Annotated in this window: 169 protein-coding genes, 4 pseudogenes, 2 riboswitches and 1 other annotated feature (1 of these 176 cut by a window edge); of the genes and pseudogenes, 57 read left to right on the top strand and 116 right to left on the bottom strand. The window is 53.9% G+C overall.

Going from position 1 to position 230686, the window contains the following annotated elements:
- Positions 1-103 precede the first annotated feature (103 nt).
- A complete protein-coding gene (locus ABC395_RS11800; protein ID WP_413003231.1) occupies positions 104-1024 on the bottom strand; it encodes a LysR family transcriptional regulator in 921 nt (306 codons plus the stop codon).
- 136 nt (positions 1025-1160) lie between these two features.
- Between ABC395_RS11800 and ABC395_RS11795 the strand changes: the two genes are divergently transcribed.
- The 3 genes from ABC395_RS11795 (at position 1161) to ABC395_RS11785 (ending at position 3314) form a co-directional block, all read left to right on the top strand.
- Entirely contained in the window at positions 1161-1901 is a 741-nt protein-coding gene (locus ABC395_RS11795; RefSeq protein ID WP_413003229.1) for an SDR family NAD(P)-dependent oxidoreductase, read from the top strand.
- A gap of 239 nt (positions 1902-2140) precedes the next feature.
- A complete protein-coding gene (locus ABC395_RS11790) occupies positions 2141-2392 on the top strand; it encodes a helix-turn-helix domain-containing protein (RefSeq protein ID WP_413003227.1) in 252 nt (83 codons plus the stop codon).
- Positions 2393-2420: 28 nt separating this feature from the next.
- The gene (locus ABC395_RS11785; protein WP_413003226.1) at positions 2421-3314 is read left to right on the top strand and encodes an IS3 family transposase; all 894 of its coding nucleotides are present in this window, start codon (positions 2421-2423) and stop codon (positions 3312-3314) included.
- Between the two features lie 276 nt (positions 3315-3590).
- On the opposite strand, the gene ABC395_RS11780 is transcribed toward ABC395_RS11785, so the two are convergent.
- Entirely contained in the window at positions 3591-5306 is a 1716-nt protein-coding gene (locus ABC395_RS11780; RefSeq protein WP_413003224.1) for an ABC transporter ATP-binding protein, read from the bottom strand.
- Between the two features lie 605 nt (positions 5307-5911).
- On the opposite strand from ABC395_RS11780, the gene ABC395_RS11775 reads away from it, so the two are divergent.
- Positions 5912-7258: a lytic polysaccharide monooxygenase gene (locus tag ABC395_RS11775; RefSeq protein WP_413003222.1), complete on the top strand. Its 1347-nt coding sequence runs from the start codon at positions 5912-5914 to the stop codon at positions 7256-7258.
- A 265-nt stretch (positions 7259-7523) separates the two neighbouring features.
- Here ABC395_RS11775 and ABC395_RS11770 read toward each other — a convergent pair whose 3' ends face one another.
- Positions 7524-8456 (bottom strand): LysR family transcriptional regulator, encoded by a 933-nt coding sequence (locus ABC395_RS11770; protein WP_413003220.1) that lies wholly within the window; start codon positions 8454-8456, stop codon positions 7524-7526.
- Between the two features lie 141 nt (positions 8457-8597).
- Between ABC395_RS11770 and ABC395_RS11765 the strand changes: the two genes are divergently transcribed.
- The 8 genes and pseudogenes from ABC395_RS11765 (at position 8598) to ABC395_RS11730 (ending at position 17201) form a co-directional block, all read left to right on the top strand.
- Positions 8598-9596: a quinone oxidoreductase family protein gene (locus tag ABC395_RS11765; protein WP_413003218.1), complete on the top strand. Its 999-nt coding sequence runs from the start codon at positions 8598-8600 to the stop codon at positions 9594-9596.
- A 169-nt stretch (positions 9597-9765) separates the two neighbouring features.
- Positions 9766-11128: pseudogene (bioA, locus tag ABC395_RS11760) on the top strand (adenosylmethionine--8-amino-7-oxononanoate transaminase).
- A complete protein-coding gene (gene bioD / locus ABC395_RS11755) occupies positions 11125-12195 on the top strand; it encodes a dethiobiotin synthase (RefSeq protein ID WP_413003217.1) in 1071 nt (356 codons plus the stop codon). Before bioA ends, bioD begins: the two are co-directional and overlap by 4 nt.
- Complete coding sequence (gene bioF, locus ABC395_RS11750) at positions 12192-13379, top strand: 8-amino-7-oxononanoate synthase (RefSeq protein ID WP_413003215.1); 1188 nt, start codon at positions 12192-12194, stop codon at positions 13377-13379. The genes bioD and bioF overlap by 4 nt, the downstream gene beginning before the upstream one ends.
- Positions 13376-14518, top strand: coding sequence for an alpha/beta fold hydrolase (locus ABC395_RS11745; protein ID WP_413003214.1), 1143 nt, complete (start codon positions 13376-13378; stop codon positions 14516-14518). Before bioF ends, ABC395_RS11745 begins: the two co-directional genes overlap by 4 nt.
- The gene (locus tag ABC395_RS11740; protein ID WP_413003212.1) at positions 14499-15113 is read left to right on the top strand and encodes a methyltransferase domain-containing protein; all 615 of its coding nucleotides are present in this window, start codon (positions 14499-14501) and stop codon (positions 15111-15113) included. Before ABC395_RS11745 ends, ABC395_RS11740 begins: the two co-directional genes overlap by 20 nt.
- Before the next feature lie 76 nt (positions 15114-15189).
- Entirely contained in the window at positions 15190-15438 is a 249-nt protein-coding gene (locus ABC395_RS11735; protein ID WP_413003211.1) for a hypothetical protein, read from the top strand.
- 404 nt (positions 15439-15842) lie between these two features.
- Positions 15843-17201: a lytic polysaccharide monooxygenase gene (locus ABC395_RS11730; RefSeq protein ID WP_413003209.1), complete on the top strand. Its 1359-nt coding sequence runs from the start codon at positions 15843-15845 to the stop codon at positions 17199-17201.
- 250 nt (positions 17202-17451) lie between these two features.
- On the opposite strand, the gene ABC395_RS11725 is transcribed toward ABC395_RS11730, so the two are convergent.
- The 3 genes from ABC395_RS11725 to ABC395_RS11715 all read right to left on the bottom strand — a co-directional run bounded on the left by ABC395_RS11725 (position 17452) and on the right by ABC395_RS11715 (position 20736).
- Positions 17452-19077: a phospholipase D-like domain-containing protein gene (locus tag ABC395_RS11725; protein ID WP_413003208.1), complete on the bottom strand. Its 1626-nt coding sequence runs from the start codon at positions 19075-19077 to the stop codon at positions 17452-17454.
- Between the two features lie 182 nt (positions 19078-19259).
- Positions 19260-19634: a phage tail assembly protein gene (locus tag ABC395_RS11720; RefSeq protein ID WP_413003206.1), complete on the bottom strand. Its 375-nt coding sequence runs from the start codon at positions 19632-19634 to the stop codon at positions 19260-19262.
- A gap of 85 nt (positions 19635-19719) precedes the next feature.
- Entirely contained in the window at positions 19720-20736 is a 1017-nt protein-coding gene (locus ABC395_RS11715; RefSeq protein ID WP_413003205.1) for a potassium channel family protein, read from the bottom strand.
- Between the two features lie 428 nt (positions 20737-21164).
- Here ABC395_RS11715 and serS point away from each other — a divergent pair, with 428 nt between their 5' ends.
- Positions 21165-22451, top strand: coding sequence for a serine--tRNA ligase (gene serS, locus ABC395_RS11710; RefSeq protein ID WP_413003203.1), 1287 nt, complete (start codon positions 21165-21167; stop codon positions 22449-22451).
- Between the two features lie 472 nt (positions 22452-22923).
- Here serS and ABC395_RS11705 read toward each other — a convergent pair whose 3' ends face one another.
- Positions 22924-24090 (bottom strand): polysaccharide deacetylase family protein, encoded by a 1167-nt coding sequence (locus ABC395_RS11705; protein ID WP_413003202.1) that lies wholly within the window; start codon positions 24088-24090, stop codon positions 22924-22926.
- 260 nt (positions 24091-24350) lie between these two features.
- Between ABC395_RS11705 and ABC395_RS11700 the strand changes: the two genes are divergently transcribed.
- Positions 24351-24494: a hypothetical protein gene (locus ABC395_RS11700; RefSeq protein ID WP_413003200.1), complete on the top strand. Its 144-nt coding sequence runs from the start codon at positions 24351-24353 to the stop codon at positions 24492-24494.
- A gap of 296 nt (positions 24495-24790) precedes the next feature.
- Here the strand turns inward: ABC395_RS11700 and ABC395_RS11695 are convergent, their stop codons facing one another.
- From ABC395_RS11695 to ileS, 7 genes are all read right to left on the bottom strand, one after another.
- Positions 24791-25045 (bottom strand): hypothetical protein, encoded by a 255-nt coding sequence (locus ABC395_RS11695; RefSeq protein ID WP_413003199.1) that lies wholly within the window; start codon positions 25043-25045, stop codon positions 24791-24793.
- A 115-nt stretch (positions 25046-25160) separates the two neighbouring features.
- A complete protein-coding gene (locus tag ABC395_RS11690; RefSeq protein ID WP_413003197.1) occupies positions 25161-27233 on the bottom strand; it encodes a penicillin-binding transpeptidase domain-containing protein in 2073 nt (690 codons plus the stop codon).
- Positions 27234-27487: 254 nt separating this feature from the next.
- Entirely contained in the window at positions 27488-28387 is a 900-nt protein-coding gene (locus ABC395_RS11685; RefSeq protein WP_413003196.1) for a penicillin-binding transpeptidase domain-containing protein, read from the bottom strand.
- Positions 28388-28417: 30 nt separating this feature from the next.
- On the bottom strand, positions 28418-29512 hold the full coding sequence (locus ABC395_RS11680) for a TolB family protein (RefSeq protein WP_413003194.1): 1095 nt from the start codon (positions 29510-29512) through the stop codon (positions 28418-28420).
- 79 nt (positions 29513-29591) lie between these two features.
- Positions 29592-31139 carry a HAMP domain-containing sensor histidine kinase gene (locus tag ABC395_RS11675; protein WP_413003193.1) on the bottom strand — a complete coding sequence of 516 codons (1548 nt, stop codon included), beginning with the start codon at positions 31137-31139 and terminating at the stop codon, positions 29592-29594.
- Positions 31105-31842, bottom strand: a complete 738-nt coding sequence (locus ABC395_RS11670) for a response regulator transcription factor (protein ID WP_413003192.1) — start codon at positions 31840-31842, stop codon at positions 31105-31107. The genes ABC395_RS11675 and ABC395_RS11670 overlap by 35 nt, the downstream gene beginning before the upstream one ends.
- A 434-nt stretch (positions 31843-32276) precedes the next feature.
- On the bottom strand, positions 32277-35357 hold the full coding sequence (gene ileS / locus ABC395_RS11665) for an isoleucine--tRNA ligase (RefSeq protein ID WP_413003191.1): 3081 nt from the start codon (positions 35355-35357) through the stop codon (positions 32277-32279).
- A gap of 53 nt (positions 35358-35410) precedes the next feature.
- Positions 35411-35666: a binding site (T-box leader), on the bottom strand.
- A 202-nt stretch (positions 35667-35868) separates the two neighbouring features.
- Here ileS and ABC395_RS11660 point away from each other — a divergent pair.
- A complete protein-coding gene (locus ABC395_RS11660) occupies positions 35869-36621 on the top strand; it encodes an arylamine N-acetyltransferase family protein (RefSeq protein ID WP_413003189.1) in 753 nt (250 codons plus the stop codon).
- Positions 36622-37022: 401 nt separating this feature from the next.
- Here the strand turns inward: ABC395_RS11660 and ABC395_RS11655 are convergent, their stop codons facing one another.
- Complete coding sequence (locus ABC395_RS11655; protein WP_413003187.1) at positions 37023-37571, bottom strand: flavodoxin family protein; 549 nt, start codon at positions 37569-37571, stop codon at positions 37023-37025.
- Between the two features lie 204 nt (positions 37572-37775).
- Between ABC395_RS11655 and ABC395_RS11650 the strand changes: the two genes are divergently transcribed.
- Entirely contained in the window at positions 37776-38723 is a 948-nt protein-coding gene (locus ABC395_RS11650) for a LysR family transcriptional regulator (RefSeq protein WP_413003185.1), read from the top strand.
- Here ABC395_RS11650 and ABC395_RS11645 read toward each other — a convergent pair.
- From ABC395_RS11645 to ABC395_RS11625, 5 genes are all read right to left on the bottom strand, one after another.
- Complete coding sequence (locus ABC395_RS11645; protein WP_413003183.1) at positions 38713-39855, bottom strand: glycerate kinase; 1143 nt, start codon at positions 39853-39855, stop codon at positions 38713-38715. The two genes, ABC395_RS11650 and ABC395_RS11645, sit on opposite strands and share 11 nt — an antisense overlap.
- A 330-nt stretch (positions 39856-40185) precedes the next feature.
- Entirely contained in the window at positions 40186-42423 is a 2238-nt protein-coding gene (locus tag ABC395_RS11640; RefSeq protein ID WP_487247446.1) for a 5'-nucleotidase C-terminal domain-containing protein, read from the bottom strand.
- A gap of 414 nt (positions 42424-42837) precedes the next feature.
- The gene (locus tag ABC395_RS11635) at positions 42838-43242 is read right to left on the bottom strand and encodes a DoxX family protein (RefSeq protein WP_413003179.1); all 405 of its coding nucleotides are present in this window, start codon (positions 43240-43242) and stop codon (positions 42838-42840) included.
- Positions 43243-43333: 91 nt separating this feature from the next.
- Positions 43334-44182 (bottom strand): M56 family metallopeptidase, encoded by an 849-nt coding sequence (locus tag ABC395_RS11630; RefSeq protein ID WP_413003177.1) that lies wholly within the window; start codon positions 44180-44182, stop codon positions 43334-43336.
- Between the two features lies 1 nt (position 44183).
- Positions 44184-44600 carry a BlaI/MecI/CopY family transcriptional regulator gene (locus tag ABC395_RS11625; RefSeq protein WP_413003175.1) on the bottom strand — a complete coding sequence of 139 codons (417 nt, stop codon included), beginning with the start codon at positions 44598-44600 and terminating at the stop codon, positions 44184-44186.
- 149 nt (positions 44601-44749) lie between these two features.
- On the opposite strand from ABC395_RS11625, the gene ABC395_RS11620 reads away from it, so the two are divergent.
- On the top strand, positions 44750-45127 hold the full coding sequence (locus tag ABC395_RS11620) for a winged helix-turn-helix transcriptional regulator (protein ID WP_413003174.1): 378 nt from the start codon (positions 44750-44752) through the stop codon (positions 45125-45127).
- A gap of 245 nt (positions 45128-45372) precedes the next feature.
- On the opposite strand, the gene ABC395_RS11615 is transcribed toward ABC395_RS11620, so the two are convergent.
- The 4 genes from ABC395_RS11615 to ABC395_RS11600 all read right to left on the bottom strand — a co-directional run bounded on the left by ABC395_RS11615 (position 45373) and on the right by ABC395_RS11600 (position 47617).
- Positions 45373-46008, bottom strand: coding sequence for an FMN-dependent NADH-azoreductase (locus ABC395_RS11615; RefSeq protein WP_413003172.1), 636 nt, complete (start codon positions 46006-46008; stop codon positions 45373-45375).
- Between the two features lie 166 nt (positions 46009-46174).
- Entirely contained in the window at positions 46175-46798 is a 624-nt protein-coding gene (locus ABC395_RS11610) for a nitroreductase family protein (RefSeq protein ID WP_413003170.1), read from the bottom strand.
- 194 nt (positions 46799-46992) lie between these two features.
- Positions 46993-47277 carry a DUF5701 family protein gene (locus ABC395_RS11605; protein ID WP_413003168.1) on the bottom strand — a complete coding sequence of 95 codons (285 nt, stop codon included), beginning with the start codon at positions 47275-47277 and terminating at the stop codon, positions 46993-46995.
- On the bottom strand, positions 47237-47617 hold the full coding sequence (locus tag ABC395_RS11600) for a DUF5701 family protein (RefSeq protein WP_413003166.1): 381 nt from the start codon (positions 47615-47617) through the stop codon (positions 47237-47239). The genes ABC395_RS11605 and ABC395_RS11600 overlap by 41 nt, the downstream gene beginning before the upstream one ends.
- 176 nt (positions 47618-47793) lie before the next feature.
- Here ABC395_RS11600 and ABC395_RS11595 point away from each other — a divergent pair, with 176 nt between their 5' ends.
- Genes ABC395_RS11595 through ABC395_RS11575 form a run of 5 tightly spaced genes read left to right on the top strand, consistent with a single transcriptional unit; the run spans position 47794 to position 52326 of the window.
- Positions 47794-47931: a MerR family DNA-binding transcriptional regulator gene (locus ABC395_RS11595; protein WP_413003165.1), complete on the top strand. Its 138-nt coding sequence runs from the start codon at positions 47794-47796 to the stop codon at positions 47929-47931.
- Positions 47932-47956: 25 nt separating this feature from the next.
- The gene (locus tag ABC395_RS11590) at positions 47957-48523 is read left to right on the top strand and encodes a MerR family transcriptional regulator (RefSeq protein WP_413003163.1); all 567 of its coding nucleotides are present in this window, start codon (positions 47957-47959) and stop codon (positions 48521-48523) included.
- A 53-nt stretch (positions 48524-48576) separates the two neighbouring features.
- Positions 48577-50118, top strand: a complete 1542-nt coding sequence (locus tag ABC395_RS11585; RefSeq protein ID WP_413003161.1) for a spore germination protein — start codon at positions 48577-48579, stop codon at positions 50116-50118.
- Complete coding sequence (locus tag ABC395_RS11580; RefSeq protein ID WP_413003159.1) at positions 50108-51205, top strand: GerAB/ArcD/ProY family transporter; 1098 nt, start codon at positions 50108-50110, stop codon at positions 51203-51205. Before ABC395_RS11585 ends, ABC395_RS11580 begins: the two co-directional genes overlap by 11 nt.
- The gene (locus ABC395_RS11575; protein WP_413003158.1) at positions 51202-52326 is read left to right on the top strand and encodes a Ger(x)C family spore germination protein; all 1125 of its coding nucleotides are present in this window, start codon (positions 51202-51204) and stop codon (positions 52324-52326) included. Before ABC395_RS11580 ends, ABC395_RS11575 begins: the two co-directional genes overlap by 4 nt.
- A gap of 30 nt (positions 52327-52356) precedes the next feature.
- Here the strand turns inward: ABC395_RS11575 and ABC395_RS11570 are convergent, their stop codons facing one another.
- The 3 genes from ABC395_RS11570 to ABC395_RS11560 all read right to left on the bottom strand — a co-directional run bounded on the left by ABC395_RS11570 (position 52357) and on the right by ABC395_RS11560 (position 55345).
- Positions 52357-53157: an SDR family NAD(P)-dependent oxidoreductase gene (locus ABC395_RS11570; protein WP_413003156.1), complete on the bottom strand. Its 801-nt coding sequence runs from the start codon at positions 53155-53157 to the stop codon at positions 52357-52359.
- Positions 53158-53178: 21 nt separating this feature from the next.
- Positions 53179-53694 carry an NUDIX hydrolase gene (locus ABC395_RS11565; protein ID WP_413003154.1) on the bottom strand — a complete coding sequence of 172 codons (516 nt, stop codon included), beginning with the start codon at positions 53692-53694 and terminating at the stop codon, positions 53179-53181.
- A gap of 568 nt (positions 53695-54262) precedes the next feature.
- Complete coding sequence (locus tag ABC395_RS11560; protein ID WP_413003152.1) at positions 54263-55345, bottom strand: VanZ family protein; 1083 nt, start codon at positions 55343-55345, stop codon at positions 54263-54265.
- Between the two features lie 441 nt (positions 55346-55786).
- Here ABC395_RS11560 and motA point away from each other — a divergent pair, with 441 nt between their 5' ends.
- Entirely contained in the window at positions 55787-56584 is a 798-nt protein-coding gene (gene motA, locus ABC395_RS11555; RefSeq protein WP_413003151.1) for a flagellar motor stator protein MotA, read from the top strand.
- Entirely contained in the window at positions 56577-57380 is an 804-nt protein-coding gene (gene motB, locus ABC395_RS11550; RefSeq protein ID WP_413003149.1) for a flagellar motor protein MotB, read from the top strand. The genes motA and motB overlap by 8 nt, the downstream gene beginning before the upstream one ends.
- 375 nt (positions 57381-57755) lie before the next feature.
- Here motB and ABC395_RS11545 read toward each other — a convergent pair whose 3' ends face one another.
- The 4 genes from ABC395_RS11545 to ABC395_RS11530 all read right to left on the bottom strand — a co-directional run bounded on the left by ABC395_RS11545 (position 57756) and on the right by ABC395_RS11530 (position 62577).
- Positions 57756-58805: a DUF1835 domain-containing protein gene (locus ABC395_RS11545; RefSeq protein WP_413003147.1), complete on the bottom strand. Its 1050-nt coding sequence runs from the start codon at positions 58803-58805 to the stop codon at positions 57756-57758.
- A gap of 202 nt (positions 58806-59007) precedes the next feature.
- On the bottom strand, positions 59008-60006 hold the full coding sequence (locus tag ABC395_RS11540; RefSeq protein WP_413003145.1) for a DMT family transporter: 999 nt from the start codon (positions 60004-60006) through the stop codon (positions 59008-59010).
- A gap of 125 nt (positions 60007-60131) precedes the next feature.
- Positions 60132-60277: riboswitch (FMN riboswitch) on the bottom strand.
- Between the two features lie 315 nt (positions 60278-60592).
- The gene (locus ABC395_RS11535; RefSeq protein WP_413003143.1) at positions 60593-61039 is read right to left on the bottom strand and encodes a macro domain-containing protein; all 447 of its coding nucleotides are present in this window, start codon (positions 61037-61039) and stop codon (positions 60593-60595) included.
- 956 nt (positions 61040-61995) lie between these two features.
- A complete protein-coding gene (locus ABC395_RS11530) occupies positions 61996-62577 on the bottom strand; it encodes an SUKH-4 family immunity protein (RefSeq protein WP_413003141.1) in 582 nt (193 codons plus the stop codon).
- Positions 62578-63036: 459 nt separating this feature from the next.
- On the opposite strand from ABC395_RS11530, the gene ABC395_RS11525 reads away from it, so the two are divergent.
- Entirely contained in the window at positions 63037-63480 is a 444-nt protein-coding gene (locus tag ABC395_RS11525; protein ID WP_103996256.1) for an OsmC family protein, read from the top strand.
- A 453-nt stretch (positions 63481-63933) separates the two neighbouring features.
- The gene (locus tag ABC395_RS11520; protein ID WP_413003139.1) at positions 63934-64335 is read left to right on the top strand and encodes a hypothetical protein; all 402 of its coding nucleotides are present in this window, start codon (positions 63934-63936) and stop codon (positions 64333-64335) included.
- 483 nt (positions 64336-64818) lie between these two features.
- On the opposite strand, the gene ABC395_RS11515 is transcribed toward ABC395_RS11520, so the two are convergent.
- The gene (locus ABC395_RS11515; RefSeq protein ID WP_413003137.1) at positions 64819-65268 is read right to left on the bottom strand and encodes a hypothetical protein; all 450 of its coding nucleotides are present in this window, start codon (positions 65266-65268) and stop codon (positions 64819-64821) included.
- Positions 65269-65448: 180 nt separating this feature from the next.
- Here ABC395_RS11515 and ABC395_RS11510 point away from each other — a divergent pair, with 180 nt between their 5' ends.
- The gene (locus ABC395_RS11510; protein ID WP_413003136.1) at positions 65449-66360 is read left to right on the top strand and encodes a stalk domain-containing protein; all 912 of its coding nucleotides are present in this window, start codon (positions 65449-65451) and stop codon (positions 66358-66360) included.
- Positions 66361-66422: 62 nt separating this feature from the next.
- A complete protein-coding gene (locus tag ABC395_RS11505) occupies positions 66423-66557 on the top strand; it encodes a hypothetical protein (RefSeq protein WP_413003134.1) in 135 nt (44 codons plus the stop codon).
- 56 nt (positions 66558-66613) lie between these two features.
- On the opposite strand, the gene ABC395_RS11500 is transcribed toward ABC395_RS11505, so the two are convergent.
- Positions 66614-66991 (bottom strand): winged helix-turn-helix transcriptional regulator, encoded by a 378-nt coding sequence (locus ABC395_RS11500; protein ID WP_413003132.1) that lies wholly within the window; start codon positions 66989-66991, stop codon positions 66614-66616.
- A gap of 257 nt (positions 66992-67248) precedes the next feature.
- On the opposite strand from ABC395_RS11500, the gene ABC395_RS11495 reads away from it, so the two are divergent.
- From ABC395_RS11495 to ABC395_RS11480, 4 genes are all read left to right on the top strand, one after another.
- Positions 67249-67788: an NAD(P)H-dependent oxidoreductase gene (locus ABC395_RS11495; protein ID WP_413003130.1), complete on the top strand. Its 540-nt coding sequence runs from the start codon at positions 67249-67251 to the stop codon at positions 67786-67788.
- A gap of 309 nt (positions 67789-68097) precedes the next feature.
- Complete coding sequence (locus ABC395_RS11490; protein WP_413003128.1) at positions 68098-69621, top strand: spore germination protein; 1524 nt, start codon at positions 68098-68100, stop codon at positions 69619-69621.
- Positions 69618-70721, top strand: a complete 1104-nt coding sequence (locus ABC395_RS11485) for a GerAB/ArcD/ProY family transporter (RefSeq protein WP_413003126.1) — start codon at positions 69618-69620, stop codon at positions 70719-70721. The genes ABC395_RS11490 and ABC395_RS11485 overlap by 4 nt, the downstream gene beginning before the upstream one ends.
- Positions 70718-71842, top strand: a complete 1125-nt coding sequence (locus ABC395_RS11480) for a Ger(x)C family spore germination protein (protein ID WP_413003124.1) — start codon at positions 70718-70720, stop codon at positions 71840-71842. Before ABC395_RS11485 ends, ABC395_RS11480 begins: the two co-directional genes overlap by 4 nt.
- A gap of 108 nt (positions 71843-71950) precedes the next feature.
- Here ABC395_RS11480 and ABC395_RS11475 read toward each other — a convergent pair.
- From ABC395_RS11475 to ABC395_RS11445, 7 genes and pseudogenes are all read right to left on the bottom strand, one after another.
- Positions 71951-73229, bottom strand: a pseudogene (locus ABC395_RS11475) (Gfo/Idh/MocA family protein).
- 214 nt (positions 73230-73443) lie between these two features.
- Positions 73444-75120 (bottom strand): response regulator, encoded by a 1677-nt coding sequence (locus ABC395_RS11470; protein WP_413003122.1) that lies wholly within the window; start codon positions 75118-75120, stop codon positions 73444-73446.
- Positions 75121-75133: 13 nt separating this feature from the next.
- Positions 75134-75904: a sensor histidine kinase gene (locus ABC395_RS11465; RefSeq protein WP_413003120.1), complete on the bottom strand. Its 771-nt coding sequence runs from the start codon at positions 75902-75904 to the stop codon at positions 75134-75136.
- Positions 75852-76865 carry a hypothetical protein gene (locus tag ABC395_RS11460; protein WP_413003118.1) on the bottom strand — a complete coding sequence of 338 codons (1014 nt, stop codon included), beginning with the start codon at positions 76863-76865 and terminating at the stop codon, positions 75852-75854. Before ABC395_RS11460 ends, ABC395_RS11465 begins: the two co-directional genes overlap by 53 nt.
- 36 nt (positions 76866-76901) lie before the next feature.
- Positions 76902-77768 carry a carbohydrate ABC transporter permease gene (locus ABC395_RS11455; protein WP_413006728.1) on the bottom strand — a complete coding sequence of 289 codons (867 nt, stop codon included), beginning with the start codon at positions 77766-77768 and terminating at the stop codon, positions 76902-76904.
- A 30-nt stretch (positions 77769-77798) separates the two neighbouring features.
- Positions 77799-78704 (bottom strand): ABC transporter permease, encoded by a 906-nt coding sequence (locus ABC395_RS11450; protein ID WP_413003116.1) that lies wholly within the window; start codon positions 78702-78704, stop codon positions 77799-77801.
- A 111-nt stretch (positions 78705-78815) separates the two neighbouring features.
- Entirely contained in the window at positions 78816-80441 is a 1626-nt protein-coding gene (locus tag ABC395_RS11445; RefSeq protein ID WP_413003114.1) for an extracellular solute-binding protein, read from the bottom strand.
- 319 nt (positions 80442-80760) lie between these two features.
- Between ABC395_RS11445 and ABC395_RS11440 the strand changes: the two genes are divergently transcribed.
- Positions 80761-82506, top strand: coding sequence for a sensor histidine kinase (locus ABC395_RS11440; RefSeq protein WP_413003112.1), 1746 nt, complete (start codon positions 80761-80763; stop codon positions 82504-82506).
- 97 nt (positions 82507-82603) lie between these two features.
- Here ABC395_RS11440 and ABC395_RS11435 read toward each other — a convergent pair whose 3' ends face one another.
- The 3 genes from ABC395_RS11435 to ABC395_RS11425 form a co-directional block, all read right to left on the bottom strand.
- Entirely contained in the window at positions 82604-83023 is a 420-nt protein-coding gene (locus ABC395_RS11435) for an HD domain-containing protein (RefSeq protein ID WP_413003110.1), read from the bottom strand.
- Positions 83024-83195: 172 nt separating this feature from the next.
- Positions 83196-84038 carry a LysR substrate-binding domain-containing protein gene (locus ABC395_RS11430; protein ID WP_413003108.1) on the bottom strand — a complete coding sequence of 281 codons (843 nt, stop codon included), beginning with the start codon at positions 84036-84038 and terminating at the stop codon, positions 83196-83198.
- A gap of 70 nt (positions 84039-84108) precedes the next feature.
- Positions 84109-84846 carry a YheC/YheD family protein gene (locus ABC395_RS11425; RefSeq protein ID WP_413003106.1) on the bottom strand — a complete coding sequence of 246 codons (738 nt, stop codon included), beginning with the start codon at positions 84844-84846 and terminating at the stop codon, positions 84109-84111.
- A 314-nt stretch (positions 84847-85160) separates the two neighbouring features.
- On the opposite strand from ABC395_RS11425, the gene ABC395_RS11420 reads away from it, so the two are divergent.
- From ABC395_RS11420 to ABC395_RS11405, 4 genes are all read left to right on the top strand, one after another.
- Complete coding sequence (locus ABC395_RS11420; RefSeq protein WP_413003104.1) at positions 85161-87908, top strand: PAS domain S-box protein; 2748 nt, start codon at positions 85161-85163, stop codon at positions 87906-87908.
- Between the two features lie 180 nt (positions 87909-88088).
- Complete coding sequence (locus ABC395_RS11415; protein WP_413003102.1) at positions 88089-88532, top strand: MarR family winged helix-turn-helix transcriptional regulator; 444 nt, start codon at positions 88089-88091, stop codon at positions 88530-88532.
- 92 nt (positions 88533-88624) lie between these two features.
- On the top strand, positions 88625-89689 hold the full coding sequence (locus ABC395_RS11410) for a serine hydrolase domain-containing protein (RefSeq protein WP_413003100.1): 1065 nt from the start codon (positions 88625-88627) through the stop codon (positions 89687-89689).
- A 22-nt stretch (positions 89690-89711) separates the two neighbouring features.
- Complete coding sequence (locus tag ABC395_RS11405; protein WP_413003098.1) at positions 89712-89987, top strand: hypothetical protein; 276 nt, start codon at positions 89712-89714, stop codon at positions 89985-89987.
- Positions 89988-90710: 723 nt separating this feature from the next.
- Here the strand turns inward: ABC395_RS11405 and ABC395_RS11400 are convergent.
- A complete protein-coding gene (locus ABC395_RS11400; RefSeq protein WP_413006727.1) occupies positions 90711-92111 on the bottom strand; it encodes a sensor histidine kinase in 1401 nt (466 codons plus the stop codon).
- Between the two features lie 193 nt (positions 92112-92304).
- On the opposite strand from ABC395_RS11400, the gene ABC395_RS11395 reads away from it, so the two are divergent.
- Both ABC395_RS11395 and ABC395_RS11390 read left to right on the top strand, forming a co-directional pair.
- A complete protein-coding gene (locus ABC395_RS11395) occupies positions 92305-94374 on the top strand; it encodes a sensor domain-containing protein (RefSeq protein ID WP_413003096.1) in 2070 nt (689 codons plus the stop codon).
- Complete coding sequence (locus ABC395_RS11390; RefSeq protein ID WP_413003095.1) at positions 94371-95918, top strand: sensor domain-containing diguanylate cyclase; 1548 nt, start codon at positions 94371-94373, stop codon at positions 95916-95918. Before ABC395_RS11395 ends, ABC395_RS11390 begins: the two co-directional genes overlap by 4 nt.
- Before the next feature lie 70 nt (positions 95919-95988).
- On the opposite strand, the gene abc-f is transcribed toward ABC395_RS11390, so the two are convergent.
- From abc-f to ABC395_RS11370, 4 genes are all read right to left on the bottom strand, one after another.
- Positions 95989-98202, bottom strand: coding sequence for a ribosomal protection-like ABC-F family protein (gene abc-f / locus ABC395_RS11385; protein ID WP_459564676.1), 2214 nt, complete (start codon positions 98200-98202; stop codon positions 95989-95991).
- Positions 98203-98303: 101 nt separating this feature from the next.
- Positions 98304-98447, bottom strand: coding sequence for an RAxF-45 family protein (locus ABC395_RS11380; protein WP_413003093.1), 144 nt, complete (start codon positions 98445-98447; stop codon positions 98304-98306).
- Between the two features lie 136 nt (positions 98448-98583).
- Entirely contained in the window at positions 98584-98862 is a 279-nt protein-coding gene (locus tag ABC395_RS11375) for a hypothetical protein (protein WP_413003092.1), read from the bottom strand.
- 123 nt (positions 98863-98985) lie between these two features.
- Entirely contained in the window at positions 98986-99720 is a 735-nt protein-coding gene (locus ABC395_RS11370; protein ID WP_413003090.1) for an RNA polymerase sigma factor, read from the bottom strand.
- Positions 99721-100023: 303 nt separating this feature from the next.
- On the opposite strand from ABC395_RS11370, the gene clpP reads away from it, so the two are divergent.
- Complete coding sequence (gene clpP / locus ABC395_RS11365) at positions 100024-100611, top strand: ATP-dependent Clp endopeptidase proteolytic subunit ClpP (protein ID WP_413003088.1); 588 nt, start codon at positions 100024-100026, stop codon at positions 100609-100611.
- 869 nt (positions 100612-101480) lie between these two features.
- Here clpP and ABC395_RS11360 read toward each other — a convergent pair.
- The 8 genes from ABC395_RS11360 to ectB all read right to left on the bottom strand — a co-directional run bounded on the left by ABC395_RS11360 (position 101481) and on the right by ectB (position 141663).
- Positions 101481-102764, bottom strand: a complete 1284-nt coding sequence (locus ABC395_RS11360; RefSeq protein WP_413003086.1) for an MFS transporter — start codon at positions 102762-102764, stop codon at positions 101481-101483.
- A 14-nt stretch (positions 102765-102778) separates the two neighbouring features.
- Positions 102779-110887, bottom strand: a complete 8109-nt coding sequence (locus ABC395_RS11355; RefSeq protein WP_413003084.1) for an amino acid adenylation domain-containing protein — start codon at positions 110885-110887, stop codon at positions 102779-102781.
- A 40-nt stretch (positions 110888-110927) separates the two neighbouring features.
- Entirely contained in the window at positions 110928-117503 is a 6576-nt protein-coding gene (locus ABC395_RS11350) for an amino acid adenylation domain-containing protein (RefSeq protein WP_413003083.1), read from the bottom strand.
- Positions 117504-117596: 93 nt separating this feature from the next.
- Positions 117597-125558 (bottom strand): amino acid adenylation domain-containing protein, encoded by a 7962-nt coding sequence (locus ABC395_RS11345; RefSeq protein ID WP_413003081.1) that lies wholly within the window; start codon positions 125556-125558, stop codon positions 117597-117599.
- A 23-nt stretch (positions 125559-125581) separates the two neighbouring features.
- On the bottom strand, positions 125582-138322 hold the full coding sequence (locus tag ABC395_RS11340) for an amino acid adenylation domain-containing protein (RefSeq protein ID WP_413003080.1): 12741 nt from the start codon (positions 138320-138322) through the stop codon (positions 125582-125584).
- A 2-nt stretch (positions 138323-138324) separates the two neighbouring features.
- A complete protein-coding gene (fabD, locus tag ABC395_RS11335) occupies positions 138325-139569 on the bottom strand; it encodes an ACP S-malonyltransferase (protein WP_413003079.1) in 1245 nt (414 codons plus the stop codon).
- 14 nt (positions 139570-139583) lie between these two features.
- Entirely contained in the window at positions 139584-140303 is a 720-nt protein-coding gene (locus ABC395_RS11330) for a thioesterase II family protein (RefSeq protein ID WP_413003077.1), read from the bottom strand.
- 58 nt (positions 140304-140361) lie between these two features.
- Entirely contained in the window at positions 140362-141663 is a 1302-nt protein-coding gene (gene ectB / locus ABC395_RS11325; protein ID WP_413006726.1) for a diaminobutyrate--2-oxoglutarate transaminase, read from the bottom strand.
- A gap of 485 nt (positions 141664-142148) precedes the next feature.
- Here ectB and ABC395_RS11320 point away from each other — a divergent pair, with 485 nt between their 5' ends.
- The 3 genes from ABC395_RS11320 to ABC395_RS11310 all read left to right on the top strand — a co-directional run bounded on the left by ABC395_RS11320 (position 142149) and on the right by ABC395_RS11310 (position 145018).
- A complete protein-coding gene (locus ABC395_RS11320; RefSeq protein ID WP_413006725.1) occupies positions 142149-143012 on the top strand; it encodes an ABC transporter ATP-binding protein in 864 nt (287 codons plus the stop codon).
- A 13-nt stretch (positions 143013-143025) separates the two neighbouring features.
- Entirely contained in the window at positions 143026-144681 is a 1656-nt protein-coding gene (locus ABC395_RS11315; protein WP_413003076.1) for a Tat pathway signal protein, read from the top strand.
- A 97-nt stretch (positions 144682-144778) separates the two neighbouring features.
- Positions 144779-145018, top strand: coding sequence for a hypothetical protein (locus tag ABC395_RS11310; protein WP_009672440.1), 240 nt, complete (start codon positions 144779-144781; stop codon positions 145016-145018).
- Positions 145019-145275: 257 nt separating this feature from the next.
- Here the strand turns inward: ABC395_RS11310 and ABC395_RS11305 are convergent, their stop codons facing one another.
- Positions 145276-145806, bottom strand: a complete 531-nt coding sequence (locus tag ABC395_RS11305; protein WP_413003074.1) for a GNAT family N-acetyltransferase — start codon at positions 145804-145806, stop codon at positions 145276-145278.
- 155 nt (positions 145807-145961) lie between these two features.
- On the bottom strand, positions 145962-146714 hold the full coding sequence (locus ABC395_RS11300) for an SDR family NAD(P)-dependent oxidoreductase (protein ID WP_413003072.1): 753 nt from the start codon (positions 146712-146714) through the stop codon (positions 145962-145964).
- A gap of 163 nt (positions 146715-146877) precedes the next feature.
- On the opposite strand from ABC395_RS11300, the pseudogene ABC395_RS11295 reads away from it, so the two are divergent.
- Positions 146878-147003, top strand: a pseudogene (locus ABC395_RS11295) (LysR family transcriptional regulator); the annotation flags it as partial.
- Between the two features lie 133 nt (positions 147004-147136).
- Positions 147137-147775: a LysR family transcriptional regulator substrate-binding protein gene (locus tag ABC395_RS11290; protein ID WP_413003070.1), complete on the top strand. Its 639-nt coding sequence runs from the start codon at positions 147137-147139 to the stop codon at positions 147773-147775.
- Between the two features lie 181 nt (positions 147776-147956).
- On the opposite strand, the gene ABC395_RS11285 is transcribed toward ABC395_RS11290, so the two are convergent.
- From ABC395_RS11285 to pyk, 14 genes and pseudogenes are all read right to left on the bottom strand, one after another.
- Positions 147957-149198: an MFS transporter gene (locus ABC395_RS11285; protein WP_413003069.1), complete on the bottom strand. Its 1242-nt coding sequence runs from the start codon at positions 149196-149198 to the stop codon at positions 147957-147959.
- A gap of 308 nt (positions 149199-149506) precedes the next feature.
- Complete coding sequence (locus ABC395_RS11280; RefSeq protein WP_413003067.1) at positions 149507-149818, bottom strand: KGG domain-containing protein; 312 nt, start codon at positions 149816-149818, stop codon at positions 149507-149509.
- A 240-nt stretch (positions 149819-150058) separates the two neighbouring features.
- Positions 150059-150745, bottom strand: coding sequence for a response regulator transcription factor (locus ABC395_RS11275; RefSeq protein ID WP_413003065.1), 687 nt, complete (start codon positions 150743-150745; stop codon positions 150059-150061).
- Positions 150742-151911, bottom strand: a complete 1170-nt coding sequence (locus ABC395_RS11270) for a sensor histidine kinase (protein ID WP_413003063.1) — start codon at positions 151909-151911, stop codon at positions 150742-150744. Before ABC395_RS11270 ends, ABC395_RS11275 begins: the two co-directional genes overlap by 4 nt.
- Positions 151874-152221, bottom strand: a complete 348-nt coding sequence (locus tag ABC395_RS11265; RefSeq protein ID WP_413003061.1) for a hypothetical protein — start codon at positions 152219-152221, stop codon at positions 151874-151876. Before ABC395_RS11265 ends, ABC395_RS11270 begins: the two co-directional genes overlap by 38 nt.
- 15 nt (positions 152222-152236) lie before the next feature.
- The gene (locus ABC395_RS11260; RefSeq protein ID WP_413003060.1) at positions 152237-152983 is read right to left on the bottom strand and encodes an ABC transporter permease subunit; all 747 of its coding nucleotides are present in this window, start codon (positions 152981-152983) and stop codon (positions 152237-152239) included.
- Positions 152976-153716 carry an ABC transporter ATP-binding protein gene (locus ABC395_RS11255; RefSeq protein ID WP_413003058.1) on the bottom strand — a complete coding sequence of 247 codons (741 nt, stop codon included), beginning with the start codon at positions 153714-153716 and terminating at the stop codon, positions 152976-152978. The genes ABC395_RS11260 and ABC395_RS11255 overlap by 8 nt, the downstream gene beginning before the upstream one ends.
- A gap of 108 nt (positions 153717-153824) precedes the next feature.
- Positions 153825-154721, bottom strand: coding sequence for a hypothetical protein (locus tag ABC395_RS11250; protein ID WP_413003057.1), 897 nt, complete (start codon positions 154719-154721; stop codon positions 153825-153827).
- A gap of 294 nt (positions 154722-155015) precedes the next feature.
- A pseudogene (locus ABC395_RS11245) lies at positions 155016-156024 on the bottom strand (ABC transporter substrate-binding protein).
- Between the two features lie 26 nt (positions 156025-156050).
- Positions 156051-156836 carry an ABC transporter ATP-binding protein gene (locus ABC395_RS11240; protein ID WP_413003055.1) on the bottom strand — a complete coding sequence of 262 codons (786 nt, stop codon included), beginning with the start codon at positions 156834-156836 and terminating at the stop codon, positions 156051-156053.
- Positions 156833-157861 carry a FecCD family ABC transporter permease gene (locus tag ABC395_RS11235; RefSeq protein ID WP_413006724.1) on the bottom strand — a complete coding sequence of 343 codons (1029 nt, stop codon included), beginning with the start codon at positions 157859-157861 and terminating at the stop codon, positions 156833-156835. Before ABC395_RS11235 ends, ABC395_RS11240 begins: the two co-directional genes overlap by 4 nt.
- 249 nt (positions 157862-158110) lie before the next feature.
- Positions 158111-158312: riboswitch (cobalamin riboswitch) on the bottom strand.
- A gap of 102 nt (positions 158313-158414) precedes the next feature.
- The gene (locus tag ABC395_RS11230) at positions 158415-160331 is read right to left on the bottom strand and encodes an ATP-dependent DNA helicase (protein ID WP_413003053.1); all 1917 of its coding nucleotides are present in this window, start codon (positions 160329-160331) and stop codon (positions 158415-158417) included.
- A gap of 151 nt (positions 160332-160482) precedes the next feature.
- Positions 160483-162354, bottom strand: coding sequence for a hypothetical protein (locus ABC395_RS11225; RefSeq protein ID WP_413003052.1), 1872 nt, complete (start codon positions 162352-162354; stop codon positions 160483-160485).
- Between the two features lie 168 nt (positions 162355-162522).
- On the bottom strand, positions 162523-163938 hold the full coding sequence (pyk, locus tag ABC395_RS11220; RefSeq protein ID WP_413003050.1) for a pyruvate kinase: 1416 nt from the start codon (positions 163936-163938) through the stop codon (positions 162523-162525).
- A 113-nt stretch (positions 163939-164051) separates the two neighbouring features.
- Here pyk and ABC395_RS11215 point away from each other — a divergent pair, with 113 nt between their 5' ends.
- Positions 164052-164834 carry a helix-turn-helix domain-containing protein gene (locus ABC395_RS11215; RefSeq protein ID WP_413003048.1) on the top strand — a complete coding sequence of 261 codons (783 nt, stop codon included), beginning with the start codon at positions 164052-164054 and terminating at the stop codon, positions 164832-164834.
- 160 nt (positions 164835-164994) lie between these two features.
- On the opposite strand, the gene ABC395_RS11210 is transcribed toward ABC395_RS11215, so the two are convergent.
- The 13 genes from ABC395_RS11210 to ABC395_RS11150 all read right to left on the bottom strand — a co-directional run bounded on the left by ABC395_RS11210 (position 164995) and on the right by ABC395_RS11150 (position 179220).
- Complete coding sequence (locus tag ABC395_RS11210; protein ID WP_413003046.1) at positions 164995-165438, bottom strand: DUF6376 family protein; 444 nt, start codon at positions 165436-165438, stop codon at positions 164995-164997.
- Between the two features lie 156 nt (positions 165439-165594).
- Positions 165595-165954 (bottom strand): Rieske (2Fe-2S) protein, encoded by a 360-nt coding sequence (locus ABC395_RS11205; protein WP_413003045.1) that lies wholly within the window; start codon positions 165952-165954, stop codon positions 165595-165597.
- Between the two features lie 18 nt (positions 165955-165972).
- Positions 165973-167037, bottom strand: a complete 1065-nt coding sequence (locus tag ABC395_RS11200) for an amidohydrolase family protein (protein WP_413003043.1) — start codon at positions 167035-167037, stop codon at positions 165973-165975.
- Positions 167038-167088: 51 nt separating this feature from the next.
- Positions 167089-168651 (bottom strand): extracellular solute-binding protein, encoded by a 1563-nt coding sequence (locus ABC395_RS11195; RefSeq protein WP_413003041.1) that lies wholly within the window; start codon positions 168649-168651, stop codon positions 167089-167091.
- 126 nt (positions 168652-168777) lie between these two features.
- Positions 168778-169638, bottom strand: coding sequence for a carbohydrate ABC transporter permease (locus ABC395_RS11190; protein ID WP_413003037.1), 861 nt, complete (start codon positions 169636-169638; stop codon positions 168778-168780).
- Positions 169639-169651: 13 nt separating this feature from the next.
- A complete protein-coding gene (locus tag ABC395_RS11185; protein WP_413003035.1) occupies positions 169652-170572 on the bottom strand; it encodes an ABC transporter permease in 921 nt (306 codons plus the stop codon).
- Between the two features lie 187 nt (positions 170573-170759).
- Positions 170760-173045, bottom strand: coding sequence for a helix-turn-helix domain-containing protein (locus tag ABC395_RS11180; protein WP_413003033.1), 2286 nt, complete (start codon positions 173043-173045; stop codon positions 170760-170762).
- Between the two features lie 277 nt (positions 173046-173322).
- Complete coding sequence (locus ABC395_RS11175; protein WP_413006723.1) at positions 173323-173760, bottom strand: GNAT family N-acetyltransferase; 438 nt, start codon at positions 173758-173760, stop codon at positions 173323-173325.
- 90 nt (positions 173761-173850) lie between these two features.
- Complete coding sequence (locus ABC395_RS11170) at positions 173851-174771, bottom strand: STM4011 family radical SAM protein (RefSeq protein WP_413003031.1); 921 nt, start codon at positions 174769-174771, stop codon at positions 173851-173853.
- Positions 174768-176177 carry an STM4012 family radical SAM protein gene (locus ABC395_RS11165; RefSeq protein WP_413003030.1) on the bottom strand — a complete coding sequence of 470 codons (1410 nt, stop codon included), beginning with the start codon at positions 176175-176177 and terminating at the stop codon, positions 174768-174770. The genes ABC395_RS11170 and ABC395_RS11165 overlap by 4 nt, the downstream gene beginning before the upstream one ends.
- Before the next feature lie 25 nt (positions 176178-176202).
- Positions 176203-176985, bottom strand: coding sequence for an STM4013/SEN3800 family hydrolase (locus tag ABC395_RS11160; protein ID WP_413003028.1), 783 nt, complete (start codon positions 176983-176985; stop codon positions 176203-176205).
- Positions 176982-178370: an STM4014 family protein gene (locus ABC395_RS11155; protein ID WP_413003026.1), complete on the bottom strand. Its 1389-nt coding sequence runs from the start codon at positions 178368-178370 to the stop codon at positions 176982-176984. The genes ABC395_RS11160 and ABC395_RS11155 overlap by 4 nt, the downstream gene beginning before the upstream one ends.
- A gap of 4 nt (positions 178371-178374) precedes the next feature.
- The gene (locus ABC395_RS11150) at positions 178375-179220 is read right to left on the bottom strand and encodes an STM4015 family protein (RefSeq protein WP_413003025.1); all 846 of its coding nucleotides are present in this window, start codon (positions 179218-179220) and stop codon (positions 178375-178377) included.
- Positions 179221-179366: 146 nt separating this feature from the next.
- Here ABC395_RS11150 and ABC395_RS11145 point away from each other — a divergent pair, with 146 nt between their 5' ends.
- Positions 179367-179516, top strand: coding sequence for a hypothetical protein (locus ABC395_RS11145; protein WP_413003023.1), 150 nt, complete (start codon positions 179367-179369; stop codon positions 179514-179516).
- A 151-nt stretch (positions 179517-179667) separates the two neighbouring features.
- Here the strand turns inward: ABC395_RS11145 and ABC395_RS11140 are convergent, their stop codons facing one another.
- Genes ABC395_RS11140 through ABC395_RS11130 form a run of 3 tightly spaced genes read right to left on the bottom strand, consistent with a single transcriptional unit; the run spans position 179668 to position 182315 of the window.
- Positions 179668-180918, bottom strand: a complete 1251-nt coding sequence (locus tag ABC395_RS11140; RefSeq protein ID WP_413003021.1) for an MFS transporter — start codon at positions 180916-180918, stop codon at positions 179668-179670.
- Between the two features lie 15 nt (positions 180919-180933).
- Positions 180934-181752 (bottom strand): MBL fold metallo-hydrolase, encoded by an 819-nt coding sequence (locus ABC395_RS11135; protein ID WP_413003020.1) that lies wholly within the window; start codon positions 181750-181752, stop codon positions 180934-180936.
- A 38-nt stretch (positions 181753-181790) separates the two neighbouring features.
- Positions 181791-182315: an MgtC/SapB family protein gene (locus tag ABC395_RS11130; RefSeq protein ID WP_413003018.1), complete on the bottom strand. Its 525-nt coding sequence runs from the start codon at positions 182313-182315 to the stop codon at positions 181791-181793.
- 317 nt (positions 182316-182632) lie between these two features.
- On the opposite strand from ABC395_RS11130, the gene ABC395_RS11125 reads away from it, so the two are divergent.
- Positions 182633-184804 (top strand): extracellular solute-binding protein, encoded by a 2172-nt coding sequence (locus ABC395_RS11125; RefSeq protein WP_413003016.1) that lies wholly within the window; start codon positions 182633-182635, stop codon positions 184802-184804.
- Positions 184805-185076: 272 nt separating this feature from the next.
- Here ABC395_RS11125 and ABC395_RS11120 read toward each other — a convergent pair whose 3' ends face one another.
- From ABC395_RS11120 to ABC395_RS11110, 3 genes are all read right to left on the bottom strand, one after another.
- Positions 185077-186708, bottom strand: a complete 1632-nt coding sequence (locus ABC395_RS11120) for an extracellular solute-binding protein (RefSeq protein ID WP_413003014.1) — start codon at positions 186706-186708, stop codon at positions 185077-185079.
- 89 nt (positions 186709-186797) lie between these two features.
- Positions 186798-187685: a carbohydrate ABC transporter permease gene (locus tag ABC395_RS11115; RefSeq protein WP_413003012.1), complete on the bottom strand. Its 888-nt coding sequence runs from the start codon at positions 187683-187685 to the stop codon at positions 186798-186800.
- A gap of 14 nt (positions 187686-187699) precedes the next feature.
- Positions 187700-188683: an ABC transporter permease gene (locus ABC395_RS11110; RefSeq protein WP_413003010.1), complete on the bottom strand. Its 984-nt coding sequence runs from the start codon at positions 188681-188683 to the stop codon at positions 187700-187702.
- Between the two features lie 190 nt (positions 188684-188873).
- Here ABC395_RS11110 and ABC395_RS11105 point away from each other — a divergent pair, with 190 nt between their 5' ends.
- Together ABC395_RS11105 and ABC395_RS11100 are read left to right on the top strand one after the other, a co-directional pair.
- Positions 188874-191552 carry a helix-turn-helix domain-containing protein gene (locus tag ABC395_RS11105; protein ID WP_413003009.1) on the top strand — a complete coding sequence of 893 codons (2679 nt, stop codon included), beginning with the start codon at positions 188874-188876 and terminating at the stop codon, positions 191550-191552.
- A 90-nt stretch (positions 191553-191642) separates the two neighbouring features.
- Complete coding sequence (locus tag ABC395_RS11100; protein ID WP_413006722.1) at positions 191643-192185, top strand: DUF1697 domain-containing protein; 543 nt, start codon at positions 191643-191645, stop codon at positions 192183-192185.
- A gap of 230 nt (positions 192186-192415) precedes the next feature.
- On the opposite strand, the gene ABC395_RS11095 is transcribed toward ABC395_RS11100, so the two are convergent.
- Positions 192416-192742, bottom strand: a complete 327-nt coding sequence (locus ABC395_RS11095) for an antibiotic biosynthesis monooxygenase (protein ID WP_413003007.1) — start codon at positions 192740-192742, stop codon at positions 192416-192418.
- A gap of 354 nt (positions 192743-193096) precedes the next feature.
- On the opposite strand from ABC395_RS11095, the gene ABC395_RS11090 reads away from it, so the two are divergent.
- The 3 genes from ABC395_RS11090 to ABC395_RS11080 all read left to right on the top strand — a co-directional run bounded on the left by ABC395_RS11090 (position 193097) and on the right by ABC395_RS11080 (position 196818).
- Positions 193097-194191 carry an endospore germination permease gene (locus tag ABC395_RS11090; protein ID WP_413003005.1) on the top strand — a complete coding sequence of 365 codons (1095 nt, stop codon included), beginning with the start codon at positions 193097-193099 and terminating at the stop codon, positions 194189-194191.
- 177 nt (positions 194192-194368) lie between these two features.
- Complete coding sequence (locus ABC395_RS11085) at positions 194369-195673, top strand: spore germination protein (RefSeq protein ID WP_413003003.1); 1305 nt, start codon at positions 194369-194371, stop codon at positions 195671-195673.
- The gene (locus tag ABC395_RS11080; RefSeq protein WP_413003001.1) at positions 195670-196818 is read left to right on the top strand and encodes a Ger(x)C family spore germination protein; all 1149 of its coding nucleotides are present in this window, start codon (positions 195670-195672) and stop codon (positions 196816-196818) included. Before ABC395_RS11085 ends, ABC395_RS11080 begins: the two co-directional genes overlap by 4 nt.
- A 13-nt stretch (positions 196819-196831) precedes the next feature.
- Here the strand turns inward: ABC395_RS11080 and ABC395_RS11075 are convergent, their stop codons facing one another.
- From ABC395_RS11075 to aph(3')-IVa, 3 genes are read right to left on the bottom strand one after another with little or no spacing between them, the layout of a single operon-like run.
- Complete coding sequence (locus ABC395_RS11075; protein ID WP_413002999.1) at positions 196832-197347, bottom strand: DUF6886 family protein; 516 nt, start codon at positions 197345-197347, stop codon at positions 196832-196834.
- A gap of 17 nt (positions 197348-197364) precedes the next feature.
- Positions 197365-197778 (bottom strand): hypothetical protein, encoded by a 414-nt coding sequence (locus ABC395_RS11070; protein ID WP_413002998.1) that lies wholly within the window; start codon positions 197776-197778, stop codon positions 197365-197367.
- A 22-nt stretch (positions 197779-197800) separates the two neighbouring features.
- On the bottom strand, positions 197801-198589 hold the full coding sequence (aph(3')-IVa, locus tag ABC395_RS11065; protein WP_413002997.1) for an aminoglycoside O-phosphotransferase APH(3')-IVa: 789 nt from the start codon (positions 198587-198589) through the stop codon (positions 197801-197803).
- Between the two features lie 348 nt (positions 198590-198937).
- On the opposite strand from aph(3')-IVa, the gene ABC395_RS11060 reads away from it, so the two are divergent.
- Positions 198938-199312 (top strand): hypothetical protein, encoded by a 375-nt coding sequence (locus ABC395_RS11060; protein ID WP_413002996.1) that lies wholly within the window; start codon positions 198938-198940, stop codon positions 199310-199312.
- Between the two features lie 115 nt (positions 199313-199427).
- Here ABC395_RS11060 and ABC395_RS11055 read toward each other — a convergent pair whose 3' ends face one another.
- The 13 genes from ABC395_RS11055 to ABC395_RS10995 form a co-directional block, all read right to left on the bottom strand.
- Positions 199428-204332: an S-layer homology domain-containing protein gene (locus ABC395_RS11055; RefSeq protein ID WP_413002995.1), complete on the bottom strand. Its 4905-nt coding sequence runs from the start codon at positions 204330-204332 to the stop codon at positions 199428-199430.
- Positions 204333-204448: 116 nt separating this feature from the next.
- Complete coding sequence (locus ABC395_RS11050; RefSeq protein ID WP_413002994.1) at positions 204449-205942, bottom strand: extracellular solute-binding protein; 1494 nt, start codon at positions 205940-205942, stop codon at positions 204449-204451.
- Between the two features lie 97 nt (positions 205943-206039).
- The gene (locus tag ABC395_RS11045) at positions 206040-206963 is read right to left on the bottom strand and encodes a carbohydrate ABC transporter permease (protein WP_413002992.1); all 924 of its coding nucleotides are present in this window, start codon (positions 206961-206963) and stop codon (positions 206040-206042) included.
- Positions 206964-206979: 16 nt separating this feature from the next.
- Positions 206980-207936, bottom strand: coding sequence for an ABC transporter permease (locus ABC395_RS11040; RefSeq protein WP_413002990.1), 957 nt, complete (start codon positions 207934-207936; stop codon positions 206980-206982).
- Between the two features lie 296 nt (positions 207937-208232).
- Complete coding sequence (locus ABC395_RS11035) at positions 208233-209831, bottom strand: response regulator transcription factor (RefSeq protein ID WP_413002988.1); 1599 nt, start codon at positions 209829-209831, stop codon at positions 208233-208235.
- Complete coding sequence (locus ABC395_RS11030; protein ID WP_413002986.1) at positions 209828-211669, bottom strand: cache domain-containing sensor histidine kinase; 1842 nt, start codon at positions 211667-211669, stop codon at positions 209828-209830. The genes ABC395_RS11035 and ABC395_RS11030 overlap by 4 nt, the downstream gene beginning before the upstream one ends.
- Positions 211666-213258, bottom strand: a complete 1593-nt coding sequence (locus tag ABC395_RS11025) for an extracellular solute-binding protein (protein ID WP_413002984.1) — start codon at positions 213256-213258, stop codon at positions 211666-211668. Before ABC395_RS11025 ends, ABC395_RS11030 begins: the two co-directional genes overlap by 4 nt.
- Positions 213240-214355, bottom strand: coding sequence for an SGNH/GDSL hydrolase family protein (locus ABC395_RS11020; RefSeq protein WP_413002983.1), 1116 nt, complete (start codon positions 214353-214355; stop codon positions 213240-213242). The genes ABC395_RS11025 and ABC395_RS11020 overlap by 19 nt, the downstream gene beginning before the upstream one ends.
- Before the next feature lie 161 nt (positions 214356-214516).
- Entirely contained in the window at positions 214517-214747 is a 231-nt protein-coding gene (locus ABC395_RS11015) for a DUF2188 domain-containing protein (RefSeq protein ID WP_103996032.1), read from the bottom strand.
- Positions 214748-214924: 177 nt separating this feature from the next.
- Positions 214925-215815 (bottom strand): non-homologous end-joining DNA ligase, encoded by an 891-nt coding sequence (gene ligD, locus ABC395_RS11010; RefSeq protein WP_413002981.1) that lies wholly within the window; start codon positions 215813-215815, stop codon positions 214925-214927.
- On the bottom strand, positions 215812-216717 hold the full coding sequence (locus tag ABC395_RS11005) for an ATP-dependent DNA ligase (protein WP_413002979.1): 906 nt from the start codon (positions 216715-216717) through the stop codon (positions 215812-215814). The genes ligD and ABC395_RS11005 overlap by 4 nt, the downstream gene beginning before the upstream one ends.
- Before the next feature lie 3 nt (positions 216718-216720).
- Positions 216721-217647 (bottom strand): non-homologous end joining protein Ku, encoded by a 927-nt coding sequence (gene ku, locus ABC395_RS11000; RefSeq protein WP_413002977.1) that lies wholly within the window; start codon positions 217645-217647, stop codon positions 216721-216723.
- 131 nt (positions 217648-217778) lie between these two features.
- Positions 217779-218324 carry a GNAT family N-acetyltransferase gene (locus tag ABC395_RS10995; RefSeq protein ID WP_413002975.1) on the bottom strand — a complete coding sequence of 182 codons (546 nt, stop codon included), beginning with the start codon at positions 218322-218324 and terminating at the stop codon, positions 217779-217781.
- Positions 218325-218538: 214 nt separating this feature from the next.
- On the opposite strand from ABC395_RS10995, the gene ABC395_RS10990 reads away from it, so the two are divergent.
- Positions 218539-219123, top strand: coding sequence for a D-glycero-alpha-D-manno-heptose-1,7-bisphosphate 7-phosphatase (locus tag ABC395_RS10990; protein ID WP_413002974.1), 585 nt, complete (start codon positions 218539-218541; stop codon positions 219121-219123).
- 246 nt (positions 219124-219369) lie between these two features.
- On the opposite strand, the gene ABC395_RS10985 is transcribed toward ABC395_RS10990, so the two are convergent.
- The 4 genes from ABC395_RS10985 to ABC395_RS10970 form a co-directional block, all read right to left on the bottom strand.
- Positions 219370-220041, bottom strand: a complete 672-nt coding sequence (locus ABC395_RS10985; protein ID WP_413002972.1) for a hypothetical protein — start codon at positions 220039-220041, stop codon at positions 219370-219372.
- Positions 220038-220487 carry a flavodoxin gene (locus tag ABC395_RS10980; RefSeq protein ID WP_413002970.1) on the bottom strand — a complete coding sequence of 150 codons (450 nt, stop codon included), beginning with the start codon at positions 220485-220487 and terminating at the stop codon, positions 220038-220040. The genes ABC395_RS10985 and ABC395_RS10980 overlap by 4 nt, the downstream gene beginning before the upstream one ends.
- 229 nt (positions 220488-220716) lie before the next feature.
- Complete coding sequence (locus ABC395_RS10975) at positions 220717-221439, bottom strand: class I SAM-dependent methyltransferase (RefSeq protein ID WP_413002968.1); 723 nt, start codon at positions 221437-221439, stop codon at positions 220717-220719.
- A gap of 124 nt (positions 221440-221563) precedes the next feature.
- Positions 221564-223081 (bottom strand): serine hydrolase domain-containing protein, encoded by a 1518-nt coding sequence (locus ABC395_RS10970; protein ID WP_413002966.1) that lies wholly within the window; start codon positions 223079-223081, stop codon positions 221564-221566.
- A 382-nt stretch (positions 223082-223463) separates the two neighbouring features.
- On the opposite strand from ABC395_RS10970, the gene helD reads away from it, so the two are divergent.
- Positions 223464-225866, top strand: coding sequence for an RNA polymerase recycling motor HelD (gene helD, locus ABC395_RS10965; RefSeq protein ID WP_413002964.1), 2403 nt, complete (start codon positions 223464-223466; stop codon positions 225864-225866).
- Positions 225867-226006: 140 nt separating this feature from the next.
- Positions 226007-226303: a DUF3817 domain-containing protein gene (locus tag ABC395_RS10960; protein ID WP_413002963.1), complete on the top strand. Its 297-nt coding sequence runs from the start codon at positions 226007-226009 to the stop codon at positions 226301-226303.
- 58 nt (positions 226304-226361) lie between these two features.
- Here the strand turns inward: ABC395_RS10960 and modB are convergent, their stop codons facing one another.
- The 4 genes from modB to hrpB form a co-directional block, all read right to left on the bottom strand.
- Complete coding sequence (gene modB / locus ABC395_RS10955; RefSeq protein ID WP_413002961.1) at positions 226362-227033, bottom strand: molybdate ABC transporter permease subunit; 672 nt, start codon at positions 227031-227033, stop codon at positions 226362-226364.
- A 20-nt stretch (positions 227034-227053) separates the two neighbouring features.
- Complete coding sequence (gene modA / locus ABC395_RS10950; protein ID WP_413002959.1) at positions 227054-227884, bottom strand: molybdate ABC transporter substrate-binding protein; 831 nt, start codon at positions 227882-227884, stop codon at positions 227054-227056.
- Between the two features lie 152 nt (positions 227885-228036).
- Complete coding sequence (locus ABC395_RS10945; RefSeq protein WP_413002957.1) at positions 228037-228495, bottom strand: GNAT family N-acetyltransferase; 459 nt, start codon at positions 228493-228495, stop codon at positions 228037-228039.
- A 35-nt stretch (positions 228496-228530) separates the two neighbouring features.
- On the bottom strand, positions 228531-230686 hold the 3' portion of the coding sequence (hrpB, locus tag ABC395_RS10940; protein WP_413002956.1) for an ATP-dependent helicase HrpB. 406 nt of this gene lie beyond the right edge of the window; the window shows 2156 of its 2562 coding nt (coding positions 407-2562); its start codon lies beyond the right edge, outside the window; it ends in the stop codon at positions 228531-228533.

The raw sequence follows: 230686 nt of genomic DNA, 5'->3' as shown, positions 1-230686 counted from the left end.
GGTTTTTTGTAAATTTGTACAATTCTGTCAATTATTTTTCGCCACTTCTCAGCATGGGAAAAAGAAAAAACACCGCCGGACGGTGTTTAATTGTTTGAGCCGTTTAGTTCGCGAACCCTGTTTGGACAGAGTTCATGCCTTTTTGTGAGGCGAATTCCTGCAGGAGAAAATCGTACAGGTTTTTTCCCGCACGTTTTAACGGCAAATCTGCCGGTCTGTAAATCAGGCCGCACGTCATGCTGATCCCGCCCTCTCTCACGGGAACCGCGTGCGTGCCCTCCGGTATGGGGTCCAGCACCATGCGGGGAACGAGCGCTGCGCCGAGGCCCTCGGCGACATAATATTTGAGTGCGGACATGCTGCCGATCTCCATCGTATCCGGCGGAAAGCTCCCCTTTTCCCTCAGCGCCGTTTCAAGTTTCCTGCGGTAAGGACACGTTCTTGCGGTAACAAGCAGACGCGTTTCCCGTAGTCGGGACAATGTCACCGATTCTTCCCGTGACAGAGCATGACCGGCGGGTACGAGCAGCAGAAACTCCTCCGTAAAAAGAGGCTCGAAATCAAGCCCGGCCGCCGAATCCGGGAAGGAGCCCAAACCGAAATCCAGTTCGCCGGCCAGGATCTTGTGTGCCAGAACAGGCGTACCGGCAATCTCGACGGAGACGCTGATGCCCGGATAGAGTTCCGCAAACCGCCGTACCAGCCTTGGGAACTGGCGACTGGCGGTCGGTTCCGTAACGCCGACTCTCACGTGTCCCGACTCGCCTGACGCGAGATCGGCCAGCGTTTTTTGCAGCTGCTCCATCTTCTGCAGGATCGGGATGCTTTGCTCGTAAAAGAGCCGGCCCGCCTCGGTCAGCGCGATCTTTTTGCCCCGCTCGAACAGCAGCACGCCCAAATCGCTTTCCAGTTTCTGAATCTGCATCGTAATAGTCGAAGGCGAGTAAGCCAATTCTTCGGCCGCACGGGCAAAGTTTCCATACTCCACGATTTTCTCGAAGGACTTTAACATTTTGAAATCCATTCGGTGTTCCTCCCTTTCCTGGATTCTATTATTTTGAACGCTTCCTTCAAAACATTCAAATATATTAAATGTCTTTCCTCCTTTAAACTGAAGGACAGAAAGCATGATTTCCAATCCCTTGAAGGAGTGAACCTACATGAACATGCAAAACAAAGTCGCTTGGGTAACGGGAGGAGGCACCGGCATCGGGCGGGCAACCAGTCTTGAACTTGCCAGACGCGGAGCTATCGTAGCCATCAGCTACTCGCAATCCCGGAAAGATGCGGAATCCGCCGTGCGGATGATTAACGGCGAAGGCGGACGGGCAGCCGCTTTCCGGGCGGACGTAACCAGGGAAAACGAAGTTGCCGGGCTTGCGGGGCTGATCTGCGAACGTTTCGGGACGATCGACCTGCTCGTCAACAATGCCAGCGTTACCCGGCATATTCCCATGAACGATCTGGATTCGGCCACGGAAGACGTATGGGACGAGTTGTACGCGGTCAATGTCAAAGGCATGTTTGCCTGCGCCAAAGCCGCCGCTTCCCGGATGAAAAAAAACAAAAACGGCGCCATCGTCAATGTCGGCTCCATAGCCGGACTTACGGGTCTCGGCTCCTCCATCCCTTACGCGGTATCGAAAGCGGCCGTCCACGGGCTGACCAAATCTCTGGCCCAGGCGCTCGCGCCGGAGATCCGGGTGAACTGCGTAGCTCCGGGGGCGGTAGCCACACGCTGGTGGAAAGGCCGAGAGGAAACGATGAACGCGCTCATCGGCAGGCTTCCGCTTCAGCGGATCGCTACCCCCGAGGATATCGCCGGAATCATTTGCTCCCTGCTGGAGCAGGAGGCGGTTACGGGGCAGATTTTGACGGCCGATGCCGGGCAGACTCTGTAGTTTTTTACGAAAAGTGTGGGAGACTCTTTCATAAGCAGTGTGCTCGGGGCTTTTATAGAAATAATTGCGCCTCCGGAGCAATCGGCTGAGGAGCGGTCCGCTGCGGGTGACGGAGCCGGTATGGATTGTTCGGAAGGCGGCCGCACACCATAAGAAAAAGCCGCTTATATGATATGATCCCCTTTAAGTAGACACAGTGTAAAAAGCACACTAAAGTCTAACTTGGAGGGGATTTTTTTATGGGACAAATACGAAAGACCTACGATATAGATTTTAAACGCCGGGCCGTCATCATGTTCCTGGAAGAGGGACTTGGCTATAAAACAATAGCCAAGAAACTTGGTATTAACGACAGAATGGTGAGAAGATGGGTCGCTCACTACGAGCAAGAAGGAATGGAAGGGCTCAAAGAAAAAGAGGAACCGCGGTCGGTTCCAGAAAAGGAAGGCCTAAAAAGGCAATGTCCCAAGAGGAAGAATTGGTGCGGCTAAGAGCAGAAAATGCGCTGCTAAAAAAGCTATGGGAACTGCAAAGGGGGCAAAAGAAAAGCGGCGTCAAACCTACCAAGCTATCGAAGCGCTAGCTGTCGATTATCCGGTCGTCCTGCTATGTGAGCTGGCAGGCGTTGTCCGGAGTAGGTACTACAAGTGGAGAACCGCAAAACGGAAGCCTTCACCCAAACGTACAGAAGAGCACACAATGAAGGAAAAAATCTTGGAGTGTCACACACGGCTCAAAGGAATCTACGGGTATCGCCGGATTCGGGTATGGCTGAAAAAAACCTACGGACTAAACGTCAATCACAAACGTGTGTACCGGCTGATGAATGAGTTAGGGATTCGTTCACGGATCAGACGCAGAAAACCGTATTTTGGTCGTCGGGAGGCCACGGTCGTATCCGCCAATGTACTGAACCGGGCGTTCGGGGCGACAGCGCCGAATACGAAATGGGCTACGGATGTGACCTACCTGCCGATCGGCTCTCGTTTTCTATACTTGTCGGTCATTTATGACTTGTACAACAACGAAGTCGTTTCCTTCCGAATTGGGCGCCACAACAACCTAAAGCTTGTGCTGGAAACGGTAGAAGCAGCCGTACACAAACGCCGCGTAACGAATCTGCTGCTTCACAGCGACCAGGGCTTTCAATATACCCATAAGCAGTACCATGCCCTGTTGAAGCGCAAGAAGATGAAAGCAAGCATGTCGCGTAAAGGAAACTGCTGGGATAACGCCTGTATCGAGAGCTTTTTTGGGCACTTCAAGTCGGAATGTCTTCGGCTCCACACTTTTTCGAACGAAGGCCAGCTGGTAAAAGCTGTAGAACAGTACATCCATTTTTACAACCACGAACGTTTTCAAGGAAAACTAAACAACCTTAGTCCGATAGAATACCGAACTAAGGTTGCTTAAGGACGCTTTTTTAAGGCTGTCTACTTGACGGGGGTAACTTCAATAAGCGGCTCCATTCTTGTTCGTGCGTCAGGTACCGGCGGCTGGTTTCCGGTCAGACTTCCGCCGCATCTCCTGACCGATTGCACGAACGCAATCGGCCTTACGTTCCTGGGCGGTCTGATAAACGCCTGATCGGAATCCCCTCCATCCGGGACTATTAACCTGGCTGCTGCCGGACTCCAACCGGCTTCCGGCCGTTCAAATGTGCCGAAAGACGTTCACTTCCGCCCTGAGCTACACTCCGAACTGAGCCTTGTGCAGCCCGCTGTAAATGCCTCCGGCGGCGACAAGCTCCCCATGCGAGCCTTCCTCCGCCACTCCCCGCTCCGTCACGACGATAATGCGGTCGGCGTTCTTGATCGTGGCAAGCCGGTGTGCGATAACCAGTGTCGTCCGCCCTTTCGACAGCTCGGTGAGCGACTGCTGAATCGCCAGCTCCGTGGCCGTATCCAGCGCCGAGGTCGCTTCGTCGAGAATGAGAATCGGCGGATTTTTCAGGAAAATTCTCGCGATTGCGAGACGCTGCTTCTGACCTCCGGACAATTTGACGCCTCTTTCGCCGATCATCGTTTCCATCCCGTCCGGCTGCTTCCGGATAAATTCCTCCAGCTGGGCCTGGCGGGCCGCTTCCCAAATTTCTTCCTCGCTTGCCTTCAGCTTGCCGTAGGCGATGTTTTGCCGGATGGTGCCTTCAAACAAGTATACGTCCTGCTGGACGATTCCGATCTGGCTGCGCAGGGACTCCAGCGTCATATCCCGGACATCGATTCCGTCAATCCGGATAGCGCCGCTTTTGCAGTCATAGAAACGGGGAAGCAGACTGCAGATCGTCGTTTTTCCCGCGCCGGACGGCCCTACGAAGGCAATCGTTTCTCCGGCGCGAATGTTCAAGTCCAGCTCTTCCAGAATGTTCTTCTGATCGTCGTATCCGAACGTAACCGAATCGAAAACGATGTCGCCTCTGAGCTTATCCACGCTCACCGCGTCCTTGCGGTCGGCCACATCGGGCTCGGTGTCGATGATCGAGATGTATCTTTTAAACCCGGCAATGCCTTTCGGATAGCTTTCCAGCACGGCATTGATTTTCTCGATCGGACGGAAGAATACGTTGGACAGTAGCAAAAACGCGACAAACTGGCCGTACGACAATTCGCCCCCGATGACGAAGTAAGTTCCGCAAAGCATGACAAAAAGCGATACAAAGCGCATCATCATATAGCTGATCGACATGCTTTTCGCCATCAGCTTGTAGGCCATCAGCTTGGTCTGGCGGTACTGCTGGTTGGTTCCCTTGAACAAATTCTTCTCGTATTCTTCGTTTGCGAACGCCTGGACAACACGGATTCCGCTGACATTGTTTTCCACCCGGCTGTTAAATTCAGCTACATTGCCGAACAGCCTTTCATACGTGCGTGTCATCTTTTTGGTAAAATAGATGGCAAACCAGGCAAGCAGCGGAATGACGATAAACGTCAACAGCGCCAGTTTAGTATGAATCGAAAGCATCAGCAGAAAAGCTCCGACCAATGTCATAATCGCAATGAAAACATCCTCCGGACCATGGTGGGCAATCTCCCCGATTTCGTTCAAATCGTTCGTTATGCGGGTCATAAGATGACCGGTTTTGTTGTTGTCGAAAAACCGGAACGAAAGCTTCTGGATATGATCGAACAGCTTCTTCCTCATATCCGTTTCGATATTTACCCCAAGCATATGGCCCCAATAAGTAACGACGTAATTCAGGAACATATTCAATACATAAATCGTAAGAAGGGCTATGCACGCCCAGGTTATGAGTGACCAGTCCCGGCTTGGAAGAAGCTTGTCCAGAAACAGGTTCACCGCAAGCGGAAAGCCGAGCTCAAGCAAGCCCGCGATGACGGCACAGCCGAAATCCAGAATGAACAATCCTTTGTACGGACGGTAGTACGCGAAAAAACGTTTAAGCAACCCTATCCCTCTTTCTTTTCTATTTCTGTTTCCCACGAAAACACACGCCTATCTGTATTGTAGTGCAAACGTGACGAACAACAAAGATAAAATTCGATTTTACCCGTTTCCTCTTACCAGCCGGGACCCGAAACTATGAATAAATTTGCTAAATCTATGAAATTAAGGGTTGTCAAAATTTAGCATAGATTGTATGATACGGGTATAAAGCCGCTTTTCAAATGATTCTGTCGCTCACTCCGAATTGAGTTGTCAACATCCTCCTATATGTAAGCGCTTAAACCTATTTAAGCCGCACCTCGATATCCGCCCAGTCACCTGGTTACCGACCCGGAACGACGAGCAACTCTGCCCGCTCCGCTTCGTACATCTCACACGAACATTCCCAAGTTCCCGGTTACCGCCGCTTTTCTATGTATATAGGCTCTCCGGAGTTTATATAAATCCATCTTTTTAAGGAGGGATAACCGCAAGCGCTGCCCCGCGAATCTTCCATTCTGCACATTGCGCAAGCTCAGAAAGGAGATGATCCAGGACTACCGCTGCCAGGATAATGACTTTTAAGCCGTTCTCTTAGCATTCCCCATTAAAAGGAGGCCACACTTATGTCAACTGTTCGTATGTCCCGCTCCGTCACGACCCGGATTTTGTTCGCCGCCGGATTGTCCCTGATCCTTGCTTTCTGCATGCTTTTGCTCGCTCAAAAAGCGTCCGCCCACGGCTATGTCGAATCACCCGGCAGCCGGGCTTACCTCTGTAAGCAGGGAACCAACAAAGACTGCGGAGCTGTCGTTTATGAGCCTCAAAGCCTTGAGTATCCGAAAGGCTTCCCGGCTGCAGGTCCTGCCGACGGTAAAATCGGGAGCGGGGGCGGAACTTTCCCTAAACTGGACGAACAGTCCGCAACCCGCTGGAGCAAAGTAAACATCTCGGCCGGCACGAACACGTTCACATGGAAGCTGACGGCTGCCCATGCGACGACAAGCTGGAAATACTACATTACTAAAGCCAACTGGGATCCGAATTCCGCACTGACCAGAAACTCTTTCGATCTGACGCCTTTCTGCTCCGTGAACTATGGCGGCAAACAGCCTCCTTTCTCTTACTCCGATACTTGTAACGTTCCGGCAAGAACAGGTTACCAGGTCATCCTGGCTGTCTGGGAAATCGCCGATACAGCGAATGCTTTCTACAACGTGATCGACGTTAATTTCGGCGGCAGCAATCCTTCCGACACTGTCGCTCCGACAGCACCGGCCGGCGCAGCCGCTTCCAACGTGACGACTACGGCAGCTACCCTGACTTGGGGAGCATCGACGGATAACGTCGGAGTAACCGGCTATAAAGTTTATAACGGTTCCACGCTCGTTACGACAACAAGCGGGTCCGCTACGTCTTACAATGTAACCGGCCTCACGCCGAATACCGCTTACACCTTTACGGTGAAAGCCGTTGATGCGGCCGGCAACACATCTCCGGCCAGCAATTCGGTTACGTTCACGACGGGATCGGCTCCTGCCGATAACCAGGCGCCGACGGCTCCTGCCGGTCTGACAGCCGGAACGGCCGCATCCTCGTCGGTCGCGCTGAGCTGGAATGCCGCAACCGATAACGTTGGCGTGACAGGATACCGGATTTACAAGGGTACGGCGCTTGCGGGCACGGTTTCCGGCTCGACGCTTTCCTACACCGTTTCCGGCTTGACGCCAAGCACCGCTTACACGTTTACGGTACGGGCGATTGATGCCGCAGGCAACGAGTCCGCTAACAGCAATGCGGTGTCGGTAACGACAGCTTCCGGCCCTGCGGTTGCCGCCTGGGCGGTCAACACGGCTTACACAACAGGCAATCTCGTGACTTACAACGGCTCCACTTACGAGTGCCGTCAGCCGCACACTGCGATCGCAGGCTGGGAGCCTTCCAACGTTCCGGCTCTGTGGCAGCTGAAATAAGCGGTTCGACAACAAAAACCGATTTCCGTATCTTTACGGGAATCGGTTTTTTATTCGTTTATTCCCGCCTTCCGGCCTCTCAGCCAGACGCTGGTCCTGCCCTCCGTCATTTTCACCGGCAGCAGTAAACCGCACCCGTCGCGCTTGAATCCCGAGTACGCGTTGGGACGCTGCGTGGTGGCCGGTCAAGCCGCGCAAAAGTACTCTCCGCATACCTGCCTGACGCCGGCGCAAACGACTTTAGCGCCCGCAAAGCGTTTTCCGCTCAGCTTGCATCTGCTCCCGAGGCTGAACTCTGATCCGCTTCCGGTGCCGCATGCACGGATGCTTCCCCGTCCCCTGCCTCTTCATTCCGCAAAAAATCCAGAAACCGCTTGAACGCTTGCGTTTTAAACAAATCCTTCCGGTAAACAAACACCACATTGATCTCACGAAATTCTTCCGGAATGGGATGCAGATAAACCTCCCTGGCCTGAACGATTCTGCTGATCGAAGAACGGGGAAGCAGCGATACGCCAAGCCCGGCAGAGACGCCGCCGATAATGGCTTCCAGGGTACCGAACTCGATCATATGGCGGGCTTCGACGCCTTCCTTAGCCAGCAATCTTTCGACTCTGTCGCGGTGAGAACAGCCGGATCCGAAAAACAGCAGCGGTTTTTTCAGCAGCCCGGCAAGATCCGTTTCTTTCGGCTCCGAAATCAATACGAGTTCTTCCTCGAATGCGGGCCTGCAAACCAGCTCTTCATGTGAAACCGGTCCGTATACGAAAGCTCCGTCCAGCTCGTAATCTTTGATCTTGCTGATCAATTGATGAGAATCGGATGTAATCAGCGAAAGCTCGACCTCCGGATACAGACCGTGATAACGGGTCAGCAGCTGCGGCAGATGGATGGCGGCCGTCGTTTCGAGAGAGCCCAGCCGGAGCGGGCCTTTCGGAACATCCGTCGCCTGGGCGGATTTCACCGCTTCTTCCAGCAAAATCACAATTTTATCGGCATACGCCAGTAAATTTTGTCCGGCCGCCGTCAGCTTCATCCCCTTGCTGGACCGGTAAAAAAGCTGCGTTCCAAGCTCCGTCTCCAGCAGCCGGATCCGGTTGGTCACATTGGACTGGACATAGTTGAGGCTTTGGGCCGCCTTGGTGATACTTCCTTCGCGAGCCACCGTACGGAATATTTTCAAATCACCGCTCTCCATCGCGACCTCCTGTCGTTCCATTAGTAGAATCGATACCTTTGTTCATTTCTAATGATTTTACTTGATACCTCGCCCTGTGTAAAATTCAACGTGTCAGATCGTAGACGTTTCCACATGATTTTTATACCGGAGGGATTTGTTATGAAAGCTGTTCTGCATAAAGAAAAAAGCGGTATCGACGGACTGGTTTATTCCACAGCGGAAGACAAGCGTCCCGGATACGGAGAAGTTAAAGTTAAACTGATCGCAGCAGGTCTCAATCACCGCGATCTGTTCGTTATAAATGACCGGAATGCGGGAGATACCCCTTTGATACCCGGCTCGGACGGAGCGGGTATCGTGACGGAAATCGGCGAAGACGTCTCCCCGGGGCTGCTGAACCGGAAAGTCATTTTGAACCCGACTTTAAACTGGGAAAAAGCCGACTCCCTGCCCGAAGATCTTCAAATCATCGGGAGTCCCTCCGACGGGACTTTCGCCGATTTTATTATCGTGCCCGCAGAAAACGCCGTCGCTAAACCCGCACATCTCACTTGGGAAGAGGCGTCCGTCCTCGGCTTGTCGGCCTTGACCGCCTACCGCGCGTTATTCACCCGGGGAGGTCTTCGGGCGGGGCAGCACGTCGTCATCCCCGGTATCGGAGGAGGTGTCGCAACGATCGCCCTCCAGATGGCCAAAGCGGCCGGTGCCCGGGTCAGTGTCTCCTCCCGGAGCGAACACAAGCTGGAGCTGGCCCGGGGGCTTGGAGCCGATTACTGTTTTGAAAGCGGCGGAAGCTGGAAAGACCGCTTCGATGGGGTGAAGGCGGATTTAATCCTGGACAGCATAGGTCCCGCCACCTTCCCCAACTACTTCGATATTCTGCGGCCGGACGGGCGAATCGTCAGTTTCGGAGCCAGCTCGGGGGACACCGTCGAACTTCCGCTGCGCGCCCTCTTTTTCCCTCAGCTCCGTTTGATCGGAACTTCAATGGGAAGCACGGAAGAATTTCATGCCATGGTCGATTTCGTGGCCAAACACCATCTTAAACCTGTCGTGCACAAAGCGTTTCCGATGCGCGATGCGGTACAGGCTTTTACTTACATGAAGGAAGGCAGGCAGTTCGGTAATCTGGCCTTGTCGAATGACACGGAAGCGTGAGAGGAAATCAAAATTGTGCAGAAAAGATCCGCTGAACCGGCGGTTCTTTTTTTGTGTTTTCCCGTCCGCTCCTCATCCTGCGAACTTGATATTTTCGTATAAACGATATATTGTTAACCTATTATTACAATTTTTGGTTAACAATTAAAACGGAAAGGATGCGGTTCGATTGCACACCAATTACGAACAATTAGCCGAACTGAACAAAGCCCATCTTTGGCACCCTTTTACGCAGATGAAGGATTACTGTGCCTCCGATCCCGTCATTATCGAACGCGGTGAAGGCGTCAGGCTTTTCGACACGGAGGGAAAAGCTTATTATGACGGCTTTTCGTCCGTCTGGCTAAACGTGCACGGCCACGGTGTCCCGGAACTGAATCAAGCGATTGTCCGGCAGCTTGGAGCTTGTCGCACACTCTACCCTCCTCGGACTTAGCAATATTCCGGCCATCGAACTCGCCGCAAAACTTTCGGAAATCGCTCCGGACGGGCTCCGGAAAGTATTTTTCTCGGACTCGGGCGCGACCGGCGTGGAAATCGCCCTGAAAATGGCATACCAATACTGGCGCAACAAAGGCTTGGAGCGCAAAGAGACGTTTATCACGATGAAAGAAGCCTATCACGGGGATACGATCGGCGCGGTGAGTGTCGGAGCGATTCCGCTTTATCATGAAGTGTTCCGGCCGCTGCTCTTTTCGGCGCAGACGGTCCCTTACCCGGATTCTTACCGGCATCCGGACGGCGCATCCGGCGCGATGTCCGATACGCTGGGAGCGCTGCGGCTTCTGCTTGAAGCACGTGCCGGTGAAATAGCCGGGCTCATCGTCGAGCCGATTGTGCAGGGTGCAAGCGGCATTATCGTTATGCCCGAAGGATGCCTGCGCGAAATCGCCCGGCTGTGCCGCAAGCACGGCGTTCTGCTGATCGCCGATGAGGTGGCGACGGGATTCGGGCGTACGGGCGCCATGTTCGCCTGCGACCTCGAAGACGTGGCGCCGGATCTGATGGTAGTGGGCAAAGGCTTGACGGGAGGCTATCTTCCCGTGGCAGCTACGCTTGCGACCGACGATGTGTATGAAGCCTTTTATGCGGATTACGAGGAGCAGAAAACGTTTTTTCACGGTCATTCGTTTACGGGGAATCCGCTCGGCTGTGCGGTTGCCCTGGAAAACCTCCGCTTGATGCAGGAACGCCGTGTGGTGGAAGGTGTTGCCGCCAAGGCCGAATTCGTTGCGGATAAGCTTTCTTACCTGAGCAGTTGCCCCCATGTGGGCGATATCCGGCAGCAGGGCCTTCTCGTCGGTATTGAACTCGTCCGAGACAGGCTGACCAAAGAGCCTTACGCCTGGGAGGAGCGGATCGGCGTTCACGTCTGTGCGCGGGCCCGGGAACGGGGACTCTTGACACGGCCGCTCGGCAATGTGGTCGTTTTCATCCCCCCTCTGGCAAGCACGTGCGACGAGCTCGGGGCCATGACGGACATCATTGCCGCTTCTATCCGTGACGTAACGGAACGGGGGTGGCGGCAATGAGCGGCATCCGGGGAATCTTTGTGACCGGGACGGATACCGGGATCGGCAAGACCGTCGTCACGGCCGCCCTGGCCGCCGCACTCCGTTCGGAAGGCTGGAACGTCGGCGTCTGGAAGCCGGTGCAGTCCGGCGAACCACTCGGCAGCGGACTGAGCGACGCCGAAAGACTTATGGAGGGAAGCGGCATTGCCGATCCCCCGGAAGAAGTGGCGCCCTTTGCGTTCAACGCCCCGCTTACGCCTTGGCTTGCGGCAAAAGCGGAAGGCGTTCATCTGACGATGGAGATGCTTTATGCGGGCGGCAAGCGTTTGTGTTCGCGTTACGATGCCATGCTCGTCGAAGGAGCGGGCGGCGCCGCTGTCCCCTTGACGGAAGACGCCCTCTTGGCGGAATGGATCGCTTACCTTCGCATGCCTGTGCTGATCGTGGCCCGGGCGGGCCTCGGCACGGTCAACCACACGCTCCTGACAGTCTCGTTCCTGAGACAGTTCGGGATTGATATCCTGGGTGTCGTGCTGAATGAAGGAGCCTGCGCTGCGGCGGTTCCGGGGAATGCGGCGCCTGCGGAAGCCGTGGAAACTGTGGAAACTGCTGATAATGCGCGGGCTGTGGCAGCTCCGGGTAAACCGCGGAATGCGGGAGATGCGGCGGGGGTGCCGGGGGTTACGGGTAGCGCTTCCGTTACTATGGAAGTGTCGGAAGTTAAGGGTGACACATCTTCAGCTACGGAAGTGCCGGATGCTGCGATTGCCGCATCCGCGACTCCGACGGTGCCTGCGTCTGCGGAGACTGCGAGTACCGCGATACCTCCAGCCGCCTCCCTTCGGAACGCTTCGCACGGGCATGAACTTGATCCGAGCATCGCCGGAAACGCCGCGTTAATCGAAATGTTCGGCGGCGTAAAGGTTTTGGGCCGTTTTCCGCCTATCGGCAGCGAACCGGGGCCGCAGCTTCTTGCGAATCTCGTACACACGACACTGGATCTGAGCCCTGTCAGGGCCTTTTTATCGAAATCCTTGCAGCTCTCGCCAAAACTCCCGGATAAAAACACCGAGGTGCGGACATGAACCCGATGAGCTGGATCGAAAATGAACTGGCGGCCCTGGCAGGCGAATCTCTGGAGCGGACGCTGACGGATACCTCAGTTTCCCGCCCGCTCCCCGGTCATTTGATACGCGGAGAGGTAACTCTTCTTGATATGACTTCGAATGATTATCTGGGCTTGAGCCGTCATCCGGATATCGCGGATTCGATGCGCCGCGCGCTGCTGGAAGAATGCGGCTCGGGATCGGCGGCCTCGCGCCTGCTTTCCGGCAATCGTTCTCCGTACCGTGAACTGGAAGCCGAGCTTGCCGTCTGGCAGCGGAAGGAAGCTTCGCTCGTTTTCGCGAACGGCTATATGGCTAACCTCGGCACGGTCAGCGCCTTGGTTGGCCGCGGAGATATGGTATTTTCCGACCGGCTCAATCATGCCAGCATAACAGACGGCATCATCCTAAGCCGGGCCGGGCATGTCCGCTACCGGCATAACGATATGGAGCATTTGGAACATATGCTCCGGCGGTCCGGTAAGGCGAGGCGCAAGCTGATCGTGACGGATTCCGTTTTTTCCATGGACGGAGATTCGGCGCCCTTATGTAAACTGGTGGAACTGAAACATAATTACGGCACGATGTTAATGGTGGACGAGGCCCATGCCGAAGGCGTATACGGCCCGGAAGGTGAAGGACTTTGCCACGCCATGAATGTACACCGGGAAGTTGACGTCATCCTGGGAACGTTCAGTAAAGCTTTCGGCGTGTACGGAGCGCATGTTACGGGCGGCCGGCCTCTCATCTCCCTGCTGGTCAACAAGGCTCGTCCCCTTGTTTATTCCACTGCTCTGCCGCCGTCCGTTGTAGCTGGCATTTACCGGGCCCTCGGCATCGTGCGGACGGCCCGCGACCGGCGGAGGCATCTCCGGGACCTTTCCGGAGGTTTTCGCCAAAGACTTGTGCAAGCCGGTCTGAACGTAGTGCCGGGAGACTCGCCGATCGTTCCCGTTATTGCCGGAAGCAGCGGCGCAGCGCTTCGTATGAGCGAGGCGCTTCAGCGGCACGGAATCGCGGCTCCCGCCATCCGCCCCCCGACCGTTCCGGCCGGAAGCGCACGCATTCGCTTCTCCCTCTCGGCCGCTCATACCGATGCCGTGTTGACGAAAGCGGCTGAAAGTATCGTCAGAGCAGCGGCGGAAGCGGGGGTGCTTGCATGAAGCACGGACCTTATCAAGCGTCCGTACTGGACGATGTTCTTACGCCGCCGGAACCCGGACCGGAAGAACCGGGTAAAAAGCTTTCCGGGACATGCGGTTCAGATTGTGCGGCCCTTCGTTTACAGGATGAGGCAGCGTCTAGAGACGGGTTTCCCGCAAAATACGGCGAAGCGCACGATACGAAGCGCGGCCCGCAGCATAACGCGGCCCTCTGCGATGTACATGCCGGGCCGCAGTTTCCCGCAGAGGACGCTTTAACACAGCGAATACACTTTACAGAGCCGGGCTCCCTGCAATTCACAAAGCATAAAACTGACTTTGGCAAAGTGTTTACCTCAAAGCACGGCAAGGATGACGAGCAGGCACCCGCCTATTCCCAAAAAAGAGCTGCAATCCTCTGGCTCGGCGGCTGGAGCATGCCTCCCACCGTATTCCGCGATGTCCGGAGGGAGCTTGCGGAATTCCGGCACTTTACTGCGGACTTCGGCTCGGCGGATTCCCCGCAGGCTATCGCGGATTCGGTCCGCCGCCTCGTTCTATCGCTCAGGACCCGCGAGCCCGGGGATGAACAGCGCGATCAAGCGCCGTCGTATCCCCTTCTGATCGCAGGCTGGTCACTGGGCGGGCTTCTCGCCATGCGGCTTGCTTCCGAAGGATTGGCCGACGGGCTGGTTCTGCTGGGCACAACCGCCTGCTTTGTGCGTCAGCCTGCCGAGTCTCTTCTAGGCTGGCCCCCCGATTCCGTCCAGGCGATGTTTCCGGCGCTGCACGAAGATGCGGAAAGGGTGCTCCGGCAGTTCCGCAGGCTGATGTTCACGAAAGAGGAACGCCGGGACGGACTCGACGGCTGCCTGCCGGGAGAGAGCGGCTGGAGCGTGCCGGGTCTCATCGCCGGACTTGAACTGCTCGCCGCGGAGGATGTGCGGGGCCGCCTGCCGGACATTCATTGCCCGGTTCTGCTGATTCACGGCACGCACGACAAAGTGTGCCCCTACGGCGCGGCACTGGAAATACAATCCGGCATCCCGCAGGCTGTGCTTGTGGAAGCGTCCGGATGCGGCCATGTGCCCTTCCTGCAAAAAGAACGGCAAACCGCCGAAAAGATAAGGAGCTGGTGGAATGACTCACCCGAGCGCTAAAATCCGGCGGCAGTTTGACCGGAGCGCATCCGGGCTTTACGACCGGAGTGCCGGTGTTCAGCGTTTTATGGCCGCGCAGCTCGCCGGGATGATCCGGGACGAGCTCGTGGGCACACACGCCGCTCCCCTTGCCCGTATTCCGGCAGCCAATCTGCCTGTGCTGGAAATCGGCTGCGGGACCGGCCTGCTCACGGAGCGTCTGGCGGCTTTGCTTCCGCCCGGCGGCCGGCTTACCGCGGCCGATCTTTCGCCCGCCATGCTGGAAGCGGCGAAGAGCCGGCTGTACGCACGCGGCGGTAGAAACGGCCAAGGATCCGGCGCCTGCCCGCGTGACGCAGACACGCCGGTTGCTGCGGCCGCTTTAGCGGGCCTTCCGCCGGACGCAGTCCGGTTTCTGCAGGCCGATGCCGAAGAATGGGCCGCCGGAGCCCCTTCTTCTTCCTGCGGGCTGATCGCTTCCAGCGCCTGCTTCCAGTGGTTCGTCCGGCCCGCGCAGACGCTTGTTCATCTCCGCAGGCTTTTGAAGCCTCACGGCAAGCTGGCGGCCGCTACCTTCGGACCGGATACGTTTACCGAGACTGCACCGTTCTTTTGAGAAGGCGTACCGGTCTCTGGACGTCCCGCCGCAGCGGCACGGGTTAACTTTTCACGGCGCGGAAGAGTGGACGGATATGCTGCGCCAGGCGGGTTTCGGCGAAATCCGGACGACACGCCTCGTGTGGACCGAGTATTTTTCTTCCGTCAAGCACTTCTTAACGAATATAAAATCGCTCGGCGCCAGTACCACTAACGCCGCACGGCTGCCAGGGCTGAGTACAAGACACCTGTTCAGCTCCATGTTCCGGCAGTACGAAAAAGATTACGGTGTGGAGGGACGCATCCCTGTCACTTACGAAGTGCTGTTGATCCTTGCGGTTTAAAGAGGTGTCCGTGTTCGTTCGAACCTATTCTTTTTCTCTCGATAATTTAGAAATAAATGATTGAGTCATCATGGTAAATGATGTATATTTTAGATAGAAAATGCTAGTTTACTTCTTAGGGAGCTTACTTGAGTAAGTCTCCTTTTCTCTAATTTGTAAGCGTTTTAATAACATGTCTTACGGCTCCGGTCTGATATAAGCTCTAGCGAGTTTATATAAGTTCACTTACGAAAGGAGGCTGGTTTGCAGTTTTGCCCGCAATCGTCTGTTGGCAGTCCAGTTTTAACCGGAAGGAGGTTTTTGACGAATCCGTTCGTGTTCGTGCGCAGCGTCCCTTCGATTTGTAATTATCCTTTGGTTAATCGATGAATAGAAAAACTATCCCCTTTCAAGGAGGCTCTTTTATGACCGCTATTTCGCTCCGCAATACCGGCTGGGCCAAGTGTTTCGTCGCAACCGGATTGGCTCTGGCTCTGGCTTTGGCGTTCTGCCTGCTGTTTTTTACCGAAAAAGCGTCGGCCCACGGCTACATCGAATCACCGGGAAGCCGCGGTTACCTGTGTGCGACCGGCAAGAATAAGAACTGCGGTGCGATCATTTACGAGCCGCAAAGTCTCGAAGCCTACAAAGGCTTCCCCGCAGCCGGACCGGCGGACGGCAAAATCGCCAGCGCCAGCGGCCTGTTCCCGGAACTGGACCAGCAGTCGGCCACACGCTGGACCAAAGTGAATATGTCCCCGGGTACGAACACGTTCAAATGGACCATCGAAGCGAACCATGCGACCACCAGCTGGAAATATTACATCACGAAGCAAAACTGGGACCCGAACGCTCCGCTGAGCCGCGCTTCCTTCGATTTGCAGCCTTTCTGCTCCGTTAACTTTAAAGGAAAACAGCCGGGCTTCACTTACACGGACACCTGCAGCGTCCCGAGTAGAACGGGGTACCAGGTCATTCTGGCCGTTTGGGAAATCGCGGATACGGAAAATGCCTTCTACAACGTGATTGATGCGAACTTCGGCGGCGGAGGTCCGGCCGATACAACGGCACCGACCGCACCGTCGAATGCGGCGGCTTCGGGCATAACGGCAACCGGCGCCACGATCGGCTGGAGCGCGTCAGCGGATAATGTCGGTGTGACGGCTTACAAGATTTATAACGGCTCCCAACTCGTCGGAACGACTGCGAAAGGAACGGCGCTGAGCTATAACGCAGCCGGTTTGATACCGAATACGTCCTATACGTTCACCGTCCGCGCAACGGACGCGGCCGGGAATGATTCCGCGCCCAGCAATGCGGTGACCTTCAAAACAACGGCCGCCGCAGCGGATACGACTGCGCCTTCCGCTCCGTCCGGGCTGCAGGTGACAGGTTCGCCGACCTCCGCTTCCGTTTCGCTTAAGTGGAGCGCTTCTACGGATAACGTCGGTGTAACCGGTTATCGCGTCTACCAGGGAGCCGTGCTCGCAAAATCCGTCTCCGGCACAACGCTGGATACTGTAATTAGCGGACTGAGCGCAAGCACCGCTTACACGTTCACGGTTCGCGCTTTCGATGCCGCGGGCAATGAATCCGGAGATAGCAACGCTGTCAGCGCCACGACCTCCGCTCCTTCGGCAGCCGCTCCATGGGCTCCGAACACTGCCTACACGGCGGGCACGCTCGTGACCTATGGCGGAAGCACGTACGAATGCCGGCAGTCGCACACTTCCCTGACCGGCTGGGAGCCCTCCAACGTGCCGACGTTATGGCTGAAAAAATAAATTTCGGCACGCGTGCGTCTGCACACGGTCTCTTATGAAGAAAAAGAGCGGCCCTTCCGTTTAGGACGGAAGACAGCCGCTCTTTTTTATATTGCTCAACCGGTTCAGGTGAAGGCTTCCGCACCGCATTAAGCTATCCGCTTGCGACGCTCCCGGCGTACGGTGTCCGGCATCACATAACGTTGGTAAACAAGCCTTTTATACCGGATAGCGTCCGACACCTTTAATCGAGTCCATCCTCTTGTTCGCGTCACGTAAAATTTTGCGTCAATTTGTTCCAGTACGTGGACGGATGCAGGGCAGGGTATTTAAAAAAGGTTTCAGGCCCGGAAATTTTCTCCGATACGCTTAGATCGTAATCGATCATTTTTTTCACCTTATCGGCAAACGCTTTGCCTTTGACCAGCACCCCAAGCTCGAAATCGTGGCAGGCGCTACGTTCATTAATATTGTAGGAGCCGTGAAACACGCAGTCGGACCGCTTGTCATAGGTGATTTTCCAATGAGAAAACCGCTCCGTATGGCTATAGTCATAGAAGGCGACGCCCTTGAGAAACGGTTCGTACATGTTGCTGCGCACCGCCGAGCCGTTGGTCGGATGGTCGTTCACGCGAAGGGGATTGCACAGCGCGATGCACTTTGCCCTCTGCTCATCCAGACTTTTCAGCTCGTCCCAGAAGGCCTGGTCGATCAGATACGGGTTCACGATGACCGTCTCGTCTCCGGCATAGGTGAGCAAGGACAAATAGTACTGCTGGATCACGTTTACCGGATTCCCCGGAAAGCTGGCGTACAGCGTGCACTCTTCGTCACCGAAGCGCATATCCGTAGCCGGCTTGTAAAACGGTTCTTCGGGATCGAACATATCGCCGCCAAGCACCGTCCATTGAAAAGAAAAAATGCGGTTCAGTGTCAGCGCAGCGGCTCCCCGTATCCGGAAACATCCGTCGTGCCACTCTTCTTCCCGCGCCGGTACACCCAGCCCGTGACCCGCTTCCCCGTCCGGATGAGCTTGCCCGAAACCGTGTAATACCGGTGTGTCAAACAAATATTGATCCCCTACGTTCACCGAGCCGACGATAGAGCTGATTCCGTCCACGATCATAAACTTGCGGTGATTCACCACGTTGACACCCATCGTCATCTGCTCCTGAACGTAATCTTGGAGAAACAAGCTGCTTTCGGGCACCCCCTGGGAAGCCAGCTCCGCTCTTTTGGCGGGCCATTCTTCTTTGCCGTAGCACGTTTTGAACGTATTGATAACCTGGCCTCCGGCTTCTTTGAGCTTATCGATCACTTCATCGAGATCCCCGACGGCGAGGTTTTTATTGTAACCGAGAGCCGTAACTCCGAAATCGGCCATCAACCGGACTTTGACGCCCCGCCTAAGCGCGTCCAACAGCGCTTCGACAATTTTGTTCCCTGATTTATCGTTAAAAAAAAGCATAACGGAAAAGTGGATATACCGCTTCGCTTTCCCCATTTCGTCCAGCATGACGCGCAGACAGTCCGGACCGTTCACGTAGGCGTCGACCTTGTTGCCCGTGGATGTCTGCGGCAGCAGAGCGTTCAGCTTGGCCAGATCCAGCCGCTTCACATAGGAGCCCAGCTCTTCGATTGCGTTCTCCCCCGCGCCGGGGATAGACAGAAGCTGCTCATAGCTCGTGAAAATGCCCCCGATTTCCTGCCGGTAACGGGCAGCCGCCTCTTGCGGGATGTTCGCGGAAGCGAAATCCACGGCCTGCCGGGACCCTTCGATCACGTCGGCCACCGGCCCGTTGGAAAGCCAATAATTAATAAAATTTTTGACGCCTTCCTGCACCGCTGTCGCGTCTTCACAGGAAGTTTGTTCCGTATCTTTGCCCGTTTTTTCCATGATTACCCCTTCTCTCCCTTATCTGCGGCCCATTCTACTACTTTTTTAAACAAAAAAAAGAGCAGTCACCCGCTCTTTTTTATCCAAAATCAGGAGATGCTCTCCTTGAAGAGAGCTGAAGCCGTTTTTATGATTGTTAACAGGTATCGTTTCTTAGAGTCTTGCAATGACTTTTTAAAATATTAGTCTTCTTTTTTAACTCCAAATGGAAATGGAGCCATGAATTCATGCTCACATTTTGGACATCTGGCCGGCCATCGCGGATTTTCACCTTCATTGATTCTCCTGTAGAAATCTCGCAAAAATTCAAGGTCAATTACAAACAAATTTTCAATTACTTTGGCGTCAATCATTGGAAGATCGCCTAACCTAGTGATGACTCTTGTAAATAAAATGACAATATGATATTCGGGATTAGCTTGAACGCGCGGATCTCTCATTGGCATAATTTCATCCGCGGCGGTCGCAAGTCTCATTATTCCTCTTTTATGAACATTTCCACTGCTATCTTCAAACCCTCTCGGTAATTCAAACTCATATTCTCTCTTAAATGCCATAAAAACGCTCCTTTAAAATAATTAGTACCTTGCGACAATCGGTTTAACTTATTTAGAAACAGCATTTTGGTACAAGTTTCCTTCGTTATGTATCTTCACGCAAATGCTTGTACGTCTCGGGCGAACATACGACGAACAGTTTCGCGTCCGCCGGAATCGGGTCGTTCAGCCGTGTATTGATGCTCAAATCCTGGCGGTCGGCGAGCAGAGTCGCCCCTTTTTTTAGCAGATCCTGAAAGGCGTCGTGATAAGTCGTCCAAGCCGGATTGACCGGCACTTCGTAAATTTCTCCCCCATACTGCCTGCTGATGAGCTGCATATAAAGCTCTACGCTGCCTTCGTTAAGCGCCGACCGGACAGCCAGCATGGAAACCGCATCGTGCGAAAGAATGAAATCGTTTACTTTTACATGCCGGAAGTTCTGGATATGCTTCTCCGACATAATTTCCGCGGTCGTATACACATCCGGTGCGAGTCTTTCGATGCTGGCCGCGATTAGCAGCGTTTTGCCGTCCACCAGAGACGAATCAGTGCTCGTTTCATCCGCGAATATGATGGCCGATCTGGCTTTATCCAGCCCGGCCCGGGTTAACGTCTTGTCCGAAGTGGGATCGCCGCTAACGTAATGAACCTTTTTGTGGTCGTACGGGATTTTCTCGTTTTCATCGATAATGACGATTTCCAGCTCGGGGTCTGAAGCGATAAGTTCTTCAACGGCGGAATAAGCTTTCTTATTCCAGGTGATCACGACGATGTGACCGCGGCCATGATAGTTCACTTTTCCGGTTTCCCTCCTTATTTTCAAAGTCGCAAAGGCATCAATGATTTTTCCGATCACAAGACTGAGAAGTCCGATTCCGAACAAATACAGAAAGATCGTGAACAGCTTGCCCAGAGCCGTTTTCATAAAATAATCGCCGTACCCGACGGTCGCCATCGTTGTCATAACCCAGTACAAACTGTTGAACCATGACTCGAACGTGTCCGGCTCCAGCCAGTAAGCGAGCACCGAGGCGAGCAGCACAAACACCAGGGCAAAAACTGCCAGCAGCCCGTTACTCAAACGTAAAATCCGGTGGGCATAACGCAGAAAAAAATGCAAACCCCGACACCTCCCTGCGTTTATTTTACGGAAAATAACGGAAATTGTCTTCATTTGTCATAAAGAAAAAAACAAGCCTGCCGGAGGATGGGTTTCGCACAGCGCCACAATCGTGCAATCCCGGTGTATACGCCTCATTCTGGCGAGGGGGTTGAAAGCTGCGCAGACCTGGTATATACTAATCAAAATCATTGATATCGGTATCACGCCCATGAAGAGATTCCAACTCGGAGGCGTTTTCGCCAAGGGGAAGCATGGCGCTTCTCCTAAGTTAACCGGGTCCGCCCGTTACCGCGGAACTAAAGTGGATTGGACGGCACTATCGTCGTCCGGTCAATTTGGGTGGCACCGCGAGAACATAAAAGCGCTCCTCGTCCCATAAAGACAACGGGCGCTTTTTGTATGTCAAAAAAAAGGAGTGCGGTGCCATGTTAGACTTAAAATGGATACGGGCCCATCAAGCGGAAGTCGAGTACGCTGCCCGGCAGAAAGGAATCGAAGTATCCGTCACGGAACTTCTGAGAATGGACGAGGAACGGCGGAGCCAACTGGCGGAAATCGAGGAACTGCGGAAGAGACGCAATGTGCTTACCGGGGAAATCGGCACGCTTCTTAAACAGGGCGGCCATACGGAGGCAGCCGGAAAGAAACAAGCGGTAAAAGACATTCATCTGTGCTTGAACGAACGCGAGGCGGCGTATCGGGTAACCGAGAAGGCTTACTTGGCGGCTATGCTGCGCGTGCCAAACCCCGTTTCGCCCGATACGCCGGCCGGACAATCCGACAAGGATAATATCGAGCTGTACCGGGCAGGCGCTCTCCCCGAATTCACGTTCGAGCCGATGGATCATGTGGCGCTGGGAAACCTTCACCGCATGATCGACATCCCGCGCGGCGTGAAAACAGCCGGCCCCCGCCAATACTATTTGACCGGCGCGGGAGTGCTGCTGCATCGTGCGGTTCAGCAGCTTGCCCTGGATCTGCTCATCGGGAAAGGCTTTATGCCGGTGGATGTGCCGCTGATGGCACGCGAGGAAGCGCTGCTGAACACGGGCTATTTTCCGCTCGGGGAGGATCAGACGTTCAAGCTGGCCGAAGAAGACAAATGGCTGGTCGGCACCTCGGAGGTCCCGCTCGTCTCCTATTACAGCAATGAAATCGTGGATCTTGCGGAGCCCGTAAAAATGGCCGCCGTCTCCCTCTGTTTCAGGAGTGAGGTCGGGTCGGCCGGCAGAGATGTCCACGGGTTGTACCGCGTCCATCAGTTCGCCAAGGTGGAGCAGGTAATTATTTGCGAGAGCGATCTGGAGAAATCGGATGTTCTTCTTTGGGAAATTACTAAGAACGCGGAAGAATTGATGAGGCTGCTGGAGCTGCCCTATCGGGTAGTCGCGGTTTGCGCCGGGGATATGGGCCAAAAAACGTATAAGCAGTACGACATCGAGACGTGGATGCCGAGCAGAGGTGCCTACGGGGAAACGCATTCGTCGTCGAACCTGCTCGATTTCCAGGCCCGCCGTTCGAATATCCGCTACCGGAACGCCGAGGGCCGGCTGAGCTACGCGTATACGCTGAACAACACGGCGGTCGCCTCGCCGCGTATTCTCATCCCGCTGCTTGAGAATCATCAGCAGGAGGACGGCTCGATCCGCATACCCGAGGCGCTGAGAAAATACATGAACGGTCTCGCAGAAATCCGGGCCGTGCACGAATAAGAACGGCGGGAAAATTCCGTCGTTCCGGCTCCCTTCCGGTACCGTTTCGAAACTTTCAGACACGTAAATAGGGGCCCCGGTTATCCGTGATAATCGGCAGGCCCCTATGCTTGATTGAACGTATTCAATTGTTTGTTTACACTCCATTCTTCTTCATTCGGTTCCTGGGTTCCCGCATGCCTCGACTGCGATTATTAAGGGCATGCTTCGCTAACTGGGTCCAACGGATTCATCTCCCTTCCTGTAGTCTGAAATTCGGATGACTTCGGATGGTTATGGTCCTATAGGGATCACCCCTGGCTGACATGTTAAGTGTTAATGTCCTTGTAGCCGTTTATTGTTTGTGTTCCTCCTTGGCTTTATATTACTCCAAATATTAAACTATTGTAAATATTCAGAAAATATCGAAAATAGGCGAAAGAACCGTTTAAGCGGTTTCTTCCACCTGTTTTCTTGCGTTTTCTAACATTATCTATGATTTTGTAAGCGTTTCATTCATTTTTGATTTAGCCGGTGTCAGACGTTCGAAAAAAGAATTGCGCAGAGGATTATGCGCGATTCGGACACCCAGCACATTCTCCAAATCTTTAAAATGAATATACGCTTTGCGAGATTTTAACAGAAGCGGATGTTTAAGCGGAATCTGCTTTCCTTCGGTTTCGATGGTGCCCGATCCGGCATCCAGCTTATAGGGCTTGCCATGGAGGTAGAACGTGACCGTACGGTCTTTATTCCGGGTCATCGTACCGCCCAGATCTTTCAGCGTATCGCGGAGGGGCAAGTAATTGTAATCCCCGTTAAAGTCCATCACGTTGCGCTGGATAGTCCGGTTCAGGACCTGGGGGGTAATGTCCGGGCTTCCGGCCGTGATGCGGGAAATCTGCATGGGATCGTCGGCTCTCGTCGTCATCTCGCTAAGAACCGTGAAACCGTATTTGTACCCGACACTCTGAAGGAGCGAGGTTGCCCGCTTATCGTAATAACCGTACGGATATGCGTAGGAGTCGACTTCCTGTTCTCCGGCTTTTTTCAGTTTCTTCTTACAGTCGAGGGCGTCGTCGATCACCCGCTTCTCGTACTGTTCCTCCGTCTCCCGCCTGCCGTCCGTCACAATGTTCGTCGTCAGCAGCGGCTTGCCGTTCTGCTTATCGTGCATGCTGTCGGAATGACACTGGCAGGAAATACCCGCGTCGCGATCCGTTGCGATCGTCCGCAGTTGCCCTTCGTCGAGAAAATGAAGCTTTCGCGAGCGGGGGTTCGCCAGCGTACCCGTAATTTCGAAATTAACGGCCGGAACCTGGAGCTCCTTCAGCACGGGATAAGCCTGGTCATAAAGACTTTCATACCCGTCGTCAAACGTTACCAGGACGGCATTTTCCGGCACATCCCCACCCGCCATAAAGCTTTTGAACTGCTGGAGCGTAATAAAGTGATACTTTTCTTTCTTCAGAAAAGTGAGCTGGCTGCGGAACAACGCCGGAGTAATCGTGACGCTGCTCGTGTCCGTCTCGCTGATGTGGTGATACAAAAGCACGGCAACCTGGTCTTTGTAGGTAAAACGCGGAGCGCTTTCGCGCACCAGGTAAATCGATCCCGCAACGAGGAGAAGAGCTAGAAAAATTTTGATCGCTTTCTTCATACTGCCGATAACCCCTTTTTCATAATAAAGAAGACTTTATAAGGTTCCATCCCGGTCCGTCCGCTTCCTCCCGCATCCGGCTTCTTAAACATTAATTTTTTGTAACTTATTCATCCATAATATTCCATAAAACCATCTGCTTCTCCACTCCCTTTTTCGCTCCGGCTTATTCCCATACGGGTCATTCGCACAATCGCCTCCCCGCTTTCCGTCATATGTTGTACGGTAAAGTCAATTAAAACACGAGGAGTTGGATCGATATGGGTTACGTTGGAGGAGTAGGAGCAGGAGTTGGAGTTGGAGTAGGTTGCGGCGGCGGCTACGGTGGAGCTTTCACGAGCACGGCGGCTATTCTGGTTCTCTTCATTCTGCTGGTTATCATCAGCCGCACGTTCCTGTACTAAGTTACCGAACACACTCTAGCTCCGCTATAATAAGCAGACGAACGTTCGAACAGGCGCCTCTTGCAGGTGTCTGTTTGGTTTTTTGTGCTTTCTCACAGCCGCACATTTATCCGGGATTTTTTTACATACACTGATAAGAACGATTGAGAAAGAAAAAAGTTACCGGATTCTTCGTTATTTGCGAAACATGCCGGTCCATCCGGCTGCCTCCCGCTCTCAACCTCTGCCTCAGCAAATAAGCTGCCGCCAAACACGAATAACCCGCCTGGCAATACAGGCGGGTTATTTTCTGTCGTTCAAGACTGATCTTTGGATGAATCCGGTCTTTTATCCTCCAGCAGGTGCGTATACCGGTCATAACGTCCGTCAAGCTCTTCGGCCATTTCGCGGTATTTGCGGGTTTCCTCGACGACGGGATCAATTGTCGCTTGTATGCGGATTTCCGTCTTGGCAGGCAGCCGTTTTCTCGCGGATTCTTCTTTGTTTTCTTCCTCCATCTCGCCTTCCGTCAGTTTGCGGATCAGCTGTTCTTCCATTTCTTTGGCATCCATCCGGCACACTCCTTTCTTGAATCGGTTCCCGTAAGGCCGGGAACATCTTCTTCTATATTACCCGGTTAAAAGAGCCTCTACACCCGCCGTCCCAACCGCCCAGCAGAAGCGGGAACTATTTTGTTAAGGAGAGGAGAGACTCTTTTCTGCCGGTGTTTAATTGATTCCGTTGGCATACTGCTGGAAGACGGCTTTTACTCTGGAGGTGATATAGCCGCTTCCTCCTCTTCCTTTTACGTCTTCGATCATCATCGAGACGAGCAGCTTGCGGATCGGCCGCATCGAAACCGACAAACCAGCCGTTCTCCTGCCCTTCTTCCCCTTTGCTCTTTTTAAGCTCGGCCGTGCCCGTTTTGCCGGCGATCTGCTTGCCCGGTACGGCAGCTCCACGACCCACTCCGCGCGGGTCCTTGACCGCTTCGACAAGATCCTTCTTCAGCAGCTCGGCCGTTACCGGCTTCATTACCGACGACTTCCAGTACTGCTCCTTGCCTTTGTCTTCCTTCAAAAGCGACGGATAGATGATGTTTCCCTGATTCACAAGCGCCGAGTAAGTCAAAGCGATGTGCAGGGAAGTCATCGTCACTTCACCCTGTCCGTAACCGGAGTCAGCAAGCTGGATATCGTTTGCGATCTGCTTGTTGTAAAGCTGGGAGATATCGAACGCATAGGGCAGCGGAAGCTTCTCACCGATGCCGAATTTGGCGGAAGACTCGGAAAACTTGTCTTTCCCCAGCTCCAGAGCGGCCTGGGCGAAATAAATGTTGTCCGAGTTCGTAAGCGCACTCTGCAGGTTGACCGGACTGGAGTCATGCACACGGGTCACATAGTAGTTGCCCCAGGATGCGTCCTTCGTCCAGCGCAGCCCTTTGATCGTCTTCGCCTCGTCGGGATTCAGCACCCCGCCGTCAATCGCAACCGCTGCCGTGAGCATTTTAAAAGCCGAACCGGGTGAGAATGTTCTCGTAAAGCGGTTCAGGAACGGCTTCTTGGGGTCCTCGCTGAGCTGCTTATACTGCGATCCGGATATGCCTTTCACAAAGGCGTTCGGATTGTAAGACGGACTGCTCACGAGCGCGAGTACTTCGCCCGTGAGAGGCTGAATGGCGGCAGCCGATCCCGCATCTTTTTTCATCTGCTCGTAGACCAGCTTCTGGAGATCGGCGTCGATGCTGAGCGTTATTGTCTGTCCGGGGACCATTTCTTTCTCGGCCAGCGTTTCTTTCTCGGTGCCGTCGGCTCCCGTAACGAAAATTTTATAACCGGCCTGACCCTTGAGCTGCTTCTCGTAGATCTGCTCCAGTCCCGCTTTTCCGATAACGTCGCCCGTGCGGTACCCTTCGCTTTCAAGCTTTTTCAGCTCCTCCGCACTGATCTGTCCGATATATCCGGTCAAATGAGCCGCTGCTTCGTCAAACGGATAGGTCCGGATCTCTTTGCTGCTGAACGTGACGCCGGGCAGCTTCGTATAAGATTCCGTTTCTCCGTCCTGAATGTACGCGAGCGGCACGAACGACTCCGGCTTCACCCAGGAGGCCGACAGCTTCTGGTTGATCTCCTCGGCCTTCATCCCGAGCTTCTCCGCCAGCTTCGCTTTGGTCTGCTCCGCCGCATTGCCCAGTTTGCCGGGCACGACCCCGATCTGCTTGGCCGGGCCGTTATAGGCGAGCTTGTTGCCGCGCCTGTCCACGATTTCTCCCCGCACCGCTTCGGTGCTCTGGACTCTTACCTTATCCCCATCCTTCAATTGGGGAAAAAGATAGGAAGGAGACCAGTCGACCTGCCAGACGGTAGCCTTCTCTTGCTTGCCCTTCACCAGACGGGCGGTCTGGTCGAATTTCACCGGGCCGGCGAGCGTGTTCAGCTCCACATGAAAAGGAACCGAAACTTCGTCCTTATTTTTTACCGCTTTTTGCAGTTCTTCGGAGAAAGCCGGTTTGACGGTCAAATCCGTCATTCCGATTCCTTTATACACGCTGTCGTATTTTTTAACGAAATCGTCTTTGCTGATTTTGGTTTGCGACTCCGGCGACAATTTGTCGTACATCGCTGCGTAATTGTGATCCTTCCAGCCGTTCACATAAGCTTCGAAAGCGTGCTGCGGCGTTTCTTCCTGACTGCAGGCCGACAAAAGCAGAAGAAGGAAAATCCCCCCGATTCCCGCCAGCGTCTTTCCGTTTCGTAACATGAATACCGCCCCCTGATAATCTACTGCCGGGAATATTCCGGCTGTTTCTTAACCTGCTTGCGTAAACTTGTTCCTTAACAGCTTCATTAACTGTTTCCTTAACTGATCCGCTAGCTTTTCATTAGCTCTTCATTAGCTCTTCACCAGCTCTTTACTAGCTTTTCATTCACTGTTTCATTCGCCGGTTCCGAAAGCCCCCGGCAGTTTCCCAATCCCGGTTATGTTCGGGGGCCCCGTTTGAACTGTGGCAACGTTCAATTCCATAGTTTCATTTTGCGAAGGATTTCTTCCGCGATTTTGCGGGCCGCACTGCCGTTTGCCTTCATATCCGCCTCTACGTTCAGGGCAAACACATATTCCTGCCCGTCCTTCTCCAAGTGTCCGACGAACCAGCCGAGCACATCGTTGCGGGGTTCTTCCGACAGGCAGGCTCTCGCATTGCAGGTGCCTGTTTTGCCGGATAAAACGGCATTCCCCTGCTTCTCCAGCACCAGCATTCGTTTGACCAGCCCGCTCGTTTCCGCGGAAAAAGGGAGCCGGTCCCCATACAGCTTCGCGAGAAAATCCACTTGTTCCACGGCTGATATTTGCAGGGAGGAACCTAGCCAGAATGTGTCGATGCCTCCTTGCAAATCCTCGTTACCGTATCCGATCCGGTGAATATAATCCTGCATGGGTCCGCTTCCGATCCGGACGGCCATTTTCTGGTAAAACCAGGTGACCGAATTGGCAAGAGCCGATGCAAGCGTATGATCCTTGTTCCACTCGGGATACCGGTAAGGATGGCCGTCCCACGGAACGACCGTATTCTCATCCACGGCTCCCGTTTCCAGTCCGATCAGGGAACCGGCAATTTTGAACGTGGAGGCCGGCGAAAGTCTTTTCTCGCACTGCGGCGGATTATACACGTAATACGTTTGGTCCTGCAAGCCGTACAGCAGAAAACAGCCCTCATATCCGGCAAATTTCCCGGCCAGATCCAGCGTCTGTACGCGGCCGTCGCGGAGAAGATCAACCGGCTTGCTACCGGCCGGAGGAACGGTTTTTGCGGGCGGGCCGGATTCTTCCGGCTCCGTCTTGATCAGGCACAGCACGGCGAATACCGCCAGGATGACAACGGAGAGTCCAGCCGAGACCCAGACAAATTTTCGCATAATGGATTCCTTTCTTCGGGTGATGCGCGTTTATTTCTTGAAAGTCATGCGGTAAGCGACGGTTTTGTTCCGGTTTCCTTCCGCCATGACTTTGGATGCCAGAAGCTGGCGCCCTGAAGGGCTGAACGCAATCGGATAGCCGGGGAACACGTCCGCCGACAACTGCACCGTCTCCACTGCGGGATCGGGCGATGAGATGAAAAGGCCGCTTTGCCCCGCATGGTCCGACGCCACCGAGTACGCGAACCGGCTTCCGTCCTTCGACCAGCAGGAGTTGTGAAAAGCCGTTCCGCCGGCCACCTGACGTTCTTTTCCCGACTTTACATTGTAAAAAGAAAGCGTGGACCGTCCGGGGCCGCCGGTTCTCACAAGGGCGATCCGGCTTCCGTCAGGCGAAGGAACCGCGGTCTGCACGTGCTCGGCAACCGCCGACACGGCTCCGCCGTCCAGCCGTGCCTCGTACAGGCGGCTGTCTCCGCCGATGTAAAATACGGCGCCGTCCGTCAGCAGCACGCTTTGCGCGCCCGTGGCGGCCGGTACCGGCAGTTTTCGGGTGTGTCCCCCCGTATCCCATACATACAAGCTGCCGTCGAGACCGGCGTACAAAAGATGCGCGTTATCTATCCACCGGCCTTCCTTGACCGGTATGGCGTTCTCTTCGGTAACCCGCACGGGGGTCCGGTCCGACGTCCGGGCCGCGTAGCCTGTCGCCGAAGCGTTCACCCCTTCGGATTCTTTATAAAAAACGGCTGAGCCGTCCGGCGAAAGTTCCGCTTCAACCTGGTTATAAACGGAGCCCGGGAAATAATCTTCTTTCCCCGCGCCGGGCCGGAAAAGTAAAAGTCTCTGCCGGATAAGCGCATTGAGCGAGGACTGCTCGGACTTGGCCATCAGCAGGGTATCTTCATCCACCCAGCCCAGGCCGATCCGATCCTCGTAGCGCTCCAGGGAAATCAGCGCCGCCTTGTTTACGACAAGCTCGTTTTGATTTTCGATGACGGTGATGCTTTTGCCCGCCAGCCGGATCACTTCGCGGCCTTCCGTGCCGCCCGGTGCGCAGCCGGATAGCAGCAGGCCGACGGCTGCGGCAGTCAGCCCCGCTTTTTTACTGAAAATCTTGTACATCTTTAACCTCTCCCCAGGCACAAGCATAACGGGTGATTGTATCGAAAAAGAGCGCCGTTTGTTTCGGAAATGTAAACATTCACGCACTGTCCGCTCCATCGGACTTGCCGGCATCCCCTGGATCTGCTGCGGCTGCTGCATCTGTCGCCGCCGGATGTGCGGCCGCCTCCAGCGTAACCTCGAAAACGGCTCCCGGGCAGCCGGAGAGCAGCTCGATCGTCCCCCCCTGCTTGTCCAGCAGTTGTCTGACGAGAGCAAGGCCGAGCCCCGTCCCTCCCAGCTCGCGGTACAAAGCCTTATGTGCACTCGAAAAAGGCTCGAAAATCGCCGACTTCCGCTCCTCGGGGATACCGATGCCGGTATCGCTAACACGGATTTTCACCTTCCCGTCGTCCTGAAATCCGGTTAACCGGATTTCGCCTCCGGGATGGTTGAATTTAATCGCGTTATCGAGCAGATTGACGAAAATGATCGTCAAATGCTCCCGGTCACCCCGGACATAGACGTCGGGAATATCCGCACGCATTTGCAGGCCGAATTTCCGGGCTTTTCCGTGCATGCGGCTTGTCAGCTCTTCCAGAAACGTTCCAAGGCCGATGATCTCCTCGTGCTCTTGAAACTCGTATAAATCCAGTGCAGCCAGCCGGAGTATGGTGTCCACCATTTCCTGAAGCCGTGCCGTCTCTTTCGCAAGACTCGTTTTGGCCTGCCTCGCCAGTTCCTCATCGTCCTTATACAAGTCAAGCAGATCGAGATAGGCCCTGATGACCGTCAGCGGGGTTTTGAACTCGTGTGAAATCGCCCCGATAAACTCTTTCTGCTGCTTTTCCAGCCGGGTAAGCCTATCAACGGTTTTTTCCAGCTCCGACTGTTTATTTTCCAGGGTTTCGAAGCTGTTACGGATTTCCCGCCCCATCTGATAAATGTTTTCGCTCAGTTCGCCGAGCTCGTCACCGGTTTTGAGCCGTTCCGCGCCGTCGTAGCGTCCTTCACGGATTTCCTGGGTCGAGCGCCGCAATTTCAGAATTCCGCCGGACAACCGGTTGTAATAAAGCGTCCCGGCAGCGAAACTTACGGTAAGAATCAGAATTCCGATAAGGATAAAAAGACGCTGGATAGAAGTGTTGAAGGACTGGTTCATCTCCAGCGAATACTGGAAGCCGACGGCTCCGATCTGTGCCGCCCCGTCGGACAAAGGCGCCAAATAGACGAGCCTGCTCCCGTTGATCTCGTAAGCGGTTTTTCCTTGGATCGCATAGGGAAGCAGATCCCTCACGTCAAGAGATTCCGACGACGGCATGGAATCCCCGGTCTTCTCCGCGTTCATATCGAACAGCATCGTGTGCATGCCGCTCATAAGGCCTAGCTGCCGGGCGAGGCCGTTCCCGAGCACAGCCGTCCCCTCTTCCTCCGGTTTGTCCGCCGGATCAAGCAGCGCCTGACGGATAAACACGTTGGCTGTCTTGGTCTGCTGCTCCAGATAGTCCTCCACCTGCTTCTGCTGCTCCTTGCGTATCCCGTGCAGAACGGCAAAGCCGAGAATCGCGATTGTGAGGAGAAGATGCAGACCGAGGAAAAGCTGTGATTTCCGCTTAACGGTCATCTTCATGATTGTCCGCACGGGCATGCTGAAGCTCTTCCCCGATGGTATCCAGCGACGCTTTGTATCCTACGCCGTGAATCGTAACCAGCATCTGCTGATAGACGGGCCCCAGCTTCTTGCGCAGCCGCTGCAGATGGATATCGACCGTACGGGTTCCGCCGGCGAAATCGAATCCCCAGACCGATTCCAGCAGCTCTTCACGGGTATACACGCGGTCGAGGTGGCGGAGCAGCAGGGCCAGCAGGTCGAATTCCTTCGGCGTAAAAACGAGAATGTCCCCGCCCAGGCTTACCTTCCGTTTGGTCCGGCTCAAAACAAGCTTGCCGTAAGACAAGCTGTCGGGAGTCTCCGTTTCTTCGCTCTTTTTCCTCATTCTTCTGAGCAGGGAATGAACACGGGCAATCAGCTCGCGGATGTCGAACGGCTTCGTTATATAATCGTCTGCTCCCAGTTCCAGTCCGACCAGCTTGTCCAGAATGTCGTTCTTCGCCGTCAGCATAATGATGCCGAGCGAATCGGGGTCTCCGATTTTGCGGCACACCTCGAAGCCGTTCATATCCGGCAGCATCACATCCAGAATGAGAAGCTGCGGTTTCGTCTCTTCTATTTTCCGCAAAGCTTCCCCGCCGGAAGACGCCGTCTCAACGTCAAACCCTTCCCTTTTGCACGCGTAAGAGAGAATGTCGACGATTTGCCTTTCGTCATCGACAATTAAAATTTTATTCATGAAAGCTCCTTTGCCCGGACGCATCCGGTGTGAAAAATTCGCTCTTGTTTCTAGCGTAAGCATTACGATAACCTTCATTATATTTCAAAACGGCGCACATTTTGTTTCAAAAATGTTAACAACGGCAGGGCAGCTTCGCTTCATTCGGGTTGATGCCGGAAAATCGGGCACCGTGCGGCTAAGGCTGACGTTGCAGATGATATCGTCCTTAACGGTCAGGGCGGTCCGTTTTGGACTGAGGCACCCGCAGACCCCGCCCCCCCCCCGGGTTCCATCGGCTCCGTGAAAAATAAAAAAACTCACGGCAATAGCCGTGAGTTCTTCCCGTTCACACTTCGGGGCGACGCACTTTAAATCGCAGCTCTATGCAGCATCTGCCGGCAGGCTCGGAGGCTGCTCAGATCGCACCGATTAGGCGGTCGGTGTGTCTCGCGTTAATCCACTCGCATCCGGAGCGTGGACTCACCGAGGGCGACCTGCTCCATACCTTCCGCATTCTCGTAACGGATCGTGCTGACCAGCACGTTATCGCGGAGAACCTGTTCGTACCGCTGCAAAGCCTCTTTAAGCTGCGGATCCGCATCCAGCACAAGGGTGATGCGCCGGTCGATCGGCAGGTCCAGCTTTTTGCGGTAATCCTGAACGGCGCGGACGACCTCGCGGACGGCCCCTTCCTGCTTGAGCGCTTCCGTCACTTCCGTATTCAAAGCGACGGTAATGCCGTAACCGGATGCGGAAGCGAACCCGGGCTTCGCCGTTTTTTCGACGAGCAGTTCATCCAGCGTCAGGCGAACGCTTTCCCCTTGCACTTCCGTATCCAAAACGCCCTTTCCGACCGCAGCGGCCGCTGCTTCAGGAGCAAGATTTTTCAAATAACCTTGCAGGGGACCGACCAATTTGCCGTATTTTTTGCCGGCGGCTTTCAGGTTCAGCTTCAAAGCAAACTGGACGAAACCGGCATCACTCCGTTCAAGACGGACCTGCTTCACGTTGATTTCCTCCTGGATGATCGCTTCAAATCGCTCCAAAGCAAACTCGCGGTCAAGCGAAATAAGGAGTTCCGACAACGGCTGACGGGTCTTGATCGCCGTTTCGTTGCGGACGCTGCGGGCCAGTTCGACGATTTGCCGCGCCGTCTCCATCTCGTTTTCCAGCCCGGTGTCGATGGCGGCTTCGTCCGCTTTCGGATAGTCGGCCAGATGCACGCTGCCCTTGCCGCCGAGATTACCGTAGACATCTTCGGCGATCAGCGGAGCGTAAGGGGCGATCATCCGCGCCAAAGTAAGCAGCACTTCGTGCAGGGTCTGGTACGCCTCGACTTTGTCTTCGGACATTCCGCTTCCCCAGAAACGGTCGCGCGAACGCCGGATGTACCAGTTGCTCAGCTCATCCACGAACACCTCGATCTGTTTGGCCGGGTTAAGGAAGTCGTTCGCGTCCAGCCCTTTGACGACAGTCGCGAGCGTGCTGTTCAGCCGCGACAAAATCCAGCGGTCCAGCTCGTTGCGTTTCGGCTTTCGTTCGAACGCGTCCGGATTAAACCCGTCGATATCGGCATACAGGGCAAAAAACGCATGTGTGTTATGAATCGTATCGACGATCTTCGATTTCGCTTCCGCCACGATTTGCTTCGAGAAACGTTTGCTGTTCCACGGCGCACTGTCCGACAGAAGTGCCCAGCGGAACGCATCCGTTCCGAATTCTTCGATGATGTTCCACGGGTCGAGGACATTGCCTTTGCTCTTGGACATTTTCAGCCCGTTCTCATCCAGCACGTGGCCCGTAGAAATGACGGCCTTGTACGGAGCCCGGCCGTTATACAGCGTCGAAACCGCCAGCAGGCTGAAAAACCATCCGCGCGTCTGGTCGATGCCTTCGCAGATCATATCCGCGGGATACTGCTCGCCGAACGTCTTCTCGTCACCGAAAGGATGATGATACTGGGCGAACGGCATCGAACCGCTGTCGAACCAGACGTCGATCACTTCCGGCGTTCTCTCCATCACCCCGCCGCACGAACAGCGGAGCTTGACGTCATCCACGTACGGCTTGTGAAGCTCCAGACTCTCATCCACGGGATCGACGGCACGCTCGCGCAGCTCACGGTGGCTTCCCGGAGCAAATTCCTCTCCGCAATCCCCGCATACCCATACGTTAAGAGGCGTTCCCCAGTACCGGTTGCGGCTGATATTCCAATCCACCAGCTCTTCCAGGAATTTTCCGAAGCGGCCTTCGCGGAGATGCCCCGGGTACCAGTTCACTTCGTTGTTGTTCGCGATGAGCTGATCCTTGACCGCCGTCGTCCGGATAAACCAGCTTTCCATTGCGTAATAGAGCAGCGGCGACTTGCAGCGCCAGCAGAACGGATAGCTGTGCTCGTAGCGTTCTTTGGCGAAAAGCAGACCGCGTTCCGACAGCTTTTTCACGATATCCACGTCGCAGTCTTTCACAAAACGGCCGGCGAAATCGGTAATTTCCGAAGAGTAGGTGCCGTCCTGCTTCACGACATGGACAAAATCGATTCCGTGCTGGCGTGTGGTGCGGTAGTCGTCTTCCCCGTGGGCCGGCGCGATATGCACGATCCCCGTACCGCTCGCATCGCTGACATACTCGGCATCTACGACCAGATGGCCTTTGTTCAGGTGCAAATAACCGAAAGGCGGCTCATATGCAGTTCCGACAAACTCGGCCCCCTTATGGACGGAAAGGATTTCCGCTTCGCCTCCGAACACTTTTTCGGCGAGATTCTGCGCCGTCACGTACACTTCCCCGTTATGCTTCACTTTGACATAGTCGAGATCCTTGTTTACCGCCAGCGCCACGTTGGCCGGAAGCGTCCAGGGAGTCGTCGTCCATGCGAGGAAATACTCGTCCGCCGCTTTGCTCTTGAACTTGACCGTGGCACTCAGATCCTTCACATCCTCGTAGCCCTGCGCCACTTCGTGCGAGCTCAGCGTCGTCTGGCAATCCGGGCAGTACGGACTGACACGATGGCCCTTGTACAGAAGCCCTTTCTTGTGGATGGTCGACAGGATATGCCAGACGCTCTCGATGTAATCGTTCGTCAGCGTCACGTACGGATGCACCATATCGGTCCAATAAGCGATGGCCTCGGTAAGCTCGCGCCACTGCTTTTCATACTCGAACACGCTGTTTTTGCACGTCTCCACAAACTTGGCCACGCCGTATTCCTCGATCTCCTGTTTGCCCGAAATGCCCAGCTGCTTCTCTACGCCCAGTTCGACCGGAAGCCCGTGCGTATCCCAGCCCGCTTTGCGGACGACACGATAGCCCGACATCGTTTTATAGCGCCCGATAAAATCTTTGATGACCCGGCCGAGCATATGTCCGATATGCGGCTTCCCGTTCGCGGTGGGCGGACCTTCATAGAAGACGAAGTTCGGCTTTCCTTCCCGGTTCTCGATCGAACGGCGGAACGTATCGTCCTCCCTCCACTGGTTTAAAACGCGCAGCTCGCGGGTTCTTGCTTTTTCTTTAACATCGACCTTGTTCATGTTCAGTCATCCTTTCCGGCTTCGTTCTGAAGACAACAAAAAAATCCCGCCCCGTAAGGGACGAGATTGGTTCTCGCGCTACCACCCTTGTTCCGCCAAAGCCTTGTCGTTCAAGCTATGCGGCACCTCATCTGCGTACGATCATACGCGTCCCTTGTAACGGCGGGATCCCGGGTCAGCTTACTTGCCTGCTTCAGCTTTCCTTCTCGGAGAGGATTTTCTGCTCATTCTTGTACATTGGCTTTCAGCGCGCGGCCAACTCTCTGGGGAACAAGGGATCAGCGTACTCGTTCTCGTCAATGAATTTGTCGGGTTTACTTTCAGATATTCCATTTTTACAGCATTTTCGGCAAAATGTCAACCCGCATTTGTTCTTCCGTGCCGGGCGGCGTATTCGCTGACCTCTTGCATTACATCTATTTTTTTCCAATCGGCACTTGTATGACTTTCCGTAAGGAGGTAGTCTGGAATAGAAAAATGAATCGGCTTTCTATAGAAGGAGGTGCTCCGCATGAATGTTGAGGCTTATTTGAAAAGAATCGGCGCGAGCCGTCCGGCCAAGCCGGATTTGTCTGCCCTGAAGGAGCTTCAGCGCCGTCATATGCTTCACGTGCCTTTTGAAAATCTGGACGTCATCCGTCAAGTACCGATCACGCTGGATACCGCTTCCTTTTACGAAAAAGTGATCGGGCGCCGCCGCGGAGGCTTCTGCTACGAACTTAACGGGCTTTTCAGCACCCTCCTTAGGGAGCTTGGTTTCACGGTGCGCCTCATTGCGGCTACCGTCGCCAAGCCGGACGGAACGTGGGGAATGCCGGAAAGTCATGCGGCCATTCTTGCGGAATTTGACCACCCCTACCTGGTCGATGTCGGTTTCGGCGACTCCGCCCGCTCCCCCGTTCCGCTGGACGGAACGCCCGTGGAGGATGTAAGCGGCGTATACCGGGCCGCAAAAGCAACCGATGCGGACGGCTTGTACGATCTCCAGCGGGCCGGAGAGGATGGGCACTGGATCGCGCTGTACCGCTTCTCGACGGCTCCCCGCTCGCTGGAAAGCTTTGCGGAAGCGTGCGCGTTCAACCAGACGTCGCCGGAGTCCCACTTTACGCAGAAACTGCTCGCGACTAGAGCGACGGCGGCGGGACGCGTAACGATTTCAGGCGACCAGCTGATCGAAACGACCGGAAACGACAAAAGCAAGCGCCCGCTGACTCCGGAGGAGCTGGAGAAAACGCTGAACGGCCGGTTGGGCCTGTTCGTTTGAAAGACGAAAAGCCGGTTGGCTCGATTAGAGCATACCGGCTTTCCGGCGTTTGCCGCCGGGGTGCGGTTTGTGCTTTTCGGATTGCTGTGACGCTTCAATTCGTGTGCTACTCGGCGTCTCGCATAAAACCGACATGCTTTCCGGCGCTGTTGCCAGGGCGCGATTCGGCCTTTCGGATTTGCTGCGGCGCTCCAATTCGTGCGATGCCGGGCGTCTCGCATAAAACCGACATGCTTTCCGACGCTGCTGCCAGGGCGCGGTTCCGGCTTGCCGCAAACGCCCGGAACGCGAATAGCCGGTCTGTTCGCATAGAACGGACCGGCTCATAAGGCGTATTCGGCTTTATCGTTCTTCAGGCGTTTCCCCCGATGCTCCCGCCTGCAGCATACAGCGGGCCTTTCTTATTGCAGCGCCGCCAGCTTGTTTCTCAGCTGCCCCGCCGCAAACATTCCTTCGGCATCGTCCAGGACATCGCCGGGTTTATTTCCTTTGCCGAGGATATAGCCTTCGAAACGAATGCCCATAAAGTCGAAAATGTACTGAAACTGCTGAATCATCGGCAGTCCCTTTATTTCCGGCAGATCGCCTCCTACCGCGATGACAAAAGCTTTTTTGGTGCCCATCGTGTTCTTGAAATCCGGATAATTCCCGTCCCTCATCATCTGCGACCAGCGGTCCACGAAGTTTTTCATGATTCCGGACATGCTGTACCAGTATACCGGCGTGGCAAAAACGAGAAGTTCGGCGGCAAGCACCCGGTCGATCACTTCCTTGTAATCGTCGTTCATCTCGGGAAATCCTTCTTCCGCATGGCGCCCGTCTATAATCGGCCGGATCGTATATTCGTTAAGCCGGATACGGTCTACGGTCAGCCCTTTTAGGGCCTCCTCCGTCAGCAGCTCCGTGTTTCCTCCGGGTCGCGTTCCCCCGTCTATCACTGCGATTTTCATCACTGCGTTCACTCCTTCGATCGTTTGTCGGCAGGTTCACGTCCGTCCATATTTAGGGCGAAAGATTCGCTACCTCAGGAGAAGCGCTCCCTGCTTCCGGTCTTGCCGGATTGCATCTCTCATTTTACAATAAAGAGAACGATCACTTAAGACGATTATTCCGATATTATCAATCGATATATCCGATGAAAGAGAGGTATGGCGATGGAAACGAAACAGCTTCTGACGTTTAAAACGGCCGCCGAAAATCTGAATTTTACCCAGACGGCCCGGATGCTTAATTTTGCCCAATCGAGTGTGACCGCGCAGATCAAAGCACTGGAATCCGAGCTGGGAGCCCCGTTGTTCGAACGTCTCGGAAAGCGGCTCGTATTGACGGAAGCGGGTCGCCAGTTTAAATTGTACGCCGATAAAATCATCACCCTGACGGAAGAAGCCAAGCAGGCCGTCCGCGGGGACGAAGAACAGGCCGGTACGCTTGTGATCGGCGCTCAGGAAAGCCAGTGCACCTACCGTCTCCCCGCGCTGCTCAAAGAGTTCAAGGCCCGGTTTCCGAACGTGAAGCTGGTGTTCAGGCCTTCGAATTCGGATGCCCATGCCAGGGAGCAGCTGCTGGAAGGCGTCCTGGATATCGCGTTTATCATGGACAGCTGTAAACCGAGGGAAACGCTGCATGTCGAAACACTGATCCGGGAGGAATTGAAAATTGTCGCCTCGCCCGAACATCCGCTTGTGGAGATGAAGAAAATCACGCCGAAGGACCTGGAGCACGAAACGCTCCTGCTGACGGAAGCCGGCTGTTCCTACCGGACCATTCTGGAGAGGTCTTTCAGCTCCGTATCCGTCTACCCGCTGAACAAATTCGAGTTTGCGAGCATCGAAGCCATCAAACAGTGTGTCATGTCGGGCCTCGGAATCGCCTTTTTGCCCGGTATGGTCGTAGCGGCGGATCTGCGTGACGGGAAGCTCGCCGAGCTGGCCTGGAAGGCGCCCGAAGACGTCTTGTTTACCCAGATCGCCTGGCACAAGGACAAATGGATGACGCCGCCTCTGCTTGCCTTTATCGAGCTGACTCGGAAGGTCTTTCTTGCCGGAGACAACGGTTCCCCGGTAAATCTTCCGGCGGAGCCGCGGCAAACGCTCACTTCCTGACCGCGAAAACGCGAAGTACTTGGGCGGCAGTCTGTTCCAGCAGCTCGGGAGTACGCCGCATTGCCTCGTCGAGGGACATGGGACCGTTAACGAGGCTGAACACGGCCGTGACCCCCTGCCCGTACAGCTCCCCGATCCCTTCGCCGACGGAACCGGCCAGCACGACAACGGGTACGCCGTGCTTCGCGGCCACGCCCGCCACTCCCGCCGGCGTTTTGCCTCCGGCCGTCTGGGCATCGATGCGGCCTTCTCCGGTCAAGACGAGATCCGCCCCCTTGACGGCTTCCTCCAGTCCCGTCACCGCGGAGACGATGGAAAAGCCCGATTCCGCCCGGGCATTCAGAAAAGCAAGAATGCCCCCGGCCAGTCCGCCCGCCGCGCCGGCGCCGGGCAGCCCGTGCACCGATGTGCCGGTCTCTGCCCGGATCACATCCGCGAAGCGGGCAAGGTTGCGCTCCAGCCGGTCGACCACGTCGGGCGCCGCCCCCTTCTGGGGGCCGAAAACGGCCGATGCGCCGGTCGGGCCCAGCAGCGGGTTGGTCACGTCGCAGGCCAGCGTGAACGTGCAGCCGGCCAGCCGCTTGTCGAGGTTGTCCGTGGATATTGCGGCGACCTCGTCCAGCGCTCCTCCGCCCGCACCGGCCGCAAGAACCGCGCCTTCGCTGTCCAGCAGGTGCACTCCGAGGGCCTGGAGCATCCCCGCTCCCCCGTCATTGGTGGCGCTTCCCCCCAGGCCGAGTATAAACCTTCGGCAGCCTTCATTCAGCGCCTCCAGAATGAGCTGCCCGAATCCGTAAGTGGACGTCAGCAGAGGGTTCCGCTCGGATTCCTGCAGCAGATACAGCCCCGACGATTTCGCCATCTCGATGACCCCGGTCCGGCCGTCGCCGAGTATTCCGAAGACGGAGGGGATGTCTCGGCCCAGCGGGTCCTTCACGACCGTTTGAATAATCCGTCCGTTCGTGCCTTCGACCAGACATTCCAGGGTTCCCTCGCCGCCGTCCGCCATTGGAATAACGGAGGTAATAACGTTCCCTATGCCTGCCAGACGAACGCCCCGTTCCATGGCAAGCCCCGCCGCCTTGGCGGACAGGCTGCCTTTATAAGAATCCGGCGCAATGACGATTTTCAAGAAAATCCGCTCCTTTTTCTTCTAATGGCCGTTAAGCCGTTAAGGTAACAACGGCGACCGGTGTGATTTTGCGGCTTTAAGCACGCTACCTTCGCCGATCAGAACCGTTTTACCGCTGAAGTTCCGTTTAAATCACGTGTCGGCACGGCCGGTCCGTTATAATAACGGCGGCGGTGCCTTCTACCAGAAATTGTTGCACGCCCGGTCCTGCCGCGTCAATGACCCGACCGCGTCGTACGCCTTGGTACCAGGAGCCGTAGGCCGACAGGGGACCCCGACTGCAAAAAAACAGCCCGGCCATAGGCCGGACTGCTTTTTGTCCCGGTTTCGTTACGGAAGCATTTTCACATACTCGCCGTAAACGTAAGCGACGCTTCCTTTATAGGATACTTTCACCCAGCCGTAGCTGCTGCCGAGCACATCCAGAATCGTACCTTTCGGTACGGCGGTTATAATTTTCGCCGTCGCGGAAGCCTTGGTCCGTACATTCAGGAAGTAGGACGTCACTTGCGCCTGCTTCTTAACGACCGGCTGCGGTTTTGGCTCCGGTTTCGGTTCCGGCTTTGGCTCTGGTTTTGGCTCAGGTTTTGGCTCCGGCTTGGGTTCCGGTTTCGGCTGTGGTGCGGTCGGTTCTCCGCTGCCGTTTCCATTCGCTTTAACCGCCGCGTTCAGCTTGCGGTAAAATTCGCCTTTCGTCTTAACGGCATCGAACAGGCTGGCGTTCACCTTTGCTTTTCCGGCAAGAGCGGCGATCTCTTCTTTTGTGACAGGGTCCAAAATATTGATGGACTCCACGTTCGTGTATTTGCCGTCTTCCGTCTTCGGTACCGGGAGGATGCCCGAGTTGATCAGCTCCACCACATCGGCACGCTCGGGGGATGTCGTGTCCACGCCGATAATTTTCCAGTTATCCTGGATTTTCGGCTCGTAGACCCCGTTTTTCACTTCTTTCAGGTAAGCGATCGCGCGGCTGCGGATCGTTCCGCCCATCTCACCGAATGCGGAAGCGTCTTTCGACGACCAGAGCTGTTCGAACTTGCGGCCTTCCAGAGCGCCGCCTTTCGCTTTGAGCGCGTCCATCCGGTACGCATTCATGCCGAGCTTCAAGCTGTCTCCGGCAGTGATAGCGGTGCCGTCCATTTTACGCAGGTTCGTAATGCGGCTTCCGTACGGCTTGGTCAAATCGATGTCATACTTAACCCCGCCGAAGAAATCGTTCGTGCTGTACTTGGATGCGCGGCGTTTTTTGTCAAAGCTGACGGTCACGTCGCCCGGACGGGTAGAGTTGAAATATCCTACCGCCCATTCCATGTAATCCTTCAAATCTTTGCCCGTCACTTTGTATACCGTAATTTCGCCGAGAGCGAACTGGTAATTGTACGCGATATCCTTCTTCTTGATCGGCCCGATATCCAGACGCGCTTTGTCGTTGTCGATCTGGTGCGCAACTACGTCGGCCTTGCTGTAATGCAGCATCACTTCACTAAAAAAGTCCGACAAAGGCGTTTCCTGGATTTGTACGCTCGGAATGCCCTCAATCTCGTTCTTCGGAACGAGGTTTGTTCCTTTCAGCTGCGCCACTTCGATATTGGCGTCCGCCCGCGCGAAGTCGTGAAACGGCTTCAGCGTTTTTTCCAGCTCGGGATCGGAAACGGCTGTTACCCCGCTTGCGTCTTTGACCGGGAGAGCGGCCGCCTTCTTGTCCTTAAGGACCATTTTGCCGTCCTTCTCCGTGAAGGTCAGGTCGATCCGGGAGACATGCGTGCCGTACTTGTCCGGTTCGGCGATCAGAACACCGTTGACGGTCTCCGATTTGACCAGCTTATGCATATGTCCGGCGAAAATTGCGGCCAGCTCCGGATTCGCATTGGCAACGTCCGCGACACCGGTTCCCGGCACGCCGTTCTCGTTCTCGATCCCCATGTGCATGAGACCGATCATCACGTCGACTTTACCTTCCAGCTCTTTGACGGCTTTCTTCGTCTCTTCCACCGGATTCTTGAACTGGATTCCGTCCAGATGGTCGGTTCCCTTCTCAAATTCAGCCGTCATCGGAGTATCCATTCCGATAATGCCGATTTTCACGCCCGCTTTTTCGATAATCGTATACGCAGGGAGGAATCTGTCCCCGTTGTCTTTGTAAATATTGCCGCCGAGCATCTGCCCTTTGTACTGCGAAGTAATCTTTTTGAATACGTCCAGCCCGAAATTGAATTCATGGTTGCCCATAACCCAGGCGTCGTAATTCATTTCATTCATCGCGACCATCATAGGAGACTTCGGCTGGTCGTTGAACAGCTCCGCGGAGTTGTCTTGAATCATGTCCCCGGCATCTACGAGAACCGTGTTCGGATTCTCCTGGCGCACTTTTTTGATCATGGTGAAAAGCTGGGTAAGGCTTCCGTTCGTGTTGGGTCCGTCCAGTGCATAATCCCACGGCATGAATCGACCGTGAATGTCCGAGGTTCCCAGAATGGAAATCTCCGTGTCGGCTTTAGCCGGTTTAACCGGTGCAGCCGTTTCCGCCGCAGCCCGGCCGCTTGTGAAAACGGTTCCGAATAACAGCATAGCGGATACAGTCAGACTCACTGCTTTCTTTGCCTTCATGATGACTCTCCCCTTCGGTGTTGGTAAAGTTGGCGGCCGCTTCCGTTGAAAAACAGCCTCTGCTTCCCGTAAAAGGCTATGCCAATATTTGCTGCCTTTTTGAAACATAGTTCCGATTTTACAACAGAAGCGGCGATTTGAATATGATTTTATTTACGAAACTTTTACAATTGTTTTCAACGCGCCCCGAGATACCGAAATTTCCAGTCAAAAAAACACAGAGCCCGCCGGCCCTGTGTTTTCTCGTTTGTAAATCGGTCTGCCGGCGGCTGCCGCTCGGGACCTTATTTTTTGGCGGAACGGTCACGGGATCATGCCGCCGATCCTATATGCCGAACGTTCGCAGCCGCAATGAGACTCAGTGCCGGCATGGATTTACAGGGCGTTCGTCTTGCCCCGGGAAAATACGTTTTCCAGCGCCAAAACTTGCTTGCCCATGAAGAACAACCCCAGAGACATTCCGAACAGCGCCAGCTCCAGCTCGTAGCCTCCAGCGAACCCAAGGCTCAGTTTTGCCGTAAAGATCGCCACAAGCATAATGACGGCGAAAGCGGCCGCAATCCAGCGCGTGCCAAGCCCGATCAGCATAAGGATGCCTCCCGCCAGTTCGACGACCGCCACCACGTACGCCATAAATCCCGGAAGTCCCAGACTGCCGAAAAACCCGGCAACGCCGCTAAGTCCGCCTTCAAACTTCTGATACCCGTGGACGAGAAAAATCAAGCCGAGCACAATCCGTAAAATAAACGCTCCATACTGCCATTTGTTCATTGAATTCATGTTTAATTTCCTCCTTGGTTTTACACTACAACGCGTAGTGTTTATAGTCGCAAGAACACTACGGAACGTAGTGTCTGTGCTTAAAAAATTTTCAAAACAAGATCTGGACGAAAAGCCAGGTCAGCATGACCAGAACATAAACGGAAATCATGGTCGGCGTAAGCGGCGGCCGGAAAGAAATCGGGGATTCCGGATCGACGATTCTTCGGATTCTGTAATTGATCGAAGTGTCGGCGAAAGATGCGTACGCGAACGGCATGGCAACCGTACCTCCTCTTCGGAGCAGTTTCAGCAGGGCGCTGCCGAGATCGCGGGAAGAGCCTTGACGTGAAATCGCGTAATTGTCCGCGAGTATCTCCCGTGCGATTTTGTACTGGTGATGGAACCATTTCAGTACGGGAAGGTACCACAGCACCGAAGCGAGCAGCGAGAGGAAGAACATGCTGCGCGGATCTCCCGTCTGCTGATGGTGCAGTTCATGATGGATAACGGCCTCGGCCTCGCTCGCCTCCAGCATATTCAGGAGGCCTGTGGACAAAACGACTGCCGGCCTGCCGAATCCCATCGTCAGCGCGATCGGCTCGTCCGACACGACCACGACGATGTTTCCCCGCGCTTCGGGATACATCCGGTTCAGCTCCGCAGACAGCCTCTCATGCCGGAATGCGGCCAGCTTGGCGAAAATTTTCCGCGACAGGACGAACTGCCGGAGGATTTGCCACAAGCTGTACGCGAACGTGACGATCACAAAAGCGTCCAACAGATGAGCGATAGAAAAAATACCTTTCGAGCGCATCCATTCCGTGCAGACATCCAGCACGTTAAACCCGATCCTGAGGCCGAACAGGACATGCAGGGCATACATGGTCATCTGGAACAGCACAACGCCCGCAATAAGAACCGACGAACGGAAAATGAATCTGGACCGGGACTGCCACATGTTACTTGTCCTTCTGCAGATCCAGGATTTTCTGCTGCAGCTTCTCGATTAGCATGGGATCCACCTCTTCCAGGGCATCGAGCATATGGTTGACCACCAGAGACGATCCGAATTCTTCCATAAGCTCGTGGGTCAATTCTTTCGACTGGCATTCGAGAAACTCGTCTCTGGATTGGACCGGCCTGAACAGCGACGTTCTCCCGTCCATTCTTTTCGACAAAATTCCTTTATCCAAAAGCCGGTTCATGACCGTCATAACGGTGTTGAAGTTCACAAGCTTCTCGCGTTCCAGCGCATGCTGGACATCCTTGATCGCCATCTCGGGCCCGTCCCACAAAATATTCATGATCTTGGCTTCCAGAGGTCCGAAAAACCGGTTAAGCCCGCTTTCGTTCGTTTTAAAATGATGAATTTTCACGAGGCGGCCCCCTTCCACTACCCATTGTAGTGTTCGCGGCATAACGGTGTCAAGTGTACATCCGTCCGGACTTATATACGGGGGTCGAGGCGGTAGAAGCGAAGATATGCTATAGTAATAAAAAAGGTACCGTGAAAGGAGGCCGTCCCATGGAAATTATCCCCGAGCAGTGTAAAGTGGTCGTGGCTCTGGACATGATTGTCGGCAAATGGAAACCCCTGGTCATTCAACATTTAATCAGCAAAGATACGCTCCGGTTTAACGAGCTCAGAAGATTGATGCCGGATATTACCCAGCGTATGCTGACCCTGCATCTGCGGGAGCTGGAGGAGCAGGATATCGTCCGGCGGGTCGTGTATCCCCAGGTTCCTCCCAAGGTGGAATACTCGATCACGGAGTACGGCCGGACCCTGGAGCCGATCCTCCACTCCATGCATGTCTGGGGCGCGGCCCATGTCGAGCATATGAAGCGCCGGAATGCCGAAGCCGCGGACACGGAAAACCGCGCGGCTTCGGCCCGGCCTTAACGCCCGGCCGGCGGAGGCCCCGGCGGCGGAAGGCAGGCGCGCCGGAAGGCTTCGCAGCCTGCGCTGGCGCTGCGGCGCTTCATGCGGCGGATGCAGGGCCCCCGCGGACGCGGGCTGCCCCGTAGCGCGGCCCGCGTCCGCGCAGCAAAAAGAACCTCCGTCCCTGACAGGGGAAGCGGAGGTTCTTTTTGCTGCGCCCGGCCGGAGCGTTCCCGGCCGGCGGCTCCGGCTCCCGCCGGGAGCGGTTAGAAGCGTTTCGCCGCTTCTTTCGCTTTGGCGATGGCCGCTTCTTTAATAGCCGGAGCTTTATCCGGCATAGCCGCCATGCCTTCTACGAAGATGCCTTCGAAAGAAGGTACGCCGTGGAACTGCATGATTTTGTTCAGGAAGCTGTGGCCGCTCTCGAAGCCCGCGGCAGGACCTTCGGAGTAAATGCCGCCGCTTGCTTGGATATGAATGGCTTTTTTGTCGGTCAGCAGGCCGACCGGACCGTTTTCCGTGTACTTGAACGTTTTGCCGGCGATGCAGATGGCATCAATGTAGGCTTTAAGCACCGGAGGGAACGAGAAGTTCCACATCGGGGACACGAAAACATACTTGTCGGCCGCAACGTACTGCTCCACGATGTCGTTCAGACGCTGAACTTTCGCCTGCTCGGAAGCGGAAAGCTGGTCGAACGAGGAACCGGAGCGCAGCTTGCCCCAGCCGCTGAATACGTCCGCGTCGATTTGCGGAATGTCCGAGTTATAAAGATCGAGAGCGATAACTTCATCGGCCGGATTGGCTGCGCGGTACGCCTCGATAAATTCTTTACCTACCGCCATGCTGTAGGATGTTTGGTGATCGTGCGGGTGAGCCGTAATGTATAGGACTGTTGCCATAATTGAATTCTTCCCTTCTTTTCGGAAATAATCTTAACTTCAAACTAATTATGACTCAAATTTTCCGTTCTGGGAAGTAGGCACATCCATGTGGGTTAGGATAAAAAAAGGTACTGTAAATCCGTGAGTAACAGAATAAGCCCCATTTCCCGGGTGGAAATGGAGCTTATTTTCGGACAGGCCGAATTATTTTCACGACTTTTACCCGTTCATCGACCGGCTTGAATTCCTTGTCGCCCGCAGGTGTCGTTGGTTTGCCGAAAGGCATCTGAGCAATAAGCTTCCACGATTCCGGCAGGTTCCACGTGCTTTTCACTTTTTCATCGATCAAAGGGTTGTAATGCTGAAGCGTCGCTCCCAGCCCTTCGCTCTCCAGTGCCGTCCAGATGACATACTGAAGCATGCCGTTTGACTGCTGGGACCAGTTCGGAAAATGATCCTGGTAGCTCGGAAACTGCGCCTGCAGCCCCTCGATGACGGACAGATCTTCGAAAAACACAACCGAACCGTGCCCGCTGCGGAAACTGTCCAGCTTCTGCTCCGTGGCGGCAAAGCGGTCTTCCTTGACGATTGCACGAAGTATTTCCTTGGCAATATCCCACAGCTTATGATGCTGCTCTCCCAGAAGTACGAGCACCCGGGCGCTTTGGGAGTTAAAGGCGGACGGCGTGTGTTTCACCGCATCCTTCACGATTTCCACAATCCGGTCGTCCGAAACCGGAGACTCTCCGCCGATTCCGTAAATAGAACGTCGTTCCCGGACCGCCTGCAAAAATGAATCCGCTGACATACGCATCCCTCCGTTTTCGTAAAAGGTAATGACTGTAATTTGCCGCTTCATACCCGTTCCTATGCAAGATTTATCCTTCACAGGGGGTTAGCGCACAATTCTTTCTTCATTACCCGCGGCGGCGTGCCGGGAATCTGTTGGAAGCTGTCTGATCTTTCAGCGTATAAAAAGGTACCCCCGCTCCAATCGTGCGTTCATATTCTCGCTTCGCAGGATGCCGATCCCAGCCAAGTATGGGGATTCCCGGCCCAGCACCAGCCCAGCTTCGGCTTGCCGCCGCTTATCCACAGCGCACTCACCCTGCGGTCGCCGCACCTGGAACCGCATAAAGAAAACCCGTGATTTTTCTGCAGCACGTCCGGAAAGTGGGTAATCACGGCAATCCCCTCCTCGATCGTCAGCGGAGAACGGTTCCATTCCGCAAACGACTTCATGGCTTCATTCGGCGTCCGGTTCAGCGTTTCCGAGCCCGTATCCACGTCCAGGATCAGGTAGGCCTCCCCCGCAGGGAGACTCCACGCTTTCGATGGGTTGGAAACGCGCGAGATCTTCGGCTTCCATGACGCTGAAGCCGTTTTTGCCGTTTCGTTCGACCCGCTGCATCATCTGATCCGGGGGAATCCTCTCCGGTTTCAGAACCAGGACGAACGGAAGGCTCCCCTCTTCGGTCTTGAGGCTTTCCCGCATCCGCTTGGCGGCTCTTTCTTGTAACGGAGCAAGAAGCTCCCGGAAAGCCGATTCCTCCACTCCCGCCAAACCGGGATAACCCTTGGCTATTAAATTTCCGATTTGTCTCTCGAATTCCGCTTCTAACGTCATACGCCCGCTCCTCTCCGTCTGTACCGTTCTATAAACTCTTTGTCGCTTCCATTTCATTGTATAACATGCATGCGAATTGCAAGTTTTTTATAACAAACTCCTTTGTATTCCTGCCTTATCTGATAAAATACTTATAACCTGACTTGAAGGTTTAGATTGGAGCGGAGGTCAAACTTATGAATTTCAGACCCGTCGATATCGCGCGCAAGCTGAACGTCAGCACCAGCGCTTTAAGAAATTACGAAGCGGCGGGACTTGTCCCTCCCGCCGAACGGACCGCTGCCGGACACCGGACTTACACGGAGTCTGCATGAAGCTTATTTCGAATGCATACAAGCGATGTCGCCCGGCTTCGGCATGGACGTGACCGCAGAGGTGCTGCGTCTGCTCCAGAAAGGAGAGTGGAACTCCGCACTCTGGTGCATGACCGGGGCGCAGGCCGCTCTCTACCGGGATAAGAAGTCAGCCGACGACACGCTCGCTTATCTGGAAAGCGGAGAGGCCGAATCTCCCCCGGCAGAGCCTGAATGCGGCGGAAAAAGCATCGGCCGGGTTTCGGAGGAAACCGGCATCCCGCGTTCCGCAATCCGTTACTGGGAGAAAGAAGGACTCATCACCGCCGACCGGAATCCGGCTAACGGCTACAGGACGTTCACCCCGCATCAGGTGCGGAAAATCCGGCTAATCCACACGCTCCGGCAGGCCGTTTATTCTTCGGAGCTTGCGGAGCTGAAACGGGCGATCGGGCTTCTGGATCCCGGCAACCTGGAAGCGGCCAAAACCATCGCACGCGATTCGCTCCGGTATCTTGAGCGGATGAACGGGCATCAGCTCAAGGGCGCTTACTGCGTGTACAAGCTGTGCGAAAGGCTGAATGTGCCGCTTTCCCCCTCTCCTAGGGAATAATGGCAATCCCGTTGGAGCACCTTATGGATAACGAATCCAAGGGTGTGTGGTCCATGAGTCTTTATCGCAAGCTTCTCCGGGCGGCCCGGAGCCAGGGACAGGGGAATCATCCTGCTGCACCGGACCCGGTAAAAGCCCCTCCGGCCTCCGATTCGATTGCCGTCAATATCGGTTACCTTCAGCATGCTCTCTGCCATACGGAAGATTTAAAGCGGCAGCCCCTGCCTTTCGCCGGACGGGACGGGACGCTGGTTTACCTCGAATCCCTGGTCGATCAGGATAAAATCCAGCTTCATGTGGTCCGGCCTCTGCACGAAAATACCGGGCAGGAGACGGATAACTTGTTTAACATTTTGGAAACGTCCCGTGAAACTCCGCTGGATAACGCCGTTCAAGCTTTAATTCAGGGAAAATGCGTTTATTTTCTGGAGGGCTTACAGGGGTTTTATGTTTTGGCGACGGAAGCCGTTTACAAACGGAGTGTGGAAGAACCCGAAAACGAAGGCGTGATCCGGGGTCCTCATTACGGCTTCATTGAAGTTTTGAACGTAAATTTGTTTCTGATCCGCAAGCTGATCTCAAGTCCTTATTTGACGGTCCGCTATTTCCTGGCCGGCACGCAAACGCAAACCCGGATAGCCGTCGTTTATATGAAAAATATCGCCAATGATGAGCTGGTTCGGGAAGTCGAAGAACGGATCCGGGCCATCTCCGCCGATGCCGTACTGACTACGGGAATCGTTCAGGAGATTACGGAAGATCATCCGTTCTCCATGTTTCCGCAGCATTTGGCCACCGAGCGTCCGGACCGGACCGCTTCCAATTTAATGGAGGGACGCGTGGCGATTCTTACGGACGGAAATCCGACCGTCCTTATCGCTCCCGTTACCTTCTTCGCCTTCTATCAGTCTCCCGATGACTACGAAGGGCGCTGGATCGTCAGCTCTTTTGTCCGGATGATCCGGATGTTCAGCTTTCTGCTGGCGTTCACGCTTCCGGCTCTTTACATCGGGACGGTTTCCTTCCATCCCGACATTTTACCGCTGGAGCTTGTTCATACGATCAAAAGCTCGCTGGAGCGCGTCCCCTTTCCCGCTATCGTTGAGGCTATGCTGCTCGAACTCATATTCGAGCTGCTCCGCGAGGCGGGTATCCGGCTGCCCAGCCGGGTCGGACAGACGATCGGCATCGTCGGGGGTTTGGTCATCGGGGATGCCATCGTGCGGGCCGGGCTCGTTTCCTACACGATGATTATCGTCGTTTCGCTGACCGCCATCGCCTCTTTTCTCGTCCCGTCCCATGAAATGAGCTCGGCCGTCCGGATTTTGCGCTTCCCGCTGATGATCGCCGCTTCTATTTTCGGTTACGTGGGGATCGCTTTCGGACTGATGCTCCTGACGATCCACTTGTGCAAGCTGGAGTCTTTCGGCACGCCCTACTTTTCTCCTTTCGCACCGCTGAGAATTAAAGATATGAAGGACGTGCTTGTCCGGTTTCCTTCTTGGCTGCTCAACGCGCGTCCCCATGACGCGAATCCCAAAATCATGAAGCAAGAAAAGGCGACCTCAAGGAGCTGGAAACGGGATGAAAATTGAACCCAGAGACACCATTTCGCAAGGCCAGCTTTTTCTGCTCATTATTAAACTCCAGATCGGGGTCGGAATTCTGTCCCTGCCGTACCGGCTTCACCAGCTGGCCAAAGGCGGAGGCTGGATTTCCGTTCTGATCGCCGGCCTCTTCCTCCAGGTGATCCTGGTTATGATGTGGATGCTGATGAAACGGTTCCCAACCTACAGCGTGTTCCGGATCGCGACCGCCGTAACGGGCCGATATGCGGGCGCTTTGATCGGAATTGCCTACGTCGCTTACTTCCTACTGGTCGGTGGCGTCGTCATGATGGGCGCGTTCGATATCATCAACCGCTGGATTCTCCAGAGCACTCCTCGCTGGGCGGTGCTGTTCCTGTTTATGCTGACGGGCGTTTATTTGATCCGGGGCACGTTCCGCACGATCACCCGTATTTTTATTCTTTTCACGTTTCTCATCGGGCCAATGATATTCCTGATCGGATACGGCGTGCACCGCGCGAATTTCCTGTACCTGCTTCCGCTTAACGAGGCGGGAATCTGGAATATCGTTCTAAGCTCGAAAGAAACGATTACAGCCATGTACGGGTTCGAGCTGATTCTCATCATTTATCCTTATGTCAAAGGAAACCATGCGGGCAAACTGAAAGCCGTTTCGGCCGGCACCTGGTTTGTCGTGTTGTTTTACGCCTTCACGGTATTTACCTGCATGTCCGTTTTCAGTCCCCCTCAGTTGAACATGATTCCGGAACCGGTCATGTATCTGCTCCGTTCCCTGCCCTTCGGGGCGATGGACCGGGCGGATCTGCTGTTTCTCCCCATCTGGATGATTTCCATGGTGGCCTCCATGACGGGTTACTGCTATGCGGCCGCTTACGGGATCGGCCATCTGCTGAAGCATAACAATCACAAAAAAGCCGCGCCCTTCGCGGTCATTATTTCCTGTGTGATCGCCTATCTGCCGCAGACGAAAGAACAGTTCGATTTTTTTTCGCATATCGCCGACGCGTCGGCTTATTTTTTCCTGATCGGCTTTCCGCTTCTGCTCCTGCTCCTGTCTTATGTCTTTAAAAAGAAAGAAGGTGATCCCGCATGAAACGGACCGGTCGCATCGGGACCGTACTGCTTCTGCTCGCCGTCCTGCCGGGCTGCTGGGACGAGGACAGCTTGAGAGATGCCCGCTTGGGATACGGATCGGGGTATGATCTTACGCCCGACGGCGAACTGATGCAGACGATCGAAGTCGTCGATGAGCCCCAACAGACCGAGCAGCAGGGGGCGGCGAAAAACGAAGTGGAGTCCGGATCTGGTTATTCCGTCCGGCAGACAAGCGATATTATCCGGACTAAGGTGACCGGCGATATCCGGTACTTTAAATACGGCTTTATGCTGTTCGGCCGTAGTGTGGCGGAAAAGGATCTGTATCCGTACCTGGATATTTTGTACCGCGACCCGCGCAATCCGACTTCCCGTGTTAAAGTCGCCGTCGTAGACGGGACAGCGAATGAAACGCTCCGGTTGAAGAAGGTCGGCAGCATTCTAATCGGTGAATTTATTACGAGGAAAATCGAAAGCCTGGAGGAGATGAGCATTTTTCCCGAATTGTCGCTGGAAACGATGCTCGTGATGCTGCTGGATCCCGGCCAGGATTTCGTGCTTCCCTACCTGAAGCAGGACGGAAAAAACGTCGCGGCCATCGGGAACGCCCTGTTTCACGATCAGCGGATGACCGGCAGCCTGAACGTGGAAGAATCCATTCTGTATTCGCTTCTCATGGGCGCACATAAAAAAACCGCAAGATTTGTGCGGAAAATCAAAGAAGGAGACCGGCACAATCTGGAGAATTACATCACATTCGATGCCGGGGGACAAAAAAGCAAGCGAAAAATGAAGGTTCAGGTCCGGGACCGCCATGTGGATGTTTATCTGGACCTGAACCTGCCGGTTAAAGTGACGGAGTTTGCCGAAGATCATCTGCATGAGAAGGATACGGTAAACCGGCTCAACAAAGATTTGTCCGATCTGCTGACCCGGGACGCCGAAGCCGTCATCCGGAAGCTTCAGGAAAGCGGCTGCGACGCGTTCGGCATCGGCAGACGGATCATCGCCCACCATCCGGCATTATGGAAATCCATGGACTGGGAACAGGAGTATAAAAACGTCCGGTTTCACCCGAAAGTGACAGTCCGAATTGTGGGCTCGGGTGTATTCAACTGAGTCCTCCCGAGCTTCTTGTCCGGGTTGATACTAGCCTCGCGGATTCCAGAAGGCGCTGCCGTCCTCCGGCATCCCCGGCAGGATCAAGCCGCCGTCTATCCGCAGAGATATGCCGGTCACATACGACGCCTGCCCGGACGCCAGCCACACCGCAGCTGGGCCGATATCGTCCGGCAGCCCTATTCTGCCCAGAGGTACCGTCTCGGCGAATTTGTCCGCCTCCGGTTCCGGCTCCCGTACCAGGACGGCTCCCGGAGCCAGGCAGTTGACGCGGATTCCATAGGGCGCCAGATCGAGCGCGGCGGCTTCGGAAGCCCTCTTCAATCCGGCTTTAAGGCCGCCGTAGGCGGCATCACCCGGATACGCCCGCTCGGCCCGGGAAGAGGTAATGTTCAGGATGCAGCCCCGGATGCCCCGGTGAATCATTTGGCGGGACGCATCCCGCATCAGCAGAAGCGGCGCGCGGAAATTCAGCCCGTACAAGTTATCCAGATTATCGGCAGGGAGTTCCTGTATGCGCCCGTACAATCCGATTCCGGCATTATTCACGAGAACGTCTAGGCGGCCGAGGATTTGCAGCGCTTCCCCTATAGTCGCTTCCGCAGTCTCGAGCTTCCTCAAATCTCCTTCGATCACTCTGCATGCATCGCCGGATAAGCGGGAGATTTCTTGGGCCGCGGCCGCGGCTGCGGCTGCATCCTTATCCCCATAATGGGTTATCGCGACCCGGTAACCGGCGGCGGCAAACTCAAGGGCAATTCCTCTGCCGATTCCGGTGCTTCCTCCCGTCACGAGTACGGCGGGTTTGGGACCATTCTGTTTTTCGGGCATGTCATCTCCTCCTTCGTCTCTTCAATTGTCCGGGAGCCAGCCGGCTGAGCCGCTGTTCAGCGCCGCTTCCACAGCGCAGAGGATTAGTTCGTGGTCCTCGATCACATGAGGAAGCTCACCGGGCTCGACCCAGATGCGGGCCGTACATTCGTTGTCCCGGGTGAACGGGTGACGGGAGGTAATATCCATCCGGTAAAAAACCTGATAACCGATGAGCGGATATTTGCCCGCTGGATCGAAATTCGGATTGTGCTCATGGCTCACTTCAATCATTCCGACCGGGCGGATTCGTCCTTCTACGCAGCCTTCCTCCAAGCACTCGCGGCGCAAAGCTTCTTCGGGAGTCTCTTCCGCTTCCACATGCCCGCCCGGGAGATTGAAGCCCCTCGTCTTAACGCGGACTAGCAATATGTTGCCTTCGTAGAAGCAGACAGCGTGTACGCTTGTGACGTCCTTGGAGGGAGGCGCTTCCGTCGACATCCAGGTCAGCTTGACAAGATGACCGCCCCAGTCGGCCTCGATCGTTTTGGAACTCACTGTATGTTCACCTCCGTTCATCTGGGTTCATATGAGTTCATATTAGTTCATATGAGTTCATCTGAGTTCATCTGACTACATCTCGGTTTACCTCGATTCATATCAGTTCACCTCCGTGCTCCTTTATTTGCCTCCGGAGGGTCACCTCGCCTTTGAGGCGTATTGCTGGCATACAGGCTCCCATTCGGAAGTCGTCTCAGACAGGCTATTTGCTGTGGCAAATAATCGGCCATCACTGCCAAGTCAGTCCAAGCTGACTCCGTGCGGCGACGTATCGGGGGCCTTTTTCACTCCCGTTTTCCGCATATTGACGGGCTTCTTCCCTTCCGGTTCTTCCTAGTATGGCACAAACAGTAAGCGCCTTCATTTGGTTCTCTTTTTAATATAGCGCTTTCAGATGCAAAATAGAAACTTCCAAGGATAAAGGTTCCTGCGTGCCAAATTCAGCGCATTTTCCGACTGCCCGGCCAGCGCAAACAACCCCAATCCCGGTAAATAGGACTGAGGCTGCTAGGCTTACAAACGGAGAAACAAAAGGCCGGATGAGTTCCGTTGAATTTTCGCCCTCCTATTTAATTATGTGCCGTGTTCCGCTTTTCTTCTCGTAAAACAGCTGGCGGTTCCGGTTGAACACGCAGCGCAGAACGTGAATAGCGAACCAGGCATTAAACAGGAACATGGCGAACGTCGCAACGACCATCAGGATATCGGGAAGATTTTCGATCCCCGCCCGGACATAGAGCTGGTTTAGCCCCCCGACGAAGAGATACAGCAACCCGTACCGGACGAACAGTTCGTACAGTGTAATTTTATCTGATTTGCCTTTGATACGGATGCGGACGATCCATTTGCCGAGCGTCTGGCCGTTCGTGAAATAAGGCAGCACGATAAAATACAGCACGACACCTGCCGCATAAGGAACCGGAACGTTCAGTACGGCCAGAATCGCAAGTACCGGACTCATCACGAACCAGTCGAACAGAAATGCCAGCCCCCGCCTGGTGTAAGTGACACGTTTGACCGCCAGATCCACTTTGTCATCGAGCGATTCGATCTTAGGCAGCAGGGATGACAGCCATTCCGCAGCGACATATCCGATCAATCCCCCCGCCGTATTCATCATCAGGTCGTCGACATCGAACAGCCGGTACGGATAATCGTAGATGCCGTACAGCCCGGTTACCTGCGTGATCTCGAAAAACAGAGACAGCCCCAGCGAGAACAACAGACACTTGACCCAGCTTGTACGGAAATAATACCGCAAAAAAATACCGAACGGCACGGTGAGCAGCACGTTAAACACCACTTGAAGAAACGCCCGTTCCTTCAACAGATGCAGATACGTGCGGGGCTGATCCGCTACCACGGCCGTTTCCTTCACGATGTCTTCCAGAAAGTGAAACGGAATCCACTGGGCATACGACCTTGCCGCCGGAGGCGTATTATGGATGCTCGGAGGCAGCGGCAGAATAATCAGAAACAAGGCGTTCATCATGTACAGAAGAAACAAGTAAAGCAGCAGCGCCCTGTAAAAATGGACATACCCGTACTTGCGGTACTGGACGATCAGAAACGGGAGCGTGAACAGAACTGCCGCGACGGGAAACGACAAAAACGCATACGAAATCGGAAACAAATAGAAACTGAGCATTATAAACACCTGCTGTAAGAGATTGGGTGAAAAATTGATTTTAGCACAAGTTATGCCGCTATGCACATCATGCCAAGAGCAGCGGTTTCATATACGCGTATGTGCTCTTACATATCGAAACATTCAGAAAGCATCACTAAAAGGCCGGGCATCGCCGAAGCCGGAATAAAAAAGGGCTATACTTTTAACGAACGGGCCTATAAAAAGGTTCTGATCCGAGACGCGAGTCATGTCGAACGGAGTCAAAATTATTCGGAAACCCTTCGCCGGACAAAAGGGATATTCCTTTTCAAAACGATCCAAAAATGACGAAAAAACCCGATTTAACGCCATTTTGTGTGATTTTTGTGACGCTTGCGGGAACTTGAAAATAACTGTTAACTTTACGAGTACCTTTGTCGATATAGGTCATACAACCTACAACGAAGAGGTGCGCGAATCTTGGAGAAATCTTCTATCATTGGTATTATTTTGGCTATCATCGCCGTAGGCGTCGGCATGGTTTTGAAAGGAGCCAGTTTGACTGCTCTGTTCAACCCGGCCGCTCTGCTCATTATTTTCGTCGGAACGGCAGCCACGCTATTTATCGGATTTTCGGGCGAAGAACTTAAAAATTTCCCTAAACTGATGAAAATCGTTTTCACCGAGCAAAAACTTATGCCAAAAAAAGACCTCATTAACATGGTCGCGGACTGGACGGCTCTTACCCGCCGTGAAGGTCTGCTTTCTCTCGAAGAAAAAGTGAACGAAATCGACGATCCTTTCCTTAAAAGCGGAATGCGGATGATTATCGACGCCAACGATCAGGACTTCGTACGCGAAGTGTTAATGGAAGATATTGCGGCAATGGAAGAGCGTCACCGGAACGGCGCTCAAATTTTCACCCAAGCGGGAACATACGCCCCTACCCTGGGGGTATTGGGAGCGGTTGTCGGCCTTATCGCGGCGCTGAGCAACCTGAACGAAATCGAGAAGCTCGGCCATTTGATTTCCGCGGCGTTCGTCGCGACTCTTCTCGGTATTTTTTCCGGTTATGTTTTGTGGCATCCCATTGCCAATAAACTCAAGCAGAAATCCAAAAAAGAAGTCACCCTGAAACTGATGATGGTGGAAGGCCTTCTGTCCATTCAAGCCGGCATTTCCTCTTCCGCCGTCAAACAAAAGCTGCTTGTTTTCGTACCGAGCTCCCAGCGCGAAGACGAAGGCACTTCGAAACAAGCGGGTACGGACGATGAGTAAAAAGCACAGGAAGGAACATCATGAGGAGCATGTGGATGAGTCTTGGCTCATCCCCTACGCCGACCTTCTGACGCTGCTGCTGGCCTTGTTCATCATTTTGTTCGCTTCCAGTCAGGTGGACTCGAAAAAATACGACAGCATCATGAGAGCTTTGAACTCGGCTTTTACCGGGGGAACCGGAACGTTCGAAACTTCGGCTAAAATCCCTCTGAACCGGGATACCAGTACCGCACTCAAGCAGCACGACAACCCGAATCCGTCGGAAAGCGAAGCGCTGCAAAAGCAGTACGAGGCCGAACAGGCCGATCTGGAGCAGCTTAAGCAGAAGCTCGATCAATACATCATGGACAACAAGCTGGGCTCCGAGCTGACAACGACCTTGACCGACGACCAGCTCATGATCACCATCCAGGATAAGGCCTTGTTCGCCTCCGGGTCAGCCGTCATCAAACCCGAATCGCGCCGTCTGGCCCAGGCCATGACGGATATGTTGAGCCAATATCCGAAATACCGGATCGAAGTGGCCGGACATGCGGACAATGTGCCGATCAACAACAAGGAATTTGATTCGAACTGGGATTTAAGCTCCAGACGGGCTCTGAATTTCATGAAGATTTTGCTTGAAAATAACGGAATCGACCCGAGCCGTTTCCGTTCGATCGGATACGGCGAGTACCGGCCGGTGGATTCAAACGCAACGGCCGATGGCCGGGCCAAAAACCGCCGCGTCGAGGTAAGCATTATGCGCGGCATCAAGGCGTCGGATGTGAAGAAAAGCGCCGCCGCGGGTGAATAAAACTATTAAAAAGCAGGTTCCCGGTTATGCGGGGAACCTGCTTTTTTGCCGCCGGAGCGGTGCGCGGGATTCTGCTGGCCATGCAGGGACGGACTGTCCCCCGGGATTTATTCTGCCGGAGAAATTCCGGATTCACCCGGTTTCCTTGCGCTTGCGTGGGAGCCTTATCGGACTGCCGCCGTGAACTGCTTCATCGCAAAGGAAGACGGGCGATTCCCGGTATTGAAAGGTCGGCCTTTTACTACTCCTACCGTCTCCTGCTCTCTAAGCCTTCTCAATGCCTCAGATCTCCTCTCTTGCTCTCTCTTGCCGCCGTCGTTTTTCAAGCCCCGGGTTTCGCGTCCACTCCATAACAGCCGAAGAGTTTTTTGCCTATCAAGGCGACTCGGCCAAAGCCACTCCATAGGATTGCATGGCCGCCGGCACTCCTTTGAACTTCAACCGCCCGCCGCTAATTAACGTCCACAGCCGGTATTCGATAAATTCAACCATAACTGCGTTCTCCCAGCGCTCCAGCGCCTCCATAATCACCCGGTTGGCCGGGATGAATTTCTGTTCGCCATCCATTCCGCCGCGCAGCATTTGTCCGACGAGTGTCATAAGCGCTTCGTCATAGATGTCTTCTTCAGCCTGCACTATTTTGCCGTCCGACCAGAGATGAAGCTTCGCTTTCGTTGCCGAAAGCTCCTCCCATTCCCGGATGTAAGCTTGCCGCGCCTCCAAGGATAAAGGCTGTTTCCGCTCTTCATGCAAACGAACGATTTCTTCAATCGCTTCCATGGTCAGAAAACCGAATGCGTAGGAATGCGGTACCGGATCAAAACGGCCCGCTATCTCTTCATACAACTCGGAAATATGGCCGATATAGACATGATTCGGCACGTCCCCGAGGACAGCGAGGGCAAGACGCATCCCGATCTGCTCATGGGCGTGCCAGCCTGTCCAGATCGTAATCTCCTTATCGGCCGGTATGCCGCGCAATGCTTCCAGCACGGTATCTAAACCATGCCGGATTCCGGTAAACTGGGCATGCATGTATCCCCTGAAACGTTCGGATATCCATTCCAACCGGTACTTTCGCCCTTCCTCCGTCTCCAGCTTCGAAATCGGTCCTTCGGAAAAACAGTCGTTGAATGCGAGTATCTCGCTTTCTTTCCTCCGGCCGAGTGTGCTGAGCGCGCATTTTAAAGCTCCCGCGTCGGACAGTCCCATCACAATGTGAACATGGCCCCGTTTCCCTTCGGTTTCTGCCCGTTTTCTGGCCAAGTGTCCGTTCCATATCTCTAAAATTTGTTTTTGGAGCGTATGCTCTTTCTCCAGCAATTCGTCGTAACGCTCTGCTTGCTCCAGTATCTGCAGAAGCAGACCTTTGGTCTCATTGGGATGAAGGGCGTAAAGTTCATCGAGCAAATTCGTTCTTTGCAAGTGATACACCTCGTTTATAAGGATCAGTTATGTTAAATAATGGTACCCGCTTGTTTCAGCATAGCATCCTTCCGCAAATCCGGCTATACCACCGAATGCGTCTGCCTTCATTCCGCTGGCCTTGGGCCAAATAGGAAGGATCTTCTCCTAAGCGGACACAAAAAAAGACTGCCTTATCGGCAGTCTTTTTAACGCGCTGCAATTACACGGTCGAGGCGTCGAGCTTCTCTTTGGCAGCGGACGCGGTGTCTTTGCTTTCGGGAGTGCGTCCCATAAACCACAGCGTGGACCAGATCAGAAGGAAGCCTACCAGCTGCCCGATTGTCAGGGCCTGATCGAATACGAGCCAGTTGATTAGGACACCTACGGCCGGGAAAGACAATTCCGCGATTGTCGCGAGAAACGCCTTTGTCGAGGACAACCCTTTATAGTACAGCAGCATGCTGATCAGTCCCGGGAAAAACGCCTGGAACAGCATGTTCACGATGATAAGTGCCCATTCGCCCGTTCCTTTGTGAAGCTGCCAGGCATCCCCGCTCGCCATGAGAACGATAAACAGCAGCGGAATGGCCAGTAAAAACCGGAGCGAAGTTACGATCGGGAAATCGAGATTTTTTTGCAGCAAATATTTGCCCATGACCGTTGATCCCCCCCAGAGAATCGCGGCCAGTATCGACAGCAGACAGCTCATGGTGCCCAGATCTTTGAGGCCCAGCGACGGGGATTGAAACCCGAACGTCAGCAAATAGGTGCCTGCGAGGGCGAATACGATATATTTAAAAAAGCGGGCCGGCAATGCTTCTTTCAGCAGTACGCGTGCCAGGGTAATCGCGAATAAGGGCTGAAGCTTTTGTAAAAGCAGAACGGCATTCGCACTTCCGTGGGCAAACGCCGACGTGAACAAAATCGTGGCGATTGCCGAACCGCCCCAGGAAATGAACAGCAGCGCGCCGATGACAGCCAGCGTCAGTTTCCCGGTCAACTGTTCACGGTATCTTATCAGGACCGGAAGCGCGTAGCAGGCGAGCAGCAGATGTTCGATGAACACGATCTGTGCCGAGGTTAAGCTTTTCAGCAGCAGGATGCGGAAAAGCGGATCGAGTCCCCAAAGCGTGGCGCCCAGCGCGACATACCAGATGCCGTTGATCCCTTTTCCCTTCGTTAAAGCGGACTTTCCGTTGAGACCTAAAGCATTTTCCAATTCAAAAACCCCCTGTGGAATGTTTTGAATTGAACCTTCTGAAAAGAGACGATGCCCCCGCTGGAAATTCAACGGGGGCATCGACAAACAGACTTCATTAAAATGTATATTTTAATGAAGCTGCTTTTCACCTTCTCCCATCCGGACTTTACCGTCGGCCTTGGAGTCGCACCAAGTCAGTCCCGGCCATAACAGCCGGGAGTCGCGGGCTTAAGGTACTTGCGTACCCATCACCGCCGGTTGGGACTTTCACCCTACCCCGAAGGTTCAATATTCAATTTCGTATGTCCTTTTGATGACCTTTGGTAGTCGTTTCGTTGCTGAAACCCTTGATATTACTGGATTTTTGGCAAATCTCCGTTACAGTTGATGACCTGCGTTGCCTCAGATATCATCTGATTTCCGGACAAAATCCTGCCGAAATCCTACCAGAATCCTACCGAAATCCTGCCAAATTTTTACCGTAGGACACTTAACTGTAATTGAAATATTAACACTCTAAAATAAAAAAAGCAAGGGGTTTATGCTCTGCTTTCTTTGCTTTCTAAGCAACTGAAAAGCGCATTTCCCGATACTTTTCCTACTTTCATTCGAACTTATATAGTGCCACATCGTAATCAATGAAAACTTCCTCAATGATTTGTTCTACAATATCCCAATCCCCACCAGCCAATCCGCATCCAATATTGTAGGGCAGAGCAATCGACTGTTCTGACTTCATCGCCAAAGACTTTAATTCATTTAATGCACCACGCAATGCAACATAGTCTGTATGTCTTTTTTGAACTCCATATCCGTATTGTCCAAACAAATTAGCAATGCATTTTTTATTCTTTGTTGAAACGATCTGACAGCGACCTAGTAACTCTCCTTTGTTGCTGCATGCTAGTTTATATTGCTTAAAAGCCTCTGGATAGTCACGCTTAATTAATTTAGCCAGTCCCGCTCCCATAACCCCCATACAATTTACCTGATGGCCAATAATATCTTCAGTAGCCTCCATTAAATTTCCCTGGACAATCTTTACGCTCATATCCTTACTCCTCTCATAGTTACCTCGGCAAAATCAAAAAATCATGGCCCAGTTTTAACCCTGATTTTGTAATTTTGTTTTGGGATTTCTAACTCCAATTCTTCAGCCAGAGTTGGCAAAGAGTTGTAATGTGTATGTGCGGTCAATAAACATTTCATCGATACTACACGATCAACCAAATCGCTGTATTGCTGAAGTAGGTTTGACCGCATCGAAAAGTATACTAGTGGGTTTCTTCTTAGAAGATATATTGCTCTTCTTTTATAGGCGAACATTCGTTTGTATTATTCATTATACACCAAACACACGTTCTATAATCAAGTGGTAATTGGTTCCTTGAAAATATTTTTTATCAACCTTTTTATTATGAAAGTGAGGCTAAAAATAGCTCACATTAAAAGCTTCTTGATTAATTAGTTTTCATATTTTGTTTCTTTTTATCATGTAAAATACAGATTTTTATATTATTTCGCACCATATAAAATTTGGCCAAATTGCCCATGACATTGGTATTCATATATAGTAGATTTGTTGTATACCAAATGATGATAGTTGTTATTAATTAATGTGAAATATAGTTCTAATATTGGAATCTCTTCAACAATCTACCTTAATTTCAGCAAGTGCAGTGAATAAGGGAACTTATGTATAGAATTTGTATCTGGAACAAGTTCACTTATCGATGATTATGGTGTTATTAGACGTCTTTGATTAATGTATATAATTTGTTTGAAGATTAAACACGGTGCATATTAATATCATTCCGACCGTCGTTAACTAATAATGTTTTAAAGCTACTACTCAGTTGATACACTTACTCCAGTGCGTCAACATAATCAGTTTTGGTTCCAGAGTAACTCCGAACTCATTCTGAATGGCAACCCAAACTGCATAGTCTTCAAGCTTATTGTTTTTTAAAACCAAATGCTTTCTTCTCTGGTCCTGTCTTCTAAGTCCTATAACAATCCGTCTTCCAGTTGCTCAAGCACGCGGCTCCACCAATGGTCTTCGTCTGCCAGACTGGCCGCATCCTTCTCTTCAAACATAGCGCGCATCCTTGTCAACTCCGCCTTACGGTTGAAGATCGGCCGGTTCGGACGCTGCGCAACGATCTCGCCGCGTTGGAAGGCAACCAGCCGTTCGAGCATTTCCTCCGCGGTCCATATCGTCGGTTGATCATCTTCGGAGTGATTTGCTATAAAAGATCGGACGCAGGATAAGAATAACAGAAACAGATGGATATCTGAGTTAACGAATCCTGTTTGCCCGGAGGCTGGATGGAACGAACGTAGATGTCCTGAACCTTGAGCCAGCACCAAAATTGAGCTTTCCGGCTCCCATTCGTATCCGATGGGCAACAGTTTGCCTTCACCAACGTACACAAGCCCCATATCCGCGAACGATTGGAACCTAATGCCCAAGACGGCATCCTTGGATTTGATAAGAGGCAGCCCTTCCTTAAGCAAGAATTCCTCTAACTTTTCGGGCAAATTGGCGGATCTAACGAGATCCGGATCGTAGAAAACAGCATTATTCAAAGCTCTATTCCCTCTCTTTTCCTATAAAATCCGTGTTTTATTTTATTTAAACATTTGCCCCGATAAGAAGCCGAATGCCATTTGGGCAACAGCCCCTGTAATCCAACTGTGTTTTCAAGCTTTTCAGAGTAAGCGGACAGACTGCGGTATCAAATTCTACGTAGGCAGCGTCAGTTTCTGCTGTGAATCCATCAAATTCGTACTAAGGACCACACAACAAAACATCTCCTTACTATGTATTATTTTATTTTACTGGTTTAATCAAGACGTTTTTTGCTTTTTATATGTTCGTTCAATTTAAGGAATAAAACTGCTATGCTCGATTCTGCTTTTACTCCCATAAAAGTAACATTTATTGTATGATTGCATTCAAAACAACACTATAAAACAGGGCACATCATAGGTCGGAAATATATGGTATTATTATCTTGAATCTATTTAATCAAAGGAGTGAGTAAAATAGCTACTACAACATTTAAGGCGTCAGCACACTTGCAAGAAGGTGTTGTTGTAAAAGTAAGTTCAAGAAGTTTTGAGTTTACTATTGACGAACCCAAAAGTCTGGGAGGAACGGATACTGGAATGAATCCAGTTGAAGCGCTTCTAGGTTCGTTAGGTGCATGTCAGTCAATAGTAGCACGAGTGTATGCGAAAAAGTTTGATATCAATCTTGATGACTTTCGAGTTGAGGTCGAAGGGGATCTGGATTTGGATGGATTCTTTAAAAAATCCGATGTGCGTCCAGGTTATTCTGACATTCGTTATACTTTTTATATCAAAACAGACGCACCCAGAGAACGAGTTGAAGAATTTATTCAATTTTTAGAAGAAACTTGCCCTGTTGGTGATTCAATTGCTAATTTGGTCAATCTCAAATTAAACGGTATTGTAATCGAGAATTAATCTGAAGATAGATTTACTTAGCACCCTGTTTGGGTGTTTTTGTTTCCAGTCAATTTTATAAAATTAAAATTGTATAGGCTATTACGAAATATAGCGTCTGAGTACTACTTCACAATTGATTGATGATACTTTTTCCTTTTATCATTCAATGTTTCATAACCAAAATTCCACGTTTTCCCCCTCCGCTCGGACACCATCAATAGCCTTCTTCTTTCCAACCATTCGAATAATTAAGTTGAACTCATTATTCTGCATTGAAGGCAGCAGTTTTTCACGTATTATCACGTTATAATGAAATAAATATGCAATCCTTCTTGTGGATGGAGTAGTGAAAGATAGTTTCTCTAAACCCCAACAAGTCTTTGATACAAACAATAATGTTGTCGAGTTTTTAGCGAACATAAGAGTGGACAGTGTAATTGTTATCCTGCTTCAATAATTACTGGAGGGCATATGAACACTAAATTTGTAATCATCTTTATTTCACTTTTATTTTTTTCTGCATGCGGCAGTAAAACGTTTTTAGCCACGGATTTAATCAAAGATGAGATATATCGTATTAACATTCGAGATGGTGGCAACGGTGTACTTTACTCAACATCTGATAAAACAATAATTAATAAATTATGGTCGCAATTAAGCAGTGTCTCCTATGTTTCGGGCAGCTCCGCAGAAATTTCAGGCGGATCAACGCTTCGCATCTTTGATAAAAACAATCAAGAAATCGGCAACCTGATACACTATGATACGGTTTATTTAAGGGTAAACGACAAGGAATATAAAGCCGTAAAATCTATAGACCTGAAAAATGTTTATGATGCTCTTATTGCTGAACAGAATAAAGTAAATGAGTGATTGGAATACATTTATAATTCGTTTAGAGTATCTTTACACAGTGTATATAAAAACGGGCAAACAACTACTTATGACGTACTAGTAAAGGCATTTTGAACTGCGGGAAAGTATTTCGGGAGGCTTTTCTCCCCTATCTTTGTATTTTCGGATAACCAAGGGTTCACAAGCTTCTCATATACGGTCAAACTCCCCAACGGAGATGTTTGGACAGCGGTAACCTTACTCCGGGACAGCATGTAACAGAAACTCAATACTCGTATGGCACTCTAGGACCATCTCCTGTCCCAACTGGGAACTGGACCGTATATATTCGGAACAGTGACGGAACATCCGGTTCGTCCTGGATTGCTTGAATGTTACCCCCGCTCTATTGGAGTCGGGGATTCTCTATGTATGTTACTTGAAAGAGTCCTACTTATATTACTAATTATGATAGATGAAAAAACATCCAGATTCCCCCTCTTTCATAGGGCATTCTCGAATTCATGGCGTACTTCCCACCCCCACCTTCACCACATACTGAATGCCTCCATCCTTCCAATCGGCATCAACGCTGTAAACATAAACTCCTTCCTCATCCGGAAGTACTACTTCAAAAGGTGATTTCGTTTCCACTCTTTTATTCTCCTGGTCACTGATTACCTGACGTATTTCAGGAATACTTTCAGGCTCTTTTTCAAATGAAAAAGTAAGGATGGAATGTTTAGGCACAAGGACCGCTTCTTCATCTTGGACTTTAACCCAAGGCGATCCGTACCCTTCTTTTCCTAATCCCCAGTTATATGACACCATTCGTACAGGCACTTCGGTACCTGTCTCTTTTATAAATGCTTTCGGCGGGCCAGGCATGGGTTCTCTATCGAAAAATTTAAAAAAAGCTGCGGCATAGACGGCTGCCCCAAGCAACAAAATCACGACAATTGGTTTCCTCAATGGTTCACCCCCTCCGTACTTTTCCATTATATCCCACACCGTTCTTATAAAAAAACGCCGCCTGCTATTTTTCCGATGATCTCTATTTAACTATTAGAAAAGTTCATCGAAATCATGCAACTTTTACCAGTTCTATTAAGTCTAATTATGTATGCACATACAAATAAGGGGTGTTTAGTTTTGAAAAAGTTCTTATTAGGTCTGGTTTGCGGAGCCGCTTTAACCGCTACCACGGCGGTTTATGCGTCGGAAAGCATCCAAGCGTATCTTTTTCCGGTGAAGTTTGTTATTAACGGTGAAAATAAAACACCGAACGGATCTATAGAAACGCTGAATTACAACGGAAGCGCTTATGTGCCGATTCGTTATCTTGCGGAAAGTATGGATTCTGCCGTTATTTATGACCATCCGTCCAAAACCATTACCATCGATAACCGCTTCACGATTGTGGACGCCAATAATCTTTATTCGAAGGCCGGCTTTATATCGGTTTCCAAAGAAAGTTCTCATTCCAAAATCAGCGGCAAGCTTTATATCGGTCATGGCTCTTGGAATCACAAATTCATTGACGCTATGAAATCGATGAATCCGACCGTCGATTACTCTATAACCCAAGGAAGCGGGAATCTTGTTTTCTGGAATGCCAAGGGGGAAGTCCTGGAGAAAGTGCCTTACCAAATCCCTGATATTTTGAACCAGTCCGAACAGATCGTAAATTTTGAAACGACAAGCCAAAAAGACATCACCGGATATGCCGCTGTTACTTTGGAGCAAACCAACCCGAGTCCCCGTCCTGTTTTTAATTACAAAGAAGAAGCGACGTTCCGGGATAAGGAGGGCAAGGTCACTTTAGGGATTTTAAATATGGTTAAATCCGGAGAGTTTACAGTCGTAAGAGCGGGACTTGGAGCAAACGATGCAAGCGTAACCCCTCAGTCCGTTATTACCGTTACGTTTTTGGATGAGAACGGCAGCAGCCTCGGTTCCGCGAGGACGACACTTGGTGAAAAACCGGATGTGATGTATGCGATTTTGCTGGGAAAAGGTGATTTCACGGCCTATAAAACCGTCAAAGTCGAAGTCAGCGGTTAATTCCATACAGTTGGTGCAAATAAAAAAGCTAACCCCTTTGTAGAAAGGAGTTAGCTTTTTTAATGAAAAACAACGGCTGGGACTACTTAAGCGATCAGAGCGAAGGAGCTTCTTTCCTATTCGCAAAACCCGGCGGTACCGTCTTGAACATTTCGGTGTACGAGGAAGAATTTTCGATTTATCAAAGCCCCTCATAAACGCCCATCGAAAAAAAGTCGTGCACCCGCCTCAGTCGATCTCCTATTCGCTCTTCTCAGTCATTCTCCCTCGTTCTACTCTCCTCATCCCTGCCGCTGTTTTCAGTATGTTCCTGGTGCATAAATCCCCAGCCGCACATATCCGAAAGTACGGTGCCCAGCGTACGCCCGTGTTGTGTCATCGAGTACTCCACTTTCGGCGGAATCTCCTGATAGATCTTGCGGATGATCAGTCCGTCGCGTTCGAGCTCGCGCAGATGATTGGTCAGCATCCCCTGGGTAACGGACGGGAGAAGCTTGCGGAGTTCTCCGAAACGTTTGGTGCCCTGATGAAGCAGAATAAACAAAATTAAAGGCTTCCACTTGCCGCCGATCACCTCCAGCGTCGTCATAATTCCGTCGGTCGTTCCCGGCAGCCGGTCCTTTAGCGGCATTTTATTTCCCCTCCAGTGTCTTTCGTAATCTCTTCCTTTTTCTGCTACTTTACCAAATCAGTCCGATGAATAAAAGCACTTCTCTTTTTCGTACTAAGTCTTATTTTTCGTACCAAGCGTCCTTACTGGAGAGTACCATTAAACAAACTAAGTTCCGTTCAAAATCCTACTTCTCAAAAATAAGATTCTAAACAATAATGGGAGAGTGATCATCCCCCCCCTGAATTTACCAATTTATTTCGAAAGGATGCTCGATCATGAAAATCATGGTGATTACGGCTCATCCCGACTTGACGGCTTCCAGAGTTAACCGCGCTTTTGCCCGCAAAGCTTCTGCCGCCCCCGGCGTCTATGTCCGCGACCTATACCGGGAGTATCCCGAGTGGACCATTGATGTGGAGAAAGAGCAGCATCTGCTCACTCAACACGACCGGATTGTTTTTCAGTTTCCTCTGTACTGGTACAGTTCGCCGCCCCTGCTGAAGAAATGGTTTGACGATGTGTTCACTTACGGCTGGGCATTCGGAACGAACGGCGTCCACTTGGCGGGAAAAGAATTCATGGTCGCCACAACAGTAGGCGGAACCGAGAATCAATACCGCTCGGGAGGCTCAAACTGGCACACGTTAAGCGAATTTATGAAGCCGATTCAGAGCACGGTTCTGAAATGCAACGGTGTTTTTCTCCCGATTTTTGGAGCCTTTCATTTGTCGGATGCGTCCGAAGAGGCACTTCAGGCGGAAGCCGGCCGTTATGTGAAGTACATTGTCAGCCCCCGGGCGGTCCTTGTCGATTAACCCGCAAAAGTAAAGAGAGCCGGTTCAAACGAATGGGTTCTCTTTTCTTTTTGACCTGAATTGGCACAGGCGTAATAACGAACGGTTCCGGTAGAACAACTGCCTTCCAATTTCGCGAAATCGTACGTACGGCCCGGTACTGTACGCCGATTGATCATTAGAAACGGAATACAGGCGATGCTTTGCGCTTGTCCTTGCCTTTTTGAGCATCCTGTTAACCTGCCGAACTTATTGCCGCTTTACTGGTATAAAGTGACAAGTTCGGGGAAATCTACAGACAAGTTTGCGAGAAAGGAGTGAGGCAAGTCCGTGAAGCTGTTCAACTATTTATTTCGCAAAAACAAAACAGCCGCTCCTGTGCCCGTTCAAACCGAATCCGAGCCTGTCACCATCAAGTCCTCCCTTGCCGAAAACGCGCGATATCTCGACCAAGCGCTTTTTCATACCGATGATCTGGTGAAGCTCTCGCTTACGTATCAAAACCAGGCACTGCTGCTCTGCTATCTCGATCCGATGTGCGATGAGGTAAAAATCAGCCGCTTCATTCTCACCCCTCTTGCGGAGTCCGAGGAACAAAATCTGGCCGATGTGCTGACCGCTCCCAGGGTATACGCGCAAACTTCGCTGGACGAAGCCGCCGATACGCTGCTGCGGGGGCAGGCCGTTCTTTTCAAGGAAGGCAGCACGGAGTGCTATTCGATTACGGTCAATGCGGAAGTCAAGCGGACAACGGAAGAGCCCCAGAACGAAAAAACGGTCCGCGGCCCTCATGAAGGCTTTGTCGAAAATATGACGGTTAATCTGCATCTGATCCGCAAACTGATCAAAAACCGCCATCTCGTTATCCGCCGTTATACGCTTGGAAAAGAAAGCCGCACCGAAGTCGCCGTCGCCTATCTGAGTCACGTCGCCAAGCCTGAGCTGATTCAGGAAATCGACCGGCGTCTTCGCACAATTGCGGGGGCCAATATCTTGTCGACCGATCTCATGGAAGAATATATCGAGGACAAGACGATCTCTCCTTTCCCCCAGCTTCTGACGACCGAACGCCCGGACAGGGCCGCCGCCAATTTGCTTGAAGGAAGAGCGGTCCTGCTGTCAAGCGGTTCTCCCAGCGCGTTCGTTATGCCGGTGACCTTCTTTACGTTCTATCAGTCTCCAGACGATTACTACAGCCGTACCCTTAGCGGTTCGTTCATCCGGTTCATCCGGCTGCTGAGCTTCGTCATTGCGATTACACTGCCCGCTTTTTACATCGCGGTCATTACGTATCATTATGAGGTTATTCCCGCTGAACTGCTGTTTCAAATTAAAGGCAGCGTGGAAATGGTGCCTTACCCCCCGCTTCTGGAAGCCATGTTCATGGAGCTGACGCTGGAGCTGCTGCGGGAGGCGGGAATTCGCCTGCCGGGTCCGATCGGACAGACGATCGGCATCGTCGGAGGTCTTGTGATCGGAGACGCGGTCGTACGGGTGGGACTCGTGTCCTATCCGATGATTATCGTCGTCGCCCTTACCGCTATTTCCTCCTTCGTAGTGCCTTCACATGAAATGAGCGCATCCGTACGGCTGCTCCGGTTTGCCGTCATGATTCCGGCGGCTCTGCTTGGCTTTATCGGAATCGTGTTCAGCCTGATTTTCATTCTGATTCATCTGTGCAAGCTGGAATCGTTCGGCACGCCTTATCTGACACCGGCCGCCCCTTTTCGGCTGAAAGGCTGGAAAGATACTTTATTCCGGTTCCCTATGTGGAAAATAGACAAACTCGTCTACACGGCTAAGCCCAACGCGAAAAAGAATACCGGGGATTCAAGGGAGTCTGCAGGAGAATGACACCCAATTCGAATAAAATCAGCCCGAAGCAGATGCTCTTCCTCATTCTCCAGACTCAGATCGGCGTCCAGGTGCTTTACCTGCCCTCCCGGGTGCAGGCGATCGCCAAGGGCGACGCGTGGATGTCGATCCTCCTTGCGGGATTGTTCAGCCAACTGCTCATTCTGATCATGTGGAGCTTGAACAAACGTTTTCCGTCGGCCACCTTGTATGATTTTATGCCTCGTTTGACGGGCAAGGCCGTGGCCGTGTTCATCCAGGTGCTGTATATCGTTTATTTTACGGCCCAGAGCAGTCTCATTCTGATGTTCTTTTATGAGGTAATCCGCGATTGGGTTTTTCCCGAAACGCCAAAATGGCTTATTACCGGGCTCATGGTACTCGTCTGTGTTTATTTGACGCAGGAAAACCTGAAGATCATGGCTCGTTTTTTTCTGCTGGTCAGCTGCGTGTTTCTCATCATGATCTTTATATCCGCGTATGCCTATACGCATTCCAATCTGCTTTACATTTTCCCTATCGGGCAGGCCGGGCTTCTTCCGGTCGTGCGGGCTGCGCATGAAGCGATGAATACGCTCAGCGGCTATGAATGGATTCTTTTTTGCTATCCGTTTGTAGAAGGAACACCCCGGCAAAAACTGGCTGCGGTATCCGCCGCTAACGCTATTTCGACCCTGCTGTATACGTTCCTCGTCTTTACGAGTCTCGTCGTATTCAGTCCTGCCGAGCTCCCCCTGCTGCCTCACCCGGTTCTGTATATGGTAAAGGCACTGACGTTCGCTATCATTGAACGCCCCGACCTTTATTTTCTTTCCGCCTGGATCGTCGTTGTCGCCACTTCCATTATGGCTTATTTATACTTGGCTTCGACCGGCATCGCCCAATTGTTCGGCAGAAGCAGCCACCGCAAGCCGGTACTGTATACGGCCATGTCGCTTATGGCGGCAGCGCTGCTGATCCGGGACCAGAACGTGATGAGGATATTAGGGAAAATCGTCTCGCTGTCGAGCTACGCTTTCCTTGCGGCCATCCCTCTGCTTTTGCTTCTGATCTCGCTTGTTTTCCACATTCGCGAAGGCGGGAGGCGGCTGACTAAATGAACCGCATATACCTGACAGCGGCAAGCCTGCTGACCCTTCTTTTGCTTAGCGGATGCTGGGATCAGCAGCTTCTCAAAAACTCCCGTATCATCCATATCGGAGGATTCGACAAGGGGGAAGACGGCAAGCTTATCTCTACCGTGGCTTTTCCGGACGTTTCCAGCGTAGAAGGGGGGCGCAACGAAACCAACGAAATCCATACGGTCACGAGCAATACGACCCAACATGCCCGCGCCGCGCTCGATCGAGAAATATCGGGGGATTATTCCCCGTCCAAGCTGCTTGTGCTGCTGCTAGGCGAAGAATGGGCCCGCGGCCAGGATATTATGCCTTACATGGATGTGTATTACCGTGATCCGAAAAGTCCCCTGAATGCACGGCTCGCCGTCGTCAAAGGAAGGGCGGAAGACTTAATCAACCTGAAAATGGTCGGGACCAAGCTGATCGGACGCTTTCTGGACCATCTGCTCGAGAATATGGAAGACAGCACCAACGCCCCAAGGGTGAATTTCCAGTCGATCGGTCCTGTCAAACCCGGACAGGATTTTGCCCTTCCCTACGTTTCCCTTCATAATAAAATACCCGTCGTTCAAGGCACGGCCTTGTTTCACCACAACAGAATGACGGCTTCCCTTTCTCCGGAGGAATCTGTTCTCTATCTGCTGCTCGGGGGACATAGAGGGGAAACGGCACGACTCACCCTTCCCGTCGACATAGACCAGGAGCGGGAACGTCAAGTGAGAGCGGAACGTTTTATAACGGTTGATCTCCACAAGGCCTCGCGGAAAATGGATGTGCAGCCGACGGAAAACGGCGGCGTTACGGTTAAGATCCGGCTGAAGATCAACGCGGCGGTCATCGAATATCCTATGGATCAGCTGAACAAAAAAGAGACGATACAGAAACTGAACACGGCTCTTACCAAACTGCTTACGGACCGGGCCAAAGCCATTACGCGCAAAATACAGGAAGCGAATCATGACGGATTTGGAGTCGCCCTCAGACTGATGGCTTTTCATCCCGAAGCATGGAAGAAGATGGACTGGGAAGAAGACTACAAGGAAGTCCGGTTCGAGCCGGATGTCCGGGTGAAAATCGAACGGAAGGGGATCAGGTTCTAGGGACTGGTTCTTCACGAATGAGTCTCATAAAAAAAACCAGGTACTCTTGAAAGAGTCCTGGTTTTTATCGGTTATGCCGTTTCTAACGCTTCTGTATCAGGCCCGGCCCTACACCGTTCCTGCCGCGGCAGCCCGCCTGAAATCGGCCAGGCTCACGCTTGCGCCGCCGTTCAGCCGCGATTCTTCCGCGCCGAACGCCATCAGATGGCTCTGCAGCGAAGCGGAAGCGGATGTCCGGCTTGCGGCAGGGGCGCGGCCGTATTCGCGGACATCTTTCAGGAAGGAGGCGACCATGCGCTCGTCCCCTCCTCCATGACCGTCGCCGGCGATGTTGCAGCGGACCTCGACCGCTTCTCCGGTAGCGAAACGGTGCAGGGTGTACGAGCCGGTGTCCATATCGCCCAGGATCTCGCCGCGGGTCCCCATGATCTGGACCCGTCTGCCGCCGCCCTGGGTAAACCCGGACATCGTGAAGGCCGCTGTAGCCCCGCCGGCAAATTCCAGGTTCACGACCTGGTGATCCACGACATCGTTATCACAGCGGTACACGCACCGTCCGAACGGTCCTTCCTTCAGCGCTTTTACGATGCCTTCCTGCGACAGATCGTGTGTCATGTAACGCGCCCAAGGATGATCCGGCGGCTGAATGTAGAGCTTCAAAGCGGAGAACGGGCACTCCTTCTCGACTTCGCAGCCTTCGATACACCTGTCGGTCGAACCCGCGGGAGCGTTCTCCTTTTTGAAATGAAACAAAGAGCCGAATGAGCTGACGCTCCTGCATTCCCCGCCCATGAGCCAAGAAATAATGTCCAGGTCATGGCACGATTTGGCCAAAATCATGGGACTGGTTTCTTCGGCACGGCGCCAGTTGCCCCGCACATAGCTGTGGGTCATATGGGCGTAGCCCACATTTTCCGTCAGACTGGACGGACGCGACATCGCCGAGCTCTCCGGCATCCAGGTGCTGTTTGATGCCCGACCAGAAAAGGGAATACCGCAGCACGTGGCTGACGACGAGAAGCCGGTTATGGGCTTTGGCCGCCTCCACGAGCTGCACGCACTCCTCCAGCTTGGGGGACATCGGTTTTTCCAGCAGAACGTGGTAACCGAGCTCCAGCGCCTTCATAGCCGGTACGAAATGCATCCGGTCCAGCGTGCTGATAATCATGATATCGGCGATTTTCCCCCGCTCGAATGCCTGCTCCCACGACGAATATACATATTCGGGCTTGATTCCATGTATACGCGAGATGAGCTTCCGCCTGCCTTCATCGGGCTCCGCTACGGATACGATGTTGAGTTCGTGGGGGTATTTCTCCGCATACGGGCCGTAAATGTAACGTCCCCTGCTTCCGGCACCGAGCAGTACCGCTGTTAATGCTGCCACATTACTTCCTCCTCTTGCTTCGGCTTATGTTCCGATTGTACAAGAGAGAGACAACGGTCTAAAGAGATCGTTGGTTACTTTCATATACTTCTGTTGACCTGCGCTCTTGGGTCTTCGTAAGCCTGCGAATCGTTTCCGCAAGTTACTGCTGCGGTATACCGCGAACCGGAACAGCCGTGCTTTATTCCTGGCTGGCTGCCGCTCCTTCTCCCGATCAGCCGCTGTCGCCGCTCGCCCTCCGGCTCCGGTATTCCTGCGGAGTGGATTCGTTCTGCTTTTTGAAAAAACGGATAAAAGCCAGGGCCGAATTGTAGCCCAGCAAAGCGGCGATTTCTCCTACCCGCAGCGGGCTGCCCAGCAGCAGCTCCTTGGCTTTCAAATTCCGGTAATCGTTAATATAATCGGACAGTCCGATTCCCGTCATCTGTTTATAAAGCCGGGACAAGTACGACGGATTGAGGCCCACGTGGTCGGCAATGGCGTTCAGCGAGATATCCTTCGCGAGATTGTCTTCTATATAGGTGTGAACCCGGTGGACAAGCTCGTCCGGAAAATGGGCCGCCTGCTTCCCGTTCCAGTCAAAGATAAGCTCCGCCGTCTGCAAAAAATACGCTTTAAGCGCGGCGACCGACAGATCCGCCTCACAATGGAACAGGATCGACAGGTCGTGGCTGCTGTTCAGATGCGCCTTCAGTTCGTCATTTTTATTCACATAGGCCAGGAAAACGGCCGAAAGCGAGTGATACACTTCCTTTTTCCGCTCAAACGGCCAGTCCTCGCTTTCCCACAGATTGCAGATCTCCTTGTATACGTTAAAAAACTCGCAGCGATGGCCGTTCTCCAGGCATTTCCCGAGCAGTTGTACGCGGGCGGCCGTAAAAAACTCGCTTCTCTTCTGCGTCTGGCCGGTGTCTCCGTGATTTTCGGGAACGGGTTCCGTCAGAATGATTTCATTTCCGAGGCCCGCTCCGAACAAAAAGGTATATTTCAGCTCATGAAATTTGTCGGCGGCATCCGACCACGAAACCGGATTTTTGCCTACCACAAAAGAAAGCGGCAGCTTCAACAGATTTTTGCAGGCCCGCTGGATCGTTTCAAGGGCGTTTCCCGTGAAATGCCGCGTCTTTTCCCAGCCGGCACGGGAAATATCCGTCTCAGAGTACGAGGTTCCTCCCGGCTGGATAAACCAGGCGATTTTCACCTGGTCGTACACATAGGTATACACGCGTGCGCCCGGCGACAAAATTTCTTCGGCGATATTTTGTACGGCATACACGAAAAGCGCTTTATCCGGCGGCGTCAGCATATCTCTCCACACGTCCACTCTTCCCAGAAGCAGTAAAACCGGCTCTCTCCCCAGAAGGGGAATGCCGATCTCCCGGAAATGACGGTCAAGCTGCTCCGCATCCGGCCTTTTTCCCTGAAGCAGGCTGTTCATATATTCTTTCTGCAGGGAAGGAAGTGCCCTCTTCATGCTCTCCTCGGCGCGTTCAAACATTTCTTCGCGCGCTTTTTCCTCGTCGAGTTTGCCGATCGCCCTCGTTACGGCGGCGATGATTTTCTCATCGCTTTCTATTTTCAGGAGATAATCGAAGCCTCCGTATTTGACCGCATTCTGCACATATTGGAAATCGTTATAACCGGTCAGAAAGATCACTTTGCACGAGGGCCAGTTATTTTTGATTTCACGGAGCAGACCGATGCCCTCCAGCGCCGGCATTTTGATATCCGAGATGACGACATCGATCCGCATGTTCTTCAATAACTCCAGCGCTTCTTCTCCGGAAAATGCGGTATGAATTTCCAGGGATAGCTGCGGGGTTTCCTCGAAAAGCTCTTTCAGTCCCTCCACGATAATCGGAATATCGTCTACAATCAGCAACCGGTACATCCTGTCCCCTCCTCTAGCTGTTTCCGATGTGAATGCCTGCCTTCAGACCTCCCAGCTCCGACCTGTCCACGGTAATTCCGTATCCGGCCCCGTAGCGGAGCTGTATCCTGCGGTGCACGTTCACGAGTCCCGTCGTCTCTTCAAGCTCGCGGCCTCCGTCCGCCAGACGCTTGCGGAGTTTATCAAGCTCTTCGTCCGTCAAGGTCGTGCCGTTATCTTCCACATAGATGACGATTCCCTTCGCGTCTCTCCGGCTCCAGATCCGGAGCATGCCGGCGCCCGGCGTGCTTCCGAGCGCATGTTTGTAAGCGTTCTCTATTATAGGCTGAAGAATCAGCCGGGGAACGCGCGTGTCAAACTCCTCCACTTCGAACACCGCTCCAATGCGGTCTCCGTAGCATACTTTCTGCATATCCACGTAGGTACGCGAATGATTGATTTCAAGCGAAAGCGGGATCTCGTCCTCGTCGTTTCGGGTAATAAAATGAAAATAATCCCCGATATACAAGCAGAACTGGTACGCTTTCTCCTTATGTTCCGACTTAATCAGACGGCACAGGACAAAAAAGCAGTTGTACAAAAAGTGCGGGTTAATCTGGGATTGCAGCCGTTTCAGTTCCGAGCGCTGGCTGCGGATTTGCTGCTCGTAATTTTGCTCGATCAGTTCCCTCAGCGAATGGATCGTCTGATTGAACGCATGGTACAAATACCCGAATTCGTCGTTGCCCCGATCAACCGGAATGAGCTCCAGCCGGTTCTGCTGAACTCGTCTGAATGACTGCACGAGCTTGAACAGCGGCCGGTATATTAGCCGGAACAGGAAGAACGAGAAGAACAAGACGACCGCTACCGCCAGAACGCACGCCCATCTGAACCATACCCGGTAAGTCTGGATAGGTCCGAGCAGGGTATTCTCGGGAATGCAGTCTGACCGAATACGAGTTCCACAGCGTGGAGTAGTTGTAAACCGCCAAATAGCGGTCACTGCCGACCGTAATCGTCTCGTACCCCTGTTTCTTTCCTTCCGCGCTTTTTTCCGTGATAAAAGCCTTCGCCGTCGTCAGCAGCCCCGGATCTTCACCGCTCTGAAAAATCCATCCGCGGTCCGTGTTGATCAGCAGCGTTTCCCCGCCGAAGGAGCCGCTGATCTGCGCCAGCGACTGTCTGATTTTGGCCGTCGACAGCTCGACGCCGACAACGTACAACGGCTCCCGGGCCGAGTTCGAGGGCACCTGCATGCTCAGGAACAACCGGTCGTTCCAGAACACGAAAGGCTCGTCGGGCCGTTTGTTCCGCAGTTGAAGCGCTTCATATTCTTCCAAATCCACGAAGGTATCGTACTTCACGCTTAGCAGTGTCCGCTGGATGAGCGGCACATACGCTTTCACTTCCTGAATAAACGCGCTGGAATCTTTGGTCAGGTTCAAACGCTTCTGAATGCCCAAAATTTTTTGGGACCGGTCGTAGTCCGACAGTTCATTGCCCATCGCGGCGATTTCCTGCAGATCGCTGTCCGTTACGTAATTCGGCAGAAACCGGTTGATCCGGTCCGCCTCCTTGTCCAGGGAATCCAGGTAATACCGGGTCGTGTTCAGGATGGATTGGGACCTTTCCTCGCGGATGCTCTCCGACCCTTTTTCGTTAATCAGCCAGGTAATGGCCATGATCGGAAGCAGGGCGGCCATAAATACCGCCATAATTTTTTTGAAAATGGAGGAGTCCTGCAGGCTGAAATTGAGTTTCATGAATACCGCTCCCCTTACGCTCGAATGCCCGTCCCGTTATTCTTTGACACTCCCCATGACAATTCCTTTAATGAAGAAACGCTGAAGGAACGGATACACCAGAAGAACGGGAAAAGCGGCGACAAAAATCTGGGCGGCTTTGCTGGTGCGGTCCGACAGTTTGACGAGCAGCTCGGCGTCCTGCGCTTTGATAAACCGGAAATCCATATTGATGATAATGGTCTGGAGGAAAGTCTGCAGCGGATATTTATCGGGATGATTCATCAGAATCATGCCGTCGAACCAGCTGTTCCAATGCCCGACCACCGTAAACAAACCCGTCGTCGCCAATGCGGGAAGAGAAAGCGGAGCATAGATCTTCCACAAGGTCGCAAAATGGCCGGCCCCGTCGATCCGGGCCGATTCTTCAAGCTCTTTCGGAAGACTCCGGTAAAAATTCAGCAGGAGAATCACGTTGAAGACGGGCAGCGCTCCCGGAAGAACGAGCGCCCAGACCGTATCGATCAGGCCGAGCGTTTTGATCGTCATGTACCACGGAATAAGACCTCCGCTGAACAGGATCGTAAACACGAAAATCCACACGTAAAAGGTCCGCATACGGAATACACGGGGATCTTTCGACAACGGATACGCCGTAAGGATCGTCAGAAACATGCTGATCGCCGTTCCCAGCACGACTCGCTGGACGGATATCCAGAAGGCACGCAAGTATTCCGGCTTGCCGAATACGTTGTCGTAAGCGGCCGTCGTAAAATCGACGGGCCAAAGCAGTACCTTCCCGGCGGAGGCGGCCGCTCCCGAGCTGAGCGAGATGGCCAGGATGTGAATGATGGGCATGAGGCACGCGAAAGAAATGAGGGCGAGGAACACGGCGTTGCCGATCAGAAACAGTCTCCTGCCCATGGTCAAGTTGTGGCGCAAGGCAATCCCTCCTCAGAAAATCCGGTAATTGGCGAAGCGGTAAGCAAGCAGATACGAGATGGAAATCAGGAAAAACGAAACGACCGACTTCAAGAGTCCGACCGCCGTAGCGAAACCGAACTGTGATTGCTGCACCCCCATACGGAAGACGAACGTGTCGATAATGTCCGCGCTTTCATAAACCTGCGGGCTGTACAGATTGAAAATCTGATCGAATCCGGCATTGAGCACATTGCCGATATTCAGCGTAAGCATGAGCACGATAATCGGCATCATGCCCGGAAGGGTGATGTAGAGGGTCTGTTTCCAGCGTCCCGCCCCATCCATCTCCGCAGCCTCATAAAGCGACGGATTGATGCCCGTAAGGGCGGCCAGGTATACGATGGTGCCGAAGCCGAATTCCTTCCATACGTCCGAAATGACCATGACATAAGGAAACCAGGCGTTATCCCCCAGAAAAAAAACGGGCTCCATTCCGAAGACGCCAAGGAGCTGGTTGACGATCCCCGACGACGGCGAAAGCACGTCGATGAGAATGCCGCTGAGCAGCACCCAGGACATAAAATGCGGCAGATAGACGAGCGTCTGAAACGTCCGTTTGATCCACTGCCTGCTCAATTCGTTCAGCAGAATGGCAATCGTAATGGGCACGATTAAACCCGCCGCGATTTTCATCGTCGCTATAAACAGGGTGTTGAAAAATATTTGTCCGATATCCGGATAGTCCATCAGGAAACGGAAATTTTTCAGTCCTACGAACGGTGAACCGAATAACCCCTTGGACGGGATATATTTCTGAAAAGCCATCATAATTCCCGCCATCGGGATATAGCTGAATATAATTACAATAATCAAACCCGGCACTACCATCAGATGAAGAGGCCATTCCCGCCTCAAAGTCCGAAACCGCGTATGCATACCCTCACCTGCCTTGTCAGCTTCATATAGATAGAAAAAGAGGGATCGTATCCTTTCCGATCCCCCTCCAAGGATTTTGACTGAATTCGCCCGCATCGGGCGGCTTCCGCCCTATTTGTTTTTGCCGTACCAATCGTTGACTTCTTTCGTGATCTCGTTGCCGCCCATGTTTTTCCAGTCCGCGACAAACTTGTCGAATTCATCGACAGACACCTGGTTCATGATAATTTTAACGAACACTTCATCCCGCTTTTTGTTCAAAATCGCCCCTTTTTCCACCATGGTCGGCGTCGGCGCTCCGTAAAACTTGTTCTGTTCGAACTGATTGTTCTTCTTCATGTCCGGGTACAGCGAGACGGCGCCCTTCGGACCGGAAATCAAGTATTCCCACCACATGCTCGTATCGCCGCTGACGTATTTCATCGCGCGACCGTAACGGGTCTTCTGATCCTTCGTCTTCAGTTTGCTTTCGTCTTTGTTCGCGATCGCGTCGGGAAGCACGTCACCGTTGTCATTGGTTTGATTATTGACGAAAATCGGGTTCAGCAGCCAATAGTTGCTCGACTTCTCCACTTTATCCTTGCCGAACTCGTATACCTTGCTCTCTTCGCTCTGGCTGTTGTTCACGACGATCCAGTGGTTAAGCAGCTTGATGACCGCCTCCGGATGTTTCGCCTTCTTGGACACGACATAGTACTTATCCACACCCAGCCCGATTTGAGACTTGGCGGGTTTTCCGTCCGAAGACGGAAGCGGGAATACGCCCCACTCCTGCACGACTTTGCCGTCCTTGACCGCTCCGCTTGCCAGCTGGGCCGGCATCCATTCCGCGCCGTACGCCATGCCGATACTGTCGTTGTACAGCATCTCGGAAGCTTTCGTCGCATCCTTGACCGCGAATTCCGGATCAATCACACCTTTCTTGTACAGATCCTGGAGACCGCGCAGCGCTTCCTTCATTTGGGGCTGAATGTCTCCAAACTGAAGCTTGCCGGTGCCGTCATCCAGCCACTGATTCGTGTAGGCGTGATATCCGTTCAGAAAACCCGTGACGCCGAGAGCTCCGTCGAACAGGTTTTTGTTGAACGCCAAACCGTAGGCTTTGCCTGTTCCTCCGGGGTCCTTCGTCTTAAAAGCCTCCGCGATTTTGGCGACATCTTCCATCGTTTTCGGTTCGGGCAGGTTCAATTTCTTCAGCCAGTCCGTCCGCACCCACAAAAACTGGGCGTAAAAAGGATTCGAAGTCGAAGGAATGGCCATTAGCTTGCCGTCGAACGTGGCCGACTTCATCTGAAGACCTCCGTCCATGGTCATCATTTTTTTCGTGTTTTCGGTAGCGACCTTGTCGTATACGGACGTCAAGTCCATAATCATGTCGGCTTCGATAAGCTGCTGAAGCTGAGCCGCATCGACGGGAAAGAAGTCCGGTATATCGTTTGTGGCGATGGACATTTTCAGCTTTTCCGCGAACTGGCTTCCGTCCGCCACCCATTTGTTCGTGATTTTGACTCCGGTTTCTTTCTCGTACGCATCGTAAACCGCGTTTTTGTCGAAGGTTTCACCCGGATCGAATTTCAAATACGGATCGCTGGCCCGTACCGTCGATACTTCCATGACCCCGCCCGTATCCGGCGCCGACGCTTCTTCGGGTGCCGTGCCGCTGCACGCCGTAACCGTTAACATGGCCGCGATGACGGCGGCCGGAAGCAGCCCTTTATGTCTGTTTTTTCTGCTCAATGCAATCCCCTCCTGGGTGTACTGTTCCTGATCGGGCCGCTGTGACCGGCCTTTCGTTTCTTGCGTAGCTTAAGTATAAGAAACGTGCTGCCGGGCTGCCATATACTCCTTTTTACATTCGTATACACCTCTTGACTGACCTTTGTTCAATAACACGGCGTACCCGAGCGGCATTTCCGCGGCAAACGGCGCTCCGGTCCTCCCGCATCTTTGCTTCCCGCTCCTACGTTGTGTGAACTAACCCAGTTTTTGATATTGTAGAACCGGGGCGAATAACTTAGAATGATGAAGGAACTATACGTTCGAAGGGAATCAGAAAATGTCGATAAAACGATTATCCGCGCTCTTTTTAGCTGTTATTATGGCCATCCTGCTCATCAATGACAGTGTCTTTTATTATTCCACCAAAAAATCGCTGACGGCCAATATGGAAACGGAGTTGTTTTCTCTTTCCCAGCAAATTCAGTTAAGCATTGACCACGTGGAATACTCGTCTCAGACCCGGGACAAGCTATTGTCCGATTCGTTAAGGCAAGTAGCCCTCGGCGTCAAAGCCGCTCTTCCTCCCCGTTACCAGGATATCGACAACAGCATGCTGGCGGAGCTCAGAGTCAAATATAACGTAAGCAACCTCACCTTGTTCGCCCAGATCGGAGACGAGATCGTCAGTGTCCGTTCCTCGGACCCCAAGGAAATTAACCTGAACGCGAAATACTGGGGCAATTACCGGATTGCGCTGGAACAATTGTTCAGACTGGAACCGGTTACCGTATCCGAAGGCACCACCCTCGCGAGCTTCTGGGCGGGTAAAATATCAGGTTCCGCCTCCAATCCCGATTCCAAAAGAAACAAATTCGGCTTCTATTACGACGGTACGACCGACTACGTCATTAACCCGACGATGAACAGCACGCTTATCGAACGGTTCGATCAGAACGACGGTTCGGAATTTATCGTCGCCGAGACGTTGAAAAATAACAAAAACCTGCTTGAAATAACCGGGTTCAATCCCCGCACCTTCTCCAAACCGGATGACGATCCCAGCTTTTATACGATGACGAACGGTTCCAAAAACATCCGGTATTCCGAGCGCAAAATTTTGTTCGGCCAGTACAACAACAAATCGCCGGAGGACGCTGACCTGATCGAACAGGCCGTCAAACTGGAGAAGCCGCTCTTCTTTCCTGCGAAAATCAACGGTAAAAGCGTGCTGAAAATTTTTTATCCGGTTAAAAGCGAGCGGGTCCAGTTCCCCTACGTGATCGGTCTCGTCAATGACATGGAATATATACACAGCTCTCTAAACAAGCAATTGCTTAACTTTTTCCTCGTCATCGTCTCGGTTTCGATTGCCAGCCTGATTATGGTCTATTTTATTTACAAAGGGGTTAACCGCACGAAAGACGCCGTTGCCCAGACGATTCAAGAAAATTATACGGACGAAATGAACAGTCTGATGGTCGCGATCAAAGGTCAAAATCACGATTTCACGAACCATCTGACGACAATCAGCTGCATGGTCCAGTTGAAAAAATTCGAAGAAACCAAGAAATATATCCAAGAACTCGTGGAAGAAACCAGACTCGTCAACAGCATTGTCCATGTCGGGCATCCCGCTCTCGCTTCCCTGATCAGCTCCAAGATTACGCAGTCGCAGCTTCGGAAAATCCATTTTACTTATGAGCTCGATTTGGCGGACGATCTCACAAGCATTTCCGGACTGAAATCCGTCGATCTCGTGAAAATTTTGGGCAATCTGATCGACAACGCTTTCGACGAAGTTAGCGGAATGGACGTGGAGCAGCGAAACGTCCACCTGCTCGGGTATACGGAAGAGAACACGCTCGTCTTCAAGCTTTCCAACCAGATCGGCAAAAGCTTGTCCGAGAAGGATCTCGAGGCCATGTTCACAAGCGGCTACTCCACGAAAAAAGACGGCGTTCACAAAGGCCTTGGTCTCGCCATCGTCAATCAGCTCGTTCAGCGGTACAAAGGAACGGTTTCCGCTGAAGTTTCCGGAGCGGAAATCATCCAATTTACCGTGGTTCTTCCGATCTATTCCTGATCCCGCAAGGGTGATGAGAAGAGGCGGACACTTGAGATTCCCACATTCAGCCAAAAAAGAAACTCGGCCCGCTTTCGGCAGGCCGAGTTTTTTCGCTTTAACGGTTCAATTCGTGAAGGGCGGCTTCATACTTGCGCATCCGTTCGCGATCTTTGGATGTCGGTTCCTTGATGCGGGTCATGTCCATGTTATCGTGAACATCGGCCAGTTTGACTTCCCGTGCCAGGGGATTTTGCTTCGCTCTTCTCACAAAATCCAGGTAGTCCTCTCCCGGCTCCCGGCTTAAAGCGGTTACCGCTTCCACGATGTCCCGCGCGAATCCTTCACGCAGCAAGTCTTCGGCCGTTACCTCCGAATCTTCCAGAACGTCATGAAGGACAGCCACGATGCGCGCATCGGCAGTCCCGACGTTCTGCATAACCCGGAGCGGATGCAAAATGTACGGCTGGCCGGCTTTGTCGGTTTGACCGGAATGGGCCCGGGCAGCTATAATAATCGCTTTTTCCAAGGTGCTCATGCTTTGCCTCCTCCCTGATCCTGCGTCGTTAATCCAAATTATACCACGCCTCTTCCTTAATCACACGGCAGCCGCTTACGGTCGAAGGACGTTCCTCTGCAATCTTTTTTGCAAGTTTCATGATGCGGCGCGGAGTGCGCAGCCTGAGTTCCAGTACTCCATTTCGTTCTTTTTAAGGCAGGGTTTGTCCCGCTACGGTGGCTTTGATCATTTGAATAAACCTCTTCGCCGGGGGCGAGAGAACCTCACCTGCACGCGTACATACCGCGATGGTATTTTTGAGCCGGATGTCCTTCACGTATACCCGGGCTAACTCGCCGCGTTTCACATGATCCCGTACGACCAACGACGAAATAAAGTTCGTCCCGTACCCGGCCATCACCGCGCTTATCGTTTCATTCAGGCCGTTAAACTGCAGGGCAATCCGGGGCGGGCTCACGTTATGCACCCTGCATAAGGAAAAGAGCCATTCCCGGGTCGAGCTTCCCTCTTCCCTCATAATAAAGGGCTCTTTCACCATGTCGGCCAGTGAGATATGCTCGTTGGCATATTTATGACCGGCAGGCACGACGAACCACAGCTCGTCCTCGAAAAGCTCTTCCCAATGAATACCCGGCTGCCTTTCACCCGCTCCCCCGTAAAAGGCAATTTCCGCTTCGTAATTGAGCAGGCTATCGAAAGCGCCCCGGGAATTCGTCGTGGTGATGAAAAAATCCGCGTCTTCATGGTCCCGCTTGAACTTGGCGACCCAGGCCGGAAGGAGAAAATTGGCCGGCAGGTAGGTCGATACGAGGCGAACCGTTCCGTTTCTTCCCGACGTATAACCGTCAACGAAAGCTTCCATCTCCGCTTCAAGGGCAAACAGCTTTCTGGCGTAATCCAACAGCTTCCGCCCGGCATCGGTTAAAGAAATTCCTCTTCCCCGGGCCATAAAAAGCCTCATCCCGATTTCGTTCTCAAACCGCTTGATCTGGGAAGTGACGCATACCGTAAGTGACTCCCTCCCGCGAAGCATCCGGGCTCACCCCGCCGGTCAGGAACATCTGGCCGGGGCAGGGCGGGCCTTTCTTGTCCGCACAACTCGGCTAGGCGCGTCCGTAACATTTTTGATAGCGCAGCATTTTCCGGTAGATGCCCTTATTCTTCAATGTTTTAAATCCGTAAATTTTGGGCCGGGGATTCGCTTCCAAAATCCAGGGATGCAGACTAGAGTCCAACCCGACGTCCAGCCCCACTTCTTTAATCCGCGGAAACGTTTTATTGAGATGCCGGGCCGCCCGGAGTCCTAAATTCCGCAGAGATGCCTTGTACCGCTTCGTGTCCGCCCTATGACCTCTCAGGAGAACCTCAACCGGTTTCGAAGAACCGCCCCTGCATACATTCGTAACGATTTTCCGGGGATGCCCGGTGCGGCCGATCATACCCGTCGTTTCCCAGTTCCCCCTCGGATTTTTCTGGACCATGATTCTCAAATCGAAGAGCCGCCCTTTGTGGCGGAGGAGACGAATCCCCTGCTGGATCACGTACGGGGATTTTTTAGTACGGCTCCGGAGAGCCTTTTCCATGCTTGCGAAATCCCTGAACCTTTTCACAACGGTATGAAGCTGAAACTTGTAACCGTCCGCTTCGCGCTCTACCCGGATAACGCCGCTGCCTCCCGTGCCGCTGTTCGGTTTTACATACACCATTTTGTACGTGCCCAGCATCGCTTTTAATGTGCTTTTCCTGTAAAGCCGGGTTTCGGGAACATTCCGTCTGATTTTTCCGTGCTTCAGCAAACAATCGGATACGTTCTGTTTGGTCGCATAGCCTCCCAAATCCATTCATCCTCTCTTTAAGTATGGCGCTAGTCTATGAATATGTGATGTTTGCGTCCGTGCTTGTGCTCATACCCAATCGTGCTTTTCATGCTTTAGCCGATTCCTTCGGAAATGAGCTGATTTCCCGCTTCCCAAGCCACAATCCGCTGATTAACGGCTGTAAAAAAAGTGTAATCCAACATAGATCGATACTCGGTTAAAGAACAACGCGGAATCCCTCCCTATAGCGGAAGGGAACACGACGAAGAAACCTTACATTGTCCTGTAAAAATGAGGTATACTGATCTGGCAATACTTAGCCTGAGGAGACTGTTGGCATGAAACCCTTTAACGATAAATGGTTGTTTGAAATAGCTTACGAGAATGCGCCGTTCGCTATGGGCGTTTATTCGCTGACGGAAGACCGCTGGTTGCGGGTCAACCCTTCCTTTTGCCGAATGCTCGGGTATACGGAGGACGAGCTGGTAGAACTCTCCGACAGGCAGATCACTTATCCGGAAGATATCGTGCTATCTCCTGCGCCTCTTCCTTCTCTTTCTTCCATTGAAAAAAGATATGTCACTAAAAACGGCGGAATTGTCTGGGCTGCCGTCGGCCTCTCCCCGCTTTCTCCGGACTCCGGGGAACCTCCCGTTCTTCTGGTTCAGGCCGCGGATCTGACGGCGCAAAAAATGCGGGAAGAGCGGCTTCTCGACAGTGAACGCCAGTACCGGCTCATCACGGAAGTTTCGCTGGACTGGATTTCCAGGCATGAGCCGGACGAGATGGCAACTATGACCTACTCGTCTCCGAGCTGCAAAGCCATTTTCGGCTATGAGCCGGAAGAAATGGTCGGACAGGCAGCAATTCCGCTCGTTCACCCCGATGATCTGGATAGGGTTCTTCTCTTTCTGGAACAGAACCGCCATACGGAGGGCGACAAAGTAACGTTCCGGTTCCGATGCAAAAACGGCGATTATGTCTGGCTGGAATCGACCACACGCTATACGTACGATAAAGACGGGAATGTGAATGAGATCATTTCCATCTCCCGCGATATTACCGAACGCAAGAAAGCGGACCAGCAGCTTCAGGAAAGCGAGCAGCGCTACAAATCGTTGTTCGATCACAATCCGGCTGCGGTTTATTCGATGAATCTCGACGGCGATTATAAGACCGCCAATAAAAACCTGCAGCAAATTACCGGGTACACGCTGGAAGAGCTCATAGGGATGTACTGGGGACCGATCGTCGCTCCCAAAGATCTGCCCAAAACGCTTTACCACTTCGAGCTCGCCAAGCAGGGTTTTCCCCAAAGCTATGACTTGACCATCATCCATAAAGACGGGCATCCCGTCGAAATCAATTCGACCAACATTCCGATCATCGTTGATAACGAAGTCGTCGGCGTCTACGGCATTACGATCGATATTACGGAACGTCAGAGATATCTCGCCCAGATCGAAAAACTTAGCAGCGAGTATACGCTTATACTCAACTCCGTGACGGAAGGCATCTTCGGAGTCGACTCCTCCGGCAACGCGATGTTCATTAATCCGGCCGGCGCGGATATGCTGGGGTTTGTCCCCGAGGAACTCATCGGCAAGCCGTATCTCGGGATGCTGCAAAATGCGTTCGGCAGCCCCGCCCAGCAATCCGAGGACGAGCAGATCATTTACCGAGCGATCCGGGAGGGACACGCGTACCGTAACAAGGAAGCCGTGTTCTGGCGCAAAGACGGGTCGAGTTTTCTCGCCGATTATCACGTCACGCCTTTAATCGATAACGGGGAGCTTCGCGGCGCTGTTGTCGTATTCAAAGATATTACGGGCGAGAAAGAAATCATCCGGGCCAAGGAATTCGCGGAAAAAGCCGATCAGGCCAAGTCGGAGTTTCTGGCCATTATGAGCCATGAGATCCGGACGCCGATGAACGGGATTATCGGGATGGCGGATCTCCTGGCGGAAACGGAGCTGTCCGAGGAACAGCGAAGCTATGCCGACATCATTTTGCAGAGCAGTTACGCTCTGCTGCGGATCTTGAACGAAATCCTGGATTTCAGCAAAATCGAAGCCGGAAAAATGGTCGTCAATCACGAGCCTTTCGATGTCCGTTCTGTTATGGAGCATGTCGTTGAGCTGTTTCAGCCGAAAGCAGCGGAGCGCGGTATCCGTTTGACGTCCGAGCTCGACGACAGCATTCCTCCGACACTTATCGGGGACGAAGGCATTCTGCGCCAGATTATCGTCAATCTGGTCGGGAATGCGATCAAGTTTACGGAGAAGGACGGCCACGTTTCCCTTGCGGCCAAGCTCGATCAAACACCCGGACGCAGTGATGCCGTGCTGCAATTTTTCGTCCGGGATACGGGGATCGGTATTCCCGCCGACAAGCAGAGCCAGCTGTTCCAGTCGTTCTCGCAGCTTCACCCGACGATTAACCGCAAATACGGCGGTACGGGTCTCGGCCTTGCCATCTGCAAGAAGCTGGTCGAGCTGCTGGGCGGTGCGATCGGCGTCGACAGCCAGGTTAACGTAGGCTCCACGTTCCATTTCGTGCTGCCCTTCGAACTGCCGGGCGAAACGCCTTCAGCGGATACTCTCGCGGAACACGCGCAGCGCCGTACGCCTGCACCGGCTCTTGTGAGCGGCAGAGAAAACGGCGCCTCTCCTTCGCCGAAGTTCGGTCCGATGAAGCTGCTCGTTACCGACGATAATTCCGTTAACCGCCTGCTGCTCCTTACTCTGCTCAGGAAGCTCGGATATGAAGCCGACTACGCGGAGAACGGCGCGGAAGCGCTGCATGCGGTCCGGACTACCACCTATGATATAGTGTTTATGGACCTTCAGATGCCCGAGCTCGACGGCTTCGAAACGACCGCGGCCATCCGCAGGTTGAAGGGCGACGCAGCTCGTCCGGCGATCGTGGCGGTGACCGCTTTTGCCCAGAAGGAAGATATGGAGATGTGCCTCGCTTCCGGGATGAACGATTTCATTAGCAAGCCGGTATTTGCTCCGGAAGTTGAACGCGTCCTGAAAAAATGGTCGCCGCACGAGCTTTATCAGCCCCAACAAGAGAAAGATTAAATCTGTTTGATGATAATAATGAACATCTTCGCTCCGGCGGAGGTGTTTTTTATTTATAGGCAATCGGCCGGTTGAATAGATGCCTCACATCCGGGACAGATGGTCGTGTTGACAAGTGAATGCTCGACGCATATACTAAAAGTATAACAATTAAGTTAACTTAACAATTAAGGTGATGACATGTACGAACGCTTATATCAGACCGTAAAGGAGATCAACGAGGCCGAATACACGGCCAACCTGCTCCTCTTACAAGAGTACAACGAGCTTCTGCAGGCAGATCTGACCTCCAAGCAAGCGGTCGTTCTGGAACACATTCACAAACACAAGCGTTTGACGGTCAAAGAATTAGCGGATTTAATGCTTATCACTTCCAGCGCGGTTAGTCAGCTCATCGGCAAACTCGACAAGGAAGGTTACCTGAAGAGAGAAATTAACCCGAACAATCGCCGGGAAATTCTCGTTGAGCTCGATCAAGCCGGATGGGATTATTTCGAACGTCAGGAGAAGGTCGAGAAGAGCATCGCGGAACGCTTTTATTCCAAACTGGATCCGGAGGAATTAAGCGCCCTGCGCAAAATCACGTTCAAGCTTCTGAAAATTATCGAAGCCGAAATAAGGTGACGTCCCGCGTCCCTTTCCGCCAAATATGTTAGGTCACTTAATTGTTGCGTTAGCTTAATTCTTTTATAAATAGATTAATTGGAGGGATTCCCATGCAAAACAAACAAAAAGAGCTTCAAGAACTGTTTTCGGTCATGTCGGAGAAAGGAATTTTCAACGGAGCGTTTTTGGCGGCGGAAAATGGGGAAATCGTCTTTGAAGGCGCGTATGGGCTCGCGGATAGAGAGAGCGGCCGCCCCGTTACCGTTCATTCCGTTTTCGAACTTGCTTCCGTTTCCAAAACTTTTACGGCCATGGGTACGCTTATACTCGCCGAACAAGGTAAACTTTCACTGAACGATCCCGTGGAGCGTTGGATTCCGGACTTCTGTTATAAGGGGATCACAGTGAGGGACCTTCTGCGGCACACCTCCGGCCTGCCCGATTATACCCCCCTTTTCATCAAAGACTGGGACCGCTCTAAAATCGCCACGAATTGGGATGTTCTGGAATATTTCAATGTCCATCAGCCTCCGCTGCAATTTCAGCCCGGTGAGAACTGGGAATACACCAATACCGGGTACGTCTTACTGGCCCTGCTGATCGAAAAGATTTCGGGTCTCTCCTTTGCCGAATATATGAGTGAAACGCTGTTCAAACCTCTCGGCATGCATTCCACACGGATTCATAACCGGCGCCGTTCCGGAAATGTGCCGGAGGATTTTGCTTTCGGGTACGTATATTCCTTCGAAACGCGCAGCTATCACCTCCCGGACGAACAGCCTGCGACCGATTTTGTCGTATACCTGGACGGAATCCAGGGAGACGGGACCGTAAACTCCACGCTGCACGATCTATTGATTTGGGACCAAGCGCTGTATACGGAGAAACTTGTCAGCAAAAAGACGCTGGACGAAGCCTTCACTTCCGGAAAACTACCCGATAACGAGCCTTATTCGTACGGATACGGCTGGATCGTGGAACAGAAAGAGCATTTCGGAAAAATCGTTTCCCACAGCGGCGGCTGGCCCGGCTACAGCACGAATCTGGCCCGTTACACGGATCACGGAAGAACGACGATTTATTTGGCCAACGCGGATCGTCAGACTGGACATTCAGCAGCGGATTCTGAGCGAGGCGGAAAACATCCTTTTCGGCCTCCCCCACTCCATCCCTGAAGTCCCGGCCGAACTGAAACCCGTGAACATCGACAAAACCGTCTATCCGCTGTACCGGGGCGTATACAAGATGGATTTGGGACTCGATCTCAGCGTGACGTCGTGCCCCGAGCAAGATCAGTTATTCATCCAGCTGAGCGGGCAGCCTCAATACGAAATTTTACCGCTGTCCGAAACGCGTTTCTTTGTCAGGGAGCTTCAAATCGAAATTGAATTTGCGGCCGAAGAAGCGGGCAAACCCGCAGACGGGCTTACGCTGTTTCAATACGGCGAACACCGGGGCGTACGGGCCAAGTAACGGAGGCCGCCTGTCAAGCTGGTTTTCCGTATCACGCGGAGCTCCCGGCACGCGGTCGTCGGCATCACTTGACGGTGTTCAAACATGCACGCACCACATGTCAAGCTTATGCGGTACGTCGAGCGGGCGCTGCAAAGACGCCAAAAGGATTCCCCTGCACGTATGGTGCGGAGGAATCCTTTTTTTATGGGGAACGGTTTCTATTATATCGTCTTCTTATGGATATTCGGCGTCATACGGTTCCGTTTGCATGCCTTCTAACCGGAATCTTTCAATTCTCAGCGGCCTTTTTAGTTGATGCTCATTAACGTTCATTTGTTTATACTCCGATAAAATGAGCTGAAACAGACGTTCAATTAAATGGCAATCTCCGAGCGCGTCATGTCTTTTATAAGCCGAGGCATCCATTTCGTAATGGCCGATCAGCCTAACCGTTGATACAATTCCTTCCCATTCGGGATGAATGACTTTAACTAACACTTTGAGGTCAGTTGGGTCACATAATCCTTCCCTGTAATACCTGTCCCCTCTAAGTCAAAAAACAAAATGGCTGGCTGTGCAGATCCGGAATACATAGATGGGAAATCAGATAGTGATCTTCTCTCATCCGTATGTTCATGATACTCCCCTTTATCCGTGAAATTTTCGGATAAAACAGTGATGCTCGCTCCATTCGTCGACACCATAACGTGAGGTCCGTCTGCCCGCCGGAAACTTTTTGTTTTAGAGGGACACAAACGTTCCGTGCAGCGGAATCACCTGCATAACCGGCTTCAACGGAATGGTTACCTGCACCTTAAGGCCGCGCTTGTCCGACTCGCACTGAATTTCTCCTTGAAGGCTCCGGACTCTCTGCTGTATTCCGTAAATCCCCATGCTTCCGAAGCCGTTGTCCGCATGCTCCACGGCTTTTGTGCCCACCCCGTTATCCCTGTAGGACAGAAGCAGATTCTGTTTGCCTCCCGTCAAAGTCACATGGACCTCCTGGGCCTTCGAATGCTTCATCGCATTGGACATAAGCTCCTGCGTAATCCGGTACACCGCAATGCGCTGTTCATCGTTCAAATAATCCCTGAAATGCCCCGCTTCGAAATAGATCGTAAAGTCCGCATGCAGCTGGATGTGGTCAAACAGGGCCTCCAGAGCCTGTACAAGCCCCCACTCTTTAAGAAAAGGAGGCCTGAGTTCGTTGCAGGTCAGGCGGATCTGGTACATCACATCGAGCAGACCGTCTCCGATTTGAGCGAGACCTTCTTTAAGTTCGTCAGGGCCGAGGCCCGAGGTCCGCAGCTGCTCCAGCTTCCGGTACCAGATAATTTGTTCCTGGAGGGCCGCATCGTGCAAATCCTGGGACAGCCGCTTCCGCTCGTGCTCAGACAAGTTGAAGAATAGGCGCAGCAGCCAGGGAGGGGTCTCCTGTTCCTCCATCGTCCGCTTCAGCTCAGCCGATAAGTCCTCGATGACCGTGAGATTTTCATACACGACATTAACGTAGCGGATTAGAGTTTTCAGCCAAATTCTTTTAACGGGAAGACGCGTACTGTCCGTCAACTCCCCGAATATGAGCCAGGACGTCCTGCCTTTGAATTCCCCGATTTTCAGAAAAGATCCTTCTTCATATTCGAAAACTTCGCCGATCGAAAGCTGCTGGCTCTGATGCTGCCTGATTTTGTTCAAAACGCCCCGGGGTACCTCACCCGTTCCCGCTTTTACCGAGCAGGACGGATGACCGGCTTGAGTTTCAATCAGGGAAATGCAGTCGATTTGAAAAATCAGCTTCACTTCAGCCAGCAGCCGCGCCTCCAGCTCCTCAATTTTCATAATGCCGAAAAGATCATGCGAAAAATTGTCGAGACTTCCCTGAAGCGCGGAATATCTCTCGTCACTGCGGCGCAGCTGCTCCCTGCTGATATGGAGCTCCTCGTTAATCATATTCAACTCAGCCGCATAGTAGCGGGCTCTATCGTAAAAGCCGCCCAGAAAATAAGCAATGACGGTACAAACAACGGCACCCGCCGCCTGCATCTCCCAGGCATCCCCGATTACGAAATAGTAATAAAGAAAAAACACGATTCCCACAACGGTCGTAAATCCGGCACCCGCAAGACGCCCAGTCCTTTTCATCCGCAACGTTCAACTCTCCTTCAAACTTCTTGGTACATGTCCATCTTCGTCAATATATCATCCCGGGAATGAACCGATCACGCAAATTTGTTGCGTGCACACGCAAAAATTTCCGATCCGGTGGAATCCGAATTGTGTCCAATGCTATGATTCTAGTTAACCCAAGCCCCTTGACACAGGAGAAGCGATACCAATGGAATTTCCAACTAAAAAGGGACAGGAAGCGCTTCCCGTTTCCCGGACCCTATTTACAGCCTTGATCGAACATGCGCCTGTCGGCATCTGTATGATGGAAAACGGCGCTTTAATATACGCGAACGACTCTTATGCCAAGCTTGTCGGCTATGAAACAGAAGAAATACGCCGGTCAAAAACCCGGCTTCTTGAACTTGTTCATCCCGATGACCGCTTCTTGGCGGCTCCGTTTTTCACCGAATCGGAGGGCGGCCGCAAGGGTTCCCCGGTCCGTATCCGCAAGCTGCATAAGAATGGACAATCGATTTATACGGAAATTCATCCGGCGACTGTACTTTTAAACGGAAAGAAGATCCAATACTGTACCGTAATAGATATTTCGGAGCAGATCAAGACACAGCGGCAGCTGCAGGAATCCCGTGAAGAAATGAATGCGCTGCTCATCAACAGTCCGGACGCCGTCTTTTCCCTGGACGAGCAAGGCCGATTTACAATCGTTAATCCCGGGTGCGAATCGTTAACGGGCTATACGAAGGACGAGCTGACCCACATGGCGTTCGTCACTCTCATTGATCCCGCTGACCTGCAATCCGCCTTGGACCTTTTTGACGACGCAAAACGCGGATTTTCCGGAAGCACGGACCTGCGGATCATCTGTAAAGACGGTAACAAAATCTCCGTAAATGTGGCTCATTTTCCCGTGAGGATAGAGGGATTGCTCACCGGCACTTACGGAATCGCCCGGGATACGAGCGTCCTGGCTGATGCAGTCCGGCAGTTGAAGGAATTCGCCTATGCCGATCCGGTTACCGGCCTGCTGAGCCGGAAGCTGTTTGAAGACCGGCTGGAGCAGACGATCCGTTTCTCGAGAGACGGCCGTCTTCCTTTTGCCGTCCTTTCCATGAACTTGAACCAATTCCGGAGAATTAACGATTCTTACGGTCACCAGTTGGGTGACGATCTGCTCGTTCTTGTCGCCGCCCGTATCCGCGGGCACCTGCGGCTGACAGATACACTAAGCCGCTTTGCGGGAGACGAATTCACCCTCATTCTGCCCGAAACATCACAGGAGGAGGCGGTACGTCTCATCTGCTCTATCCTCGACGGGATGCGGGAGCCTTTTGTCGTGAATGGGCATTCCGTAGCTTTAACGGCCAGCATAGGAGTCGCATTCAGCCGAGGCGGCGGTGAGAATGCACAAGATATGATCCGGCATGCAAACACGGCCATGGACCGCTCCAAGAAGCTTCGTACGGGCGCTTATACCGTCTACACGGAAGAAATGGATCTGCAAACCTCCTACAAACTCCAAATTCAGCGGGACCTGGAGACGGCCGCGGCCAAAAACGAGCTGGAGCTTTTTTATCAGCCTATCATGGCGTTGAAAACCGGCAAGCTGACCGCAATGGAAGCTTTGATCCGCTGGAATCACCCCCGGCTCGGATACGTTCCGCCCGCCGATTTCATTCCGGTGGCCGAGGAATGCGGCCTTATTCTGCCTATTGGCATCTGGGTTCTGCAAACGGCCTGCAGGCAGGCCAAAAAATGGCAGGCGTCCGGAGCGGGTCCGTTTAAAGTCGCGGTGAACGTTTCGACCAAGCAATTGCAGCAGCCTTTTTTTGCCGAGCATGTTCTATCGGTTATGAATGAGGCGGAGCTTGAACCTGCATGGATTGAACTGGAAATTACGGAAAGCGTTCTGCTGGACGACGTCCATGCGATTAAAGAAAGTTTGCTGAAACTTAAAGAGGCGGGGATTTGCATTTCAATAGACGATTTCGGCACAGGGTACACCTCCCTGAACTATCTGCGCGAATACCCTTTCGACAAAGTAAAAATAGACCGGGCGTTCATCGAAGACATTAACCGGGATTTGAACGGGAAACGGATCGCGTCCGCCATCATTTCGCTGGCACACAGCCTGCACATGGACGTTGTAGCCGAAGGCATCGAGAACGAGCTCCAATACGAGTACCTGCTCGGTGAAAATTGTAATGAAGGGCAGGGTTATTATTTCAGCCGCCCTCTTCCCGCAGATTCCCTGACAGGCCTGCTGAACTGCCCATGAAAACAAAACACGTGCGCAAAGGGCTGACGCTGCGCCTAATTTTAAGCCTACTCGTTGTTGCTACCGCTTTCCTGACGGCTGCCGTAAGCGGATATGCCGCCTATCAGGCCAACCTGAAGTCTTTGTCCACCAGTTATCTGGAAAGTAATTCACATTATGCCCAGAAGCTTTCCGCCAACACGGGCAACCTGCTCAATCTGATGCAGACGAGTATGAGTTCGATCGCACAATTAGCGGGAAAGCAGTCGTTTTCCGAAAAGGACCTCGACATGTGGTTCACATTCAACCGGCAGTACTTTAATTCGGTTTTTGTCGCGGATAAGGAGCGGGATATAGAAGTGGCGCTGCCTGCCGACGCCGGTGCCGTTGTAGGCACACGACTGCTGTCCGAAGCGTCCAGACGTGCGGTTGAGTTTAAAAAGCCGTTTATTTCCGAGCCGTATGTCGGTACAACAGGACGTCTGATCGTGCTCGTCTCCTCGCCCATTTTTAATGGGGATGGCTCTTATGACGGCTTTGTCGGCGGCACAATTTATCTGGAGGAAGAAAACTCCCTTAGCAAGCTGCTGAAAGAACATTTTTACGGGAACGGGTCCTACGTCTATGTCGTTGATAAAGAGTCCCGGCTTATTTTTCATCCCAACAAAGAGCGGATTTATCAAATTGTCTCCAGCAACGAAGTCATTCAAAAAGCGCTGGCGGGCAAAAACGGTGCCCAAAAAATCGTAAATTCGGAAGGACACGAATTTTTTGCCGGCTATGCGTTTGAACCGATGAGCGGTTGGGGAATTATTTCCCAGACGCCCACCCGTGTGCTGGAGGAACCCCTTGAACAGATGATTTCGCACCTGCTGATGCAGGCGCTTCCCCTGCTCGGCGTAGTGCTGACCGTCGCCTGGTGGCTGGCGAGCTGGATTACGAGACCTCTTTATACGCTGGCCCGGTATTCGGAGGAATCGGCCGTCCATGGCAACCTGACGGTGCCCGCTTCCCCCAGCATTCATTCCGGGCTGTACGAGGTAAGGCAGCTCTACCATAGCATCAATTCCAATCTCAACCGGCTGAAAGCGGAATCGCTTACCGACGGTTTGACGGGTCTTGCCAACCGCAAAGCGTTCGACCTTCTTATTGCCGAATGGGCGGAGCGGAAACTTCCTTTCACCCTCATTCTGATGGACGTCGATCATTTCAAAAAAATCAACGACCTCCACGGTCACCTTATCGGGGATGAAGTGCTGAAATATTTGGCCTCGACGCTTCACTCTTTTTCAAGAGAAGAAGATTTATGCTTCCGTTACGGCGGTGAGGAATTCGGAATTTTGCTGAAGGGCTGTGATCTCGGCCGGGCTACCCGCATTGCAGAACGGCTGCGTGAAAAAGTGGAGAGAAGCAAGAGTCCGATCGCTCAGCCCTTGACGGTATCGATCGGCGTGTCCTTCTCTTACAGCCGGGATACCGACGTCAAAACGATCATCGAAATGGCGGATAATGCCCTCTATCAGTCCAAAACCGACGGAAGAAACCGGATTACGATTTACTCGTGACGGACTGCCCATGAAAAAAACGGCGGGAAAACCTGAAACTGCATGTGCAGATCCGGTCTTTTCCGCCGTTTCATGTTTGCCGGGGGCCTGCCCGACGTTCTCCGCGCAGCGTCAGCCCAGTTCCAGCCAGGCCGCCATGTCCGCGTCCAGCCGCGCTTGCAGCTCTTCCCGCTCGCGCCACCGCGCTTCCAGCAGCAGGGTATCGCCGCAGCCGCCCAGCTGCTGCAGCTCCCGCGTCCGCTGATGCCAGCTGTGCTTCCAGCGCGGCGATCTGCGCCTCCAGCTGCAGCCGCTTCCGCTCGGCTGCCCGCGCCCCGGCAGCCGCGGCTTTCGCTGCGGCCTTTGCCTCCGCAGCGGAGACTGGCGGCCCGCTCGGGCGCTGGACGGCGCCGGCTTCGCCCGGTGGCGGCCCGCTCGGGCGCTGTGCGGCGCCGGCCTCGCTCGCTGGCGGCTCGCTCGGGCGCTGTGCGGTGCCGGCCATGCTCGCTGGCGGCCCGCTCGGGCGCTGTGCGGTGCCGGCCATGCTCGCTGGCGGTCCGCTCGAGCGCTGTGCGGCATCGGCTCCGCCCGGTGGCGGCCCGCTCGGGCGCTGTGCAGCGTCTGCTGCGCCGGACGGCTGTCGTGCGCTCCCACGAACGGCAGCTGCCTGCTCCAGCTCGCGCTTTTTCGTCCGGTATTCGTCAAAATGTCCGATATAACTCGTTATTTTTCCACCATGAAGCTCCCAGATCCGCTGCGCAAGACGGTTAATGAAATACCGGTCATGGGATATGGCAAGCAGAGTTCCCGGATATTCTTCCAATGCTTCTTCAAGAGCTTCCCGGGAAGCAATGTCGAGATGATTGGTCGGCTCATCGAGCAGCAGAAGATTCGGTTTTCGGCGGATAAGCAGCGCGAGCCGGAGACGGGACCACTCCCCTCCCGACAGCATGCTAACCGGTTTAAACACATCCGTCCCATAAAAAAGATACTTCGCAAGAATCCCTCTTGCTTCACCTTCTTCGACCCGTGCTTCGATCCTAAAGTAGTCGAGGACCGTCTTTTTAGGGTCCCTTGCCTCTTCCTGCTGTGCCATATAGCCGATCTCCACACGCGATCCAAGCTCCAGCTCTCCGCGATCCGGAACTTCCAAGCCAAGCAGCAGCTTAAACAAAGTTGTTTTCCCCGTCCCGTTATCTCCGACCAGCACAATTTTCTCGCCGTATTGAATTCTCTCTTCCGCTCCAGTCAAAATCGCGCGCTCTCCATAAGATTTATACACGCCTGTGAACTCCGCAACCCGTTTCCCCGAGCGGTCCTTGAGGTTCAAAGCGAAATCGGCGCTTTTGTGGTCTAGTGTCGGCCGCTTTATTACCTGCATACGTTCCAATGCTTTGCGCATGGAGGCCGCCCTCTTGAAAAACTTCTCGTTGTCCCCCATCCGCCCCCATTCTTCCAGCTTCCGGATCGTGTCCTTCATTTTTTTGATAACTTTCTGCTGCTCCTGGTACTGCGCAAACTGCTGCAGCAGGCGTTCTTCCTTTTCTCTCATATACCCGCTATAGTTTGTTTCGTACGTGAGAGCTTCCCCATCTTCCAATTCCATTATTTTAGAGGCAGTACGGTCGAGAAAATAACGGTCATGCGAAACGAGAATACAAGCTCCGGGATACCCTTGCAAAAACTGCTCCAGCCACTCGATTCCCCTTAAGTCCAAATGATTCGTCGGTTCGTCAAGCAGCAGCAGGTCCGGCTGCATAATTAGCTGAGAAGCGAGAACGACCCGTGTTTTTTCCCCGCCTGATAAAGTAGAAAACTGCCGGGCATAGGTCTCTTTCGAGATCTGAAGCCCCACTGCCACGGAGTCTATAGCAGCATCCAATTCATAGCCGCCTCCCCGCTCGAAGCGTTCCTGAACCGACGCGTACGCGTCCAGCAATTTCTGCATACGAATCGTATGATCCGAAACACCCGGGTCGGCCATTTCATGTTCCAATACCCTCATTTCCTGCGAACAGGCTGTTAAATGTCGGCAGCCATAAGCGAGCACTTCACGTACCGTAAGTCCTTCGAACTCCGCGGGTATTTGTGGCAAATAACCGATGGTAAGCTCTTTTTTGATTGTCAGCATCCCTCCGTCTATGCCCTGATGGCGGGAAATAAGCTGGAGCAGCGTTGATTTCCCACTCCCGTTTCGGCCGATCAGACCGATTTTTTCGCCTTCATGTACCTCAAATGTGACTTCACTCAGAATGAGATTAGCCGCGTGATATTTCTTTATTTGTTGACCGTTAACAAGTATCATTAGGGATCCTCCTAGGAATGAAGACCCTTTTCCATACGACAAAAAAGAGCCGCGGCAGTAAGCCCGCGACCCTTCTTCGGATGCAAAACTATCCGTATCGGTTAAGGTAGGCGTCTTCTCGCGATTGGGTGTACCGTATTCATGAAAATGGACAGACTTCTCCCGTTAATCGGAAAAGCATGAACGATGCCAGCCATAGCAATCGGCAGCTGGCTAATACGGTCGTTAACCTTCTCGAGATTCACCTACCTCACCTCCCATCATAAAAGTTACGTTTACTTTAGCATGAAGTTTACAATGTTTGCAAGTTCCTTTTTCCGAAATAATCTCATGCTCTTTTTGAGCCTTTAATACCCGGGCTTTAACATGATGCGAAGGTTATCAATCCAGATAGCTAGCGATCCCTTTTTCCATGAGATAGTCCATTTCGGCATCCAGAATATTGTCCACCGTCAGTTCATCCAGCTTAATGTCAGGCCGGCTTAACACATAATCGGCAATATCGTCACTGTCGATATCGACCTCACCCTTAGCGTTTTTATGAGCCTTGTTAATATAATCCTGCTCGTATTTCAGCACGGATTTTATTTTTTGGGGGTCCGCTTTCGTTTTCCCCGCTATGTAAGCTATGAGCTCCTGCTCGTTGATCTGCTCCGCCATCAAATTCCATCTCCTCGTCCATTCGGTATCCAACTGCCATTGTACCACATTAGAGAAGAAAAAATTAAATCATTGGAGCTCCCGCACGTAGCGGGAGCGGCGGATGCTGTACGGTAAAGAATGTTATGCAGACATCTTAAGACTGCTTGGTGTGTGCGGCACCGCACTCGTACGGCGTCTGCCGCTGCGCAGAATGTGATTCTGGGCTAAACCGAGGGCAACTGCCGGCTCGACTTCATCCCGTTGAGCAAGCTCGACAAGAAGGGCGATATCCCCCATTTCATAAGCGGCTGCCATCATTCGCAGATAAGCTTTCATCCCGTTCTCTGAAGGGGCGTCATGCGTACATGTCTCGATGTCTCTTCTCACGGCTTCCAGGGACTGGCGGGCACGGTGCAGGGCGGCTTTCACCGCTCCTTCCGTAGTTCCGAGTCTAACCGCAGTCTCAAGACTGGAAAACCCGAGCACATCCCGGAGCAGAAAAACCGTTCTTTGCAGAGGAGGCAAACGCTTAACCAAAATGAGAAAGGTTTCTTCGATTTCTAAAAGCTCCAAAAGTCCCTCTTTCCGCATTAATGCCTGCGCCTGTTCATCTTTCATAATTCGGGCCAGAACCTGCTTTCGCCGCGATTGATCGATCCACATGTTTTTTGCGATGCGAAGCAGCGTAGCTTCTATGTTGCCGTGCCCGTTTCCTTGAGAAGAGATCGCTCTCAGCCATGTCTCCTGAGCCAGATCCTCTGCATCCCATGTTGACTTCGTCATGGACAGACAATACCTTTTTAACGTTTGTTGCAGCTGATTGATTCGGCTGCTGTCCTTTTCTTTTCCGTTTAATAGGAAATCCGTCGTCGCCATCGGTACCTCCCCCTTTTTTCCTGCGCCGTTCGAGTGCATCGGCTCCCGGCCTGTAATGAACCTTTTTATATTCTGAGTGTCATTTTCCGGTTTTATTATCCTTTTGCAAAACGGCTTCATTTTATAACGGCAATGCCGTTGTAACCAGTAAACGAACGAACGTCCGTAAAGGATACGCCGTTTCACCAACTTTTGAAATTATTTTTTGGTTAAAAATTAATTGCCCTCTTCCGTATCTTTTGGAGGAGCGCATTCGTTTACAAGGAGAAATGCCATAACGAAACACACTGGAGGTTTTTAACGATGAGTAACTACGTCCCTTACGTCGTGGAGCAAACGAGTCGCGGTGAGAGATCTTACGATATTTATTCACGGTTGTTGAAAGACCGCATCGTGTTTTTGGGGGCGGCAATCGATGATCAGGTAGCCAACAGCATTATCGCCCAGCTTTTATTTCTCGAAGCCGAAGATCCGCAAAAGGAAATCAGCTTGTACATCAACAGTCCCGGCGGTTCAACCTCGGCCGGATTTGCCATTTACGACGCTATGCAGCTCGTAAAGCCTCCTGTGCATACGATATGTACGGGGTTTGCCGCTTCATTTGCCGCTATTCTTTTGCTGGCCGGTGAGAAAGGCAAGCGATTCGCGCTGCCCAACAGCGAGATCATGATACATCAGCCTCACGGCGGCGTCCAGGGCCAGGCAAGCGATATCGCCATAAGCGCCAAAAGGATACTCGGCATACGTGAAAGACTGAACCGGATCACTTCCGAACGCACCGGACAGCCCGTTGACAAAGTCGACCGGGACATGGACAGGGACTATTTCATGTCAGCCGAAGAAGCCAAGGAATACGGGATTATCGATCATGTTGTGACGACAATTTCTTAATGAAAATTTCTTCGTAAGATCTACGCATCTACGTTGTCTGTCAGCACAGGTTCTGTATGAGCTAAGGGCCTGTGCTCCCTTATTCAACTGACCATCTAACGGCCCTGAATTTCGGTGAATACTGTTCTTTGTTAGAATCCGCTTTAGGACTTCCTGCTTGCTTCTCCCCCATTTTCATACTCCCGATAACTCGTCTTTCCTTAATGTATTTCCCATACTATGTCGGGGTCGATTAACCCGATTCTATTCGTCCTGTGCAAATCTATATCCTCCACGTCTTCTTTTTCCTGTACATTTTCATGCCTTGGAAGTCATCTAGGAGCAGGTTCGTGCACGTTAACCGTATTGCTTCAAAATACGAGGAATTCTAATTCTTCAGCAATCTACTTATAAATTCTCTCGTGGCAGTCTTCTTCCCAATTGTCCAGTACATAACCAACCACATGTGAAAATGCCATTGGATACTTCGTGATGCAGATCGGCAAGCTGCTTCTCTAGTAAACCTCTAAGCCTTCGGATTAAAAGGCATGACTCCTATCGAATGCTGGTACCTCGCACATTCTTAATTTCGTTCAACAGATAGCTTGATTCGCCTTGATAATCACCTTTTATGTGCTATTTGGAATTACTGTGACTAAGCTCTGCCAGTAATCCGTCCACTAAAAACCCACGTAAACAGGATCTGGTATACGCTAACTGCACCTCTGGCAATGCTTAAATTTTACCGGCTAATTTGAGCCTACCATAAGTCGGGTGGCTTGTTAAAGTAATGCATTTAGGTCTTGTCTCCGGATACAGAAAAAACGATCTCCCGCTTTAACGCGAGAGACCGTTTTTCAGCTAAAGACCGGCATGTAGAGCCGTTCCGTTTACAGAAATTCTTTAGCAACCGCACCTTTACCGGCAAGTTTGTCTTCCGGTTTTTCTTTGTCTGCGGTTTCCGATGGAATCTGGAATGTTCTTACCGCTCTTAACGCCAGCAGCAAAACTCCGCATGCCACTATGACAAGAGCACTGATGAACAAAACACTGTCCAGCTCAAAACGCAAGGCAAGAATGCCCCCGATAAACGCTCCAAGCGGTAGTGCCGCGTTGGACAAGGTATGAAGGAAAGCCATCACACGTCCCATCAACTCTGAAGGAGTGATAATCTGGATCAGTGAAGTCTGCAGCACGTTAATAATACCTGTAAATATACCCATCAGAAGGATCGCGGAAAGCTTCATCCACAGGGCCGGAACGATCGCGAACAGATACAGCGAAGCCCCCATAAGCAGCCAGGATACAGCGATCATCAGCCCGTTTTTTCTAAGCACGTTAATCAGAGCGGATCCTACGAATATACCGACGAAGAAGGCAACATACAGCAGGCTGTAGTAAATCGGCGATCCGTAAGAGACCGACATGGACGGAACGGTAATGATGAGAATCGACATGGAAAAATTGGTTAGTGCAAAGAACGGCAGCATAATTCTGAGAAATGGGCTGCTCGCGACAAACCGGTAACCTTCCACAAGCTCGTTCGTGTACTCTCTGATCTTCAGCGGTCCTCTCGGTGTGCTTTCAGAGGTTTTCCCGGGCTCCATCTGCTTCTTAAGCTGCATATAGATAAGTCCCGAAAGGAAGAGCATTCCGCTGGCCAGATAAAATGTGTTTTTCATGCCCAGAAGCAAAATAATGGAGGCTCCGACCAAGTACCCCGCCACATTAATCAACTGGTCCGTGGACGAGATCATGGCATTCGCTTTAACGATTCGGTCAGGTGACTGGATCAACTGAGGGAGCATCTTATTGTTAGCCGGATAGAACAACATGGAGAAGCAGGATGCAACGAACACAAGGACGAGTATCGCAAGCAAATTCGCGCCCCCGTCAGTGATGAGGAATGGCACCGCCAAGATCAACACAGCCTGAACGAATAAGGAGATGCTCGCCAGCAGCGACGGGGAATACCGGTCAACCAGCGGCCCCAGCAGAAAGCTGAAAATAGAAGCCGCTGAAATAGCGGTAAAAGTAAAGCTGGTGAATGAAACGGAAGCCGTCGATTTCTGGACGAAATACAGCAAAACAATCGAATAAATGCTATCCGCGATGTTGGCGGAGGTTCTGGACAAATAAAAGCGGACAAACAAACTGTTTTTAAATAAAGACACTACATTTCAACTCCTTACTGCTTGATGGTCTGGAAGGTAGGAATCGCGGACTCAAACATGCGACGGATCGTTTCTTCGTCTTCCTCATAAGGCAGCAGGATAGAAATGTGCAAGCGGATGCCCGTATGCTGTACGGTAAAGTAAATGACAGGCCTAACTTCTGTTGAATACGTCTCCGGGTCTTCCAGGTCCTGCAGAAACTCCCCATCTTTACTTGTTTCACCAAGATAATTCACGATGATCGGCAAATTATGGAGACTGTTCTGTAAATAATAGCCGGACAGCGGGTACTCCTCCTCCGTTTGCCGGTTAAAGATCAGATTAAAAAAGTTTAGATTATGCGTCGAAGCCTTTTGAAGAAGATTTTGTACATCTTTCGCTTCTTCATTAGAAGTTCCATCAAGCAGGATCGGAATTTGATCGATAAATTCGCCGATCGTGTCGTAGTAATGGCTTCCCGCATAATTTCTGCCGTAATTCGTAAGCCAGACCGGCACTTCTTTCAAGCCGAAATATCGAGAGAAAACCTGCTGCGCAAGGTCTAGAGCCGTTTGCCACATTCGCACAGATAGTTCCGCTTCCGCGGCCTGTCCTTCAAAGTTCATCACGTGCATAAACTTTGTCGCTTTGGAGCGGTTTTTTCCTTGAAAAGCATCGCCGATCACCGACGTTTGCTTGTGAAAATCTTCAAGACGGAACTGTTCACAAATCGCACTATCTCCGATACCAACCGGACCATTCCGGACTTGACGAACATAACTTCGGTACGATTGCTCCGTCTGGTTTTGATCGGACTCGGAGCCTGGTTTATCGTCCGCCTTATAAAACGCCAGAACGTCAGATCTCAGAATTTCGCTGCTCATGCCGTCAAAGATGACGTGCGAGCACGGCAGCAGCAGATAATGTTCCCGCAAGTTGAACGAAATTAGAGCAAACCGGTATAGTGCGCCGCCGCCTGCCAGTTCATATGGGCTGTAGTAGAGCTCCTTCATCAGACCAGACAAGATTCGCTGCTGCACGGAAGGCTTGTATGCCGACAAATCAACAAGGGGAAGAACGAATCCCTGTGTTTTTTCTTTCAGTTCCCACTCCCACAATTCTCCTGTCTGTACGAGCCGGCTTCTCAATAGATCATGCTTGTCGATCACGTGCTCCAAGGCCGCATTTAGCCGCTGCAGATCAAGTAATTCATTGAAAGAAAGGATTGTTCCCGATGCTTCGGGATAAGCCAAATGATATTCCTGAATCGGTGCCAAAGGATACCGTTCGGCAGTCGGCAGCTGCTCCAAGGCAGTCCCCCAAGCTTCGCTGGAAGATGATACGTTTTCCACAACTTGTAGCAGCATATCCTGGAAGTCCGTTTCCGAAAGTGTATAAGCTACTGGCGACAGTTCCTCTCCTGCCTCTCCATTCTGTCCCGTTACAATGTCATCCCGAACCCCGTGTCCAGCAGAGTTCTGTGATACGATGAAATGAGGGTGAACGTCCGTGTGGAAGCCGCGGCGGATAAATTCCTTAATCTCCGGCAACCGTTTCTTATGATCATTGGCGAGCTCCAGAAGCACCAACTTTTTGTCCTCGATCTTGTCTGCCTTTAACCTGAATCCGGAACCGAATTTTTCGTTCAGAAGCGTCTCCGCCTCCGTAATTGTCTTAACACCGGCATTGTCCCTGGAATCCACCGAATCTCCCTCAGACAATTCCAAGCTCGCATTTTCAGTCTCCTTAAAGGCAGGAAGAAGTTCCGACAAGCCGCGGATCGTCTGGATCTGAAACAACTGGTGCATCCCTATTTCCAGCCCCAACTCCTGAGCTTTTGATATGAGCTGGATAGCTTTAAGGGAGTGTCCGCCGAGTTCAAAGAAATTATCGTCGAGTCCGACTCTTTCCACACCGAGCACACTTTCCCATACGGCTGTCAAAAGTTTCTCCTTCGTATTTCTTGGAGGAGCATACGGCGATGAAGAAAGACTGTTCTGCTCCGGCTCCGGAAGTGCACGGCGGTCGATTTTGCCGTTTTTCGTAAGCGGCAGAACCGGCAGGAACACAAAGTTGGAAGGTATCATGTAATCGGGAATACGTCCGCTCAAGTACGCCTTCAACTCGGCAGTTGTAAGGTATTCGCTAGTTCCGATATACGCGCAAAGGTACTTCTGGCCCTCGGCGGATTCCTTAACGGTAACAAACGCCTCGTGCACCCATTCGTGCCCAAGCAGGCTGGTCTCGATTTCGCCCGGCTCAATCCGGTAGCCCCGGATTTTTACCTGCTGATCCATCCGTCCCAAATATTCGATGCTGCCGTCCGGCAGCCAGCGCCCCAAATCGCCTGTCCGGTACATTCTTTCACCAGTCCGGAACGGGTTTGGAACGAATTTTTCCCGAGTCAAATCCTCACGGTTCAGGTAACCCCTGGCCAGACCGTCACCGCCGACGCAAATTTCTCCTTGTAGACCGACAGGCAGCAGTCTGTCCGACGCATCAACCACATAGACGGTGGAATTCGCGATCGGCCGGCCGATCGGAATGTTTGAGTATTCCGTGTCGATGGGGAAGCAGCATGAGAACGTCGTATTTTCCGTCGGACCGTAGCCGTTTATTACCGTAAGCTGCGGACAAGCCTCTCTCACGGTACCAATCATGGTCGGCGACAGCACATCCCCGCCTACGAGCAGATAACGAAGTGGCGCAAACAAGGCCGGATTCGTTAAAGCCAACTGGTTGAAAAGCGGCGAAGTCAACCACATCGTGGTAATTTTATACGTTTCTAAAGCCTCTCCCAGCTTTCCGGCATGAAGGAACACGGATTCCGGCACAATACACAGTTGAAGCCCGTTAAGCAAAGCGCCCCAGATTTCAAACGTGCAGGCATCGAATACAAGCGCTCCGGTGAGGAGTATCCGATCCGACGGTCCGAACGTGACAAAATTGGTATTTTTGACAAGACGGACAACGCTTCGGTGTTCAATCATCACCCCTTTGGGCCGCCCGGTCGAACCGGAAGTGTACATGACATAAGCGAGAGAGTTCGCGTCCGCTGTGCCCGGTAAATTACTTTCGGAGCCGGTATACACGGAAGGGTCCCCCAAGCCTAACACGCTCCCTGTGAAGCCGCCCATCTTGCTTTGGGCAGATTCCGGGTCACCCGCAAGCATTATTACCGCCGCGCTGTCCTCCAGCATGTATGCGATCCGGTCTTGCGGATATGAAGGATCGATAGGCAGGAAGGCACCGCCCGCTTTGAGAATGGCAAGTATCCCGATAATCATTTCAGGTGACCGTTCGGCCATAATTCCGACCAGCGTATCCCGGCCGACACCGTTTTCCTTCAGCCTCCAGGCAAGCCTGTTAGCTTTTCGGTTAAGCTCGGCGTAAGTGATCTCCTGATCTTCAAAAAGAACAGCCGCTTTGTCAGGCCAAAGCGCTGCCTGTTCTTCAAACAATTCGTGAACGGCAGCGTTCCTCGGATACTCAGTCTTTGTCGCGTTGAATTGTTCAAGAATCAAGTCCCGCTCCCGGGCATTTAATAAATCGATGTCCGACAGTTTCATCTCCGGACTTTTGGAGATTTGCTTCAGTATCTGTATGAAATGATCGGCAAATTTACGGACCGTATCTTCTTTATACAGTTTTGTCGCATATTCCAAGCTGAAAGACAGACGAGGACCTTCCGGGCTTTCCGTTTCCTGAGCGGTCAGAGTCAGATCAAACTTGGAAATTCCGCTGTGATGCTCAATCGAAGCAAAATCAACGTCTCCTGTTTCCATTCCACGGGATTCCGTATTTTGCAGAACAAAAACGGTATCGAACAATGGGTTGCGGCTGACATCCCTGCGCAGCTGAAGCTTCAAAATCAAGTCCTCCAGCGGTACCAGCTGATTTTCAAACGCCTGAAGGGCATTCTGCTTCACCTCTGCGAGGAAAGCCTCGAATGTCTTCGAACCTGACGGATAGTTACGCAGAGGAAGAGTGTTCACGAACATCCCCAGTACGTTTTCCAAATCCGCATGAGGTCTTCCGGCAACGGGAGTTCCGATAATCAGATCATCCTGTCCGGAATACCGGGCAAGCAGCACGTTATAAGAGGCAAGCAGGATCATGAAAAGAGTCGCGCCATGATGCGAAACGGTTTGTTGCAACTGCCGTGTAAGCTCTTGATCCGCCTCGAAAGTGTAAACGGCCCCTTCAAAACTCTGGAGCTGAGGGCGCGCATAATCCAGTGGCATGTTCAAAACGGGAATTTCGCCGCTGAACGTATCGAGCCAAAACTTTTCCTGTATGGCCACGGTACCGTCCACCGATAATTGATTCTGCCACATCGTGTAATCTTTGTATTGGACGGAGAGCTTCCCTAGTTCCTCTCCCTGGTAGAGCCGTATAAACTCCTCTGTCATTCGTTCAAGAGAAGCACCGTCAGTTATAAGATGATGCATATCGATCAAGAGCAGATGGTGCTCGGTTTCCGTCTTAACGAGACCCGCACGCAGAAGAGGAGCCGTTCCCAAGTCGAACGGACGGATAAAACCTTCTGCAATTGTCCTTATATACATTTCTCGCTGGTTGTCCGTCCAATCTGCGGACAATTCGGCAAGCTCCATAAGGTCTACCTGAAATGCGATTTGTGACGGATCATGAATGACCTGCACATATTCCTCGTGAATTCGGGTAAAAGAAGTGCGAAGCGCTTCGTGCCTAACAATCAAGTTACGGAAAGCTTCATTGATCCGCTCCTTCTTAAGTAATCCTTTTACCTCAAGAATCAAAGGAACATTGTAGGCTGTTGCGGCTCCCGAGATTTCCTGTACGACGAGCAGTCTGCGCTGAGCCGGGGATACCGGGTACCACGGTTTGTCGGGAGCCCTCGGGATCGGTACGTATGCCGCCTCCGTACCGGCATTTGCGGTGATTGCCGCAGCCTGTGCTTGAAGCGTTTGGGCTTCAAATATTTTTCGCAGAGAAAGCTCCACACCGAATTCCTTCGAAATTTTCGCAAGAAGTAGCGCTGCTTTCAGGGAATGTCCGCCCCGTTCGAAAAAATTATCGTGAAGGCTTATACGATCCGCGCTAAGCACTTCCTCCCATAAAGAAGCCAGACGCACTTCCGTCTCGGACTCCGGTGCGGTGTACTCATCGGAAGCACCGGAAGCCGGATCGGGCGCTTGAAGCGCTTTTCTGTCGATCTTGCCGTTTGGCGTCAAAGGAAACTCCTGCAGCGGGATAAAATGCGCGGGCACCATGTAAGAAGGCAGACCCGATGCCATATGTTCGCGAAGCTCCGAGGCTGCCGGAGAATCCCCTTCGAAAGTGTAATAGGCGCACAATGTTTTTTCCGACGAAATTTCGTGAACGAGCACGATCGTCTCCCGTACACGGCCGTGCTGCAGCAAGCGCGTTTCGATTTCACCCAATTCGATACGGTAGCCCCGGATTTTAACTTGGTGATCGATACGGCCTAAATATTCCAAATTGCCGTCAGGCAGCCATCTGGCAAGATCTCCCGTACGGTACATTTTTCGTCCGGGTGCGAAAGGATTCGGAACAAATTTTTCCCCGGTGAGAGCTTCACGATGTAAATAGCCGCGCGACAAAGCTTCTCCGCCGATACAAAGCTCCCCCGCCGTTCCTTGAGGCACAAGCTGAAAATCCGCATTCACAAGATAAATCTGCGTATTATACAGCGGCTTCCCTATCGGAATCGCCCGATGACTTTCCACAACTGTCCCTCGCTTAGCTTCCCACACCGTTGCGCAAATTGTCGCCTCCGTAGGACCGTAAGCATTAAAATAATCCACATGCGGGCTCCATCTGCGGACAAGCTCAGGTGAAGATTCGGAACCGCCCGTTATCAGTATCCGCAAGGAAGGCAACCTTACCGGATCTAAATAAACAGCGAATGTAGGCGGAAGCATGGCAAGCGTGATTTCATTCTCCCGGACAAACGCTTCAAAGGAATCCAGTTGAACCAGCTTCTCTTTTGGAGAAAGGTACAGTCCACCGCCCAAAAAAAGCGCCATGTACATTTCCCATACGGAAGCGTCGAACGAAAAACTGGCGAACTGCACAATACGGTCCTCGGGACCCAATCCCAGCGTATTCTCGTAAAACAGCTTCATATTAGCCATACCCCGGTGCTCGATCATGACGCCTTTAGGCTTGCCTGTTGTTCCCGATGTGTAGATCACATAAGCGAGGTGGTCTGATGTAACCGGCACACACGGATTTTTCTCATTTCCCGTATACCACTTCTCATCTTCCATAAAGACCGTATGCCCGGTAAATTCCGTACTGCCCATAAGATGCCGATGCGTAAGCAAAATCCCGGTTCCGCTGTCTTCGAGCATATACGTGATTCTCTCCTGCGGGTACTCGGGATCAACCGGTAAGTAGGCTCCACCCGCTTTTAGGATGGCAAGAATTCCGATCACCATTTCGGGAGAACGTTCGGGCATAATAGCTACAATGGTGTCCGGACCAACACCCAGCCCCTGCAGAGCGGCCGCAAGACGGTTGGAACGTGCATTCAGCTCGCTGTAAGTATACCGCCTGTCCTCAAACGAGACGGCGACATGGCCGGGATGTTTCTCCACCTGCTCTTCGAACAAGCCGTGAATTGTAGCTTGCCGGGCGTATGGGGCGGCCGTGTCGTTCAGTTCTTCAAGAAGCAGCCTTCTCTCATCATCAGACAGCATGCCGATTTGGGATAGCTGTAAATTCTTATCCCGGGCAATTTCCCGGAGAATCTGCAGATAATGGCCGGCTAACCGTTCGACAGTTTGCTTCGCATACAACTTGGTCGCGTACTCGAACGTGAACGTCAGCTCTTCACCCTCCTCTGCGAGAAGAGAAAGATCAAATTTGGAAACACCTGACTGCGCCTCATAAGGTTCCAGGAGCAGCCTGTCCATTTCCATAGACCGCGGAGCTTTATTCTGCAAAGTAAAAACCGTATCGAATAACGGGTTACGGCTGACATCCCGGCGAAGACCGAGCTTTTCAAGCAGACTTTCAAGAGGATACTCCTCATGGTCAAAAGCTCCCAGAGTTCCTTCCTTAACTTCGTTTAAGAAAGAAAGGAACGTTTTGGATCCGGCAGGTGACTGGCGGATAGCCAGCGTATTCACGAACATCCCGATAAGCGGCTGAAGCTGCGTGTGAGTCCGGCCCGCGACCGGAGTTCCGACGATGATGTCTTCCTGGTCGGTATATTTGTGAAGCAGAACGTAATAGGCCGCAAGCAGTACCATATACAGCGTGGAACCGGACTCCGAGGCCAGACGGCGTAGCTTTTCCGCAAGCCCCCGCTCCGTTTGGAATTCGCAGCGTTCCCCTTCAAAGCTCTGCAGCTGTGGTCTCGGGTAATCGGCGGGCATGTTCAGGACGGGAATTTCGTCTTTAAACACGTTCAACCAGTACTGTTCCTGTTTAAGGAACACACCGTCACGAATCCTCTCCTGCTGCCAATGCGCGTATTCCTTGTAATGAACAGCCAGTCCAGGCAGACTTTCTCCACGATAAATCCGGTTAAATTCTTCCGCCAAAATTTGCAGCGACAGACCGTCCGAGACAGCGTGATGCATATCCGTCATCAAAAGATGCCGCTCTGGCCTCAACCGGATCAAGGCCGCTCTGAACAACGGGGCCCGGCTCACATCAAACGGCCGGACAAAAGAGGAAACGCATCTGTCGATGACGTTTCTCTCCTCTTCCTCGTTTGAAACCGTTTCTTCGGAATAGTCCAGCTTAAAGACGATCTTGTCCGGTTCATGGATGATTTGTTCGTATTCTCCATCCGTCTTCCGGAAAGAAGTCCGCAGCGTTTCGTGTCTGGAAATCAGCACCTGAAACGTTTTTTGAATCTTTTCGGCTTCTACCGGTCCTGAAACAAGCAGGACGAAAGGCATATTATAAGCGGCCGCCGTATCTCCGATTTCCTGAATCAGGAGCAATCTTTTCTGGCTGGCCGATACCGGATAAGCGTCCTTTTTTTCCAGAGGCCGCAGCCCGGCCGGCGAGCCTGTTCCGACTCCTGCCGGGCGGGATGAGGACAATCCTTCCTGAGCAAGCCTCGCTTCCAGAAGTTTACGTTTTTCCGGCGAGAGACTCGCTATTCGCTTCGATAAATCCACTTGGCGCACTCCCTCTCCTGGTCTGTATCGTCTGCACCGTTTATACCTGCTCCAACGCTTCGATTTCCCGTAAGATTTCTTCCAGCCTGCGTAATTCTTCCAGTTCCAGCCGGATATGCTCCGCAATCTCCGCGATAGTCGGCTGCCGGAACAGCATACGCAGCTCCAGCTCGATTCCCCATTGTTCACGTGTCCGGGCGACAAACAGAGACGCTTTAAGCGAGTGTCCGCCGAGTTCGAAGAAATTATCGTGTACTCCCACTCTGTCAACACCAAGAATATCGGCCCATATGATGGCTAGTTGCTCTTCGATCTCGTTTGACGGAGCAACGTAAACGGCTGCGGAAGTTTGCACGGCATCCAGGCCGAGCAGCGCTTTTCGATCCGTTTTCCCGTTTGGCGTCAAAGGAAATTTCTCAAGTTGGGCGAATGCGGCAGGAATCATATAATCCGGCAGGCTTTGCCCCAGGAAGGTCCGGATTTCCGATGCCGTAATCTCCGTTTTTACAACTAGGTACCCCGTCAACGTATGCCCGCCGGAAGTATCTTCCTTAGCCAGGACGACGGCTTCTTCCACGGCTTCATGACGGACGAGCGCACTCTCGATCTCGCCCAGTTCAATACGATACCCCCTGACTTTGACCTGGTGATCCAAGCGTCCAAGGAACTCAAGGCTGCCGTCCGGAAGCCACCGGGCAAGATCGCCTGTCTTGTACATGCGTCCTTCCCCCTTGCCAAACGGGCAGGCAACGAATTTCTCGGCCGTCAGATCGGGCCTGTTCCAGTACCCGCGCGCCAGTCCTTCGCCTGCTATACATAGCTCACCCGGGACTCCGGCAGGCTGTAGCTTGCCTCCGGCATCGACGATGTAAATCTGCGTGTTTGCAATAGGCCGACCGATATTAATGGAGTCGGCGTTTGTCAGATTCTGCACGGCGGACCAAACCGTTGTTTCCGTCGGTCCGTACATGTTGAAAATGTTCAATTCCGGGAACTCCTGCAGTGAACTCAGCAGCGCAGCCGGCATAGCTTCGCCGCCAACGAGAATATTACGGACATGCCGAAGGCTGGAGGCACCTTCCGGACTGCCAAGCAGCATTTGAAGACGTGAAGGCGTGATCTGCAGCATATCGACGCCCTGTCGGGAAATCAGGCCGCCGAGCGCTCCGGGTTCCGTCTGGTGCAGTGTTTCCGCCAGTACGACGCTCATCCCGCAGGTTATTGGCAGCAGTGTCTCCAGGACGAAGATATCGAAAGACACCGTCGTTAAAGCCAAAATTTTACCGCCTGGGATAAAATCGATTTTCTCCCGCATTCCGGTAAAAAAGTTGGAAACGGAACGGTGCTGGAGCATAACCCCTTTGGGATTCCCCGTCGAGCCCGACGTGTAAATAACGTAAGCAAGATGGTGAGGTTCGCTGGTGAGCCCCAGATTACCAGTCTCGCCCCCGTAAACTTTCTCCTCATTAAGAGAGATAACCGTCTCTACACTACCCTGCAAATCTTTGGCCAGTGTACCCTCGGTGAGAAGAACACGGGCTTGACTGTTTTCCAGCATGTAGGCAACACGAGCGGCCGGATAATCCGGATCGATCGGCACATAGGCACCGCCCGCTTTCAGTACGGCCAAGAGGCCGATCATCATGGACGGAGAGCGTTCCGTGAGCAGCCCCACGAGCCGGTCGGGTCCGATTCCGTGGCTTTGTATCGTGCGTGCCAGCGAGTTCGCCTTTTCGTTCAATTCCCGGTAACTGAACACCTGATCGCCGAACAACAAGGCAGGGGCGTCCGGAGTGAGGGCTGCCTGTTCTTCAAACTGTTGGTGGATCGTTTTGTCGTGGGCGAATGCTGCGGCCGTATCGTTGAACGTTTCCACCAGCATGCGGTGTTCCCGTTCTTCCAGCATATCTATCTCGGACAGTTTGATGTCAGGATTGCGTACGGCCGCTTCCAATATGCGGAGGTAATGGCCCGCAAGCCGCCGTATTGTCTCTTTTCTGAACAAGCTCGTTGCAAACTCAATGTAAAAATCGATACCGCCCGTCTCGTTTTCTTCCGCTTGGAGAGTGAGATCCAGCTTGGATACGTCATGTCCGAAATCATAAGGCTGGAACAGTTCCCCCTGCTGGCCGATCTCTTCGATACCGAGATTTTGAAAAATAAGCATCGTGTCAAATAAGGGATTGCGGCTTAAATCACGCTTGAGCGACAACTTGTCCAAAATCGACTCAAGGGGTATCTCCTGGTTCTGAAACCCTCCTAGTGCCGTTTGTTTAACCTCTCCAAGCAGTTGACTGAACGTTTTATCCCCAGCCGGAAAACTTCTCATCGGCAGGGTATTGACGAACATCCCGATAAGAGGCTCCAGATTCGCATGAATCCTGCCTGCGACGGGTGTTCCCACTATAACGTCCTCTTGACCCGTATAGCGGTGCAGCAGCGTGTTGAACGAAGCGAGCAAAACCATATATAACGTCGCACCGGCACGGGATGCCGTTTGCTTGAGCGCCTCGGCTTCGCTTGATCCGAGTGTGAAAATATACCGGTCACCCTCGAAGCTTTGAAGCGGAGGCCGTGTAAAATCGGTCGGAAAGTTCAGAACAGGCAGCTCGCCGTCCAGCTTATCCGCCCAATAAGCTTCCTGGGCGTCCAAAACGCCACTTGCACTTCGTTTTTGCTGCCAAACGGCATAATCCTTGTATTGGATTTTGAGAGGAGGCAGCTCTTCTCCCGCATAAAGCCGGTTAAATTCATTCGCAATGACCGCCATGGAAACACCGTCGGCTACAATATGATGCATATCGATTAAAAGTGCAGTGCCTCCGCCGGCCAACTCGGCCGCTCCCACCCGAATGAGCGGAGCCTCCGCAAGGTTAAAGGGACGAATAAAGCCTTCGATAACCCGGTCCAGCGCCTCTTTCTCGGTTGGTGTAAGAAGGCTCTGAACGACAGCCGGCTCTTCAGGACGGTCACCGGAACGGTGCATACCCGCCTTATGAATCGTCGTCATTTCTACAGCGGCTTTCAAAATGTCCGTTAACGCCGAACCAGCCGGGAGTTCCCCAATCCCGCCTTTCTCCTTTGTCAGCGTGCTTTCGTCAAGACCGCTTATAGATTCTTTCTCCTGCCCCGACAAAGTAATTTCTTCTATCTTGAAAGCCGCTTCGGGATGAATCCGCTGAACGACCTCGGCTTCAATCCGTTCAAAGGAAGTACGGAGAGACTCGTGACGGGCAATCATTTTCTCAAAGACGCCCTGTAGTCGACTGCGATCCAATGGAACCCGGCTAATCAGCACATGGGGGATGTGATAAGCGGTACTCTCTTGTTCCAACTGGTCCAGAACCATTAACCTCTTTTGAGCCGATGTGACCGGATACACGGTTTGCGGTTCGGCAGGCTCGATAGCTTGGTGAGCCGAGTAGGCTTCTTTACGGATCGCTTTAGCCATTGAACGGATCGTAGGAGACTCGAACACTTGACGCAGCGGTAAATCGATTTGCAGGCGCTGATGTATTTTGGATACCAGCGAGGCCGCTTTCAGAGAGTGCCCGCCCCGGTCAAAAAACGAATCGCCGGCTCCGATGCGCTCCACTCCAAGCACCTCCTGCCAGATGGCGGCAAGAACTTCCTCGGTCTCTCCTTCGGGCGCAATATAACCGTTATCATCCCAAGCCGTGTCCGGAGCGGGAAGCGCCCTGCGGTTCACTTTGCCATTGGATGTAAGCGGCATTTCCGGCAGGAATACGAAATAAGAAGGAATCATATAACTTGGAAGCTTTGCTGCAAGCGCCTCCCGCAGAAGCTCCGTTTCCGGGGCAGGATCGGGGCCGCATACGAGATAAGCGCACAGCACCTTCTGTCCCTGGCTGTCGGTCCGGTCCATAACGAGCGCTTCTTTGACCATCGGATGCCCGAGCAAAGCCGCTTCAATCTCGCCAAGCTCGATCCGGTAGCCGCGGATTTTGACCTGGTGATCCAGACGTCCGAGATACTCGATGTTGCCATCCGGCAGCCAGCGTGCCAGATCACCCGTTTTGTAGATGCGTCCCGAAGGGTCGAAATCAACTGCCGCAAATTTTTCGGCCGTCAGCTCGGGCCGGTTCAAATAGCCTCTGGCCAGACCCGTTCCTGCGATACATAGCTCACCGGCAACTCCCACAGGCTGAAGGCGGCCAGCGTCATCCGTAATGTAGAGCCGGATGTTATCGATCGGTTTGCCGATCGGAACGCGATCCAGGGCATTTTCCCCGAAGGAGCAATCAAAATAGGAAACATCGATGGTCGCTTCCGTCGGTCCGTACAAATTGATCAGTCGCGAACCGTTGGTCCGGTAAAACAACGAATTAAACCGGTTCACCTGCTGAGGATTGAGCGCTTCTCCGCTGGCGAACACATAACGCAAGCTGGACAAAACACCGGGCTCTATCCGGCTCTCCGCATGATCGAGAAAAACGGACAACATGGAAGGCACAAAATGCATCGTCGTTACTTTGTACTTATCGATGGCTTTGGCAATCTGCGCGGGGTCTTTCTCCGCGCCAGGTTCCAGAAATACGACCTTGGCCCCGTACGCTCCCCACCAGAACAGCTCCCAGACGGATACGTCGAAACTATATGGTGTTTTCTGTAAAATAACGTCTTTTTCGTCCAACGGATAACGTTTTTGCATCCAGTGAAGGCGGTTGATCAGGGCGCGGTGCTCGATCATAACCCCCTTCGGATTTCCGGTCGTGCCGGACGTATAGATAACATAAGCAAGCTGCTCTGGTCCCGAGCCGCGAGACAGATTGCTTCCGTCGCCCGTCAGAAGGTTTTCCGCATCGAGCTTGACAGCCTCTATTCCGGCCGGTGAGCGATCCGTCAGATACTGCTGCGCAAGCACAAGAACGGCCCCGCTGTCGGCAAGCATATAATCGATTCTTTCCTGCGGATGCGCGGGGTCGATCGGCAGATAGGCTCCGCCCGCTTTCAAAATGGCCAGCAGCCCGATCATCATCTCGATGGACCGCTCGCAAAGGATACCGACTACCTTATCCGGCTCTACACCTTTTAAGCGCAGCTGCCGGGCAAGACGATTGGCGCGCACGTTGAGTTCGCGGTACGTAAGTCGCTTCTCGCCGAAAATGACGGCGATTTTTTCCGGTGTCATGGCCGCCTGGAGTTCGAACCAGCCGTGCATCGTTTTTTCGGCGGGATAGGGAGCTTCGGTGTCGTTAAAAGCGCGCAGCAGGCCGCGTTCTTCGTCCGTGAGCAGCTCTATTGCTCCCAGCGTCATTTCAGGCGTTTCAATGATCTGTCCCAGCACCTGATAAAGATGACCGGCAATAGCGCGGATCCCCGACTGTTCAACACTTTCCGCATTAAAGCTGAATTTGATTTCGAGCTCGCGTCCCGGTATCACCGTCAGCGTAAGCTCGTAGTTTGTTTGCTCAAAGCCGTCCACTTCCGTGATCCGGAGGCTGTTTTGGCCTCGTTCTCCATCTGGCCGCCGGCTATCATCCGCTTCATTCCCGTTTCCGATAAGTTCTTCGGATATGGGGTAGTTTTCGAACACAACGAGGTGCCGGATCAAATTTTGTTTTAACGAAGACTGCGTCTGGATATCCGCGAGCGAAAGATAAGAATACGCATTGGACTCCATCCAGCCGCTCTGCACACGGCTCAGTAAGGAGGCGAAACTTTCGTTCTTCTCCCCGCTGACACGGAAAGGAATCGTATTAATGAACAGCCCTACCATGTTCTCAATACCCTTAATCTCCTCGGGTCTGCCCGAGACGACGGTGCCGAACACAACATCCGTGCTGTTGTTATAGGCTTGAAGAAGTACGCCCCAAGCGGTCTGGAATACGGTGCTTACCGTAACCTGGTGCCGTTTTGCGATCCGTTCCATCTTTTGCGTGAGTGCGGTATCGAGCTTCAACGAATAATGTTCGAGCCGGAAAGCGGACTTCCCGTCTGCCCGGCTGAATCCCGGAACCGCCGTTTCGTTTTCCAGCCCGTCCAGATACTTGTTCCAGTAGGCCGCGGCTTCTTCCCTGTTCTGATTTTCCAGCCATTGAATGAAACTGCTGAACGGGTACACCGGTTCAAGATTGGCACGGTTTCCGTCTCTAAGCGACGTATAGAGGCTGAAAAAGTCGTTGGCCACGATGCCAAGGCACCAGCCGTCCATTACGATATGCGGAAAACTCCATACTAGTTTGCACGTGTTTTCGCTCCATTTGAACAAAGCCAGACGAAGGGGCACGTCTTTTTCCAGATCAAAACCGTTCGTTCTGTCACTTCCGGTAAACTTTTCAAGCGCATCCGTTTTGAGAACATCGGCCAGGCCGGAAACGTCCGCCGTATAGACGGCAGGAGCCTCCCTTTCTTGAAGCACTACCTGAAGAGGCCGCTCCGTTTCTTTATATACAAACACCGTACGGAAAATATCGTATCTCTCTATAAGCAGCTGCAGGCTGCGCTGAACCAGCTCACGGTCCAGTACTTCTCCGACGGTAATGATATTTTGCTGAAAATAAGCTTGAGAATCCCCATCCAGCATTGAATGATACAGCATGCCTTCCTGCATCGGGGACAGCGGATAGATGTCCTTAATCTTCACTTGAGACACAATTTCACTCTCCTTTAAACTTCCGGCCGTCCCGCAGGACAGTCCGGAAGCATATGTCCGCCTTAAGCGGTGAAACGGGGAGGAACAAAGAGTTTATAGCTTAAGCTTGCCGGCCAGTTGGGCCGCCATATTCTCGAACTGTCCGATGGACAGGTTCTGATAAGTAAAGTCGGTCGGGCTCTGCTCGGCGGTCTCTTTCCCGCAGCAGTGGCCAATCAGTTCCAGAAGGTGGTTCTTGAATCCGCCGGCCAGTTTTTCGACCGTTTCGGCCCGGTACTGATGACGGTTATAGTTAAAGGTTAGGCGTAGGACTCCGTCGGAGACCTGCCCGTTGATATCAAATGCAAACGGTCTCTCGCTGCCGCCGCTGATTTCATTGCCCGACGGGAAGGAGGATGGACTGAATTTTGCTCCGCCGTCATTGTCTCCGTCAAATTGTCCCAGATAATTGAAGCAGATCTGAGGTTCTTCCAAAGCGAAAGGAAGTTCTCCGTGATCGATTTCTTCTGTCAAATAGCGGAGTATGCCGTAGCCGATTCCTTTGTTCGGAACGCGGCGCAGTCCGTCTTTCACCAGCTTGATTTGATGTCCCAAGTCATCGGGGCTGCTCACATCAAGCACGAACGGATACATAACGGTAAACCAGCCGACGGTACGGGACACATCCACATCCTTTAAAATTTCTTCGCGACCGTGACCCTCGACGCTGACGGCAATCCGGGATAGTCCGCTCCATTCGCGAAAAGACAGCCCCAATGCCGTAAGAAGCAGGTCATTGATTTCGGTATTGTAGGCTTGCTGCGCGTGTTTCAGCAGTTTTTCCGTGTTGTCGCAGTCGAGTTCGATTTCAATGTCCTTGCCGTCTTCGACTTTATCCGACGCTGCCGCGTAATCGGACGGCAGAGAATCCGGCATCTGAGAACGGATAGCCGACCAATAGCTCAGTTCCGTTTGAGCGCGGCTGCTGTTCGCATATTCCGCGAGCCGAGAAGCCCATTCCCGGTAGGAATCGGTTTTGGCCGGAAGTGAAACGGCACGGCCTTCCAAAGCTGCTGCATAGGCGTTCTCCAGATCTTCCAGCAAAATTCTCCAGGAAACTCCGTCAATAACCAGATGATGGATCACAATCAGTAAATGATCGTTTTCCGCGGTGCGGAAAAGAGCGAGCTTCATAAGCGGGCCGCGGTCCAGCGCGAATCCGCTTTGCAGGCTGTCTGCAATCGGACCGATTTCCAGAGCAGGTTCCGGCGCGAGAGTCAGATCATAGGCGTGCAGTTCGTATGCTTCTGCCTCTTTCCAGTCCCGCGTTTGAGCTGTTACGCCGCCTTCCTCAGCCTGGGAAAATACGGTGCGAAGCGCATCGTGATGCAGCGTCAGTTTATCCAAAACCCGGCGGAGCACGTCTTCATTCAGACGCTCTTTGCTTTTCAGCATAACGGCCTGGTTGTAATGATGGAGGTCTGTGCGGTGACGTTCGAAAAATCTCCGCTGAATAGGAGCCAGCTCCGTCCTCCCTTGGACGATTCCTTGGTTAATGGTCCGCTGTACAATCTGGATATAAGGAACCACCTGCTCGATCTGCGGATGACGGAACAAATCCCGCAGCTCCATTTTCAGCCCTCTGCCGTTCAACCGTGCGGCAATCTGCAAGGCTTTGATCGAATCGCCGCCCAGTTCGAAGAAGTTGTCGCGTATTCCGATTTTTTTGACTCCCAGCACGTCCTGCCATATTTCGGCCAGCGTATGCTCCATTTCCGATTCCGGCTGAACGTAATCGGCCGTCATTCTTACTGATCCGTCCGGCTCAGGGAGGGCTCTGCGGTTAATTTTGCCGTTGCTTGTGAGCGGCATCGCATCCAGGAAAACGAACTGGGCGGGAATCATATAGTCAGGCAGGCTTTCGGCAAGCCCTCCGCGAAGTTCGGAAACCGTCAGCTCCGTACCGTCCGCGCTTACCAGATAAGCGCACAAATATTTCTGTCCGTTAGCGTCTGTCCGGTCCATTACGATCGTTTCTTTAATTTCATCCCTGTTCAAAAGTCTTGCTTCGATTTCTCCCAATTCAATCCGGTAGCCGCGGATTTTCACCTGATGATCGATCCGGCCGATATATTCCACACTACCGTCAGGCAGCCAGCGGGCCAAATCGCCCGTTTTGTACATCTTCGCCTGGGGACGGTGCGGAATCGGCACGAACTTCTCCGCCGTCAACTCGGGACGGTTCAAGTAACCCCTTGCCAGGCCCGTACCGGCGAGGCAAAGTTCCCCCGGTACGCCCACCGGCTGGATTCGGTGTTTGGCGTCAACAATGAACAGCTCCGTGTTGTCGATAGGTCTGCCGATCGGCACCTGCTCCAGCAGTTGACCCGGCGGGCAGTCGAAATACGTCACATCGATGGTGGCTTCGGTTGGACCATATAAATTGGCCAATATAACTCCGCCCGGAGTGCCGATTAGCCGATCAAACCGGTTGGCATGCTGCGCCTGAAGCGCCTCCCCGCTGGCAAAAACATAACGGAGCGAGTCTAAATCTTCCTCCTGCCGGTTTTGCTCGATATGGTCCAGGAAGACGGACAACATGGAAGGAACGAAATGCAGGGTAGTTACACGGCTTCGCCTGATTTCTTCCACAATAAGCCGGGGCTCTTTCTCACCGCCTGGCGTCAGGAATACCACACGCGCCCCCTGTGTTCCCCACCAGAACAGCTCCCATACGGACACGTCGAAGCTGTACGGCGTTTTTTGCAAAATAACATCGTCACGGCCGATCGGATATCTTTTCTGCATCCAGTGAATGCGATTCACCAGCGCACGGTGCTCGATCATGACGCCTTTCGGATTACCCGTCGTACCGGAAGTGTAAATGACATAAGCCAGATTTCCGGGTCCTGCCGCCCCTTCGGGAGACAGCGCACTGAAATCTTCGTGATAAGACTGTTCCTCATCCAGCAGGATGTACTCGTATCCTTCAGGCAGCTGCCCGGCCCATTTCGATGCGGTCAGCACGATACGCGCTCCGCTGTCGTTCAGCATAAAGCCGACCCGGTCACGGGGATGTGCCGGATCAACCGGGAGGTACGCGCTGCCGGCTTTGAGAATGGCAAGGAGACCGATCATCATTTCAGCCGATCTCTCGGTCAAAATGGCAACGACTCCGTCCGGACGCGCACCTTTGGCGCGCAGAGTGCGGGCGAGCCGGTTCGCACGCTCGTCCAGTTCCCCGTACGTGAGCCGGTTCTCTCCGAACACGACGGCAATCCGGTCCGGATCCTCCGCGGCCTGCTCTTCGATCCAGCCGTGGATCGTTTTATTCTCGGGGAACGCCGCCTTCGTATCGTTGAACCGGCTAATAAGGGTGTGCCTTTCCTCTTCGGTCAGCAGCTCGATATCGGCCAGATTCACGTCCGGATTGCGGACGACCTCCTCAAGAATATTGAGGAAGTGACGGCTCAGCTTTTCGATCGTCCCCCTCTTAAAGAGCTTGATTGCATATTCAAACGACAAGCCGAGCCTGTCGGGGAATTCTTCGACGCTTAGCGTCAGATCGAATTTCGCGATCGCCATCTCGAACTCGACCGGCCGGAATGTAACCTCGTTGAACCGGAACTGGTTCATACCGGTGTTCTGCAGCACGAACATCACATCAAACAGCGGGTTGCGGCTCACATCACGGCGAAGCTGCAGACGCTCGACAACTTCCTCAAACGGAATATCCTGATTTTCGTAAGCATGCAGCGCTCCGTCTTTAACTTCCTTCAGAAAATGGCTGAAAGACTTATCGGCGGAAGGGAAATTCCGCATCGGCAGCGTATTGACGAACATCCCCATCATCGTCTCCAGATCGGGGTGCGGACGCCCCGCCACCGGGGACCCTACGACTATGTCTTCCTGCCCGGTATATCTGTGAAGCAGCGTGTTGAAGGCGGCAAGGAGGACCATATACAAGGTCGTCCCCGTCCGGGCGCAAAAACGATGCAGGTCTGCGGTCAGTTCGCTGCCGATTTCGTAGGTCAGGCTGTCGCCCTCAAAGCTCTTGATTGCCGGACGGATGTAATCGGCGGGCATATCCAGAACTGGCACATCTTCACCGCCGCCGAAAAGGTTTTTCCAGTACACGGCTTGTTTTTCCGCCGCTCCTCCGGCGATCTGCCCGTTCTGCCACGAAGCAAAATCCTTGTACTGGATGCGGAGCGGAGGGAGCTCTTCACCGGCGTAGAGACGGCTGAACTCCTCAACGAACACTTCGATCGAAATTCCGTCGGTGATAATGTGGTGCATGTCGGCCAGAAGCAGATGCCTTCCTTCTTCCAGCTTGATCAGCTCCGCGCGAAGAAGTGGTGCTTCTTCCAGATTAAACGGGCGGATAAACGGGCGGATAAGGGTTTCCAGCACGGAATCCGGCTGATTTGCTCCGCCAAGCGATCCGGACGTGACGGCTCCGGCTTCTGCCGTATGGCTGCCCGCCGAGGCCGTGGCTGCTTCAGCGAGGGCTCCATACCCGTTCGAGTCCAGCTCGCGGTATGAGACCCGGAAATCCAGCGCTTCCGGTTGATGGATGCGCTGTGCAGGTTCACCGTCGATCACCGCAAAAGACGTGCGCAGGGACTCGTGACGAACGACCATGGTCCGGAACGCCTCTTCCAGCCGCTCTCTGTCGAGCGGACCTGTCATCTCCAGCGCGGCACACATGTTATAAGCACTCTCGGCGTCTCCCAGGCGGTCGATGATGAGGAGCCTTTTCTGGGCGGGCGATACAGGATGATAATCCTTGTCTCCGACGGGTTCTATGTCCGCATAGGCGCTTTCTTCCGCCCCCGCGATAAGCGGAGCCAGTCCGCGCACCGTAGGATGGGCGAACACTTCCCGCAGCGGCAACTCGACGCTGAACTGCTTCGCGATGCGGCCGATGAGAAGCACCGCCTTGAGGGAGTGCCCGCCAAGCTCAAAGAACGAGTCGTCGATGCCGACGGTTTTGACGCCGAGCACTTCCTGCCAAAGCTCCGCGAGCTGCGCTTCCGTCAGAGTGCGCGGAGCCGCGTAAGCCGACACCGGTGCCGGATCGCCGCTTGGCGCAGGCAACGCCTTTCGGTCAATCTTGCCGTTAGGGGTAAGCGGAAGACTGTCCAGCCGCACGATATGGGCCGGAACCATGTAGCCCGGCAGCTCGGCGCTGAGCTTTTTCCGCAGCCATGCCTCGTCGGCATCGCCCGCTACATAGGCGCACAAATATTTGTGCCCGCTGGAATCCGTGCGGTCGGTGACAACGGCCTGCACGACTCCTTCGAGCTTCAGCAGGGCCGATTCTATCTCGCCGGGCTCGATACGGTAGCCGCGGATTTTGACCTGGTAGTCGATCCGTCCGATAAAATCCACGCTTCCATCCGGCATCCAGCGGGCCAAATCTCCCGTCCGGTACAACCGTCCGCCTCCCGCAAACGGGCTGGGGACAAACTTCTCCGCCGTCAGCTCAGGACGGTTGAGATAGCCGCGCGCCACGGAATCTCCGCCGATGCACAGCTCCCCCGCCACACCCGCCGGCACAGGCCGAAGCGCGGAATCCACGATGTAGAAGCGGTGATTGCCCAGCGGTCTGCCGATAGGGACGTTGCCGGATTCCGGCAGCTTGTCCGCAGCTTCCTCGTAAAAGCTGGAATCGATGGCCGCTTCTGTCACCCCGTAGCTGTTCATGATCCGCATGCTTCCCGCAAAACGCTCCAACAGCGTCCCGTAATCGTGCACGCTGCAGCTGTCCGAGCTCGTAATCAGCAGCTTCAAGGCGCTAATGTCCGTCCCGTACTCATGCACGTGCTCCATAAGCGGTAAGATCAGGGCGGGAGTAGATTCGAACACCGTGATCCGGTGATCCTCCAAGTAGCCCGCCAGAGCGGAAGGATCGATCCTTACCTCCTGGGGACAAATAACCATTGTCCCCCCGTTTACGAACGTCCGTGCGAGATCCCCTGCAAATACATCAAACGAGAAACTCGCGATTTGCAGAAGTTTCACATCAAACTCGCGCAGCCGGTACCCGTACCGGTATCCGAACGCAGTGTTCACATAATGCCGGTGCTCGATCATCACGCCTTTGGCATTGCCCGTCGTTCCCGACGTATAAATCACATAAGCAAGGTCATCCGGTTTATTGACCGACTCAAGATTGCTTACCGCTTCCTCCGGATTCAATCCGGAAAACCAGTTCGTCTCCTCGCCGGAACCCGTGAATTCTTCCGCACGAGATTTCAATGCTTTTATAAAGCCTTTCTTTTCCGCCGCTGTCAGAAGACTCTGTATATCGAGAACTCTTCCGGGATAGTCCGCTCCTTGGAGCAGATCGGTCAGCGCTGCCTGAGTAAGCAGAACGCGCGCGCCGCTGTCGCGGAGCATGTAGGCGATACGCTCCTCCGGATAAGTCGGATCGATCGGAATATAGGCGCCGCCCGCTTTTTGAATGGCGAGTACCGCCGTAACCATATCGGCCGAACGTTCGAGCAGAACGGCCGCCAAGCTGTCCGGATTCACGCCCTGCCTCCTGAGAACGTGCGCGAGCACATTCGCGCGCTCGTTTAATTCCCCGTAGGTGAGCGATGTCTCTTCGTATACGACTGCCGTTTTGTCCGGTGTCTGTGCCGCCTGCGCCTCGAAAAGCTCATGAAACGTTCCGGCCGGATAAGAAACGGAAAAGCCGCTCCAAACTTCCGTAAGCTCTTGGCGTTCCGGCTCCGATAAAAGAGTGAATTCGGACACCCGTTTTTCCGGGTGGCTGGAGGCCTGGCCCAGAACCGTTTCCAAATGTCCTTGAATTTTCAAAATCTCCGCTTCGCCGTATGTGTATCCGTTATAAGAAAGGGTGACGTTTAAAACATCCCCGTCCTCTACTTCGATATTGAAGTCGTAAGGGGTCTGCTCGGCCAAATCCGCTCCCGTAATGGCGAAGCCGAGCCGTTTTTCCAAATCTCCCCGCCCGATCAGCTCCTGGAGCGGATAATTTTCAAACACGACGATATGTCCGATAAGATCCTGCTTCAACGCAGATTGAGCCTGGATTTCCGCCAGCGAGTAATAATCGTAAACACGCGACTGCACTGTCTGCCGCTGAACTTCTTTTACCAACCCGGTAAACGTGCTGTCCGGCAAAAGCGGGATCCGCACGGGGACTGTGTTAATAAACAAGCCCACCATCCGCTCGATGCCATCAATTTCCGGCGGTCTTCCCGATACGACGGTACCGAAAACGACATCCTCGCTCCGGTTATAGCGTCCGAGAATCAGCGACCACGCAGCCAGAAACAAGCTGCTGACCGTCGCCCCGCTGCTTTCCGCAATGCTGCGGAGCCGGCGGGCCGTATCCGCTCCGACGGTAAACTTCCGCTCCGACGGCAGATAGCCTCTCCCGGCCGATGTCACGGTATTGCCAGGCAATCCGGACGGTTCCTCCAGACCTTCCAGAAGTCTCCTCCAGTAATCCGACGCAGCCGCCTGATCCTGCTTTTGCAGCCACTGTACATAGCTGCTGTAGGGCCGGACCTCGGGAAGAGATGCCTCCCTGCCGTTTTTTTCGGCTTCATAGTAATTCAGAAGCTCTTCGAGCACGATGCCGATGCACCAGCCGTCCATAATAATATGGTGAAACGTGAAGAGCAGTGTATATTCCTGCGGGCTTGTCCGAAGGACGGTTAACCGCACCAGCAGTTCTTTGCTTATGTCAAAAGGACGGTTTTTATCGGCATGGATAAACACTTCAAGCTTCGCGTCCCGCTCACCATCCGCCAACCCGGCCAGATCCTCCAAAACGACGGAAGCTTCCCGGTCCTTAAATACGATTTGCCGGGGTTTCGCGACATTTTTGTGATACATATTTGAACGGAGCGGTTCATGCCGCTTGACAAGAAGTCCAAAACTTCTTTCCAGCGCCTGAACATCCAGATCCCCGCTCATCGTCAGCCGCACCTGCTCCAGGTAGGCATGCGACTCGGGATTCATCAGCGCATGAAACAGCATCCCTTCCTGTAAAGGCGTCAAATGGGACATTTTCTCAATTTCCAGCCCTTTACTCATCCGTAATTCCCCCTCTGCAACCCTTATACGCTCTCATAAAATTGTTTAATGTCCTCGAACTCGTCGAGATCCAGATCGTTTGCCCCGACATCGGCAGGAGTCAGCTCTCGCTCGGTCTTGGACTGGCAGTGACGGAGCACTTCATACAAATTTTCTTCCAGGCGATGAAGCAAATCCGATGCGGTCTGTTCCGTGTACGCATGACCGTCATAATCGAGCCGGAGGGTGAGGGCACCCGATTCGAGCGTGCTTTTCAGATACCAGCCGTACTCACGTGCCGCACGTAAATCACCTGTAAATCCTTCACCCGCGCTCAGATGATCAAAATAAGGAGATACGGGAACGGACGGCTCCCGGTGAGCGAACCCGATGCGAGGATGTTTCCGGGCTGTGGTTCCTTCTTCCTGCTGCCGTGAAGACGCAAGATCGTATAAGGCTCCGTATCCGATGCCTCCATCCGGCACCTGACGCACCGATTCTTTAACCTGCTTGAGGTAACCCGCCAGATCATCGGTAAACGAGTTTTCGAGCATCAGCGGATACTGCGTATCGAACCAGCCCACTGTCCGCGAGAAATCCAACTTCTTGTCCACGCACAGTTTTCTTCCGTCTTCGGTCAATTCGATGAGGAAGCGTTTGTGGCCGGACCAGTTTCCGAACGTTTTGCCCAGAGCGGATAATATCGCTTCGCGGGCATCCATCGAATAAATATCTTTCACTCCGTCGAGCAGTTGGCTCGTCTTTTCCGCCGGTATAACCGCACAGACCGAGTTGCGCAGCGGTTGAAGTCCCGTCTCGGTTTCTCTATCGACCGGAACAACCCACTCACCGGAGGCGACAGCCGAAGCCCAATATTCCCGCTGAGTCTGTACCTGTTTGTTGTCCGCATATGTTCTCAAGTGCTCTGCCCAAGTCCGGAAAGCATCGGTTTTAAGAGGCAGCGAGACATTTTCTCCTTTAACAAGCTGTCCGTAAACGGTCGCCAAATCTTCCAAAATTAAAGCAAAAGAAGTGTCGTCGGAAATGAGGCGGTGAATCGCAATCAAGAGATAGTCCCCTTCGCCGGTCTTAAACAGCACGCCTTTCACAAGCGGTCCTTCATTCAGGGAGAGACCCGATTCGAGCTCTCTGCTTTGCTGCTCAACGGACGTCCTGGCATCAGACTTGCCCCCGCTTAGACGAATGACAGTCAGTCCCGCAGGTTCTTCCGTCAAAGAGCGATGCTCCAGCTTCAACTCCCCTTCTTTCAAAACGGCGCGCAGACGAAGGGCGTCATGCTGCTCCAGCACCTTGTCCCAGGCCGACCGGACATGGTTTTCCTCCAGCCCCGCTGCAGAGAAGAGCAGCGCCGAAAGCGACGAGTCGGATTCGTAACCGCCCTGCTCGAAAAACCGGTTCTGCACAGGCGTCAGCGTCACTTCCCCTTCGACCGGACCTTGGACGATTTCACGGACGGATGACGTCACGTACGCGCCGAGGTCTCCGATGGACGGATGCTCGAATAGCTGCTTGATGTCCAGCGCATATCCTTCTTTCCTCATGCGGGCCACAACCTGAATGCCTTTGATCGAATCTCCGCCAAGGAGGAAGAAATTGTCGTGAATCCCGATACCGGTCCGGCCCAGAACATCCTGCCACACGCCGGCCAGCGCTTCCTCCACTTCGTTGCGGGGAGGTGCGTACTCCACATTCGGAAGGAAAAGATCGTCCGGCTCGGGAAGCGACTTCCGGTCGGTTTTGCCGTTAGGCGTAAGCGGAAGCTTGTCCAAGAATACATAGTGCGAAGGGACCGAATAGTAAGGCAACTCTCTCGCCAACTGCTCCCTGACCTCCGCCGCGCTTAAAACGGAATCCGGCTTCGGCACGACATACGCGCACAATACGGCCTCGTGTCCGCCTTTTTGTTTGACCGTTACGGCCGCCTCCTGGATGGAAGAGAGCTTGATCAGAGCATTTTCTATCTCGCCGAGCTCGATGCGGAAGCCCCTTACCTTCACCTGATGATCGATCCGGCCCAGGAACTCCAGGTTCCCGTCGGGCTTCCAGCGGGCAAGATCGCCCGTTTTGTACATCTTTGTTCCCGGGACAAATGGATTGGGCACAAATTTTTCAGCCGTAAGATCTTCACGCTTCCAATACCCCCGCGCTAGCCCTTCTCCGGCTATGCACAATTCACCCGGCACTCCTACAGGCTGAAGATTCGAATTTGCATCGACGGTATACACCTGCGTATTGGCAATCGGCCGCCCGATATCGATCCGGGCCGCACCGGTCAGCTCCCTGACCGCGGACCATACCGTCGTTTCGGTCGGTCCGTACATGTTGTAAATTCTCAGCCCGTCCTGTGATTGCAGCTGCTCCAGAAGCGCATGCGGCAGAGCTTCGCCGCCGACCATAATTTCCTTGACGCCGGCCAGCGCCTTCTTGCCCTCTTCACTGGCGAGCAGCATCTGCAGACGGGAAGGCGTCATTTGCAGCATATCGATTTCTCTAGACCGGATGAGCTCACCCAGAGATTCCGCTTCCAGCTGATGCTGGCGGTCCCCGATGACAACTGTCATTCCCGCCAAAAGCGGCACGAGGGATTCCAGAACGAATATGTCAAACGAGATGGTCGTTAGCGATAAAATCTTTTTGTCCGGACGGAAATCAATCACTTCTTTCATTCCGGTTACGAAGTTCATGACGGCACGATGCGGCAGCATGACGCCTTTCGGGTTTCCCGTCGATCCCGACGTGTAGATGACGTAAGCGAGATGTTCGGACTCTACGCCCTCTCCGTCCAGATCGGCACCGTCGTTCTGATAGATGTCGTCCTCATCGAGGAACAGTACGCTTCCATCGTAATCCAAGCCTTCGATCAGACTGCGGCTCGTCAGCAGCACGCCTGCTTCGCTGTCCTGGAGCATGTAGAGTACACGCGCCAAAGGATAGTCAGGATCGATCGGCACATACGCGCCACCGGCCTTCAGCACAGCCAACTGCCCGATGATCATTTCGGCCGAACGGGGCACCATAAGACCGACAAGCTTGTCGGGTCCTACACCAAGCTCCCGCAGCTTCCGTGCAGCGGCGTTGGCACGTTCGTTCAATTCCCCGTATGTTAAGCTCCGGTCTCCGAAAACAACCGCCTCAGCCTCCGGCGTTTTCGCGGCCTGCTCCTCAAATGCCTTGTGAACCGGAACGGTCGAAGGAAAACCCGCTGCCGTGTCGTTAAACCCGGTGATCAGATCCTCTCTTTCCGGGGCCGTGAGCATCTGAATCTCGCCAAGCGCAATATCCGCCGAATAGGCAATCGTCTCCAGGATGGCTGAATAATGGCGGGCCAGACGCTCCACCGTTTCACGCGCGAACAGATCCGTGGCATACTCCCACGTAAACAACAGCCCGTCTTTTTGCTCCGTAACGTGCAGGGAGAAATCAACTTTGGAGATGCCGGTGTTAAACTCTCCGGGCTTGAAGGAAAGCCTGCCCGTTTTTACAACGTCCGTACCCACATTTTGCAGGCTGAAAATGGTATCAAAGAGAGGGTTGCGGCTTAAATCCCGCACCAGCTGAAGCTTCTCGACAATTTCCTCAAACGGATACTCCTGGTTCTCGAACGCGGCGAGAGACTGACGTTTCACCTCTTGCAAAAATTGTCCGAAAGCCAAGGAAGGCTCGGGCTTGCTGCGGATCGCCAGCGTATTTACGAACATTCCCGCCATACTTTCCGTATCGGCGTGTCTTCTTCCGGCGGCCGGCGTTCCGACAATAATGTCTTCCTGACCCGAATATTTGGCCAGCAGTACGTTGTATGCGGCCAGCAGCACCATGTACAGCGTCGTTTCCTTATCCTTCGCCAGACTGTACAGCGCCTCCGTCAATTTCCCGTCCGGAAGCTGGACGAAGCTGTCTCCTTTGAAGCTTTGGGAAGCTGGGCGCGGATAATCCGTCGGCATCTGAAGGACGGGCAGCTCACCTGCCAGCGTCTGGAGCCAGAAATCTTCCTGCCTGCCGAATTTCCCTTGTGCCAGCTGACCGTTCTGCCAAACCGCATAATCTTTGTAATGTACGTTACGCGGAGGCAGGAGCCTGCCTTGATAAATCTGGATGAACTCGTCCAGCAGCACGGCCATGGAATATCCGTCCGCTACGGCATGATGAACATCGATCAGCAAAACGCTGCCGCCCGTTTCAAGCTCGAACAGATGAGCACGGAATAAGGGCGCTTGTCCGAGATCGAACGGCCGGACGAATTGCCGCTGCAGCTCCTCTATCTCTTCCAGCCGTACTGTCGATACGGGAACATCCAGATCGGCTTCCCCGGCGATTTTTTGCACGACTTCCCCGTTTTCCAGCTCAAAATAGGTCCGAAACGATTCATGGCGAGCTGCGGCCTGCCGAAGGGCCCCGATTAGCCTATCTCTGTCGACTTCCCCTTCTATAAAAAGCCGCCCAGGCACGTTGTAAGCCGTTCCTCCGCCGCCCAACTGATCGAGAACATACATCCTTTTTTGGGCCGAAGAAACCGGATAAGACTTCTCCTGCGGCACCGGTTGAATGGACTCGAAATCTTGTCCGGAACCTCCCGTGATATACTGTTCCAGCTCCCCGACCGTCTGCAGGGCAAAAAGCTCGCTCAGCGGGATATGAATGCCGAATTCTTTGTTTATCCGTGAAAGAATAACAGTCGCTTTTAACGAATCGCCGCCCAACTGAAAAAAATTATCCCTGGTGTTTATATGCGCGGCACCGAGCACGTCTTTCCATATCGCAACAAGCTTGTCCGTCACGCTGCCCTGTAAGTTTTGTTTGCCGGGTAGCGCCAAATTGCCGCCGGAAGGCGCAGGCAAAGCCGTGAAATCAATCTCTCCATCCGGCAGCAGAGGCAGCTCCGTCATCGGAATCAGGTACCTTGGAATGGCATAATCCGGCAAGGTTTCATGCAGCAGCGAAAACTTTTCTATTTCTTTCCAGATTTTTGAAGGGTTAGCAACGACGTAGGCCGTCATATAGTCGACTGCATCATTTTCAGGGTGAAAATGAGCCGTTACGGCACATGCTTCAAGACGAAGCGTATGCAGCAAATGCTCTTCAATCTGATCCAAATAAACGCGATGACCGCGTACAAGAACGGAACGCGATGTTTTTCCCAGCCGTTTAATGGCCCCGCTGGCATAACTGTAAGCCCATTTCCCGGTACTCGTGAAACGGTTGGACGGGGATTCCACCTTCCTGCCCGAAACCGCGTAGACTTCGCCGATCGTTCCGGGTGGAGCCGGATACTTGTAGGCGTCAAGAATACACTCATAGCTTCCGTTTTCGTCCGCGTGAAGAGCCCATCTGGCCCACACCCGCTCACTTTCCTCCGCACTGAGGAGAGACAGCTCGGACAGGCGCTTATCGCCCCCATCGGCGATAGATTCCAGCAGCCGAATGAAATAGCGGGACCAGGTTTCAACCGTTTCGGGCTGGAAAAGGTCCGCATTGTAATCGAAATCGAGCCTCAGTTCTTTTGAAATCTCCGTCACGTTCAGGAAAAGCTCGTACTTGCAATACGCCGGATCATGGACGAGCAGCTCCGTATCGAGCCCGTGAAAATCGAGTTTGGGCAGCGGACGGTCCATATTGAATACGGCGTTAAGGACAGGCAGATTGCGGAGCCCGCGCTCAGCCAGCGCCGCAAAACTGTAAGCCTGATAGGCGTCCAGTTCGTTCATTCTCTGTTTGACGGACCCCGCGTAAGCGGCAAAGCTCTGTTCGGAGGACGCCCTGCTGAGAACAGGAAGCAGATTAACGCAGTTTCCCATCAGAAAAGGAGCTTCCATCTGCGACTGTCCCGCCGTCGGAACTCCAACGGTAATATCGCTTTGCCCCGTTAACCGGTGCAGAAAAAGATGAAATCCCGAAAGCAGCGTCACAAAAAGACTGCTTCCGAGCTTTATGCTGGTTTTTTTAAGTTCTTGGAGAAGCAGGGCCGGAAGGATCGTCGTATGCCTTCCGCCTTTTGAAGTCGGAAGAATCGTTCCCCGGACGGGGGAAGGAAGTTCGACTACGGACATCTGCTTCTCAAAAAGTCCGTTCCAGTAAGCGGCCGCCTGCGCGCTTTGCGGTTTTTCCAACTGCTCGGACTGCCAGGCGGCATATCTTCTGAAAGGTGCCGGTTCCGGCAGGCGGTAAGCTTCCTGACGGACAAGAGCGGAATAAATCCGCTCCAGTTCCTGGACGAACAGTGCCATGGACCATCCGTCGGCAATCAGGTGATGGAAAGTGAACACGGCCGTATGCGACTCTGCCGATGTGCGGAGAAGATGAATCCGGAAGAGCGGCGTCTCACCTTCCAAATCGAACGGCGTCTGGCTCTCGCGATGAAGCCAAACCCGTATTTGACGCTCCTGTTCCGTTGAATTTAAACCCGCCAGATCTACGATCGGAACTTTCACATCTAGAGAATCCCGAACGATCTGGGTTTCGCCGTCTTGGCTGATGACAAGACGAAGAGCTTCATGCCTGTCGGTAATGAGCCGGACTGCCTGCTCGAACGCATCGGCCCGCAGTGCTCCGCGAAACCGCAGAAGAGCGGTTTCGTGGAGTGACGGGGAATCCTTGCGGTTGGAAACGGAGGCAAACCAGAGCTGCTTCTGGTCGGGAGTCAGCGGAAACGCTTCTCCTTGACCGCTTTCCGGCAGCCGGTAGGACGGGAGCTTGCGGCCGGAAGGATCGTCATCGTCCGGAGACGGGTCCCGGTCGGGAAGAAATCCGCCTTTCCGCAGTTCGCCCACGCTTTCTTTAACGGCCTGTACGATGCGTGCGATATCTTCTTCCGAGTGGGCGGTGGACAAGAAGCAGTTGCGCCCCTCCCAGATGTAAATGCCTTTATCAAGCATGTGATAATAAAACAGCTCCAAGTCGCCTTTGAGCACGAAACGGAACAGCGAACCGAAATGCACCACTTTGATCGGCACGCCTTCCCCGCCGAAATACGTGTTCAGCTCTTCGGCAAACCGTGCCGTGCGTGCGTTCAAATCCGCCTGGATTTGTCCTGCCGAAGCTTCCAGGTGATTCAATACGGCAAGGGAAGCGGCCATGGCCAGCGGATGGTGGCAGAACGTGCCCGCCACGAACGTTCTCCGGTGTTCGTTCTGCGGGAAAGAATCGTCGCCGAATTTCCATGTTCCTCCGTCTATGCCGTCCATGTATGCCGATGAACCGGCGACGATACCGATCGGCATGCCGCCGCCGATAACTTTGCCGTACGTGACGAGGTCCGCTTTAATGCCGAACCAAGCCTGGGCGCCGCCCGGATGCAGACGGAAACCGGTAATCACTTCGTCGAAGATGAAAGCGGTGCGGGACTCTTTCGTAATACGGCGGATTTCTTCCAGAAAAGCTTTCGGCTGAAAATCCGGCCGGCGGCTTTGTACCGGCTCGACCACTACGGCGGCCAGTTCATGAGCGTGCGAACGGATGTATTCGAGCGAGTCTTCGCTTCCGTAATTGAGCACGACTATGTCGTCGACCATATTTTGCAGAATGCCCGGGGCCAGCGGCGTCGAGTGCTCCTTGTTCGTTCCCGCGCTTCCCAGTGCAAGCACTCCGTCGAACGTACCGTGATAGGAACCGGCGAAAATCACGACTTTGGCGCGGCTTGTTGCCGCACGTGCGAGCCTTAAGGCAACCATGACGGCTTCCGTACCGGAATTGTACAGCGCGATGCGTTCCACGCCGGTCATTCTGCAGATGGATTCGGCAACCTGGCCTGCCAGATTGGACATCGGACCGACGCACATGCCGTTCGCAAGCTCCCGTTCGATCTTCTCGCGGACGAACGAAGGGTTATGTCCGAATAGATTGACGCCGAATCCCATCGTCAGATCCACATATTCGTTACCGTCGAGATCCCACAGTTTGGACCCTTCCGCGCGTTCCGAAATAATTTGATATACCATTTCTTTCAGAAGAGGACGGAATCCGGCGACGTTGCGGTTATTCGCATACACGTCACGGTACTGCTGGGTGTAAGCTTTCGTGCGCCCCGTCCGTGCCGTGTACCGCTCAATCAGCTCGCGCACATGCTTTTCCTGTCTCTGCGACAGGGATTCGCGGGCTTTCAGATCCAGCGCTTTATAAGGCACGTAAGGCTTAGGCTCCTCACCGTTTGCCTGTGATGCCGCGGGTCTCGTTTCGACGGCTGCGGCGACTTCCCGCGTCGTTCCGGCATGCAGCCGTGCGTCAGGCTGCGCAGGCGGTGCCGCAGCGACTCTTGCAGCAGGAGACGGACCGGATACGGATGCGGGCTGTACGGACAGCGGCGCTTGTACGGCCGGACGGCTGCCGAGCACTTGAAGCTGCTGTGACATCAGCTGAAGCTGCTGCTCCAGGATGCGTTCGACCGCGGAAGAAGCCGAGCTTCCGGCGATACCTGCAGCCGGACCGGATACGGATGCCGGCACTGCCTGTCCTTGTGCACCCGCAGCAGCGGATTGCTCGCTGTAGCTGTACGGCTCCGGAAGAGCGGTCCGCTCGGGAGCAACTGCCCCCGTCCCGGCGATTGGCGCCTGCACGGCGGCTTCGGACCGGACCACGGATGCGGGTTCGGTCTGCGGCACCCGTTCGACGATATAGGCCGTTAGCAGGTCCAGGTTCGTAAGCGACTCAAAGAAATCGCTCATGGGAACATCCAGTCCGAACGCATCTTTAATGCTGTGGCGGACTTGGGATAAATTGATGGAGTCGAGTCCCAGTTCCAGGAAATGCGTTTGAGGCTGAAGCTCTTCCCTGCTGAGCTGCGATACGTTGCCGATCATCTGGATCAGCGTCTGACGGACGGAATCGGCGTGACGGGCGGAGGCTGTTTCCGCCTGAAGCTGTTCGTTCACCACACTCACCTGCTCCTTTGCGGATAGATAGGGTTCCGGTTGAGCCGTCGGCACCGCATGCGGAGATTGCGCCGCAGATGCTGCCTGTCCGGCCTTGACGGGAACGTCGATCCAGCATCTTTTGCGCTGGAACGGATATGTCGGAAGGGATACTTTTCGGAATGAACTTTGGGCATACAGAGCCTTCCAGTCGATGGAAGCTCCCTGCACATACTGCCGTGCCAGTTCTTGCACGGCTTCCGGCCCAAGATCGGCGAGATTCCCCGGCTGCATGTATTCATGCGTCTGGGTGCTGTCCGTTTTGCCGATATAAACGCCGTCCGAACCTTTGCCTTCCCTGTGAAGGCGCCGCAGTTTCTGCGTTAATTCGGCTCCGTCCGCCGCCGTCACCGCCAACCGGTATGTCAGATGGCTGCGGCCAGTGTTTGCCGTATAACATACGGCCGGCATGTCAAGCTTGTCCGTCCCGGCAAAAAGCTTGTCGTAGTCCCGGATAAGCTCCTGCAACCCCTCTTCTGTCTTGGCTGACAGGGTGAGCAGCAGCGGAACGCCGTTTTCGGAACCTCCGTTATCCGCAGATGCCGTTGACGTGACTTCCGGGGCTCCGTTGTATTCTTCCAGCACGACGTGGCAGTTGGTTCCGCTGAAACCGAACGAACTGATTCCGCATCTTCTCGGAATGCCGTCGGTCTCCCATTCTTTTAAACGGGTGTTTACATAAACGGGTGATTCCTCGAAGCTGATTTTCCGGTTCGGCACCCGGTAATGAACGGATGGAGCAATTTGCTTGTGCTGAAGGGAAAGCACGGTTTTGATCAAGCCCGCGATACCGGCCGCTTCATACAGGTGCCCGATATTGGATTTTACCGTACTGATGGCACAGAACTGCTTGCGCTTCGTCCTTCTGCGGAAGGCTTTCCCGATTCCGTCGATTTCGACCGGATCGCCGAGCTTGGTGCCGGTTCCGTGCGCTTCGATATACGTCACTGTCTCGGGATCGATCCGCGCATTACGCCAGGCCTGGGAAATGACATCCGCCTGGGAGGACGCGTTCGGAGCCGATATGCCCACGGTGCTTCCGTCCTGGTTAATCGCGCTTCCCTTGATCACCGCAAGGATGTTGTCCTTGTCTTTGATCGCTTTGCCGAGAGGTTTCAGGAAAACGGCCCCCACGCCCTCACCCCAGCCTGTGCCGTCCGAACTGTCGTCGAAAGCTCTGGCCCGGTCGTCGGAAGACTCCATGCCGATTCCCGCCTTAAGGGGCAGCAAAATGGTTTTTACGCCGCCCGCAAGCGCCATGTCGCAGTCTCCGCTCAGAATCGCTTTGCAGGCCAGATGAACGGCGACCAGCGAGGAGGAGCATGCGGTGTCCACCGTAACGGCAGGTCCTTTTAGATCAAGCAGGTACGAAATCCGGCTGGAAATGATTGAAGACAAGTTCCCGATCGCGAAATTCGGCAGAGAAGCCGGAGACACTTCGGACAGCAGCCGCTCGTATTCAAAGCTGGTTTTCGAAAATCCGACGTAGACGCCTACTCGACGGCTGGAAAGATTGGAGCCGCCGTAACCGGCATCTTCGATTGCGCTCCATACAGTTTGCAGGAAAAGCCGCTGGTTCGGGTCCATCAAAGAGGCTTCCCTCGGCGTTAGCTTGAAGAACGAATAGTCGAACGTATCGATTTCGTCCAGATAGCCGCCTTCCGCCATCGACAAATCGCGGCCTTCCGTATTCAAATGAGAAATGAACGCCTCGGCATCTTTTCTTCTTTTCTCGCCATATGGGACGATACAGTCGCGTCCTTCGGAGATGTTGGTCCAAAACTGCTGAAGATTATCCGCCTGAGGGAACTTACCGGACATCCCGATAATCGCGATATCCCCGTCGGTTTCCTGAACGGAAGCACCCGGACTCTGGTCCTGCTCAAAATGTTCGACCGTTTCTCCCTGTGAAATATAAGCGGCAAGTTTTGAAATCGTCGGATACGAGAAAAAGTCCGTCACGGAAACTTGAACGCCGAGCTGCGCTTCAAGTTCTTCCACGATTTGAACGAGTTGGAGGGAGCTTGCCCCGATGTCGAAGTAACTCTCGTCCGTATCGACTTCATCCACCTGTAAAATTTGCTTGACGATGGCCAGGAGCTTTTGCTCCGCTACGCTGCGCGGAATGACGGCCGCCCGCGCACGCTGCTTTTCCTGCTCCCAGATTTCCTGGAGCCCCGCAAACGTCTCGTCGAATTTACCGGCCGTATAGTCTTGTGCAAGCTTGTAACGCTGCACTTTTCCGCTGGTCGTTTTCGGAATGCGCCGGATGGGGAGAACCGCTTGAATGTCCCATCCTCCCCGGTAATTCAAGTGTCCTTTGAGCCGTTTGGCCAGAGGGGCGAAATCTTCGATTTTTTTCGTATGCATCACAAAAACGATAATCCTGTCCTGGCGGGCCGCCGGGTCGTAAGCGCCGCAAACGGCCACTTTGCCGAGCTCCACGCCTTCCACTTCTTCCGCAACGCGTTCGATGTCGTGAGGATACACATTTTGCCCGTTCGCAAAAATGATATCTTTGGCCCGTCCCGTAATCACAAGCCGGCCTTCGCGCATAAAGCCAAGGTCGCCGGTGATAAGCCATCCGTCCGGAGTCATAACCTTAGCGGTCGCATCCGGATTATTGTAATAGCCGGCGGTCACGTTCATTCCGCGAATTTGTATATTGCCGATTACATAATCGTCCAGGGGCCGGTTCTCGTCGTCGCAAATCCGGATGTAACTGCTCCGCAGCGGATAACCGACGTCTACGAATGTCAAGCAGCGGTTGTCCGAAGCATCAATCTGGACCACCTTTTCACCGATGTTCAGGTGCTCCCGGTCCAAGTGAAGCCGAAGAAAATTTTCTCCCAACGGCGGGAGAGACATTCCTACGCTCGCCTCGGCCATGCCGTATACGGTAAACATCGCCGTGCTTCTCATGCCGTGTTTGCTCATCGTCTCCATAAACACATCGCACAGTTCGCTTGAGATCGGCTCCGCCCCGTTATAAATCAAACGCAGCCGGGACAAGTCCCAATCCGCCGCATTTTCGGGTTTATACTGAGCCAGGAAAAATTTGTACCCGAAGTTAGGCGAGCAGGTTTGAGTAACTTTATGCTCCGACGCTTTCTTCAGCCACAACGACGGACGACGGATAAACAGCGCGGTCGGCATAATCAGCTGCCTGGTGTTAGCCATGACACAGGTCAGGTGAAAAGCGATCAAGCCCATATCATGCGTAAGCGGCATCCAGCCGAGATAGGCATCCTTTTCGTCCATCTCCGTTTGAACGGCCATATCCCGCGTGTTGTAAATCAGATTTTCATGGGTCAGCATGACCCCTTTCGGATCTCCGGTCGAACCTGACGAAAACTGGATAAACGCCAGATCGGATGCTTTAGCCTCGTGAATAACCCCCTTATCCCCAGTGGAGTAATGAACTTTATCTGTAAAAAGAGACGCTTCCCTGACATTTTCGAACACATCCTGTTTACCGTTTAGAAGCGCGTATTTTTCCAGGTTCTCCAATGCTTTTCCTTCGGTGATCAAGTAAGGATTGTTCAGCGTGTCCCATATTTTAAACAGCTTCATCTTGTGCTCGTCATTATTGCCGACCGTTACCGGTACCGGGATAATTCCCCCCAGCAGGCATCCCCAGAACACATTCAGAAAAGATCTGTTATCGTCAATTTGCATAAGAAGCTCGTCGCCCGCCTTCATGCCCGAGCTTTGGAGATGGTGAAGGACGCCAAGCGCGTCTTCAAGCAGTTCCCCGTAAGTAATATTGTCTTCGTTCTGGTCGCCGTTAATAAAGGTGATGCCTCTGGAGTTTTTGTCTCCCCTGTCCCGGATAACGTCAATCAGTGTCTGAAATTGTTCCACCTTCATCCCTCCGCAGTTATCCCTGTGTTACAAGTTTTTTTTGCAAAAGAGCTTGTAAACAACCGGCGAATCGTCTCATTTTGTTCCTTCGCGGATACCTTCTTCGTCCGAAGCACCCGCTGTACACATTCCAGCACATCCTGTCTTAATCCGTAAACATCCCGGACGGAACCGCCGCTTTCCGTGTAAGCATTCAGCATTTCACGCACGCGTCTGACCGGTTCCAGCACCCCCTGAGCGTACTCTTCCTCGTTCCAGTTCGCATTGGGCGCCGAAACCGCGGCGGAGTAGCCTTCCTCAATAAACTGCAGGACCGGATACAGCTCCGCCAATTGCCCCGCATCCGCTTCGCGGTCGTAAGCGTATGGGCGGATCTGTTCCGAGTTGTCCCGGGTCAAGTTTTTCAGAACCGTTCGCGGACCCAGCTCAACCGCTAACTCAATGCCTTCTTCCGCTAAAAATTGTACCGTTTGCAGCCACCTAACCGGAGTCGTCATCTGATCGACAAGCCCCCTGCGGATAGCTTGCGCATCCGGGTAAGGCAGGCCCGTCGTATTGGAAATGACCGGCCAGCGGCCGTCCCTGAATGTGACCTTGTTCAGCGCTTCTTCCAGGCTTTCCGCTGCCGGCTGCATGAGCACGCTGTGAAACGGTCCGCTTACCGCGAGCCGGGTCACTTCGACGCCCAGCCGCTCCAGTTCTTCCGCCACGCCCGCCACGGCGTTCCGATGACCGGAGACGACCAGCTGACTGCCGGAGTTGTAACCGGCGATGGCCGCCGGCTGCCCGTCCGCAGAATATCTGCGGCACAGTTCCTCCAGCATGGGCTGATCGTTCGTGCGGACGGCGATCATGGAGCCGATGCCAGCTTCCGCCGCTTCCTCCATGAACCTGCCCCGCTGAATGACGAGACCCAGCGCCTCCGCAAAAGAGAGGACGCCGCTGCCCACCAGCGCGGAGTATTCGCCGAGGCTGTGCCCGGCCGAGTATCGGGGTTCAACCCCGATCTCGTACAGGTAAACCCGGCTTGCCAGAACGCTTACCGTCAGCAGCGCGGGCTGCGTGAAGGACGTTCTGGAGAGCCGGGCGGCGCTTCCTTCGAAGCACAAAGCCTTCATATCGTAGCCGGCGACATCACTTGCTTCTTCGAACAATGCTTTTGCCCCGTCAAAACGGGCAAACCAGGCGGACCCCATGCCGACATACTGGGAGCCCTGCCCGGGAAATAACCAGGCGGTATTAACCATGCCCCGCTCCTTTCTTACGCGTAAAAAGATGAATAACGGATTCCCAGGGAAGCGTGCAGAATATCTACGATTTCTTTCTGGAAATCATTGATGAAAAAGTGCCCTCCGTCAAACGAATGAGCCGTAAAAGCGCCCGTCGTATGACGCTTCCAGTCGAGCACATCCGTTTCTTCCACCTTATCCCGCTTGCCCGTCAAAACCGTCATGGCGCAGTCCAGCTTCGCTTTCTCGGTGTAAGCGTATGTTTCGACAAGACGGAAATCCGCCCGGAGAAGCGGTAAAAACAAATTCATTAGTTCAGAATTTTCAAACAATTGCGGAGGGGTTCCCCCCAATTCCGCTATCTTTGTTTTAAACAATTCGGGCTCCAGTCCGTGCAAAGGAGGCTCTGTCCGCTGTATATGCGGAGCCATTCTGGCCGCCGCGAAAAAATGAAGCGGGCTTTGTCCGTACTTTTCCCTAATGCGGTGGATAAGTTCAAAAGCGATCAGGCTGCCCATGCTGTAACCGAAAAAAGCGGCCTGACCCTTGTCGAGATAAGGTTCCACAACCGGCAGAAGATCATTTACGGCCGCGTCCACGTTCTCGTAATAAGACTCGTTAATGCGCCTTCCCCGGCCGGCCAATTCAAGCGGGACCAGTTCAATGCCCGGACCCAGCAGGGGTTTCCACCTTGTGTAAATTACCGACGATCCGCCCGCATAGGGCAGACAAAACAAGAAAATCTTTTTCATGCTGTCACCTGCCCTATTCGTATCCGTTTTGTAAATTATTGCGGAAGGCGGTTAATCGTCAAACCGGCTCAAGCGTCGCTTCCTTATGCGCGGATTGTCCGGTCTGCTCGAAATAAGCGGCAAGCGCTTCTTTAACGATCGCACAGCCCTGCTCCAGCAGCTCGAAATCAATCGTCAACGCGGGCATCAGTTTCACGACCGTGTCGTTTCGTCCGGACCGCTCGATGATAAGGCCCCGGTCGTAGCAGCGGGAAGCCACGAATTTCGCCGCCTGCTCACCGCCTTCCAGTCCGCCCAGATCGATTCCCCAGATCAGGCCGAGTCCGCGTACCGTAATGGCCGGGTGCAGGGGTACGATTTCTTTTTGCAGAAAGTCGCTGACCCATGCTTCCTTCTCCTTCACGGCTTCCTCCAGATTCGAAGAAATTCTGAACTGCAGCGCCGCCGTAGCGCCGACGAAAGCAAGCTGGTTTCCGCGGAACGTTCCGTTGTGCTCACCCGGCTGCCATATGTCCAGCTCCGGCTTCAGGAGAAGAAGCGACATCGGAAGCCCGTATCCGCTTATCGATTTCGACAGTACGACAAGATCCGGCTGAATTCCCGCCCGTTCGAACGAGAAGAAAGATCCCGTGCGTCCGCAGCCCACCTGGATATCGTCGACGATGAGAAGAATGTCATGCGCTTTGCACAAAGCGCTCAGACGCTTCAGCCATTCTACCGGAGCCACGATTACGCCGCCTTCAGCCTGAACGGTTTCGAGAATGACGGCAGCCGGCTTCTCGATCCCGCTGTTGGCGTCCGTAAGCACGTTTTCCATGTAACCGATCGTGTCAAAAGACTCATTGAACCCGTACGGATACGGCATAAACGTGACGTTGTTCAGCGGAGCGCCTGCGCCCCCGCGGTTGTATAAATTGCCCGTGGCGGCAAGGCTGCCGTAAGACATGCCGTGAAAGCCGCCGCTGAACGAGAAGATTCCCGTCCGCTTCTTCGCTTTTCTTGCCAGCTTCAGCGCAGCCTCGACCGCATTTGTGCCTGTAGGCCCGCAGAACATCAGTTTGTAGTCCAGCCCTTTAGGCGCCAGAATCAGTTCGTTGAACGTTTCGATAAATGTCCGTTTGGCCGTCGTGTACATATCCAGACCGTGCACGACCGCATCGGACCCGATGTATTCCAGCAGTTTTCCTTTGATAAAATCGGGATTATGCCCATAGTTCAAAGCTCCTGCCCCAGCGAAAAAATCGAGAAAACATTTGCCTTCTTCCGTAAACATCATGGAATTTTTAGCCGTGCGGAACACATCCCCAAACACCCTGCTGTAAGATCTTACATTTGACTCCAAAAGTTCGAACGAGTTCATCATTTCATCCTCCATCTGTATTTTTTTTGCAGGACAAATAACCGCTGATAAGGCAGCATTTTAAAAAATGCTAGAGGTCAGCTTCAATCCGAAAAGCTATTCAGGCAGTTCATGATGAGGGCAGAGCTTGTTCCAGTAATGCGGGTTGGGTTCTTGTGGTGTTCTTAGTCCAAACGCCCGACTAAACGTAAGACTAACGAATCATGTGAGGAGTTCTGGGAGGTCTAAAGTAGCAAAAGAAAGTCGAATTTACCAATTCTTTCATAAATTATGATAGAGTAGGTTTACAAATGTTGTCAATGCATTTTCAAATATTAAAAAATTGAAGTTATTGTTACTTATTTTGTATTTTAATAGTTCAATTTTAAATTATTATGTTTTGGTAAATAAGGTTTTTTGATATAGACATTTCCAGTTTCTGTGTGTATACTCTATCTTGATATCTGGTTTATTTGTTAATATTTGTTAGATATGAGGTGGCTGACATCCTACTTTCAATCAGCAATATCGGTAAGCAGTATCAGGAAGATGTATGGGGACTCCGCCATGTCGATTTACAGATACAACCCGGCATTCTAGGTCTTCTTGGTCCTAACGGAGCCGGAAAATCTACTCTAATGCGGCTTTTGGCCACGATTTCGGAGCCTTCGGAGGGCACCATTACGTGGAACGGAGTCGGCATTCGTGAAAATCCCGAAGAGATTCGGCGTATTCTCGGCTATCTTCCGCAAGACTTCGGAGTGTATCCGCATCTTAGCGCTCACGAGTTTTTGACTTATATGGCAGCGGTAAAAGGGATCAGCGGCAAGGCGGCAGGCAAACGCATCGACGAGCTCCTCGGTCTGCTGCATTTGTACGACGTCCGCAAAAGAAGAATCGGCAGCTTCTCGGGAGGCATGAAACAGCGGATCGGCATCGCCCAGGCCCTGCTCAACGACCCCAAGCTGCTCATTATCGATGAACCTACAATCGGACTGGATCCCGCAGAGCGCTTATCGTTCCGCAACCTGCTGACAGACCTGTCCGGAGAGCGGCTCATTATTTTCTCCACGCACATCGTATCGGACATAGAGGCGACGGCGGACCGAATCGCCATCCTTTCCAAAGGACGGCTGATCAGCGATTCCAACCCCGGGGAGCTTCTTCGGCATGTGCAGGGAAAAGTGTGGAATGTGGTCATTCCCGAAAACCAGCTCCAGGAGGCCCGCGCCAAGTGGCTCATCAGCGCAACCGTCCGGCGTGAAGACGGGCTGCTGCTCCGCGTGGTATCCGAAACTCCGCCAAACGAGCAGGCGGCAGCCGTTCATGCGGGAATTGAAGACGCCTACCTCTTTTTGAGCGCAGGATAAGGAGGGGGAACGCGTGATAAACGCATGGAAGATTACATACCAGGTGGCCTTGGCGGATTTTCTGGAAAGAACGCGGCGGTTCAGTTTTCTCCTTACGCTGGGCCTGACGATTCTTGCAGCCTATATGTTCGTCCCTCCGGCCGATGCCGGATACGTCACGCTGTATTTCGAAGAATTCCGGGGCATCTATAATTCGGCCTGGGTAGGCGGAACAACCGCGGTTTCTACCTCGCTGTTTTTGTCCTTCTTCGGTTTTTTTCTAGTGCGGAACGGTATCGAGCGCGATAAAAGAACCCGGGTGGGCCAGATTATCGAAGGCTCCTCGCTAAAAAAATCCCATTATCTGCTCGGCAAGGCGCTCAGCAATTTTCTGGTTTTGGCGGTGATTGCCGCTGTTGTCATTCCCGTCGCGATCTGTATGCAGTGGGTCCGCGGCGAAGACTACTCTCTCCACCTGGGGGCGTACCTGGCCCCATACTTGTTCGTCGTGATCCCCGCCCTGGCAATTGTTTCGGCCACGGCCGTCCTGTTCGAAACAAGGCCGGTGCTCAGGAGCCCGTTCGGCATTGTGCTTTATATGCTTTTGTTTACCGGCGTTACGATGTCCACGCTCTATTCGGGCATGGGCAACGATGTCATCACGAAGGGGATGCGTGAAAAGCTCCTGCTCACTCACGCCGATTATGAAGGTACATACGGGCAAGGAATTCTGTTCCTAGAAAGCCCGCTGAAACTTTTCGTCTGGGACGGCATAAGCTGGACCTGGGACGTTGTGATCAAACAAGCCGCTCTGCTGCTTGTCGCGGTCCTGGTCTGCCTGCTCGCCTCCCGCCTTTTCCGCGGCTTCAAGGAAAGTCCTGTCGTCGTCCAAGGGCCCCGAAACGGCGCCGGCGCCGGTACAGGTGTCGGCGAAGCCGTTCCGGCCCGCTCCCGCGGCGGCAAAGCGACTGCCCAAGAACGGATGCGGAAAGCTCCGGCTGAACCCGCGGCGGTGCAAGTCCCCCCTCTTGCGTCGGCGGCCGACCTGACGCCTGTCCGGGTGAACAAGCGGTTCCTGCCTCTTGTCCGCGCGGAATTCCAGCTTCAGTTCGCCAGTTTTCCGCCCGGCTGGTACGTGGTCGCCGTTATTCTCGCTCTTTTGTGCCTCTTTCTGCCTTACACGGCGGCACTGAGATGGATCTGGCCGCTTGCCTGGATCTGGCCGATTTCGCTCTGGTCTTCGATGGGCAACCGCGAACACCAATACGGAACCGTGTCCGTACTCGCTTCATCACCCGGCTATGTCGGAAGGCAGCTGCCCGCGGTATGGTTGTCAGGTTTCCTGGCGGTGCTTCTAACGGGCAGCGGGATGCTCATCCGATTTATCGTGACGGGTGACGTGGTTCACCTGATTTACGCCGTCGCGGCCGCATTATTCGTACCCAGCTTTGCCCTGGCTTTGGGCATCTGGACGGAATCCAGGCGTCCCTTTGAACTTATCTACATGCTGCTTTGGTTCCTGGGCCCTTTCAACCAGCTGTTCTATGCGGATTTTATGGGCACCGCAGTCGAATCCGGCCCCGTCCGCAATCTTACTTCCGCTTCCCTGCTCATTATCGCCGTTCTTTTGGCGGCTTCGGTTCTGCTTGTTTTGGCGGCCTATTCAAAACGGAAATTAAAGGTTAAATAAAATTGTTAACCCCACCCATATTTTGAAGGGGTATCCTTTTGGGGGTCGTCTAAGGGTTAAGTAAGTAAAAAGAAGCAAGTGAAGGAGGCGTTTGACAATGGCTGCATATATTTTCCGGTTTTTAAAGCCGTTTGTTCTGCTGGGGGTCATTCTAGGGGTCATCGTATTTATTCTTAACGTGCTGGGGCTGGAAATTCCGATGGTCGTCGGGAATACGACCTACCGCGGTACAGAGGCTGCCATCATGGAACTGATCGGAATTCCGGTCGCCCTCGTCTTGCTGGGGACCATTATCGGGTCAATCGCTTATATGTCCAATAACAGTCAGAAATATTAAAAAAGCCCGCCGCTCCGCAAGTGGAGCAAACAAAAAAAGCCTGCGAAACAGGCTTTTTTTGTTTGTTTTATTTTAAAACTGCCGTGCTGCCGCCAATCCAAGCCGCAATATCTGCGGTAACCGTGTCCGGTACATTTGCAGGAACCTTGTAATTTGGGATGTCGTTCTCCAATTTGCCTTCGGTAAACAAATGTGTAAGCTTGGGATACGATTTATAAGTGACGCCGCATTCCCCGCATACACTCCCTTCCGGCCGTTTAAGCAGGACAGCGCCACCTGGAAATCTCCTCCCCCGCCACCTCTGCCAGTGTGGTTAACGCGATCCCTTCCGGCGCGTCTCCCGGTCCTCCAGTTCCCTCAGGTGAAAACGCCTCCAGTTCGATAAGAGACTCAAACTGGTGACGGTCTCTGACAAAACCCCGGTCCGCGGCGTACGCTAGCGAATCCGGATCGTCGTCGCGGACCATGCCTACGATTTTATCCGCACCGTTAGCATCCGCATAGGCAGCCAGCTTCGCGTAAATTTGGCGTCCTGTGCCGTTTTTGCGTTCTTCGGCAGCGACGAGAACCTTTTGGTACAGCATGCCCGGAGCCGTCCGGGGAGCCCGCCAGGAGCAGCCGTAGCCGATAATTTTACCCGACTCGTTTACGGCAACAAGACGCCGGCGGTCATGGCCGGTCAGTCTTCCGTTCTCGTCGCGTGACAAAGCGCCCTCTCTCGGAATCACGGCATCTTCTTCGCGCATGTGCGCTGCCGTTACCGGCTCGGAATAAAAGATACTGAGCAAAGCGGCCGTTCATTTCTGCATGGTTCGGATTTGCTTTAATGCAGCTAAACAGAGTCAGACAACTCGGCAGTTTTCTGCGTTTCTTTAGAAATTCAAACTAAAAAAAGTCTCTCTTCCTGTTGAAGAGAGACTTTTTATTTTACATTGAAAAATTATTATTTAAACGAAGCGTATCCTTGGTCGACCATGACTACGCTGCCGTTGATAGCATCCGCTTCTTCCAGCGAAAGCAGATAGACGGAGTTTGCGACGGTTTCCGGCTTCGTCAGCTCGCCGCCCATTACTTTGGCCTTCATGCTTTCGAGCATACCGTTGTCTTTAAACCCTTGAATGATCGGTGTATCCACCGCACCCGGCGCAACCGCAATGACTCGGATGCCGTGTGGAGCAAGCTCCAGTGCCGCCGATTTCGACATCATGATAACGGCGCCTTTGGTCGCGTGGTACGCGAAGGTTCCCGGAGAAGCGAGGAATCCGAACACCGAAGCGGTGTTGATGATGACGCCTTTAATGCCGAGCTCCTTCATTTTACTGCCCGCGGCCATAATCCCGTAAGCGACTCCGTGCTGGTTGACGGCGATCGTTTTGTGATACAAATCCATATTTTGAGTCAAAACGGGTCCGGCACCGCCGATTCCGGCATTGTTGAACATCACGTCGATCCGGCCGTACTTGGCAACCGCTTCGTCTACGAGAGCTTGTACGCTTTCCTGACTGGAAACGTCGACTTTGACGAATACCGCTTCTCCGCCTTCTTTTTTAATGAGCTCGGCAGTTTCAGTTCCGCCCGCTTCATTGAAATCCGCTACGATGACCCGGTCGCCTTTGCGTGCGAATTTTAAACAAGCTTGACGGCCGATACCGCTTGCTCCGCCTGTAATTACCGCTACACGTTGAGTGGTTGTCATATAAGTTCCGCCTCCAAAAATGTCTCGTCTGGGTTGATCTGTAAGTGGTGTGCGCTTTGTCACACGTTGACCTTGATTAGATCGTATCATATACTCAAGATTAATTATATTTCAGATTAGTTAACTAACCTTAACTTAAAGTTAATACCAAGGAGCCGTCGGAATGAATTTGGAACAGCTTGAATTTATCGTGGAAGTAGCCCGGGCGGGAACGTTGACAGGGGCTGCGCAAAATAAGCATATGACGGTTGCGGGAATCAGCCGCTCGATCTCTTTCCTGGAGAAAGAGCTCGGCGTACGCATCTTCAACCGGTCGCGTACGGGGGCGGTTCCGACACCGGAAGGGCAAATGATTCTCGGCAAAGCTTCGGCCATTCTAAGCCAGGTCCATCAGACTGCAAGCGGAAGCGAACAGTTACGGAATGCTGCAAAACGCGCGGCTTCGCGTGGCTACGATTCCGGGCCCCGTCTCACTGCTCGTCGATACGTTGACGGAACTCAAAAAAGATTTTCCCGGTATCCGGCTGGAAATGATCGAGAAGGGCACCAAAGAAATTATCGAAGATGTGCGCCATAACCGGGTCGATATCGGGTTTGTTTTGTTCCCGGATACGATTCAGGAAAAAAACGCATGCCTGCACGCGGAGCCGCTTGTCGAAGGACGCATGGTCGTCGGCGTAAGCAGGCATTCCGCCCTAGCTTCGGCAAAATCGATCTCGCTGGACCAGCTCGCCGCTCATCAGCTTGTGCTTTACCATGACGAGTATATTGCCCGCTTTATCGCCACGCTCGGCGATTCCGTGAACGTTCTGTTCACAAGCAACAATATCGACGCGATCCTGAAAGCCGTCCGGGAGGGAATCGCCGTTACGCTCGGAACGGATTATACGTTTTACGGAAACCCCGACTACGAAAACGGCGATATCGTCATGGTGAACGCGGAACTTCCGGGCGAGCGGCCCTCCTACCTGTGGTGCGTTCATCCCAAAGATCAGCCCTATTCGCAAGCCGCTCATCTTTTCGTCAACCGGCTCAAAATGCGGCTTAACAGGCGGCGGTAACGTTCCGGGGAAAAAAATGGAGAAGGAACGAAGAGAATCGAAGAGAATCGGGAGCTTCCTTCTTCAGTCAGTATGACCCTTCATCATGAGAATGACTCTCTCATAAGAGATGCATCCACAGATCCGGCAAAAAAAACCTATGTCCCGGGGACATAGGTTTTTCTCGTTTAAAGCGGCGGCGCTATCGTCTTCGCAATACGCGTCCGAATACGAGCAGGATGGGCAGCAGCAGTACCGCCGCGGTCGTCAGAGACGCCCGGACGGACAGCCGGCTGCCGATCCAGCCGACGAACGGACCGCCCGCGGTTTGGCCGAGCGCATCGGATTGGCTCATCATGGAGAGCACCGTCGCCCTCGACCGGCTCTCGATGTTGAGATTGAGCCAAGTCTCGAAAAGCGGGGCGCTCAGCGTGCCGATAACGCCTACGGTGAGCAGGGAAACCAGAGCCCAGCCGAAATTCGGCGAGAAGGCAAACGACAGAACCGCCGCGATCCGAAGCGCCGTCAGCACGAACATGCTTTTGAATACGACATGTTCATCCGTCGTATTCAGCCGTTTCTCGGCGATCCACATCGCGAGCATGCTCAGCAGGATGGTCAAGACGGAGATAAGTCCGAACCAGAGAGCGGCGGACAAAGGCAGTCCGGCCGGAAACGTAATCTCCTTCAAGAGATGCGCTTCCCACAGCCGGTCATAGCCTTCGGATGCCGCCCCGCTGAATACGGTCACCGCCAGAATCATCAGCAGGATAGGCCGGGAGGAAATCTCCCGGGCACCGGCGAGCCAGGTAGACTTGAGTTCGGTCCAAGGCCCGGTTCCCGGCGGTCTTTCTTGACGGACGAATTTGGTCTCCTTCATATGCAGCAGAAGGTAGACCCCCAATACCGCATACAAAAGGCCGCCTGCCAGAAAAGGCAGGTTCGTAGCCAGCGTGGACAGCCCGACGCTGATTCCGATTCCGACCAGTGCCGCGGTCAGCGTCCATCTTTTCGCACGCATAAAGACCGGCCCCGCATGTTCTTCGCCGACTTCATCCACAAACCATGCGGTATCCGCGCCGCTGAGGAACGTTTCTCCGAATCCGCGGATCGCTTCGGAAATAAGCACCCAGACAAACAACGAGATAACGGGTACGACCGCGCCGGCACCTATCACGCTGCCCTCCAGGAAGAAGCTGCCGCTCATCACGAACATCCCGAGGATGACTGATTTTCTGCGGCCGTACGTATCCGCCACGACTCCCGTAATTCCTTCGAACAGGAGTACAGTAAGTTCCAATACCGTTCCGACTAGCAAAAGCTCCAGCGGTGTCAGACCCAGCGTCTGGATAAAATAGACTGCATACGTTGTAAACATGACACTGTTGGCCAGTGCCAAACCGAATTTTAATCTTAAATAAACGTGTGACGCGTGTACATTCATGAACCTGTCCGCCTTTCAGGCAGACGGCACGTCACGTTGTGTATTCACTTATCCGCTCACCGGTAAGCTTTGCGTTCGTGCCGTCTTCCCCACTTTTTTGGTTGTTTGTTCTTTTCTTTGCGGGGTTTTCATTTGAGTTTTTTGCATGAACGACACCTCCTGAATTGATTGCTTTTTATTATATACGGCCTCGGCCAAAAAGAAAGGGTAAGATTAGCTATAACTAAAAAAGCCCGCCGGGATTCCGGCGGGCTTTTTCCATAACTTATGTGATAGGGATCTTGCTTGTCCGATGTTCAGCTTCAAGATTAATCGCGGTCACGCTGGCGGGCTCTTGCTTCGCCGCCTTTGCGTCCGGCTTCCTCACGGCTCATTTTGCCGTCGCCTCCGCTGTTACCGCTGTTGCCGCCATTCCCGCTGTTTCCGTTATTGCCGCGGGCTTCTCCGCCTTTTTGACCGATTTCTTGATAGAACTCTTTGTCATGATTACGGGAAGTGGCTTCTCCGCCTTTTTCACCAATTTCCTGATAAAAATCTTTATCGTGGTTCTTGGAGGTTGCTTCTCCACCCATACGTCCTGCTTCTTCACGGCTCATTTTGTTGTCGTCATTACGTGCCATTTTGAATCACTCCTTATAGGTATTGAATTATTTTTTGGCGTTGTGGCGTTGCCTATGTCTTATTTACCCTGGGTCAATTTTTTGAAACAAAGTTTCTGTTTTTGTTCGCCCGGTAATCTGCCCCGAATATTTTCATAGTGAGTGCGGCCGTATAAAGAAAAGAATGGAGCCGCTCCGGCTATTTGTTCCGAACAGCAAAAAAGCAGGGCCCCAGCCCCGCCTGCTGTACTTGCTACCCGCTCATAAGCGGAAGCGGTAGCCCGCTCCCCAAACGGTCTCGATATACTCGGATTTCGAAGAATCCAGCTCGATTTTCTCCCGCAGCTTCCGGATATGGACCGTAACCGTCTGAGAATCGCCGAGTGAATTCATGCCCCACAATTTTTCGAAAAGATGATCCTTGCTGAACACCCGGTTAGGGTTGCGCGCGAGAAACGAGAGAAGATCGAACTCCTTCGTAGTAAGGGTAATTTCACGGCCGCGCAGAAAAACCCGGCGGGAATCGGAATGGATCACAAGCTCCCGGATGGACACTTCCTCCTTCTTTTTCGGAGGGCCGATCAGCCGCTCGTAACGGGCCAGATGCGCCTTCACCCGGGCGACGAGTTCCGCGGGCTTGAAGGGCTTTGTAATGTAATCGTCCGCCCCGAGGCCCAGTCCACGGATAATGTCGATGTCTTCTTTTTTGGCGGTAACCATCAGGATCGGAATGTCCCTTTCTTCCCGGATTTTCTTACACACCTCAAAGCCGCCGATACGGGGAATCATCAGATCCAGGAGAATAAGATCGTACTCTCCGGTCAAGCCGAGACGCAGTCCCCGCTCCCCGTCCTCCGCGATTTCGACCCGGAATCCGTGAACCTCCAGGTAGTCTCTCTGCAGTTCGGCTATAAGCCGCTCATCTTCCACGATCAATATGGATTTCATAAGACATCACTCTCTTTATTCGTTCGGATCGGAAGCAGGATCGTAATGCGGCTGCCCTCGTCAGGCAGACTGTCAGCCCGGATTGAGCCCCCGTGTCCGTCGATAATCTGCTTGGAAATGGCTAACCCTAAGCCGCTGCCTCCGGTATCGCTGTTGCGCGACGGGTCCGCCCGGTAAAACCGCTCGAAAATATACGGAAGAGATTCGGCATCGATGCCCCGGCCATTGTCGGTCAGTTCGATTTGGACTTCCTGCCCGGCTTCCACAACCTTCAGCCCGATCCGTTTATCGGGTTTATTCATATATTTGACGCTGTTGTCGACAATATTTACGAAAACACGCTTGATTTTATCCCGGTCTATTATCAGCTCCGTGTGCGGTTTCAGCCTGATATCAGCCGAGTACCGGATGCCTTGTTTGCTGAGTTCGAACTCCAGCTCCGAAGATAAATCTTCAATAAACGCGTGCAGATCGACTCTTTCGAAATTGAACGGCAGCCGGTTTAAATCGAGTTTGGAGTAGAGAAACAGCTCGTCGATCAGGTGATCCATCTCCTCCGCTTTGGAGGTAATGATGCCGATGTATTTCTCCCGTTTCTCCTCGGTATCCGCAATTCCGTCTCCCAGCCCTTCCACGTACCCCCGTATCGCCGTCAGCGGAGTCCGGATATCGTGGGAAATATTCGAGATAAGCTCTTTGCGGTTTTCTTCATATTGAAGCTGCGTCTGGATGGAATCCTTAAGCTTCACTCTCATCTGCTCGAAGGCTGCGCTGAGTTCGCCGATTTCATCTTTGCCTGCCGGCACGACCCGGGAATCCAAATCTCCGGCCTCTATCCGCTTCATGGCGGCTTTCAGCGTGTTCAGGGGTTTAATAATACTCCGGGACACGAAATAGGTAAGCAGCGTATGCGTGAGAATGAGAATGACGATTAAGGCGATAAACAAGATCGGGAAAAACTTCCGGGCGAATGTGACGAACGGACTTACGGCCGTCACAACGAAGAGGCTGCCTTTCTGCCCGTCTTCAAATTTAAAATCCGCATGAAAAACTTCGACAAGCTGTTTGTCCATCCGTTCGGGTTTGGACATCTTCACGTTCCCCGGCTTTTCATAAGCCGGCAGGTTCTTAAGCAGACTGCGGATATGGAAAAGAGGCTGCCGCATACACAATTTCCCCGCCTTTGCGCAGAATCAGATTAGACTGGTTCCGCTGCAGTTCCCCGTCGATTTCCGCCAGATAAGACGTATCCGTCCATGCCGCGGGGTCAATTTCCGTGGTTCGTTTTATTTCTTTGAGCAGCCGCTCGATGCTGCGGTTCTCGAAGCGGCCTTCACCTTCACCGTACTGGTCTTTAAGCGACTGCAAATCTCCGCGGAACACCACGACGAGAAGCATCGCCGTTATGAGCATCATCACGAGCGGAATAACGAGCATCGCGGCATACGACAGCAGCAGCTTGAAACGGATAGACATAAGCTTTTTCTCCGTTCACACTTCTTTTCGATCAAATTTATAATACCCGAGGGCAAAAAACAAGAGGCTGCTTGAAAGCAGAAACAATGAAGCCGTCATCCGTCTTCCCGCCGGAACCCCGTCATTCAGCCAGAGTAGATGCCAATCCGTGTAAGACACCGGTGAGAACGCGGGAAACGGCTGAAAAAGGAACGGCGCCAGCTTAGCCGCCGCATACAAGGCGATGGCGAAGACGACGAATCCGCTGGCGCTTTTGAAAAACTGTGCGGCCAAAACAAATACGGCCGACAGGGCGGTCATCGCGGCAAACGCGGCGGCATACGCTTTGGCCGCAGCCAGGCTATCGTCTATGCCGAGGGGCGTTCCCGCGAACATCGCGCACAGCAGCGTGACCGCGAAGAGCAGAACCAGCAGCAGCGCCACCGCCGTTCCCTGGGCGGCCGCCTTCGCGGTAAAAACGTGAAAGCGCGTGCCGGGACGCAGAAAAGCGAGTTTAAGCGTTCTTGAAGCGTCTTCGTGAGGAAACTGGTCGCCCGTAAGCATCACGATAAAGAGCGGAATCCACAATGCCGTATAGATACTCAGCATCTGTACGGGAAAAGAGCTGCCGAGCGCCATCGATCCCAGCAGAGGTCCAAGCGCCTGTAACGAGACGGCAAACAGAACGGGAAGCAGAACGGAGACAGCCGCGAAGATGACGGTTTTTTTCCGGTACAGCAGTAAATAAAGCTCGTTCACATAACCCGCTTTCCATCTATGCATCTTGAAGCTCTCCTTCCCTATCACGGATTTCCGTCATGTAAAAGCTTTCGAGCGTCCCGCCTTCCGGCACCAGATCCGAGAGATCTCCTTCTCTCTTCAAGCTGCCGCCGGCAAGAATTCCCGCCCGGCTGCAAAGCTGCTCAAGCTCGTGGATCATATGGCTGGAAATAAGGAACGAAGTTCCCTCTTCCGCCGACATTTTGCGGATCAGGCTGCGGAACATCACGATCCCCTCGATATCCAGACCGTTCGTCGGCTCATCCAGCAGCACAAGCTTGGGCCCCGGCATGACAGCGGCGGCCAAGGCCAGCTTTTGTTTCATGCCTGCCGAGAAGCCCTTAATTTTCTCATGCCGGACGTGAAGCAGGCCGACGGTATCCAGCACCTCCTCCATCCGCTGTCCCGTCACCCCCGGGTAGAAGCGTGCGGACTGGCGGAGATACTGCCAAGCCGTCAGAAAATCCGGAAAGTCGGCCGATTCGATCATGCAGCCGACATTCTCCATCGCCTGCCCGTGCCGCAGAGCCCTGTCGACGCCGAACAAGGTGACCGTGCCGCCGTCCGCCCGGATCAGCCCCGTGACCAGCTTGAGGAGCGTCGTCTTTCCCGCTCCGTTCGGACCGAGCAGTCCGTAGACGTCGCCGGCTTCCAGCCGCAGGCTGACCTCTCTGACTCCGCGTCCGCTCCCGCGGTATTGCTTCGTTAAACCGCTGACTTCCAGAATAAGCTGCATCGGTAAATTTCACTTCCTTTCCCGTCCGGTAGTCGGCGGACGCCAGTAACCCGCGTCCATCCGCTGCGGACGAAACAATGTGCGTCTCGTTTAGCCGTTCTTGCCCTGTCATTTGTTCCTGTGCTCCGACTGTACTTTCTGAACGTTTTTGCCGTTCAGATCCACCGTATCCGGCGTAGTGCCGTCATATCCGGACAGATCCGCCTGCAGATGCACGACAACCTGATGAGTCTTGCCCCCGGCGTCCTTACCGGATATAGTCAGCTCCGCTTCTTGGTGCCGGATATAATTCGACGGGCTGATCGTCGCGTTAACGGCCACCTTCTCCAGGCGAATATCCGCGGTCAGCCCGGGTGCGGCATCCTTCAGAAACCCGCTGTCGAACGGGGTATCCGCCGCGCCGGTTTTCTTCTCCGGCTCTCCGTGCTCCTTGGACGCCTGCTTGATGACGACCGGCGCAATCGCCTGAACGACTGCGGGCAGCTGAGCGCCGTCCAGCTCCGCCGACACGCGCTTGCTTCCGTCCTCTTTCACATCGACGGCGACATAATCTTTCAGATTGCCGACCAGCGCGTCCACCACGGTTTCCACGTGCTGCGGCATTTCATTTTCACCGTTGCCTTTAAAGCGCTTGTGCGTTTCACTCCCCGTATCTTTGACATAATACACATCTCCGCTTCCCGGTTTAAAGATCGCTTGCTCGCCCTGCTTGTAAAATTGAAGCATTTGTTTCGTTCCGCCGACCGAGACTTCACCCGTGCCGCTTGCCGAACCTCCTTCACGGCTCATTTTAAACGTCCCGTTCGCACTCAGAGCCACGTTCCCGTTGTCCCTTAAAGATCCCGCTGCCTGAACTGTGACGCTTTTGACTGTCTTGGAATTTTTCAACGCGGACTTGTAGGCGTCATATCCCGAAGTTCCCGCCATGGCGCTGATTCCCGTCGTGACCATCATAAGACTGCTGATTCCGATTACACTGCCCAACACCAGCCATTTTTTGTTCATGTTCTTCCTCCTGAATCCTTCGTATTTAACCGCCACTGTCATCATAGGCAAAAAAAATAAACCCCTTATGAAGCATCTATTAAAACTTTCTTAAATCACTTCCCGGTTATCAAAGCCCGCTTGCACCGCACAAAAAAAGCCCCTTTACAGGGGCAGAGTTCTTTCCGTTACAGTCAGTCGGATCCAAAGGGATACACGATATGAAAAGCTCAAAGCAAACCTTCCGTGTTCACGCTGCATCTGACCGAACACCGGGAATGGCCATGCCCGAAGATCCGGCAGGAAGAGACCCGTTTATTTTTTATGTACTTTATCCGGGTATAACCCTTCCGCCAGCGTCTGCAGGGCGATCGGGGCGCGGATTCCTTCGGAAGCGGCCGACAGAGGAAGAACGAGCAGGCGCCGGTTCTTAATGGCCGGAATATCGGCCAGCTCTCTTTTGCCCAGGAGAAGCTCTTTCTTCTTCTCTACCGGCGTATCGCCGTAATCCATGATCACAATGACGTCCGGGTTGCGGCTGACCACCTCTTCCCAGCTGACTTCGACCCAGCTTTTCTGAATATCGTCGAAAATATTTTTGCCGCCGATCATGTTAATCAGGCTCGTAATGTAAGTATTGGCCGCCGTAAAAGCTTTATCTTCGCCGTTGTCGTAAATGAACACCTTCTGAGGTGTCCCGACCGTGCCGATTTGCTCCTGAATGTCTTTTAAGCGCTGCTTCATGCCGTCCACGAGCTCATTTGCCTTTGCTTCTACCCTGAAAATGCGGCCGATGTTCAAAATATCCTCATATACATCGTCCAAAGTCGGAGCCGCTTTATTGGAAGATTCCTGCACATAGGTCTGAATCCCCTGTTTGGCCAGCTCTCCCCGGGTGCCCAGAGTTTTCTCCGTAAACGCGCTTTTCCAGCCCGCATAGGCAAAATCCGGAGCGGCCTCCGCAAAAACTTCCTTGGACGGGTAGGTTTTGGCGAGAACGGGCACCCGTTTGTAAGCTTCCTGCAGCCTCCGGAAGAATCTGATCGTCCAGGTAAGCGGTGCCGGCCATGTTTTTCTCCAGCCCGAGCGCAAGCATCACTTCCGTAGCATGCTGATTTAAAGTCACGGCCCGTTTGGGCGCATCCTTAAAATGAAGCTTCTCCCCCATATTTTCCAGCTCTACGGCTGCCGCGTGTGTCCCTTCTGACTCCGCAGCGCCTCTCGGTACGAGTTCTTTGGTGGAATCGAATGCGGAGCAGGCGCTTGCGGCGGCCAGGCAAACAAGAGCCAGCCCTAAGAATAAAAAACGTTTAAGAGATCGCATATCTTTCAAAATAATTCCTCCGTCCGTTATAATCCGGCGTTATAAAAAGATTCCGGCAAGTACGTAATGACGAGCTTGCCCGTCAAGGCGTGCCGGTTCACCTCGGCGTGTACGCCGAATATGTCCCGGAGAACAGCAGGGACCAGAAGCTCCTCGGGAGTGCCTTCCGCCGCTATTTCCCCCTCGCTGATGATGTATAAACGGTCGCAATAGTAAGCCGCCATATTCAGATCGTGAAGGGCGGCCAGCGTCGTGATTCCCAGCGAGCGGACAAGCTCCATAATCTGCAGCTGGTAGCGGATATCCAGATGGTTCGTCGGCTCGTCCAGAATGAGCAACTTCGCCTGCTGGGCCAGCGCACGCGCGATAAGCACCCGCTGCTTCTCGCCGCCGGACAAGGTCGCGAAGCTGCGTTCTCCGAATTCACGGAGTCCGACCGTTTCCAGAGCCCCCCGGCATATTTCCAGGTCCGCTTCCGTATCGCTTTCGTACCATTTCTTGTGGGGGTATCTCCCCATCAGAACCATGTCCGCGACGCTGAAATCGAACTCGACGGATGATTCCTGGCTGACGACGGCCATAAGTTCGGCCGCTTTTTTGTAAGGCATGCCCAGCAGTTCCCGCTCGTCCAGAAACACTTGTCCCGCATCCGGTTTAAGCTCGCGGTAGAGCGATTTAAGCAGGGTTGATTTACCGCTCCCGTTCGGTCCGATCAGGCCGATAAACTCGCCTTCGCGGACGGCAAGATTAACGGAATCGAGAATTTTCTTGCCCCCTATGCTCAGGGAAAGACGATTCGCTTCCAGGTTCATTTTGAAGTTCCTCCGAATGCGTATGAGCTTCTGCGGAGCAGCCAGATGAAGAACGGGCCGCCGCAAATCGCCGTCACGATACCGATCGGCAGTTCTTCCGGCGCAAGTACGAGCCGGGCCAGAACGTCGGCCCATATGACATAGACCGCCCCGAACAGAACGCTGACCGGCAGCACTTTGCGGTGGTCGGAGCCGAGCATCAGCCGGACGATGTGGGGGATCATCAGGCCGACAAAACCGATCGAACCGCTGACGGATACGATCGTTCCCGTAATCAGCGCGGTTACGATGACCAGGCAGGTCCGGAACGCCGGCACATTGACTCCCATCGTCCCCGCTGCTCCTTCACCCACGAGAAGAGCGTTCAAGGCCCGGTGCTGAAAGAGCAGGAACAGAATGCCGGACACGACAATCAGAGCCGGTGCGGTCAGATATTCCCACTTGGCGCCGGCCAGACTGCCCATCAGCCAGTAAACGACGGAGCGGATGCCCTGGGCGTTCGGCGCCATCGTGACGATGAAGCTCGTAAACGCCGACATCATGCTCGCCACGGCGGTTCCCGCAAGCAGCAGCCGGGTAGTCGAAATGCGTCCTCCGACCTTTGCGAAGGTAAACACAAGCGCCATGGCGATAAGGGAGCCGATAAAGGCCGATACCGGCAGCGCGTAAGCACCCAGGAACGAGAATCCCCCGAACAGGAGAACAAGGGTGGCCGCAACCGACGAACCGGACGATACTCCGAGTATGTAAGGATCGCCGAGCGAATTGCGGATTAGCGCCTGGATCGTTACCCCCACCGCGGATAAGCCGGCCCCGACGACAACACCGAGCAGGACGCGCGGAAAGCGGATGTTCCAGATAATATGCTCCTGCGCTTTCGTCCAATCCTGCTCGATCAGGCTTCCGAGTCCAGGCATGTGCGAAAAAGCGATTTTCCATACCGTGACCGGTTCGATCCGTACGGAACCGAGCATGACGGCAGCCGTTACGGAAAGCAGCAGGAGAAGAATTAAGCCGCCGAGCATAACCGGAAAAGCGGTTTGCCGCCGCGCCGTTTCGTACTTACTTGGAGAAGCGGGACGAACTCTTCCGGCTTCTCCTGATTCCCGATCCCGTTCCTTGTTGAAAACCGAATGCAAGTCCTCACCTCGACCGTTCATTTTTTGATGGCTGTCCATGCAAAAAAGCGCCTCCCCCTTCGTTTACAGACAAAGGGAAAGACGCCCGTGATTTTTATGGCACGCATCTAACACCTCCCTATCTCCCGTAGGTTGTTCGTGTTACGGATACAGGCAGGTCTCCTGGCTATCAGCGTCATCATCGGCAGCAGTCTTCCCGGTACGAATACCAGTGACAATCGTTGCTGCGACTCTTCTGTTACAGTGGCGGGACCGCGCCGGTATTGCACCGGACTTCCCTATTAAGCTGTACCGCGTTAAAATTTCAGCGGCAAGCACCTGTACCGAGTTATTCAATTTATCGTCCGGCCTGTATTTTACGCGAAATACGGAATACGGACCGGAAGCATCTTGTTTATCATAGCGGAAACGCCGGGAATCGGCAACAATTGCCAGTCGCTTAATCCGGAAGAAGCCCACGGATCTGTTCTCTGACCGCGGGATTATCCAGATCACGGCCGAGCACGGATACCGTGCCCCGGTCGTCGCGTGAGCGGATTAACCGCCCGATGCCCTGCCTGAGGCGGAGCAGCATGTACGGCATGTCCACGTCTTCGTACGGCTGAGCCGAATCTTTACGCTTGGCCGCGAAGACGGGATCGTCCGGAGGAAACGGAAGCTCCCAGACGATTACATGGGACAAAGACGGTCCCGGTATGTCAAGCCCTTCCCACAGCGTTACCGCGCAAAGGACACTTTCTTCGTCATTCTGAAAAGACGAGATGAGGTGGCTGATTTCAGCCGAGCCTTCGAACAAAAACCGGTAATCGGCAGACTCGGGATACAGCGCCAAACCTTGTCTGAACGTTCCCAGCGCCTCACGGGACGGGAACAGGATAAGCGCCCGGCCGTCGGATTCCTTGAGCAGTTCGAGAACCCGGCCGGTTTTGTCTTCTTCCGGCTTGTCGGGATACAGGCCCGCCTTCATTTGAGAGCCGTAATCGTAAGGCGAAGGAACGGAGAACGAAAGGAAGCTTTCGATGCCCAGGCTGCCCGCCATATAGTCGAAAGAACCGTTGACGGACAAGGTCGCCGAAGAAAAGACGACCGGCATTTTTTTCGAAAACACGCGGTCTCTTAAAATTTCCTTAACCATCTTCGGCATGATGACCAGGGTAATTCCGTCGGAATCTTCCGTAACCCATGAAATCAACTGCCCCGGCTTATCGAATAAACTCAAAGCAAGCTGAATCATTTCCAGGTGCTCCTCGACGATCTTGAGCTGGTAATCATCCAGTGTGGACAGTCCGCTTTCGAACACAAGCTCTTCTTCGATCACGTCGATCAGCTGCCGGAACCGGCTTACTTCCCGTTTCAATTCTTCGCTCCAGGCGAATTCCTTCCGGTCCGAGGCCGGGACGGAGTAGCTGCCGCTTTCCAGCACGCGGAACAATGTTTCACTCTGGACGATCGCTTCTTCGATAGCCAGCGCCAGCGTTTCTCTGACCTCGCCTTCCAGAAGCCGGATGACGATGCTTTCAAATACCGAATGCTTCAATTTGTAAGTGAGCGCGTTCTGCGCGGCCGTTTCCAGCAGGTGCCCTTCGTCGAAAACGACGGAGCTGTGCTCCGGCAGAAGAGGCAGCTGGCCTTCCCGTTTCCGGGCCTCGTAAGTCCAGACATGTTCCATATAGAAATCATGGGAACAAATAATCAGGTCGGCGGACTTGCGGTAATGCTCGCGTGACAGCGTCTGGCCGCAGCGGTGGCGCTGGCTGCAGACGAGACAGTCCTGGAACACGTCCCAGCCGATCCGGTCCCACTGCTCGTCCGTCAGCTCGGGGTATTCCTTACGGTTGCCGTACGGATAGAAGGACTGGAGCGTGTCCGGGTAGTGGACGAACGCGGGAAGACCGTGATAAATGTCGCTGAAGACTTCCTCGTCGCCGGAGCCGCCGCCCCGGGTATCGTCCAGCTTATTCAGGCAGATGTACTGGTGCTGCGACTTGCCCATCCGGGCGTCAATCGTCAGATCCAGGTGACGGGCAAGCTTGGCGATGTCCCCTTCGGGTTTGACCAGCTGCTCGATCAGCGATTCGTCCGCGCATGCGATAATCGCGGGCTTTCGCGTGTAGCGGGCATAAGTAAGAGCGTAGAGCAGATAGACCAGCGTTTTCCCGGTTCCCACTCCCGCTTCCGCAAAGATGGTCTGTTTCTCCTGGTATGCCCTCTCCAGTTGAAACGCCATATAAATTTGTTCATCTCTCACTTCAAAACCGGCTTCCGGCAGAAGCTCGTAAAACACATCGGCAATCCAGTCGCTTGCCTGCTGAACGAAAGGTTTTGTCGGATCAAATGCAAATGGATAGTTTCTCAATCTGGCCGTGCCTCCACATCATCGTTACGTACATCTGTCCATTATACCGCAAAAGATCCCTGCGCGAATCCTCCTTTTCTTAGAAGCGCAAAATAAAATCCGCCCGGAGGCGGATTCTGTGACGGGAGCTTGCCGGCATGCCGTGCTTAGGTCAAGGAAGGTTGAGGTAGCTTAAGCCCGAATCGATGACATAGGAGTCACCGGCCGCTTGCAGGTCGCCCGCCGACAAATCTTTCGTTTCGGTGGACCGGGCTTTTTTCGTCGCGATGTCATACGCGGTTATCGTCACCGTATCTTTGACATAGTCGGTTTCCGCCCATAGCAGCCGCTTCGGGTCCGATGACGGGAGCATCTTCACCGTCCGCTGCGAATTCGTCTCGTCGCCGATAATCGTGTAGAGGGCGCTCCCCGCGTCTACCAGCATCAGCGCGCCGGACTCCCCCCGGACGATCTGCGGATGATGCAGATCGGCAAGCTTTGCCTCGCTCAGCTTCGCCAGCTTCCCGGTTGCGGGCTGCACGAGATGATAGACCGAGTCCGTTTTCCTCGGCTCGCGGTCTTCCGCCCGCTCCACGTTGTAGCTGCGCAGCACGGCTGCACTGAGGCTTCCGGCGCCGCGGCTTCTCTCGCCGCTGTCCGCGCTTGCGTTGCTTGCGGCCCTGCCGAAGCTTTCACCTCCGCCGATCCAGCCGCGAAGCTCCAGCCGGTCCCCGTGCTTCAACTCGCGCGCATCGGTACTCCACGCCGGTTTTCCGTCCCGGCTGAAAAACTTGATCCCCTGCGGAGCAATCAGCTTGTAAGCTTCTCCGCCTATCACGTTCTCTTCGCTGTTCGTGAACGTATACTCGTAAGCGGCGTAGCGGCTGTCCGGACTCCATTTGAACGCCGGGTTCGAATGCAGGCCCGCATCCGCCGGCAGATCGGCCAGCTTGACACCTTTGCCGTCATACAGCCGATAGCCGTCCTTCTCATACCAGAAGCGTTCCCCGTCCGGCGATTTGAACAAGCGGGACACCGGCCAGGTGTGGCTGAAAGTGCCGTCAAGCTCTTTGACTCCTCCGCGCGCAAGGTCCGCGACCCACAACTTGCCCCCGCGGTAGCTGTTCAAGTACAGCTTGCTTCCGTCCGCGTTCAACCAGCCGGATGCCAGAAAATCGGGCGACAGATCGGGAGGGACATCGGCCGCCAGCTCACGAAGCCGTCCGCTGCTCACATCCAGCGAAACGATCCGGTAGCCGATTCCCGCTCCGTCCGCTTTTCCGGCAGGCTGGATCATGACGACATGAGAGTCGTCCCTAAAACCGTATCCCATGGCCAGCGTATCGGTCGAATAAGTGTCGCCCATTTTCAGATCTGCAAACGGAAACACCTTGAACGTCTTTTTCGCAGGCTGCACGGCTAGAAGATCAAGGCGGTACCGCGTTCCTCCCTCGTCCGGAGATGTTCTCCGGACGAGGTGCAGGACGGTTTTTCCGTTGTCGGGGGAAACGAGAGACTGCATCACCGTGGCCGTCGTATTCTTTTCTTCGGCCAGTTTCAGCCGGAACCCGCCTTTAGTCTCTTCCAGGCTCACGTTCAGAGAGCTCGGGACTGCGGCAGTTCCCGGAGCCCATACACCTGTTTCCTGAGAAGACGGCTGAGCGGGCAGCCCTGATTCCAGCGCGACGGGCAGTACGCGCAAGCCGCTTTCGGGAGCCTCGATCTCCGACAAGCTCAGCAGCTTGCCGCTGGACGCGTCGATGTAATAGACTTCCTTGTTTCCGTATTCGAATGTCGCCTCCACCTGCCAAATCTTCCGTTTCTCTGTGAGTCCTGCGGACGCTTCGCCTTGTCCCGCCTCCTCTCCCGACGTCTCGAAAGCATGCCGCGTCAAACCGACTTTCCATTCCGCCTTCCGGTCCTGAACATGGCTTTGGGCGATAGATAGAGCCTCCTTGGAGCTGATTCCCGAAGCCGATTGCGGACCGGAAACGGAGATCGTGTTTACCGCAAGAAGGAAAGCCAGCAGAAATGCCGTTTTCATGGGTCCCTTTTCCACCTTTCAAAAGTTCTACCCTTTAGACTCCATTATTTGGAAAATGTTGCATGGCGGAAGCGTGCAGGGCTGTCTTTATCACGACCATAAAAGGAAAGCGGGCGAATAACGGCCATGCTTGCAAAAAAAGCCTTCCGCCGCCGGAAGGCTTTCTTTCTATACCTGCATGATTTTAATCAGATTCGTCGTTCCCGTTTTGCCGATCGGCACTCCGGCCGTGATGACGGTGTAATCTCCGCTTTGCAGCAGCCCGTGCGCGGTGCCGCTGGATACTGCGGCCTTGAACATGTCGTCGGTCGTCTGCACAAACTCGCCTTTGACGGGCAGCACGCCCCACAGCAGGCACAATTTGTTCAGAACCTCGTCGCTCGGCGCAATGGCGATGATCGGAGCCTTCGGTCTGTGCTTGGACACCATCCGCGGCGTATACCCGCTCATCGTCGGCGTCAGAATCGCTTTCGCTCCGATCGCCTCCGAAGCGCTGACGGCAGCCTGACTGATAATCTCCGTTACGTTGACCTCCGCGGGAACGTCCGCCTGCCGGCGGCCCGCCTCCGCCATGTAAAGCCCCTCGGCTTTCCTCGCGATCGTGCCCATCGTGCGCACCGACTCGACCGGATACTTGCCGGCCGCCGTCTCCCCCGACAGCATGATCGCGTCGGAGCCCTGAAGAACGGCGTTTGCGACGTCGCTCACTTCGGCCCGGGTCGGGCGGGGATTGATCTGCATCGAATCCAGCATTTGAGTGGCGACAATAACCGGCTTGCCCGCACGGTTGCAGGATTCGATCATCACTTTCTGGATGACCGGGACATCTTCGACCGGAATTTCAACTCCCAGGTCCCCGCGGGCTACCATGATTCCGTCCGATGCTTCCACGATGGCCTCCAGCTCGTCTACGCCTTCCTGGTTTTCGATTTTGGAAATGATCTGAATATGACTGCAGCCTTGTTCCTCCAGCAGCTGACGGACCGTAAGCACGTCTTCCGCTTTGCGCACGAAGGACATGGCAATGATCTCAATCTTTTCGCGGATGCCGAATTCGATATGGCGGATGTCCCGCTCCGTGACTCCGGGGAGCGTGGTATGCACGCCCGGCAGGTTAACCCCTTTGCGCGGTTTGATAACACCGCCATTGATCACTTCGCACGACACTTCCGTTCCCGCCGCCGAAACGACTCTCAGCTCAATCAGCCCGTCGTCGATCAGGATTTTATCCCCGGCCTTCACGACCTGCGGCAGTTCCGCATAATTGACCGAAATGCGCGTGCTGTCTCCCGCGATTTCTTCGCTTGTCAGCGTGAGGCTATCTCCCGCTTTCACTTCGCACGACGCTTCCTTGAGCAGGCCGATCCGTACTTCCGGTCCTTTGATGTCCATTAATACAGGCACGATGGCGCCCGTTTCTTTCGCCGCCTGGCGGATCCGGCTGATCTGCAGGCTGTGGTCTTCCAGCTCTCCGTGAGCCATGTTAATTCTTGCCACGTTCATTCCGGCTGCGATCAATTCCTTCAATACCTCGACGGAGCGGCATGAGGGCCCCATGGTGCATACAATTTTTGTCTTCCGCATATGATCGGTCCTTCCTCTTCTTTGGTTGTCCCTATTGTAATTCGTTTCCGTTCGGGAGAAAATGAACTATAGTATTGCAATTGTACTATAGTATGTTTTATGAAGAGGGAACCATGATCAAATTAACAAACATTCGGCACGACCGGCTGACGGAATGGTACGAAGAAAGCGGGCCCGGCGGCAGTGCGGCCGCTTCATTTATCATGCTGAGCTACGGCCGCTGCCTGTATTGGATCGAAAACGACAAAATTATGCTGGAGAAAGGCGACCTGCTCCTGATTAGAGAGGGTGTATCCTATTACGGCAAAAGCATTCCGACCTTTCTGCACAACAAATATGTCGCAAGCTTCCATCTTACCGATATAGGTCACGAGCTGCCGCTGCTGAGCAAACCATGGATAAAAATGCGATCCGGCATGGCCGAATTTTTGCTCGAACGGACCCGCAAATGCTATTCCGATTGGAAAGAGAACGAACCGTACGCCCTGATCCGCGGACAAGCCATTCTGCTGGAAATGCTCGCTCTGCTTAGCCGTGAAGCGGATCAGACGGCCGTTTTGAGTGAAACGGGAAAACACGCGGAACGGATGAAACAGTATATCCGCGACCATTACCGCGAGAAAGTGACGAAAGACGAGCTAGGCGGATTCATCTCGAAGAGCCCCAACTATGCCGCCGCTCTTTTTAAAAAAGTAACGGGGCAAACGATCAGCGAATATGTCCATTCCGTTCGGGTGAAGAAGGCCGTCTATATGCTGATGGATTCGCTGCTGACGATCGGCGAGATCGCCGAATTTGTCGGCTACGAGGATGTATCGTATTTTCAGCGGATATTCAAAAAAATGACCGGACGCACCCCTTCCTCTTATATGAAGGAAAGGCCGCCGAGAAATTGACCCGCGTGCCGTTCCGGTTGTTCATCCGCTTGCGCCGCAGCGCTGGTCTGTGCTGCCTTCGGGCCGGTATCGCTCCAACAAAAAAAGCCCTCTCGGGCTTGGATATTCATCGTTCCGGCCGTTTCTTTTTCCTGTTAGAAGGCCGTGTTATCCGCCTGGTCTACTGACCCAGGTTCTGAATCTTCTCGGTAAGCTGCTTCATTTCGTTGACCTGCTGAATCACCGGAGACTGGAGCAGCGATTTATAATCGAGCACCTGGCTGTTAAGCTGATCCAGATGTCCGTTAATCGTGCCCAGCATCGTTTCGTTATATCCGACGATCTGATTATGCAGGTCTTCGGCAAAGCCCGGCGCATCCAGCCCGTTAAAACTGGAAATGTTCTCGCGCATCGCTTCCAGTTCTTTTTTCACTTTCTCTCCAGCTTGGGGATCGGTGGCGGCTTCGCGGGCGGCGGCAGGCAGGTTTTCGGCGAAAGCGGCCGCTTCCTGGAGATACGTTTTCGCTTCTTCTCCATAGTTCAAGGTATTGTTTACGCCTTCCAGAAACGAACAGCCTGACAGCATCAAAACGGTCAACACCGCAAGGATAAGTCTGATTCTCATAAATCGAAGGCCTCCTTTTGTTTGCGTTTACAGGGTAATACTGTTTTGACCGGCGTTCGGTTCCACTATGCGATGAGTCTGCATACGGGCTTTGATGAGGTTTAAACACAAAAAAGAGCCGCATAACGCAGCTCTTGGCCATTTTGACGGCTATGTTCACCGGTTTCCAAGCACTATACCAATCCGGCCTTCCTTAATGTCCAGCTCATATTTCTTGATCCGGGTCCGGTCGCTGAACAAAGACTTCCCGGTTTTGATGTCGAATTCCCAACCGTGCCAAGGGCAGCGCACAATTTCGCCCTTGCGGCTGTAATCGTATTCGTAAACACCTGACGAGAGATTCGTCCCGGAGACGAGACCCGCACACATCGGCGCTCCCTGGTGCGGACAGTAATTGTGAAGCGCGTAGAATTCCCCGCCGATCCGGTAAATACAGATTTCCCGTCCTTCCACCTCGACCAGGACATGCCCGCCTTCGGGAATGTCTTCCGTACCCAGCACATCGTGTACCGCCATAATCACACGGCCCTCCGTTTACGATAAGTTATACAGCTTCTTCGCATTCTCGTAAAAGATTTTGCGCCGGGCTTCCGGCTTCAGCTTGCGCAGAATCATATCCGGCGCGTCAAAGTCCCAGTGCGGATAGTCGCTGGAATAAAGTATCATGTTCTCCGCGTCGAACATGTTGAACAAGTCGGCCAGATGCTGCGGATTGTCGGGTTCCTCGATCGGCTGCGTCGTCAGGAAGCAGTGCTCCGCGACGTATTGGCTCGGCATCTTGGTCAGCCACGGCACCGTGGAGCGGAGCGCCTTGTAGTTCTTGTCGAGCCGCCACATCAGCGGCGGCAGCCAGGCAATGCCGCCCTCGACGAGCACAACCTTCAGGCCGGGGAACTTGGCGAATACGCCCTCGCATACGAGGCTGACCAAATGGGCCATGAACATTTGGGACAGGCACGTATGCCACTCGATGTATCTCGCCGGATATCCGGCCGCCGTAGGCGCGGTCGAGCTGCCCCCTCCTTCGGCACCCGGATGAATGGCGACGGGCAGGCCGTGCCGCTGCGCCGCTTCGTAGATCGGGTGGTAGAAGCGGTGCCCCAGCGGCCAGCGTGCGGCGCTGGAGATGATCACTTCGACGATATCGGGATGATCCCCGATCCGGTCGATCTCCCTGGCGGCGAGCTGCGGGTCCAGCGTCGATACCGCCATGGCGCCTTTGAACGCCTTATGTTTGCCGAGCCACTCGGCGATAAGAAAGTCGTTGTAGGCGGAGCAGACGGCCGCCGCATAGTCCGGGTCGTGCGTCGTCGAAATGTTGTAGACGACACCCGTCAGGACGGCGTACTCGACGTTATAGCCTTCGATGAGCTGCTTGATCATGAAGTCGGGATCGGACCCCGCTCTGCCTCCTCCCGGCGGAATCGAGTCCTTCTTCATCACGCCGATCGGCGAATAATAACCGGAGCCCGAGTAACCGATACCCGTGGAGGCCACCCTGGATTTCCAGGGCTCCGGCAAATACGGGACGAGAGCAGAGTCGTCCTGTTCATTGTGAACGTCGGTATCGATGACTTTCAGCTTTTCCGCTGCTGCCACAGTTTTCCCTCCTTCGTACGATTGGTACTGTCCTTGTACCCGGCTCAAGGTCTACTTTTTGCCATAGGTCCGGGTGTAGGCCGTATTGTACATGTTCAGCAGATCGTCCGCGCCCATTTTCTTGACCTGATCCAGGAATTGCTGGTAAGTCGTATCGTTGATCGGTGTTTTCCCGGTGACGAATTCCGTTAATTTCTGCTCCAGGAACTTGTTGAGGTTGTTCAGTTTCGATTTTTCCAGTTCCAGTTCTTCCTCCGTTTTGACAATCTGTTTCGGGGACGGCACGATAAACGGCTCATACCGTTTGTTGATATCTTTGCTCTTGTCGCTCAGCCCGCGTTCCCAGACTTCACGCGATTTCGCATTGTCCAGCGTGATCAGGTCGTACCAGACGCCCCAATCCTTACGCAGCGTATTGAACGGGGAAGCACCGAATTCTTTCATATAAACGGGCTTGCCGTTTTCCATCGTGTAGGTTTTGCCCTCGATTCCGAGGGACAGGTAGTTCGAGCCTTCCTCGCTGACGAGATAGTCCAGGAACTGGACCGCCCGGTCTTTGTCTTTGACCTTTGCGGAAATCGCCCGCCCTACGGCTCCGATTACGGGACGGGAGAACTGGTAATTTTTGATGCCGTCCGCGGCAAACTGCGGAATCGCGTCGAGTTCGAAAGCAGGGGTGCCCGCTTTGCGGCCTTTGTCCGTTAGCGACTCCAGATCCGCCTTCCAGAAGTAAGTGACAAGCGACCTGCCTTTCAGGATGCGTTCCTCCCACTGGGCCTGGGTGAGCAGGGAATACTCGGGATCGAGCAGCTTTTCGGTATACAGCTTATTCAGGAAAACGAGCGAATCTTTGTAGCCTTTATGATACGGGGCGAACGCATATTTATCGGTCGTCGGGTCGATGTTGAAGAAGCCCTGGATGCCTGTAAACGCCCGGCCGAACACGGTATACAGTCCCGTATCGCCTACGATCGCATTGGGAATGAGCGGATACGAATTCGGTTCTTTCTCCTTATAAGACTTCAGGAACCCGTAAAATTCATCCAAGTTTGTCGGCGGCTTCAGCCCGTACTTATCCATCAAGTCTTTGCGGGTGTACCAGATGAAGTTAAAGCCTTTGCCTTCGGCGTCCCCTTCGATTACGGGCACCGTATATATGCCGCCGTCGGCTCCGCTGGCGACCGCTTTGGCTTCCGGGTATTTCTCGTAGAAAGCTTTGAGGTTCGGCGCTTTGTCCAGATAGTCCTTCAAGTTCAGAAACACTTTGTCGGGACCGTGCTCTCTGCCCTCCTGGGTGCTCACCTGGATAAAATCGGTGACGGAGTTCGTGGCGATCATGATCTGTCTTTTCTCGGTGAGTCCTTCCTGGCTGACAATCTGGAAATCGACGCTGACGCCGGTCTTTTTCTCGATCTCTTTGAAAATCTCCCAGTCCTGCCGCACTTTTCCTTCCACACGGTCGTACGCCAGCCATGAAAATTTAACGGGTTTCTTGGAATCCGATCCACCGCCTTCCCCGGGTGAAGCCCCTTGATCCTTGCTGGAACATCCCGCCGCAACGGCTCCGGCAAGCAAAGCGACGGACAAAATCACGGCAAACGGTCTTTTTTTCATTTCCGAACCTCCCCATAATGGTAGCTTCCGGTCTACTGGCCGGCTTTACTGGTCCTGCCGCCCCGCCTAGCGCGAACTTTACTCTATAGCCATGAATTCCTTGGGAATTCAGAACTAGCTGGATTTCTAGCCTTTAATGCCGCCGATCATACTGCCCTGTACGAAATATTTCTGGATAAACGGATAGACGCACAGGATCGGAAGCGTAGCGATCATGATCATCGCGTATTTGAGCGTCTCCAGATGATTCAAATCCCCCTCGCCCTGAACGCTCGTTCCCGCGATGAGAATGTTTCGCAGCATAATCTGCAAGGGATACATGCTTCTGTCATTGAGATAGATCAGCGCGTCGAAGAAAGCGTTCCACTGATTGACCGCCGTGAACAGGCCGATTGTGGCCATGACCGGCATGGAAAGCGGAAGGACGATCCGCAGCAGCACCTGAAAAGAACTGCAGCCGTCGATCGTGGCGGCGTCCTCCAGCTCCTCGGGCAGCGCCTCGAAGAACGTCCGCATAATAAACAGGTACCACGTTGAAACGAGGGACGGGAGGACGATCGACCAGACGGTATCGAGCATGCCGAGCTTTTGAACGACCAGGAAGGTCGGAATCATGCCCCCGCTGAACAGCAGCGTAAACGCGGCCAGAAGCAGAATGGTTCTGCGGCCGGGCAGCCATTTTTTCGATAAAGGATAGGCCATCGCCGCTGTCACGATTAGAGTAAGTATCACATGAAGAACGGTGTACCGGATCGTATTCCAGTAGCTGATCCACAGATCGGGGTTGGTAACGAGCCGTTCGTAGGCGACCAGCGTAACCTGCTTCGGAAAAAGCAGCACCTCACCGCTCGCCACCAGGGCTTTATTGGAGATCGATGCCGAGAATACATAGACCATCGGATAAATCATGACTATGACCAGCAGCAGCATCAGAACGACGTTGAGCGTGTCAAACACTTTGGACCCCAGACTGGCTTTGATTTTCATCGCTGTCCCCCTCCTACCACAGACTCGTCTCGGAATATTTGCGTACGATCCGGTTGGCCGTGACGACCAGAATAAGCCCGATGACAGACTGGAACAGGCCGACGGCCGTCGCGAAGCTGAAATCGGAATCGAGAATCCCGCGCCTGTACACGAAGGTATTGATCACGTCCGACGTTTCGTAGTTCATGGAATTGTAAAGGAGCAAAATTTTCTGGAAGCCCGTTTCCATAAAATGACCGAGCGTCAGCACGAACAGGACGATCATGACCGGCAGCATGCCCACTAGTGTAATATGGCGAATCTGCTGGAACCGGTTCGCTCCGTCCATTTTGGCCGCTTCGTAAAGCGTGGGATCGATGCCGGCGATGGCCGCCAGGTACAGAATCGTGCCCCAGCCGATCTTCTGCCAGATTTCGGAGCTTACGTAAATCGTCCGGAACCATTCGGGAATGCCCAGGAACATGACGGGCTCCATTCCGAATATTTTCACGAGAAAGTGGTTGACGACCCCGGTCGTCGGTGACAGAAACGTCACGAGAATGCCCGCGATCACGACGGTGGAAAGAAAGTGGGGCATATAGCTGACGCTTTGGACAAACCCTTTGAACCATTTGTTCCGCAGCTCGTGGAATAAAATGGCGAGCACGATCGGAGCCGGGAAATGAAACAGCAGATCGTACACGTTGAGCATGACCGTATTGCGGATCAGCTTCCAGGAATCAGGCGTGACGTAGAAAAATTCGATAAAATGCTTCAGCCCTACGAATTTGCTTTCGAGGATGCCCCGGCCGATGGAAAAATCCTGGAAGGCGATAATGATGCCGTACATGGGCACGTACTTGAAAATGATATAGTACAAGATCCCGGGAAGCATCAGCAGGTAGAGCGCTTTGTGTTTTCTGACGAGATACCAGAAGCGGGAACTCTTCGTCATGACCTCCTCCTCCTTCTAAGTAAGCGCTTGCAAGTGGTGATGGCCTAACTATAGAGAACCCGCCGTTTGCCGTAAAGCGTGCATATTTGTGCCCGGATGCCTTTTCCTTTATGCACTGCGGGACGCGGCTTTCCGGTCAGGTTCAGGAAAAAAAAGAGACTCCGGAAAATAAGGAGTCCTGCTCCGTTTACTGATGAATCGTCCGGTATTTCGCCGGGGTGATCCCTTCGTATTTCCGGAACATCCGGATAAACGAATTTCTTCCCCAGTAACCGACTTTTTCGGCGATATCGTCCATTTTCAAATCCGTTTGAAGAAGCAGTTCTTTCGCTTTGACCAGCCGGTACTTGGCGATGTACTCTACGTATTTCTCCCCGACTTCTTCCTTGAAGGTCCGGCTGAAATGTCCCACAGACATATTCATGGAATTCGCAAATTGTTCGATCGACAGCTCTTCATCGTAATGCTCGTGAATATAGGCCAGAATGTCGGTAAATTTACCTGCCCGTTCATCCGGCTTGGAAGTTTGGAAAAGCAGCCCGTGAAACTCCAGGAAGCAGCGCTTTACTTCCTCCAGCGTCATGCAGGCGTTAACTTTATCGAACAGTCCCGCATAAAAAGGCACGTTAAAGTCTTTCCGGTCGGTCTCCACTGCCCGCACCCACGTGTTTAAAATGTCCGTGCACAAATATTTGATCTGAACGGCCGTGCCGTTTTTGCGCACGGCTTCCTCCACCATTTCGTAAGCCGACAGCAGCAGCTTGTCGTAGTCGCGCGTTTTGTACCGGTTCAGAATACGCGCTACTTCCTGCGCGTTCAGGAACGGTTCGCACGCGGCCGGATCGGGGGCGCCTTCCCCGCTGCAAATCTCGACGCCGGCGCTCAGTCCCCGGCGCTGCAAGGCGGATACGGCCTGTTCGTAAGACAGGTGAAGCTCTTCGATCCCGTATACCGTGCCGCCGATGCCGATCGTCGCTTTGAAATAGCCGCCGTAAAGCTGCAAAGCCGCCCGGATCAGGTTTGCGTCCTCTTCCGGGTTCAGGCTGAGGAAGGGGTCCTTCTGAATGACGCACACCAGCAAATCGGGCTTAGTTCCGCACAGCCAGATCGTGGAGGGAACGAGCTGAAGAATGCGCTCCTTAAGCTCCGCCATCAGGAACGATTTGGACGTCTCCGACATCCGGCCGTACACGTCCGGATCATAGTGCAGGGCTATGCCTAGCACGGTCCGCGCCGCTTTCTTCGTATAGGTAAACCCGATTTCCCCGGCATATGTCTCGATGGAGAGAGCGTCCCTGTATTCGCCCAGCAAAATTTTGGTCACAAAATGCTCCTGCACGATCGGAAACATCCCCGCCACCCGCTGGTTAAGCTGTTTGTTTTCCGAAATGATCAGCTGCGAAAACCGTTTGATCACATCGTAATCGTTTCCGTCGCTTCGCACTTGCAGCGCCTGGACAGAGCCGTGGGATTTCAGACCTTCTTTGATCTCCAGAATGGGCCGGTACATGCGCCGGCTCAAATAATACGAGACGAAACTCCCCACCACAATGAAAAAAGCAAGAAAAATCCAGCTGATCTGCCGCGTAAGATGGGCAGGCTTCATAAGCGTAGGCAAATCGACAAGGCTTAAATAATAGGACGTGTCGTCAAAACGGGATTTAACCAGCGAAATCGCTTTATCTTCCGTAATCAGAAATTTGGATTCGCCAGAGGCGGCAATCAGAGGTGACGGAAGCCGGCTGATGCCGTCCGACACCACCCCGTTCGAGCTGATAATTTCTCCCCGGCTTCCGAGTATGGCGGTACCGGCCACCCAGTTTTCCCCGATATCGATCAACTGCCGCAATTTGTCCCGGTTCACATCCACCACCAGGTACACGTCGGGAGCATCCGTATTGAACGGATAGCTCATCAAGGCGGACATCGCGGAGCCGTCCGGCTTCGGTTCCGTAAACTCCATCATTTTCCGGTTTGTAAATTTCGCCAGGTATGCCGCCTTCTCTCCGGCATCCATCGGATAGCGGAAATCGAAATAATACCCCTTATCCGTATACGTATCCACATCAATGACAAGATCATGTTGAACGAATACCAGATACGCTTTCGTCACCAGTTCATCCGCTTGCAGCTTGATCAGCTGCTCTCTCAGAGAGTGGATCAGTTCCGTACGGCGTGGGTTTTCACCTGACAGGTCTCCGGTTTCCTTAAGCAGGCTGCGGATATTGGAGGTGCTGAGCATGTTAATCATGTTCGTTTTCAGGGAATTAAAAGCGGTGTCCGTCTGTTCGGAGAAACGGCTCATAATGACGCGGTTTAATTTCTGCGCATCCTTCTCGATCAGAGAGACGACAAGGAAATGAGCCAGTGTGCAGGCGACAATAACGGGAATCAGAATAACGACGAAATAGTTGGCGAAATGACGCCAGAACAAGGCGATGCGGAAAGAACGCGTTTTCGGAATCGGAATCATGTCTGCCTACCACCTTTTTACGAAAGGTTAAAAGAAAGGGATGCAGGAGTAAAACCGGGGACAAGAGAAGCGGAGGATGAAGAACCGGGATAACCCGGGGTCATCTGAAAAAATCTTCGCCAACAAAAAATGAGAGCGCTCTCATGCTATCCTTTAGTAGTATTATAGTGGCGGTGAAATAATAATTCTACAAATTTGTGAATTTTGAAATAATATTTTCGATCCCAACTTAAAAAGCCTACTTCCTCCAGGGGAAATAGGCTTTTCAATCGGCTGGTTATAAAGGAAGTGTCATCGTAATCGTTCTCGGAGCGAAACCCAGCGACTCGTACAGATGAAGCGCGTGATTTCCGGCATAGACGCTGAGCCGCACTTCCGGGTATCCTTGGCTTTTAAGCTGCTCCACTGCTTCCTGCATTAGCCGCCTGGAGATACCGCGTCCTCTGTACGGCTCAAGCACATAGAGCTCGTACACAAACCCGATTGTCCGGTCGGTAAACGAGTCTTTACTCTCCCCGATCAGTACCCATCCGGCCAGCCGCTTCTCTTCCGCTGCGATCAGATAATAGCAGCCTTTTTTCAGAAGGGGATCTACGAGCTGTCTCACCTTGTCCCGGTTCGGCTCGGCATTGCCGAGCGTTCCCTCCGCAAGAGCCTGGGGCGAAAGCCTGCGGATCTGCTGAATTTCCTCGGGAATCGGTTTGCGGATTTCCACGTCGTTATCTTCCCCCTTTACGTGTCCTTTGTCCGGCTTTTTCTCTTCCGTACGGTATAACATACGACCCCGCAGGGCGTGTTCCTTCTTTTATCCGTAAAAATGAAGCGGACTGCGCACGTTGAGCTTACGATTTTCACCGTCCGTTCCGGTAAAACCGGCCTCCGCTATGCGTTCGAGCAGTCCCTCGCCGTATTGGCTGCGAAGCTGCAGATCCGGCATATGGATATAGCCGATGTAGCAGTCGCAGCAGTCCATCCGGCACGGGCGCGGACGCGAGAGCGCGTCCAGGCCGTCCCGGTACAAATGGCCGATGACCCGGCGGTCTTTGTAGCAGCGTTTGACTATGCCGGGCCCCTGGACGTAGAAAACGTCGAGACCCGTGCCGCACGCCCGTCCCCGGCTCTCGTAATCCTCGGCGTTCAGATCGAAAAGCGGATCGAGGCTCCTCAGGAAGGCCATATCTTCTTCCGAATAATAATCCGGTTTGTCCTTGAACGCATTGACCCACATATACACGTCGGAAGGCAGCGAACGGCGGAGCGACTCCAGCCGGCCGAAAGCGCTTTTGACGCCCACGGATCCGACGCTGAACGGGATTTGCCGGTTGTGCAGCCGCATAACCTGTCCCAAAAATTTCTCCTCCGTCGTCTGCCCGGGGTGATAGGTCACCCAGAAAGCGGCTTTATGCGGATTCAGTTCCCCGGTCCATGCGAGTCCGGCGGATAAATTCGTCTGAATCGCGACTTTGTCCACATGTTCCATATGCGACAGGCGGATCATGGCCTCCTTATACCAGCGGTGGGTCAGCCCTTCGCCGTAAGGGTTGAAGAAAACCGACAGGCGGTGGCCTTCGGCGCCCTGACTCTCCGCCCAGTCCGTGAAAGCTTCCACCTGCCGCCGGTCCTTCGCCAGCGTAGCCGCACTGTCCTTGTTCTTGCTGAACGGACAGTACGGACAGTCGTAATTGCACGACGAGAGGCTCCCCCGGTAATACAGCGTCGCCTTCATGCGAAGGTGTATCCTTCCATCCGGACGCGGGTTTCGGGGGAGATAAACCAGTCTCCGATGGAATCGGAGAGGGCGATCCCGTCGTCCGTCAGCCGGAAGATCCCGCCTGCTCCTGCTCCCGCGCCTGTCCCGGTCCCCGGCACATGCTCGGCCAGCCCGGTTTCCGTCAGCCGGTTCAGCTCGGGATAGTCCTCCAGCGCCTCCGTGCCGAAACGGCTGACGTAGGAGGCCAGCTCCAGCCCCTCCCGGTGGAGAAGCGCCTTCAGAATGAAGCGCCGCTTCTGTTCCGCCTCGTCCAAGACAAAGCCGTAGTCGATGAGGTCATGGCGCTCCGCAGCCACATAGTCCGCGATAATGCCGGCCGTCGCGCTGCGGCTTACCGCATAGCGGGTCGCGTAGTGCACGTTCTTCGTGTACGAGCGGGCTCCGCAGCCGAGACCGACCATGCCTTCTTCCTGGCAGCCGTACGGCAGAAGCGTCTTGGGCGACGAAGCGTTCGCACGGGCGAACCGCCTCATCGAATACTGCGTATACCCCGCAGCCAGGAGACGGTCGCGCGCCGCCGTATAGCAGGCCATGCGGATATCCGTGCCCCGCTGCCGGATCTCTTCGGGCTTGACGATCGTATGGTCCCGCGTATAAAGCGGGTAAATAAAGATTTCTTCCGGCTCGTAGGCAAGCGCCCGTTCCAGGGAATAAAGCCACGTCTGCACGGTCTGGCCCGGCAGTCCGTAAATAAGGTCGAGATTAAGGATCGGAAACTTGACCCGTTTTAACTGCTCCAGCGCTTTCTCGACCACCAGGGGCATCTGCGGACGGTAGATGGCCGCCGCCTCCGCGTCCACAAAGCTCTGGATGCCCATGCTCACACGGTCCACCCGGTGCGCCCGCAAAATGTCCAGGCGCTCTGCGGTGACCGTCTCCGGCGAGGTTTCGACCGAGATCGAAGCTTCTCCGCTGTCGAGGCCCATAACATCTTCCGCTATCCGGAAGACACGGTCAAGCAGCGCCGGTTCCAGCAGCGTAGGCGTTCCTCCTCCGACGGCAAAACGCGCGAATTTCTTGTGCGCGACATGAGGCGCCCACTGGCGGGCCTGCCGCTCCAGCGCATCGACATACTGCTCGTGGGCGCCGGTCCTTTTATCCGGCAGGGTGAACAAATTGCAAAAACCGCAGCGCGCCCCGCAGAACGGAATATGCATATATAAGAGGAAAGTTTCCGCCGGCTCGTCCGCCCACAGCTCCTCCAGCGGGATTTTTCTCTCCAGCTCCCGGTAAGCCGTCTTGTGCGGATAAGAATACAAGTACGAGCGGTAAGGCGCGGAACGAATCTGTTCTTCCCAAGCGGAAACGGACATTTCTTCAGCTGCCTGTTCAAGCTTGTTCCTCATTTGAGAAGAGGACATCGGCCTTCACTTCCTTTTCTTCAATTTACAAAATAAACTCGCGGTACGGCACATTCCACACCGCTTCGTGCGCCAGCCGGTGGCCTTCGTAGCCGTCTTCGCCGTAGCACGTTCCGTGATCGGAGAAGGCCAGGCACAATACCGGCCGCTCCCGTTCTCTCATCGCATCGAACAAACGGCCGAGCTGGCCGTCCACATACCGGAGCGCCGCTCTCTGACTCTCAACCGAATCTTTCTTCGCACCCGGGAGAAAATAATGATTCGGCCCGTGTATGGCCGAAACGTTCAGGAACATAAACAGCTTCTCGTCCGGCTCCGTCCGCTGGAGCAGCTTGAGCGCATGATTGACCTGGTGCTCGGTGGAGCGCGGGTTCGTCACCCCGAAGGTCATACGCCAGTAGCTCTCCTGAAAATAGCCGGGGAGCACCCGGGCGAGCGGAACTTTTTTCGTAAAAAAAATTACACCCCCGATACAGATCGTCCGGTAGCCTTCTTCCTGAAGACCGGATACGAGATCGGGTGTGTCGAACAGCCATGTATGGGGATGGGTTTTAAGCCCCGTGTTTTTCGAGTGGAAAAGACGGATATGCTGCGACTTGTCCGTCGTCGCCGGAGTCGGCAGAAAACCGCCGAAAAAAGCGTGATGCGCCGCATACGTAAAGCTTCCGGGCGTATGCCGCTTCTCCCAGGAGCCGCCGCCGCACAAGTTCGGGCAGTTGGCTTCCTCCAGCACGGCGGCGTCGTAACGCAGCGTATCCAGCGTAATCATCAGAATGTCGTGAGTGCCGACAATCTCGTTCATATTCATAGAAGCGTTCCTCCCCCGTCCGGTGACGCCGCTGCCGCTTCCGGTTTCCCGGAACTCCCGGCTCGGGAAAATCCGGCGGAACCCGCAGCTTCGGCAGCCCCGGAGGCGGCGCTGCCTTTGGCCGCAGCCGCGTCTCCGGCCGCAGCCGCCGTTTCGGCGGAGCCGCCGTAGAGCCGGCTCATCTGCCATTCATAAGGGTCCATTCCCTTATGAACGACACGGTACAGCAAATCCCCGAACGGATTGATGTCAAGTATGTAGGGCGCATGCGAAGCGCTGTCGAGCAGGACATCGATTCCCGCTGCGGCGGAGCGCGGAAAAGCGGCCAGCGCCTTCTCGGCGCAGGCCGCAGCTCTTTCGCGGACGCCCGGCGCAAGGCCGAGCTCCTCCACGCTTACCCGCTCGCTGCGCAGGTGAAGGTTCGTGATCGGCGTGCGGCTTACACGGGCGATGCTGTGGCAGGCTTCACCCGCCACGACAAGCTGGCGGATGTCGTACGATCCGCCGCCGTAAGACGCCTTCGCGATCCACTGCTCGACGTGGGCGCCGTGCCTCAGCAGCCAGTTCAGCACTTGGCTGATCACGGATTTGTCCGTATAACGCCTGGGTTTCATCGCGTTATAAAATACCGGGGCGCGGGCGCCGTAATTCTCGACGCCGACAGTCGTGACCGCCTGCTCCGCGCCCGTAAGCGGGTTGATGCGGTAAGCGACGACACCGCAGGCGCCCGAGCCGGACGCGAGCTTCACGAAGACCCGGTGAACCCGCCGGGAGAGCATCAGCCCGCGAAGCGCCTCGCTGTCCGCGATCTCCTCCGGCGGAGCCAGGAGGCGGGGCACCGGCACGCCGGCGGCGGACAGGATGCGGTGCGTCTGCCGCTTGTCGAACATGCCGGCAATGTCCTCCGGCGCGTTCGTCCACCGCGGCTGCGGCCACAGCTCCTCCGCTCCCCGCCGCAGGCGGTCAAGCAGCCGCGCAAAACCGCGGAACCATTGGGACGGGTGATACTGCCGTCCCTCCTGCTCCGCAAGCGCATGCGCGGACCGCACGGAGAGCGGCTGCGGATCGCTGCGGTGCCCGAACGGAAGCAGCCGGTCGCCGTACGCCGCCTCTTCGTGGTCGGGGGCGCCCAGGGCGATCAGCCCGCGCTCCACCGCGAAGAGTTCGCCGGGCGCGTCCAGCCGCAGCAGCGGGGCGCGGGCGCCCGCCGGCTGTGACGCCGCCCCGGCGAGGCTTGCCGCCTGCGCGAGCGACGCGCTGCCGTCCAGCAGCCCGGCGTACGGCAGCACGACGGCCGGCGGCAGCCCCAGCTTCGCCCGCGCGTTCTGCAGCCCCGCCGTGCGGCGGTTATCCGGGTTGCCGATCAGGATCATCCTCTGCGGCATGCCGTTATTCCGTGAGCGACGGGTACCGGTAATCGTCGTCTTCGTCCATATCCTGCTGATCTTCGATGTTTACGTTAAGGCCGGATAATCTCCAGCGGTTCATCATTTCGTCGGACATATAATGATGGCTTAAGTTCAGATACTGCAGCTTTTTTACTTTCTCACTGTTCAGCAGCGCTTCCGCTCCGGTATCGGACAAGGTTCCGTCCGACATGTCGAGCGTATGCAGCCCGTCCAGAATCGGCGCATCCGCCAGCGCGATGGCCAGCTCGTCCTGGATTTCGCTGTTTTTCAGACCCAGATAACTGAGTTCGGGGAATTTGCCGGGTACGGTGAGCTTCAGCACATCCTCCAGGCTGCCGTCGAATCCGTATTCGTCCACGCCGAGATACAGTTCCAGCTTTTTCAGGCGCGGAAAAGAACCTTCGACGATTTGATCGATCACGTCTTTGCCAAGACCGCCGCAAATAATGGTCAGCTCCTCCAGATTTTCATGACGAGCCGGATTCAGTTCCAGCCCCGTGCTTCCTTTGATTGTAAACGACCGGAGTGCGGGATAAGCCTCCAGCAGCGGAGCCAGGTTAGTCTGCATAATCCAGGATACTTCGCATTCTTCGAAGCCCATATCTCCGATAAACAAACTTGTTAATTTCGGAAACCGGTCTTTCAGGGCGACAAGCGTCACGACCGTTTCTTCGGAATCGTTCTCATAAGCGCCTCCCCAATCGCCGATAATGAGGCTTGTCAGCTCCGCGCTTTGCGGGCTGTCCGCCAGCTCCTCCAGCAAATCTTTCATTTTCTTGCCGGCTTCATACTGGTCGTAATCAATCGTTAGTTTAATCTCGGACATAACGGTCCCTCCCATGTAAACTTTTTCCTTCTATGTACGATATAATCCTAACTATAAACGATATTAAAAAAGACTTGCAAACATTTCCGGACGAGCTGACACGTCTTCCATCTTGTTTTTCTTTCGTTTTCTAGGGGCTGTTTCGTATGGAAACCGCGCCGGATGCGGGTTTTATGCGATGGATAACATCTTCTTTTGATCACCAAATTCGTAAAAAAACCACCGTGCCGAGTACCGCCGCATCCAGCAGGATATTCACATTGTTTTTCGGTGCTGAAATCACTTCAACCGAATGAGTAGATGAGAAAAAGAGCTAACCCGACAAAAAGTATAGCCGCAAATTATAAATCCGCTCCACGGCGGATTCCGATAAAATACACTCACATGCAAACAAAAAGGCTGCCGACTTTATCGACAGCCTTTTTCCATAGTCTTTCGGTTCCTTTATTACACGGCTTTCGACTCCGGAACCGCAATTTCTTCCGCATTCTTCTTTTGGAATATCATCCCTTTATCCTTGAAGAGCAGGAAGAATACTAGGGCGACGACAGCCGCCACGACAGCCGGGTAAATCCAGAACTGCTGCCACTGTTTCAGCGCAGCCGCCCCTTGATCCACGACCGTATGATTGAAGATATAACCCGTGACCGAAGAAGCGAACAGCAGCCCCAGCCCGTTCGAGATCATGAACTTTAAGCTCTGTGCCTGCGCTTTAATCGTCACGTCCGCTTTATTGTCCACATAGATATCTCCCGCCGTGAAGAAGAAATCCCAGCAAATCCCTTGCAGTGCCAGCGCAATGACGATGACGAGAATGCCTGCATCGACTGCCGCGAAGGAGAACAACAACGAACGAACAATCCACGTAATCGCGCCCCACAGGATAATCTTTTTGAATCCGAATTTGAAAAGAAACAGAGAAAGTAAGAACATGAAGATAACTTCCGTTGCAATGCCGATTTGCATAATCGTAGCTGCATTTTTAAACCCCAGCGCGCCCAGGAATACCGGCACATAAGCACTGTAAGCCGTTTTAGGAATCATCAAGAAAATTGTACAGGCCATGAATACCGTAAAGTTCTTATCCTTGAACAAGGCGAGCGCATCGAGACAGAGCAGGTCCCTCATGAGGAATTTCTTGCCCTTGCCGGCTGCCGGCGTATTCGGAAGTGTGAAGCAGTAGATCCCGAGCACAATGGCGGAGATTGCCGCAATTTTGAAGGTCATAATACTGCCCGAGAAGCCCATCTGTCCGAGCAGGAACCCGATCACCATAAAACCGAACGTTCCGAACACCCGAATCACCGGAAATGTTTTGGCGCCATGAATATGTCGGAAGCTGATGCTGTTCGACAGTCCGGTCGTAGGATAGAACAACACACCGACAATAAAGATCAATACGAGGAACATCGTCGCGTTGCCCGCTTGAATCTGAGACGGAATCGCCAGCAGCACACAAGCATTAACAATATGCAGAATGCCCATAATTTTCTGGGAGGCGATGAACCGGTCCGCTACCATCCCGATGAACAGCGGTGACAGAATCGTCGCGATGCCGAGCAATGCATATGAAGTACCGATGATGGAAGATAAGCCCGAGGTGCTGAGAACTAACCCTAAAGTCATATTCCAGGCGCCTTGAACGAAGTATTGCAGGAACATCATGATTAATAGTCTCGGAACGATAGTAGTCTTCATGTGTAATATCCCCTATTAAATAAATTTGATGAGACCGTCGTAAGCCACTTCGATACCGTGGGGCTTGAAAATGTCTGCAAGCTCGTCATGCATGAAACCGCTGTTATGAGATAAATGCGAAACGAGGAGCTGGCTCGATGCCGAGTGTATGCCGCTATCCAGCAACCGCTTCTGTGTCTCCAGCACGGTCTCAATGCTCATATGACCATCGGAATGCGGATTCTGATTGTAGCCGTGTGTGCATTCCAGTACCGTCAGATCGATGTGCTTGTCCGCAAGCCACGACCACGTCAATTCCGGGAACCATCCTGAATCATGACCATACAGCAGTGTCTTGCCTTCCTTTTCGATAAAATAGATCAGACACGTCTCCCACTTCGCATGATTGGCGAGAAGCGGCGTAATGCGCGCTCCGCCGGACTCTACTGTCACGAACGGAATCAGCCGGGTAAACTGAAAGCGCTGCGGACTATAACCGGCCAATACATCCAGACAACCGTTAACGGCACGATCATTCCCGAAAATATGCAAGGGATGCGTAACGTGGTGACCGTACCCTTCCATCCGGCTGAACAAATCACCCGCGTTAAAATGATCCGGGTGCGTATGAGTAAAGAGCAATTCTGAAATCCGAGTAACATCCACATCGTCCCGCATGACTTGGAAGCTGTATTCCGGCGGGAAATCGATCTGCATCGTATCATCAACTATCGCAGCCGACCGCGTTCTTATATTTTTCCCTTTCTCGCTTCGCGTCTTCTCGCAAACCTCGCATTTGCAAAACGGATTCGGTATCCCTTCTGACGCGGCAGATCCCAGAAAATGAACTTTCATATAAATATCTCCTTTTCGATTCGCAGGTATGCGGGAATTCAGATCCATTCTTTCTGCGGTTGTTTCCTAGAAGCATCCTTGCCGCTTCTTGATTTCCGATCATCCACCGGGTTGTTCAGCGGGAGAAATCGGCTGATTCTTGCAAGGAAAAAGGTTAAGACGACGGAGAAAATAACGATGCCATAGTACCCCGCCCCAATGCCGATTCCGACGCCGCCTGAGAAAAATATCATGGCCGCCGAGGTTAGCCCTTTAACCCGTTCCCCGTCCTTCAGAATGACCCCCGCTCCGATAAATCCCAAGCCGGATACGATTTGAGCCGTCAGCCGCATCGGGTCGGCACGCATAAGTTGACCCGTTTCATTGTAATGACTGGCGGTAGAGATGGAAATAATCGTAATTAAGGTACAAGCCACTGAGGTATAGGTATATGTCTTCACACCGGCGGGCTTATGTTTATGTGATCGATCCCAGCCAATAAACAGGCCCATCAATGCACTCGCAAGGATTCTGACATACATCTCCCAATGTCCGAACATCTGGCCATACTGGATTGGATCCACAGCGTTCCTCTCCCCCTTTAATCATGCTGCGTAACAAATCTTGATCAAACGCCTGACAAACGATCAATCCACATAGTATGTTAACGCTTTCTTGAATAGAATTCTAACATATTATTGGAACGAGTCAATAAATATTTTTGGTTTTTCATCTGTATGTGGATTTGTGAAATATAAAAAACCGCAAAATTATTGCTAAAATCGTTCCTTACGAACCCTTTTAAATATTGGAACGTGTCAAAACAACATGATGGCATATCAAAAGACGACCCGATATAATTAATTTAACCAACTATCATCAAAAGGGGGGAGAATAGAGCATGCCTACCATCAAAGATATCGCCAAAGCTGCGGGGGTGTCGCACGGAACGGTATCGAATGTGCTGAACGGAAGAGGAAATGTAAGTCTGGAGAAAATCAATCTCGTGGAAGAAGCCGCTCGTAAAATGGGTTACCAGATCCACGCGCGGGCTAAATCTTTACGTGAAGGCAGCACGACGACCGTCTCCCTCATCCTGCCTAACATTTCATCGGATTCCTATAACAAGCTATATATCGCAATCCACAGCACCCTTCTCCGTGCGGGATACACGACAAATTTATATCTCACACAAGATCAGAAAGAGAATGAACAAGCCCTGCTGCAAGAAATTGCCGCAAATCGGGACTGCGCTGTAATCACGGTCTCCTGTTTGGATGATGCCATGGAATATTATGACTTGCTCGGCATTTCGCGGGAGAATATCATTTTTGTCTATCGTAAATTGCAAAACACAATGAAATTCGCCGGTTTCGATGCGGATACATCCGGTCGGACGATCGCTCGGAAAATAAAAGAAAAAGCGTACAAGAAGATCGGAATATTCACCGATTTGCTCCACTATTCCTGTGATCGTGATTTTAGAAATGCCATCATGGAAGAACTGGCGCCTCTGAATTTGCGCATACATACGATTGCCGCCGCGCAATCTACCGCCTACACTCATGCATTTGATTTCTTTGCGGGGGATGTCTTCGATTGCATTGTGACCAGCGATCTGGAGCGAGCCCACTATATCAAAAACGCCCATTTCTTAGGGAGCACGGGCCAAAGTCCGGAGATTTACAGCTTGGCCGATTCCGAGTTTTTAACCGAAGATTTCATTAACAAGTATCACATCAATTATCAGTGGCTGGGCAAAGAAATTGCCGAGACGATTCTGCGCCACGAGAGGACGGACCAGCGTGACGGAGACCCGATCATCGGGTTGAATCGGGGGTTTATGTTCGATGACCAAGCGCTTGGTCATCCCACGGCGAACAAGACGCTGAACATTCTTACGATCCCGAGTCCGACCACGGACGCGCTCAAGAAATTAGCGCCGCATTTTAAGAAGACGACCGGTATTGATCTTCGACTAGCTGTCTATTCGTTCGAAGAAATTTACGACATCTTGTCCGACATCGACAACCATAAGCATTACGATATCATTCGTGTTGATATGGCCGGGTTATCCTGGTTTGCGGGCCGGACTTTAAAGCCGTTAAGCCCGGAGATGCGGGAGCTGCTGACGAATTATCCTTCACAGCTTATCGAGCGGTATGCTTATGTGAACGAGATCCCTTACGCCGTACCTTTCGATCCGAGCATTCAGATGCTCTTCTACAGGAAAGATATTTTCGAGGATACCAAAGTGCGAAGAATGTTCTATGAGCAGTATAAAGCCGAACTGCGAACGCCCTCCGATTTCGACGCGTTCAATCGGATTTCTGCATTCTTCTCCCGAGCGAATAACCCCGAGTCGCCTTTATCCCATGGATCCTGCGTAACGACGGGAAATTCAGAGATTATCGCTTCCGAATTCCTAGTCAGGTATTATGCCGGAGGCGGACATTTGATCCAAGAAGACAATAAGCTGGCTCTATCCAAAGAGATTGCGATTGTTGCTTTTCATAGCTATATCGATCATTTATCCATCGCCCGGAACCTGCCTGCCAAATGGTGGGACGAGTCCATCTCGTTATTCGAAGACGGCCAGATCGCGATGCTTATCGTGTATATGAACTTGTTCTCGAATATCGCCCACAGCGAGATATCCCCGCTCGTCGGATTCGCAGAGGTCCCTGGCCAACAGCCGCTGCTCGGCGGAGGCTCGCTGGGCGTGTCCAAATATTGCCGGAAGGACGACGAAGTCTCCGCCTTCTTCCGTTGGTTCTATGGTCATGAAATTGCCGAGCAAGTCACGCTGCTAGGCGGCGCTTCGGTCAACGATTTCATCTACAGCAACCAGAATGTCATGCATCAATACCCTTGGCTGAAATTCGCCAAAGACTTGGAATACCGCGGGGTTCGAGAATCGGCCTTCCCGACGGGGCATAACTTCAATCTGCGGAAAGTCGAGAAGATTATCGGTCTCGGCGTAAAAAATGTGATGAATCAGATGATGAGCATCGAGGAAGCGATTGATTATATTAATGCAAGGTTAGGCGACAAAGAGTTTCTTGCCTCATAAAAAGATGCAGCTCTTGAAAAAGACAGGTCAATGATCGCCCCGATGTTCGCTGGGCGTCTGACCTGTCTTTTGTTTACATTCAATATACCTTTGCCGGGTGCCGGGCATCCCGCCGCCGTCAGCAGGACTAAAGCTGCGGCTGTAAGCCTTAACGGCGTAACTAAGCCGTATGTACCATTCAGCCGGGTCATGAACCGTTCGCTTTTCTTCCTTGCCGGGCTGTAAAAAAAAGGAGAAAGACGTCATGTCTTTCTCCCGTCTGCCGGAAGCTCTTACTTGCTGCTTTTATAGCGCTCGTAAGACTGCTTGTAAATCTTCATATATTCGTCCACGCCCATTTTCTGAACGGTCACCACGTATTTGTCCCACTCGGACATCGGCTGGGAGCCGGTGATGAATTTGGCTTCCATTTCGCCGATATACGTTTCCATATCCTTGCCCACCGTCGAGCGGAATTCGGTCTCTTCTTCCGTAAAGTTGAAGTTGTTCCACAGCTCCTTCACGGCGTGAGGCTCCGCTTTCTTGCCCGTTTCCACGGATTCCGGCAGCGTCTCCGAGCCTTTGAAATACTTCTGCTGCACATAGCCCGGATAGCTTCCCCCGAGCCACGTGATGTATTTGGCCAAAGCCTGGTCCATCGTCAGGCCGTTCGGGTTTTTCGTGATTTCCTCGACGAACTCCAGCTTCCCGTCCGCCGTTTTCTTATAGGTCTGGCCTTCGATACCCATGAAATAGAACGTCGCGCCTTCATCACCGTAAAAATGGTCGATCCACCGCACGGTCGCCTCCGGATTTTTGTTCTTGTCCGTAATGACGAACGCGCCCGGCCAGACGGCCGGAACTTTGACGTGCGAATACAACTGGTCGCCGTGAGGCCCCTTGAGGGCACCGAGCCCGAAATAGCCGGTCTGGTTCATCTGGGTTTTCGGATTCGGATTGATGGTGGCGCCGAACACGCCTTTCTGTCCTTTGGCGAACAGGGCCGCCGTCTTGATCGTAAAGATTTCTTTATCGATCAGGCCTTCGGTGTACAGCTTGCGCATGTACTCGATCACTTCTTTGTAGCCCGGGTCCGTCCGGAAAAACCGCAGGTCGTTCGTTTTAGGGTCCACATCGACGAATTTGTGGCCGAGACCGCGGTTTCCGAAGCCCCACGCCCCGCGAAGCTGCTCGATAAGCGGGTTGATTCCCTCGCCCGCATACGGAATTTCATCCGCCTGCCCGTTCCCGTTCAGGTCGGTTTCTTTGATCTTTTTCAAATACTGGTAAAACTCTTCCGTCGTGACCGGCTCCTTCATGCCCAGCTTATCCAGCCAATCCTGCTTGACCCAGAGCGGAGTTCCGATCAGCATCGGAAGAAAATCCGGGCTGTAGAAGGAAGGGAACGAATAAATGTTGCCGTCCGGCATGGTCAGGCCCTTTTTCAAATCCGGGTACTTCTCCATCAGTTTCTTGAAGTTCGGAGCGTACTGGTCGATGAGGTCGTTCAATTTGACGAACGTTCCCTGCGCCCCGTATTTCATCAGGTCGGAGGAAGGAACGCGGGCCGAGTAGAAGGCGTCGGGATAATCCCCGCCGGCCAGCGCGAGATTGCGTTTTTCCGTCAAATTTTCAAACGGTACGAGCTGGAACTTGATGTTCATGTTGGTCATCTTGGCATATTCTTTCCAAACGAGCGTTTCTTCGAAGTTATTGCCGTTCGTCGCCGCCTTCCCCGTGAAGAAGGTGAGCGATACCGACTCCTTGGCGATGGGCATTCCCGTCGGATTCAAATTCGCCACTTCTTTCTTGCTGTCTTTGCCGTCCGCGCTTCCCGCGCTTCCGTTTCCTCCGCTGCATGCCGACAGCACGCTCACGGCCATGGCGACGGTTAACGTCACGGCTGTCCATCTCATTTTTCTCATCAGCAAATCTTCCTCCCTTAGTTTATTGTATCTATCGGCAGCCGAGGTGTCAGCCCCGGCGGACCCGAGAAGTTTTCCTCTTCTTCCGATCAGCCCTTAACCGAGCCGATCATGACGCCTTTCACAAAATACCGCTGCAGGAACGGATACAGCATCAGCACCGGCAAATTGGCCACAATGACGACGGCGTATTTGATCGCTTCGCCCTCCATCACATTCCGGGCATGGGAATCGTCTCCGACCCCGAGCATTTCCTGCATCTGCCCCTGGATGAGAATTTCGCGCAGGAAGAGCTGAAGCGGATACTTGTCGCGGTCGGTCAAATACATCAGTCCGCTGAAATACGAATTCCAGTGGCCCACGCTGTAGAACAAGATCATAACGGCGATGATCGGCATCGAAAGCGGCAGCACGATTTTCCACAAAATGCCGAGGTTGGAGCAGCCGTCGATCGAAGCCGCCTCCTGCATTTCACCGGGAATCGAGCTCTGGAAAAAGGTACGCATGATGATGATGTTATACACCGACACGGCCCCCGGGATAATGAGCGCCCACATCGTGTTGAGCATGCCCAGATTTTTGACGAGCAGATAGGTCGGAACCATCCCCCCGCTGAAAAACATCGTAAACACCATAAGGGCGGAAATCGCGTTTCTTCCGGCAAAATCTTTGCGCGAGAGCGGATAAGCGGCCGCGACGGACAAAATCAGATTGATCGCCGTTCCGACGACGGTATACACGATCGTGTTCAGGTACCCCGTCAAAATTTCATTGTTCTGAAAAATTTTCGTATAGCCCATCCACGTAATGTCTTTGGGCCACAGCCACACTTCTCCCCGCATGACGGCTTCCGGACTGCTGAAGGAGGCGACGAGTACGAAGACAAGGGGATACAGCACGATCACGGAAACGAGAGACAGCAGAGCGTACACGGCCCAGTCGAACGCTTTTTCCCGGGAGCTTTGAATGGGTTTCATCGGGCAGTCCTCCTTTACCACAAGCTGGTGCTGCTGACTTTGCGGGCGATCCGGTTCACCGTAAGCAGCAGAATAAAGTTGATGACGGAATTAAACAGGCCGACCGCCGCCGAATAGCTGTATTGACCGTCGATAATCCCTTTCTGGTACACATGCGTGGAAATGACGTCGGACGCCTGCATGTTCAGCGAGTTCTGCATCAGATACACTTTCTCGAACCCGACGCCAAGCAGCGATCCCATATTCAGAATGAGCAAAATGGTGACCGTCGGCATAATGCCCGGCAGATTGATATGCAGGATGCGCTGCCAGCGGCTTGCCCCGTCGACTCTTGCCGCCTCGTGAAGCTGCGGATCGATCCCCGTGAGGGCGGCCAGGTAAATAATGGAACTCCAGCCCATCTGCTGCCAGACGCCGGACAGGACGTAGACGCTTTTGAACCAGCCCGGATCGGTGAGAAAGTTAACCGGTTCCCCCCGGAACCACGTCACGGCCATATTCAGCAGACCGGTCTGCGGCGAGAGGAATATAAACACCATCCCCACCAGAACGACCGTCGACAGAAAATGGGGCGCGTACGTGACCGTCTGAACGAATTTGCTGAACTTTTTGGAACGGACTTCATTGATCATCAGGGCCAGAATAATCGGAACCGGAAATCCGACGAGGAGCTGATAGAGACCGATGCCCAGCGTGTTGGTCAGCAGCCGCCAGAAATAATAGCTTTCGAAGAACCGCTCGAAATGTTTGAAGCCCACCCAGGGGCTGCCCCATATTCCTTTAGTCGCGATAAAATTTTTAAAGGCAATTTGTACGCCGTACATGGGAAAATACTCGAAGACCAGGAAAAACACGAGAACCGGTAAAATAAGCAGATACAGATCCCAATTTCTCCGGACCCGTTTAAAGACCGCGGATCGTTTCCGTTTACGTACGGCCGGAGCGGCCGGGGCTGATGACGGAGCCGCCGTTTGCGGCGATGACGCTTCTTGTGACAAATCCCCACCCCACTTTTCATGTATTCTTTCCGGAGCATAGCAAACGGGGGCGCCGCCGGGTATTTACACTTCTTTATCTCCTTGGCCCCAGATTCGCCGCATAAAAAAAAGATAAGAATCTAAAAAAAGGCTTATTTGTCCTCCGGCGTTCTTTGGATAAAATAAGAAGACAACACGGAAAGGGAGCTTGATGCGCTTGAAACGGGTCCTGCTTAACCGGCATTCGCTGGTCTATAAATTATTTTTCAGCTTTCTCGGCATTCTGCTGCTGTTTTCCGTTTTTAACGGAGTGTCCGTCTATTTCTTTAACAAAAGCATGCAAAACGAAATTATCCAGTACAACCGGCTGATGCTTAAAAATACGGCCGAACGGTACGAGACCCACTTTGAACGGATCAAAACGATGCTGTTCGATCTATACTCGAATGAAGCGCTCGTGGCGTTCAACCGCCAGCTGCTCACGAAAGCGGAACCGGACATCGAATACTGGAAAGCGTCCGAGGTGCTCAAATCGGTCCGCGCCCAGGCTTACAATCCGATGTTTTATCTGAATAACCTGCTGGTGTATTATGATTCCCATTCGCTGATTCTGGAGAAAGAAGGCAGCGTGAACGCGCCCATGCTGTTCGAGCGCTTCTACCGGAGCGCGGATTATCCCCTTGCTTATTGGAAAGAACAGTTTGCCCGGAGCGGCAACTACATGCTGCATCCACAGTCGTCTTTCAACGTGACGACCTTAAATTCGTCCGTGGACGCGGAACTGATTCCGTTCTCGTTCCGCATGCCCGGCTCCAATTACTTGGTCGTCGCCCTTCTGGACGCCCGCGCTCTGCAGGAAGCGTTCTACGGACCCGGAGACAGCCGCAAATTTATGATTCTCCGGGAGGACGGCTCCCTGCTTTACCGGTCTTCATCCGCCTTCGGCGCCGGAGATATCCCGTCCTTCGATCTCGATGGAGCCGGGTATGTGAAGGCAGGAGACACGTATTTTTTTGCCGAAAAAGACCCGCTCACCCGGCTCACATATGTCACAGCGCTGCCGTACGCGAATATTACAGCCAAAGTGCGCAACGCGAGCCTGACGCTGCTGCTTATTTTTGCCGCCGCCCTCGTGCTCGGCATTGCGGCCTCGCTGTTCTTTAGCCGGCGGATTCACAGGCCCCTCAAGCAGATGCTCAGTTCCATTGTGAGCCGGGACCCTGTCCGGCCGAAGAGCGCGATCCGCGAATTCGACCTGATCCATCAAAACATCCACGAGCTGATGCAGGAAAAAGAAGCTGTCCGGAAGGAGCTTCTCGGAAAAAAGTCGCTTCTGACCAGCTTCGGCTATATCAATAAATTGAAAGCGATTACATCTGATATCAGCGACTGGCAGGACATCGCCGAAATGGATGACCCGTTCTTCCTGGTGCTGGCCCAGCTTCATTTTAAGGAGGAAACCGGACAGGAGGTCCATACGCGGCCCGAGCGGATCGCGTATTATATCCGGGAGTATATCAACGTCGTGATGACCGAGCATCTTCCCCACTCGCACACGTTTCAGATCGATACGAATCAGATTTTGACCTTTGTAAAAGGCGGAGACGAGCCGGAAAAACTCAGGGAAGCGCTGGAGAAGCTGAAACCTATCCTCGACCGGGACAAAGCCTATTTTCTCGTCACGCTCGCCGTCGGTTCGGTTCATAAAGGCTCCGGCCAGTTTAACGCCGCCTACAGGCAGGCCTTGGAAATGGCGCAGCAGGCCCGGCCCCTGGACGAGTGCCAGATTATCCGCAGCCACCGCGTGTCGCCTCCTTACGCGCTGAACGCCGCCCAGGAGCAGGAGCTGTTCCAGCACATTCAGGCGGGAAATCTTGCCCACTGCGTGTCGCTGACGGAGCGCATCCTGGAGCAGATGGCGAAGAAGGAAGCCGGACTCGCGCAGTACCGGCAGATCGCCGAGAGCATTCTGCTCCGCGCCGCGAGGGCCGTCGAGCCTTACCGCCGGGCCGGCGGTGGCGGAACGGCGGGCGCCGGTCCGGCCGCCGCCGATCAGCGCCAGGCGTCTCCCGCGGCGGAGGCGCGTCGTTCGGCGGAGACGCCGCAGGACGGGAGCGCGGGCGAAAAGACCTCCGCAGCAGGCGCCTCCGGGAGTATTCCCCCGGCTATGCCAGGGAATATGACGGAGACCGGCGGTGCCAGCGGCGCCGAAGCCGTACCTGCGGCTTCCGGGGCCGCCTGCGGCGGAGGCGTACCGGCGGCTTCCCGGACTGCCTGCGGCGGAGGCGGAGCTTCCGGCACTTCCGGCATTCTCGGCACTTCCGGCACGCCTTGTAAAGCGGCCCGCAGCGGCAGCGAAGCTCCCGACCCGGCTAAGGAAGCGGCCGGCGCCAGCGGCAGCGCTCACAGCCCGGAGAGGGCCCTTCCCTTTCAGGAGCGCTACCTGCGCCTGCTGAGAAGCTGCTATACGCCTGATGAGTTCAGGCGGTTTTACGCGCAGTTGTTCAAAGAGGCGGCCGGAATCATCGCGGCGGGCAGGGAAGAGCGGGATTCCGTCATCGAATTCGTGATGAATGAGCTTCAAAACAAATTCGCCGACGATATTTCGCTCGATCAGCTCGCCGCCAGGCTGAACTTGTCAGCCGCCTACTTGTCCGTCTATATCAAAGAGAAAACGGGCGCGAACTTCAGCGAGCAGCTCAACGCGATCCGCATCCGCAGGGCGAAGGAACTGCTCGGCGGCACCGGTTTGAGCGTGCAGGAGATCAGCGTGAGAATCGGCTACCGCAACGTCACCTCCTTCAACCGGATGTTCAAGAAAATGACGGGACTTCCGCCGGGTGAATACCGCAAAAAATCCGTTATCGCCCAAGAGCTTGGCAACCGGTAACCGCATGTAGAAAGGTTGTCACTTCTGTTCTTCCTAACTTCCCGCCCCATACATGCTATACTGGATTAAAAATGGAATCGGGGCTGAATGATGACGACGTACCTCGCCTTATTAAGGGGAATTAACGTAGGCGGCCAGAAGCTGATTAAAATGGCCGAGCTCAAAAACTTGTTCGAAGAGATGGGATTCTCCCCGGTTAAAACCTACATTCAAAGCGGCAATGTTCTGTTCCGGACAAACCGGGAAGTTTCGGAAGAAGCGCTGAGGGAGCAAATCGAAGAAAAAATTACCGCCGTCTTCGGTTTCCGGGTTTCCGTTATTTTACGTACGGCGGAGGAATGGGAAGAGATCATCCGAAGCTGTCCTTATGACGCGGCCGTTTTGCAAGAAGGGGAAAGCATCTATGTGACGCTGCTGGGAGACCGGCCGTCGCCGGAAGATTTGAACCGCATCCCCGAGGCGGACCCGTCCCTTGAAGAATACCGGATAAACGGACGCGAAGTGTACTTCCTGTTCCGTCAGACCATCCGAGATTCGAAGGCTGCCCTCAGCCTCAACAAACTGAAAACTCCCGCAACGACGCGAAATTGGAATACCATGAACAAGCTGCTTTCGCTGGCCCGGTCGCTTTGATCGTATCTATCCGCGGCCACGAGAGAGCTTCATTTGCTGCTCATTTTCCGGGACGTGCATCTGAAAACAAAAAAAGCCGCCCTTTTATGGGCGGCTGTCCTCGTTGCGTCAGGCGTTGATTGCGCGGCGTTCGGGATTCTCAAGCAAATGTACGTGCTGCAGCTGTCCCGGAACTGCGTTCACCTGAACAACGCCATATGTACATGCACATGAAGTGCATCCGGGCGTGATTATTGGCCCGCTTTGCCGATTTTTCTCTTTTTCAGCTCATAGGAATTAACACTGGTAGAGAGGATATACTCAGGCTTCGGCTGTCCTCTTTTCTCGCGGTGCCCCTGAATGTGCTCTTCGCTCTTTTCCCAATTCTTCCAAGCTTCTTCCGACTCCCAGCGGATCAGGATCAGGACTTCCTCATTTTCTTTATTCGAACGGTTAACCATAACGCTGATGTCAATAAGGCCTTCGCGGCTGTCAATGGCTCCTTCTTTGCTGAAACGCTCGACAACCTGCTCGGCATTCCCTTTTTCCACTACGACGGATCTCGTTTGGATAAACATGAAGATACACTTCCTTATTTGTGAATGATACCTCCATTTTAGTTGATAAAGATTATCATTGTCAATTGGTACATCAGAGCGAGCTTGCCGAAGATCCCCCCACATCAGGCGAAATCGTTCATCACGTGCTCGTGTTTCGCTTTTCGTAGACCGCTTAGGGCCGGTGTATAGGAGTCCAACCATTTAACAGGAGACGCGCCATCGCTTCTTGTTCACCCCGAACGGACGTCTCAATCGTACTTCGACTTTTTTTTCTTCAAACTTGATCTGAACAAACATAAAATTTCCTCCTTATACAAAAGCTACAAAAGGATAGCCGATCCGCTGCCCCAAAAACCGGAAAGACGGTGTTCTATGGTTTATTCGGATGGAAAAATAACCGTTTTGCAGCTTACGATGATGATGCTGCTCGTGAACGGCCTGATGAATCATGTCATTCTCAATCCCATTGTGCTGGACGCTTCCGGAAGGGATGCTTGGCTCGTTCCACTGTTCGCCGCCCTGTTCCTGCTTCCCTGGTGTCTTCTTCTCGTCTTGTTCATGAAAAAAACGGGACAGCGCAAGCTGCAGCCCTGGCTGGCGGAGCGGACCCACCCGGTGGTCTCTTGGGTACTGATCGTCCCGCTCTATGTTCAGATCTATCTGATCGGGCTGACGACCCTGCTGCACACCAGTATCTGGACGGTGACAAACTACTTGCCGGCCACACCCCGGCTCGCTTTGACTCTTACGCTGATTGCCGTATGTACCTTCTGCGCGGTTTCGGGCGTCCGGACGATCGCGATCAGTGCAGGTGTGCTTCTGCCTTTCGTAGTGGTGCTCGGGTATTTCGTCATGATCGCCAACATGCCCAACAAAGAATATGACCGTCTCTTTCCCATGCTGGAATTCGGAGTGATGCCCGTTATGAACGGATTCGTTTATGCGGCGAGCGGTTTTATCGAATTTGTTCTGATTATCGCCCTTCAGCATCATATCAAAACGCGGATCAAAAGCTGGCAGCTTTTTATTCTCGCCCTCCTGTTCATTCATATTATGCTCGGTCCCCTGATCGGGGCCATAACGGAGTTCGGCCCCCATGAAGCCGCGAAGCAGGCGGAATCGCCCTACGAGCAGTGGAGGCTTGTCAAGATTGGCGAGACGATTGAGCATGTCGATTTTTTCTCGGTATTTCAGTGGCTGGCGGGAACGATGGTCCGAATCAGCCTTTCCCTGTTTCTGCTGGGAGATCTTCTTCCGTTTAAAAAGGCGAAAAACCGAAACCGGTTTATCGCCGGTATGGCTCTCAGCTACTTGCTTGTCACACTGCTGCCGATTACGCAGCAGAACTTGTATGACTTTATGCAGATGTTTTACTTTTTGCCGTCCCTCATCGGGATTCTCGGTTCCGTTATTCTGTGGACGGCCGTAGCTGTCCTGACCAAACCGCGCAAGGAGAGAATTTCCTGATGACACCCAGCGGCAATACACACATTTGGACAGCCGGCAAGCTTAGAGAAATGTTTTGCGAAAGCGACGACGTTGTGCTGCTTACCCATACGTTCGGTGGGAACGAGCCGGAGACGTCCGAGGTTCTTCTGATGTACAGCGAGGGAACGAGTAACAGTCAGACTGATCGGGGAAACGGTGCTGCCCGGGCTAGAAATCGCCTATGATAAAGGTGGCGGCTTTCAAAGCGAGGCGGTCGTGCTCGGCTCATGTCTGCCTCTTGTCCCCCTTGGGGAAGCCGTTTCGGCCCAAACGATTGCCGAAGGTTTGTTTGAGGGCAATTTGCTTATCGTGTTCCCGGGTCTTCGCACCGCCTATTTTATGAACATCAGCAACCTGCCGGAACGAAGTCCCGAAGAGTCCAATACGGAACTTTCCATCAAGGGCCCGCGGGACGGGTTCGTGGAAAATCTGTCCGTCAATACCGCCCTGATTCGCAAAAGAATCCGCAGTCATACGCTCTGCTGCGAGAAGTTCGTGCTCGGCACACGAACGCGGACGAAAGTGGCCCTGATGTACATCCGGGACATCCTGTCCCCCGAGCTGCTAGTTGAAGCCCGTACCCGGCTGCAGGCTATCGACGTGGACGGCATTTACAGCATTTCACAAATCGAGGAGCTCATAGCCCGTCAAAAATATTCGCTTATGCCTTTGATGGATTACACCGGCCGCCCGGATTTTGCCGTCAGCTCTCTCCTGAACGGAAGATTTGTTATCATGGTCGACGGCAATCCGATGGTCCTGATTGCACCGGCCACCATGGCCATGCAGCTTAAATCGCCAGAAGATTTGCACACGGGCTTTTACTACACTTCGTTCTCGCGGCTGGTACGGATTTTGAGCATTTTTTTGTGCGTACTGCTGCCGGGGTTCTGGGTTTCCCTGGCCGCCTTCCATCAGGATCAGATTCCGTTCCGGCTGCTGGCCACCATTACGACCGCCAGGCTCGGCCTGCCTTTCTCGGGCCAGTTCGAGCTGCTGATTCTTCTCATTCTGCTGGAGGTGTTCCGGGAAGCGGGGGTTCGCCTTCCGAGCGCAATCGGTCAGGTGCTGACCGTCGTAGGCGGCCTCATTATCGGCGACGCGGCCATCCGGGCGGGACTTGTTTCCCCATCAGTCGTCGTCGTGGGAGCCATAACGGCCGTCAGCAACGCCACCCTGGTCAACCAGAATCTGAGCTCGGCCGTCAGCTTGATCCGTTTTTTTCTTTTTTTTCTCTCCTGTATCCTCGGTATGTTTGGTCTGATCATGGGTCTCATTATCGTGACGGTCTATCTGTCCAGGCTGAGATCTTTCGGCATCCCTTATCTGTCGCCATTCTCGCCCCCCATCTACAGGAATTGGCTGCCCGCGTTTATGCGGCTGCCCTGGACTCTCATGACCCGCAGACCGGAAAACGTGCACGCCCGGGACCAAGATCATAAGGAGGAAGATAACCCGTGAGTGCCGCCAAAAGAGGCGTATGCCTGCTTGGCCTGATGCTTTGTCTTGTGCTGCCGACCGGCTGCTGGAACTCCAAGGATATTCAGACGATGGCCTACGCGACCGCGCTGGGCATTGATTACGAGAACGGAAATTACATTACGTATGTTCAGATCCTTAATTTCTCAAATATCGCCAAAAGTGAAAACAACCAGCTCGGACAGCGCATACCGATTTGGGTGGGCCGCGGAGAGGGACGCACCTTGTCGCAGTCGCTAACGTCGATTTACTCCACCTCGCAGCTGCGCCTGTTCTGGGGACATGTTAAAGTGGTCATTTTAAGCGAAGCCATGATGAAGCAGGGGCTTTCGAATGTGTACGACATGATTAACCGATACCGCGAAATCCGCTACAACATCTTATTCTACGGAACGGACAAGCCTCTCGTTAAGCTGCTGTCCCAAACGTCTCTGCTTAATTTTTCGCCGATCGAGTCGCTGCTGGCCAGACCCGAACAATTTTATTCGCAAAAGTCGTTGATCCTGCCCGTGTACGGGTACAAATTCATCGCGGATTTGAACGAATCGAGCAATTCGACGCTGCTGCCCTCTCTAACGCTTAACAACGGCGTTTGGAACGAAGATCAGAAAAAGATTCCTCTCTATGAAATAAACGGTGCCTATTTTTTTAACCATCACCGGTATACGGCGTGGATGTCGCAGGATGACCTGAAAGGCGCCCGGTGGCTTCAAACGAAGCTGGAGCGCTCTCCGCTGGAAGTACCGAAAGCTAATCCGCTGGCCACCCTCATCCTGGAAGATCCTCGCTATACGATTGACGCCCGGTCTGTCGGCGGCAAAATCCGCTTTTCCATCTCTCTCAAGCTCGATGCTTTTCTCGATGAGATCCGGGAACAAGCGACGCAGGCAGAAATCCAGACCGCCGCCCAAAACGAGGTGAAAAACGAACTGACGGACTCCTTTCGCAAAGGTTTGCGAAAAAATGTCGATGTTCTAAAGCTGAGCGAAACGCTATACCGTAAACACCCGGACCTTTGGAAAAAACATTTTAAAGGAAAAGAATTCCCGCTGGATTCGGATTCCATTGAGAAGATCGAGGTGAAAGTCCACGTCATCCATTCGGGCAAATATAAACAAAGAAAATAGCCTTCCGCGGGTTCTACCGGGAAGGCTGCGCATTTCGGAAACGAATGATCGAAAAATGCGAAACGGAAGAAGCCAACAAAGTATCTCGCAGCGGGTAAAGGTTCGGCACGATCCGCAGTTCGGCGCCCGTCGCCGCGAGCTTGGCCAGCAGGTCCTCTTCGGGCTCCACCGATAAAGGCGTTACCTGCTGCTCAGATATGTAATAGCCCGCCGTCGCATCAAGCAATCGGAAATCCCGCTCGTCGAAGGCATAGCGGTACAGGGCCGTTTTTCTCATCCGCTCCAGCCAGGCGCTCTCTATTGCAATGACCGTGCGGGAGCAGGATGGCCCGAACAAAAGCCGCCTATCCCCCTTCGTGACGTCATCCGTGAGCGTATACACGATTCGCGGACACTCCCGCGGAAAGTAGTATAAATGCGCATGAGCTTCGTCCACCGCCCAGACGACGGGAGGAAGATCTTCCCGCCCCGGCGGCTTTCGCGGGAGGAACGCCGGGATATCGGGTTCTTCGCTGAAATGGTACAGCATCTCGGACCTCCTTGTTTTTAACGGAAACCGATTTCGATCCGCTGCGGTTTCACTTCTTTTTGTACGGAAAAGCTCCGGATATCAAAGCTTACGACGATGGTGGTGTACACGAACCGGAAGACGTCGCCTTCCTCCTCAAAATCCAGTGTCAGCTCGAAATCGTGGCGGACCCCGCTGTAGCAGCAGCCGAAATCCAGCGTATTTAGACTCCATTCGCCTTTCAGCTTCAAAAATTCGCCGAGAAAGCGAACCGCCCGTTCCATATGCTCCTCGATATTCGCCGTAACGGTCTTTGCCATGTCGAGGTACTCCTCTGCCGGAGCGGCTTCGTCCCCTTTTACGAAAATATCGTATTCGCCTCCCGTAATCTGCCAATACGTCCCGTTATAAACCAGCTTGCTCCAATCCGTTTTTTTCGGATTCGTATACATTTGTGCGCCTCCTTCCGGTCTATCAAAAAAATTCATCCAGCCGGATGTAATACTCGACTTTGTGTTCATCAAGCCCGGTAAGACCGTAATATTCCAGGAAGAAGGCCTTATAGCGGTCATCACCGTAATCGTGCCGGAGGCTCCGGATCGCCAGACCGATGTCCTGATAACGATCCGCCACGCCCGCTCGTCCGAGATCGATAAATCCCGACAGCTTCTCTCCGTCGATAATCAGATTAGGCGCACAATAATCTCCATGCGCAAACACCAGATCCTCGGTTCCCGGCTTATCGGCGAGCAAAATTCCATACAATTCCTCCGGCGTGCAGTCATACTCCTCTTTTATTTCCGTCGGATCCACAATGCGCTCGTCGACTATTCTTTTCGCATCCCGGAGCTTCTTGTCCAAGCCGTTAGCAAGGGGACAATCGCGGATATCCAGGCTGTGAATGCGCCGGAGGCTTTCCGCGTATAGCTTTACGAAGAACTCCGGCTTACCCTGGATCGTTTCGTGGGAACCGTCTTTGCCGGGCAGCGCCTCCATCAGCAAATAATCCATCCCGCCATGTTCCGCCGTGTATAAAACTTTGGGGACCGGGAGTTTCCCGTCCAGCCAAGCAAGTGCTTCGATTTCCGGCCGGAGCGTTCTCCACCAGGCGCTCGGGGCGATTTTAAGAAAAGCGGGGGCTCCCCCGTACTCTTTTACGTGATAAACGTGATCCCCGGAATAACCGGTTTTGTTCACGGTCAATTCTGTCTGCCCGAGAAGCCCGACAAGTTCCTCCGGCCAGTTACGCATGTTCTCGTTCATCTGTTGGTTCCTCCTAAAATTTCTTGTGATACGAATGTAGGTGCGGCACTTATGCCGCACTTATGCGGCATCCATTTGGCACTCACGCCGCATTTGAAACCGCACGATTTCGTCCTTGTAGCAAAATTTACCGGGCAGCCTCGCTTCACGCTTTTTCCTACGATAGCGTCCGGCAGCGGTTCCAAGAAGATCCGCCTCTAAACGGAAATTACTCCTATTCGCCGTCAGGAACAAAATTCCTTTTTAAGACCTCTTTTCCAGAGCTTAGATTTAGAATCTTTATAACAGGAAGGCCGCTGCTGTCTTGCTATACGAAAGAAAACATCATTTTCCAAGGAGGTTTCCCGCTTGCTGTACTCCGCTGTCTGCCTTGCCGCAGCAGCGATCGGGGCGGTTTTTATGAAGAAAGCGAAAATGGATGCCGTGTACTCAAACACTGTACTCATCTTGCTTCTTTTTACCCTGGTCGCCGCCGTCAGTCTATCGCAAAATTATACTCAAAGTCTGATTCCGGAAGCAAATGATGGAATAGGAATAGCAAACGTGGCGGCCTATTGGATTATTGGGGAAGGAAACTGGTCTCCGGCACGTTTTAAACAATTTTTTGAAAGGTCGCTGTATGTGAGCCTGTTCTTGGTCGTGTTGTATCCGCTCCTCCTTTCCATCGAAAAAAGAGCCTCAAAAAACGGACAAACGACGTCACCCTCCGAGAACGGAAAATGAAGCCCTTGAAACAAAAACCCTTGCAGGGAGCTTCATTCCGCCCGGCCAAATGAAACAAGGAGCATACCCTCTGGTATGCTCCTTGTTTCATTCAAAACCTGCACGGGGAGTGCACCTACGCTCCGTTCACGAATCCGGCTGTCCGCAGCAGCCGTGTCAGCACCGCCGCGCCTTCCGCGCGTGTAGCCGTGCCTCCGGGCACGAAGCGGCCGTCTCCGCGCCCGTCCAGCAGGCCGGCTTCCACCGCCTGCGAGACGGCGCCTGCCGCCCAGCCGGAGATATCGTCCCGGTCCGCGAAGACCTCAAGCGTACCCGCCGCGGAGTTCTCCACCGTCCGGACACCGGCCAGCTTCGCGGCGCGTATGAGCATTACGCTCATCTGCTCGCGTGTCAGCACCTCCCCGGGGCGGAACTCCCCGGTCTCGAAGCCGTCGGCGAGCCGCGCCTGAACGGCGGCACCCACGGGGCCGGCAAACCACGCGTCGCCGGGGACGTCGGTGAAGCCGGCAGCGGCGGGCGCCGGGTCGAGCGCAAGGGCCCGCGTCAGCAGGGCCGTGAACTGCGCCCGCGTCAGCGCCTCGTCCGGCAAGAAGACGCCGGCCTCCATGCCGTCGGCGATGCGCTTTGCGGCCAGCAGCTCGACATCCTTCCGCGACCAGTGAGCGGCAAGATCGGAGAAGCCGGCAGCGTCGGCAACAACCGCGTAGGTCCCGCCGCTTCTGTCGCGGATTACGGCCCGGTGCGTGCCTCCTGACGATTCGAAACGGGAGGGCACGAAGCGCAGTTCTCCGCTCGCCGGGTCCCTCTCCACCGCCGTGGCGCGCTCAGGGTCGAGCGCTTCCGGCAGGTTTACGCTTCTTCGGACATAGCTGCCGAAAGTGCCGATTTCCTTCGTTTCCCCTCCGGCCGAGAGGAAAACACGCAAATCAACCGGCATGCCCTGTACCCGCATGCCCTCCTTTGCCGCCCGGGCGGATAGCTCTGCGGTCTCATCCGCGGGAGTCAGCCCGATCTCCACAAGCAGATCGAAACTGCCTTCCGCAGGAAAGTGCGCCGCAAGCTGCCCCGCCGGGAGCTCGATGCCGCCGAGATGCGAGGATACGCTGAGGATCGCGTCAGGCGATCCGGCGGCCGCCTTGCGGAGCGCCGCGCCCGGCAGCGATAAGGCGCCCGCCGGCCCGCTGCCGGGAATAGCGTAGGAAAGGACCGGGGCCGCCTTTCCTTGCAGCGCCGCAAGCTCGGCTTCCATCACGCCGGCATCCGCCGAGACGAGCGTCAGGCTGCGCCCGCCGGAATCTTTCGTCTCCGTCACCGACGTGCGTTCCGGTCCGGACGGGGACGTGCCCCCTCCGGCGGAGCCGCTTCCGCTTCCGCTATCCGTGCCGGAGCCCGTGTCCGTGCCCGGGTCCGATCCGCCTCCGGTGCTGCCCGGGCTTACGGTTACCCGGGCCAGCGCGGTATGCCCTTCGTAAGCGGCCTGCACCGTGACGTTCCCTTCGCGCAGCGCGGTGATCCGCCCGGAAGCGTCCACGGCGGCAACGGACGGATTCAGCGACGTATACGCCGCCTGTCCCGTCACGTCCTTCGCGCCGCTCTTGTACTCGGCCGTGACGGCCAGCCGGACGCTTTCGCCCTTCGTCATACCGTACGAGTCGCGGTCGAGCTTCAGTGCGCGGACCGCCGCTTCATCTCCGATGATCGTGACAGTCTTCTCGTTCGTCTTGAGTCCGTCCACGCGGACCGTAACGACCACCGGATTGGCCCCGGGACGAATCGCGATATCCGCTTCGAAAGCGCCGTCTTGCCGGAGAGCGGCCTCCTGTCCGTTTACGGTAACGGCCGCCTTGCCCGGGCCCAAAACGTCGACCTTGCCCCGGAAGGTCACACTGTCGGCGGACGTTCTTAGCCCCTCGTACGCGAGGAAGCCGCTGAGGGACGCCGCCCGCACGGAGTCGCCGGTCTCGTAAGCATTCGCGACGAGCTGCCGCTTGGTGCGGACGCCGGAAGCGTCCAGCGCCGATACGACGAAGCCGCCTTTCGGAATAACGCTGTTCGTTTCTTCCGGCTTGCCCCAGCTCCACGTCATGGCCTGGGTTTTGTTCGGCACGGCCGTCACTATGCCTGTGCCGTCCACGACCGCTTCCACGCCGAAACGGCTGTTGCCCGTCGAATAGCCGAAGGTGTCCGTGAGCACGCCGATGTTATTTTCGATGAGATTGGTGTTAGTGTAGCTTCCCTCCAGGAATGAATCGGGCGAGTCCGGAAGGGAGATGCCGAGCTGGTAATCCCGCACATAAACGAGATTGCGCAGGGCCGCGCCGGCTACGGGCCAGTTCACCTGAGACGCGTCGAAAAGCATAAGCCCGTGCGTATTTTCCAGACCCGCCTGGAATACGTCACGCTGGAGAGCGGGTTCCTGCACATTCGTGAGGGCGATGCCGGCGTAGAGCGGCACTTCCCCGTTCGTGACGATGTTGCCGAGCGTAATGTAATGTTCGATCTCGGGAGCGGTCGTCTGGTAGGCGCCGATCATGATGAAATCGAGATTTTTCACATAGCCGCTTTCATAATAACCCGGCGTGTATACGGATTCGTCCTTCATCCGCAGACGCTCGTCGTAGCGGAATTCCGTGCTGCCCCAGTGTACGCCGTTCAGGTAATACGATTCGAACCAGGAGCCCACATAGGCGGACACGTCAATCTTTTTGCCTTTTTCGGCTTTATACCGGTCGGCAAGCTGCCTGACTTCGGACGTGAAGCTTTTGATCGTTTTCGACCGGAATTCCCACCAGTCCCGGATAAGCGGACCGTCTTTGCGCACGTTACCCGCGTATGTGAACACGTCGTCCGGCCAGTTTTGAAGCTGTTTGCCGCGGGCGCCCAGGAACGATTCGAACTTCGCTTTCGTCACGTCGCTGAAATCCGCGCTCTCGTTGTCATACCGGGCACGGTCCAGCACGACCCCGTCCACGTCGTAATTTTGCAGCACTTCTTCAATCGTTTTCAGCTGAAAATCGCGCACCTCGTCGTTGGACGGGTTCACGAAAGCGACGGCGTCCTGCTTGGCGGATTCGCGAAGCCGCTTGATCTGCCCCTTATCCGCCGCGTTGTAGACGCGTTCCTCCCAGTCGAGATGGCTGTTCAGCAGAGCGTATTCATTGCTGGCGATCGACCCCTCCGCGAAAATGTTAAAGGCGACGTGGATATCGAGTCCCAGCTCGCGGCTGCCCCGGATAAATTCCTGGAGCAGATCGAGATCGGGATTGGAGCCCGCTTTTTCCGGCGCTTTAATCGCGCTTACGTACGGACGCGCGGTCAAGGTGCTTTTCTTGTACGAGACGTACCCCTCCACTCCTTTCACGTCAAAAACGACGGAAGTTACGCCGTTTTCTTTCGCGGTCCGCAGAAAATCATCCACGTTATCGGCGGTTTGGAATTTTCTCGCGTTCGCGGCCTGGTCGACCCACAAGATCACCTTCTTTTCGGTGGAGAAGCCGGGTCTGCTGTAGACGACGAGATTTTTGGAGTCCTGTTCTTTGCCTTCTTTCGTAACGGTGAGATCCAAATAATTGATGCCCTCGGCAAGCGGGTACGAAGTTTTGAACTTTCCGTCCGGACCGAACGGAAGCGGAGTTCCGTTGACCGATAACGCGATTTTCGCAGGGTCGTCCATATTCGTAATCGTTCCGGAAAGCTCGGTAGACGGCTTCGTCTCCGTATACATCGCGTAATTATCGAGCTTCAGCCTGGCAATCGGCCCGCCCGCTCCCATCAGTTCCTTGACCGGGACCGCGAAGCCGTTCTTGCGGAGCTTGATCGCATCCCCTGCTTTAAAATACGTCGCCAAATATTTCTTGATGTTTTTGCTGGCATAGCTCGTATCCTGGGCGACCAGCACATAGCCGCCGGGCGGGATTTCAAGATCCGTCGGTCCGGTCCAGGCCGGCGTTTTACCGTCTATGGAAGGATTGATGACCTTCGTCACCCTGTTCCCCGCATCCACCTGCACGGCAACGTTAAACTGGGGAACGGTAACCTGCGGTCCCCAATCGTTCGTGAAGAGCGCCACGGTGTCGTCGATTCCGGCGATATCCTGGTCTACGTAACCGATCGCGTGGCGCGGGCCTTCAATGCTGATCGTAATGTCGATCGGCGCCGCCTCGACTTCGATGAGGTCGGCCGGCTGCTGAGCGTCGTTATACGTGACGGTCACCGTGGACGAAGCGATCTCCCGGCCGTCTTTCAGCAGTTTGACGGGTATGGCGTTCGTTCCCGCCGTCAGACGGACCTCGCTTTGAAAAGCCCCGTCCGCCTTCAGCGCGGCTTCCGTCCCGTTCACGGTCAAGGAGATTCCTTGTCCGCTGCCGTAACGGATCACCTGTCCCTTGACCGTAAAATCAGGCGAAGTAACCGTCGTGCCGGATGCCGTTACGAGCTTTAGGCCCGGGTTCGGGTTCAGAAAATCACCTGCGTGCACCACTTTTCCCCCTTTATGCAAAGACACGGTGTCTCCGGTTTTGTAATGCTCGAAAAGCGGTTTCCGGGTTACGGACGTTCCCCACGAAGAATCGTTGGCTAGCAGCACATATCCGCCCTCCGGAACGGGCAGGTTCTGGCTTTCCTCCCACGTGGAGCCTGTCGGCGGAAGAGCGGTCGGACCGATCACGCGGATCACCCGGCCGTACTTATCCACGGCAATCGCCGTGTTCGTCTTCTTGACGAATACTTGATCGGTCTCCGGCGAATTCGTCACTTGGGCTCCGCTCGTAAACAGGGCCACATAGTTCGTCTTCTGGGGCGGCGCATCGACATTGACGTTGATGTGTCCGACCGTCAGCCGGAACGCGCCGTCCCGCGACAGGACATACACATCGTCCGTCACGCCTGCGGCTTGCGGCTGACTTCCTCCGCTCTCCTGTCCCGGTCCTTGTGCCGAGACTTTTCCAAATGCAGGAGAAAGCAAAGACAAGACCAGAGCGATAATCATCATCCCATTCCACTTGCGCAGCAAGCTTTTCATAACGGCTCCCTTCTTTCGGTCAAAGTTTAGAGTCGAACCCGGCCGGAGCCGGAGAAAAAAACGGCAGCTGCTCGTAAGCCGCTGCCGGATGTGAATGATTCTGGATGTGATGTGCGTTATTTTTTGGCGCTTTTGAACCAATCGTTGGCCGCTTTAATCATCGCATCGCCGCCATCGGCCTTCCATTTGGCCAGGAATTGATCGTAATTGGACAACGGATCCGATCCGCTGATAAATTTCAGCATGCTGTCGGTCTGGAACTTGTCGAGTTTCTGCTTGTTTTTGGAGATGTCCGCAATCGGCGGCGCCTTGGCAAGCGGATCGGTGACCATGATGCCTTCGGCGTTTTTGTTGATCTGTTCGAAGAACGCCTGCAGAACGGGATCTTTACGCACACGGGCCTGCCAGTAGTCCGGGTATTTTTTATAATCCACGCCTGTCAGGAATCCGCTTCCGTTGTTAAGCTCGTCGTTAAACTTCGGCAGAATCGGATAGTATTTGCCGTCTTTGATCTCATGATGCTCGCCCTGCTTGCCGATGGCGATCTCGATGAAATTATCCGGTTTCAGCTTCAGATCCAGAAATTTCACAGCATCTTCTTTATGCTTGGAAACTTTCGGGATCGTGACAAACCAGGTTGTATTCGCTTTCACGAACGTGGAAGCTTTGCCGGATTTATCTTTCAGGAAAGGAATAATGGCCGTTTTCGCGTTCGGATCGTTTTTCTTAAGCGCCTTCTCTGTCGTACCCGCGTTCCAATAAGCCTGTTTGAAAATGGCCGCTTTGCCGCTGGAAAACTTCTCGATCGCCTTGGCGCTCGTATTGATCGGCATTTCCTGATCGATCAGACCTTCTTTGTACAGCTTGTTCATATAAGTCAGGAATTCTTTCATCGCCGGTGTTTCTACCTGATGAACGAGCGTTCCGTTCTGGTTCACCCAGTCCGCGGTCACGCCGAATGCGGCCCCGATATCGCCGATAATGGACTCCTTCGCATCTTTGGAACCGGTAAGCGGTGCGATGTTTTTCTTTTCTTTGATCGTTTTCAGCACCGTGTACAGCTCGTCCGTGTTCGTCGGCGTTTTCAGGCCGAGCTCATCCATCCAGTCCTGCCGGACAACAAGTTCTTCCCCCACCGCGAGACCCGAGCCCGTTTCCGGAATGGCGTAGATTTTGCCGTTTACTTTGGCGCTTTCCCACGCAGCCGGGTCGATGGCCGCTTTCATGTTCGGCGCGTGCTTTTCGAGCAGGTCGTCGAGCGGCTCCAGGGCGCCCGAGGTAGCCAGCTTCTCAAACTGCGGTGCGCTCAGCTTCATGACGTCGTACTCTTCTTTGTTTGCCATCAGCAGGTTCAGCTTCTCGTCCGGATTTTCCGCCGGAAGCATTTCGTAATTGACCTTATAGCCTGTTTTTTCCGAAATCGTTTTGGCGGTAAATTCTTTGTTCGGATCGAAATTGCCGTACTGCATCAGCTGGCGCAGGGCCGGCTTGGCTCCTCCTGCCGGTGCCGGCGAAGTACCGCCGGTCTGGGTCTCTTTTCCTCCGCCGCATGCCGCCGTGGTGACTCCAAGGGCTGCGACCGTGAGTAGAAGCGCTGCTTTTTTTAACATAGATGTAAACCTCCCTTTTTGTTGAACAACAAGACCGAGCAGAGTTCCGCAAGCCTCAAGAGAAGGGCCTCACCGCCTTTCCGAATGAAGGTGCCTGTCAGCCTTTTACCGAGCCGACCAGAACCCCTTTCACGAAATATTTTTGCAAAAACGGGTAAACGAGCAGGATCGGCAGCGTCGCAAGCAGGATCGAAGCGGCCTGGATCGACTGGGGCGTCGTATTCATCGAGGAATCCAGATTGTTGTTCCGGAGAAAATCCCCGGTGGACGAAATGAGCAGTTCCTTCAGAAACAGCTGCATCGGCTTCAGACTCGGATTCGTAATGTAGATCATGGCGGCAAAATAGTCGTTCCAGAAATATACCGCGAAGAAAAGCGCGATCGTAGCGAGAACCGGCAGGGAAAGCGGCAGCATGATGCTGAACAAAATGCGCAGATTGCTCGCCCCGTCCATTTTCGCCGATTCTTCAAGGCTTTCGGGCAGCCCTTCGAAGTAGTTTTTGATGATGAGCATGTTATACACATTCACCATAGCCGGCAGGAAAAGAGCGGGCAGCGTGTTGACCAGATTCAGGTTCTGCATGAGCAGGTACATCGGAATGAGCCCGCCGCTGAACAGCATCGTGAAGATGAACAGCAGCAGCAGCCATTTACGTCCCCGCAGCCTCGGTTTCGAGAGGGGGTACGCCGTGATTGTGGTCAGAAAAAGACTGAGCAGCGTACCGATGACCGTGATCAGGATGGAAATTTTAAACGAATTCAGGAACATCTGATCCTGCAGCACATAAGCGTAAGTGCTCAATTGAAAGCCGACCGGAAACAGGCTCACCTGTCCGGAAATGACAGCGGATTCATCGCTCAGCGATTTGGAGATCAGGTTCAGGAACGGCAGCAGCGTGGCCAGTCCGAACAGGATAAACAAGGTGTAATTGATAAGATGGAACAGCTTCTCGGACGGGGTCGTCCGGGGTTTTCTGCGTTTGAGCGGCTTTACGGCAGGCAGGGCTGCGTCTGTATTCATATGCGTCTCTTCCTCTCTACCAGATTCCGCGCTGCAAATATCTGCGGCTCAAATGATTGCCGGTAATCACAAGCGTGAAGGCGATAACCGATTCGAAAAGTCCGACGGCGGTCGTAAAGCTGTAATCCTGGTTACCCAGACCCATGCGGTACACGAACGTGCCGATCACGTCGGAGACGTTGTAAACCGTAGGGTTGTACATGACGAGAATTTGTTCCGTACCCGCTTCGAGCACGGAGCCCAGACGGAGAATAAACATCAGGAGAATCGTCGGCAAAATTCCGGGCAGCGTAATGTGCCAGATCTGCTTCAGGCGCCCGGCGCCGTCCATTTTGGCGGCTTCGTAAAGCTGAGGGTCGATCGTGGAGAAAGCGGCGAGGTACACGATGATGCCCCATCCGGTTTCCTTCCAGCCCGCCGACGTGACCAGGACACTGCGGAATACGCTGCTGTCCATGAAGAAGGCGATCTGTTCCAGCCCCAGGCTGATCAGTACTTTGTTGACGAGGCCCCCGTTTGTGGAGAGCAGATCGATGAAAATTCCGCTCACGATAACCCAGGACAGAAAGTGCGGCAGATAAATGACCGTTTGGATCGTACGCTTGAACAGCATGTTCTTCATTTCGTTCATCAGAATCGCGACGACAATGGGAAGCGGAAACAGGATGACGATTTTCAGCAGGGAAATAATGAGCGTATTGACGAAAACACCGCCGAACTCCTGCGAGGTAAACAGTTTTTTGAAATGCTCGAGTCCTACCCACGGGCTTGCAGCCATGCCGTCGAAAATATTAAAGTCTTTGAAGGCAATGACAAGACCGTACATCGGCGTGTATTTGAAAAGTAAAACAAACAGAATGCCGGGCAGCAGCAGCAGATATAAATCCCAATCTTTGCGGATATCCGACCTGAGCTGCGCGGAATAACTTTGTTTCGGCCGGGAGACGTTTACTTCAGAAGCAGGCTGTCTCATCGAATCCCCCCCTTATGCGGTTTCGCTTTTGTATAGTACTAAGTGTAGAACCTGCGCGAAATCCGTAGTAGAGGACTCTCATTACTATTTGTGGTACTTTGATAGCGCGCTGATCCTTTCCGGAGATCTCTCGGATGCCGACGCGTTCCATAAAAAAACCGCCCGCCGTAAGCGGCGGACAGTTTTTTCGCACTTTTATTTACTGTTTTTGGAATACCCGGAATAGACGGAAAACATTGGACGCTCTCTCTTTCCTGATGCCGCAAACACCCGGTATCCGTTCCCGTCCCGGCCGGCTACGGCTTCATTTCGCCCGGTGTGACGCCCCAATATTTACGGAACACTTTCGTAAAATAGCTGACGTCCCGGTAACCGACGAGCCGGGCCGCATCATACACCTTGGCGCCTTCCAGCAGCGCCGCCTTGGCGCGGTCCATTTTCCGCTCCAGCACGTACGTGGAAAACGCGACGCCCGTTTCCTGTTTGAACAAGCGGCTCAAGTACGAGGAATTGACATACAGCCGGTCCGCCACGCTGTGGAGAGTGATATCGCTGTCGATCTCCTTCTCGACCATGGACAGGATCGTCTTCACGACTCCGTGACTCGTCGTTTTGCGCTGTTCCTGCAGATACGCCGAGTAGTGGTGCACCGACCGCTCCAGCCAGGCCCGGATCTGCTGCTTCGTACTTAGCAGGGTGACGTCCCGGTAATACGGATAGTCCTCCTTGACGACATCCTGCACGCTCCAGCCCTGCTTGTGAATGAGCCGGATCATGAGGCTCGTCCAGTACATCAGCGCCTCGTGCATCCCCGCAGCGGTCTCCGTTCCTTCCATCGCCTGATCCCACAGCTCCGCAAGCGTCGTCATCGCCTGATCCTCATCGCCGGTTTCCAGAGCGATTTCCAGCGTCTTCTCCAGTCCCGGCGATAGCGGCACCGACGTCCCGGCCGCCGGCTTGTCCCGGTACGGCACCGCAATGTCGGCCCCGTACACGATGCGGTCCTGCAGCGCCTGGTACGCCTGGGCGTACAGCTTGCTGATCTCCGTGAGGCCGCCGGTCCCGCCGCTGATTCCCGCGCTGCACGTGACCTTCAGGCACTCTTTCGCCTGGGAGAGCAGCTTCACGACAGCGGCATGCACGCGCAGCATCACGTCGTTCGGCGAATCGGCCGCCGGCATGGCGAACAGCATCAGCGTGTAGCCGCTTGCGTCCGTATTCACCCAGCACGAATGCGGCTGGAGAAACTCCCGGGCGACACACTGGAGCGAGAAGCGCAGCAGCGGCATATCCCCGCTTTTGTAGCGGAGCTCTCCGGAAGCGAGCGGATCGACGTCCGCTACCGCTACGGCGTATTGCATGCTCTCATCCAGATCGAGCAGGTAGTCCCTGCTGATCTTGCGGATTTCCCAGAGGGCGTACTTGCCGCCGATCAAATTCTGGAAAAACGCGCTCTGCAGCTGGGGCAGATGCTCCGACCATTTCTCCTGGAGCTCCGCCTGGCTGTGCCAGCGCTCCAGCTCCTGCCGCAGCTGTTCGGCCGCGCTCAGAACCGCCTCCAGGATCTCCCCGTCTCCTGCCGGCTTCAGCAGATACTGGGAAACACCCGCTTCGATCGCTTTCTGGGCGAAGCCGAAGTTATCGTGCCCGCTGAGAATAATCATCTTCACGAAGGCATCTTTCTCTCGCAGCTTACGGGCCAGAGTAAGCCCGTCCATCTCCGGCATCTGGACATCGAGCAGAACGATGTCCGGCTTTTTCCGCTCGAACAGAAACAACGCTTCCGTCCCGCTCGCCGCCTGGCCGGTCACTTCGATTCCGTTGTCTTCCCACGGAATATTGTTTACGAGCGAAGTGCGCAGGCGCACTTCATCCTCGACGATCATTAAGTTCATGCTCCCGTCTCCTCCTTGTAGCCGATCATGCTGTCCGCACCGGGACTGAAATCTTCTCTGCAGCGGCCCAGGGGAAGCCTGAGCGCCGTCCGGGTGCCTCCGCCTTCCGCACTGTCGATACTCAGCTCCGCGCTTCCGCCATAATAAAGCTTGATCCTGGACATGACATTCCTTAGTCCGAACAGATCGTCCACGCCTTCTTCATCCAGCGAGTAAAGTTTGCCCTTGCGTCTGTGCAGCTTGCCAAGCTCCTCCTGGATGTAGGCCAGCCGCTCCTGCGGGATGCCGCTGCCGTTGTCCTGCACTTCCAGCACGAGCGCCCCTTCGTCCAGTCTGGAGGATACAATGAGGCGGCCGCCGTGCTCCTTGCCGTCCATCCCGTGGAGGATGGCGTTTTCCACCAAGGGCTGGAGCAGCAGCTTAAGAAGCGGAATCCCCTTCGTATCGTCTTCCATCCGATACTCCACCTCGAAATTTTCGAGAAACCGGATCTGCTGGATCCGGATGTAGTAATGCAGGTGCGAGAAGCTTTCTTCCACCGAAAAAACTTCGCGGCCCTTGTTCAGGCTCAGCCGGAAAAACCGCGACAGGTTCAGGACCATTTCGCTGATTTCGTCCGCTTCGTAATTTTTAGCCGTCCAGTAGATGGAATCGAGCGTGTTGTACAGAAAATGCGGGTTAATCTGGGACTGCAAAAATTTCAGCTCCGTCTTGGCCAGCCGCAGCTCCTGCTCGTAATGATCCTCGATCAGATGCTTCTGCTGCTGGGCCATCTGGTTGAACGCTTCGGTCAAATACCCGAATTCGTCTTTCCGCTTGTTCTCCAGCTGGATGTTCAGCTTGCCGCTGCCCAGCCTTTTGATCCCGTGGGACAGTTTTTGCAGCGGTGAAGCGATGCCCGTGTAGACGATCCAGGAGATCCACAAAGCGAGCAGAATACTGATCGTAATGATTCCGTACATGTAGAGCGTGACCTGCTCCGTTTTGCTGTACAGCTCGCTCTTGGGCTGGGTCATCGTCAGCTTCCATTTGGACGTGGCGGAAGAGATGGAGACCGACAGCACATCCGGTTCGGAGGGCAGATATTTATCACGCGTCTCCCCTTCCTTGCCGATGCCCGCAATCAAGTTGTTGTCCGCGTTAGTCAAATAGATTTTGGTCTGGGGAGAAGGAAGCAGCGGTTTGATCAGATTGAGCAGCCGCGTTTTGTTCAGCGTAATGAGCATCACATTCTGTTCCCGCTGAGGATTGTACAGGTCCATGGAGCGGACCAGGGTGACGCTGTCCGACTTCATCAGGTCGCCGAAGGTGCTGCTCCCGTAAATGATTTGTCCCGGCAGCATGTACGAAATGCCCGTGCCGTTTTTGAGCGTCATGTCGTGCATAAAATCCTGCTGGCTCTTGTCCAGGCGGCTTATGCCGTAATTCGTGGAAAACATCCTTCCCGTCGGATAATGATAGATGGAAATTTGGGAGGCAATGTGATTGATCGAGTTCATATTGGCCAACTGCTTCATCATTTGCGAAAACTCTACGACGGAACGCGGCGTCAGTTCCTCTCCGTTGCGGGACAAAGCGCCGATCAGCTCGGCGTCCGTCGAGATCAGCGTGGACAGCTCCTCTACACTCTGCAGCGTCAAATCGATATAGTCCATGGCGGAATTCAAGGCCAGCCTAGACCTTTCCGCCGCCTGCTCGACGAGAATCTGCTGGGAGCGTTCGTTGGCAAAGAGACTGACCAGTACGAGCGGAAGCAGGATGAGCAGAAAGTAACAAGTCAGCCGGACTTGAATATTCCGCTGAAACTTGCCCAGCAGCCAGCGTAATGTCTTTCTCATCGCGTACCCTGCGGAATACCCTGCTTCTTGTACCACTCGTTCACTTCCCGGGTCATGTCCTCTCCGCCTTCTTTCCTCCACTGTTCCACGGACGCTTCAAATGAGTCCAGGGGCTCGACACCCACAACGATACGGACGAAATGTTCCATGAGTTCTTTCCCCTTGATGTTATAGTATTTGCTCATCGACGGGGTCGGCGAGCCGTAGAAAGCGTTCGGAATGAGATGGCCTTCGATCCGCTTTAAGTTGTCGTATAAATGAAAATCGCCCAGAGCATCGAGCCGTATTTGCGAAGTCTCTTTATCATGAATATCCGCCATCGCCTGATAGATGCCGCGATACAAATGCTTGTCGTGTTCCTCGAAGTTGATCACCATCTTGCCGTTCTGCGTTGACCAGATTTCGTTCTCAAAGCCCAGCTTGAGCGTCTTGTATCCGTCACCCGCAATGAAATTCAAGTAACGGATGACCCCTCCGGGATTGGTGCTGCCTACCGGAATGACGTTGTACGAGCGGATCAGATTGGTCGCGTAGACCCCGCTGTGCCCTTCCGGACCTGTCGGGAATTCCAGTGGAATCCAGACGGCGCGGGGATCTTTTTGCATATTGGCGGCAATCGGCCCCCGCGTATCGTACCAGGCGGCCGAGAACAGGCCGACCTTGCCGTTTTTGACTTTGTCCATCAAACTGGGGTTGCGGTTCAACGGAAACTCGGGGTCGAGCAGCTTCTCGCGGTACAGCTTGTTCAGGAAAGCGAGCGCTTCTTTCGTCTCGGGCAGCGTACTCGTGTAGGCAAGCTCGCCGTAACGCTCGGTCCACTGATCGAGCTGCACACCGAACGCGCCGAAGAAGGGCGCCGAACGGGAGAGCGCCTCGCCGAACGTCAGCCCGATCGTGTCGTTAAGCCCGTTGCCGTCCGGGTCGTCCAGCGTAAAGGCGCGGATCACCTTGTAATAATCGTCCAGCGTGACTGGCGGTGCGAGACCGAGGCGATCCAGCCAGTCCTTGCGCGCGTACATCAGTTCCAGCCCTTTCACTTCGTTCAGGCTCGGTACCGCGTAAATTTTGCCGTCGATGGTGACCTGATCCCATGCTTCTTTCGGTATTTTCTCTTTGAGGGCTTTGCCGTACCGGTCAATAAGCTCGTCCAGCGGCATCAGCTTGTTCTGTCTGGCGTTATCGTTCATCCATACTTTGTCGGAAAAATTAATGAGATCCGGCAAATTGCCGGAGGACATGATAACGTTCAGCTTTTCGGGATATACATCCTGAGGCGGGAGAGTCACCTTAATGCTCAACCCGGTGTTCTCTTCGATGTATCGCAGGTAAGGATTATTATTCTCGTCCAGTCCCTGGGGAAAGCTCATTCCGATCGTATTCGTTACAATCGAGATGGAATCGGCCGCAGATGCGGGGACTTGCGGGACAAGTCCGCCGCCGGCAGCTTCGGGCGCTCGTTCGCACCCGGAGAAAACGGCGGCAAGCGCTCCCAGGAGGAGCGAACTTCTGAGCAAGGCTAGCGAACGAAAGCGACGGAAGCGGAAGCGGCGCGTCGGGGCCGCGCGATTTCTTATTCCGCTTGCAAGCATCGCTTGAATACTCCGAGTAGTCCGTCCGCCATCCGCTTAAAGCCGAGATCGGTCGGGTGAATCCCGTCCACCGTACATTCATGGCCGTCTTCGCCGAGCAGCCCCGACCCGTCAAAGAAGGTGATGAACCGGTCGCCGTCAGCGATCCGGCCCTCTACGATCTTCCGCTGTATGGCCCGCCGGTCATCCAGCTTCTTGCGGACAGCCGGGTCGAATGTGACGGCGGCAAACTCGACGCAGGAGAGGACGAGAATCGGTACCTCCGGGTGTTTTTCCCGGTACAGCTCGATAAATACCGGCAGCGTGTCCCGGATGTTCTCCGGCTCACCCGTGTTGGCTTCATAATCCAGAACCAGCAGAGCGGGATTTCCGATTTCGCGGATCACTTCGGCCACTTCCGGTTCTCCCTTGCCGCTGCCCGAGAAGCCGAGATTAATAAACTCCCGGTTTATTTGCCGGCTTAAAATACCGGGATAGCTCATGCCCGGCCGGTTCGCGCAGCCCCCCTGAGTGATCGATGTGCCGTAGACGATAACCCTTCCCGCACTTTCATAGGGGAGCGGCTCTTCCAGGCGGGCATCGGCGTCCGTTCCGATCCAAACCTCCTCCACCCCCTGGTACAGAGGGAAGTTCAGCGTGACGTGCCGCATCCCTTTCTCTCCGAACCGGTAGAGCCTTGACGTGTAACCGGAGTCTCCCGGCGTAAAGGAAGCGGTTGCAATATAACGCTGATTACCCGGCTCCCCGATGTAACAGTCAAACCCGCTTTGGCCCAGCAGCGTCATATGGGGCATGACGGCATCGCCGCCGAGCCGGACCCGGACGGACAGCTGCGCCGTATCGGTTTTAAAGCGGATCTGCCCGCCCGCCGTGCAGTCCGCGAGCCGGTCGACCGCTTCCGGCAGCCTGCCGGCCGGAAGAACGGGCAGCCGCCGGTACCGGCCTTCCGTCTTCAGCCACGGAAACCCCGAGATCCTGAACGGCTCCTGCGTGGGATCGTGCCATACGGCTTCGCCATCGGCCATATTCTCCGTCTTCAAGTTGCTGTCGTACCGGGCGATATCGATTTTTCCCGCTTGCTTCACTTCCACTTCCATCACTCCCCCGTTTAGTTGAAAGGTCTTTCTTTTAACTTACCTTTGACTTTCACAAGGTGTAAAGAAGTTTTTGTAATTCTCTCCCTATCAAAAAAATCCTTTCTCCGGTTTCGGAAAAAGGATGGAATGATTTATGTTTCCGTGGAATCCGCTTGGCGCAATCAGCCTTTCGGCGGAAACGGATCGTTCCCGTAGCTGTTGGATTCCGAAATTTTGCCGTCCCTGTTGTGAATTTTGTGCTCCGTTTCTCTCTTTTTGGCTTCTTCACGGCCTCTTGCCTGCGCTTCTTCTTTCGTATCGTGATGGCTGAATTTCTCTCCGTCGCGCTGATTGTCCCAGCCGCCTTCGGGGCTCGGCGTCGTATGTACGGAAGCCGGTTCATGTTTGGACATCGGAATCCCCTCCTGCTTTGTTATGATTTTACTTACCCGGAAAACCCGATTGTTACTCACCGGGACGCTGAAATAAAAGAAACCCGGACAACAAAGCCCGGAAAACCCATAAACTCCATTTGCGAAGCTTTTCCGTTCGGGCCCAGATCCCGACCAAGCCGGTTTTTCACCGGTCGGTCACCGGATAAAATCAAGCACCGGGTCCAGCGACTGTTTTTCTTCCGCCGCGATAAGATCCCCTGTCTTGTCCAGCCGCTGCTCGATCGTGAACAGGGTAAACAGTTTCGGGCTTACTCCCTGACGGACTTCGTCCCAGGTCAAAGGCGTCGAAACTGTCGCTTCCGCCCTGCCCCGGGGCGTGTAGGGCGCCGACAAACTTTTGCCGGGAGCATGCTGCACATAATCGATATAAATCTTCTTCCCCCGCTCTTTGATCAGCCTTTCGACCGTAAAGAGCCGGGGATGCTTCTCAGCCAGATAGTTCCCCAGAAATTCTCCGACGGAACGGAGCTGATCGAACGTATATACTCCGCGAATCGGAACGAAAATCTGAACACCCGTCGCACCCGACGTTTTCGGAACCGAGCGTACGCCCATCCCTTCGAGTGTTTCCCCGATGATCGCGACGGCTTCCATGAGCCTGGGCTCGTCTTCGAAGCTCGGATCGATATCCAGCACCCATTCCGCGGGTTCTTCCCCGCCGATGTATTCGAACGAGGGGTGAAATTCCAGCGCAGCCAGATTACCGAGCCAAAGCAGAGTCGACAAAGAGTCCAGGTGAATATAATTAACGCCTCCGTGAGCCGCTGTTTTCACGAATTCCGGCAGCTTGGAGGGCGCGTTTTTCTGGTAAAAAAACTTCCCTCCGACCCCGTCCGGATAACGGATCGTAGTCAGGTACCGGTCCCGGCAATAGGGAAGCAGGTACGGAGAAAGCGCGATAAGCTTCTGCAGGTATATTACCTTCGTAATGCCCGCTTCGGGCCAGAGAAGCTTCTGCGGGTTCGATACCGTAATTTCGTTTCCTTCGACCGTAACGACACCTGATTCGGTTGAGCTCGGACTCATAATGTCATCCCTTCCAGCGCCAGCAGTTTAGGATGCCGCAGCAGGCCGCTTTCCGTCACCTCGCGTCCCGTAACAAGGATCGTCAGCGGCTGTTCCAGCCACAGCACTTCGGCGCTTCGCAATCCTTCGGGCGTCCCCATGAAATAATCTTCAATAATCCGTCCCGTCTTAAAGCCGCGGAGCTCGCGTTTTATCCGCTCGTTCAACCCCGACGAGACACGGCCGAAATAACGGCCTTCGCGGCTCATGACGAGACTGGCCACCCGGCCTTCCTTAAGCAGAATGCCGACGGCCTGAACTTCGTGCCGGACGGCTCTTTTACGCTTGAACCAGTCTTTGTGTTCTTTGCCCTCGCGATAGGGACTTCCGGCACGTTTGGCAATGACGCCTTCCCACTCGTTAGCGGTCACCCACTCCCACAGCGTCCCGGGGTCCCCGTACAGATCGGTCAGGTAAAGAGGCGGCTTCCAGCCGGACGCAAGCTCCTCCAGCCGCCTGAAGCGTTCCCTGAAAGGAACGCCGCGAAGATTTTCCTCCCCGATTTGAAGCACATCGAAAAGCATGTAATGAACGGGTTCGCGCGCGACCGCGCGACGGATTAAAGCCGGATCGGTCAGTTTGTCCCGCTGCTGCATTTTCTGGAAGCTGGGCCGTCCGGTAGCGGGGTCAAGAATAACGGCTTCTCCGTCAAGCACGAAGGTCCCCGTCAACTGCTCCAGAGCTTCGATCAAATCGGGATAGTTCCGGTTCTTTGATAACATCTTCTTGGAGAACAGCTCCACTTTTCCGTTATTCACAAAAGCAAGAATCCGGAATCCGTCCCATTTGAGCTGGTAGATCCATTCATCGCCTTCAGGAAGCGTACTCGTGAGGATGGGCGACATCGGCAGAAAAGGCTGCATACATCAGCTCCCCGTCTTCTTCGCCGACGACTTGGAACGGCTTTTCGGCTTGCCTTTGGCAGCGGGTTTCGGAGTGGTTTCCGTCTTTTTCCGTCCTCCCGTGCCCGTGCGTCCTGCTGTTCCGGAAGTTTTTTTCTTCTCGGGTCCGGCGCCTCCCTGCTTGTCTTTCATCTGCTTGAGGCTCGCTTGGAGGGCATCCATCAGATCGATGACATTCGACTTTTTCTCCTCCGGAGCCAGCTTCACTTCCTTGCCCTCTACTTTATCTTCGATCGCGTCCAGCAGACGTTCGCGGTAATCGTCTTCATATTTATCGGGATTGAATTTTCCGGTGAGCTGTTCGATCAGCATTTTGGCCATTTCCAGCTCACGCTCATCGGCTTCGGTCTCTTCCGGCAAATTCGGAATCTGCTCCTTGGGCCGGATTTCCTCGGCATACCACATCGTTACCATGGAAAGTACCCCGTCGATGACGCGGATTGCGGCCAGACTGCTTTTGGAACGGATCGTCACGTTGGCGATTCCGATTTTCTCCGTTTCTTCCAGTGCCGACACAAGCAGATTATAAGCGTGGGTTCCCGCTTCGTCAGGCGCCAGGTAATACGTTTTCTGGAAATAAATCGGATCGATTTCTTCCAGATGAACAAAATCGAGAATCCGGATTTCACGGGATTTCTCCGAGGCAAGCCCTTCCAGCTCCTTCTTGTCGAACGTGACGAAATGGCCCGGTTCATATTCGTAGCCTTTGACGATCTCGCTCCAGTTCACTTCGCTCTCGCATTTCGGACAGGTGCGGGTGTAATGGATAGGCACATTATATTCTTTGTGGAGCATTTTCATCGGAATGTCGTTGTCCTGTGTAGCCGTGTACATTTTAACCGGTACGTTGACAAGACCGAAGCTGATGGCGCCCTTCCAGATCGTTTGCATGTGTCAATCCCCTCCGTTTCGCTTAAAGAAGCGTATGTGTTGTACTTAACCGCGAGCACGGGGGATCAATCAAAGAGCCGGACGGAAAAAACAGGATGAGATCATAGCCCCATCCTGCGCCGCATAAACCCTTATTCGTTCAATCTGCCCATCATGAGCGTGCCGTAATAGGTGCCGTCGGAAAGAAGCTTGTCCTTTCTCAACACCCCTTCGACTTCAAAACCGAGCTTTTCATACAGCTGAACGGCTTTTTCGTTCGTTTCCAGAACCGTCAGCGTCATTTTCGCCATTCCGATAGAGTCCGCCCAGTCGATGGACGTTTGTAAAAGATGCTTTCCGATGCCGTATCCCCAAAAATCTTTCAGCACCCCGACTCCGAATTCGACTTTATGGGAAAACCGTTTTAAAGCATTTCCTTGGCATCTGGAAAAAGCGACGATGCGGTCCTCTAAGGCCGCGACCAAAAACAAGTTTGTCGGGCTGTCCGTATCCGCCTCAATCAGCTTTACGAAGCCCGGCGCGTCGATGAACGCTTCACCCGGCTCCCGGTCCAGATTTTCGGTCTCCCCGTCGATTTGCACTCTTAACCCGGACAACTGTTCCGCATCACTTACGGCAGCCGACCGGATCGTATACGATAATCCCTTCACGTTAAAGGGCCGTTCGGTGATAATCATAAGAGTCTCCAATCATCCTGTTTTTCGCAAAAAAATTCGCGGTTAAAACAGTTTATCACAGGACCCCGATGTCAGGCGACGGGCCGTCACGATGTTTTGGGGTGAGCAGCCGTTAAAATCCGACACAGTAACATTCTTATACTAGGACAAGTACGTGTGTTTTGCGTGGAAAAATTGATTTTTATATCGTGTTCTACTTCAGGAGGAATCCATTATGAAAAAAGCCGTATTCCTGGACCGCGACGGGGTCCTGAACGAGGTGATGACCGGCAGAGTGCGTCATGTCAACAAGCCGTCCGATCTCTATCTGCTGCCCGGTGCAGCGGAAGCCGTCAAAGGTTTGAAGGAGGCCGGATTTCTCATATGCGTCGTCACGAACCAAGGCGGTGTCGGACTCGGATTTATGACCAAGAAAACACTCTTGGCCATTCACCGACGTCTGAACAAGCTGTTGGCCGCAGAGGACGCGGTCATCGACGATATCGCTTACTGCCCCCACCGTCCGGCCGCAGGCTGCCGCTGCCGCAAACCGAAGCCGGGCATGCTCCTCGACCTGGCCCGCAAGCATGACATCGATCTGGTGCGGAGCTATATGATCGGCGACAGCGAGACCGACACCGGGGCGGGCCGGGCGGCCGGAACCCGGACAATCCGGATCGGCGGCGCAGGAGCGGCCGAATCGTTCACCGCCCCGCCAGAGGGGGCGGATTTCGCGGCTTCCTCCCTGCTGGAAGCCGCGGTGATCATCGTGCGGCACGAGGTGGAGACGACGGCCGGCCAAAACCGCCGCAGCGGCTAAGCTGCGGCAGGGAGTGCGCTGCGGCACGATGGCGCCACGGTCGCTGCGCGTCCGCGCTCACGGCGGGCCGCCGCCTACGGTCGCTGCGCGTCACCGCTCACGGCAGGCTTGCCGCCACGGTCGCTGCGCATCCGCGCTCACGGTGGGCCGCCGCCCACAGTCGCTGCGTTGCCGAGGCAACGGGGCTAGCGTCCTGCCTTAGTCCACGGCGGGCCTACTTCCCCCCCGGCAAGCCGCCCTCTTCCGCTAAGCGAGCATAATCCGGCTGCGCTTGTGCTCGCGCATAAGCGTATCCGTCAGCCGCAGAAAATCCATCGAAGCCGGCAGATCGTCCGCTTTGGGACGAATCCGGTAAGCTTCGCCGGTAAGCAGGTTGTACGCTTCGATCTGGCCCGGCAATCTGCCGAAAGCCTTGTAGGCGAACACGAGCGAAAGCTGAAGATACGCCTTCACGACACACCAGTCCTCGTCGAGATAATACCGCTTCAGCGTGTAGGAGCCGTTTGCCCATTCGCCTACATGCAGGTGCATGACGAGCTCCAGATCCAACTCTTCGACCTGTACGGATAGCGTCTCGAAGAGAAACAAAGGCGGGTCCGTGTTCTCTTCCTGAAAGAGGGCGAGAATCAAATATTTCGCCAGATTTTTTTTCATCCGCAAATAATCTTCCATGACAAGACCCGACTCCTCGGGGCTTATAAGGTACAGTTCCAGCCTCTCCAGAATAATGTCCGCTGTCCGCCGGGATGCGTCGATACCGTAGAACTCGCGGATGATCCGGTCGGACGCCGTTCTCGCGCTTTCACGCCAGGGCTCGCTTTCCTGACAGTTTCCGCCGGAAAAGAAGCAGCCGGGACAGCGAATAAACTGCTCCAGCCGTCCGTCCTCCATCCGGCCTGCCGCCGGCCCGCCGCTCACAGCGCCCCCTGGAGGCGCAATACGGCCTGGCGTCCGAATTCCCTGCACGATTCGCGTTCGGGAGCCGACGGGCAGAGCTCGATTTTCAGCCCTTCCTGCACCGTGCAGCCGAGGGATTGGAGCTTTTCTGTCAACAGATCGACGGCCGCTCCGTATTGGGCGTAACTCGAATCGCATGAGCCGAATACCGCTCCTATTTTGCCGGTCAGACGCAGCTCATCCATCTCTTCGTAAAAATCCAGAAACTCGTCGGGCAACTCTCCGTCTCCCCACGTGTATGCCCCGAGTACGATTCCGTCATAATCTTCCAGTTCCGCGGCACGGGCATCCATTATATCCTTGACCGTTACCGTCGCTCCGGCCTGTTTGATCCCTTCGACCACAGCATCCGCCATTTCTTCCGTATTTCCGGTCAAGCTCGCGTACACGACTATAAAAGCGCTCATCCTCACCCGTCCCTCCATCTATGTATAGGATTAAAAGTGATCCATTTTATTGATAATGATTATCATTTTCATAATTAGTATAGAGGGTCCCCGTTCCGTTTTCAATCCCTAATTGAAAATTATTCTCAACGAAAAGCAAAAAGAACCGCAGCTAATCTGCGGCTCTTCCCGTATCCGCCTATTCGGCGGTTCAATCGTGACGGCGGTATTGTCGTCTTTTCCCGGCGGCTTAACGACCGGCCTGCGGTTTGCGGACCGCATAGCTCAAACAGTCCGTTTTCATGATAACCGGCGTTTCGCCGCGGTTGATTTCGATATCCAGCGGCTTATCGGACACCTCAAGTTCCTCCCAGCCGGAATATGCCTTCCGGAACTTCTCCAGCGCTTGCTCTTTACTCAAAATGAGCTCGATCAGCGTTTCGCGCTCCGCACCCGTTTCCGCATCCACTTCTCTTATGTTCGTATTCATGAGGATAAAGTTGATGCCTCCGTCCCTGGTCCCTGCCGCAAGTCCTGCCAGCACCTTCTCCAAGGCGGCTTCGGAACGGACATGCTCCAGACTTGACGCCGCGAGGATATAATCGAACGTCTTCTCCGGCACCTCGTATTCGCTGATGTCCGCCTGCCCGGTTTCAATAAGATCTTGGACACCGTACTTGCCGCTGTTGGCTTCAAGATCCTCCACCGCTTTGTCCAGCAAATCCACACAGACGACTTTTCCGCCTGCCGGCCGGAGCTTACGGGCCAGCGGAATGGAATTCCGTCCGACTCCGCATCCTAGATCCAGCACCTGCAGAGGTTTCCCCTCCTGAAGCTTCTCCAGATAAGCCAAAACCCGCCCATCCGGCTCTTCCAGCCAGCTGTCCTTCTCGTACAAATCATGCTCTTCGAAATACTGCTCGTGATACGCCTTCTCCTCGCGCCGGATACGCTGCAAACGTGCCGAATTCATGTTCATCATCCTTCCGCTGTTTTTTGCTACCCTTGCTTACCCCAAAAAATACGGAGTTGAAGCGCCGGTCCGGTGGAAGGAAGGATTGCGGATTTGTTCCGCACAAACCAGAGACGGATGGCCGTCAGTGCGCGGTTTTTCTCTTCCGAATCGCAACCGCCCGGACAACAGCCGCGATTTTAAGCAAGCCGGTACAAACCAGCAATATTGCCGTGAAATACAACCCGTGGGACAGCCCCGGCAGGAAAACCATCAAAACCGGCCACGGGGCTTGAAGCAGCTTCGGCAGCAGCAGAATTCCCGCCGGAAGCAGCACATGAACCGAGGCGATTGACGCCACACTCAGCGCAATGCCGCCGGCCGTCGGGTTCACGCGCTTTTTCCGTTTGAACAAGCGGTAAAAACCACGGACGGCAAGCATAAGTACAGCGATCAATGCCAGATCGGCCAGTACATATGTCCGGTTATAATTCGGAAGGGCATCGGCAGAAGCGTCTTCCCCCTGCAAAATCCCGTATATCCCCATAACGATCTGATCGTACGGGACGAGATAATCCATCGTGTTAAGAAGCAGAATAATGCCCGTATCGCCGTGAATAACCATAAATGAATACGTATTTTCGGTCGCTCCGTCATGAAAGAGAACCCCGTTTTTGACCGTCCATCCCATCGCGTAGGAAGCGCCGCCGCCCATGGAAGCTTCCGGCTTATGCATCATAGCGCCGCTTTTTTCGCTCCAGACCCGCTTCTCGTTATAACGTCCCCCGTTCATCTGTGCGCTGAGGAAACGGGTCATATCTTCCGCGGAGGAAATCAGATAACCGGAAGGAACCGTGCCGGCATGGGCAAGCTGCCGGGTCGGAGTTTTGAAACCGAAAACCGACTGATAACCCGCGGCAAGATCCGTCCCTCCCGCCTCCGCCGGTGAACCGAAACTGCTTTTCATTTGGAGCGGTTCGAAAAGATGGTTTTGTACATAAGCTGTGTAAGATGTGCCCGACACGCTCTCCACCAGACCGCCGAGTACGTTGTAGTTCAAATTGGAATATTCAAAACCCGTTCCGGGGGCACGAACAAGCGAAATTTTACTTAACCCGCCGATATGGTCTCCGATTGTGGAATCCCCCTGCGTCAGGGCGGCCACGCCGTCGTATTTCGAAAACCCGCTCGTCTGGTAAAGCAGATCTTTAACCCGTATCCGGTCGGACTCCTCGGGGACCGTCGTTTTGAAATCCGGCAAATAGCGGCGCACCGGAGCCTCCAGATCGATCTTTCCCTGCTCCGCAAGCTGCATAACGGCCGCCGCCGTAATGGCTTTGGTTGTCGATCCCAGTACGAAAGCAGTCTGGGGAGTCGTTTTCGTGCCGTACGGACCGCTGATGCCGTAGCCTTGAAGATAGAGCGGACCGTCCTTCTTCACGATGCCCAGCGCGGCTCCGGGAATATGCAACCGGTTCATGACTCCTTTCATGTAAGCGTCGATCCGTGCGGTATCCGGCTTGTCCGGACCGCTTCCTGCCGCCTTGGCGGGCGCAGGCACCGCAATCAAAAGCGCGGCGGCAACCGCAAGCAGGAATCGCTTTCCTTTTCCCGTGCGTTCAATCCGGGTATTTGCGAGTGTGGCTGTTTCCCTCACGTGCATTCTCATCCAGTCTCCTTCGTAATCCTATTTCCGTGTATAGGAATATTTTAAGAGGATCTGAAGAAAGCACCCATCGATTTTCCTTGCAAAACGCTTGTGTCCGGCTTACAAATTCGTCACCTGCGGCCGGGGCCGGTCCCGATTTTTTTCGCCCCGCCTCGTATGAAAAAATCAAAAAAGCCGCCAGTTATCCTGACGGCTTAAAACAAGATTGATTTATTTAAAGTTAGATGGTAAAATAAAAAACCGCTGTCAATACTAGTAATTAAACGTATTGAGCGCTTTTATCTAATCTTAGCTTATCACCTTTGCGCAGCTTTGTCAACTTTTTTTGCACGGCCGCTTATGCGGGTTGTTCTTTCACCTTTAAGGAGGGGTTTTCTTGTCGGTTTCCAAAGAAGAATGGCAGCACGAACAGCAGAGGGTCGATCTCGTGAGAAGCAAGCTTCGGCAGCAGCTGGAGAAAATCGAACCCGATGTCGGGCAGCTCAAATCGCAGGTCGTCGATATCCGCAAACATTTCTGGGATGAAGTGACCGTCAATCTGGCTCATGACGACGATATCCTGGATACGTACCTCAGCCTGAGGCAGCAGGCCGAAGTTTTATCCGAGAGAGAGAGAACCCACCGGCAGCTTAAGAAGCTGGCCGACCGGATGAACCGTCTTCTCCCCTCCCCTTATTTCGGGCGGATTGATTTCAAAGAAGACGGCGCGAGCCGGACCGAGCGCGTGTACGTCGGTGTGTCTTCTTTTCTTGATGAGGACGGCGAAACCTTCCTTGTCTACGATTGGCGTACCCCTGTCGCCAGCCTTTATTACGACTACGCGCCCGGACCGGGCGAATATCATACGCCCGGAGGTCTTGTAGAGGGCGAAATCGAACTGAAGCGCCAGTTTATTATCCGCGACGGCCGCATTCATTTTCTGTTCGATACGGGGCTGATGATCGGCGATGAACTGCTTCAGCAGGTGCTCAGCAAAGGGGCGGGCTCCCAGATGAAAACGATTGTCGCCACCATTCAGAAGGAGCAGAACCGCATTATCCGCAACGACAGCTCACGGATGCTTATCGTACAAGGCGCCGCGGGCAGCGGCAAAACATCCGCGGCTCTCCAGCGGGTCGCCTATCTGCTGTACAAACACCGGAAAACGCTGACCGCCGATCAGATGGTGCTGTTTTCGCCCAACCCGCTTTTCAACAGCTACGTGTCCACCGTTTTGCCCGAGCTCGGCGAGGAGAACATGCAGCAGACGACGTTCCAGGAATATCTGCATCACCGGCTCGGCCGGCGGTTCAAAATCGAGGATCCGTTCGATCAGATCGAATATGTGCTGGCAGATGAAGAAACACCCGGGTATGCCGCAAGATTGAGCGGAATCCGGTACAAGGCTTCCTCCCGCTTCCTGCACGTCATTCAAGCGTATAAAGATCAGCTTCTGAAGGAGCATATGCTGTTCAAAGACATCGTGTTCCGGGATCAAGTGATCCTGTCCCGTCAAGCTTTGTCGGACCGCTTCTACGGCTACGACGCCTCCATCCGCCTGGCCAACCGTATCGAACTTATGAAGGAATGGCTGCTTGAAGAGCTGGCGGCGCATCAGGAGCGGGAGATGCAGGAAGACTGGGTCCGCGACGAACTCGATTTCCTCGATAAAGAGCAGTACCAGCGCGCCTACAATCAGCTTCGCAAACGACGGGGACGCGCCGAAAGCTTCGACGATGCGGACGTGGAAGAGCAGCTTCTGCGCAAAATGATCGTCCGGGAGCATTTCAAGCCCCTGCGGGCACGGGTAAAGCGGCTCCGCTTCGTCGATGTTCCCGGCCTGTACCGGCAGCTGTACGAGAACAAGCCCCTGTTCCAGTCCCTGCACCGGGCAGCCGCCGCGGCGGACTTGGCCGTTCCCGGGGAGACCGCCGAGGACCGGGACGGACTTCCTGCCGAGTGGGATGAAGTCTGCGCGTACACGCTGAACCGGATGAACCGGGGCACTCTGCCTTACGAAGACGCGACTCCTTTCCTGTACCTGCAGGAACTGGCCGAAGGCTTCCGTACCAACACGATCGTCCGGCACGTTCTGATCGACGAAGCCCAAGACTACTCCCCTTTTCAGTTTGAATTTCTGAAAAGGCTCTTCCCGCGCTGCCGCATGACCGTGCTCGGCGATTTCAACCAGGCCGTGTTCGCCCAGGCGACCACGCTGGAGGGAAGCACGCCCGTCGCGCACTTGTACGGTCCCGGCGAGACGGAGCAAATCGTGCTGCACCGCAGCTACCGGTCGACCAAGGAGATTGTCGAGTTCACGCGCGGCATGCTGAAGGACGGCGCTCTGATCGAGCCGTTCGACCGGGAGGGCGGCAAGCCCGCCGTTTTCACGGGGGCGGACACGGACGCGCTTATCCGGCGGATGAAGGCGGAAATCCGGGCGTTCCAGGCGGAGGGCTCCGCGTCCATCGGCGTCATCTGCAAAACCGCCGCCGAAAGCGAGCGCGCCTTCGAAGCGCTGAGCGGCCTGGATGAGCTTCGACTCATCCGCAAGGATACGCCTTCGTTCGAGAAAGGCGTCATGGTCATCCCCGCGTATCTCGCTAAAGGGGTGGAATTCGATGCGGTGCTTATCTATGACGCCTCCGCCCATGCCTACCGCCGCGAAAGCGAACGGAAGCTGTTCTACACGGCCTGTACGAGGGCGATGCACAAGCTGCAGCTCTACTCGGCAGGGACGTTGACCCCGTTCGTCACCGCGCTGGATCCGGCCGTTTATACCGTCATGACCGCGGAATAACAGTCTTCTCTCCGTCCCCGGGCGGGCCTGAGGAAGCCTGACCGGGCGGCTTATTTGAGCGCACGATTGCCTCTGTGATACAGTAAGAAGGGAGACGGAACTTTTCCACATTTTACTTACACAGGCGGTGTATGTTAACCATGCTCAGTACCCCTATTGGGCGTTTGCGCGTGATCGGTATCCTCGAGGGAATCTCTTTCCTCTTGCTGCTGTTTATCGCCATGCCGCTCAAGCACTTCGCGGACATCCCTCAGCCCGTAACGGTTGTCGGAGGCTTGCACGGACTCTTGTTCGTCCTTTTCCTGCTCGCAGTCACACACGTCACCTTCGTTCACCGCTGGTCGATTCTCAAAGTGCTGATCGCCATCCTGGCCTCCTTTCTGCCTTTCGGCACATTCGTGCTGGACGCCCGGTTAAAGAAGGACAACTGGTCCTGACACCCAAAAAAACGTACGTCAAAAAACCTGCCGGGCATCATTGCCCTGGCAGGTTTTTTTAGGATGCGGAACTTCCCTCCGGGGAATTCCGGCGATAATTGCCCGCAAGAAGAAGCAGGAATGAAAAGGCGACGATCGCCGCCGTCCAGCACCAGGCAAGCGTATAGTCGCCCGCATCGACTGCGGTGTAAATGGCCGTCGGAACCGTCTGGGTCCGGCCCGGAATGTTACCCGCGATCATGATCGTAGCCCCGAATTCGCCCAGCGCCCGGGCAAAACCGAGCACAAAAGCGGTCACAAGCGCCGGTCCGGCCAGAGGCAGCGTAACTCGGAACAACACTTGCCACTCGCCAGCTCCCATGGACCGGGCGGCTCCTTCCAGATCCCGGTCGATCGTCTGGAAGCCCGTTTTGGCCGATTGGTAGACAAGCGGAAAAGCGACGACCGTCGCCGCGATGACCCCCGCTCCCCACGAGAAGACGACCGGCTGATCCCACAGCCATTCGGCCAGACGGCCGATCCAGCTTCTTCGTCCGAAGGCGAGCAGAAGCAAAAAGCCGATCACCGTAGGAGGGAGGACCAGGGGCAGCATAAAGACCGTTTCCAGCAAAGTCCTTCCCCTGAACGGGCGTTTATGTACGAGCCGGGCGGCCGATACGCCGAACACGAAGGCGAGAACTCCCGACAGCAGCGCGATTTTCAGCGACAGCCAGACGGGAGAGAAGAACATGTCCATATTCACCGGTATGTTCAGGAACTTTTTAAGCCGAAGCCGTATTTTGTAAAAATGTCCCGCGCATCCGCTCCGGACAAATACTCATAAAACTTCCGGGCCTCGTCCGCCTGCTTCGTGCCCGAAACGATTCCCGCCGGATATTCGATCGGCGGACTTCCTGCCGCTTCTTTTGCCGTATACACCGTTCTCACCTTGCCCGAAGTCAGGGCATCCGTTTTGTAGACGAAACCCGCGTCGGCGTTTCCCGACTCCACATAGGCCAGTACCTGCCGGACATCCTTGGTCCACACGATTTTGGACTGCAGCTTATCCCAAATTCCCGCTCCGTTCAAAAATTGCTGCGTATAGCTGCCTGCCGGAACCGTTTTGGGCTCCCCGACCGCAACCTTCTTCACCGTTTCTTTCAAAAGATCTTCCGGACCGGAGACGGCCGCTTTCGCATCCTCCGGCACGATCAGGACCAGCTCGTTGGTCAGCAGAACGCCGGAATGGTTCTTATCGATGAGCTGCTTATCCAGCAGAGCCTTCATTTGCGGCACCCCCGCCGAAAGAAAAATGTCCACGGGAGCTCCCTGTTCGATCTGTTTCTGCAGAGTCCCTGAAGATCCGAAATTATAAAGCAGCTTAACGCCACCGTTCGCACTCTCGTAACGCCGGCCGATCTCCTCCAGCGCATCCTTCAGACTGGCCGCTGCGGAAACCGTAAGCTCCGCCCTCTTCCCATCCGCTTCCTTGCCTGCCTCCGGTTTACCGGCCGGAGTACCGGTTTGCCCGTTCGAGCATGCGGCCAGCCCCAGGAGCAGAACCCCCGCCGCAATCGCTTGCCCTATCCGCTTCCTAAACACAGCGGTCCCTCCATTTCTTCCGTCACTTAAAACATGCGTCGTTCGAACACGGAACTTCCGGCCCGCCGTACCGAAATACCGGCGGATCATCGCCTGCATCAGCAGGATTGCCCCGGCAGTCCTTTCGTCCCGTCTCTCCCGTTCCGGCCACTCTATTCCCACAAATAAGAGATAAATCCGGTTTTGACGTCTTTCTCAAACCCGTTCTTCTCGTAAAAACGAAGCGTCGCGTCCTCTTTGGAACTTGTCAAGAGCATCACTTTATAACAGTCCGACTCCCGGGCCAGATCCAGCGCCTTTTGCAAAATCAGACTGCCGTACCCTTTTTTGCGGTGATTCTCGCTGGTTACGACATTCTCAATCAACCCGAAAGGGCGTCCGCCGCGGGTCAGGTTACGGACGATGACCAGCACGCATACGGCAGCCAGTTTCCCCTCGTCTTCGACTACGACAAACTTCATGTGGGGATCATGGAACATCTCGTTCCACTGCTGATCCAATTTCTCGCCTGGAGGTATAACGGGGTCCTCCGTATTTAACTGCCGGTACAGCTCCAGAAGCTGGTCCAGCTCATCGTGCCGGATCAGCCGGATGGCCGCTTGTTCATTCATGGAGACACCTCTTTTTCTATACGTGTACGTTCGGACTATTTGCGGGGCTTCGCCCGGCTGGTCGGAATCGCTTCAAGCGGATTGTCCGGCCAGTAATGCTTCGGGTAACGCCCTTTGAGATCTTTTTTAACTTCGAAATAAGCTTCTTTCCAAAAACTTTCCAGATCGCGCGTAACCTGTACGGGCCGCTGTGCCGGTGAAAGCAGGTGCAGGGTCAAGGGCACTCGTCCGCCGCCGACGGCAGGCGTAGCCTGAAGCCCGAACATCTCTTGAAGACGGACGTACAGGGCCGGAGCTTCCGGCATGCTGTAATCGACCGGAATACGGGAGCCGCTCGGCACGGACAGATGCGTCGGCGCCTGCTCGTCAAGCAGCCTCCGCTGCTCCCACGTAAGCATGGCTTCCAGCACTGTGACGAGATTCAGACGCTGGAGGTCTCCCCGGTTTTTCATCCCGTACACATGCGGCCCCAGCCACTCTTCCAGAGAAGTGAGCAGAGCTTCGTCGGTAACATCCGGCCAACGGTCATCATGACGGGCCATAAAGCTCAGACGCTCGCGCAGCTGCCTCGCTGCCTTGCTCCAGACCAGCACTTCCAGCCCCTGGCTTCTGATCCCCTGAAGCAGGGCATCCCGCGTAAGCTCCGGGTCCGGAGCGGCAACGGTGATCTCCCGGAGGGTCAGCATGCCGAGCGATGTTTTTTTCCGGGCCCTTACGGCTTGGGCCTGCCGGTCCCAATTCACCGAAATGTCCTCGGCGATTTCATGGGCAAAATGCTCCTCAAGCTCGTCCAGCCGTACGGGAGCCGCCAAGTAAACGGTACTTTCCGCACCCTGGTCGTCCAGATCGGCGCAGACCAGCCAAGGCTCCGCCGAGAGGCGCTGCATATCGGGCAGCGCGGCTCCTCTGCCGCTGCTGAGGGTAAACCGCCCCGGCGAACGCTGTCCGGCAACGCGGTCGGGGAAGGCAAACGCGAGCAGCAGGCCTGTCCGTTCCGTACCGCCGGATTCGCCCTCCGGAACGCCCAGCTCGCGCTTCCAGCGGGCCGCTTCCGCTCCGAGACGGCGCAGCACGGAAACATCCGCGCCTGCCTGCCCGCTCGCGGCCGCGAAGACTTCCGGCTCCGCAGCGGGACCGCCTGCGGCGTCCTGCGGCGTCCGCTTCGCCCCGCGGCCCGCGCCGCAATAGGCCCGCAGAGCTTCGACGCGCAGCCGCAGGTCCGCATCCCGGGCCGACGGCGTGCCGCGGAGAATGTCCCGCTCGCCGAGCAGCGCCGCCAGCTCGCAGGCAAGCCCTCCCGCGCCCAGCGGAAGCGCCTGCAGCGCCATGTGCGCGAGCCGCGGGTGCAGGCCCAGCTCCGCCATCCTGCGGCCGTGAGCGGTGACGGCGCCCGCTTCGTCCAGCGCCCCGAGCCTGCGGAGCAGGCCGCACGCCTGCGCGTAAGCGGCCGCCGGAGGCGCGTCGAGCCAGGCCAGCTCGTCCGGCCGGGCCCCCCATACGGCGAGATCGAGCGCCAGCGGCGCCAGATCCGCCTCCGCGATTTCAGGCCGCCCGGCGGGTGCGAGGCGCCTCTCCTCCTGCTCCGTCCACAGCCGAAAGCAGACGCCCGGCGCAAGGCGACCCGCGCGGCCGCGCCGCTGATCGGCGGAAGCGCGCGAAACCGCGGCCGTCTCCAGGCGGCTCATGCCGGTGCGCGGCGAAAAGCGCGCAACGCGCGCGAGTCCGCTGTCGATGACGATGCGCACGCCTTCGACGGTCAAGCTTGTCTCGGCGATCGTCGTCGCCAGCACGATTTTGCGCCTTCCCTGCGGGTCCGGCGCAATTGCGCGATCCTGCTGCTCCGGCGTCAGACTGCCGTACAGCGGCGCAACGAGAGCCTGCCCGGAAGGCAGGCGGGCGGCGAGTTCTTTTTCCGTGCGCCTTATTTCGGGCGCCCCCGGCAAGAACACGAGCAGATCCCCTTCCGCCTCGTGCCAGGCCTGCAGAACCGTTTCCAGGACGGCCGCCGCCACGGACCCTTTAACGGGTTCCCGCCTGTAACGGGTTTCGACCGGATACATTCTGCCCTCGCTCGTGACGACGGGGGCTCCGTTCATTAGCGCCGCCACGCCGTCGGCTTCCAAAGTCGCGGACATAACCAGCAGCTTCAGGTCTTCCCGCAGCAGAGACTGCGATTGCAGGCAGAGAGCGA

It is taken from the genome of Paenibacillus canaveralius (assembly GCF_047238265.1).
GTDB lineage: Bacteria > Bacillota > Bacilli > Paenibacillales > NBRC-103111 > Paenibacillus_F.
Note: the sequence above shows the minus strand (reverse complement) of the source record. Positions and strands in the feature narration are given on the sequence as shown.

Bases quoted from the DNA above. Each gene is read 5' to 3' on its own strand.
- ABC395_RS11800 (WP_413003231.1), bottom strand. From the start codon at position 1,024: ATGGATTTCAAAATGTTAAAGTCCTTCGAGAAAATCGTGGAGTATGGA.
- ABC395_RS11795 (WP_413003229.1), top strand. From the start codon at position 1,161: ATGAACATGCAAAACAAAGTCGCTTGGGTAACGGGAGGAGGCACCGGC.
- ABC395_RS11790 (WP_413003227.1), top strand. From the start codon at position 2,141: ATGGGACAAATACGAAAGACCTACGATATAGATTTTAAACGCCGGGCC.
- ABC395_RS11785 (WP_413003226.1), top strand. From the start codon at position 2,421: ATGGGAACTGCAAAGGGGGCAAAAGAAAAGCGGCGTCAAACCTACCAA.
- ABC395_RS11775 (WP_413003222.1), top strand. From the start codon at position 5,912: ATGTCAACTGTTCGTATGTCCCGCTCCGTCACGACCCGGATTTTGTTC.
- ABC395_RS11770 (WP_413003220.1), bottom strand. From the start codon at position 8,456: ATGGAGAGCGGTGATTTGAAAATATTCCGTACGGTGGCTCGCGAAGGA.
- ABC395_RS11765 (WP_413003218.1), top strand. From the start codon at position 8,598: ATGAAAGCTGTTCTGCATAAAGAAAAAAGCGGTATCGACGGACTGGTT.
- bioD (WP_413003217.1), top strand. From the start codon at position 11,125: ATGAGCGGCATCCGGGGAATCTTTGTGACCGGGACGGATACCGGGATC.
- bioF (WP_413003215.1), top strand. From the start codon at position 12,192: ATGAACCCGATGAGCTGGATCGAAAATGAACTGGCGGCCCTGGCAGGC.
- ABC395_RS11745 (WP_413003214.1), top strand. From the start codon at position 13,376: ATGAAGCACGGACCTTATCAAGCGTCCGTACTGGACGATGTTCTTACG.
- ABC395_RS11740 (WP_413003212.1), top strand. From the start codon at position 14,499: ATGACTCACCCGAGCGCTAAAATCCGGCGGCAGTTTGACCGGAGCGCA.
- ABC395_RS11735 (WP_413003211.1), top strand. From the start codon at position 15,190: ATGCTGCGCCAGGCGGGTTTCGGCGAAATCCGGACGACACGCCTCGTG.
- ABC395_RS11730 (WP_413003209.1), top strand. From the start codon at position 15,843: ATGACCGCTATTTCGCTCCGCAATACCGGCTGGGCCAAGTGTTTCGTC.
- ABC395_RS11725 (WP_413003208.1), bottom strand. From the start codon at position 19,077: ATGGAAAAAACGGGCAAAGATACGGAACAAACTTCCTGTGAAGACGCG.
- ABC395_RS11720 (WP_413003206.1), bottom strand. From the start codon at position 19,634: ATGGCATTTAAGAGAGAATATGAGTTTGAATTACCGAGAGGGTTTGAA.
- serS (WP_413003203.1), top strand. From the start codon at position 21,165: ATGTTAGACTTAAAATGGATACGGGCCCATCAAGCGGAAGTCGAGTAC.
- ABC395_RS11705 (WP_413003202.1), bottom strand. From the start codon at position 24,090: ATGAAGAAAGCGATCAAAATTTTTCTAGCTCTTCTCCTCGTTGCGGGA.
- ABC395_RS11700 (WP_413003200.1), top strand. From the start codon at position 24,351: ATGGGTTACGTTGGAGGAGTAGGAGCAGGAGTTGGAGTTGGAGTAGGT.
- ABC395_RS11695 (WP_413003199.1), bottom strand. From the start codon at position 25,045: ATGGATGCCAAAGAAATGGAAGAACAGCTGATCCGCAAACTGACGGAA.
- ABC395_RS11690 (WP_413003197.1), bottom strand. From the start codon at position 27,233: ATGTTACGAAACGGAAAGACGCTGGCGGGAATCGGGGGGATTTTCCTT.
- ABC395_RS11685 (WP_413003196.1), bottom strand. From the start codon at position 28,387: ATGCGAAAATTTGTCTGGGTCTCGGCTGGACTCTCCGTTGTCATCCTG.
- ABC395_RS11680 (WP_413003194.1), bottom strand. From the start codon at position 29,512: ATGTACAAGATTTTCAGTAAAAAAGCGGGGCTGACTGCCGCAGCCGTC.
- ABC395_RS11675 (WP_413003193.1), bottom strand. From the start codon at position 31,139: ATGCCCGTGCGGACAATCATGAAGATGACCGTTAAGCGGAAATCACAG.
- ABC395_RS11670 (WP_413003192.1), bottom strand. From the start codon at position 31,842: ATGAATAAAATTTTAATTGTCGATGACGAAAGGCAAATCGTCGACATT.
- ileS (WP_413003191.1), bottom strand. From the start codon at position 35,357: ATGAACAAGGTCGATGTTAAAGAAAAAGCAAGAACCCGCGAGCTGCGC.
- ABC395_RS11660 (WP_413003189.1), top strand. From the start codon at position 35,869: ATGAATGTTGAGGCTTATTTGAAAAGAATCGGCGCGAGCCGTCCGGCC.
- ABC395_RS11655 (WP_413003187.1), bottom strand. From the start codon at position 37,571: ATGAAAATCGCAGTGATAGACGGGGGAACGCGACCCGGAGGAAACACG.
- ABC395_RS11650 (WP_413003185.1), top strand. From the start codon at position 37,776: ATGGAAACGAAACAGCTTCTGACGTTTAAAACGGCCGCCGAAAATCTG.
- ABC395_RS11640 (WP_487247446.1), bottom strand. From the start codon at position 42,423: ATGCTGTTATTCGGAACCGTTTTCACAAGCGGCCGGGCTGCGGCGGAA.
- ABC395_RS11635 (WP_413003179.1), bottom strand. From the start codon at position 43,242: ATGAATTCAATGAACAAATGGCAGTATGGAGCGTTTATTTTACGGATT.
- ABC395_RS11630 (WP_413003177.1), bottom strand. From the start codon at position 44,182: ATGTGGCAGTCCCGGTCCAGATTCATTTTCCGTTCGTCGGTTCTTATT.
- ABC395_RS11620 (WP_413003174.1), top strand. From the start codon at position 44,750: ATGGAAATTATCCCCGAGCAGTGTAAAGTGGTCGTGGCTCTGGACATG.
- ABC395_RS11615 (WP_413003172.1), bottom strand. From the start codon at position 46,008: ATGGCAACAGTCCTATACATTACGGCTCACCCGCACGATCACCAAACA.
- ABC395_RS11610 (WP_413003170.1), bottom strand. From the start codon at position 46,798: ATGTCAGCGGATTCATTTTTGCAGGCGGTCCGGGAACGACGTTCTATT.
- ABC395_RS11600 (WP_413003166.1), bottom strand. From the start codon at position 47,617: ATGACGTTAGAAGCGGAATTCGAGAGACAAATCGGAAATTTAATAGCC.
- ABC395_RS11595 (WP_413003165.1), top strand. From the start codon at position 47,794: ATGAATTTCAGACCCGTCGATATCGCGCGCAAGCTGAACGTCAGCACC.
- ABC395_RS11590 (WP_413003163.1), top strand. From the start codon at position 47,957: ATGTCGCCCGGCTTCGGCATGGACGTGACCGCAGAGGTGCTGCGTCTG.
- ABC395_RS11585 (WP_413003161.1), top strand. From the start codon at position 48,577: ATGAGTCTTTATCGCAAGCTTCTCCGGGCGGCCCGGAGCCAGGGACAG.
- ABC395_RS11580 (WP_413003159.1), top strand. From the start codon at position 50,108: ATGAAAATTGAACCCAGAGACACCATTTCGCAAGGCCAGCTTTTTCTG.
- ABC395_RS11575 (WP_413003158.1), top strand. From the start codon at position 51,202: ATGAAACGGACCGGTCGCATCGGGACCGTACTGCTTCTGCTCGCCGTC.
- ABC395_RS11570 (WP_413003156.1), bottom strand. From the start codon at position 53,157: ATGCCCGAAAAACAGAATGGTCCCAAACCCGCCGTACTCGTGACGGGA.
- ABC395_RS11560 (WP_413003152.1), bottom strand. From the start codon at position 55,345: ATGCTCAGTTTCTATTTGTTTCCGATTTCGTATGCGTTTTTGTCGTTT.
- motB (WP_413003149.1), top strand. From the start codon at position 56,577: ATGAGTAAAAAGCACAGGAAGGAACATCATGAGGAGCATGTGGATGAG.
- ABC395_RS11535 (WP_413003143.1), bottom strand. From the start codon at position 61,039: ATGAGCGTAAAGATTGTCCAGGGAAATTTAATGGAGGCTACTGAAGAT.
- ABC395_RS11520 (WP_413003139.1), top strand. From the start codon at position 63,934: ATGAACACTAAATTTGTAATCATCTTTATTTCACTTTTATTTTTTTCT.
- ABC395_RS11505 (WP_413003134.1), top strand. From the start codon at position 66,423: ATGAAAAACAACGGCTGGGACTACTTAAGCGATCAGAGCGAAGGAGCT.
- ABC395_RS11500 (WP_413003132.1), bottom strand. From the start codon at position 66,991: ATGCCGCTAAAGGACCGGCTGCCGGGAACGACCGACGGAATTATGACG.
- ABC395_RS11495 (WP_413003130.1), top strand. From the start codon at position 67,249: ATGAAAATCATGGTGATTACGGCTCATCCCGACTTGACGGCTTCCAGA.
- ABC395_RS11485 (WP_413003126.1), top strand. From the start codon at position 69,618: ATGACACCCAATTCGAATAAAATCAGCCCGAAGCAGATGCTCTTCCTC.
- ABC395_RS11480 (WP_413003124.1), top strand. From the start codon at position 70,718: ATGAACCGCATATACCTGACAGCGGCAAGCCTGCTGACCCTTCTTTTG.
- ABC395_RS11470 (WP_413003122.1), bottom strand. From the start codon at position 75,120: ATGTACCGGTTGCTGATTGTAGACGATATTCCGATTATCGTGGAGGGA.
- ABC395_RS11460 (WP_413003118.1), bottom strand. From the start codon at position 76,865: ATGAAACTCAATTTCAGCCTGCAGGACTCCTCCATTTTCAAAAAAATT.
- ABC395_RS11455 (WP_413006728.1), bottom strand. From the start codon at position 77,768: ATGGGCAGGAGACTGTTTCTGATCGGCAACGCCGTGTTCCTCGCCCTC.
- ABC395_RS11450 (WP_413003116.1), bottom strand. From the start codon at position 78,704: ATGCATACGCGGTTTCGGACTTTGAGGCGGGAATGGCCTCTTCATCTG.
- ABC395_RS11440 (WP_413003112.1), top strand. From the start codon at position 80,761: ATGTCGATAAAACGATTATCCGCGCTCTTTTTAGCTGTTATTATGGCC.
- ABC395_RS11435 (WP_413003110.1), bottom strand. From the start codon at position 83,023: ATGAGCACCTTGGAAAAAGCGATTATTATAGCTGCCCGGGCCCATTCC.
- ABC395_RS11430 (WP_413003108.1), bottom strand. From the start codon at position 84,038: ATGCTTCGCGGGAGGGAGTCACTTACGGTATGCGTCACTTCCCAGATC.
- ABC395_RS11425 (WP_413003106.1), bottom strand. From the start codon at position 84,846: ATGGATTTGGGAGGCTATGCGACCAAACAGAACGTATCCGATTGTTTG.
- ABC395_RS11420 (WP_413003104.1), top strand. From the start codon at position 85,161: ATGAAACCCTTTAACGATAAATGGTTGTTTGAAATAGCTTACGAGAAT.
- ABC395_RS11415 (WP_413003102.1), top strand. From the start codon at position 88,089: ATGTACGAACGCTTATATCAGACCGTAAAGGAGATCAACGAGGCCGAA.
- ABC395_RS11410 (WP_413003100.1), top strand. From the start codon at position 88,625: ATGCAAAACAAACAAAAAGAGCTTCAAGAACTGTTTTCGGTCATGTCG.
- ABC395_RS11400 (WP_413006727.1), bottom strand. From the start codon at position 92,111: ATGAAAAGGACTGGGCGTCTTGCGGGTGCCGGATTTACGACCGTTGTG.
- ABC395_RS11395 (WP_413003096.1), top strand. From the start codon at position 92,305: ATGGAATTTCCAACTAAAAAGGGACAGGAAGCGCTTCCCGTTTCCCGG.
- ABC395_RS11390 (WP_413003095.1), top strand. From the start codon at position 94,371: ATGAAAACAAAACACGTGCGCAAAGGGCTGACGCTGCGCCTAATTTTA.
- abc-f (WP_459564676.1), bottom strand. From the start codon at position 98,202: ATGATACTTGTTAACGGTCAACAAATAAAGAAATATCACGCGGCTAAT.
- ABC395_RS11375 (WP_413003092.1), bottom strand. From the start codon at position 98,862: ATGGCGGAGCAGATCAACGAGCAGGAGCTCATAGCTTACATAGCGGGG.
- ABC395_RS11370 (WP_413003090.1), bottom strand. From the start codon at position 99,720: ATGGCGACGACGGATTTCCTATTAAACGGAAAAGAAAAGGACAGCAGC.
- clpP (WP_413003088.1), top strand. From the start codon at position 100,024: ATGAGTAACTACGTCCCTTACGTCGTGGAGCAAACGAGTCGCGGTGAG.
- ABC395_RS11345 (WP_413003081.1), bottom strand. From the start codon at position 125,558: ATGAGTAAAGGGCTGGAAATTGAGAAAATGTCCCATTTGACGCCTTTA.
- fabD (WP_413003079.1), bottom strand. From the start codon at position 139,569: ATGGTTAATACCGCCTGGTTATTTCCCGGGCAGGGCTCCCAGTATGTC.
- ABC395_RS11330 (WP_413003077.1), bottom strand. From the start codon at position 140,303: ATGAAAAAGATTTTCTTGTTTTGTCTGCCCTATGCGGGCGGATCGTCG.
- ectB (WP_413006726.1), bottom strand. From the start codon at position 141,663: ATGAACTCGTTCGAACTTTTGGAGTCAAATGTAAGATCTTACAGCAGG.
- ABC395_RS11310 (WP_009672440.1), top strand. From the start codon at position 144,779: ATGGCTGCATATATTTTCCGGTTTTTAAAGCCGTTTGTTCTGCTGGGG.
- ABC395_RS11300 (WP_413003072.1), bottom strand. From the start codon at position 146,714: ATGACAACCACTCAACGTGTAGCGGTAATTACAGGCGGAGCAAGCGGT.
- ABC395_RS11290 (WP_413003070.1), top strand. From the start codon at position 147,137: ATGCTGCAAAACGCGCGGCTTCGCGTGGCTACGATTCCGGGCCCCGTC.
- ABC395_RS11285 (WP_413003069.1), bottom strand. From the start codon at position 149,198: ATGAATGTACACGCGTCACACGTTTATTTAAGATTAAAATTCGGTTTG.
- ABC395_RS11280 (WP_413003067.1), bottom strand. From the start codon at position 149,818: ATGGCACGTAATGACGACAACAAAATGAGCCGTGAAGAAGCAGGACGT.
- ABC395_RS11275 (WP_413003065.1), bottom strand. From the start codon at position 150,745: ATGAAATCCATATTGATCGTGGAAGATGAGCGGCTTATAGCCGAACTG.
- ABC395_RS11270 (WP_413003063.1), bottom strand. From the start codon at position 151,911: ATGCGGCAGCCTCTTTTCCATATCCGCAGTCTGCTTAAGAACCTGCCG.
- ABC395_RS11265 (WP_413003061.1), bottom strand. From the start codon at position 152,221: ATGTCTATCCGTTTCAAGCTGCTGCTGTCGTATGCCGCGATGCTCGTT.
- ABC395_RS11260 (WP_413003060.1), bottom strand. From the start codon at position 152,983: ATGCATAGATGGAAAGCGGGTTATGTGAACGAGCTTTATTTACTGCTG.
- ABC395_RS11255 (WP_413003058.1), bottom strand. From the start codon at position 153,716: ATGCAGCTTATTCTGGAAGTCAGCGGTTTAACGAAGCAATACCGCGGG.
- ABC395_RS11250 (WP_413003057.1), bottom strand. From the start codon at position 154,721: ATGAACAAAAAATGGCTGGTGTTGGGCAGTGTAATCGGAATCAGCAGT.
- ABC395_RS11240 (WP_413003055.1), bottom strand. From the start codon at position 156,836: ATGAACCTGGAAGCGAATCGTCTTTCCCTGAGCATAGGGGGCAAGAAA.
- ABC395_RS11235 (WP_413006724.1), bottom strand. From the start codon at position 157,861: ATGCTCGGCGGCTTAATTCTTCTCCTGCTGCTTTCCGTAACGGCTGCC.
- ABC395_RS11225 (WP_413003052.1), bottom strand. From the start codon at position 162,354: ATGAAAACGGCATTTCTGCTGGCTTTCCTTCTTGCGGTAAACACGATC.
- pyk (WP_413003050.1), bottom strand. From the start codon at position 163,938: ATGCGGAAGACAAAAATTGTATGCACCATGGGGCCCTCATGCCGCTCC.
- ABC395_RS11215 (WP_413003048.1), top strand. From the start codon at position 164,052: ATGATCAAATTAACAAACATTCGGCACGACCGGCTGACGGAATGGTAC.
- ABC395_RS11210 (WP_413003046.1), bottom strand. From the start codon at position 165,438: ATGAGAATCAGACTTATCCTTGCGGTGTTGACCGTTTTGATGCTGTCA.
- ABC395_RS11205 (WP_413003045.1), bottom strand. From the start codon at position 165,954: ATGGCGGTACACGATGTGCTGGGTACGGAAGACATTCCCGAAGGCGGG.
- ABC395_RS11195 (WP_413003041.1), bottom strand. From the start codon at position 168,651: ATGAAAAAAAGACCGTTTGCCGTGATTTTGTCCGTCGCTTTGCTTGCC.
- ABC395_RS11190 (WP_413003037.1), bottom strand. From the start codon at position 169,638: ATGAAAATCAAAGCCAGTCTGGGGTCCAAAGTGTTTGACACGCTCAAC.
- ABC395_RS11185 (WP_413003035.1), bottom strand. From the start codon at position 170,572: ATGACGAAGAGTTCCCGCTTCTGGTATCTCGTCAGAAAACACAAAGCG.
- ABC395_RS11180 (WP_413003033.1), bottom strand. From the start codon at position 173,045: ATGATTCCGATTCCGAAAACGCGTTCTTTCCGCATCGCCTTGTTCTGG.
- ABC395_RS11170 (WP_413003031.1), bottom strand. From the start codon at position 174,771: ATGAAGGCGACGCTGTATTACCGGGGGAGCCTCTCGTCGTGCAATTAC.
- ABC395_RS11165 (WP_413003030.1), bottom strand. From the start codon at position 176,177: ATGTCCTCTTCTCAAATGAGGAACAAGCTTGAACAGGCAGCTGAAGAA.
- ABC395_RS11160 (WP_413003028.1), bottom strand. From the start codon at position 176,985: ATGAATATGAACGAGATTGTCGGCACTCACGACATTCTGATGATTACG.
- ABC395_RS11155 (WP_413003026.1), bottom strand. From the start codon at position 178,370: ATGCCGCAGAGGATGATCCTGATCGGCAACCCGGATAACCGCCGCACG.
- ABC395_RS11150 (WP_413003025.1), bottom strand. From the start codon at position 179,220: ATGTCCGAGATTAAACTAACGATTGATTACGACCAGTATGAAGCCGGC.
- ABC395_RS11145 (WP_413003023.1), top strand. From the start codon at position 179,367: ATGGAAACCGCGCCGGATGCGGGTTTTATGCGATGGATAACATCTTCT.
- ABC395_RS11140 (WP_413003021.1), bottom strand. From the start codon at position 180,918: ATGAAGACTACTATCGTTCCGAGACTATTAATCATGATGTTCCTGCAA.
- ABC395_RS11135 (WP_413003020.1), bottom strand. From the start codon at position 181,752: ATGAAAGTTCATTTTCTGGGATCTGCCGCGTCAGAAGGGATACCGAAT.
- ABC395_RS11125 (WP_413003016.1), top strand. From the start codon at position 182,633: ATGCCTACCATCAAAGATATCGCCAAAGCTGCGGGGGTGTCGCACGGA.
- ABC395_RS11120 (WP_413003014.1), bottom strand. From the start codon at position 186,708: ATGAGAAAAATGAGATGGACAGCCGTGACGTTAACCGTCGCCATGGCC.
- ABC395_RS11115 (WP_413003012.1), bottom strand. From the start codon at position 187,685: ATGAAACCCATTCAAAGCTCCCGGGAAAAAGCGTTCGACTGGGCCGTG.
- ABC395_RS11105 (WP_413003009.1), top strand. From the start codon at position 188,874: ATGCGCTTGAAACGGGTCCTGCTTAACCGGCATTCGCTGGTCTATAAA.
- ABC395_RS11100 (WP_413006722.1), top strand. From the start codon at position 191,643: ATGACGACGTACCTCGCCTTATTAAGGGGAATTAACGTAGGCGGCCAG.
- ABC395_RS11095 (WP_413003007.1), bottom strand. From the start codon at position 192,742: ATGTTTATCCAAACGAGATCCGTCGTAGTGGAAAAAGGGAATGCCGAG.
- ABC395_RS11090 (WP_413003005.1), top strand. From the start codon at position 193,097: ATGGTTTATTCGGATGGAAAAATAACCGTTTTGCAGCTTACGATGATG.
- ABC395_RS11075 (WP_413002999.1), bottom strand. From the start codon at position 197,347: ATGCTGTACCATTTCAGCGAAGAACCCGATATCCCGGCGTTCCTCCCG.
- ABC395_RS11070 (WP_413002998.1), bottom strand. From the start codon at position 197,778: ATGTATACGAATCCGAAAAAAACGGATTGGAGCAAGCTGGTTTATAAC.
- ABC395_RS11055 (WP_413002995.1), bottom strand. From the start codon at position 204,332: ATGAAAAGCTTGCTGCGCAAGTGGAATGGGATGATGATTATCGCTCTG.
- ABC395_RS11050 (WP_413002994.1), bottom strand. From the start codon at position 205,942: ATGTTAAAAAAAGCAGCGCTTCTACTCACGGTCGCAGCCCTTGGAGTC.
- ABC395_RS11045 (WP_413002992.1), bottom strand. From the start codon at position 206,963: ATGAATACAGACGCAGCCCTGCCTGCCGTAAAGCCGCTCAAACGCAGA.
- ABC395_RS11040 (WP_413002990.1), bottom strand. From the start codon at position 207,936: ATGAGACAGCCTGCTTCTGAAGTAAACGTCTCCCGGCCGAAACAAAGT.
- ABC395_RS11035 (WP_413002988.1), bottom strand. From the start codon at position 209,831: ATGAACTTAATGATCGTCGAGGATGAAGTGCGCCTGCGCACTTCGCTC.
- ABC395_RS11030 (WP_413002986.1), bottom strand. From the start codon at position 211,669: ATGAGAAAGACATTACGCTGGCTGCTGGGCAAGTTTCAGCGGAATATT.
- ABC395_RS11025 (WP_413002984.1), bottom strand. From the start codon at position 213,258: ATGCTTGCAAGCGGAATAAGAAATCGCGCGGCCCCGACGCGCCGCTTC.
- ABC395_RS11020 (WP_413002983.1), bottom strand. From the start codon at position 214,355: ATGGAAGTGGAAGTGAAGCAAGCGGGAAAAATCGATATCGCCCGGTAC.
- ABC395_RS11015 (WP_103996032.1), bottom strand. From the start codon at position 214,747: ATGTCCAAACATGAACCGGCTTCCGTACATACGACGCCGAGCCCCGAA.
- ligD (WP_413002981.1), bottom strand. From the start codon at position 215,815: ATGAGTCCGAGCTCAACCGAATCAGGTGTCGTTACGGTCGAAGGAAAC.
- ABC395_RS11005 (WP_413002979.1), bottom strand. From the start codon at position 216,717: ATGCAGCCTTTTCTGCCGATGTCGCCCATCCTCACGAGTACGCTTCCT.
- ku (WP_413002977.1), bottom strand. From the start codon at position 217,647: ATGCAAACGATCTGGAAGGGCGCCATCAGCTTCGGTCTTGTCAACGTA.
- ABC395_RS10995 (WP_413002975.1), bottom strand. From the start codon at position 218,324: ATGATTATCACCGAACGGCCCTTTAACGTGAAGGGATTATCGTATACG.
- ABC395_RS10990 (WP_413002974.1), top strand. From the start codon at position 218,539: ATGAAAAAAGCCGTATTCCTGGACCGCGACGGGGTCCTGAACGAGGTG.
- ABC395_RS10980 (WP_413002970.1), bottom strand. From the start codon at position 220,487: ATGAGCGCTTTTATAGTCGTGTACGCGAGCTTGACCGGAAATACGGAA.
- ABC395_RS10975 (WP_413002968.1), bottom strand. From the start codon at position 221,439: ATGAATTCGGCACGTTTGCAGCGTATCCGGCGCGAGGAGAAGGCGTAT.
- ABC395_RS10970 (WP_413002966.1), bottom strand. From the start codon at position 223,081: ATGCACGTGAGGGAAACAGCCACACTCGCAAATACCCGGATTGAACGC.
- ABC395_RS10960 (WP_413002963.1), top strand. From the start codon at position 226,007: ATGCTCAGTACCCCTATTGGGCGTTTGCGCGTGATCGGTATCCTCGAG.
- modB (WP_413002961.1), bottom strand. From the start codon at position 227,033: ATGTTCTTCTCTCCCGTCTGGCTGTCGCTGAAAATCGCGCTGCTGTCG.
- ABC395_RS10945 (WP_413002957.1), bottom strand. From the start codon at position 228,495: ATGAATGAACAAGCGGCCATCCGGCTGATCCGGCACGATGAGCTGGAC.